This window comes from Elongatibacter sediminis (genome assembly GCF_037892215.1).
Lineage (GTDB): Bacteria > Pseudomonadota > Gammaproteobacteria > Xanthomonadales > SZUA-36 > Elongatibacter > Elongatibacter sediminis.
Map to the genome: position 1 here is coordinate 180,863 of NZ_JAZHOG010000003.1, position 224,935 is coordinate 405,797.

227 protein-coding genes and 2 tRNA genes (2 of these 229 cut by a window edge) are annotated in these 224,935 nt (G+C 63.7%); 106 read left to right on the top strand and 123 right to left on the bottom strand.

The window, feature by feature from the left end; translation table 11 throughout:
- Nucleotides 1-425, top strand: partial view of a methylenetetrahydrofolate reductase [NAD(P)H] gene (metF, locus tag V3330_RS05560; protein ID WP_354694401.1) — the final stretch only. The gene continues 439 nt to the left of window position 1, outside the view; the window shows 425 of its 864 coding nt (coding positions 440-864); its start codon lies beyond the left edge, outside the window; its stop codon occupies nt 423-425.
- Between the two features lie 4 nt (nt 426-429).
- Here the strand turns inward: metF and V3330_RS05565 are convergent, their stop codons facing one another.
- The 3 genes from V3330_RS05565 to V3330_RS05575 are packed head-to-tail and all read right to left on the bottom strand — an operon-like array spanning nt 430 to nt 2,329.
- A complete protein-coding gene (locus V3330_RS05565; RefSeq protein ID WP_354694402.1) occupies nt 430-657 on the bottom strand; it encodes a hypothetical protein in 228 nt (75 codons plus the stop codon).
- Entirely contained in the window at nt 654-1,769 is a 1,116-nt protein-coding gene (locus V3330_RS05570; protein WP_354694403.1) for an isoaspartyl peptidase/L-asparaginase family protein, read from the bottom strand. The genes V3330_RS05565 and V3330_RS05570 overlap by 4 nt, the downstream gene beginning before the upstream one ends.
- A gap of 8 nt (nt 1,770-1,777) precedes the next feature.
- On the bottom strand, nt 1,778-2,329 hold the full coding sequence (locus V3330_RS05575; RefSeq protein WP_354694404.1) for an NUDIX hydrolase: 552 nt from the start codon (nt 2,327-2,329) through the stop codon (nt 1,778-1,780).
- A 203-nt stretch (nt 2,330-2,532) separates the two neighbouring features.
- On the opposite strand from V3330_RS05575, the gene V3330_RS05580 reads away from it, so the two are divergent.
- Nucleotides 2,533-3,963, top strand: coding sequence for a hypothetical protein (locus tag V3330_RS05580; RefSeq protein ID WP_354694405.1), 1,431 nt, complete (start codon nt 2,533-2,535; stop codon nt 3,961-3,963).
- A gap of 35 nt (nt 3,964-3,998) precedes the next feature.
- On the opposite strand, the gene V3330_RS05585 is transcribed toward V3330_RS05580, so the two are convergent.
- The 3 genes from V3330_RS05585 to V3330_RS05595 form a co-directional block, all read right to left on the bottom strand.
- The gene (locus V3330_RS05585) at nt 3,999-4,883 is read right to left on the bottom strand and encodes a 5'-3' exonuclease (protein WP_354694406.1); all 885 of its coding nucleotides are present in this window, start codon (nt 4,881-4,883) and stop codon (nt 3,999-4,001) included.
- 109 nt (nt 4,884-4,992) lie between these two features.
- Nucleotides 4,993-6,540 (bottom strand): choice-of-anchor Q domain-containing protein, encoded by a 1,548-nt coding sequence (locus tag V3330_RS05590; RefSeq protein WP_354694407.1) that lies wholly within the window; start codon nt 6,538-6,540, stop codon nt 4,993-4,995.
- A 447-nt stretch (nt 6,541-6,987) separates the two neighbouring features.
- Nucleotides 6,988-8,067, bottom strand: coding sequence for a hypothetical protein (locus tag V3330_RS05595; RefSeq protein WP_354694408.1), 1,080 nt, complete (start codon nt 8,065-8,067; stop codon nt 6,988-6,990).
- Nucleotides 8,068-8,762: 695 nt separating this feature from the next.
- On the opposite strand from V3330_RS05595, the gene V3330_RS05600 reads away from it, so the two are divergent.
- Complete coding sequence (locus V3330_RS05600; protein ID WP_354694409.1) at nt 8,763-9,032, top strand: hypothetical protein; 270 nt, start codon at nt 8,763-8,765, stop codon at nt 9,030-9,032.
- A 129-nt stretch (nt 9,033-9,161) separates the two neighbouring features.
- Here the strand turns inward: V3330_RS05600 and V3330_RS19610 are convergent, their stop codons facing one another.
- From V3330_RS19610 to V3330_RS05620, 3 genes are all read right to left on the bottom strand, one after another.
- Nucleotides 9,162-9,548: a hypothetical protein gene (locus tag V3330_RS19610; RefSeq protein ID WP_435791442.1), complete on the bottom strand. Its 387-nt coding sequence runs from the start codon at nt 9,546-9,548 to the stop codon at nt 9,162-9,164.
- 28 nt (nt 9,549-9,576) lie between these two features.
- Entirely contained in the window at nt 9,577-10,749 is a 1,173-nt protein-coding gene (locus V3330_RS05615; RefSeq protein WP_354694410.1) for a carboxypeptidase-like regulatory domain-containing protein, read from the bottom strand.
- Between the two features lie 192 nt (nt 10,750-10,941).
- On the bottom strand, nt 10,942-11,508 hold the full coding sequence (locus V3330_RS05620) for an HNH endonuclease (protein WP_435791522.1): 567 nt from the start codon (nt 11,506-11,508) through the stop codon (nt 10,942-10,944).
- 307 nt (nt 11,509-11,815) lie between these two features.
- On the opposite strand from V3330_RS05620, the gene V3330_RS05625 reads away from it, so the two are divergent.
- Nucleotides 11,816-13,177, top strand: coding sequence for a Do family serine endopeptidase (locus tag V3330_RS05625; RefSeq protein ID WP_354694411.1), 1,362 nt, complete (start codon nt 11,816-11,818; stop codon nt 13,175-13,177).
- A gap of 95 nt (nt 13,178-13,272) precedes the next feature.
- Nucleotides 13,273-14,652 carry a leucyl aminopeptidase family protein gene (locus V3330_RS05630; RefSeq protein ID WP_354694412.1) on the top strand — a complete coding sequence of 460 codons (1,380 nt, stop codon included), beginning with the start codon at nt 13,273-13,275 and terminating at the stop codon, nt 14,650-14,652.
- A 36-nt stretch (nt 14,653-14,688) separates the two neighbouring features.
- Here V3330_RS05630 and V3330_RS05635 read toward each other — a convergent pair whose 3' ends face one another.
- The gene (locus V3330_RS05635) at nt 14,689-15,741 is read right to left on the bottom strand and encodes a DUF3667 domain-containing protein (RefSeq protein ID WP_354694413.1); all 1,053 of its coding nucleotides are present in this window, start codon (nt 15,739-15,741) and stop codon (nt 14,689-14,691) included.
- Nucleotides 15,742-15,884: 143 nt separating this feature from the next.
- Here V3330_RS05635 and V3330_RS05640 point away from each other — a divergent pair, with 143 nt between their 5' ends.
- A complete protein-coding gene (locus V3330_RS05640) occupies nt 15,885-17,249 on the top strand; it encodes an MATE family efflux transporter (RefSeq protein ID WP_354694414.1) in 1,365 nt (454 codons plus the stop codon).
- A gap of 38 nt (nt 17,250-17,287) precedes the next feature.
- Here V3330_RS05640 and V3330_RS05645 read toward each other — a convergent pair whose 3' ends face one another.
- Both V3330_RS05645 and V3330_RS05650 read right to left on the bottom strand, forming a co-directional pair.
- Nucleotides 17,288-17,620: a PspC domain-containing protein gene (locus V3330_RS05645; RefSeq protein WP_354694415.1), complete on the bottom strand. Its 333-nt coding sequence runs from the start codon at nt 17,618-17,620 to the stop codon at nt 17,288-17,290.
- Nucleotides 17,621-17,623: 3 nt separating this feature from the next.
- Nucleotides 17,624-18,334 (bottom strand): PspA/IM30 family protein, encoded by a 711-nt coding sequence (locus V3330_RS05650; RefSeq protein WP_354694416.1) that lies wholly within the window; start codon nt 18,332-18,334, stop codon nt 17,624-17,626.
- Between the two features lie 251 nt (nt 18,335-18,585).
- Between V3330_RS05650 and sppA the strand changes: the two genes are divergently transcribed.
- Both sppA and V3330_RS05660 read left to right on the top strand, forming a co-directional pair.
- Nucleotides 18,586-20,451: a signal peptide peptidase SppA gene (gene sppA, locus V3330_RS05655; protein ID WP_354694417.1), complete on the top strand. Its 1,866-nt coding sequence runs from the start codon at nt 18,586-18,588 to the stop codon at nt 20,449-20,451.
- Complete coding sequence (locus V3330_RS05660; protein WP_354694418.1) at nt 20,436-21,224, top strand: SDR family oxidoreductase; 789 nt, start codon at nt 20,436-20,438, stop codon at nt 21,222-21,224. The genes sppA and V3330_RS05660 overlap by 16 nt, the downstream gene beginning before the upstream one ends.
- Nucleotides 21,225-21,245: 21 nt before the next feature.
- On the opposite strand, the gene V3330_RS05665 is transcribed toward V3330_RS05660, so the two are convergent.
- Nucleotides 21,246-21,659 (bottom strand): hypothetical protein, encoded by a 414-nt coding sequence (locus V3330_RS05665; protein ID WP_354694419.1) that lies wholly within the window; start codon nt 21,657-21,659, stop codon nt 21,246-21,248.
- Between the two features lie 257 nt (nt 21,660-21,916).
- On the opposite strand from V3330_RS05665, the gene V3330_RS05670 reads away from it, so the two are divergent.
- Nucleotides 21,917-23,101 (top strand): MFS transporter, encoded by a 1,185-nt coding sequence (locus tag V3330_RS05670; protein ID WP_354694420.1) that lies wholly within the window; start codon nt 21,917-21,919, stop codon nt 23,099-23,101.
- Nucleotides 23,102-23,111: 10 nt separating this feature from the next.
- Here the strand turns inward: V3330_RS05670 and V3330_RS05675 are convergent, their stop codons facing one another.
- Both V3330_RS05675 and V3330_RS05680 read right to left on the bottom strand, forming a co-directional pair.
- Complete coding sequence (locus tag V3330_RS05675) at nt 23,112-23,483, bottom strand: diacylglycerol kinase (protein ID WP_354694421.1); 372 nt, start codon at nt 23,481-23,483, stop codon at nt 23,112-23,114.
- On the bottom strand, nt 23,480-24,004 hold the full coding sequence (locus V3330_RS05680; RefSeq protein ID WP_354694422.1) for a hypothetical protein: 525 nt from the start codon (nt 24,002-24,004) through the stop codon (nt 23,480-23,482). Before V3330_RS05680 ends, V3330_RS05675 begins: the two co-directional genes overlap by 4 nt.
- Before the next feature lie 122 nt (nt 24,005-24,126).
- Here V3330_RS05680 and V3330_RS05685 point away from each other — a divergent pair, with 122 nt between their 5' ends.
- The 3 genes from V3330_RS05685 (at nt 24,127) to V3330_RS05695 (ending at nt 27,696) form a co-directional block, all read left to right on the top strand.
- Entirely contained in the window at nt 24,127-26,190 is a 2,064-nt protein-coding gene (locus V3330_RS05685) for a M3 family metallopeptidase (protein WP_354694423.1), read from the top strand.
- Nucleotides 26,191-26,230: 40 nt separating this feature from the next.
- Complete coding sequence (gene xth / locus V3330_RS05690) at nt 26,231-27,016, top strand: exodeoxyribonuclease III (protein ID WP_354694424.1); 786 nt, start codon at nt 26,231-26,233, stop codon at nt 27,014-27,016.
- A 221-nt stretch (nt 27,017-27,237) separates the two neighbouring features.
- Nucleotides 27,238-27,696 (top strand): hypothetical protein, encoded by a 459-nt coding sequence (locus V3330_RS05695; protein WP_354694425.1) that lies wholly within the window; start codon nt 27,238-27,240, stop codon nt 27,694-27,696.
- A 100-nt stretch (nt 27,697-27,796) separates the two neighbouring features.
- On the opposite strand, the gene grxD is transcribed toward V3330_RS05695, so the two are convergent.
- The 3 genes from grxD to V3330_RS05710 all read right to left on the bottom strand — a co-directional run bounded on the left by grxD (nt 27,797) and on the right by V3330_RS05710 (nt 30,293).
- Nucleotides 27,797-28,720 carry a Grx4 family monothiol glutaredoxin gene (gene grxD, locus V3330_RS05700; protein WP_354694426.1) on the bottom strand — a complete coding sequence of 308 codons (924 nt, stop codon included), beginning with the start codon at nt 28,718-28,720 and terminating at the stop codon, nt 27,797-27,799.
- 80 nt (nt 28,721-28,800) lie between these two features.
- Nucleotides 28,801-29,127, bottom strand: a complete 327-nt coding sequence (locus V3330_RS05705) for an SET domain-containing protein (RefSeq protein WP_354694427.1) — start codon at nt 29,125-29,127, stop codon at nt 28,801-28,803.
- Nucleotides 29,124-30,293, bottom strand: coding sequence for a hypothetical protein (locus V3330_RS05710; RefSeq protein ID WP_354694428.1), 1,170 nt, complete (start codon nt 30,291-30,293; stop codon nt 29,124-29,126). The genes V3330_RS05705 and V3330_RS05710 overlap by 4 nt, the downstream gene beginning before the upstream one ends.
- A gap of 79 nt (nt 30,294-30,372) precedes the next feature.
- Here V3330_RS05710 and V3330_RS05715 point away from each other — a divergent pair, with 79 nt between their 5' ends.
- A complete protein-coding gene (locus V3330_RS05715; protein WP_354694429.1) occupies nt 30,373-30,858 on the top strand; it encodes a GNAT family N-acetyltransferase in 486 nt (161 codons plus the stop codon).
- Between the two features lie 13 nt (nt 30,859-30,871).
- Here the strand turns inward: V3330_RS05715 and V3330_RS05720 are convergent, their stop codons facing one another.
- The 13 genes from V3330_RS05720 to V3330_RS05780 form a co-directional block, all read right to left on the bottom strand.
- Nucleotides 30,872-31,432 (bottom strand): YkvA family protein, encoded by a 561-nt coding sequence (locus V3330_RS05720; RefSeq protein ID WP_354694430.1) that lies wholly within the window; start codon nt 31,430-31,432, stop codon nt 30,872-30,874.
- A 114-nt stretch (nt 31,433-31,546) separates the two neighbouring features.
- On the bottom strand, nt 31,547-32,041 hold the full coding sequence (locus V3330_RS05725) for an LEA type 2 family protein (protein ID WP_354694431.1): 495 nt from the start codon (nt 32,039-32,041) through the stop codon (nt 31,547-31,549).
- The gene (locus V3330_RS05730; protein WP_354694432.1) at nt 32,032-33,006 is read right to left on the bottom strand and encodes an ABC transporter ATP-binding protein; all 975 of its coding nucleotides are present in this window, start codon (nt 33,004-33,006) and stop codon (nt 32,032-32,034) included. The genes V3330_RS05725 and V3330_RS05730 overlap by 10 nt, the downstream gene beginning before the upstream one ends.
- Nucleotides 33,003-34,007 (bottom strand): ABC transporter ATP-binding protein, encoded by a 1,005-nt coding sequence (locus tag V3330_RS05735; RefSeq protein WP_354694433.1) that lies wholly within the window; start codon nt 34,005-34,007, stop codon nt 33,003-33,005. Before V3330_RS05735 ends, V3330_RS05730 begins: the two co-directional genes overlap by 4 nt.
- Entirely contained in the window at nt 34,004-34,900 is an 897-nt protein-coding gene (locus V3330_RS05740) for an ABC transporter permease (protein WP_354694434.1), read from the bottom strand. Before V3330_RS05740 ends, V3330_RS05735 begins: the two co-directional genes overlap by 4 nt.
- Nucleotides 34,897-35,835 (bottom strand): ABC transporter permease, encoded by a 939-nt coding sequence (locus V3330_RS05745; RefSeq protein WP_354694435.1) that lies wholly within the window; start codon nt 35,833-35,835, stop codon nt 34,897-34,899. Before V3330_RS05745 ends, V3330_RS05740 begins: the two co-directional genes overlap by 4 nt.
- Nucleotides 35,835-37,691, bottom strand: a complete 1,857-nt coding sequence (locus tag V3330_RS05750; RefSeq protein ID WP_354694436.1) for an ABC transporter substrate-binding protein — start codon at nt 37,689-37,691, stop codon at nt 35,835-35,837. The genes V3330_RS05745 and V3330_RS05750 overlap by 1 nt, the downstream gene beginning before the upstream one ends.
- Before the next feature lie 75 nt (nt 37,692-37,766).
- Nucleotides 37,767-38,510, bottom strand: a complete 744-nt coding sequence (locus V3330_RS05755) for an MlaA family lipoprotein (RefSeq protein ID WP_354694437.1) — start codon at nt 38,508-38,510, stop codon at nt 37,767-37,769.
- A 20-nt stretch (nt 38,511-38,530) separates the two neighbouring features.
- Complete coding sequence (locus tag V3330_RS05760; protein WP_354694438.1) at nt 38,531-38,848, bottom strand: STAS domain-containing protein; 318 nt, start codon at nt 38,846-38,848, stop codon at nt 38,531-38,533.
- Entirely contained in the window at nt 38,841-39,485 is a 645-nt protein-coding gene (locus V3330_RS05765) for an MlaC/ttg2D family ABC transporter substrate-binding protein (RefSeq protein WP_354694439.1), read from the bottom strand. The genes V3330_RS05760 and V3330_RS05765 overlap by 8 nt, the downstream gene beginning before the upstream one ends.
- Complete coding sequence (gene mlaD, locus V3330_RS05770; protein ID WP_354694440.1) at nt 39,482-39,952, bottom strand: outer membrane lipid asymmetry maintenance protein MlaD; 471 nt, start codon at nt 39,950-39,952, stop codon at nt 39,482-39,484. The genes V3330_RS05765 and mlaD overlap by 4 nt, the downstream gene beginning before the upstream one ends.
- Before the next feature lie 9 nt (nt 39,953-39,961).
- Nucleotides 39,962-40,732, bottom strand: coding sequence for an MlaE family lipid ABC transporter permease subunit (locus V3330_RS05775; protein WP_354694441.1), 771 nt, complete (start codon nt 40,730-40,732; stop codon nt 39,962-39,964).
- Nucleotide 40,733: 1 nt separating this feature from the next.
- A complete protein-coding gene (locus V3330_RS05780; protein WP_354694442.1) occupies nt 40,734-41,564 on the bottom strand; it encodes an ABC transporter ATP-binding protein in 831 nt (276 codons plus the stop codon).
- Between the two features lie 906 nt (nt 41,565-42,470).
- On the opposite strand from V3330_RS05780, the gene V3330_RS05785 reads away from it, so the two are divergent.
- Genes V3330_RS05785 through V3330_RS05800 form a run of 4 tightly spaced genes read left to right on the top strand, consistent with a single transcriptional unit; the run spans nt 42,471 to nt 46,250 of the window.
- The gene (locus V3330_RS05785) at nt 42,471-43,367 is read left to right on the top strand and encodes a peptidyl-prolyl cis-trans isomerase (RefSeq protein WP_354694443.1); all 897 of its coding nucleotides are present in this window, start codon (nt 42,471-42,473) and stop codon (nt 43,365-43,367) included.
- A complete protein-coding gene (locus tag V3330_RS05790) occupies nt 43,364-44,338 on the top strand; it encodes a HupE/UreJ family protein (protein WP_354694444.1) in 975 nt (324 codons plus the stop codon). Before V3330_RS05785 ends, V3330_RS05790 begins: the two co-directional genes overlap by 4 nt.
- Before the next feature lie 9 nt (nt 44,339-44,347).
- Nucleotides 44,348-44,890 carry a peptide deformylase gene (def, locus tag V3330_RS05795; protein WP_354694445.1) on the top strand — a complete coding sequence of 181 codons (543 nt, stop codon included), beginning with the start codon at nt 44,348-44,350 and terminating at the stop codon, nt 44,888-44,890.
- Between the two features lie 40 nt (nt 44,891-44,930).
- Nucleotides 44,931-46,250 (top strand): APC family permease, encoded by a 1,320-nt coding sequence (locus V3330_RS05800; RefSeq protein WP_354694446.1) that lies wholly within the window; start codon nt 44,931-44,933, stop codon nt 46,248-46,250.
- 42 nt (nt 46,251-46,292) lie between these two features.
- On the opposite strand, the gene V3330_RS05805 is transcribed toward V3330_RS05800, so the two are convergent.
- Together V3330_RS05805 and V3330_RS05810 are read right to left on the bottom strand one after the other, a co-directional pair.
- Nucleotides 46,293-47,690, bottom strand: coding sequence for a M12 family metallo-peptidase (locus V3330_RS05805; protein WP_354694447.1), 1,398 nt, complete (start codon nt 47,688-47,690; stop codon nt 46,293-46,295).
- A 98-nt stretch (nt 47,691-47,788) separates the two neighbouring features.
- On the bottom strand, nt 47,789-49,228 hold the full coding sequence (locus V3330_RS05810; protein WP_354694448.1) for a DUF3336 domain-containing protein: 1,440 nt from the start codon (nt 49,226-49,228) through the stop codon (nt 47,789-47,791).
- Nucleotides 49,229-49,258: 30 nt separating this feature from the next.
- Here V3330_RS05810 and V3330_RS05815 point away from each other — a divergent pair, with 30 nt between their 5' ends.
- From V3330_RS05815 to V3330_RS05825, 3 genes are all read left to right on the top strand, one after another.
- The gene (locus V3330_RS05815) at nt 49,259-50,425 is read left to right on the top strand and encodes a GNAT family N-acetyltransferase (protein ID WP_354694449.1); all 1,167 of its coding nucleotides are present in this window, start codon (nt 49,259-49,261) and stop codon (nt 50,423-50,425) included.
- Nucleotides 50,426-50,429: 4 nt separating this feature from the next.
- Nucleotides 50,430-51,224, top strand: coding sequence for a nucleotidyltransferase family protein (locus V3330_RS05820; RefSeq protein WP_354694450.1), 795 nt, complete (start codon nt 50,430-50,432; stop codon nt 51,222-51,224).
- A 105-nt stretch (nt 51,225-51,329) separates the two neighbouring features.
- Nucleotides 51,330-52,121 (top strand): phosphocholine cytidylyltransferase family protein, encoded by a 792-nt coding sequence (locus V3330_RS05825; RefSeq protein ID WP_354694451.1) that lies wholly within the window; start codon nt 51,330-51,332, stop codon nt 52,119-52,121.
- 37 nt (nt 52,122-52,158) lie between these two features.
- Here V3330_RS05825 and V3330_RS05830 read toward each other — a convergent pair whose 3' ends face one another.
- Nucleotides 52,159-52,710 carry an LptA/OstA family protein gene (locus V3330_RS05830; RefSeq protein WP_354694452.1) on the bottom strand — a complete coding sequence of 184 codons (552 nt, stop codon included), beginning with the start codon at nt 52,708-52,710 and terminating at the stop codon, nt 52,159-52,161.
- A gap of 58 nt (nt 52,711-52,768) precedes the next feature.
- Between V3330_RS05830 and lptF the strand changes: the two genes are divergently transcribed.
- Together lptF and lptG are read left to right on the top strand one after the other, a co-directional pair.
- Nucleotides 52,769-53,851 carry an LPS export ABC transporter permease LptF gene (lptF, locus tag V3330_RS05835; protein ID WP_354694453.1) on the top strand — a complete coding sequence of 361 codons (1,083 nt, stop codon included), beginning with the start codon at nt 52,769-52,771 and terminating at the stop codon, nt 53,849-53,851.
- Nucleotides 53,848-54,954: an LPS export ABC transporter permease LptG gene (lptG, locus tag V3330_RS05840; protein WP_354694454.1), complete on the top strand. Its 1,107-nt coding sequence runs from the start codon at nt 53,848-53,850 to the stop codon at nt 54,952-54,954. Before lptF ends, lptG begins: the two co-directional genes overlap by 4 nt.
- Nucleotides 54,955-54,962: 8 nt before the next feature.
- Here lptG and V3330_RS05845 read toward each other — a convergent pair whose 3' ends face one another.
- Entirely contained in the window at nt 54,963-55,835 is an 873-nt protein-coding gene (locus V3330_RS05845) for a metallophosphoesterase family protein (protein WP_354694455.1), read from the bottom strand.
- A 174-nt stretch (nt 55,836-56,009) separates the two neighbouring features.
- Between V3330_RS05845 and V3330_RS05850 the strand changes: the two genes are divergently transcribed.
- Genes V3330_RS05850 through V3330_RS05860 form a run of 3 tightly spaced genes read left to right on the top strand, consistent with a single transcriptional unit; the run spans nt 56,010 to nt 59,536 of the window.
- Nucleotides 56,010-57,317 (top strand): CDP-alcohol phosphatidyltransferase family protein, encoded by a 1,308-nt coding sequence (locus V3330_RS05850; RefSeq protein ID WP_354694456.1) that lies wholly within the window; start codon nt 56,010-56,012, stop codon nt 57,315-57,317.
- A complete protein-coding gene (locus tag V3330_RS05855) occupies nt 57,307-58,245 on the top strand; it encodes a hypothetical protein (RefSeq protein ID WP_354694457.1) in 939 nt (312 codons plus the stop codon). The genes V3330_RS05850 and V3330_RS05855 overlap by 11 nt, the downstream gene beginning before the upstream one ends.
- Before the next feature lie 22 nt (nt 58,246-58,267).
- Nucleotides 58,268-59,536, top strand: a complete 1,269-nt coding sequence (locus tag V3330_RS05860) for a lipopolysaccharide biosynthesis protein (RefSeq protein ID WP_354694458.1) — start codon at nt 58,268-58,270, stop codon at nt 59,534-59,536.
- A 14-nt stretch (nt 59,537-59,550) separates the two neighbouring features.
- Here V3330_RS05860 and spt read toward each other — a convergent pair whose 3' ends face one another.
- The 8 genes from spt to V3330_RS05900 form a co-directional block, all read right to left on the bottom strand.
- Nucleotides 59,551-60,723 carry a serine palmitoyltransferase gene (gene spt, locus V3330_RS05865; RefSeq protein ID WP_354694459.1) on the bottom strand — a complete coding sequence of 391 codons (1,173 nt, stop codon included), beginning with the start codon at nt 60,721-60,723 and terminating at the stop codon, nt 59,551-59,553.
- 8 nt (nt 60,724-60,731) lie between these two features.
- The gene (locus V3330_RS05870; protein WP_354694460.1) at nt 60,732-61,001 is read right to left on the bottom strand and encodes an acyl carrier protein; all 270 of its coding nucleotides are present in this window, start codon (nt 60,999-61,001) and stop codon (nt 60,732-60,734) included.
- Entirely contained in the window at nt 60,998-61,948 is a 951-nt protein-coding gene (locus V3330_RS05875) for an NAD-dependent epimerase/dehydratase family protein (protein ID WP_354694461.1), read from the bottom strand. Before V3330_RS05875 ends, V3330_RS05870 begins: the two co-directional genes overlap by 4 nt.
- 40 nt (nt 61,949-61,988) lie before the next feature.
- Nucleotides 61,989-63,788, bottom strand: a complete 1,800-nt coding sequence (locus V3330_RS05880) for a fatty acyl-AMP ligase (RefSeq protein WP_354694462.1) — start codon at nt 63,786-63,788, stop codon at nt 61,989-61,991.
- Between the two features lie 310 nt (nt 63,789-64,098).
- A complete protein-coding gene (locus tag V3330_RS05885) occupies nt 64,099-64,782 on the bottom strand; it encodes a cupredoxin domain-containing protein (RefSeq protein ID WP_354694463.1) in 684 nt (227 codons plus the stop codon).
- A complete protein-coding gene (locus V3330_RS05890; RefSeq protein WP_354694464.1) occupies nt 64,779-66,470 on the bottom strand; it encodes a multicopper oxidase domain-containing protein in 1,692 nt (563 codons plus the stop codon). Before V3330_RS05890 ends, V3330_RS05885 begins: the two co-directional genes overlap by 4 nt.
- The gene (locus V3330_RS05895; protein ID WP_354694465.1) at nt 66,467-66,952 is read right to left on the bottom strand and encodes a hypothetical protein; all 486 of its coding nucleotides are present in this window, start codon (nt 66,950-66,952) and stop codon (nt 66,467-66,469) included. The genes V3330_RS05890 and V3330_RS05895 overlap by 4 nt, the downstream gene beginning before the upstream one ends.
- Nucleotides 66,953-67,136: 184 nt before the next feature.
- Complete coding sequence (locus V3330_RS05900; RefSeq protein WP_435791461.1) at nt 67,137-67,976, bottom strand: M48 family metallopeptidase; 840 nt, start codon at nt 67,974-67,976, stop codon at nt 67,137-67,139.
- A 260-nt stretch (nt 67,977-68,236) separates the two neighbouring features.
- On the opposite strand from V3330_RS05900, the gene V3330_RS05905 reads away from it, so the two are divergent.
- On the top strand, nt 68,237-69,292 hold the full coding sequence (locus V3330_RS05905; RefSeq protein WP_354694466.1) for a Leu/Phe/Val dehydrogenase: 1,056 nt from the start codon (nt 68,237-68,239) through the stop codon (nt 69,290-69,292).
- Nucleotides 69,293-69,310: 18 nt separating this feature from the next.
- Here V3330_RS05905 and V3330_RS05910 read toward each other — a convergent pair whose 3' ends face one another.
- The gene (locus V3330_RS05910) at nt 69,311-70,231 is read right to left on the bottom strand and encodes a pirin family protein (protein ID WP_354694467.1); all 921 of its coding nucleotides are present in this window, start codon (nt 70,229-70,231) and stop codon (nt 69,311-69,313) included.
- Between the two features lie 146 nt (nt 70,232-70,377).
- Between V3330_RS05910 and V3330_RS05915 the strand changes: the two genes are divergently transcribed.
- Nucleotides 70,378-70,791, top strand: a complete 414-nt coding sequence (locus V3330_RS05915) for an MgtC/SapB family protein (protein ID WP_354694468.1) — start codon at nt 70,378-70,380, stop codon at nt 70,789-70,791.
- A 69-nt stretch (nt 70,792-70,860) separates the two neighbouring features.
- On the opposite strand, the gene V3330_RS05920 is transcribed toward V3330_RS05915, so the two are convergent.
- Entirely contained in the window at nt 70,861-71,412 is a 552-nt protein-coding gene (locus V3330_RS05920; protein WP_354694469.1) for a carboxymuconolactone decarboxylase family protein, read from the bottom strand.
- Between the two features lie 198 nt (nt 71,413-71,610).
- Between V3330_RS05920 and V3330_RS05925 the strand changes: the two genes are divergently transcribed.
- From V3330_RS05925 to V3330_RS05940, 4 genes are all read left to right on the top strand, one after another.
- Nucleotides 71,611-72,189: a TetR/AcrR family transcriptional regulator gene (locus V3330_RS05925; RefSeq protein WP_354694470.1), complete on the top strand. Its 579-nt coding sequence runs from the start codon at nt 71,611-71,613 to the stop codon at nt 72,187-72,189.
- A 22-nt stretch (nt 72,190-72,211) separates the two neighbouring features.
- On the top strand, nt 72,212-74,218 hold the full coding sequence (locus V3330_RS05930; protein WP_354694471.1) for a CRTAC1 family protein: 2,007 nt from the start codon (nt 72,212-72,214) through the stop codon (nt 74,216-74,218).
- Nucleotides 74,219-74,335: 117 nt separating this feature from the next.
- Nucleotides 74,336-74,713, top strand: a complete 378-nt coding sequence (locus V3330_RS05935) for a PA2779 family protein (protein WP_354694472.1) — start codon at nt 74,336-74,338, stop codon at nt 74,711-74,713.
- A gap of 40 nt (nt 74,714-74,753) precedes the next feature.
- Nucleotides 74,754-75,734 carry a PA2778 family cysteine peptidase gene (locus V3330_RS05940; RefSeq protein ID WP_354694473.1) on the top strand — a complete coding sequence of 327 codons (981 nt, stop codon included), beginning with the start codon at nt 74,754-74,756 and terminating at the stop codon, nt 75,732-75,734.
- Between the two features lie 16 nt (nt 75,735-75,750).
- On the opposite strand, the gene V3330_RS05945 is transcribed toward V3330_RS05940, so the two are convergent.
- From V3330_RS05945 to V3330_RS05960, 4 genes are all read right to left on the bottom strand, one after another.
- Entirely contained in the window at nt 75,751-76,167 is a 417-nt protein-coding gene (locus tag V3330_RS05945) for a DUF6491 family protein (RefSeq protein ID WP_354694474.1), read from the bottom strand.
- 100 nt (nt 76,168-76,267) lie between these two features.
- Nucleotides 76,268-77,182: an NAD-dependent epimerase/dehydratase family protein gene (locus V3330_RS05950; protein ID WP_354694475.1), complete on the bottom strand. Its 915-nt coding sequence runs from the start codon at nt 77,180-77,182 to the stop codon at nt 76,268-76,270.
- Between the two features lie 119 nt (nt 77,183-77,301).
- Nucleotides 77,302-78,162 carry a hypothetical protein gene (locus V3330_RS05955; RefSeq protein WP_354694476.1) on the bottom strand — a complete coding sequence of 287 codons (861 nt, stop codon included), beginning with the start codon at nt 78,160-78,162 and terminating at the stop codon, nt 77,302-77,304.
- A 90-nt stretch (nt 78,163-78,252) separates the two neighbouring features.
- A complete protein-coding gene (locus V3330_RS05960) occupies nt 78,253-78,807 on the bottom strand; it encodes a MarR family winged helix-turn-helix transcriptional regulator (protein ID WP_354694477.1) in 555 nt (184 codons plus the stop codon).
- Between the two features lie 101 nt (nt 78,808-78,908).
- On the opposite strand from V3330_RS05960, the gene V3330_RS05965 reads away from it, so the two are divergent.
- On the top strand, nt 78,909-79,403 hold the full coding sequence (locus tag V3330_RS05965) for a cytochrome P460 family protein (protein ID WP_354694478.1): 495 nt from the start codon (nt 78,909-78,911) through the stop codon (nt 79,401-79,403).
- Between the two features lie 67 nt (nt 79,404-79,470).
- On the opposite strand, the gene V3330_RS05970 is transcribed toward V3330_RS05965, so the two are convergent.
- On the bottom strand, nt 79,471-80,151 hold the full coding sequence (locus V3330_RS05970) for a glutathione S-transferase family protein (RefSeq protein WP_354694479.1): 681 nt from the start codon (nt 80,149-80,151) through the stop codon (nt 79,471-79,473).
- A gap of 320 nt (nt 80,152-80,471) precedes the next feature.
- Between V3330_RS05970 and V3330_RS05975 the strand changes: the two genes are divergently transcribed.
- Genes V3330_RS05975 through V3330_RS05985 form a run of 3 tightly spaced genes read left to right on the top strand, consistent with a single transcriptional unit; the run spans nt 80,472 to nt 83,455 of the window.
- Nucleotides 80,472-82,034 (top strand): AbgT family transporter, encoded by a 1,563-nt coding sequence (locus V3330_RS05975; RefSeq protein ID WP_354694480.1) that lies wholly within the window; start codon nt 80,472-80,474, stop codon nt 82,032-82,034.
- 45 nt (nt 82,035-82,079) lie between these two features.
- Nucleotides 82,080-82,544 carry a low molecular weight protein-tyrosine-phosphatase gene (locus V3330_RS05980; protein WP_354694481.1) on the top strand — a complete coding sequence of 155 codons (465 nt, stop codon included), beginning with the start codon at nt 82,080-82,082 and terminating at the stop codon, nt 82,542-82,544.
- 32 nt (nt 82,545-82,576) lie between these two features.
- Entirely contained in the window at nt 82,577-83,455 is an 879-nt protein-coding gene (locus V3330_RS05985) for a fructosamine kinase family protein (RefSeq protein WP_354694482.1), read from the top strand.
- Here the strand turns inward: V3330_RS05985 and V3330_RS05990 are convergent.
- The 5 genes from V3330_RS05990 to V3330_RS06010 form a co-directional block, all read right to left on the bottom strand.
- Entirely contained in the window at nt 83,446-84,735 is a 1,290-nt protein-coding gene (locus V3330_RS05990; RefSeq protein ID WP_354694483.1) for an NRAMP family divalent metal transporter, read from the bottom strand. The two genes, V3330_RS05985 and V3330_RS05990, sit on opposite strands and share 10 nt — an antisense overlap.
- The gene (locus tag V3330_RS05995; RefSeq protein ID WP_354694484.1) at nt 84,728-85,561 is read right to left on the bottom strand and encodes a TauD/TfdA dioxygenase family protein; all 834 of its coding nucleotides are present in this window, start codon (nt 85,559-85,561) and stop codon (nt 84,728-84,730) included. Before V3330_RS05995 ends, V3330_RS05990 begins: the two co-directional genes overlap by 8 nt.
- 10 nt (nt 85,562-85,571) lie before the next feature.
- Complete coding sequence (locus V3330_RS06000) at nt 85,572-86,267, bottom strand: hypothetical protein (protein WP_354694485.1); 696 nt, start codon at nt 86,265-86,267, stop codon at nt 85,572-85,574.
- Nucleotides 86,268-86,327: 60 nt separating this feature from the next.
- A complete protein-coding gene (locus V3330_RS06005; RefSeq protein ID WP_354694486.1) occupies nt 86,328-86,756 on the bottom strand; it encodes an FKBP-type peptidyl-prolyl cis-trans isomerase in 429 nt (142 codons plus the stop codon).
- A 92-nt stretch (nt 86,757-86,848) separates the two neighbouring features.
- On the bottom strand, nt 86,849-87,823 hold the full coding sequence (locus tag V3330_RS06010) for a LysR family transcriptional regulator (protein WP_354694487.1): 975 nt from the start codon (nt 87,821-87,823) through the stop codon (nt 86,849-86,851).
- Between the two features lie 96 nt (nt 87,824-87,919).
- Between V3330_RS06010 and V3330_RS06015 the strand changes: the two genes are divergently transcribed.
- The 3 genes from V3330_RS06015 to V3330_RS06025 are packed head-to-tail and all read left to right on the top strand — an operon-like array spanning nt 87,920 to nt 91,379.
- Nucleotides 87,920-89,359, top strand: coding sequence for a circularly permuted type 2 ATP-grasp protein (locus V3330_RS06015; protein WP_354694630.1), 1,440 nt, complete (start codon nt 87,920-87,922; stop codon nt 89,357-89,359).
- 9 nt (nt 89,360-89,368) lie between these two features.
- Nucleotides 89,369-90,292, top strand: coding sequence for an alpha-E domain-containing protein (locus V3330_RS06020; protein WP_354694488.1), 924 nt, complete (start codon nt 89,369-89,371; stop codon nt 90,290-90,292).
- 43 nt (nt 90,293-90,335) lie between these two features.
- A complete protein-coding gene (locus tag V3330_RS06025; RefSeq protein WP_354694489.1) occupies nt 90,336-91,379 on the top strand; it encodes a zinc-binding metallopeptidase family protein in 1,044 nt (347 codons plus the stop codon).
- Here the strand turns inward: V3330_RS06025 and V3330_RS06030 are convergent.
- The 3 genes from V3330_RS06030 to V3330_RS06040 form a co-directional block, all read right to left on the bottom strand.
- Nucleotides 91,333-92,097, bottom strand: a complete 765-nt coding sequence (locus V3330_RS06030) for a proteasome-type protease (RefSeq protein ID WP_354694490.1) — start codon at nt 92,095-92,097, stop codon at nt 91,333-91,335. The genes V3330_RS06025 and V3330_RS06030 overlap by 47 nt on opposite strands.
- An 87-nt stretch (nt 92,098-92,184) precedes the next feature.
- Nucleotides 92,185-92,943: a molybdate ABC transporter substrate-binding protein gene (modA, locus tag V3330_RS06035; protein ID WP_354694491.1), complete on the bottom strand. Its 759-nt coding sequence runs from the start codon at nt 92,941-92,943 to the stop codon at nt 92,185-92,187.
- 3 nt (nt 92,944-92,946) lie between these two features.
- Nucleotides 92,947-93,423, bottom strand: coding sequence for a DUF4124 domain-containing protein (locus tag V3330_RS06040; protein WP_354694492.1), 477 nt, complete (start codon nt 93,421-93,423; stop codon nt 92,947-92,949).
- A 213-nt stretch (nt 93,424-93,636) separates the two neighbouring features.
- Between V3330_RS06040 and V3330_RS06045 the strand changes: the two genes are divergently transcribed.
- From V3330_RS06045 to V3330_RS06090, 10 genes are all read left to right on the top strand, one after another.
- The gene (locus V3330_RS06045) at nt 93,637-94,104 is read left to right on the top strand and encodes a CHRD domain-containing protein (protein WP_354694493.1); all 468 of its coding nucleotides are present in this window, start codon (nt 93,637-93,639) and stop codon (nt 94,102-94,104) included.
- 142 nt (nt 94,105-94,246) lie between these two features.
- Nucleotides 94,247-95,260 (top strand): amidoligase family protein, encoded by a 1,014-nt coding sequence (locus tag V3330_RS06050; protein ID WP_354694494.1) that lies wholly within the window; start codon nt 94,247-94,249, stop codon nt 95,258-95,260.
- The gene (locus V3330_RS06055; RefSeq protein ID WP_354694495.1) at nt 95,233-95,919 is read left to right on the top strand and encodes a gamma-glutamyl-gamma-aminobutyrate hydrolase family protein; all 687 of its coding nucleotides are present in this window, start codon (nt 95,233-95,235) and stop codon (nt 95,917-95,919) included. Before V3330_RS06050 ends, V3330_RS06055 begins: the two co-directional genes overlap by 28 nt.
- A 60-nt stretch (nt 95,920-95,979) precedes the next feature.
- The gene (locus V3330_RS06060) at nt 95,980-96,984 is read left to right on the top strand and encodes an LLM class flavin-dependent oxidoreductase (RefSeq protein WP_354694496.1); all 1,005 of its coding nucleotides are present in this window, start codon (nt 95,980-95,982) and stop codon (nt 96,982-96,984) included.
- A 36-nt stretch (nt 96,985-97,020) separates the two neighbouring features.
- Entirely contained in the window at nt 97,021-98,400 is a 1,380-nt protein-coding gene (locus tag V3330_RS06065) for a sodium-dependent transporter (RefSeq protein ID WP_354694497.1), read from the top strand.
- Nucleotides 98,401-98,524: 124 nt separating this feature from the next.
- Entirely contained in the window at nt 98,525-98,905 is a 381-nt protein-coding gene (locus V3330_RS06070; RefSeq protein ID WP_354694498.1) for a cyclic nucleotide-binding domain-containing protein, read from the top strand.
- 15 nt (nt 98,906-98,920) lie between these two features.
- Nucleotides 98,921-99,280 carry a Crp/Fnr family transcriptional regulator gene (locus tag V3330_RS06075; protein WP_354694499.1) on the top strand — a complete coding sequence of 120 codons (360 nt, stop codon included), beginning with the start codon at nt 98,921-98,923 and terminating at the stop codon, nt 99,278-99,280.
- A 228-nt stretch (nt 99,281-99,508) separates the two neighbouring features.
- Nucleotides 99,509-100,192, top strand: a complete 684-nt coding sequence (locus V3330_RS06080) for an RNA polymerase sigma factor (protein WP_354694500.1) — start codon at nt 99,509-99,511, stop codon at nt 100,190-100,192.
- 29 nt (nt 100,193-100,221) lie between these two features.
- A complete protein-coding gene (locus V3330_RS06085; RefSeq protein ID WP_354694501.1) occupies nt 100,222-101,592 on the top strand; it encodes a hypothetical protein in 1,371 nt (456 codons plus the stop codon).
- 356 nt (nt 101,593-101,948) lie between these two features.
- Nucleotides 101,949-103,376, top strand: a complete 1,428-nt coding sequence (locus V3330_RS06090) for a serine hydrolase domain-containing protein (protein ID WP_354694502.1) — start codon at nt 101,949-101,951, stop codon at nt 103,374-103,376.
- A 67-nt stretch (nt 103,377-103,443) separates the two neighbouring features.
- On the opposite strand, the gene V3330_RS06095 is transcribed toward V3330_RS06090, so the two are convergent.
- The 3 genes from V3330_RS06095 to V3330_RS06105 all read right to left on the bottom strand — a co-directional run bounded on the left by V3330_RS06095 (nt 103,444) and on the right by V3330_RS06105 (nt 104,543).
- Nucleotides 103,444-103,599, bottom strand: a complete 156-nt coding sequence (locus V3330_RS06095; protein ID WP_354694503.1) for an entericidin A/B family lipoprotein — start codon at nt 103,597-103,599, stop codon at nt 103,444-103,446.
- Nucleotides 103,600-103,626: 27 nt separating this feature from the next.
- Nucleotides 103,627-103,800: a DUF1328 family protein gene (locus tag V3330_RS06100; RefSeq protein ID WP_354694504.1), complete on the bottom strand. Its 174-nt coding sequence runs from the start codon at nt 103,798-103,800 to the stop codon at nt 103,627-103,629.
- 86 nt (nt 103,801-103,886) lie between these two features.
- Complete coding sequence (locus tag V3330_RS06105) at nt 103,887-104,543, bottom strand: BON domain-containing protein (RefSeq protein WP_354694505.1); 657 nt, start codon at nt 104,541-104,543, stop codon at nt 103,887-103,889.
- Between the two features lie 271 nt (nt 104,544-104,814).
- On the opposite strand from V3330_RS06105, the gene V3330_RS06110 reads away from it, so the two are divergent.
- Together V3330_RS06110 and V3330_RS06115 are read left to right on the top strand one after the other, a co-directional pair.
- Nucleotides 104,815-105,510, top strand: coding sequence for a TerB family tellurite resistance protein (locus V3330_RS06110; protein ID WP_354694506.1), 696 nt, complete (start codon nt 104,815-104,817; stop codon nt 105,508-105,510).
- Nucleotides 105,511-105,514: 4 nt separating this feature from the next.
- Nucleotides 105,515-105,943: a hypothetical protein gene (locus V3330_RS06115; protein ID WP_354694507.1), complete on the top strand. Its 429-nt coding sequence runs from the start codon at nt 105,515-105,517 to the stop codon at nt 105,941-105,943.
- A 31-nt stretch (nt 105,944-105,974) separates the two neighbouring features.
- On the opposite strand, the gene V3330_RS06120 is transcribed toward V3330_RS06115, so the two are convergent.
- From V3330_RS06120 to V3330_RS06140, 5 genes are all read right to left on the bottom strand, one after another.
- Nucleotides 105,975-106,757 carry a ZIP family metal transporter gene (locus V3330_RS06120; protein WP_354694508.1) on the bottom strand — a complete coding sequence of 261 codons (783 nt, stop codon included), beginning with the start codon at nt 106,755-106,757 and terminating at the stop codon, nt 105,975-105,977.
- A gap of 28 nt (nt 106,758-106,785) precedes the next feature.
- Entirely contained in the window at nt 106,786-108,189 is a 1,404-nt protein-coding gene (locus V3330_RS06125) for a YfcC family protein (RefSeq protein WP_354694509.1), read from the bottom strand.
- A 131-nt stretch (nt 108,190-108,320) separates the two neighbouring features.
- On the bottom strand, nt 108,321-109,193 hold the full coding sequence (locus tag V3330_RS06130; protein WP_354694510.1) for an MOSC domain-containing protein: 873 nt from the start codon (nt 109,191-109,193) through the stop codon (nt 108,321-108,323).
- Between the two features lie 278 nt (nt 109,194-109,471).
- The gene (locus V3330_RS06135; RefSeq protein WP_354694511.1) at nt 109,472-110,392 is read right to left on the bottom strand and encodes a ribose-phosphate pyrophosphokinase; all 921 of its coding nucleotides are present in this window, start codon (nt 110,390-110,392) and stop codon (nt 109,472-109,474) included.
- On the bottom strand, nt 110,389-111,909 hold the full coding sequence (locus tag V3330_RS06140) for a thymidine phosphorylase family protein (protein ID WP_354694512.1): 1,521 nt from the start codon (nt 111,907-111,909) through the stop codon (nt 110,389-110,391). The genes V3330_RS06135 and V3330_RS06140 overlap by 4 nt, the downstream gene beginning before the upstream one ends.
- 291 nt (nt 111,910-112,200) lie before the next feature.
- Here V3330_RS06140 and V3330_RS06145 point away from each other — a divergent pair, with 291 nt between their 5' ends.
- From V3330_RS06145 to V3330_RS06170, 6 genes are read left to right on the top strand one after another with little or no spacing between them, the layout of a single operon-like run.
- Nucleotides 112,201-113,502, top strand: a complete 1,302-nt coding sequence (locus V3330_RS06145; RefSeq protein WP_354694513.1) for a TolC family protein — start codon at nt 112,201-112,203, stop codon at nt 113,500-113,502.
- A 19-nt stretch (nt 113,503-113,521) separates the two neighbouring features.
- Nucleotides 113,522-114,430, top strand: coding sequence for an HlyD family secretion protein (locus V3330_RS06150; RefSeq protein WP_354694514.1), 909 nt, complete (start codon nt 113,522-113,524; stop codon nt 114,428-114,430).
- Between the two features lie 9 nt (nt 114,431-114,439).
- Nucleotides 114,440-116,389, top strand: a complete 1,950-nt coding sequence (locus V3330_RS06155; protein ID WP_354694515.1) for an ATP-binding cassette domain-containing protein — start codon at nt 114,440-114,442, stop codon at nt 116,387-116,389.
- Entirely contained in the window at nt 116,386-117,540 is a 1,155-nt protein-coding gene (locus V3330_RS06160; RefSeq protein ID WP_354694516.1) for an ABC transporter permease, read from the top strand. Before V3330_RS06155 ends, V3330_RS06160 begins: the two co-directional genes overlap by 4 nt.
- A complete protein-coding gene (locus tag V3330_RS06165) occupies nt 117,537-118,685 on the top strand; it encodes an ABC transporter permease (RefSeq protein ID WP_354694517.1) in 1,149 nt (382 codons plus the stop codon). The genes V3330_RS06160 and V3330_RS06165 overlap by 4 nt, the downstream gene beginning before the upstream one ends.
- A 55-nt stretch (nt 118,686-118,740) precedes the next feature.
- A complete protein-coding gene (locus V3330_RS06170) occupies nt 118,741-118,893 on the top strand; it encodes a cation:dicarboxylate symporter family transporter (RefSeq protein WP_354694518.1) in 153 nt (50 codons plus the stop codon).
- A gap of 313 nt (nt 118,894-119,206) precedes the next feature.
- On the opposite strand, the gene V3330_RS06175 is transcribed toward V3330_RS06170, so the two are convergent.
- Genes V3330_RS06175 through V3330_RS06195 form a run of 5 tightly spaced genes read right to left on the bottom strand, consistent with a single transcriptional unit; the run spans nt 119,207 to nt 125,226 of the window.
- Nucleotides 119,207-120,631: an aldehyde dehydrogenase family protein gene (locus tag V3330_RS06175; RefSeq protein WP_354694519.1), complete on the bottom strand. Its 1,425-nt coding sequence runs from the start codon at nt 120,629-120,631 to the stop codon at nt 119,207-119,209.
- Nucleotides 120,632-120,668: 37 nt separating this feature from the next.
- On the bottom strand, nt 120,669-122,198 hold the full coding sequence (locus V3330_RS06180; RefSeq protein ID WP_354694520.1) for an APC family permease: 1,530 nt from the start codon (nt 122,196-122,198) through the stop codon (nt 120,669-120,671).
- Nucleotides 122,199-123,161, bottom strand: coding sequence for a fumarylacetoacetate hydrolase family protein (locus V3330_RS06185; RefSeq protein ID WP_354694521.1), 963 nt, complete (start codon nt 123,159-123,161; stop codon nt 122,199-122,201).
- A gap of 3 nt (nt 123,162-123,164) precedes the next feature.
- On the bottom strand, nt 123,165-124,283 hold the full coding sequence (locus tag V3330_RS06190; protein WP_354694522.1) for an ABC transporter ATP-binding protein: 1,119 nt from the start codon (nt 124,281-124,283) through the stop codon (nt 123,165-123,167).
- A 22-nt stretch (nt 124,284-124,305) separates the two neighbouring features.
- Nucleotides 124,306-125,226 carry a TauD/TfdA dioxygenase family protein gene (locus V3330_RS06195; RefSeq protein WP_354694523.1) on the bottom strand — a complete coding sequence of 307 codons (921 nt, stop codon included), beginning with the start codon at nt 125,224-125,226 and terminating at the stop codon, nt 124,306-124,308.
- A gap of 172 nt (nt 125,227-125,398) precedes the next feature.
- On the opposite strand from V3330_RS06195, the gene V3330_RS06200 reads away from it, so the two are divergent.
- From V3330_RS06200 to V3330_RS06220, 5 genes are all read left to right on the top strand, one after another.
- Nucleotides 125,399-126,487: an ABC transporter substrate-binding protein gene (locus V3330_RS06200; RefSeq protein ID WP_354694524.1), complete on the top strand. Its 1,089-nt coding sequence runs from the start codon at nt 125,399-125,401 to the stop codon at nt 126,485-126,487.
- Nucleotides 126,484-128,286: an ABC transporter permease subunit gene (locus V3330_RS06205; protein WP_354694525.1), complete on the top strand. Its 1,803-nt coding sequence runs from the start codon at nt 126,484-126,486 to the stop codon at nt 128,284-128,286. The genes V3330_RS06200 and V3330_RS06205 overlap by 4 nt, the downstream gene beginning before the upstream one ends.
- A 301-nt stretch (nt 128,287-128,587) precedes the next feature.
- Nucleotides 128,588-130,822, top strand: coding sequence for a TonB-dependent receptor (locus tag V3330_RS06210; RefSeq protein ID WP_354694526.1), 2,235 nt, complete (start codon nt 128,588-128,590; stop codon nt 130,820-130,822).
- Nucleotides 130,823-130,845: 23 nt separating this feature from the next.
- The gene (locus tag V3330_RS06215; protein ID WP_354694527.1) at nt 130,846-131,256 is read left to right on the top strand and encodes a VOC family protein; all 411 of its coding nucleotides are present in this window, start codon (nt 130,846-130,848) and stop codon (nt 131,254-131,256) included.
- A gap of 186 nt (nt 131,257-131,442) precedes the next feature.
- Nucleotides 131,443-132,003: a TetR/AcrR family transcriptional regulator gene (locus tag V3330_RS06220; protein WP_354694528.1), complete on the top strand. Its 561-nt coding sequence runs from the start codon at nt 131,443-131,445 to the stop codon at nt 132,001-132,003.
- Nucleotides 132,004-132,091: 88 nt separating this feature from the next.
- Here the strand turns inward: V3330_RS06220 and V3330_RS06225 are convergent, their stop codons facing one another.
- The 5 genes from V3330_RS06225 to V3330_RS06245 all read right to left on the bottom strand — a co-directional run bounded on the left by V3330_RS06225 (nt 132,092) and on the right by V3330_RS06245 (nt 139,541).
- Entirely contained in the window at nt 132,092-133,252 is a 1,161-nt protein-coding gene (locus tag V3330_RS06225; protein ID WP_354694529.1) for a hypothetical protein, read from the bottom strand.
- Nucleotides 133,253-133,493: 241 nt separating this feature from the next.
- Complete coding sequence (locus V3330_RS06230; protein ID WP_435791483.1) at nt 133,494-136,643, bottom strand: efflux RND transporter permease subunit; 3,150 nt, start codon at nt 136,641-136,643, stop codon at nt 133,494-133,496.
- Nucleotides 136,644-136,654: 11 nt separating this feature from the next.
- On the bottom strand, nt 136,655-137,677 hold the full coding sequence (locus tag V3330_RS06235) for an efflux RND transporter periplasmic adaptor subunit (RefSeq protein WP_354694530.1): 1,023 nt from the start codon (nt 137,675-137,677) through the stop codon (nt 136,655-136,657).
- Entirely contained in the window at nt 137,674-138,909 is a 1,236-nt protein-coding gene (locus V3330_RS06240; RefSeq protein ID WP_354694531.1) for a TolC family protein, read from the bottom strand. The genes V3330_RS06235 and V3330_RS06240 overlap by 4 nt, the downstream gene beginning before the upstream one ends.
- Nucleotides 138,903-139,541, bottom strand: a complete 639-nt coding sequence (locus V3330_RS06245) for a cation efflux transmembrane domain-containing protein (RefSeq protein ID WP_354694532.1) — start codon at nt 139,539-139,541, stop codon at nt 138,903-138,905. The genes V3330_RS06240 and V3330_RS06245 overlap by 7 nt, the downstream gene beginning before the upstream one ends.
- A gap of 90 nt (nt 139,542-139,631) precedes the next feature.
- On the opposite strand from V3330_RS06245, the gene V3330_RS06250 reads away from it, so the two are divergent.
- Both V3330_RS06250 and can read left to right on the top strand, forming a co-directional pair.
- Nucleotides 139,632-140,054 carry a MerR family transcriptional regulator gene (locus tag V3330_RS06250; protein WP_354694533.1) on the top strand — a complete coding sequence of 141 codons (423 nt, stop codon included), beginning with the start codon at nt 139,632-139,634 and terminating at the stop codon, nt 140,052-140,054.
- Between the two features lie 186 nt (nt 140,055-140,240).
- Nucleotides 140,241-140,885 carry a carbonate dehydratase gene (gene can, locus V3330_RS06255; protein WP_354694534.1) on the top strand — a complete coding sequence of 215 codons (645 nt, stop codon included), beginning with the start codon at nt 140,241-140,243 and terminating at the stop codon, nt 140,883-140,885.
- Between the two features lie 176 nt (nt 140,886-141,061).
- On the opposite strand, the gene V3330_RS06260 is transcribed toward can, so the two are convergent.
- A tRNA-Phe gene (locus V3330_RS06260) sits at nt 141,062-141,137 on the bottom strand.
- 203 nt (nt 141,138-141,340) lie between these two features.
- Here V3330_RS06260 and V3330_RS06265 point away from each other — a divergent pair.
- The 4 genes from V3330_RS06265 to V3330_RS06280 all read left to right on the top strand — a co-directional run bounded on the left by V3330_RS06265 (nt 141,341) and on the right by V3330_RS06280 (nt 143,979).
- Nucleotides 141,341-141,742 (top strand): antitoxin Xre/MbcA/ParS toxin-binding domain-containing protein, encoded by a 402-nt coding sequence (locus V3330_RS06265; RefSeq protein ID WP_354694535.1) that lies wholly within the window; start codon nt 141,341-141,343, stop codon nt 141,740-141,742.
- The gene (locus tag V3330_RS06270; RefSeq protein WP_354694536.1) at nt 141,742-142,479 is read left to right on the top strand and encodes an RES family NAD+ phosphorylase; all 738 of its coding nucleotides are present in this window, start codon (nt 141,742-141,744) and stop codon (nt 142,477-142,479) included. The genes V3330_RS06265 and V3330_RS06270 overlap by 1 nt, the downstream gene beginning before the upstream one ends.
- A 268-nt stretch (nt 142,480-142,747) precedes the next feature.
- On the top strand, nt 142,748-143,341 hold the full coding sequence (locus V3330_RS06275) for a superoxide dismutase (protein ID WP_354694537.1): 594 nt from the start codon (nt 142,748-142,750) through the stop codon (nt 143,339-143,341).
- Nucleotides 143,342-143,583: 242 nt separating this feature from the next.
- Nucleotides 143,584-143,979, top strand: coding sequence for a hypothetical protein (locus V3330_RS06280; RefSeq protein WP_354694538.1), 396 nt, complete (start codon nt 143,584-143,586; stop codon nt 143,977-143,979).
- Nucleotides 143,980-144,054: 75 nt separating this feature from the next.
- On the opposite strand, the gene V3330_RS06285 is transcribed toward V3330_RS06280, so the two are convergent.
- The 5 genes from V3330_RS06285 to ftsY all read right to left on the bottom strand — a co-directional run bounded on the left by V3330_RS06285 (nt 144,055) and on the right by ftsY (nt 148,264).
- Nucleotides 144,055-144,450, bottom strand: coding sequence for a DUF1761 domain-containing protein (locus V3330_RS06285; RefSeq protein ID WP_354694539.1), 396 nt, complete (start codon nt 144,448-144,450; stop codon nt 144,055-144,057).
- Between the two features lie 469 nt (nt 144,451-144,919).
- On the bottom strand, nt 144,920-145,837 hold the full coding sequence (locus V3330_RS06290; protein ID WP_354694540.1) for a helix-turn-helix domain-containing protein: 918 nt from the start codon (nt 145,835-145,837) through the stop codon (nt 144,920-144,922).
- A 10-nt stretch (nt 145,838-145,847) separates the two neighbouring features.
- On the bottom strand, nt 145,848-146,120 hold the full coding sequence (locus V3330_RS06295; protein WP_354694541.1) for an oxidative damage protection protein: 273 nt from the start codon (nt 146,118-146,120) through the stop codon (nt 145,848-145,850).
- Nucleotides 146,121-146,136: 16 nt separating this feature from the next.
- Nucleotides 146,137-147,249, bottom strand: coding sequence for an A/G-specific adenine glycosylase (gene mutY / locus V3330_RS06300; protein WP_354694542.1), 1,113 nt, complete (start codon nt 147,247-147,249; stop codon nt 146,137-146,139).
- Nucleotides 147,250-147,271: 22 nt separating this feature from the next.
- Entirely contained in the window at nt 147,272-148,264 is a 993-nt protein-coding gene (gene ftsY, locus V3330_RS06305) for a signal recognition particle-docking protein FtsY (RefSeq protein ID WP_354694543.1), read from the bottom strand.
- Nucleotides 148,265-148,358: 94 nt separating this feature from the next.
- On the opposite strand from ftsY, the gene rsmD reads away from it, so the two are divergent.
- The 5 genes from rsmD to V3330_RS06330 all read left to right on the top strand — a co-directional run bounded on the left by rsmD (nt 148,359) and on the right by V3330_RS06330 (nt 152,975).
- Nucleotides 148,359-148,955, top strand: coding sequence for a 16S rRNA (guanine(966)-N(2))-methyltransferase RsmD (rsmD, locus tag V3330_RS06310; protein WP_354694544.1), 597 nt, complete (start codon nt 148,359-148,361; stop codon nt 148,953-148,955).
- Nucleotides 148,956-149,180: 225 nt separating this feature from the next.
- On the top strand, nt 149,181-149,672 hold the full coding sequence (gene coaD / locus V3330_RS06315) for a pantetheine-phosphate adenylyltransferase (RefSeq protein ID WP_354694632.1): 492 nt from the start codon (nt 149,181-149,183) through the stop codon (nt 149,670-149,672).
- A 25-nt stretch (nt 149,673-149,697) separates the two neighbouring features.
- On the top strand, nt 149,698-149,955 hold the full coding sequence (locus tag V3330_RS06320; protein WP_354694545.1) for a YfhL family 4Fe-4S dicluster ferredoxin: 258 nt from the start codon (nt 149,698-149,700) through the stop codon (nt 149,953-149,955).
- The gene (gene ggt, locus V3330_RS06325) at nt 149,952-151,655 is read left to right on the top strand and encodes a gamma-glutamyltransferase (RefSeq protein WP_354694546.1); all 1,704 of its coding nucleotides are present in this window, start codon (nt 149,952-149,954) and stop codon (nt 151,653-151,655) included. The genes V3330_RS06320 and ggt overlap by 4 nt, the downstream gene beginning before the upstream one ends.
- 21 nt (nt 151,656-151,676) lie before the next feature.
- Complete coding sequence (locus V3330_RS06330; protein WP_354694547.1) at nt 151,677-152,975, top strand: amidohydrolase; 1,299 nt, start codon at nt 151,677-151,679, stop codon at nt 152,973-152,975.
- Nucleotides 152,976-152,982: 7 nt separating this feature from the next.
- Here the strand turns inward: V3330_RS06330 and V3330_RS06335 are convergent, their stop codons facing one another.
- Together V3330_RS06335 and V3330_RS06340 are read right to left on the bottom strand one after the other, a co-directional pair.
- The gene (locus V3330_RS06335; RefSeq protein ID WP_354694548.1) at nt 152,983-154,281 is read right to left on the bottom strand and encodes an amidohydrolase family protein; all 1,299 of its coding nucleotides are present in this window, start codon (nt 154,279-154,281) and stop codon (nt 152,983-152,985) included.
- The gene (locus tag V3330_RS06340) at nt 154,278-155,609 is read right to left on the bottom strand and encodes an amidohydrolase (protein WP_354694549.1); all 1,332 of its coding nucleotides are present in this window, start codon (nt 155,607-155,609) and stop codon (nt 154,278-154,280) included. Before V3330_RS06340 ends, V3330_RS06335 begins: the two co-directional genes overlap by 4 nt.
- A gap of 76 nt (nt 155,610-155,685) precedes the next feature.
- On the opposite strand from V3330_RS06340, the gene V3330_RS06345 reads away from it, so the two are divergent.
- Complete coding sequence (locus tag V3330_RS06345) at nt 155,686-156,366, top strand: protein kinase domain-containing protein (RefSeq protein WP_354694550.1); 681 nt, start codon at nt 155,686-155,688, stop codon at nt 156,364-156,366.
- Here the strand turns inward: V3330_RS06345 and V3330_RS06350 are convergent.
- Genes V3330_RS06350 through V3330_RS06365 form a run of 4 tightly spaced genes read right to left on the bottom strand, consistent with a single transcriptional unit; the run spans nt 156,326 to nt 160,981 of the window.
- A complete protein-coding gene (locus tag V3330_RS06350) occupies nt 156,326-157,336 on the bottom strand; it encodes an NAD-dependent epimerase/dehydratase family protein (RefSeq protein ID WP_354694551.1) in 1,011 nt (336 codons plus the stop codon). The two genes, V3330_RS06345 and V3330_RS06350, sit on opposite strands and share 41 nt — an antisense overlap.
- Nucleotides 157,337-159,040, bottom strand: coding sequence for a fatty acid CoA ligase family protein (locus V3330_RS06355; protein ID WP_354694552.1), 1,704 nt, complete (start codon nt 159,038-159,040; stop codon nt 157,337-157,339). It lies immediately after the preceding gene.
- The gene (locus V3330_RS06360) at nt 159,021-159,947 is read right to left on the bottom strand and encodes an alpha/beta fold hydrolase (RefSeq protein ID WP_354694553.1); all 927 of its coding nucleotides are present in this window, start codon (nt 159,945-159,947) and stop codon (nt 159,021-159,023) included. The genes V3330_RS06355 and V3330_RS06360 overlap by 20 nt, the downstream gene beginning before the upstream one ends.
- A 17-nt stretch (nt 159,948-159,964) precedes the next feature.
- Nucleotides 159,965-160,981, bottom strand: a complete 1,017-nt coding sequence (locus V3330_RS06365; RefSeq protein ID WP_354694554.1) for a 3-oxoacyl-ACP synthase III — start codon at nt 160,979-160,981, stop codon at nt 159,965-159,967.
- A 137-nt stretch (nt 160,982-161,118) separates the two neighbouring features.
- On the opposite strand from V3330_RS06365, the gene V3330_RS06370 reads away from it, so the two are divergent.
- Nucleotides 161,119-161,898, top strand: a complete 780-nt coding sequence (locus V3330_RS06370) for a 4'-phosphopantetheinyl transferase family protein (protein ID WP_354694555.1) — start codon at nt 161,119-161,121, stop codon at nt 161,896-161,898.
- Nucleotides 161,899-161,948: 50 nt separating this feature from the next.
- A complete protein-coding gene (locus V3330_RS06375) occupies nt 161,949-163,718 on the top strand; it encodes a phospholipase D-like domain-containing protein (protein ID WP_354694556.1) in 1,770 nt (589 codons plus the stop codon).
- A 14-nt stretch (nt 163,719-163,732) separates the two neighbouring features.
- Here the strand turns inward: V3330_RS06375 and V3330_RS06380 are convergent, their stop codons facing one another.
- From V3330_RS06380 to V3330_RS06390, 3 genes are all read right to left on the bottom strand, one after another.
- Nucleotides 163,733-164,362: a hypothetical protein gene (locus tag V3330_RS06380; RefSeq protein ID WP_354694557.1), complete on the bottom strand. Its 630-nt coding sequence runs from the start codon at nt 164,360-164,362 to the stop codon at nt 163,733-163,735.
- Nucleotides 164,363-164,394: 32 nt separating this feature from the next.
- Complete coding sequence (locus V3330_RS06385) at nt 164,395-165,822, bottom strand: hypothetical protein (protein WP_354694558.1); 1,428 nt, start codon at nt 165,820-165,822, stop codon at nt 164,395-164,397.
- A 108-nt stretch (nt 165,823-165,930) separates the two neighbouring features.
- The gene (locus V3330_RS06390; RefSeq protein ID WP_354694559.1) at nt 165,931-166,680 is read right to left on the bottom strand and encodes a hypothetical protein; all 750 of its coding nucleotides are present in this window, start codon (nt 166,678-166,680) and stop codon (nt 165,931-165,933) included.
- A 263-nt stretch (nt 166,681-166,943) separates the two neighbouring features.
- Here V3330_RS06390 and V3330_RS06395 point away from each other — a divergent pair, with 263 nt between their 5' ends.
- A complete protein-coding gene (locus V3330_RS06395; RefSeq protein ID WP_354694560.1) occupies nt 166,944-167,591 on the top strand; it encodes a putative 2OG-Fe(II) oxygenase in 648 nt (215 codons plus the stop codon).
- A gap of 19 nt (nt 167,592-167,610) precedes the next feature.
- Here V3330_RS06395 and V3330_RS06400 read toward each other — a convergent pair whose 3' ends face one another.
- Genes V3330_RS06400 through ubiE form a run of 4 tightly spaced genes read right to left on the bottom strand, consistent with a single transcriptional unit; the run spans nt 167,611 to nt 171,726 of the window.
- On the bottom strand, nt 167,611-168,642 hold the full coding sequence (locus V3330_RS06400) for a hypothetical protein (protein WP_354694561.1): 1,032 nt from the start codon (nt 168,640-168,642) through the stop codon (nt 167,611-167,613).
- A complete protein-coding gene (ubiB, locus tag V3330_RS06405) occupies nt 168,632-170,302 on the bottom strand; it encodes a ubiquinone biosynthesis regulatory protein kinase UbiB (protein WP_354694562.1) in 1,671 nt (556 codons plus the stop codon). The genes V3330_RS06400 and ubiB overlap by 11 nt, the downstream gene beginning before the upstream one ends.
- Complete coding sequence (locus tag V3330_RS06410; protein WP_354694563.1) at nt 170,299-170,952, bottom strand: ubiquinone biosynthesis accessory factor UbiJ; 654 nt, start codon at nt 170,950-170,952, stop codon at nt 170,299-170,301. Before V3330_RS06410 ends, ubiB begins: the two co-directional genes overlap by 4 nt.
- A 9-nt stretch (nt 170,953-170,961) precedes the next feature.
- Nucleotides 170,962-171,726 (bottom strand): bifunctional demethylmenaquinone methyltransferase/2-methoxy-6-polyprenyl-1,4-benzoquinol methylase UbiE, encoded by a 765-nt coding sequence (gene ubiE, locus V3330_RS06415; protein ID WP_354694564.1) that lies wholly within the window; start codon nt 171,724-171,726, stop codon nt 170,962-170,964.
- Nucleotides 171,727-171,870: 144 nt separating this feature from the next.
- Here ubiE and V3330_RS06420 point away from each other — a divergent pair, with 144 nt between their 5' ends.
- Both V3330_RS06420 and V3330_RS06425 read left to right on the top strand, forming a co-directional pair.
- Entirely contained in the window at nt 171,871-173,703 is a 1,833-nt protein-coding gene (locus V3330_RS06420) for a cation:proton antiporter (RefSeq protein WP_354694565.1), read from the top strand.
- Complete coding sequence (locus V3330_RS06425) at nt 173,704-174,426, top strand: AsmA family protein (protein ID WP_354694566.1); 723 nt, start codon at nt 173,704-173,706, stop codon at nt 174,424-174,426.
- A 12-nt stretch (nt 174,427-174,438) separates the two neighbouring features.
- Here the strand turns inward: V3330_RS06425 and V3330_RS06430 are convergent, their stop codons facing one another.
- Complete coding sequence (locus tag V3330_RS06430) at nt 174,439-175,917, bottom strand: pyridoxal phosphate-dependent decarboxylase family protein (RefSeq protein WP_354694567.1); 1,479 nt, start codon at nt 175,915-175,917, stop codon at nt 174,439-174,441.
- 212 nt (nt 175,918-176,129) lie between these two features.
- On the opposite strand from V3330_RS06430, the gene V3330_RS06435 reads away from it, so the two are divergent.
- The 4 genes from V3330_RS06435 (at nt 176,130) to V3330_RS06450 (ending at nt 180,683) form a co-directional block, all read left to right on the top strand.
- Nucleotides 176,130-176,597 (top strand): (2Fe-2S)-binding protein, encoded by a 468-nt coding sequence (locus tag V3330_RS06435; protein WP_354694568.1) that lies wholly within the window; start codon nt 176,130-176,132, stop codon nt 176,595-176,597.
- Nucleotide 176,598: 1 nt separating this feature from the next.
- The gene (locus V3330_RS06440; RefSeq protein WP_354694569.1) at nt 176,599-178,866 is read left to right on the top strand and encodes a xanthine dehydrogenase family protein molybdopterin-binding subunit; all 2,268 of its coding nucleotides are present in this window, start codon (nt 176,599-176,601) and stop codon (nt 178,864-178,866) included.
- A 128-nt stretch (nt 178,867-178,994) separates the two neighbouring features.
- Nucleotides 178,995-180,071, top strand: a complete 1,077-nt coding sequence (locus V3330_RS06445; RefSeq protein WP_354694570.1) for an XdhC family protein — start codon at nt 178,995-178,997, stop codon at nt 180,069-180,071.
- A gap of 36 nt (nt 180,072-180,107) precedes the next feature.
- Complete coding sequence (locus V3330_RS06450) at nt 180,108-180,683, top strand: nucleotidyltransferase family protein (RefSeq protein WP_354694571.1); 576 nt, start codon at nt 180,108-180,110, stop codon at nt 180,681-180,683.
- On the opposite strand, the gene hslU is transcribed toward V3330_RS06450, so the two are convergent.
- Entirely contained in the window at nt 180,671-182,011 is a 1,341-nt protein-coding gene (hslU, locus tag V3330_RS06455; RefSeq protein ID WP_354694572.1) for an ATP-dependent protease ATPase subunit HslU, read from the bottom strand. The two genes, V3330_RS06450 and hslU, sit on opposite strands and share 13 nt — an antisense overlap.
- A 1-nt stretch (nt 182,012) precedes the next feature.
- On the bottom strand, nt 182,013-182,570 hold the full coding sequence (gene hslV / locus V3330_RS06460; protein ID WP_354694573.1) for an ATP-dependent protease subunit HslV: 558 nt from the start codon (nt 182,568-182,570) through the stop codon (nt 182,013-182,015).
- Nucleotides 182,571-182,823: 253 nt separating this feature from the next.
- Between hslV and V3330_RS06465 the strand changes: the two genes are divergently transcribed.
- Together V3330_RS06465 and V3330_RS06470 are read left to right on the top strand one after the other, a co-directional pair.
- Complete coding sequence (locus V3330_RS06465; RefSeq protein WP_354694574.1) at nt 182,824-183,381, top strand: hypothetical protein; 558 nt, start codon at nt 182,824-182,826, stop codon at nt 183,379-183,381.
- A gap of 46 nt (nt 183,382-183,427) precedes the next feature.
- On the top strand, nt 183,428-184,939 hold the full coding sequence (locus V3330_RS06470; protein ID WP_354694575.1) for an FAD-dependent oxidoreductase: 1,512 nt from the start codon (nt 183,428-183,430) through the stop codon (nt 184,937-184,939).
- 4 nt (nt 184,940-184,943) lie between these two features.
- Here the strand turns inward: V3330_RS06470 and xerC are convergent, their stop codons facing one another.
- Nucleotides 184,944-185,831: a tyrosine recombinase XerC gene (gene xerC, locus V3330_RS06475; RefSeq protein ID WP_354694576.1), complete on the bottom strand. Its 888-nt coding sequence runs from the start codon at nt 185,829-185,831 to the stop codon at nt 184,944-184,946.
- 172 nt (nt 185,832-186,003) lie between these two features.
- Here xerC and V3330_RS06480 point away from each other — a divergent pair, with 172 nt between their 5' ends.
- Nucleotides 186,004-188,400 carry a M14 family zinc carboxypeptidase gene (locus V3330_RS06480; protein ID WP_354694577.1) on the top strand — a complete coding sequence of 799 codons (2,397 nt, stop codon included), beginning with the start codon at nt 186,004-186,006 and terminating at the stop codon, nt 188,398-188,400.
- Nucleotides 188,401-188,501: 101 nt separating this feature from the next.
- On the opposite strand, the gene V3330_RS06485 is transcribed toward V3330_RS06480, so the two are convergent.
- From V3330_RS06485 to lptM, 3 genes are read right to left on the bottom strand one after another with little or no spacing between them, the layout of a single operon-like run.
- Nucleotides 188,502-189,203: a DUF484 family protein gene (locus V3330_RS06485; protein ID WP_354694578.1), complete on the bottom strand. Its 702-nt coding sequence runs from the start codon at nt 189,201-189,203 to the stop codon at nt 188,502-188,504.
- The gene (dapF, locus tag V3330_RS06490) at nt 189,200-190,042 is read right to left on the bottom strand and encodes a diaminopimelate epimerase (RefSeq protein ID WP_354694579.1); all 843 of its coding nucleotides are present in this window, start codon (nt 190,040-190,042) and stop codon (nt 189,200-189,202) included. Before dapF ends, V3330_RS06485 begins: the two co-directional genes overlap by 4 nt.
- On the bottom strand, nt 190,035-190,313 hold the full coding sequence (lptM, locus tag V3330_RS06495; protein WP_354694580.1) for an LPS translocon maturation chaperone LptM: 279 nt from the start codon (nt 190,311-190,313) through the stop codon (nt 190,035-190,037). The genes dapF and lptM overlap by 8 nt, the downstream gene beginning before the upstream one ends.
- A gap of 64 nt (nt 190,314-190,377) precedes the next feature.
- Between lptM and V3330_RS06500 the strand changes: the two genes are divergently transcribed.
- The 7 genes from V3330_RS06500 (at nt 190,378) to V3330_RS06530 (ending at nt 197,610) form a co-directional block, all read left to right on the top strand.
- Nucleotides 190,378-191,109, top strand: a complete 732-nt coding sequence (locus V3330_RS06500) for an alpha/beta hydrolase (RefSeq protein ID WP_354694581.1) — start codon at nt 190,378-190,380, stop codon at nt 191,107-191,109.
- Nucleotides 191,106-192,164, top strand: a complete 1,059-nt coding sequence (locus V3330_RS06505; protein ID WP_354694582.1) for a sensor histidine kinase — start codon at nt 191,106-191,108, stop codon at nt 192,162-192,164. The genes V3330_RS06500 and V3330_RS06505 overlap by 4 nt, the downstream gene beginning before the upstream one ends.
- Nucleotides 192,142-192,852 carry a LytR/AlgR family response regulator transcription factor gene (locus V3330_RS06510; protein ID WP_354694583.1) on the top strand — a complete coding sequence of 237 codons (711 nt, stop codon included), beginning with the start codon at nt 192,142-192,144 and terminating at the stop codon, nt 192,850-192,852. Before V3330_RS06505 ends, V3330_RS06510 begins: the two co-directional genes overlap by 23 nt.
- Nucleotides 192,849-193,790 carry a hydroxymethylbilane synthase gene (gene hemC / locus V3330_RS06515; protein ID WP_354694584.1) on the top strand — a complete coding sequence of 314 codons (942 nt, stop codon included), beginning with the start codon at nt 192,849-192,851 and terminating at the stop codon, nt 193,788-193,790. Before V3330_RS06510 ends, hemC begins: the two co-directional genes overlap by 4 nt.
- Nucleotides 193,791-194,105: 315 nt before the next feature.
- On the top strand, nt 194,106-194,861 hold the full coding sequence (locus V3330_RS06520) for a uroporphyrinogen-III synthase (RefSeq protein WP_354694585.1): 756 nt from the start codon (nt 194,106-194,108) through the stop codon (nt 194,859-194,861).
- 149 nt (nt 194,862-195,010) lie between these two features.
- The gene (locus V3330_RS06525; RefSeq protein WP_354694586.1) at nt 195,011-196,369 is read left to right on the top strand and encodes a uroporphyrinogen-III C-methyltransferase; all 1,359 of its coding nucleotides are present in this window, start codon (nt 195,011-195,013) and stop codon (nt 196,367-196,369) included.
- Nucleotides 196,366-197,610: a heme biosynthesis HemY N-terminal domain-containing protein gene (locus V3330_RS06530; RefSeq protein WP_354694587.1), complete on the top strand. Its 1,245-nt coding sequence runs from the start codon at nt 196,366-196,368 to the stop codon at nt 197,608-197,610. Before V3330_RS06525 ends, V3330_RS06530 begins: the two co-directional genes overlap by 4 nt.
- Here the strand turns inward: V3330_RS06530 and V3330_RS06535 are convergent.
- Complete coding sequence (locus V3330_RS06535) at nt 197,602-197,940, bottom strand: tRNA-binding protein (RefSeq protein ID WP_354694588.1); 339 nt, start codon at nt 197,938-197,940, stop codon at nt 197,602-197,604. The genes V3330_RS06530 and V3330_RS06535 overlap by 9 nt on opposite strands.
- 262 nt (nt 197,941-198,202) lie before the next feature.
- On the opposite strand from V3330_RS06535, the gene V3330_RS06540 reads away from it, so the two are divergent.
- The 4 genes from V3330_RS06540 to V3330_RS06555 are packed head-to-tail and all read left to right on the top strand — an operon-like array spanning nt 198,203 to nt 202,477.
- Complete coding sequence (locus V3330_RS06540; protein WP_354694589.1) at nt 198,203-198,805, top strand: TetR/AcrR family transcriptional regulator; 603 nt, start codon at nt 198,203-198,205, stop codon at nt 198,803-198,805.
- A gap of 45 nt (nt 198,806-198,850) precedes the next feature.
- Nucleotides 198,851-200,209, top strand: coding sequence for a phytoene desaturase family protein (locus tag V3330_RS06545; RefSeq protein ID WP_354694590.1), 1,359 nt, complete (start codon nt 198,851-198,853; stop codon nt 200,207-200,209).
- 56 nt (nt 200,210-200,265) lie between these two features.
- Nucleotides 200,266-200,694: a nuclear transport factor 2 family protein gene (locus tag V3330_RS06550; protein ID WP_354694591.1), complete on the top strand. Its 429-nt coding sequence runs from the start codon at nt 200,266-200,268 to the stop codon at nt 200,692-200,694.
- A 19-nt stretch (nt 200,695-200,713) separates the two neighbouring features.
- Nucleotides 200,714-202,477 (top strand): class I adenylate-forming enzyme family protein, encoded by a 1,764-nt coding sequence (locus V3330_RS06555; RefSeq protein ID WP_354694592.1) that lies wholly within the window; start codon nt 200,714-200,716, stop codon nt 202,475-202,477.
- On the opposite strand, the gene V3330_RS06560 is transcribed toward V3330_RS06555, so the two are convergent.
- From V3330_RS06560 to V3330_RS06615, 12 genes are all read right to left on the bottom strand, one after another.
- The gene (locus tag V3330_RS06560; RefSeq protein ID WP_354694593.1) at nt 202,469-202,945 is read right to left on the bottom strand and encodes a YpsA SLOG family protein; all 477 of its coding nucleotides are present in this window, start codon (nt 202,943-202,945) and stop codon (nt 202,469-202,471) included. The two genes, V3330_RS06555 and V3330_RS06560, sit on opposite strands and share 9 nt — an antisense overlap.
- Entirely contained in the window at nt 202,942-203,463 is a 522-nt protein-coding gene (locus V3330_RS06565; protein WP_354694594.1) for a DUF6714 family protein, read from the bottom strand. Before V3330_RS06565 ends, V3330_RS06560 begins: the two co-directional genes overlap by 4 nt.
- A 66-nt stretch (nt 203,464-203,529) precedes the next feature.
- The gene (locus tag V3330_RS06570) at nt 203,530-203,766 is read right to left on the bottom strand and encodes a hypothetical protein (protein WP_354694595.1); all 237 of its coding nucleotides are present in this window, start codon (nt 203,764-203,766) and stop codon (nt 203,530-203,532) included.
- 32 nt (nt 203,767-203,798) lie between these two features.
- On the bottom strand, nt 203,799-203,960 hold the full coding sequence (locus V3330_RS06575; protein WP_354694596.1) for a hypothetical protein: 162 nt from the start codon (nt 203,958-203,960) through the stop codon (nt 203,799-203,801).
- A 98-nt stretch (nt 203,961-204,058) separates the two neighbouring features.
- Nucleotides 204,059-204,196 carry a hypothetical protein gene (locus V3330_RS06580; protein ID WP_354694597.1) on the bottom strand — a complete coding sequence of 46 codons (138 nt, stop codon included), beginning with the start codon at nt 204,194-204,196 and terminating at the stop codon, nt 204,059-204,061.
- 112 nt (nt 204,197-204,308) lie between these two features.
- Nucleotides 204,309-204,827 (bottom strand): energy transducer TonB, encoded by a 519-nt coding sequence (locus tag V3330_RS06585; protein WP_354694598.1) that lies wholly within the window; start codon nt 204,825-204,827, stop codon nt 204,309-204,311.
- Between the two features lie 32 nt (nt 204,828-204,859).
- Nucleotides 204,860-205,087, bottom strand: coding sequence for a VOC family protein (locus tag V3330_RS06590; protein WP_354694599.1), 228 nt, complete (start codon nt 205,085-205,087; stop codon nt 204,860-204,862).
- Nucleotides 205,088-205,097: 10 nt separating this feature from the next.
- Complete coding sequence (locus V3330_RS06595; protein ID WP_354694600.1) at nt 205,098-205,595, bottom strand: DUF3291 domain-containing protein; 498 nt, start codon at nt 205,593-205,595, stop codon at nt 205,098-205,100.
- Nucleotides 205,596-205,717: 122 nt separating this feature from the next.
- Nucleotides 205,718-206,065 carry a hypothetical protein gene (locus tag V3330_RS06600; protein ID WP_354694601.1) on the bottom strand — a complete coding sequence of 116 codons (348 nt, stop codon included), beginning with the start codon at nt 206,063-206,065 and terminating at the stop codon, nt 205,718-205,720.
- 114 nt (nt 206,066-206,179) lie between these two features.
- Nucleotides 206,180-206,626 (bottom strand): hypothetical protein, encoded by a 447-nt coding sequence (locus V3330_RS06605; protein ID WP_354694602.1) that lies wholly within the window; start codon nt 206,624-206,626, stop codon nt 206,180-206,182.
- Nucleotides 206,627-206,937: 311 nt separating this feature from the next.
- Complete coding sequence (locus V3330_RS06610) at nt 206,938-207,309, bottom strand: addiction module antidote protein (RefSeq protein ID WP_354694603.1); 372 nt, start codon at nt 207,307-207,309, stop codon at nt 206,938-206,940.
- Nucleotides 207,306-207,536, bottom strand: a complete 231-nt coding sequence (locus V3330_RS06615; RefSeq protein WP_354694633.1) for a type II toxin-antitoxin system RelE/ParE family toxin — start codon at nt 207,534-207,536, stop codon at nt 207,306-207,308. The genes V3330_RS06610 and V3330_RS06615 overlap by 4 nt, the downstream gene beginning before the upstream one ends.
- 126 nt (nt 207,537-207,662) lie before the next feature.
- Between V3330_RS06615 and V3330_RS06620 the strand changes: the two genes are divergently transcribed.
- Nucleotides 207,663-207,884, top strand: coding sequence for a hypothetical protein (locus V3330_RS06620; protein WP_354694604.1), 222 nt, complete (start codon nt 207,663-207,665; stop codon nt 207,882-207,884).
- A gap of 55 nt (nt 207,885-207,939) precedes the next feature.
- On the opposite strand, the gene V3330_RS06625 is transcribed toward V3330_RS06620, so the two are convergent.
- The 3 genes from V3330_RS06625 to V3330_RS06635 all read right to left on the bottom strand — a co-directional run bounded on the left by V3330_RS06625 (nt 207,940) and on the right by V3330_RS06635 (nt 211,550).
- Complete coding sequence (locus V3330_RS06625) at nt 207,940-209,073, bottom strand: oxidoreductase (protein ID WP_354694605.1); 1,134 nt, start codon at nt 209,071-209,073, stop codon at nt 207,940-207,942.
- Nucleotides 209,074-209,366: 293 nt separating this feature from the next.
- Complete coding sequence (locus V3330_RS06630; RefSeq protein WP_354694606.1) at nt 209,367-210,320, bottom strand: LysR substrate-binding domain-containing protein; 954 nt, start codon at nt 210,318-210,320, stop codon at nt 209,367-209,369.
- A 183-nt stretch (nt 210,321-210,503) separates the two neighbouring features.
- A complete protein-coding gene (locus tag V3330_RS06635) occupies nt 210,504-211,550 on the bottom strand; it encodes a CDP-6-deoxy-delta-3,4-glucoseen reductase (protein WP_354694607.1) in 1,047 nt (348 codons plus the stop codon).
- Nucleotides 211,551-211,776: 226 nt separating this feature from the next.
- On the opposite strand from V3330_RS06635, the gene V3330_RS06640 reads away from it, so the two are divergent.
- Genes V3330_RS06640 through V3330_RS06655 form a run of 4 tightly spaced genes read left to right on the top strand, consistent with a single transcriptional unit; the run spans nt 211,777 to nt 216,064 of the window.
- A complete protein-coding gene (locus V3330_RS06640) occupies nt 211,777-212,175 on the top strand; it encodes a hotdog fold thioesterase (protein ID WP_354694608.1) in 399 nt (132 codons plus the stop codon).
- 6 nt (nt 212,176-212,181) lie between these two features.
- A complete protein-coding gene (locus V3330_RS06645) occupies nt 212,182-212,943 on the top strand; it encodes a lysophospholipid acyltransferase family protein (protein WP_354694609.1) in 762 nt (253 codons plus the stop codon).
- Complete coding sequence (locus V3330_RS06650) at nt 212,940-213,965, top strand: YheT family hydrolase (RefSeq protein ID WP_354694610.1); 1,026 nt, start codon at nt 212,940-212,942, stop codon at nt 213,963-213,965. Before V3330_RS06645 ends, V3330_RS06650 begins: the two co-directional genes overlap by 4 nt.
- On the top strand, nt 213,962-216,064 hold the full coding sequence (locus tag V3330_RS06655) for a tetratricopeptide repeat-containing sulfotransferase family protein (protein ID WP_354694611.1): 2,103 nt from the start codon (nt 213,962-213,964) through the stop codon (nt 216,062-216,064). Before V3330_RS06650 ends, V3330_RS06655 begins: the two co-directional genes overlap by 4 nt.
- Nucleotides 216,065-216,083: 19 nt before the next feature.
- On the opposite strand, the gene V3330_RS06660 is transcribed toward V3330_RS06655, so the two are convergent.
- From V3330_RS06660 to V3330_RS06680, 5 genes are all read right to left on the bottom strand, one after another.
- Nucleotides 216,084-216,851: an SEL1-like repeat protein gene (locus tag V3330_RS06660; RefSeq protein WP_354694612.1), complete on the bottom strand. Its 768-nt coding sequence runs from the start codon at nt 216,849-216,851 to the stop codon at nt 216,084-216,086.
- Nucleotides 216,852-216,916: 65 nt separating this feature from the next.
- A tRNA-Gly gene (locus V3330_RS06665) sits at nt 216,917-216,990 on the bottom strand.
- 93 nt (nt 216,991-217,083) lie between these two features.
- A complete protein-coding gene (locus tag V3330_RS06670; protein ID WP_354694613.1) occupies nt 217,084-218,001 on the bottom strand; it encodes a histone deacetylase family protein in 918 nt (305 codons plus the stop codon).
- Between the two features lie 474 nt (nt 218,002-218,475).
- Nucleotides 218,476-219,207 carry a hypothetical protein gene (locus tag V3330_RS06675; protein ID WP_354694614.1) on the bottom strand — a complete coding sequence of 244 codons (732 nt, stop codon included), beginning with the start codon at nt 219,205-219,207 and terminating at the stop codon, nt 218,476-218,478.
- A 68-nt stretch (nt 219,208-219,275) separates the two neighbouring features.
- Nucleotides 219,276-219,764 (bottom strand): Lrp/AsnC ligand binding domain-containing protein, encoded by a 489-nt coding sequence (locus V3330_RS06680; RefSeq protein ID WP_354694615.1) that lies wholly within the window; start codon nt 219,762-219,764, stop codon nt 219,276-219,278.
- A 139-nt stretch (nt 219,765-219,903) separates the two neighbouring features.
- Here V3330_RS06680 and ald point away from each other — a divergent pair, with 139 nt between their 5' ends.
- The 5 genes from ald to V3330_RS06705 all read left to right on the top strand — a co-directional run.
- Nucleotides 219,904-221,025: an alanine dehydrogenase gene (gene ald / locus V3330_RS06685; protein WP_354694616.1), complete on the top strand. Its 1,122-nt coding sequence runs from the start codon at nt 219,904-219,906 to the stop codon at nt 221,023-221,025.
- Between the two features lie 108 nt (nt 221,026-221,133).
- Nucleotides 221,134-221,694, top strand: a complete 561-nt coding sequence (locus tag V3330_RS06690; RefSeq protein WP_354694617.1) for a cupin domain-containing protein — start codon at nt 221,134-221,136, stop codon at nt 221,692-221,694.
- An 87-nt stretch (nt 221,695-221,781) separates the two neighbouring features.
- Nucleotides 221,782-222,672, top strand: a complete 891-nt coding sequence (speB, locus tag V3330_RS06695) for an agmatinase (protein WP_354694618.1) — start codon at nt 221,782-221,784, stop codon at nt 222,670-222,672.
- A gap of 45 nt (nt 222,673-222,717) precedes the next feature.
- On the top strand, nt 222,718-224,067 hold the full coding sequence (locus V3330_RS06700) for a glutamine synthetase family protein (protein WP_354694619.1): 1,350 nt from the start codon (nt 222,718-222,720) through the stop codon (nt 224,065-224,067).
- A gap of 300 nt (nt 224,068-224,367) precedes the next feature.
- A protein-coding gene (locus V3330_RS06705) for a TorF family putative porin (protein WP_354694620.1) crosses the window boundary here: on the top strand, nt 224,368-224,935 show its 5' portion. The gene runs 167 nt beyond the window's last position; only the first 568 of its 735 coding nucleotides appear in the window; it begins with the start codon at nt 224,368-224,370; its stop codon lies off the right edge, out of view.

Genomic DNA, 224,935 nt, shown 5'->3' on the forward strand with positions numbered 1-224,935 from the left:
CGCAGGAAGAAATGAAATTCTTTCGGGCCAAGGTGGACGCGGGCGCGGACGGCGCCATCACGCAGTATTTCTACAATGCCGACAGCTATTTCCGCCTGCTCGACGACTGCGCCCGGGCGGGCATCGACATTCCGGTGACGCCCGGCATCATGCCGATCACCAATTACCGTCAGTTATCCCGGTTTTCGGACATGTGCGGCGCAGAGATTCCGCGATGGATCCGGCGCCGGCTGGAAGGATTCGGCGATGACGGCGCATCCATTCGGGCCTTCGGGCTGGATGTGGTGAGCGGCCTGTGCGAACGCCTGCTGGCCGGCGGCGCGCCCGGATTGCACATCTACACCCTGAACCGGGCCAATGCCAGCCTGCTGTTGTGGCAGCGACTGGCCGGAGAGGCAGCCGGCAAGCCGGCGCCCGTCCGCTGAATTCTCAGGGACGCTCGTCGCGCGCCCGTTGCGCCCGGCGCACCGCCCAGACCACCATGGGGGCCATCAGGCCGGCGCCCAGAATAATCAACAGGGGCCAGAGGCCGGCCAGCGCCGGCAGCCCGAGGTCGATGCCGAGCGCCGCGAGCATGCCGAGTACGACCAGAACGGTTCCGACACCGTCCAGCGCCAGTATCCAGGGCGGAATGGGGAAGGGAGATTTGCCGCTCACGGGGTTTCCTCCCGGTAAATGCCGATGAATGTGCGGCCCGTGGTATCGATGCTGGCCCGATACATGCCCGCGGTGTTGAACACCAGCGCGATGTTGCCGTCCGGATCGATGGCGATGACACCGCCGTCACCTCCCATGTCCACCAATTGACCGTTGATGACGGAATCGGCTGCCTGTTCCAGGCCAACGCCCTGGTAACGGACCCGCGCGCAAATGTCCGCCGCCACGGTGGCGCGAATGAAATACTCCCCGTGCCCGGTGGCGCTCACCGCGCAGGAGCGGTTGTCGGCATAAGTGCCGGCGCCGATGATGGGTGAGTCGCCGACCCGGCCCCAGCGCTTGTTGGTGGTGCCGCCGGTCGAGGTTGCGGCGGCCAGATTGCCTGCTGCATCCAGCGCCACCGCACCGACCGTCGACAGCCAGCGGTCGGGAGATTCGGATACGGCATGCGCCTCCGGATCATCGCTGGCCCGGGCATCCTGCAATTGCTGCCAGCGGTAGTCGGTATGGAAATAGGCTTCGTCCTCGAAAGCGATGCCCTGCTGGCGCGCGAAGGCCTCGGCGCCATCCCCCGTCAGCATCACGTGCGGGGAGTCGGTCAGGACCCGATGTGCCAGGGTGATGGGATTGCGCACCAGGCGAACCCCGGCAACGGCTCCGGCCGAAAGGTCGGCTCCGTTCATGATCGATGCGTCCATTTCGTGCCTGCCCTGGGCGTTGAAGACGGCGCCGCGGCCCGCATTGAAGTCCGGTGAATCCTCGAGCAAGGTGACGGCCGTGAGCACGGCGTCGATGCCGCTGCCACCGGATTTCAGCACTTCATGACCGGCCAGGGCGGCTGCCCGCAGGGTGGCCCGGATTCTTTCTTCGGTTTCGGGATCGAGCCGGTCCCGGCTGATGGTGCCGGCGCCCGCGTGCAGCGCGATGGCCACCGGCCCGGATTGTGCGGCCGGATCGGGGCCGGCCGCCGTTGCGGTTGAGTACGCAGACATCGACAGCACTCCTGCGGTGACGGCGAAGGCCAGGCGTGTGAAGGCACCGGCCCTGGAAACGCGGCCGGCCGCGCGGGCCAACGCGTGGGTTGGCGCGCGCAAGGGTCTGAGACGAATCATGGGCATCCTCACCTGGAATCGCTTGAATTGTCCGTTGCCGGGGTGCCGTGGCGCAACCAGTACAGCGCGGTATAGATTTTCGGGTCCAGCGGCGTTCCTTCGGCCAGCCGCCCGGCCAGCCAGGCATCGACCCGCGCCATCGGCACCCGGTGCACAGTGATGGCCTCGCTGGCATCGCCGCCGCCATCGCCGACCCGCCGCAGGCCGGTGGCGCGCACGAAGGTGATCATCTCGTCGGTCATGCCGGCGGAGCTGGGGCAGGTGAGTATGGCGGATACGTCGCTGGCTTCGTAGCCGGTTTCCTCGACCAGTTCGCGGCGGGCGGCCGTCAGCAGTTCCTCGTGCGGATCATCGAGATCGCCGACCAGGCCCGCCGGCAATTCAATCACGGTCCGGCCGACCGGAACGCGGAACTGCTCGACCAGCAGAATTTCATCGTCGCCGGTGACCGCGACGAGCACGGCGACGGCCGAGGCATTGGTGCGGGTGGCGAATTCCCAGCCGCCGGAATCGCGTAACCCCAGGTAGCGGCCGGCGTAGAGCATCCGGGATTCAGTCATGGGCAGGCTCTCTGGTAAAATGCGGCGATTGATGGGGCGATTGTACTGGCGACGCGCGTGGCGCGCAGGTTGGCGCTCCGTTCCGGCCGCGGATGGAACCAACCACCCGTTCGTCGTTCAAAGACACCCGTTGCCTGTCGGTGACGGCGCGCGGGAGAGCGCACCGCTTCCGACACGGCCCTTTCCCAAATTCAGGAATCACGATGTCACAAAGAATTTTACTTACCGCCTGGGTCGGTCTGCTGTTGAACCTGGCAGCCATCACCGGTTTCGCCCGGGAAGATTCATCCGCGGCCGCAGCCGGCCAGGCGGCTGGCGCGCAGAACGCGGCCGCCGAGGCTCCGCCCAGGAAACCGCGCCACCGGGGCGGGCTGCCGGATGACATCGAGGGATTACAGCAGACCGCCATCGAGGCCTATGAGGCGGGTGAACACCTGCGCTTCGTGCAGGCCACGATCAAGCTGCGCAATCTGCGCCCCTACGAGCCGCAATACCTGATCGGCATGGTGGTGGGAACCGCGCTGCTGGGCCGCCAGACCAGCGCCTACAGCTACATGCACAAGATGCAGGAGCAGGGGCTGAGTTTCGATTTCAATTCCACCGACGACACGGAAAGCATCCGCGGCACCGAGGTCTACGACTACATCAACGACCTGCTGGTCCGCGCCGGTGATCCGTTGGGTGAGGCCGAAGTCGCGTTTCGACTTCCCGAAGCGGACAGCTACCCGGAAGCCATCGTCTGGGATCCGACCCGCGAGCGCTTTCTGACCGGGGCCGTCGACACGGGCGAAATCCTGGCCGTCTCGAAGTCCGGCGAGGTGGAGAGCCTGCTGAAGCCGGATGCGGATACGCCGTGGTGGTCGGTGCACGGCCTTTCCGTGGATGCCGAGCGCAACCGGCTGTGGGTGTCGACTACGGCGGTGCCGGCCTTCCGCGACGTGCCCAGGAACATGCTGGGCGCGTCCGCGCTCCTGGAATTCACCCTGGACGAGCTGGAACTGGTGGGCCGTTTCCCGGTGCCGGGCGACAGTCTGCCGCATCTGCTCGGCAGCTCCGTGGTGCATCCTTCGGGTGACGTGTTCGTCATCGACCGCGCGCTGCCGATGCTTTATCGCAAGGCCGCCGGCGGTGCGGCGCTGGAGGCTTACCTCGGCAACAAGGAACTGGTGGGTTTCCGCGACATCGCGCTATCCGCGGATGGCAAACGCCTGTACCTGGCCGATGCCGCGCTGGGCGTCATGGTGGTGCTGCCCGACGACCAGAAATCGACGATGCTGGCTGCCCCGGAATCCCTCAACCTGGGTGGCATCTCCGGCCTGGCGGTGTCCGGCAACGCCCTGATGATGATCCAGAACGGCATCCGGCCCCAGCGCGTCATGCGTCTGGAACTCGATCCGTCCGGATTGTCGGTGGTCGAGGTCAAACCCGTGGCCAATGCGCTGGAGACCTTCAACTTCCCGTCGTTTGCCGCAGCGCACGGGGATTCACTGTGGTATTTCGCCAGCAGCAACGTGCCGGGCGCCAATGAAGGGCTGGTTGAACCGCTGGTCCTGAAGTCACCGCTGGAGCCCGACGAGATGCTGCCGACGGCCGCGGAGACCAAGTTCCAGGAGGATACCTTCGGCAAGGACTGAGGCCGTACAGGCGGTTTGCCCTGCCGGGTCCGGATTCAGGCCCGCAGGCAGCGCTGGCGCAGCATGCCGCCGAACTCGAGCTCGTCGAACAGGCGATTCAAGGCTGCGTCGTCGGTGGTCCGGCGCGCGATTTCGGGTGATTCCAGGGCCGAGGGCACGTCTGTTCGAATCACCGTGAGTTGACGCGCGAGTTCGGCGGCGGCGCGATGTTCGACCAGTTTGCGGTGCAGCGATTTCGCGCCGCGGATGCCGAGGTAGGGCACCTCGTCGACGCTGGCGTAGAGCCGGTCGAGATCGCCGAAATGCGCCAGCAGGGCAGCGGCCGATTTGGGCCCGATGCCCGGAACGCCGGGAATGTTGTCCACCGCGTCGCCCGTCAGTGCCAGGTAGTCGGCGATCTGCTCGGGTGACACCCCGAATCGTTCCAGCACCTGCGCGGCGCCGAGTTTGCGGTTGCGGGAAAAATCCCACCAGTGATCGTTTTCACGCACCAGTTGCGTCAGGTCCTTGTCGCTGGTCACCAGGCACACCGGGTGGCCGCGATCACGCCAGTGCACGGCCAGGGTGCCGATCAGGTCATCGGCTTCGAAACGGGGGTCGGCGTAACAGGCCAGTCCCATCGCCTCGGCCACCGCTCGCGCCCACTTGAACTGGCGTTTCAGTTCCTCCGGTGCCGGATCCCGGTTGGCCTTGTACTCCGGGTAGATCTCGTTGCGGTAACTGGTGGTCAGTGATTCGTCGAAGGCCACGCCCACGTGTGAGGCCGAGGTCTGTTCCAGCAGGCTGCACAGGAAGCCGGTAAAGCCGTAGACGGCATTGGTCGGCTCGCCCCTGGCGTTGTTGAAAGCATCGGGCATGGAAAACCAGGCGCGGAAGATATAGACACTGGCGTCGACCAGGTAGACGGGGGATGCGCTCATGGTTCGATTATAAGCGTTCTCCCGTTCCGGTCACCGATGTTCCGGGCAGAAAAGCCGTGATGGCGCAAGTGGTCGTCGACATTCGAGATCAGTTTGCCATACTGGCCACTCAGTCCAAACATCCAAGGCCCTCGATGTAGGCCAGCCGGTCGAGCGTAAAAGCTCCTGAACCAAACTCGGAAAGCAGTGAATCGTAAATGAAACGTCCATTGAGACACGACTCCAGTTCAATTCGAATCGATCCCCAGTCGACCATTTCACTGGTATTCACGTCGGCGCCCGCACCGGGCGTAAGAATACCCTCCGTTTGATAGTATCCGTCCGCCAAAATGGTATTTCCACTCCTGCTACCAATCCCTAGCACCCAACCTTGATTTCCTGACTGATCAAAGGTGTTCCAAAAAATTAAGTACTCATTAGGCCTTGTGTTTTCGATTGTAACGTAGTGGCCATCTCGGCCCCGGGAATAAAACAAGCCGTTCTCACCTCCAGAAAACAGCGGTGTGTTCCCCGATGTTTCGAATGCTCCTATATCGCATTGGCTAATGCCGTCACCAGTGCCATCTTTGGGGCGTAATCCACCCATCGCATCTCGATTAGGGCAGGTGTAGGTATCACCCGTGATTCTATCGAGCGCCGGGCTGTTGGGTGGAAGAACGACGAATGGTCCACCCTGGGGAGCGTTTTCGAACCGGGCGGCATTGGAATAAAAGCCAGTAATATCTGTATTGGATTTCGCCGGGCAAGGCTCTGTCGTGGAGATGAGATTGAATCCGGTGCTAACAACGTTTTCTGAGAACGTACAGCCGAGGTCCAATATCATCGTGCCACCCATCGCAATTTCTCGAAACACTCCGGGGCGCTCAACGGTTCGTTCGATTGCGAGCAATTTTGAAGTTGTGCCAGAAGGTGATGTCTCGCGAATGAATGTGGACGACCTAATGTTGAGCGTCGCGAACGGGCCGTTGTGGATGTACGCTGCAACAGATTGTGCCGGCAGTTCCGGGGCATCAATCCTGCCGTCGATAATAAAGACATTTTCTAGCGTGGCTTCACCAAGGTTATTCATGAATACAACTGCATACTGTGATTCCGTTACAACGGAAATGGCAGAGGCGCGCACCTTGCTTAATTGAATATTGCCATAGTTCAGGACAACCGCACCCGAAGACTTTCCGGATGAATGGGTATCAACGGATGAAATCCTCACGCTCTCCAGAGATAGTGAAGCTCCATCGGACACGATTATGAGCCCCTGTTCCGAAGTACCTGGTTGGTCAGATTCGAAATCCCGAATCACCACGTTGGAAAGCTCTAATGAGCCGCCTTCGCCAATTTCAAGTAATGGACCAAGAGCTGTTGAGCCGTCACCGCTAAATACTGCCCCTTTCCCATCCAAAATGATGGTGCCGGTTATTTTCGGAGGTGAGTTCTCAGGTAATTGATATGAGTATGCGCCATCACCAACCAGCCGAATAAACGTGCGCTCCCCGGATTGATTCGCACGTTCAATGGCCGAATTCAATCCAGAAACATCACCGTCTTCGATGTCGATGATTTCGTCGGCTTGTAGCGGTGATATCCCTGTCGTCAAACAGGCGGCCCAAGACAGAATTATCAAAAACTTAATGCGATTTAAGTTGGGTGTATTGAGCATCTTCTTGGCACTCTTGGGGAAATAAAACTAGTTTATGCTGAGGAATAGTCGTATGAGGACCAATTAAGTCGGCCCTGGAAAATTGAACCCACTGAACAAACTCCGAATCACAGTGGGTTTATCCACAAAGAGCCGAAAAGTTTACGAGTCGCTTGATTCTGAATCGGCGTCATCCGCCACATAGTAGGCCTTAACGTCCAGCACTTCCTCAAAGACCTTTTTGCCCTCTTTGTATTGGGGGATAGGGCTTTTCACCTTCGTAACATGACTCGAATTTCTCGCATTGCAGATCGGATCTTCCAAGCAATCTCTGATCAGTCCTTGTCGAATAGACTCAATTTGTTCAGTTGAACTGACTGGACTACTTTGGTCTTGGGCTAGTGCTGGTAAGCAAAAAGTGACCAACAGCGAGGATACTAGTAAATGAGAGTGTTTCACGTCCGCTCCTTAGTACATTGACATCTTATGAACAGATGTCCAAATATAGCCACCCGCTCCGTTCATTTCGTTCCCCCAATGCACGCCAGAAATGGGCACGGACCCGGAGGACGGCATAGATTGCTGGAATAATCCACGTGCGCTCGCGCATTGGAATAGCTTCTTGAGATCAACGTTGAATTGGTAGTCAACGCCAGTCGAAGACATGTTTGGAACCGTAAATCCACAATGCCAAGCGGAAGGCCCCGCATTCAGGTCTTCAGAGTCTAAGAATGCCCAATCTACTCCCGGATAGAAAAAAGACTGCGTGACTGTCCAGTTCCATAAGAAATTTTCCCCAGCGTCGGTCGCTGAAGACGCATCCGTGTTGTCACCTAGGTGTTTAAGAGCGAGAAAGACACCACGCTTCTTGCCTCCCCACTCGCTAAGCGCATAGAGATAAAACCAGAGTCCACCGTCACTCCAATAATCACCCCCGGATGGTTCGGCATACGCCCAAATTTTCGCCCAAAACTTCACTTTGTGCGGAGTTCCGTAAATGGAACCAACATTTGATGAGTTTCCGCGTCCCGCTTGTGCGCCCATTGACACAAAGGGGAGGCCCATAATTCCGTTTGCATCGTGACTATGTGTTGCACCTAAGTGACGGACAATCAAATGCGCCCGAGGAAAATTCTCTCCAATATCCGTGTCCGTGACGACATCGTATGACTCAGGATAGTAAGTCCAATTTGCATCCGTGCTGTAGTAAAGAGGATGAGTACGCCCCGGAATGCCGGGATTTGATGTACCTTCTGTGTAAAAAGCTGGTTCATTGTTAATGTGCAACGCCCAGTAATTGGACGATCCAGATGCGCCTTGAGGGAACGTTAGGTAAGTAGGTGAACTCCCATACGCTGGCCCCGATTCGCACGGTGTTGGCGGCCCGAATAAACAGTTGCCGTAGGTGACTGGATAGAAAGTACCGTAGAGTGAAGCAATTTCGGGACGCGAATATCCATTCGTGAACCCTTGATCCCAAAAATTCGCGGATGCAATGCCTGCTGGGTTGAGCGCCAGCAGAGTTAGAACAAGCATGATGCTTTTCATTTCGCACTCCCTAAAGTGCTTGCTTTGGATATCTGTATGTTTAGTGTCTCCTATCCGTGAGTTCTTTTATCTGATCGGTGTCAATGGGCGCCAATATTGCGCCATTCGAGGATCGCCGATTAAGCAACATTCTGTCTGTAGTGCGCCGTGCAAAGGTGCGCTCTTTCAGTGGGTGAGATTCCCACTCGGCAACTGTCGTTCCAGCCGGTAGCAATCGGAACAGTGGTGGAGGCAACGAAGCGACTGAAGCTTCCGATGTAAAAGGGTCCTTTAGGGATTCAGCGAGCACGCAGGCCGTAACGTGCAGTGAACGCTGAGCAGGCCTCGAAAAATGTAATGTAGGTGCCGACCCGGCTACAGAACGGGGAAGGCCGCCGCCATTGAGGAAGAGATCGATTGGCACTCGATGGACCCACCGGCGTATTAGCGACGGCATGCCTGCAAATGGGAGAGTAGCGCAACACGGGAAGTCCCACGGGATACTTGGTGTCGCGAGGCGGGCAACGGGGTGTCGGGAGGCACAGACCGGTCCGGTGGGATGGCGGATAGGGTCGTAGTACCGCTGAGGTCGGGTAACGCCGATTGAGGAAAGGGCCCTTAGTCTGGGAGTAGCGCTGGCAAGAGCACGCGATTGGAGATTGACATTGAGTCTGGTAACTCCTGCAAAAGTTGAGAAGCTCCGCAAAGCGCTGCATGTGAAAGCGAAGGAAGAAGCCGGGTTCCGCTTCTACCAGCTGTATGACAAGGTGTATCGGGCCGAAGTGCTGTGGCACGCCTACCGTCTGTGCCGGGCCAACGGCGGGGCGGCGGGTGTGGATGGCGTGACGTTCGAGCAGCTCGATGCGGTGGGTGTTGGCGGCTGGCTCGGTGAACTGGCGGATGACCTGCGAAAGAAGGTCTATCGTGAGTTGGCGCTGGTCCGCTTGTCGACGCGTACACGTAAACTTCCGTGGGCGAAGGCATGATCCCAGAGAGAGCCGGATGCGGGAAATCCGCATGTCCGGTTCGGCGAGCGGCGACTGGAAACGGGGTGGGTAATCGGGTTCGGCCGACCTGCTACCGCGCCAGTCGTCGACTCTACAATTCGGCCTCCCTCAGAACGCAGCTAGTTCTCGAAGGTCTGGTAGCGGCGTTCCGCCGTTTGCCAGTCCTCCTAGATTTCCATCAGTATCGCACTGACTAGCCGCAAACAGGCCGCCTCGTTCGGGAACAGCCTCGCAACCCGTGTCCGGCGCCGGATCCCGGTTGGCCTTGTACTCCGGGTAAATCTCGTTGCGGTAACTGGTGGTCAGTGATTCGTCGAAGGCCACGCCCACGTGTGAGGCCGAGGTCTGTTCCAGCAGGCTGCACAGGAAGCCGGTAAAGCCGTAGACGGCATTGGTCGGCTCGCCCCTGGCGTTGTTGAAAGCATCGGGCATGGAAAACCAGGCGCGGAAGATATAGACACTGGCGTCGACCAGGTAGACGGGGGATGCGCTCATGAAATGGTTACCAGATGGGGTTTTCCGTTCAGGGTGGATCCTCGAAGCCATCTTCATGCAGAGCGGGTGGGACCGGCGATAGCTGGAACAACAACCCGCTTACATCCGCATGGTTTACGGTGACGGGATCGCCGGTTGTCATCACGTCACAGGCGTAGCAGAGGATATCGTCCCAGATTTCCGACCGGTAACCGGGGATACTGGCCGGTATCGTCTTGATGTAATAGGTCGAATTCGGAATTCGGGGATAAATCCACTCTCCGGTTCCCGTGGTCGTCGCCACACCCAGCGGCTGCCCGTCTTCGTCGTACACCTGCAATTGTACACCCGGCATCGGTTGGGAGTTCTGGTCACGTACCGTGCCTGAAAGACTGTAGGCTCGGGGCAAGTCGTAATTGAGCGTATTGTCTCCCTCCGCGATGGCAACAGCCACGCCGTCACCCGCCTTGTCACAGGCTCCGGCGTCACAGAGAATCTCCGGGTACAGTTCGTCGAGATAATCGCTGGCGGCGCCGTGTGCATCAAAAAAAACTTTGTAGCTTCCCGGCGGCAGGTCGTAAATCTCCCAATTCCCGCCGATATCGCTGGTCGCTTCGTAACCGGTGGGTGCGCCGCTGGCTGGATTCAGTAGCTGGATTGTTACCGGGGATACCGCCGTGCTGCTGTCGCTTCGGTCGACAACCTTGCCGGAGAGTGTTGTGACGACATTTGCCTGACAGGTCATCTGCGGGATATTGCAATACGGCATCGCGGGGTCGATGCAGTCGGCATCGGATGAGCAGCCCGCCGGAGCGGCTTCGCACTGGTTGGTCTGGGTGTTGCAGGTCGGCAGGGAGGGGTCGGTGCAATCGGCATCGGTCAGACAGCCGGGAGGGGGAGCTTCACACATCATGGTGATGGTGTTGCAGATGGGTTCACTCGGGTTGATGCAATCGGCATCCGATGAGCAACCCGCCGGTGCGGCTTCGCATTGATTGGTCTGGGTGTTGCAGACCGGCAGTGAGGGGTCGGTGCAGTCGGCATCGGTGAGGCAGAGACTGGCGCCGCATTGGTTGGTCTGGGTGTTGCAGATCGGCAGTGAGGGGTCGGTGCAGTCGGCATCGGTGAGGCAGAGACTGGCGCCCGCCCAGGCATTCGGTGCGGCTAATAATGCTGCCAACCAGGAAAAGACAATCAGCATGAATTTTTGATTTCTTTGCATGTGTTGGACCATTGAGATGTGTTTTTGCTGAATCGGGAATGTGCGGGGCAATGCTGTGCGGCGCGGAGTTTCGCCGTTTGATCAAGGGGGGTGATTATTCTGGATCTAACCAGGACGCGGTGGGATATTGGCGCTTAGTGTACCCAAGATGCTGAAACGCAGATAGGTATGCATGATGCTTGGGTGAGGCGTTCAGGCCAGCAGTTTCTGTCCGCCTTCCACTCGTTGGCGCAGCACGCTGTTACGAGGGAAGTGGGCGAGAAGGAAGTCCATCTGGTCGGCGAGAATGCGGCGGCCCTGCAGGTAGACGTATTCGGCGTGGGTGGGCACGAAGGGGATGGCCAGCAGTTGCATTCCGGCCTGCTCGGGGGTGCGGCCGGCCTTGTGATTATTGCAGCGCTTGCAGGCGGTGACGACGTTTTTCCAGGTGTCGCGGCCGCCCTGGCTGATGGGCTTGACGTGGTCGCGCGAGAGCATGAAATTGGGGAATTGTTCGCCGCAGTACAGGCACAGCGACTGGTCGCGGCGGAACAGCGCCTTGTTGCTCAGCGGCGGTGAATACTTCGGGGAAAAAAGCTGCTCGTGCGGGTGATGGCCGACGGTGGCGACGATGGCGTTGACTTCCACCATGCTCTGCACTCCGCTCAGCGCGTTGACGCCGCCGTGTATGCGGTACAGGGTGCGGCCGAGGGAATAGCTGACCTGGCCCAGCGTGATCAGCCGGACGGCGTGCTGGTAGCCGATCCACTCGAGCGGCATGCCCGATACGTCGGTCCTCAATACCTGTTGTTGCAGGTCCACGATGCGCTCATTCTGCAACCGGCGCTCGTTTGAAGCAAGACCGGTACATTTTGGCACCCGTACGCCACGGGTCATCTGAACGCGAGGTGGTGTTTTCGTAATCGGGATATCATCAACGGCTTCGATTCGGCTCAACAGGGGGGTCGTGCCCTTATTGCACGGTTTTCGGCCGTTTTTCGCGCGGGCTCCGGCAGGTTTCTGCAGGATGCGAACCCTGAGCCGGCTTGCGGGTCAAAGACCCCGTTCGGATGACAGGAAATTCACGATGCGTCGATTCGTTGCCCCGAAAATTCTATTGCTTTTGCTGTGCCTGACCGGATTCGTTCCGGGGGCTGCGGCAGCTCTGCCTCCCGTCGTGGACGGCGAGCCACTGCCGTCCCTGGCTCCGGTGCTGGACCGCGTTACACCCTCGGTCGTCAATATCTATACCCAGACCCGGGTGCGCATCCGCAGTCCGTTGCTGGATGATCCGTTTTTCCGCCGGTTCTTCAACGTGCCGGACCGGCCGCGGGAACGCGTGTCCCAAAGCCTGGGGTCGGGCGTGATCGTCGACGCCGAGCAGGGCTATGTGTTGACCAACAATCACGTGATCGCCGGGGCCGACGATATATCGGTCACCCTGTCGGACGGGCGCAGCTTCCGCGGCGAGGTGATCGGGCTTGACCCGGACACCGATCTCGCCATGATCCGGATTCCCGCCGAAGACTTGGAGGCGCTGCCGCTGGCCGACTCCAACGCCCTTCGGGTCGGCGACTTCGTGGTGGCGGTGGGCAACCCCTTCGGACTGGGGCAGACCGTCACCTCGGGCATCGTCAGCGCACTGGGACGGGCCGGCTTCCGTGGCCTGGAGTATCAGAATTTCATCCAGACGGACGCGTCCATCAACCCCGGCAATTCCGGCGGTGCACTGATCAATTTGCGCGGCGAACTGGTCGGTATCAACAGCGCGATTTTTACGCCGTCCGGCGGTAACGTCGGCATCGGTTTCGCGATTCCGAGTGACATGGCGCAGTACGTGATGGAACAACTGGCCGAATTCGGCGAGGTGCGCCGCGGCACCCTGGGCATTTATGTGCAGGACCTGACGGCCGAACTGGCCGGCGCGCTCGATCTCGAGGACCGCCAGGGCGCGCTGGTGGCCGAGGTGGTTCGCGACTCATCGGCGGACCGGGCCGGCATACGTGCCGGCGACGTCATTGTCGGCATCGCCGGTTACCCCGTGCGCAACATGCGCGAATTTCACAACGTTGAAGGGCAGTTGCCGGTTGGCGAGGAACGCAGCCTGGAATACGTGCGCGACGGTGCATCACATTCCGTGACACTGGGTGTCGCCGAGCTGCGGGAAATCGACGGCGGCATGCTCGATGAGCGCCTGGCCGGCGCGCGCTTCGAGGAGTTGCCGGCCAAGATGCGCGGCGACCGGGTCAAAGGCGTGCTGGTGGCCGGGCTCGACCGCCGCAGTCGCGTGGCGCGGGCCGGTCTGCGGCCGGGTGACATCATCACCGCGGCCAATCGCCAGAGCGTACAGAGCCTGGCCGAATTGCAGGAAAGCCTGGACGCCGGCCGCGGGCCCATCCTGTTGCAGATTCGTCGGGACGGAAACGATTACGTGGCGCGAATCGATTAACCCGAATACGGCGTCACCCGTCTCGCCGCGACCATGGGTGACGCTTCATTCATGGTGTAATCTGCGTAGTTTTAACGTATTCAGCGGGAGGAAGCGTGACACACGGGTTTGCAACGGAATCGGAGCGGGACACGAAGCCCGTACCCCTGGTACCCCTGACCGCGGACGGCCTGGCCGCCTGGCGTGAACAGGCTTCGCCGCGTGACCGGCGCTGGCAGGAGTCCGCCGGGTTTGCGGCGAAGGCGGGCGAAGTGCTGGTGTTGCCGGGTGAGGACGGCGGGCTCGAGCGCTGCCTGTTCGGCATGCAGCCGGAGGGCTGCCTGTATCAGCTGGCATCGGTGCAGGATCGCCTGCCGCCGGTTACCTATGTGCTGGAATGCGACTGGAGCGAAGAGCAGCAGGCGCAGGCCTGCCTGGGCTGGGGTTTGGGCGCCTATCGTTATGAGCGTTACCGCAGGGATGAGTCACCCCGGCCGAACCTTTACCTGGATCCGTCGCTGCGCGAACGGGTCACCCGTCTGTGCGCGGCACAATCCCTGGTGCGCGATCTGGTCAACACGCCGACCGAACACCTGGGTCCGGAGCAACTGGCCGATGCCGCGGTCAGCGAGGCGGACCGTTTCGATGCACACAGCCGGGTCATTGTGGGCGACGAGCTGCTCAGCGAGGACTTTCCCGCCGTTCATGCCGTCGGCCGCGCGGCCAGCCGGGCGCCGCGGCTGATCGAACTGGACTGGGGGGATGAAGACGCGCCCCTGCTGGCTCTGGTGGGCAAGGGCGTGTGTTTCGACACCGGCGGACTGGACCTGAAAAACGCATCGGGCATGGCCCTGATGAAAAAAGACATGGGCGGTGCCGCGCACGCGCTTGCCCTGGCTCAACTGGTGATGGCGCATGCACTGCCGGTGCGGCTGAAACTGCTGATTCCCGCTGTGGAGAATTCGGTTTCGGGCAACGCCTACCGCCCCGGCGACGTGATTGCCACCCGCAAGGGCTTGAGCGTGGAGATCGGCAACACCGATGCCGAAGGCCGGGTCGTACTGTCAGACGCGCTGGCGCTGGCGTGTGAAAGCCGCCCGGATCTGGTAATCGATTTCGCCACGCTTACCGGCGCGGCGCGTGTCGCCCTGGGCACCGATCTGCCGGCGTTGTTCAGCAACCGCGACGAGGTTTCCAGCGGGATTCAGCAGGCCGGAACGGACTGCGAGGATCCGCTCTGGACCCTGCCGCTTTACGCACCCTACAACGAACTGATCAAGAGTCCGATCGCCGACATCACCAACAACGCCAAAACCGGTTTCGGTGGCGCGATCACCGCGGCTTTGTTCCTGCAGCGGTTTGTCGAGCCCGGCATTCCGTGGGTGCACATCGACACTTATGCGTGGAACTCCGGCAATCGGGCGGGACGCCCCGAGGGTGGCGAAGCGCTGGGGCTGAGGGCGGTTTTCCATTACCTTCGGCAGCGGTATTCGTAGAACCGGCAGGGCGGGCGCGTGTGGCCCGCCGATCCTTCATAGCAGGACGAAACTCAGCAGGGCGACTCCGCTTGCCACGGAAAGCAGCAGGACGAGGTAGGACAAACCGATGGCCGAGAATTTCAGCCCGGTCAGGATCCAGCCCTGACGGTAGACCGTTTTCAGCGAAATCAGCAGGTAAAGCGGTATCCACGCCAGCATGATCATCGTGAATATCGAGGCCGTCCGGCTGACCCGTCCGCCGTCCGACGGGTCGAGCCATTCGGCCAGTGAATCCGCGATCAGGGTCAGCGTGAACACAACGAACAAAAACGCGTGGTTGTGCAGTGCATGGATCAGGTGCTCGACGTAGTAGCGCCGTGCGAACAGGTACCAGAACTTGAACAGCAGCGCGACCAGAGGCAGCATCACGAAAACCGCGATGGGCAGTACATCGAACATCTGTTCGACGATGAGGTTGGGGTTGGCTTCGATCTGCCGCTCCTTCTGCGGTGATTCCTCGATTTCATCGTTGATCCAGTCGTTGATGAAGTCCGGCATGCCGGGCACGATGAACGGATTGGTTTCACGGTCCCACGGTTCGCCGTCGACGGTGAAAGGTTCGTCGTCTTCTCCGTTTTCTCCGTAATCCCCGATCTGTAGCTGGATGTCGGGTGCTTCATCTCCGTCCTGCATCGTGACGTCGATGGCGTTGCCGGCCAGGGTTGCGGCCAGGATGAAAAAGACCATGCTGGAGAAGATGTACAGGCGCAGCGGCGGCGTGTAACGGAAGCGGCGTCCGTCCAGGTAATCCCGGGTCAGGCGCCCGGGGTGGAACAGCAGTGGGCGCAGGGTGCGCATGAAGCGCGAGTCGAGGTCGATGAAGTCTTCCAGCAGTTCGCGCAGCAGCACCGGGAAAAAGCGCAGCAGATGGCGGTCCGGCTGCCCGCAGTAGTGACAGAACGGACCCTGCAATGGGGTGCCGCAGTTCAGGCAGGCTGGCGAGCCCTTCAGGCGGCGGGCGGGAAGGGTCAATCCCCGGTCGGTGGTGACCGGGTAGCCGGAGGAGCCTTCCGGATCCTCCTGCGTTACGGGGTCGGTGCGAGTCACGTCATCAGTCCGGCTTTGCGCATCCAGTCGATGGTGTTCTGCATGGGTGGATGAAGGGGCGTGAGTGCGTGGTAAAGCTCGTGCCAACGTCCTCTGCGGTACAATGCCCGGTCTTCCCGGATCTCCGCCTGAATTCGGCCCCTGTGACCAGTATAACCAAAGCCCACAATCACCTCGCGGAGATTCGCCGGACCGTGCAGCTGGCCGCGCCTGTGGTCATCGGCCAGGTGGCGGTATTCAGCATGAATTTCGTCGATACCGTGATGGCTGGCCGGCTGCCGGATCGGGACGTCTCTCTGGCGGCGCTGGGCATCGGTGGGGCGGTGTGGTCGGCGCTGCTGATGTTCACCATCGGTCTGCTGCTGTCCGTTCAACCCAACGTGGCGCAACTGGACGGTGCGAAGCGCTGGGACGAGGCGACGGGGGTTGTACGGCAGGGGGGTTGGTTGGCGCTGATGGTGGCGGTGCCGTTCTGGCTGATCTGTTATTACAGCGCGGAAATACTGACGGCGCTGCGCATCGACCCGGTCATCGTGCCGGTCGCGGCCGATTACCTGCGCGCGATGTCCTGGGGTGTGCCGGCAATCTGTGGCGTGTTTCTGCTGCGTTTCTTCAGCGAGGGCTCGGGACACACCCGCCCGACGATGCTGTACGGCGTGGCGGGCGTGATGATGAATATTCCACTCAACTGGGTGCTGATGTTCGGCAAGTTCGGCGCGCCCGCCCTGGGTACCACGGGTTGCGGCTATGCCACCGCCATCGTGCTCTGGGCGCAGTTGCTGATGCTGCTGGTGTATGTGCAGAAACACCGGCATTTTCGTCGTTACGACCTGTTCAGCCGCTTCGAACTGCCGCATTGGGGGCGCATCCTCGATCTGGTGAAGCTGGGGACGCCCATCGCGATATCCGTGTTTCTCGAGGGCAGCCTGTTCGCCGGTGCCGCCCTGCTGATCGGCCGCCTCGGGCCGCTGCCGGCCGCGGGACACATGATCGCGATCAATTTCGCGGCGCTGGCCTTCATGATCCCGCTGGGGCTGTCCAGCGCGGTCACGGTGCGGGTGGGGAACGCGATCGGACGGGGCGATCCGGTGTTCGCCCGTTACGTGGGCCTGATCGGTATCGCCGTTGTGCTCGGTACTCAAACGTTCAGCATGTCGCTGATGGTGCTGTTTCCCCAGGCGATCGTGGCGCTGTACACGCAGGATGCGGCGGTGACCGCGATCGCCATCGAACTGCTGGTCTTCGCAGCCGTCTTCCAGATGCCCGATGGCATTCAGATCTGCGCCGCGGGTGCGCTGCGCGGCATCAAGGACACGCGGGTGCCCATGTTCTACAACCTCGTGGCTTACTGGATGGTGGGCATGAGCCTGGGTTATTACCTGACCTTCCACCGTGAATGGGGGCCGTCGGGCATGTGGATGGGCATGATCGCCGGTTTGTCGCTCGGCTCAGTGCTGCTGCTGACCCGGTTCCTGGTTCGCACGAGGCGCCTGATCCGGGACGGTTGAGCCCACTCGTTGCGCCGGGGCACCGGCGGCAACAGCACTCAGAGACGATCCAGCCGCCGATGCAGTTCCTCGATGCGGCGTGCGTGCTCCGCCAGTTCCGGCGAGTGGGGCCGCCAATCCGGTTTCGTGGAAGACGTTTTCCGCTTGTCCGCCGGTTCGCCATTTACCCGGCGGTGGCGGCGCAACAGCGAAAAGATACCGGCGGCGGCCAGGTACACGACGGCCGCGGCCAGCGGTTTCACCGCGAGCAGAACCAGCAACGCCGCGCGGATACCCCAGACGTTCCAGCGCAGCCGGGCGGCCAGGCGGCTGCAGACGCCCGCGAGAACCGGGCGCGGAATCGGCCGCCGAATGTCGGTGCCCGCAGTCACGGCCTAGGATGCGTCCGGCACGGATTCCCGGGAGGTGGCGGTGTTGCCGTCCGGTCCCGCCACCCGTTTCCTGAGCCGTGCCAGTTCTTCCTCGATGGCCGGGTCCGCAGCGGGCGGCTCGGACCAGACCGTCGGGGCCGGTCCGCCGGTTTCGTAGGACTGCACCCGCGCTTCGAGGTTTTCCACCTGGGCCTGCAAGCGGTCGAAGCGGCCGAACGCACGTTTCAGGCGCTGTTCCGGTCGTGACAGCGGGCGGCCGGTGGTGGACGGCCGGCCCCGGGATTGCGGAGCCTGCGCGAGTGTCTTCAGGCGCTGCTTCGCGTCCGCGAGTTTCTGTTTCAATGTGGCCGAGTCCTGCTCCAGGCTGGCAATGCGCTCATTCACATCCACTCGTGCGCGGGCCAGGCCGTCCTGTTGCGATGTGACCTCCGAGCGAGCCAACAGTGCTTCGCGCGCGAGGTCGTCACGATCTTCGGCGACGGCCTTCTCGGCGCGCCGCTCCCAGTCGGCCGCAAGCTGCTCCAGATTCCGGGACTCGCGTTCCAGGTGGCGTTGCTCGGCCAGCAATTCCGCGCCGGCGGCACGGGCTTCCTCGCCCGCGTCTTCCATCTCACGGATAAGCGCACGCAGCAGCTTTTCGGGGTCCTCGGCTTTTTCGAGCAATGAGTTGACGTTGGCGGCGATGACGTAACGCATTCGGGAGAAGGTTCCCATGGGCATGACTCCTTGCAGATGTTCAGTGGATGGATGGGTAAATGCAGAAGTCGTGCCACTTGTGAAAAGTACGGAATAACAGTGGCTTGCCGGTTACGGTTTGGGTGTGTGCGGTATCGGGTTGGTGTAACTGACCTCCGATTGGCGAGGTCACACGCCCCGGGAGGCGGGAAGACGTCGCAGGTCGGTGAATGACCCGGCAGCGTCCGGGATTGCGGGATAGAATAGGTATTTTAGCCTTGGAAGATTTCATGTCCGACCGACCGCGCTCCGCGCTGGGGCGATTTTTCAACGGGATCTGGCGATTCATCGACGGGACCCGCAAGCTGGTGCTGAACCTGGTTTTCTTCGGCATCCTGTTCCTGGTGATCGCGGCCTTGCTGGATTCCGGCGAAGCGCTGGTGGTGCAGCCGCGCACGGCGCTCCTGATCGATCCACAGGGTTTTGTCGTCGAAGAGTACAGCGGGTCACCCCTGGACCAGGCGCTGCAGCAGGCGACCGAGGACGGCCGGCGCGAAACCCGTCTGCGCGACATGGTCGACGCCATCCGCCGGGCGGCCGATGATGATCGCATTGAACGGCTGGTCATCGACCCGTCCCGTACCTGGGGTATCGGCATGGCCTCGCTGCTGGAACTGGAAGCGGCCATTACCGATTTTCGCGCCTCCGGCAAGCCGGTCGTCGCGCTTGCGGAGAATCTGTCCCAGCAGCAGTACTACCTCGCAGCCCTGGCCGACGAGGTGTGGCTGCATCCGGACGGCATGATCTGGATCGACGGATTCGCCGCCTACCGCAACTTTTATCGCGAGGGGCTCGACAAGCTCGAAGTGGAGGTCAATCTGTTTCGGGTAGGCGAATACAAGTCGGCGATGGAGCCGTTCATTCGCAACGACATGTCGGAGGATGACCGCGAAGCGACGCTGTTCTGGCTGGGGAGCCTGTGGCAGCAGTATCTCGAGGCCGTTTCGCGTCAGCGCGGATTGCCACTGGTGGACCTGTCCAACGCGATTCGCAACTTCCCCGACCGCCTCGAAGCCGTGGGCGGCGATTTCGCGGAGCTCGCGCTGCAAATGGGCCTGGCCGATCGGCTGATGAGTCGCCAGGAAGCACACCAGGAACTCGCCCGGCTGGGACAGCCCGCGGATGGCGGCACGGATTACCGGAAAATCGGATTCGACGCCTACCTCAAGGCTTCCTTGCTGAGTGTGCGGCCGTCGTCGGGCAGTGAAGTCGCCGTGGTCGTGGCCGAAGGCGATATCGTCCGGGGCCGCCAGCCACCGGGCATGATTGGCGCGGAAACCATGGTCGAGCGCCTGCGCCGGGTCGCGGACGACAGTGATGTCCGGGCGGTGGTGTTGCGTATCGACAGCCCCGGCGGCGAGACGTTCGCTTCGGAGATGGTGCGGCGGGAAATCCAGTCCCTGCGGGAAACCAACCGCACGGTGGTGGTCTCGATGGGTGACGTCGCTGCTTCCGGAGCCTACTGGATCGCCATGGGCGCGGACGAGGTCTGGGCCAGCCCCGCGACGATTACCGGCTCCATCGGAGTATTCGGTTTTCTGCCTACGTTTTCGCGTCCGCTGGCCAACCTCGGTATCCACACCGACGGGGTGGGGACCACGCCGCTGGCCGGCAAATTGCGACTCGACCTGCCGCTCGACGAGGATCTCAGGCGCATCTTCCAGACATCCACCGAACAGACCTACCAGCAGTTCATCGAACTCGTTTCCGAAGCCCGCGGCCTCAGCCAGGAGGACGTGGAGGAAGTGGCTCGCGGCCGGGTCTGGAGCGGTTTGCAGGCCAAGGAACGCGGCCTGGTCGACCAGACCGGCACCCTGGCCGACGCCATTGACGCGGCGGCGCGGATTGCCGGGCTGGGAAGCGATTACCGGGTTCGCTACGAGGAACCTGCCCTGTCGTCATTCGAACGCTTCATGCTCGACATGACCGGGCAGACGCTGGCTCGCACCGGGCTGGTTTCGCTGCTGGGACGTTCGCTGCTTCCGGCCTGGGCCGGCCAGGCCCACTGGGACAGCCTGCTGCGGGATCTGCGTCTGATCGCCGGCGCGGATGGCGGATTCTCGCTCGCCGCCCACTGCCTGTGCCGGATACCGTGAGCCCGGACCAGGCCTCGGCCTGGCGGCTCGATGGCCGGCGTGCCGTCATCACCGGCGGCAGCAGCGGAATCGGACTGTCTCTGGCTCACGAACTGGCCGGGCTCGGTGCCGACCTGGTGCTGGTCGCCCGCGATCCGGAGCGCCTGGAGCAGGCCCGGTTGTCCGTTTCCGGGCAGTTTCCCGAGCGGCAAATCGACGTCCGGCCCGCTGACCTGGCACGGGCGGAAGACCGCGAGCGCCTGGCCGAGGCGATTGACGGTCCGGTACACGTACTGGTCAACAACGCCGGTATCAACATCCGCAAACCGGTGTCGGAACTGAGCCTGGAGGAATACGAACGGGTTCAGGCCGTCAATCTGACAGCGTGTTTCGACCTGTGCCGGCGCTTGCTGCCCCGGCTGCGGGAATCGGCGCCGGCCTGCGTGGTGAACAATGCCTCGGTGGCCGGCCTGACCCATTTGCGCACCGGCGCTCCCTACGGCGTGAGCAAGGCCGGCCTGATCCAGCTGACCCGGAATCTCGCGGTGGAATGGGCCGCGGACGACATCCGGGTCAATGCGGTGGCGCCGTGGTACATCGCGACCCCACTGGCCAACCAGGTTCTCAGTGATCCGGCGTACCGCGAGAGCGTGTTGGCGCGGACACCGATGAAACGGGTGGGGCGGGTGGAAGAGTGCGCGCGGGCGATGGCGTTTCTGTGTCTGCCGGCGGCGTCCTACATAACCGGCCACTGTCTGTCGGTGGACGGCGGTTTCAGCGTCTACGGATTCTGAGATGCGGAATCCGCCAGGGTGTCAGCGTCCCTGGGTGGGGTCGGGCAGGCCGCTGTGCAACTGCCAGCGTTCGCGATCCGGATTGTACCGCCACTCCTGCCGGTCCATGATGGTCCGTTCCACGGCCTGGTTGGTATTGAACAGGCGAATCTCGACGACCTGTTCAGCGGCCCGGCCCTCGTCGAATACGCGGGCGGAGCGAATCGTGTACTGGGTGACCCGAAACAGCCGTAGCCGGTCCATGTCGAGCCGCGTGATCGGATGCTCGGCGAGATACTCGGGCGACAGGAAATCCACGGCGGCATCCCATTGGCTCCAGCGCACGATGGTTTCGTACTGCTTGAAGGCTTCCGAGCGGCTCTTTTCCACCGGATTGGGCACGCAGGCGGTGATCAGCACCGCCAGCAACAGCATGACCTGCGGGGCTCGCTTCATCGGGTCTCTCCTTGACGTTCGTCACGTGTACCGGCGTCCGGCCCGGGGTCGCAGCGCGGATCGCCAGCAGAAAACGTTACTGGCTACAGGCGGGCGCGTCCAGTGCCGAGTTCCCGGTGTAGCCGTGACGGCGGGCTGACCGATGGCGCGCCGGCTACCCCGCATGGCGGCGGCACTGGTGCCGCGCGAGCTGACCAGTTGGGCGCTGACGGCCGTTGCGCTGGGCGCCCTGGAGGGGGGGGCTGCTCGGCATTATCGTGAAAAACCAGTTCGCCGGGGTCGCGCCGCCGGTGGCGGTCAACATCGCGGTGGCGGTGGTGGCCGGTGCGCCTGCCTTCTCCAACCTGTCCAGCTTCCTGTTCGCCGCCTGGGCCGCCGGGCGGGACAAGCTGACCTTTCTGAGCCGGTTGATGGCGGCGATGGGCCTGTTCCTGGCCCTGCTCGCGCTGCCGCCCGCAAGCGCCGGGGGCCTGGTGGCGTTCTGTGCGCTGACCGTTTTGGCGCGCACCGCCTGGTCGGGGATATTGACGGTGCGAGCGGCCGTGTGGCGGGCCAATTACCGGCGCGACTGGCGGGCGCAGGTGACCGGGCGCATCGTGCAATTGGCTTCCCTTCTGGTGGCAGGCTACGCGGCGCTGATCGGTTTTCTGATGGATGGCTCGCCGATGGCCTACCGGCCCGCGTTCGTGGTGGGCGCGCTGTGCGCGCTGGCGGCTGCGCGAGTCTATCGTAATGCCCGCGTTCGCCGGCACCGCCAGTTGCTGGCGGCTGAACTCGCCGAACAGACCCTGGAGGGCCGCCGCCTGGACCCGTCCGTATTCAAGCGTGTTCTGCGGGGCGACGATGACTTCCGCCACTACATGCTGAGCATGATGGTGTTCGGCAGCGGCAACCTGATGGTCATTCCCATGGTCGTGGTGATGCTCAACGAGCAGATGGAATTGAGCCGGCTCTACCAGGTCATGGTCACCTCGTCCGTGCCGCTGCTGGTCTTGTGCTTTTCCATCCGCATCTGGGCGCGCCTGCTGGATCAACGGCATATTTTCAGTTACCGCGCGGTCCACAGCTGGTTTTTCGTGGCCTCATTCGCCGTATTCGCGCTTGCTCTCGGTCTGCGCAGCCCGGCACTGCTGTGGCCGGCTTCGATTCTGCTCGGCGCGGCCTACGCCGGTGCCCACCTGGGTTGGAATCTGGGGCACAACGACTTCAGTTCCGACGCCCAGGCTTCGCACTACATGGCCATCCACGTCACTTTCACCGGCCTGCGCGGGCTGATCATGCCGCTGGCCGGAGTGGGTTTCTACCAGTTCCTGGCAGCACGCTGGCCACAGCAGGCCCCGCTGGCGCTCCTGCTGCCGGTGAGCCTTTCCCTGGCGGGGTCGTTGTCCTTCGTTTTCCTGCACTTTGCGCGGGCGAAGCGGCTGCGCGAAGCCGGATCCTGAGCGCCGCGGCTCAGGCGAAGAAATTGCGCCACACGATGGTGAGCCAGGCCATTGCGATGAGCAGCAGGCACAGAAAGACCGCGGCGGAGCCGATGTCCTTGGCGCGCCCCGACAACTCGTTGTGCTCCGTTCCGATGCGGTCGACGACGGTTTCCACGGCGCTGTTCAGCAATTCGACAATCAGCAGCAGCAAGAGGGGTGCGGTCAGCAGCAACCATTGCTCCGGTGTCCGGGCCACGAAGAAAGCCACGGGAACGAGGATGACCGACAGGGCCACGTCCTGCCGGAATGCCGCTTCGGTTTTCCAGCAGGCCCTGAGTCCGCGCAACGAATAACGCGTGGCGGCGATGAGTCGCGCCACGCCGGTCTTTCCTGGTTTCATTCCCCGCTCGCCACCCGTGTGTAGAGTCCGTCGAACAGCACACTCCAGGTCTGGCCGTCGCGGCTGGCTTCCCAGAGTTGCCGCACCGTACCGTCCGGGTTGGGTGTCCAGGTGATGCGGTGGGTGGACCGTCCCGAACCGTCGGGCGAAGGGCGTTCGCCGCTCATCACCATCGCCCCTCCGTTCAGGCCGCCGTCGATCTGCAGCAGGGTGCCGCCTGCGTCCACCCAGGTCTGGTGCCAGCGTTCGTTGGCCTGGTCGTAGATGTTGAAGCTGCTGCCGCTGATGCCGCCCGCGCCGGCGCCCTGCCAGTTCTCTTCCAGTGCGCAGCCGCCGTGTATTTTGCGGATACGGTTCGTTCCGGCTGGCTGACCATTGGACGTGACGTTCCACTCGCCGATCCAGAAGTCGAACTGACGATAGGCCGGGTCGCTGCACGGAGGCGGTGGTGGCGGTGCGTCTTCATCCTGGGCATGGGTCAGCGTGGGAATGCACAGCAGCAAAACAATCAGAAATCTCATGGGTTTTCTCCGATTCCGGTGCCGGTGTTTCCGGCGTTCGGCGCATGACCGGACCGCGCGGCGGCACCATGCTACCATCGGCTGCGGCTTGATTCCCTTGCCGCTGACCACACATTCGACAGATGGACACCAAGACAAGACCTGCTGATCCGCAGGCCGGCCTTTACTGCCCCGTTTCCGGGCTGCCCGATTTTCCCGCCATCCGTCCCGGGGAAATGCCCGAACGCATCGCCGGCCTGCTGCAGCGCCATCGCGAGGGCGTGGAACGCCGCCTCGGTGCCGGTGACGCGGCGAGCTGGTCCTTTTTCGCCGAGGAACTGGAGTGGACCGACGCCATCGACCGTGCCTGGGCGCCACTGTCGCACCTGAGTGCGGTGGCCGACAGCCCGGAGGTGCGTGAAGCCTATAACGAATGCCGCGAGATGCTGACCGGGCACTCCACCTGGCGGCAACAGCACCGCGGCATTCACGCGGCCTGCCTGGCCTTGCATCAGTCGGATGAATTTCAATCACTGACCGCGGAGCAGCAGCGGATCGTGGAAATCGAACTGCGGGATTTTCATCTCGCCGGTGTCGACCTGGATGAGGATTCCCGCCGGGAATACGGCGACATCGTGAGCCGTCTGAGCAGCCTGGGTACGCGGTTTCAGGAAAACCTGATGGATGCGACGCGGGCCTGGACCCGCCATTATTCAGACGCGAAGGGGTTGGCCGGGCTACCGGATGCTGAATTGCGCCTGCTCGCCGCGAATGCATCGGCGCACGAACAGGAGGGTTGGCTGGTCGATCTGTCCTTCCCGTCCTACCTGGCCGTGATGACGCATGCCGAGGATCGGGATTTGCGACGCGACGTGTACGAGGCCTATGTCACACGCGCGTCCGAACTCGGGCCCCATGCGGGACAGTGGGACAACACGCCGGTCATTGCCGAAACGCTCGCGCTGCGCCATCGGCTGGCGCGCCTGCTGGGATACGACACGTACGCGGACTATGCTCTGGCTACCCGCATGGCGCCGTCGCCGGAACGGGTGCTCGAATTCCTCGGCGACCTGGCCGCGCAGGCGCTGCCGGCTGCCCGCGAACAGTTCGATGCGCTGAGTGCGTTTGCGCGGGACCAGGGCGGGCCGGAGGCACTCGAGCCGTGGGATTTGAGCTTCTGGTCGGAGCGCTATCGCCAGGCGGAATTGCAGCTCTCGGACGAAATGCTCAAGCCGTATTTTCCGTTGCAGCCGATGCTGGACGCGCTGTTCCACACCGCGGGACGGGTATTCGGAATCAGCCTGGAGAAAGACGACAGCGTGCCTGTGTGGCATTCGGATGCCGACTTCTATTGGGCCCACGACCGCCACGGCAAACGCTTCGCCGGACTGTACGTGGACTTCTACGCCCGCAAGGAAAAACGCGGCGGCGCCTGGATGGACGTGTGCCGCTCCCGCCGGGTCATCGGCTCGCATGAGCAGTTACCCGTGGCCTTTTTGAACTGCAACTTTCCGCAGCCTTCCGGTGGGCACCCCAGTCTGCTCACCCACAACGACCTGCAGACCCTGTTCCACGAGTTCGGCCATTGCCTTCATCACATGCTGACACGAGTGGATTGGCCGCAGATCAACGGCATCGCCAATGTCGAGTGGGATGCGGTGGAGCTGCCCAGCCAGTTGATGGAGAACTGGTGCTGGGAGGAAGATCTGCTCGACGGGTTCTCGCGGCACTACGAGAGTGGCGAACCGCTGCCGCCGGATCTGAAACAACGCCTGTTGCGCTCGCATCATTTTCAAAAGGCGATGATGCTGATGCGCCAGCTCGAATTCGCGCTGGGTGATTTCCGGATGCATCTGGAATACGACCCTGAGAATCCGCGCGATCCGCTGGATTTATGGGCGGAAGTGCGGGCACGTTGCACGCCTGTTCCGGTGCCGGAATGGAACCGGTTCCTCAACGGATTCAGCCATGTTTTCGGGGGCGGTTACTCAGCCGGCTACTACAGCTACCTGTGGGCCGAACTGCTCGCCGCCGATGCCTGGGACCGGTTCGCCGAAGAAGGCACATTCAGTGAAACCGTCGGCGAGGCCCTGTGCCGCGAAATACTGTCGGTCGGTGGTTCGCGGCCCGCGATGGAGTCCTTCGCGGGCTTTCGTGGTCGCGAACCCGTGCCTGAGCCCCTGTTGCGCAGCTACGGTCTGGCCTGAGCGTTTACACTGAGTACCAGCGGATACGGGGACCCCGGACGTGTTTAAAGCAGCTACCTGGAATGTGAATTCACTGAACGTGCGCCTGCCTCATGTACTGGCCTGGGTCGATGTGGCCAGGCCGGACGTGCTGGCGCTGCAGGAAACCAAACTGCCGGATGAGCGTTTTCCGGCCGACGCACTGAAGGAAGCGGGTTACCACTCGGTGTTTTCCGGGCAGCCCACCTACAACGGGGTCGCCGTATTGTCGCGCGAAGCCGCTACTGATCCCGTCACCGACGTCCCGGGCCTGGAAGATCCGCAACGCCGTATCCTGGCGGTGACCATTCCCACCGCGTTGGGTCCGGTGCGGCTGGTGAATCTGTATGTGGTCAACGGAAGTGAGGTCGGCTCGGAGAAGTTCGACTACAAAATGAACTGGCTGGAACGGGTCACCGATTGGCTCGCCGCGGAGCGCGAACGCCACGATAATCTGCTGGTGGTCGGGGATTTCAATATCGCGCCGGACGACCGGGACGTACACGATCCGGAACAGTGGCAAGGGAAAATCCTGTGCAGTTCGCAGGAACGCGCGGCACTGCAGCGTATTCTCGATCTGGGATTGGCCGATACCTTCCGTTTGTTTGAACAGGAACCGGGGATCTTCAGTTGGTGGGACTACCGGATGAATGCCTTCCGCCGCAAGATGGGCCTGCGCATCGACCTTCTGCTGGCCTCTGCGCCACTGGCGCAGGCCTGTTCCTCGAGTTACGTCGACATCGAACCACGCCGGCAGGAACGGCCGTCCGATCACGCGCCCGTTATCGCGGAGTTCGACGCGAACTGAGCGCGCCGGCCGCGCTGTTCCAACGGCGCCGTGAAAATGGTTTATGCTATGAAGAAGCCGTGCGGTGCCGTTTGCGGGTATGCGTCATCCCGAATTCATCCGGGAGGGACGCACTGCGTGACTGGCATGGCTCAGGCCAAGGCCCTGTACCGCCGGACCGGAATACCCGCGCGCGTATCGACGGGTCAGTTCATAATCAACTGAAGCAGGGAGAATCCTTTATGAAATTCAGACTTTTGACTTTGTTCGCGATGCTTGCGCTTGTCGTGGTCCTGTCGGCTTGTGGCGGCGGCGACGACGCCGGTGACGCGGCCGAGTCCATGGGTCAGGCGGCGGAAGAAGCCGCGGACGCCACGGCGGATGCGATGGACGATGCGGGTGATGCGATGTCCGATGCCTACGATGATGCCGCCGATGCGGTGTCCGACGCCTATGACGATGCGGCGGATACGGTATCCGATGCGTATGACGATGCTGCCGATGCGGTTTCGGATGCCTATGAAGATGCCGCGGACAGCATGCCTGGTGATATGGACGGCGGTATGGACAGCGCCGAGGACATGATGGATGACGCCAGTGACGCCATGGGTGACGCGATGGAAGAAGCGGGAGATGCCGCTGAAGACGCCGCCGAGGAAGCAGAAGACGCCGTTGAAGACGTTACCGAAGACGGACCCTGATCGGCACGATCGTCAAGGTATGAAATAAAAAGCGGGCCCCTGGCGGGCCCGCTTTTTCGTGGGGATTGCGGAAGTGCAGCGCGAGGCGCCCCCGCCTGGTTCAGTAGCGTGGCACCTCGGAATCGACCTCGTTCGACCAGGCTTCGATGCCGCCGGTGACGCTGTGCACCGCGGTGAAGCCCTGCTTGCGGAAGTACTCCGCGGCGCCCATGCTCGAATTGCCGTGGTGACACAGAAACGCCAGTTCGGTGTTTTTGGGCAGCGCGGCCAGTTCGTCCATCAATTCCTGGTCCAGTACTTCGGCGCCCTCGATGAAAGCCTTGCTTCTTTCGTCCTCGCTGCGAATGTCGATCAGCCGGATGTCCTTGCGCTCCAGGCGTTCGGCCAACTCCGTCACGGGCAGTTGGTGAACCGGGGGCGGTGCTGACGGCAGGTTGACGGACAATCCTTCGCCGGTCATGGTCTTGACCCAGTCGATTTCCGCGCCCGCCGCGCGCTGCGCGGTGGCCAGGTCCATCAATATCCGGATGCCGTTGGATTCGGCGGCGATTTCGCTGCCCTGTGCGGGCGCGAGGTTGAATTGGGCATCCCAGTTGGCGTCGACCTGGAAATGCAGTCCCATCCCTTCATGGCCTTCGGTGGCTTCACGGATTTTCTCCGCGGCCTCGTCGGTGATGTGGATGTCCGGAGGGGTGCGGTCCGGGGCTTCCAGGCCGAGCTGTTGGTGCAGTTCGCCGGAATTGAGCATCGACATGACGATATCGCAACCCCCGACCAGTTCGCCATTGACGTACAGTTGCGGAATGGTCGGCCAGTCGCCATAAACCTTGATGCCCTCGCGGATCGATTCGTCTTCGAGCACGTTGACCGACGCGTAGCCGGGGATCACGCTGTCCAGCGCCGCGACCGTGCGCGCGGAGAATCCGCACATCGGCTGCTGCGGCGTGCCTTTCATGAAAAGCACCACCTGGTTGCCGTTGACCAGTTCGTCAATGCGCTGGCGGACTTCGTCGTTGAGGTTCATTGGGTTGTTTCCTTTGCTGAATTTGCCGCATGCGCCCGGATGGGGCGTATGGGATCAATATGCGGATGAGCCGCGATTAATCAAGCTTCGTCGTCCCAGCCGTAATCGATGGTGATTTCCTCACCGCTGTCGATATCGCGCAGCGCGTAGCACTCGCGGCCGTCCATTTCGGCGTTGGGAGTCGCGGAATGATTCATGTAGCGAAGGCAGTTTCTGCCGTCGTAGCCGACCCAGTGATCGGGTTCTTCCTCCACCCACAGCACGTGCATGCCGTCCTCATCGACGGCCGGACCGTCGTAGGTGCCAATCAGCACGCCTTCGGTCAGCGGTTCGGCCGCGAACAAGCCGCTGCCATGGATGGCGGAGGGGCCGACCTGCAGGTGGTCAGAGGAATCCGGGCGTTTCATGTCGTGGTGCTTCGGGCGGTGGGTTCATCGCGGTCGGGTATCAGCATTCGGCTGGCGGCATCGTACAGGATGCTGCCCGGATAGGCGACGGCGCCCTCGAGTCCCTCGGCCCGAATGTCTTCGTGGATGTGATTCAACCCGGAAGCCTGCAGTGGATAATGGTTGCACTGGCGGCCGTCCCGGACCACGGTGACGCACACGGTGCCAAGGTCGGAGAAACTGTGCTCGGTGACCGTTGCGCTGTGCGGCGGCGGGGGGCGGGAGCTGTCTTCCGTCAGATAAGTGCCCGCTACAGGAGCCGGGTTCGGTCCGGGCAGGACAAAGCGTACCGGAATGGCATGCGCCGACAGGGTGGTGAGGTACTGACGCAGTTGCCGCGTCCATTCGGCATAGCCGCCGGCCAGCTTGCCGCGCGCGCTCTCGACCTGGCTGCCCGGGCCGGTCTTCGCCCAGTGGTCGAAGGTCTGGTACTCGGTCGTCACGACACCGTCGCGCCAGGTGTAGGCCTGCCCGCCGTCGGTGCGTACCTCGAGGGGCTCTTCGCGTCCGGCCAGTGCTGCGTCGATCAATTCCCACAAGGGCAGAAAACCGAAGTGCTCCAGTTGCAGCCGGAACATCGCATTCAGATCGGTCAGGGTCATGAAGCGGGCATGCCGTGTCGCGATGTCGAAGGCGCCCTCCAGCCAACGGGCCGTGTGCGGCGAAAGCTGTCCTTTTTCCAGGAAGCGGTGTTCCATCTCCTCGCCCAGCCGTGCGATTTCGTCCTTCCGGCCACTGACGATGATGGGCAGCAGCTGCAGAATACCTGGCGGAATCTCCGGATCGGGATGCAGTGCGGCCGGCTCGATGCGCCCGTCACGAGCCGGGGCGCCGAGGCGGGCACGCGGATCGCCGGCGCCCCGGTCATGCAGAATCCGCTCCAGAGCCTGAAACGCGGGATAGCCGGGCCGCAGGATCTGCGTTTGATCCAGCAGGGCGCCGGAGACGGCGAGTCCGGCCGATTCGGCGGCTGGCAGAATGGTGGTCAAGTCGGTGGCCAGATGTGCCAGCAACTGATCCACGTCGCCCGCCGCGAGCAGGGAAGGTGCCTTCGCTCCGGCGCCGTGGTACCGCGTGGCGTCGGTTTCGATGGCGACCAGAATGCGATAGCAGGCGAGGTCGGGCATGGCTGAACGAAATGTTCGGATGTGAAGCCATTGTAAGGGATAATGGCGGTCATTAAAGCCTGTTTCGGAGACCAGATATATGGCTGAGGGTACCGCGCCCATCGAATGGTGCTGGCTGGCTCTGTCGGACATGGAGCCGGGCCTGTTATACCGCTTGCTGGCCTTCAGGGAATCCGTGTTCGTGGTCGAGCAGCGGTGTGCGTACCAGGAACTCGATGGCCGTGATGAGCGTGCCTGGCACCTGGTGGGTTTGCGCACCGGTCATGTCGTGGCTTGTCTGCGCGTGCTGGTGCCGCAGCGCGAAGAAGGCCGTTTCCGGATTGGCCGGGTCGCCGTCGACTCGGGCTGGCGCGGCAAGGGCCTGGCCCGGCAGATGGTCCTGATGGCGCTGGACCGGATCCGCGAACACGGCGGAACCCGCCCGGTGGTACTGGATGCCCAGACCTACCTGGTGGCGTTTTACGGATCCCTGGGTTTCGAGGTGACCGGCGAGGAATTTCTCGAGGATGGCATTCCCCATCGCCCGATGGCGCTGGACTGGGAGCGGGCGCCGACGGCACCCTGAGCCTTGATTCAACTCAGAACAGTGAGAACGGCGAATTGCCGCCGTTGCCCCCACGCCGGCCCCGTCTCCGGCGGCGGCGCATGCGGGAATGCAGTTGCTTGCGCCGTTCTTCGAGCCAGTCGGAGCGTTCCAGTTCGTCCGCACTTTCGCCGAGACGGTTGGTTTCCGCCGCCCGGAAAACGCAGAAATCCCGAAACGCCTGAATTTCGTGTTCCAGTTCCCGGGTCACGATGTCGATCATGATTGCGTCGTCGAGGAAACCCAGTCCGGGTATGTCGTCGGGAATGAGATCTTCCGGCTCGGAGAAATAGGACAGGGCCTGCAGCACGCGTTCGCGGTCGTCCTGTTCGAGGCCCCAGCCGCTGTCCACCACCATTCCGATCAGGGTTTCGAGCCGGTGCATGCGCTCGCGGATGAAGTCGGACGCGTCGGAAGTCCAGACCTGCTTGAGCAGAGTTCGGGCGTTTTCGACGATCTGCGCTTCGGTGAGCGACCCGGCGTTCTCACGGGCCCGCTGCATGACTTCCCGAAAATGCTCGAGATCGGATTCGCTGAGTTCGAAAGTGATGTTCATGGCGGCCCGCTGATTCCTTGAGGACCGCACTAGCCTAGTGCCGGTCCCCTGCGTACGTCAATCGCATTCGCGCGCCACACAGGCGGTTCGCCGCGGCGTCCGGCACTGATTGTTTCAACGTTCCGAGCTGCGCGAACTGGTGGCGCGGAACTGGCCGGGTTTGCCGGGTACGCGGAACAGGTAGCCCTGGTGCCGGAAGGACAGGTTGCCGTCTTCGACCGTTTGCACCCGCCCTTCGAGCGAGAATGACAGGCTGTCGACTCCGCCGGACTGCAGGGAGTCGAGCAGGGTCCGGGACGACTCGTCGGCCGTCTGGCTGAGCGTGACATCTTCGGTGGTGTTGGGGTCGATCGACAGGCCCGGGCTGCCGGTGTGTTGCAGCAGAACGGTATTCTTCGATTGCATCGTCAGTACAAGCCGATCGATATTCATCGGCACGTCGTTGATATTGCGAATATTGACTGCGGCCTCGATGGAGTCACCGGAAGCGGTCATTGAAGAGATGGATACGAACGGCGACTGACCCTTGACCAGGCTGGAGCCGCATGCGGTGCAGGCGAAAGCGAAGATTGCGATAAGGCTGCCGCGGAGCAAAGTTCTCAATTCCATAAATGACACCTGACCAAGTGGGTTTGCGCACCGCAGTCATCCTGCGCGGCTACCGTGAACCCGGGATTCAGCCGCGAACACCGGTCCATGGCGCGCGGGCACCGTGTATGAAACACGCAGCCGGGTGGAGGCGTCAAGGGCGAAGGGGGTTCACCCTTGAGCCCGGAGCCCGGTGCGCCGTTGCCTCGGGCGGCCGCGAGCAGTGCCTGGGTGTAGGGGTGGGCTGGCTCCGCAAATACCCGATCCGCGGGTCCGGATTCGACCAGCCGGCCCAGATACATCACGCTCACATCGTCCGCCAGTTGGCGGATCACGGCCAGATCATGGGAAATCAGCAGAAAAGCCGTGCCGAAAGTCTTCCGGGCGTGGCGGATGCGTTCGATGACACGGGCCTGGGCCGAGACGTCCAGCGACGATACCGGCTCGTCGGCGATGATGAGATCCGGGTCCGGCAGCAAGGCGCGGGCCAGCGCGATGCGCTGCTTCTGGCCGCCCGACAGCTCGTTCGGGTAGCGATCGAGGAGTTCGCTGCCGAGTCCGACGGCCTCCAGGACTCGAGCGATACGGCCCGGCCACTCGTCACGGCCGGCCATGCGGTACAGGGCCAGTGGTTCTTCCAGCGTCTGGCGGATCGTGCGCCGTGGGCTGAGCGAGTTGGCCGGGTCCTGGAATACGTGCTGGATTCCCCGTTGCGTGCCGCGCCGCCGGCGCGATGCGAGTGTCGTCAGCTCCTGGCCGCGGTAGAACAGGCTGCCGGCCGCTACGGGAAGCAGGCCGAGCATGGCTCGCGCCAGCGAGGACTTGCCGCAGCCGGATTCGCCGACGACACCGAGGATGCTCCCCTCCCGAAGCCGCAGCGAGACTCCGTTCACCGCGTTGAGCTTTTGTCCGCCTGGCGCGGCGTGTTCCACGCGCAGGTCGCGCACTTCGAACAGGGGTGTGGCCGTGGGCGTGTTGGTGTTCATGAAGGATTGCCCGGCTCGCCCGGCCGCTGTGGGCGATGACATGCCACCTCGCGAAGGTGGGCTCCGTTGGAAGTGGTCAGTTCGGGTTCCTGCTTCCGGCAAATGGTATCGGCCCGCGGGCATCGGTTGTTGAAGCCACAGCCCGGCGGCAGGTGGCCGGGAGCCGGCACCTGCCCGGGCAGCGGTTTTACGACCGGCGGATCTCCCCCGGTGAGTTGTGGAACCGCGGCCATCAGCCCTGCCGTATAGGGATGCGCGGGCGACTCGAACAGGCTGGCGGCCGGGCCCTGCTCCACGATGCGCCCGCCATACATGACCAGGATCCGGTCACAGACACGTGCCGCCAGGGACAGGTCATGGGTGACCAGCAGGATGGCGGTACCGCGGTCACGTGCCCGGGTGCGAAGCAGGTGCAGTATTTCGGCCTGGGTCGTCACATCCAGTGCCGTCGTGGGTTCGTCAGCCACGACCACGGCGGGATCGCACGACAGGGCCATCGCGATCAGTACCCGCTGACGCATGCCGCCGGAAAGCTGGTGCGGAAATCGTCGCATCATCCCTGCCGGGTCCGGCAGGCCGACTTCTCCCAGCAGTTCACGTGCCTTCGCCGCCGCCTCGCCGCGCGAGTGAATGCCGTGGCGGCGCAGGACGCTGACCAGTTGCGTCCCTGTGCGAATGACCGGATCGAGCGCGGTCAGTGGGTCCTGGGAAACCAGTGCGATGTCGCGGCCCCGGGCGTTGCGCCAACCGCGTTCGTCCAGCGATGAATACTCGCGCCCGGCGATCTTCAGGGTACGGATTTCGAGCCGCCCGCCAGGCTCGGGCGGAATCCCCAGCAGTGCCGCCGCGGTCAGTGTTTTTCCGCACCCGGATTCCCCGACCAGGGCGACGATTTCCCCGGCGGCGAGTTCGAAGCCCACCCTGTCGACCACCGCAAGGTCCGCGCCGGCGGCCGGCAGGCGAACCGACAGGTCGCGTACCGTCAGGATGCGGGCGGTCATGCCGGCGTGGCCCGGGGGTCGAGCGCGTCCTGCAGGGCATCGGCCACGAGATTGAAGCCGAGCAGAATGCCGAACAGCGGCAGCGAGGCGGCCAGCAGATTGTTGAAGCGGCCGGCCAGGACCTCCTGGGTGCTTTCCGCCAGCATCAGGCCCCAGCTCACGCCGTCGTGCACACCCAGGCCGAGGAAGCTGAGGATGACCTCCGCCTTGATGGCCGCGACGATGACGATGGCGCCCTGTGCCAGCAGCACATGAACCGTGTTGGGCAGTACGTGTCGCAGCACCGTCCTGGGCGCGGACAGACCCAGCGCCAGCGCGGACTGCACGAATTCACGGCTCTTCAGCCGCATGACCTCGGCGCGGACCAGTCGGCAGGTGGTGGTCCAGAAGGTGGCGACCATGGCGAAGTGCATGGCCCAGGGATTGCCGCGCATCGCGAAGGCGACTGCGGCCACGAACAGGTAAAACGGTATCGAATCCAGTACGCCGGCCACGAACAGAACGGCATCGTCGGCCGCCGATCCGGACCGCCAGCCCGCCAACGCGCCCAGCAGGGCACCGAGCAGCGTCGACGTCGCCGCGACGAGGAGGCCGATTTCGAACGCGACCCGCACGCTGTAGAGCGATCGCTGGAAAATATCCTGGCCGAGCACGTTGGTGCCGAACCAGTATTCGGCGCTGACGGGTTGCCAGCGCCCGCCGCTGGCCGCCGACCAGTCCTGGCCGGCCATCCCGGACCAGACCGCCAGCGAGATACCGAAGTATCCGAGTACCAGCAGCAGGCCGAACAATCCCCAACGATCGTCGCGCAGACGGCGCCAAACGCGCGAGGACGGCGGGCGGGCTGGCAGGGGCGCCGCAAAAGTGTCGGTTGTGTCCGCGCCGGTGTTCATTGCACTCGTGGATCGGCCAGCCGGTACAGGCCGTCGGTGACCGCCTGCACCACGACGAATGCGACGGCTGTGAGTCCCACGACGGCCTGCAGGACCGGCTGGTCACCGTTGGTGATGGCATCGAACGTGACCCGGCCCAGTCCGGGTACGCCGAAATAGGTCTCCAGCAGCAGACTGCCGGACACCACGATCAGGGGCAGTGAGAACAGGGTGCGCGTGATCAACGGGGCCAGGCTGTTGCGCAGGACATGCCGGACCATGATTTCGGCCGGGGAGGCGCCGAAGGCCCGCGCCGTGCGGATGTGCTCGCGGCCGGATTCCTCGACGAAAACGGCGCGGAAGAATCGCGTGTTGTAACCCAGGGTGGCGAGGAGCAGCGACAGGGTCGGCACGGTCACGTACTGGACGTAGCTGGCGGGCCCCGTGACATTCCAGCCGCGGGCGGGAAACAGATTGAGTCCGTACGGAGTGCACAGCAGTACCTGCAGCGCGATGACGATAATCAGAAAGCTGAGACTCATGCCGGCCACCGACACACCGGATATCAGCCGGTCGAGCCAGCCGCCCCGGTGCCAGGCCGCCACCAGGCCGAGAGCGATGGCGATCAGGTTGCCCAGCACGAAACCCGGCAGCACGAGCGCCAGGGTCACCGGCAGCGTGCGGCCGAGAATGCCGCGGACCGGTTCACCGCTGGAATGCGAGGCGCCCAGATCGAGTGTGAACAAACCACCCACGTAGTCGGCATAGCGGACCACGAACGGCTGGTCGTAGCCGAGTTGCCGGCGTACCTCGCGAATCTGCTGCTCACTGGCGTTTTTGCCCACCAGGGTGAAGGTCTGATCCGGGCCGAAGTACACCATCAGCAGGAAACTGATCAGGGTGACTCCGAGCACGAGCGCCAGTCCCTGGAACAGCTTGCGCAGGGCTCGCCGCACTACGGGTTGGTCTCCTTCGCCTCCGGAGTGGCCGGAGGCGCCGCGAATCGAACGAAATATCCGCCCACGAACGAGCGGTCCGGCAACATTCGCCATTCACGGTCCCAGAGCAGCACCAGGGTTCGTGAGATGCCACTGATGGTGGCGCAGTCGCCGATGACCAGGCGGTTCATTTTCTGGTAGAGCGTGGTTCGCAGGGGTGAAGGCGGCATCGACGCGCCGGTCTGGTAGAGCCGGTCGAACTCCCCGTTTTCATAGTTGGCCACGTTGGAGCCCGGGGCGGCGTTTGGGCCGTAGAAGAGCTGCATCGTGTTCTGGGCATCGGGATAATCCATGGTCCAGGACGAATTGATCAGCATGACCTCGCGGTTGCTGTAGGCACGCGCGTAATCGCCGTAGCTGGCGAAAGTGAGCGGCCGGATACGTTCAGCCGGATAGCCAATGTCCGCCATGAAGCTGCGGAACTGCTCGAACATCTGGCGCTCGGTGACCGAACTCGTGAACCCGTATTCGAGCTCGGGCAGGTTGCCGGCATGCCAGCCGTTTCTTTTCAGCAGGCTGATGGCGCCCAGCACGTCCCGGGTGGTGGGATCGTCGGCACCTGGCGGCTGGTACTCCGGTGTGACCGGAGGAATGATGCCGGGAAACACCCGGCCGAGTCCGCTGAAAAACACCTCGTTACGGCGTTCCCAGTCGAATGCCTTGACGATGGCGCAGCGCAGTGCCCGGTTGCGAACGTTCTGGTCCGGATCCGGGTGGTAGCCGATGCGCGGGTCGTTCATGTTGAAATCGGTATGTACGAATCCGGATTCCAGGTTCGCCAGCAAGTGATAGCGTTCGGCGTACTCCGCGCGCAACGTGGGTGGATTGCGACTGGCCAGGATCTGGTCGAACTGGGTGACCGGCGCTTTGACGAAATGCGATTCCCCGGCATTGAAGGTGCTCCAGCGCGCGGCATCCTCGGTGATGAAAGCCACTTCGACCCGGTCCGCGAACGGCGGCACCTCTCCCTCCAGGGATTCGAGACCGAAGCCGCCCTGGGTGGAGGAATCGTACCCTTCTGCTTCCAGGCTGAACGGCTCGGTGCGAAAACCGGTATTGCGGATGAGGGTGGCGCCGGTGCTGTCGAAGCGCGCCAGCCGGTAAGGACCCGAGCCCACCGGATGGATGCCCAGGGCGGCTTCGTGATATTCCACGGCTTCGGCCGGCACTACGGCGGAAAACCCCTGTGCCAGGGTGTGCGTGAGCTGGGGGTAGGGGGCGATGAGCTGGATCTGCAAGGTGCGATCGTCCAGCGCGCGCAGGCCTGCGACTTCCCGGTCGTAGTCCGCGCCCTGCTCGCTCCATTCATCCAGGCCGACAATCCGGCCGCGCCATAGCCAACTGCCCTGGGAACGGGTCGCCGGATCGAAGTGCCGCTTGATCGAGTACACGACGTCGGCGGCCCGAACGACGCGTCCCTTGCCGTTCGGAAATGCCGGATCGTCGATGAAGCGCACGCCCGGCTTGATGCGAATGGTATGGATCAGTCCATCCGCAGAGACCTCCGGCAGACTTTCGGCGAGATTGGGAACGAGTTCGTAGGGGCGTGCGAGATAACGGTAGCGGTACAGGGTGTCGAACAGGTTCACGACCAGGAAATTGGCATAAATCGATGATGCGTGCGCCGGGTCGAGGCTGGTCGGCGCCCCGTCCATGGAATGGCGGTAAACCGTGGGTTGCGGCCCGGTATCCAGGTCGGGTGATTGCGGTTCACAGGCGGACAACAGGAATGAGCATGCCAGCGCCGCGATCCATGCGGCGGCGCAGCAGGGCGGGGCGCCGGCGGCACGGCGCGCTGTGGAATGCGCAATCACACCCGCCAGCTTAGCCCGTGCCTGTCATGCCAACAAGGCCGCGCCAGCCCACCGGAAGGCGACCTGGATTGAGGTCTATTCCTCCAGCAGCGCGTCGTAGTCCGGCGCCGGGGGTTCGCCGTCGTAAATCTTGTACTCGCGATTCTGCAGGTAAACGTCCCGCATGAGCACGTAAGGATCGGAAGCCTCCTCGAGGTCCTTGTCGAACGGCAGCAGCGACGCGCGCAGGGAAATGAGATCGACGATGAGCGGACGGTATTCGTCTTCTTCGCGGATCAGGTAGGTCACCGGGTCGTAGATGCTGTCCACCGGCCGCCCGCCCAGATCGCGTACCGTGAACGGGCCGAGCAGGGGCACCACGAGGTAGCGGCTGTCTTTCCAGCCCCAGACCGCCAGGGTCTGTCCGAAATCCTCCTGGAAATCGGGCATGCCCGCCTGGGTGGCGACGTCGAAAAATCCGAAAAGGCCCAGGGTCGAGTTCATCAGGAAACGCCCTGTCCGGGTCATCGAATCCTCGAACTTGCCCTGCAGCACCAGGTTCAGGAAATCGACCGGATAGGCCAGGTTACGGAAGAAGTTGCGCACCCCGCGCTGGGGCCCGTCCGGCATGATGGCGTCGTAGCCCCGGGCCACGGGACGCAACAAGGCGCGGTCGAGCGCATCGTTGAACTGGTAGACGTTGCGATTGAACGGCTCCCAGGGGTCATTCTGCGGATCGGTCAGGGCGGTCTGCTGCGTGGCGCAGCCCGCCAGCAGCAGGATGGCGCCCACGACAGGCAGGAGGGTGCGCACCAGGGGCAGGACTTTAGTGTTCTTCATCGCGATTTTCGAAATTCGGTTCAGGCCGGATCACGGCCGTTCAGGCGCAGCAGATCCTGCGCATCACACAGGCGTGCGAGACTCACCAGATCGTCCGGCGCATTACGCACTTCGAGGGACTCGCAACCGGTGGCGGCTTCCCATTGCAGCAGCAGCGCCAACCCCGAACTGTCGACCCGTCCCACGCCCGCGAGGTCCAGCGAGCGTAGCTTGCCGGAGGCGCGTGCGAGTACTTCGGACGATTGCCGGTAAAGCCCGGCAACGGTGTCCAGGGTCAGGTCGCCGCTCACCACGGCCCGGTCTTCGGCGTCCAGGGTGAAGCCGGTTGCATCAACCATCGTCTTTCTCGTTCAAATCCAGATTGCCGGCGCGGATATCGGCAGTCACCTTGTCGATGCCTTCTGCCTGTACCCGCGGGACGATCTGGTTGCGGAAGGTAATGACGTAGGAGATGCCCTCGACCGTGACGTCAAACGCTTTCCAGCCGGAGTCCGTTTTGCGGAACGCGTAGTCGACCGGCGCGTAACCGCCGTTCTCCAGTTTCACCCGGGTGCGAACGCGGGTCAGCTTTTCGGAATGTTTGCCCTTGAGCGGCAGTACTTCGAGCTGCTCGTCGCTGCGAAAGGCCAACAGGCCGTCGGCGTAGCGGTTGATGAGCACCGAACTCATCGCATCGGAAAACGCGTCGAGCTGTTCGTCCTCGATGCCGCGGCCGGCTCGCCCGAGTATCAGTCGTGCCGAATAGTGCAGGTCGATCAGCGGCAGCAGGTCTTCACGGACCATGGTGCGCAACAGGCTGGTGTCGTTCTCATAGGCCTGGCGATTGGTGTCCAGTTTTTCCAGGATTCGGCCCGCGGTATCGCGAACGATTTCAGCCGGTCCGTCGGTGGCTGCCTGCGTGGTGCCCGCCAGGGTGGCCGCAACCAGCAGGACACTGCTCAGCGTCAGGGTCAATGCGCGATTGAGTCTTTTCATTCGGATGATTCCTTGCCCGTGTTGAACAGGTACTTGCCGATGATCTGTTCGAGCACCATGGCGGACTGAGTGACAAAGAGTTCGTCGCCTTCGGCCAGGTAATCGGGCGCGCCGCCCGGCTCCAGACCCACGTAGCGGTCGCCCAGTACGCCCGACGTGAGAACCGACGCGCCGGTGTCCGACGGTATTTCGTCAAAGCGCGAGGCGATGTCCATATGAACCACGGCCTCGAAGGTGATGGGGTCCAGTTCAACGTCCCTGACCAGGCCGACAGTCACCCCGCCGATCTTCACCGGCGCGCGATCGCGCAAGTCGCCGATGTTGCTGAAACGTGCGGTGATGGTGTAGGTCTCATCGCCAATCTCCTGGCCGTAATCCGTGGCGCGCAAGGCCAGCCAGACGAGCGCCGCGACGCCCAGGAACAGGAAGATTCCGGATGCGATTTCGACCTTGTAATTGGCTCGCATGGTGATACCTCAGGTAAAAAACGACGTCATGATGAAATCGAAAATCAGGACCAGAACCGAACTCAGAACCACGGTGTTGGTCGTGGCGGTGCCGACTCCGGCGCCGGTCGGCTTGGCGGTATAACCGAAATACACGGCAATCAGGCTGACGATGCCGCCGAATACCAGGCTTTTCCAGACCCCGCCCGTGAAATCCTGCACGAAATAGACGCCGGTCTGCAGCTTGGACCAGAAAATTCCCCCGTCCAGGCCCATGATGCCGATGGAGAACACGACGCTGCCCAGTATGGCAAGGGCATTGAACATCGCGGTCAGCAGCGGCACGGAAATCATGCCGGCCAGGAAGCGCGGCAGGGCGACCCGTTGAATGGGATCAATGGCCATCAGTTCCATCGCGTCGATCTGGCTGGTGGCTCGCATCAGACCGATTTCCGCGGTGACCGACGTGCCGGCTCTGCCGGCGAACAACAGGGCCGTCAGGACCGGTCCCAGTTCACGAAACAAGGACTTGCCGACGAGCAGGCTGACCTGATCGGACGCCCCGAACTGCTCCAGGGCGTTGATGGCCTGCAGTGACAGCACCATGCCGACGAAGAACCCGCAGATCATGATGATGACCAGCGAGCGCGCGCCGATCAGGTAGACCTGTTGCAGTACCGCCCGAAACTGCTGCGCGGTCGGCCGGAAACCCGCCAGCATGCGTAACAGGAAAAGCACGCAGCGGCCGGACATGGCCAGCGGGCCGGCGAAGGGTATCGGGGATGTGCGCGCGTCGGTCATGTCAGCCCAGGAGACTCCATGCTGTGTCTGTTCCCTGGTAATGGAACGGGATGGGGCCCTCGACTTTGCCGTTGATGAACTGGTCCACGCCGGGGTCGTTGCTGGCCGACAGATCCTCGGGTGAGCCGTGACCCGCGATACGTTTGGCCGCGATGATGTACACGTAGTCCGCGAGTTTGCGCATCTCGTTGATGTTGTGGGAGACAATCAGGCTGGTCATGCCCAGAGCTTCGTTGGTTTCGCTCATCAGCGTCCGAACCTGCGAAACCGCGATCGGGTCGAGTCCCGTCAGCGGTTCGTCGTACAGCATGAGGGCCGGGTCGAGCACGACGGCCCGGGCAAGCGCCACGCGGCGGGCCATGCCGCCGGAAAGCTCGTGGGGCATCAGTTCCTCGGTTCCGCCCAGGCCCACCGATTTCAGCTTGATCATCACCAGCCGGCGGATCAGGGCTTCCGGCAAATCGGTGTGTTCCCGAATGGGCGTGGCGATGTTCTCGAATACGGTCAGGTCGGTAAAAAGCGCACCATTCTGCAACAGCACTCCGATATTGCGACGAAAGCGGTACAGTTCCTTGTCCGACATGTCGGAGATGCGTTGTCCGTTGACTTCGATCCAGCCTTCATCCGGGCGCAATTGGCCGGAGATCAGCTGCAGCACGGTGGTCTTGCCGGCGCCACTCGGTCCCATGAAGGCCACGATTCGACCGCGGGGGATATCCAGGTCGATACCGTCCAGGATGGTTTTGCGTCCGCGGCGGAATACCAGCCCCCGCACCCGGATGACGGGTGTCGTGGAATCCCCTGCGCTGACCTGCTGGCTGACTTTGGGCATCTTGATTGGACTCTGACCGGGCCCCGAGGTTTCGTTACAGTTGCGCATCCCCGGACGCGCGTCCGCGCATTGTATTACGAAACGGATGGGGAGCGGGTGAACTCCGGCTGAAGAGGGCTCGCAGTAGACCCCGCTGGGACCCAAAGGCTTTCACGCGATGCCGAGTTCCGGTCCGGGCGGGGCTGTGCGGCTGAGGTCCGAATGATTTTCAAGGAGCAAAAAAAAGAGAGGAGGCTTGCGCCTCCTCTCTCGTGTAGAAGTATTGGAACTCCGCTAATGTTGGACTGCAGATCCTCCAAGGCCTTCCCAATTTCAATCCGGCTCCGCTTCACTCTGCCTGTCGGTTCCGGCTCCGAGCCTTCTACGCCCGTCTTTCTTTATCGACGACTCCACCCGAAAGCTTCCTCGTCTATCTCCAGGGATCGCGTCTCCCTTTCGAGTCACCCCAGTGGTACGACCGTTTTCGGCAGAGCCCGGTCGGGGTAACATGCCCAGTACCACCTGGACTTTATCCGCTTTCTGTTGCCCAGTCGCTTTCCGGCGGGTCGGCCTTCCGGCTGTCGGGCTTCTTCGAACGGGAGATACAGACTATGCCTGTGTATGAGGACTGTCAACGGGTAAAAAGTGCAACTTATAATTCATTTCTGATTAGTGTTCTTACAATAAAATTACAAGTCTCTGAATAAAATCAATTCGTGAAATTTCGCTCTGATCCCGGTTTGCGGCGAAGCGAAACAAGTGCTCAAAAATAGTACAGGTATTGCTCAAAAATGAAACAGGCCAGCGGGTCGGAAAGCCCGGCCGGCTTGAGCCGCGGATCGGAAAACTGGGTAGACTCCGGTGCGGATTCCGCACAATGCCGCGTGCCGACGGATGCCGGGCAGGAACAGGCAAGGAGGATGGTGAATGCGATTCAAGCGGTGGCTGAGCGAGCCCCTGGTTCATTTTCTGCTGCTGGGTGGCCTGATCTTCATGGCCTGGGAGTATCTCGGCGACGAGCCTGCCGGCGGAGAAATCGTGGTCAGCCGGGGGCAGCAGGAAAATCTCGTCCAGACCTTCGAGCGCACCTGGAAGAGACCGCCGACCGGGGAGGAATTTCAGGGACTGCTGGATGACTACGTGCGCCAGGAGATCGCCTACCGCGAGGGAACAGCGATGGGACTGGACGAGGACGACATTGTCATTCGCCGGCGGCTGCGGCAGAAACTGGAACTGCTGGCCGCGGATGTCGCCGGTCTGGACGCGCCGACCGAGGAGCAACTGCAGACTTATCTGGAAACGCATCCGGACGATTTCAGGCTCGCTCCGCGGCTGAGTTTTCGCCACGTCTTTTTCAGCCGTGATCAACGGGGCGACGCCACCGAACAGGATGCGCTCACCCTGCTGCAGCGAATCGGCACCGACGGACCGCAGGGCGACTTCGAGAACCAGGGTGATCCCCTGCCTCTTCCGTTCCGGCTCGAAGACGTACGCGAGGGCGAGATCGAGCGCCTGTTCGGCAAGGTGTTCGCGGCGGGCCTGCAGGGAATTCCGGTAGGGCAATGGTCGGGACCGGTCCGGTCGGGCTATGGCATGCATCTCGTGTTCATCGAGGACCGCTCGCAGGGCCGGGTGCCGGCGCTGGATGACATCCGCGAAGCGGTACAGCGCGAATGGTTGTCGGCACGCCGCCGCGATGCAGTCAGCGGGCTCTACGATCGCCTGGCGGCGCAGTACACGATCCGGGTGGAGCCCGTGGACGGTCCGGCCGCGACGGCGCCTTCGGAGGGCGGGGCTGAATCCAGCGACGCGGGCCGTCCGTGAAACGCGGTCTGTGCCTGTTGCTGCTGTTGCTCATGGCAGCCCAGCTCGCGGCTCACGAGGTGCGGCCGGCTTTTCTGCGCATTCAGCAGATCGATACCGGGAGTTACACCCTGATGTGGCGGGTTCCCGCCCAGGGGGAGCGACGGCTGGACATCCAGGTGGACCTGCCGGAACACTGCACGCGGTCCGGCAATCCGGTGGCCTGGGTCGAAGGCGGAATCTTCGTTGAGCGCTGGGCGGCGGACTGCCCCGGTGGCCTGGCCGGGCACCGGGTTGAAATCGCAGGACTGGCGTCCACCGTCATCGACGCACTGGCTCGCTTCGAGCGCGCCGACGGAACCACGCAGATCGCCCGGCTTACGCCGGCCCGGCCGGGATTCGAGGTCACCGATGCCGCATCCGCGGGACAGGTGATCCGCACCTATACGGTGCTCGGCGTGGAGCACATACTGCTCGGCGTCGATCACCTGCTGTTCGTGCTGGCCTTGCTGATGCTGGTGCCCAATACCCGCACTCTGATCTGGACGGTGACCGCGTTCACCGGGGCGCACAGCATTACGCTGGCCGCGGCCACCCTGGGTTGGGTCAAAGCGCCGCAGCAGCCGGTCGAGGCCATCATCGCGCTGAGCATCCTGTTCGTGGCGATGGAAATCGTGCATTGGCGCCAGGGCCGGCCCGGCATTACGCGCCGCTGGCCATGGCTGGTGGCTTTCGTGTTCGGGCTGCTGCATGGTTTCGGGTTCGCCGGCGCCTTGAGCGAAATCGGTCTGCCGGACCACGCGATCCCGCTCGCCCTGCTGTTTTTCAACCTCGGCGTGGAGCTGGGTCAACTGATTTTCATCGCGGGCGTCCTGGTGCTGTGGGCGGGCCTGAAGCGGATACCCTGGCCACACTGGGCCTGGCGGGTCCCGGTCTACGCGATTGGGTCGCTGGCCGCGTTCTGGACCATTGAACGCCTGGCCGGCTTCTGAGGAGGATTCATGGCGACACGGGAAATCCTGCGCATGGGACACCCGGTATTACGCCGGGTCGCGCGTCCGCTCGAAGCGGCTGAACTGGAGCAGGACTGGCTGCGCGAACTGGTCGATGACATGGTCGATACCCTGCACCAGTCCGGCGGCATCGGACTGGCCGCGCCCCAGGTGGGCGTGTCTGTCCGCCTCGCCATCATCGAGATTTCCGGCGGGCCGACGCGCTACGGCGAAATTCCGCCCATGCCGCTCACCGTGTTCGTGAATCCCGAACTCACGGTGTTGAACGACCGGCTCGCCGGTTACTGGGAGGGCTGCCTGTCCGTCCCGGGTCTGCGCGGGTATGTCGAGCGTCCTCAGCAGGTTCGTGTCGCGGCCCGCAATCTGCAGGGCGAAACGTTCGAGCACACCCTGGACGGGTTCCTGGCCACGGTGTTCCAGCATGAGTTCGATCATCTCGATGGCCGCCTGTACGTCGATCGCCTCAAGGACAGCCGTCTGCTGGTCTTCGAAGATCTGTTGGCCGATGGCGGGCCCGGGTTGGAAGAATGATGACGAGCGCGGCACACGCATCCGTGAGACACTGCCGGCCATGACGGCTCCCCGGCAACCCGCATCCGAACACGCCATCGATGCCGGGCTGAAGAGGGAAATCAGCCGGCTGGGGTTCGCGGCGATGTCTTTGAACGGCGTGATTGGCGCCGGCATTTTCGCCCTGCCTGCGGTCGCTGCGCAGGCGGGGCTGCTGTTCAGCCCCTGGCTGTTCCTCATCTGCGGCGCGCTGATCATGACGGTGGTGTTGTCCTTCTCGCGCGCCGCCAGCTTCTTTTCGCATACCGGCGGTCCGCTGGCTTACGTGGGACACGCCTTCGGCCCGTTCGCGGGTTTCCAGATCGGCTGGTTGTTCACGTTTTCGCGGATCACCGCGATGGCGGCCAATGCCAACCTGCTGGTCACCTATGCGGCCTGGTTCTGGGAACCGCTCGGCGACGGCCTGGCTCGCCGGGCCGCGGTGTCGGTTTTCATTGTATTCCTGATGGTCGTCAACATGATCGGGGTCCGGCGCGGTGTGTTGGCGATGTTCGTGTTCACCCTGCTCAAGCTGATCCCGCTCAGCCTGCTGGTACTGCTGGGCCTGTCGCAGATCAATCCGGAAGTCTTTGTTCATCCAGGCGGTCCGGAGATGGACGGCATCGGCGGCACCCTGCTGGTGTTGATGTATGCCTTTGTCGGTTTCGAAAGCGCCGTCGTCCCCGCTGGCGAGGCGCGCGATCCGCGGCGCGACATTCCGCGCGCGCTGGCGCTGAGCGTGATGGGGATCACCTTGCTGTACGTGGTGATCCAGATTGTCACCGTTTCCATACTGCCCGACGCGGCCAGCAGCGAACGGCCGCTGATCGACGTCATGGATCTGCTGATGGGAACGACGGGTGCGGCCCTGATGGCGGCCGGCGCGGTGTTCTCGATCACCGGAAACCTGTCGTCGATGATGCTCTCCGGCCCGCGGATGGTCTTCGCCATGAGCCGGATGGGTTCACTGCCGGCGTGGTTTGGACGCGTGCATTCGCGGTGGGCGACACCCACCAACGCCATCGTGTTCATCGGCGCGACCGGCCTGGCGCTGGCGCTCAGCGGGAGTTTCATCTGGCTGGCGGCGATGAGTACCGTGGTGCGACTGATCGTCTATGCGACCTGCATTCTCGCCCTGCCACGGCTGGAAGCGCGCGCCGATGCCGATGAAGCGCCGTTCCACCTGCCCGGCGGATACCTGATACCGCTCGCCGGCCTCGCCACCAGTTGCTGGCTGGTCTGGCACGCCTCGCTGCGGTCCTGGGTGGTCACGGGCATCTTCTTCGCGCTGGGCGCCGTGTTCTACGTCATGGGCCGGCGGCGCAGGGGGGAAACCAACTAGGCCCGTCATCCGGCCGCCGTGGTGGCGGCCAGTTCCGTCGCGTCAGGGCGTCTCGAATCCGCTGGAATGCACCATCTCCTCGACAGCCGGTTGCCAGGGCGCGATGCAGCTCGGCGAATTGGCGGCGAGCCGGCTTTCGAGCAGGGACTGCACGGTGGGGTGAAATTCCTGCTTGTTGGTGCCGCAACCGGCGCCGGAAGAGCCGCTCACGTGGCAGTAGCTCATCACCGTACCCTTGCCGCCGGCGGGGCAGGAGGGCGGGCCGGTGTAACAGTCGCTCTCCCCGTTGTAGCACTGGTCCACTTCGGGCGAGTAGCAATGCGTGTGCGGTGATCCCAGGTTGTGACCGATTTCGTGGCCGACGTACAGTGCCGTGTTGCCGGGGGTGCGCGACGAGCCGATGGCGTTGAAGCTGTAGCTGCCGACGGTGCGCTGGCCCCACTGCTGTCCTTTGTTGCAGTAGACGTCGATCCAGGCGATGCCGGAAAAACTGCCGGCGCTGATGCCACGACCGCTGAGCATGGCGGCGAAATTTCGTTCCGTGGCGGCCATGTTCACGCGCCAGTACTCGCCGAACTCATCGAGCTGATCGGAACGATTACTCGGCACGGAGTACGGGTCGCTGCCGGTGCGCAGAATGACGTCACCAATCAGCAGGCGGGTCTCGATATCCCGCTCATAGAACACGTTCATCGCCAGGAAGAGGTCGGTAATCCAGTCGGTGGCGGTCGCCGGGTCGTTGCCCTTGCCGGCCATCCACTCGGTATCGGTGTCCACGGCCACCACCGCCTCGAAGCTCAGGGTGGCGCCCTGGGGCGCTTCGCTTCGGCTCGCCGTGGGCGGGTTGAATACGGATTCCTGCACCTCGGGTGTCTGATGGTCCAGCAAGGTGCCGCACTCGTTGGCCCCTTCGGGTTCGGAATCCACCGGGTTCACCTCGATTCCAATGCCGGCGAAGCCGCTGAGTTGCACGCGCGACGAGCCGCGCACGGCGTACCCGGAAATTTCACCGCTCGACGGGTCGATGGCGATGCCAACGCCTTCTTGGGCGGTGCCGGCCAGAAAATAACGCCGGTTGCGCGGATCGATGGTGACGCTCCCCGATGCGGACACCAGGTGTACCACCGCGCCGGGCGCGAAGGGTTCGTAGCGCCGAAGGGGAACCGGTTTTCCGTCACTGGCGAGGTGTGATTCCAGGCCGGTCAGACGCACCACCGTGCCGGGGGCCGCACGCAGCAGGCGAAGGCTTTCCTGGGTTGATAGCGGAATGATGCCGGCTGCAATGCCGCGGTCTTCCCGCTCCGGGGCCAGGGTCAATGGCCCGGCGGGCGGAGTCCGCAACAGTTCGTCCGAATCGGACGGATGCTCGGAAGCGTATACGCCGGCGTATGTGAAAACCGCCAGCAATACGCCGAAGTTGAACCTGGAAATCCCTTTCATTTCAATAACTCCCGGGCCCCAATCCCTGGACCCCTTGCAATCAACTCCGATTGTAACCCAAAAGCGACTGTGGCTGAAATCAGACTATGGAGCAGCCCTCAGCGTTTGACGTACTGATAGCGCTCGGCGAGCCGCTCCAGGCAGGCGTTCAGGCTGCGGCTGATCTGGGTTGTATTGCGGATGCGTTCGATGCAGGGCCAGGACGCCCGCCGACCCGCCTCGATCAGCTCGCGGGCTTCTTCCTCGTTGACGTTGCGCAGTACGCGGCTGACCCGGATATCACCACGGTCGAGGGAAATGGTGATGTCTCCGCTGTAGGTCTGGCGCACGATGGCGTGGGCCTTCTTGATAACCGACCCCAGTCCGGGAACATCGAAGTGCCGGTGAACGAGGTCGAGAATGTGCTCGACCTGCAACATGGGCCCGCGCACCATCACATCCTGCAGGAACGGCACCAGGCCGGTGCGGTCGCTATCGCCATTCATGAAGGGCGCCACGTGTGGATTGGCCTGACTGACGATGTAGTGGTTGACGTTGTGCAGCCGGTTGACCTTTTCCTTGGGTATGTCCTCGTGGACCGAGCCGTCGATCCACCGGCTCTGCGGCATGTAGGCCGTCGACTTGCCGGCATAATTGCGCGCGCGCAACTGCACCGGCGGCAGCAGGCCGGGTATCGCACTGGAGGCCAGTGCGGCCTGGCGTATCAGGGCGTTGGGTGAGGTCAGGTAGTTGAGCAGCCGCGGGAACTGGTGCGATTCCGCGGGAGAAACCGAGATATTCAGAATGCGCCCGGTTTTCTCGTAGGCTTCCAGGAATGTCATGTCGGCGATGTTGCGGTTGATGGCCCGCCGCACCTGCTTCTGATCGAGTATGCCTTCGCCCTTGATGACTTCGCTCCAGCGAAATGTCCTGACCCACTGGTACTTGAGCGCATCCGGCTCCATGGCCTCTGCCAGTTCCTCGTCGGTATGGGTGGCCAGAAAGCCCGCGACGACCGAGCCGGCGCTGGAACCGGTGATCACGGGGGGCAGCAGGCCCTGCTGGTGCAGTTCCTCGATCACGCCGAGGTGGAACAGGCCGTAGGAGGCACCCCCGCTGAGCAGCAGGGCGGACCGGCCGAAACTGCGTGCGGTGCGGTTGAAAAAGCGCCGCTTGCGCGTGGGTGGCAGCGTCTTGACGTCGCTGTCGCAGAGCAGGTCCAACGCGGCGCAGACTTCGTCGAGATAGGCGTTGATGAGGTTCTTGGTTCCGACCCGGGCCCGTTGGTACAGCGCCGGATTGGCCATGTTTCCCAGATTGCCGTGCAGCTCCTCGCGCAGGCGGAAAACGAGCTGGTCGTGATCGCCCTGGCGCCGCAGGCGGCGCAGCAACCTGACCCGTGACCGAATCAGCCGGTAATCGTAATCGGTCGACTCTTCCTCACGGCGCCAGTCGCCGTGCCTGTCCAGCCGGTCCAGGGCTTCGGCCGCTTCGCGCCACTCGTCGTAATCGGTGGCCTGTTCGAGCGCCTGCCGCTGCTGTCGGGATTCGCTGTTCATGTCGGCAATGACATTCGGTAGTCCATTGTCATGTTGTACCATTTCCAGGTGAAGAAGAGTGACGAAAATCAATTGCGAATAGAAGCCGTATCGAACCGATCCTCGCGGGAATCCTTCATCCGCGTGCCGTGGACGGTTCATGCCGGCGATCCGTGCTGGGTTCCGCCGCTGCTCATGGAGCGCCGTGAAGCGCTGTCGCCGAAAAATCCTTTCTTCGAGCACGCTGACTGGCAGGGCTGGACGGCCTGGCGCGGAAACCGGGCCATCGGGCGAATTTCGGCCCAGATCGATCACCTCTACCTGGAGACCCACGATCCGCACACCGGGTTTTTCGGCCTTCTCGAGGCCGTGGACGATGCGGAAGTCTTCGCTGCTCTGTTCGGCGCCGCCGAAACCTGGCTGCGTGAACGCGGCATGCGGCGGTCGCTGGGCCCGTTCAACCTGGGCATCAACCAGGAAGCCGGGCTGCTGGTGGAGGGCTTCGACACACGGCCGCGCATCATGATGCCTTACGGCCGGCCGTACTACGGGCCCGCGGTGGAGGCACTGGGCTACCGGAAAGAACAGGATCTGCTGGCCTACGATGTCGATGACGCCGGGTTCAGCATGCCCGAGGCGATGCGCCGAATGCTGAAGCGGCAATCGGCCGTAATACGGGAGCGACCTTTCGAGCGCCGGCACCGTACCCGGGACCTGGGCATCATGCGGGACATATTCAACGACGCCTGGGCCGGCAACTGGGGGTTCGTCCCCTTCACCGAAGCGGAGTTCCAGGCGGTGGGAAAGGAACTGCTGATGATCCTTCCCGATACCTTCATTCGAATCGCGGAAGTCGACGGCGAGCCGGCGGCGTTTCTCGTTATGCTCCCGGATGTCAACGAGGCCATTGCGGATCTCGACGGCCGCCTGCTTCCGTTCGGCTGGCTGAAACTGTTATGGCGGCTGAAGGTCCGATTTCCGTCCACGGTCCGGATCGCGTTGATGGGTGTGCGGCAGAAATACCAGTTCACGCGGCTGGGCCCGGCACTCGCCATCCTGACCATGGACGCGGCGGTCGGACCGGCGCGCCGGCGCGGTGTCCAGCAGGCTGAAATGTCGTGGATACTGGAAAGCAACCAGGGCATGCGCAACATCATCGAGCGGATTGGCGGGCGGGTGACCCGCCGCTACCGCATGTACGGGCGGGACCTGGAGTGAATTCATGAGCTACGCGGCCGTGGTGCTGGCCGGAGAGCGGCCCGGCGGCAGTGACTTCGCCCGCGCGCTCGGTCTGCCCGCGGGCGTGCTGGCGACGGTCGCCGGCAAGCCGGCATTGCAGCGAGTCATCGAGGCCCTGGCTGAGGTGGATGAAATCACCGGCGGGGTGGTTTGCGGTCCGGGCGCGGAGGTCTGGTCGGCGCGGCCCGATCTCGCCCGGCGGGCTTCGGATGCGGGATTCGAGTGGATGCCGCCGGAAGCCGGGCCCAGCGCCAGCGCGCTCGCCGGCGTTCGCCGGGTCGATTCCTGGCCGGTCCTGGTCACCGCGGGCGATCATGCGCTGCTGACGCCTTCCATCGTCGAGGACTTTTGCCGGCAGGCCCTGCGCCGCGCTACCGTGGCCGGCGCCGACGTGGTGGCCGGGCTGGCGCCGTTCGCGGCGGTGCGCGAGGCCTTTCCGGATACCCGCCGCACGGTTCACAATTATCGCGACGGCGCCTGGTGCGGCACCAACCTGTTCGCGGTGCTCACCCCGCAGGGGCTGGGTGCCCTGCGGTTCTGGCAGTCCGTCGAAGCCTGGCGCAAACGGCCGTGGAAAATTGCCGCTGCGCTCGGTACCGGCTTTCTGCTGCGTTACCTGCTGCGAAGGCTCACCCTGGATGAGGCGCTCCAGCGCCTCTCCACTGTCTGCGGCTGTCGCGTCGCACACGTGGTGGTAAGCCAGCCGAGGGCGGCGGTGGATGTCGATTCCCTGGCCGACCTGGAGCTCGCCGAGGAGGTCCTGCGCGGTTCCGCGTGACTGCACCGCCCCGGGTTTACGCTTCCTTAACCCCGTTCCGGTAGAATGCGGCGCGTTGATGCCGCGATCGAACGTCGCGACGCAGTGTGAATAAAGGGTCGTTCCATGAAAGCCATCATTCTGTGTGCGGGTCAGGGCCGCCGCCTGCTGCCGCTGACCGAAAGCATTCCTAAATGCTGCCTGCAACTGGGTGACCGGACCATGTTGCAGGTTCAGGTCGATGCCCTGTGCCGCGCCGGAATCGACGAGATCGTCGTGGTGACCGGTTTCGGCCATCACGTGGTCGACGACATTATCGGCCGAATCGACAGCCCGGTACCTCTGCGCACACTCTACAATCCGTTCTACGCCCTGTCGGACAATCTGGGCACCTGCTGGGTCGCCCGTGCCGAGATGACCGGGTCCTTTCTGCTGCTCAACGGCGATACCCTGTTCGAACCGGCGGTCATGCGCCGCCTGATCGACGGAGCGGGTTCTTTTCCCGTGACTCTGGCCGCCGACCGAAAAGCGGCTTACGACGACGACGACATGAAAATTCACGCCGACGGCGACCGGTTGCTGCAGGTGGGCAAGAAACTGCCATCCGCCATCGTCAATGGCGAGTCCATCGGCATGATGGTGTTCACCGGGGCCGGAGGGAAGGCCTTCGTGCGACGGGTTGAGCAGTTGATGGGTGGGCCGGACGGACTGGCCCGCTGGTACCTGTCAGCGATCGATGATCTGGCGCGCGACGGGCTGGTCGGAATCGCGTCGATTCACGGGCTGGGCTGGTGCGAGGTCGATGACATGGATGACCTGGCGCACGCCGAGCACGCAGTTCGAATCTGGTCCGGCCGGGCCGACGAATCTGCTGGTGATCTGGCCGGGACCGAGCCTCCGCCGCCGGCGGAAAACTGACCCGGCCGGTACGGCCGTCCGCCGCGTTCCGCTGCGCTCAGTCGTCGGGATCGCGGATGTCAATTCGAACCCCGGTCCCGCCGATGGCGTGCAGGCGATCGGTCGCCGGATCGTATTCGATGTGGGTGCTGTGCAGCACACTGTCGCCCTGGGTCACCCGCGCCTGTCCGTCCAGTGCCACCCGATTCTGTTCGAAGTCGTACACGATGTGATCGGCCGCTGCCGATACCGCGGTCGCCTCCGGTACATCGGCTCCCGTCTGCCGCAGGCGGGCCGGGTTGCCTTTCATTACCACCGTTCGGGGGGCTTCCAGCGTGCCGGTCACGGTTGCGCGATCAGCCTGCAACAGCCACTCTCCAACCTGCATTTCAAATTGCCCGCGGAAGTGGATCGTCTCCGGAACCGTGTCCTCCCAGGCGGAATCGGCCCGCAGCAGCACCATGTCGCCACTGCCGATGGAGGAAAATTCCTGGGCCGGGGACAGCGGGGAAGCCAGGGCCAGTACGAGGGCGAAGACCCCCGTTCGGGCCGGGAGTCCGCGATCGGTGAAGCAGGTCGTCCGGTTGTGCCGGGGTGCGTAATTGCGCATGCTTTCAGGCCGGTGGGCGCCCCGAATTGGCGTTGGCGTGGTACCGGATCATACCAGCATGATTGTTGATCGTTACATGATGCGCGAGGTTGGCCTGCCGTTCGCGGCCGTGGCCGGCGTGCTCGTGGTCATCTTCGCGAGCTACAGTCTCACGCGGCACCTGGTCGATGCGAATGCCGGCCTGTTGCTGCCCGGCGAAGTGTTTCGACTCACGGCCCTGCGTGCGCTGATCTCGCTCGAAGTGCTGCTGCCGCTCAGCTTCTTCCTCGCCGTGATGATTGGCATGGGCCGCCTTTACAGTGATTCGGAGATTTACGCGATGCGTGGTGGCGGCATCAGCGAACGGCGGCTGATGCGTCCGGTGATGATGCTCGCCCTGCTGCTGGCGGTCGTGACCGCCGGCCTGTCCCTGGCGGGGCGGCCGTGGGCTTATTCGACGGCCTATCAGTTGCGCGCCGAGGCCAGCGCGGCGGCGGAGATCGACCGCATCCGTGAAGCCCGGTTCTACCGGTTCGGGGAAACCGGCCGCACGGTGTTCATCGAGCACATGAACGCCGGCGGCAATACGGTGAACGGAATCTTCGTGCGCCACCGTGACGGCGACGATATCGAAGTGATCACCGCGGTGAACGGCCAACTGGAACAATTTGCCCGGCCCGACCATCATCGGCTGGTGCTGTTCGACGCCCAGGTGTTCAAGCGGGTGGCCGGGGCTCCGGACCTGGTGGCCCGGTTCGGTTCGTTTTCACTGTGGTTGCCCGTGGGGGAGCCGGAACCGGTGGGGCATCACGCCAAGGCCAGCCCGAGCATGTCGCTGGAGTCATCGTCCGACCCCACGGATCGGGCCGAATGGCAGTGGCGTCTGTCGACGCCCGTGTCCGCGCTGCTGCTCGCCCTGCTGGCGATTCCCCTCAGCCGCGGGCGGCCGCGGCAGGGCCGGTTCGGCCGCATCATCGTCGCCCTGGGGTTATACGCGGTCTACTTCAACCTGCTCGATGTCAGCCGTACCTGGGTTGAACAGGGCAGCGTGCGCACGATCTGGTGGGCGCCCGGCGTGTTGTTCGTGGTGACGCTCGGTCTCTACCTGCCCTGGGCGCGCTGGTTCGGGCGAATGCGAAACCGCCGCGGGGCCACCGCATGATCACGCTGTTCGACCGCTATCTCATGCGCCGCTTCCTGGTCGGCACGCTGCCGGTTCTGTTGCTGCTCCTGATACTGTTCAGTTTCCTGGCGCTGGCCGATGAACTGGAAGATGTCGGGCAGGGCAGTTTCACCTTGTTCGATGCGTTCCGGGTGGTCCTGTACACGGCTCCCCGCCGTATCGTCGACCTGATGCCGGTGACACTGCTTCTGGGCGGATTGATCGGGCTCGGCGCGATGGCCAACCACCAGGAACTGATCGCGGCACGGGCCGCCGGCATGTCCCGTCACCGGATCGGCCGCCCGGTGCTGATCCTCGCGATGGGTGTGGGCCTGGTGGTCGTGACCGCGCAAGCTTTCCTGATTCCGCTGGCCGAGCGCGAAGCCGGGGATATCCGCGCCCGCAAGCTGGCCGACGCCTCCCTTTCCGCCGAGCGGCGCACGGGGTTCTGGACGCGCAGCGAAAATCGAATCGTACGGGTCAACGAGGTTCGGTATGGTCAGTTGCTCACCGATCTCGAGGTGTACGTGCTGGATGACGAAGGGCGGCTGCTCGAACTGGTACGGGCCGAACGGGCCACGGTACGCGATCCCGATGACTGGCGGCTGGACAGCGTGACGGTTACCCGCATGGGTGACTGGGCAGCCGAGGAAGAACACCGGGAGAGCCTGGACTGGCCGGGTCTGCTCAGCCGCGAACAGGCGGGGATCCTGGTGCGCCCGCTGGAGACCCTGGCCCCGCACGAACTGGTGCGGTTGATCGGAATCCAGCGCGCCAACGGCCTCAACGACCAGGCGCATCGAGTGACACTGTGGCAGCAACTGAGCATTCCCGTGGCGCTGATCGGCATGGCGCTCCTGTCGCTGCCGTTGCTGCTGGGTTCGGTGCGGATGGTTTCGGCGGGAAGCCGGGTGGTGATCGGCGGTTTCGTCGGCATCGCATTTTACCTGGTGCAGCAGTTGACAGGCCATCTGGCAGGCCTGTTTTCGTTGAATCCGCCGTTGCTGATCATGACGCCGGCGGTCGTACTGCTCATCGTGGCCGTGTACACGCAGTTTCTGGAGCGGCCGCGGCCGCGCAGGCGCAGACGCCGGGCCCGCTGAGCCGGCTGTCAGGTCATGGACACCCATTGGTGGGAGTCGGTGCGCGTGAATCCGTCTGCGGCCGGGTCGAGCGACTTCAACTGCATCGACAGCCGCAGTTCGCCGTCGGCGGGCTCGAAGTCGATGACCCGGTACGAGGCATCGTGAATGCTGGAGGCCGAGGCGGTGACGAAGACCGGCGTATTCCCGCATTGCTGCTGGAGGTTGCGGTGCAGGTGACCGCAGACAGTGAAGGCAGGCCGGAACGTCTTTATCCGGCGGGACACGGCCTTGTTGTCGCGCAGTGCCTTGCGCCATCTGGTGATGCCGGGAACGGGCGGGTGGTGGACAGCAAGAGCCGTTGGCAGATTCGATTCGGCAGCCTGCTGCCAGGCCGCGTCCAGGCGCCGGCGCTGGGCGCCACCCAAAGCGCCGCGAGCGGAGAATATCGGGGTCACGCAGGCCGAGGAGGCTCCGATCAACCGGAGCCCGCCGATGTCGCGCACCAGGGGATAGCCGGAACGCGCCCGATTGTGTTCGGCTGGCAACCATGGCGCCCAGTGGCGGCGCAGTGCAGGCCAGGAGTCGCGGGCATACACATCGTGGTTGCCGGGCACCAGGAACACGTCCTCAGGCGCTGCGAGTGCTGCCAGCCAGGCGGCTGCCTCACGGATTTCCGAATCCAGTCCGATCTGTACCAGGTCTCCGGTGATCAACAGCAGGTCGGGCCGTTCGGCGCGAACCGCTTCGGCCAGCCGGTCGAGTACATCGCGGCGGTGGATGTGCCGCCGCCGGCGCCGCCAGGACAGAAAGCTGGTCCAGCGCTTGCCGACCAGTTTGCGCGCCCCGATACCGTCGAGGGAGCTCAAGTGAAGGTCGGTGAGATGAATAAGTCGGGTCACAGCCTGCCGATCGCGCCGTTATCCGGACTGTCGCCCGGGGTGGATTGGTATAATTTCGGGCGGCGCCTTGCAGTCGGGATCGCCCGGAGCCGGTATCGGCACCCCGCGCCACCGGCCGCCTGACCGCCCTGCGGGGCCGTCGGGGTCCCGCCCTCGAAGCGAGCGAACTATAGCATGACGAAAAGCGGGACGAATGAGGCCGAACGCGGTGATGGCGATGGAAACCCGGTTCCTGTCGCCGTGCCGGGCACCCGGCCGGGAGCGGACCGGGCCCGGACCTGTGTGCTGGTGCTCGATGAGTCGCCGGTAAGCCTGTGGGGGTTGGGGGCGGCGGAACGCCTGAAGCGCCAATTGCGCGCCCTGGACCCCTCTTTGCTCTGGATCGATTCCGTGGAGTCGCTGCCTGCGCAGGCCCGCGTCCTGCTGCTGAACGGCGGTTACCTGTTCGATGCTCGGGCGCTGGCTGGTCTGCTGGCCCGCGACGGGGTCGTGCTCATCGATCCACGTGACGGCCGCAGTGTCGCCGCCTGCGTGGGGCCGGGTGAGGTGGTCCGGGCCGCGGCCGCGGTCGGCGGCGAGTCGCAGGAGCCCCCCGCTGGCCTGCAACGTCTCGCGCCCGATGACCTCGACGTGTTCGACGAAGCGCTGCGCAGCGCGCGTGCACCCCTGTTGGAGCCGGTGTCGCCGGAGCGTGCCCGGGAACTGGAAAACCTGCTGTACGGCAATGCCTACCGGGGCATCACCGACCTCGTCACCAAGTTTGTCTGGCCGCGGCCGGCGCGGGCCGTGGTGCACCTGTGCGCTCGCTGGCGTGCGACGCCCAACCATGTCACGACCTGGGGGTTCGTGCTGGTGCTGGCAGCCTGTTGGCTGTTCTGGAACGGTCACTATTTCGCAGGGCTGGCAGCCGGTTGGCTGATGACGTTTCTCGATACGGTCGATGGCAAGTTGGCGCGGGTCACCGTGCAGTCCAGCCAGTTCGGCCATCTGTTCGATCACGCCATCGACCTGATTCACCCGCCGTTCTGGTACGTGTTCTGGGGCCTTTCGTTGGCGCCGCCCGTGGCGATTGCAGTTTGGGGGGTGAACCTGGAATTCGCCGCCCTGTGCTGGATTCTGGTCGCAGCCTACGTCGGCGGGCGTATTGTCGAGGGCCTGTTTCCGCTGCTCGGGGATTGCAGCGTGTTCACCTGGCGGCCGTTCGACGCGTGGTTCCGGCTGGTGACGGCGCGGCGCAATCCCTGCCTGATCCTGCTGACCGGTTCCGCGCTTGCCGGCCACCCTGAATGGGGGTTCAAGGCGGTCGTTGTGTGGTCGGTTCTGACCACGGGCGTATTGATCATTCGTCTGCTGCAGGGTCTGGCCGCCCGATTGTCCGGTGGCCCGCTGACTTCGTGGCTCAGCGAGGACGGCGCGGCTTCGGGCCCGCACGCGACCACTTTCCGGGTGTTCGCCGGAACCCGGAGCGCCTATGGCGGATGACGCGCTCGCAGGCCTGGTCCGGTCCCGCATGGAGCGGATTCTCGCGGTACCGGACGAACGGCGGGACGCGCTGCTGGCGCGCCTGCTGGAACGGCATGGCGCGGGTATCGCCGCGGTGCTGGTGTACGGCAGCTACCTGCGCGGCAAGCGCGATACCCTGCTCGATTTTTACGTTCTGATGGACGGTTACGGCACCCTGCGGCCAGTCTGGCAGGCCGGTCTCGCCTGGCTGTTGTCGCCCAACGTCTACCAGGTCGCGGCGGGCAGCCCGCCGGACGAGGCGCGGGCCAAGTACGCGCTGTTGACCCTGGGCCGGTTCGAACGCGCGATGCGGCGGGACTTTCATCCCTATTTCTGGGCGCGTTTCGCCCAGCCCTGCGGTCTGGTGTACTGCCGCGACGACGCAACCCGTGAACGTGTGACGCGGGCCCTGGCTACCGCCGGGCGGCACTTCGTCCGCCGCGTGGTCCCGCGGCTGCCGGCTGTTTTCACGCCCCGCGAACTGGCGCTGACCGGCCTTGGCCTGACTTATGGGTGCGAACTGCGCAGCGAGGGGCCCGGGCGCGCCGCGGGACTGTATCAGCATGACGAGGCGTGGTACGGGAGTTTGACCGCGGCCCTGTCCGGCACCGGCCTCGGCTACGGCGCGGCGGACCGGGAAAATCACTATCGCAATCACAGCGGAGAAGGTCGCCGCCGGCTCTCGTGGGTGGGCTGGCAGGTCTGCCGGATCCTCGGCAAGTTCAAGTCGGCCTTACGGCTGTTGAAGGCGGCTCTGACATTCGACGGCGGTTTAGACTACATCCTGTGGAAGATCGCGCGGCATTCGGGTCATTACATCGAACCCACCGAACGCCAGCGCCGTCACCCCCTGCTGTTCGGCTGGCCCCTGCTGTGGCGCCTGTACCGGCGCGGCGCCTTCCGTTGAATCTCCGCCGGCGGGTCATACGGTGAGTGGACGCATCCTGAAAAACCTGGGCCGCGTGTTGCGCGGCCGCGGTCTGGCCGGTGTGTTTTCGGTCATCGCCACCGGACTGATGGCCAACGCGCTGCCGGTGGAACAGTTCGGCCTGGTGGTGCTGCTGCACACCTACATCATGGTCATCAAGGGTTTCCTGAACTTTCGGACCTACGAGGCCATCGTGCGTTACGGCATTCCGCTGCAGGAGCGCGGCGACGAGGCCGGATTGATGAGCCTGCTGCGTGCGACCTTCACCGTGGACGTCGCGGCCAGTCTGCTGGCGACGGCGGTCGCGGTGGCCGCCGTACCGCTGGCGGCCGGAATGCTGCAGTGGGATGCGCCATTGTCCTCGTGGGCGCTGATCTATTCCCTGGCCCTGCTCACCACCCCGGGCAATACCGGCGGTGGCGTACTGCGCCTGTATGACCGTTTCGATGCCCTGGGGACGCAGTACGCGGTGGGCCCGGCCGTGCGCGTGGTGCTGGTCGCCTGGGGCTGGTTCACCGGCGCCGGCATGGGCTGGTTCGTGCTGGCCTGGGGTGTGGCGTTCTGTGCTGGCAACGGGTACATGATCGTGCGCGGCTTCGTCGAATTGCGGCGCCGGGCCCGGACTTCGCCGTGGCGGGGTTGCGGCTGGCGTGACGTCGCGGGGCGCGACGGCGAATTCTGGCGGTTCATCGGTGTCGTGTACTGGCAAACGAACATCGACCTGCTGCCCAAGCATTTGTCCACCTTGCTGGCTGGCAGCCTGCTGGGGCCGGCGGCCGCCGGACTTTTCCGCCTGGCGCGCGAGATCTCCACGGTGCTGGCACAGCCGGCGGTGCTGTTGCGCGAGGTCCTGTTTCCGGACCTGACCCGGGCCTGGCACAACGACCGCGCCGCGTTCCATCGGCTGCCATGGCGTGCCGCGGCCATCGCCACCTTCGCGGGGCTGGCTCTGCTGGTGTTGGCCGCCCTGATCGGCCGGCCCGTGCTGGGCATGGTGGGCGCGGATTACGTGCCCGCTTATCCCCTCCTGCTGTTGCTGCTGCTGGCGGGTTGCTTCGAGTTGACCAGCGCTCCGCTGCGGGCGGCGGTATACGCGATGGGACGGGCGTCGGCCCTGTTGCGCATCCACGTGGTCGGCATTGCCGGCTACCTGGGACTGTTCGTCGTGTTCACCGCGTGGCTGGGCCTGATCGGGCCCGGGCTGGCCGCGGTGGGGGGGTCGGTGCTGACCCTGGCGCTCACCGTCCCGTTGTTGCGCCGGGGAGGGTGAGCGCGGAGCGGGTATCAGGCCGCGCCGCGGAACGCTTCGAGGACGGCGTCGATCTGTTGCGGGGTATGTGCGGCGCTGACGCTGCAGCGCAGGTAGCTGTGACTGTCGGGCGATGCCGGCGGAACCATCAGGTTCACGTATACACCGGCTTCGAGCAGCCGGTTCCAGAAGCGCAGGGCATCATCCCGCGCCCCGATGCGCACGGCGACCACCGGGCTCGGTTCCGGGCCGAGCTGGTGGCCCAGCGACTGCAGGCCGTCATACAGCCGGTGCGCGTTGCGCCACAGGTTCTCGCGCAGTTGCGGCTGTGCCTGCAACTGGCGCAGGGCCTCGCGCACCGTGGCAATGGTGGCGGGGCTGCCGGAGGCGGTGAAAATAAAGGGGCGAGCGACGTAGCGGAACAGATCGAGCTCCGGATGCGGGCTGACGCAGAACCCACCCATCGCGCCGAGGCTCTTGCTGAAGGTGCCCACCGTGAAATCGACCTGGTCCAGCACGCCGCGCGCTTCGGCAACCCCCCGGCCGCGATCGCCGTAAACGCCGAGCGAATGCGCTTCGTCGACCATCAGCAGGGCACCGTATTGTTCCTTCAGGCTGACGAATTCAGCCAGTGGTGCCGTGTCGCCGAGTACGCTGTACAGGCCCTCGGTGACGATCAGGGCATTGGCCGAGCGCTCGCCCAGCCGTCGCAGGCGTTTCTCCAGGCTGTCGGGGTCGTTGTGTTTGAAGCGGAAAATCTCGGCGCCGCTCATCCGGCAGCCGTCGTACAGGCTGGCGTGCGCGTCGGCATCCAGCAGTACCGCGTCCGCGGGTTCGAGCAATGCGGCCAGTACGGCGAGATTGGCGGCGTAGCCGGTGGAGAACACCAGTCCGTAGGGCAGGTCGTAGAAAGCCGCCAATTCACGTTCGAGCGCGGTGTGGTCGGCGAAGCTGCCATTGGCCATGCGCGATCCCGTGGTGCCGGTGCCCTGGGCCTCCAGGGCGCGTTTGCCGGCATCGATGCAGGCGGGATCGAAGGTCAGGCCGAGGTAATTGTTGGTGCCGGCCAGAATGGTTCGGCGCCCGGCGACCCGGCCCTCGGTGGCCGACAGGATTTCCTCGATGACGACGCCGGTGGGATCGTTGTGGTCGCCGCCGAGTCCGGCCCGGATGGCCGCGACGGCCTGAAACTTGTCGAGCAGGGGCATGGGCGGAGTCAGGCGGTCTGCTGCACGGCGACCGTTGCGAGATCGCGGACGGTATGGACGTCCGACAAGCGGTTCATGTCGATCGCGATGTCGAGATCGTCCTCCAGTTCCATCAGGAATTCCATCACCTGGAAGGAATCCAGGGTCAGGTCGGAGGTCAGGCCGGTATCGCCGGATATCGTGACCCGGCTGGACGGATCCGCTGTCCAACGCGGTTCCAGGTAGCGGGTAAGCAACGCGATGATTCGTGGTTCGATGTCGTCGGGTGCAGTGTTCAAGTAGTACTCCGAAAGTCGTCCAGGGTCTGACGCAGCCCCTGCGCCAGCTCGATTCGGGGTTGCCAGCCGGTGTCGGCGCTCAGGGCTGTATTGTCACACAACCAGTCGGCCTGGGTCAGTTCCTCGACCTTGCCGGGAGTCAGCATCGGCGGGTACCCCAGCAGTCGGGACAGTCCCAGGTTCAGGTTGGCGATCGCGCGCAGCAGACCGGTGGGCACGCGCAGCAGGCGGGGGTTGTCGCGGCCCGCGGCGGCGGCGATGGCATGCCAGTCGTAGCCGCCCTCGCGGCCGTCGTCCAGGGTATACAGGCGGCCCGCGGATGCGGGCCACGCGTGGAGCCACGCCAGCACCGCACGCGCCAGGTCCGCCGCATGGATCAGGGAAACCCGCTGGCTGGCGGGACCGGCGTGCGCGATCCAGCCGCTGCGCGCCATGCGCAGGATGGGGCGCATTTCGCGGTCACCGGGGCCGTAAACGGCCGGCGGCCGCAGGATGGTCCAGCCGCCCGGCGCGTAACGGCGCAGCGCCTGTTCGCCCAGCAGCTTGCTTTGGGCATAGTCGGATAACTCGGGTTGTCCGGCCGCCAGCGATGAGATCAGCAGGGTCGGCGGGGGCGGGCCCACGCCGGCCAGTGCCTGCATGAGTTGCCGCACGCCGGCCTCGTTCGCGGGCAGGAAATCATCGAGTACGCGGCCGCGAACGCTGCCGGCGCAGTAAATCACCGCCGTGCAGTCTGCAACCGCCCGTTCCAGCGCCGGCCCGTCCGACAGGGCGGCCTCTACGGCCTGACAGCGTGGGTCGACGTGCTCTGCATTGGCCGAGCCCGGCCGTACCAGGGCGCGCACGGTGCAGCCGGCGCCGAGCAGGGTGGCCTGAATGTGCCGGCCGATGAAACCGGTGGCCCCGGTGAGAAAAACGGTGTGGTGGCTGGCAGGTTCAGCCGGCATGGCGTGAATGATATCCGGACACCGGTGTGCCGGTGTGCCTTCAGGCGGTTCTGCGCACGCTCGATGCGGAAGTGGGCCGGGAGTCCGTGGCCTTGCCCTTGCGCTCGAAATAGCCCTGCCGGGAAAGGCTGCGTGACAGTTTGCCCGACGAGGTTCGCGGCAGCGTGCCGGGCTTGACCAGGTCGACGACGACGTTGATTCCGAAGTGCTCGTGCATCAGCGACCAGATCGAGTGAACCAGGCGTTCGCGACTGTCCGGGTCGCGATCTCGCGTTTCCACCACGATGACGGCCTGGTCCTCGTCCGATTCGCGGCTGATCGCGAAGGCCGCGACGCCGCCGAGCCGCACTGCTTCCTGGCGTTCGACCAGGGTTTCCATGTCATGCGGCCAGATGTTGCGGCCCTTGATGATGATAACGTCCTTGCTGCGGGCCGTGATGACCAGCCGGTCGTCGAACCGGTAGCCGATATCGCCCGTATCCAGCCAACCATCTTCGGCCAGCACCTGGGACGTCGCTTCGGGATCGTCGAAATAGCCACCCATGACGCTGGGGCCGCGCAGGAATATCCGGCCACACTGTCGCTCTCCGAGTGTGTTTCCGGCATCATCGCGAATGTCGAGTTCGAAGCCCGGCACGGCGATGCCGCAGTCGACGTAAGCGGCCGCGTTCGGTGAATCCGGCGCCACCGGAGCCGCGATACCTTCCCGGGCCATGCGTTCGCTGTCGACACGATCCACCTGCAGGCCTTGTCCGAGAGGGGCGAAACTCACCGCCAGTACCGACTCAGCCATGCCGTAGCAGGCCGTGAAGGCACGGGCATCGAATCCGCAGGGCGCGAGCGCTTCGGCGAATGCCTGCAGCGGAGCCGGCTTGATCTGTTCCGCACCGACGCAGGCGGCGCGCCAGGAACGCAGGTCATAGCGCTCGTAGTCCGATGGCCGTAGCCGGCGGGCGCACAGGGCGTAACCGAAGGTCGGGCTGGACGAGATGGTGCCGCGATTGTCCGAAATCAGTTTGAGCCAAAGCCGGGGCCGCATGGCGAAGGTGCGCGAGGCGATATAGTCGGCCGAAAGCTGCGCGATCAGTGGCACCAGAATGAAGCCGATCATCCCCATGTCGTGGTAGAACGGCAGCCATGATACAAAGCGGTCCTCGCGATCGAGTCGCAGACCGTTGAGTGCTATCTGGCGCAGGTTTTCCAGCACAGTGCGTTGATCGATTTCGACGCCGCGCGGAAAGCGGGTGCTGCCCGATGTGTACTGCAGATAGGCCAGGTCTGTGCCGGTGGCGGGAATCAGTTCGTCGCTGGACTGGGGGAGCCCGTCGAATTGCTCCGGTGTTCCACTCATTACGAGATCGAGTGGCTCGACGACCTCGGCCAGCAGGTCGGCATGGGACTCCGGTGCTACCGCGATGCGCGCGCCGCAACTGTCCAGCATTCGCCGGACCTGTGACACATAGGCCTGGTGAGCGCCGAGGTTGACGCCGGCCGGCACCGCCACGGGAACGAGGCCGGCGAACTGGCAGGCGAAGAAGAAGCGGTGAAACAGGGGGTCGGTTTCGGCAACGATACCCACCCGGGTGCCGCGGGGGCAGCCCAGACCGGCAAGCCGGCGCGCCAGGGTGCGTGCCTCGTCGTAGAGATCGCGATAGCTCAGGATGTGTTCGAGCTGGCCGTTGTGGCCGTAGAAATTGAAACCGGTGTCTCCGGTCGCCGCATATTCGAGCGCGTCGGCGAGTCCTGAGAAGCCGTCGCAGCGTAGTTCCAGCTTGCGATTGACCGGAGTTGCGCGGAGTTCGGTCGATTCGATCCCCGATGATGATTTTTCGCTCGTCATCCCGTGGTGGCCTTCGTTTGTTGCGTCCTCTAGGGGTACGTCACCCGATTCAGGCTACACGCCGAAGCTTGGCGGTGCGTGGCAAGTATGGACGAGGTTCCGACGCCAGCGCGGTCCGTGCACAACCCGTCCGACGCACCGTTGAGGCGGTTTTTTGTCACTCGTCTTCAGCCGGGTCTGCAGTGTTGCCGAAATCCCTCGTACAGCGCGTATTCTCTTTTATATTCGTTTGATTTGCTGTTTTCTGCGCGCCCATTATAAGTATTTAAAACGATTTGGGGTAAAAGAAACGTTAATTACCTGATGTCTTTCACTTTTCCGCTGAACCGGCCGGCCGGCGAAGGAGCGCGAATCCGAGCACCAGGCCGGCGGCCAGTGCCGCCGCCAGCCAGGCCCAGGTTGCGCCCGGCAGATAGCTGGAACGGTAGAAATCGTCGCTGATGCCGGCCACGCCCCAGAGGTCGCCGCTGCCCGCCCCCACCACCAGTTGTCCGCGCATGCCTTTCTCCATGTGCTGGGCGATGTCGCAGTGGATCAGGTAGGTCCGGTCTTCACCCGGGACGATGAATGTTCCCGTGCGCTGGTGTCCGCCGGCTACCTCGATGTGGAACATCCCGCCCGGATACAGGTAGCGGGGCAGCCCGTGCACCATCCACTGATGGCGCACTTCGTCGTCGTTGACGAAGGTAACCGAGACCCGGCTGCACGGTGGTACCCGCACCTCGTGCTGACTCATGCCGAAAATGTGGCCGGGACGTCCCGCGGCGTGTTCGCGCCCCGCGTGGATGGTGAAGTTCGCCTCTTCGCCGACCGCGGCGCAATCGCGCGGCAGCCGGTCCGTGTTCGCGTTCATCACCGTACCCGAGGCGTCGCCCGACATGGCGTGGTGCTGGTGTCCCGCCATCGGATCCGGATCAGCCTGGTTTTCGTCGCGCGCGTCCGCGAAGCCGCAGAGCAACAACCCCGCCAACAGGGATGCGGCCACATGCCTCATCGCGGTGACCGCCTGCTCACGACAGCGCCCCACAGCAGGGCGAGCAGTATCCCGCCGGCGAGCGCCAACCCGACCAGCCGCCACAGCAGCCACCGGTCGGTGCCGGTGTCGTCGAGCAGTCCCGGCAGATAGTTGTGCCACACCGGCACTTCGCGCCGGTAATAAGCCGCGGTGAAGTAGTTGTCCCAGGACACGCCCTGGTTCTTCGGCCAGCCGTCGGATTGGAGGTATTTGCCGTAAGCGATGGCGCTGATATTGCCCCCGGGACCGATGCCGTCATTGGTCACTCCCCGGTTGCCGTGGTCGTGAAACAGCCAGATGCCGGGTCCGTACGCATTGAGGCCGTCGTTGACCAGCCGCAGATCCAGGTCCAGGCGCTGGGCCGTGGCCAGCCAGGCCACGTCCTGTGGTGTACGCAAGCCTTCGGGGAGCGGCACGCCGTCGCGGTGCGTGACGGTGAATTTGTGCCCGTGGGTGTGCAGCGCGATGCCGTTCACGCCGCCGTTGACGACCCTCAGCTTGAGCCGGTCGCCCTCGTTACCGGTGACCAGGGATTCCCGGAAGGTGTAGGGGAACGAACGCCCGTTGACGGTGAAGTAATCCTGGGTGGCGTCGGTGACATCGTAATCGCGATGCATCGACCGGGTGATCAGGCGCGGGTCGTTGTGTGCGCGGATGCGCTCACCCAGTTGCCGGTCGAGGTCGAGGTAATGCAGATCGAATTCCGCCGCGTAGGCAGCCCGGGACTCCGCCGACCGGACCCGGACCTGTCCGGCCCCCGGGTTGAGGGTCTGCACCCAGTTGTCCGGCCGGTTGTCCTCGATGACGAACAGGCCCTGCAGGCCCATCTGAACGTGCACGTGGGGTTGCACGTGGCAATGGTAGAACATCGTGCCGGCTTCGCGCGGCTGCAGCTCGTAGGTTCGCGCCGCGCCCGGAACCACCGGCACTTCGCTGGTCAGCGGCACGCCGTCATTGCCTTCGCCGGTGACGTCGACAAAACCGTGGTCGGCGCCATGCAGGTGGATGGTGTGCGGCATGTAGTGGCTGTTTTCGAGCGTGATCCGCACGCGGTCCCCCTGTTCCACGCGGATGGCGGGCGAGGGCAGGCGCAGCTCCGGGCGGGCCTGTTGCGATTCGATGTTCTCCACCGCCATGCCGTGGAGTTTGGGGGCGAAGACCCACAGCCCCGGCTCGATGCCCGGCGCGATGGCGTAGCGGGTCACCGGCCCCGGCACGATGGCCGAGCCGCCGTTCAATTCCGCGACTTCCAGGCGAATGTGGATCTCGTCCGGGTCGCCGTCGCCGTCGAGGTCCGCGCCCACCTCCACCGCATCGGCGGTTAGCCCGCTCTTCATCAGTGTTTCCGCGGACACGTTGTTCGTGCCGCGCACGGAGGCCGCGAGCAACCAGGGATTGTCGGCGACGCAGCTGTCAACCCGTTCGATCGTGACACCTTCGATTTCATGCGCTTCGCGCCAGCCTTCGGGGTCGGGCGGACAGTAAACTTCGGGCTCCGCGCCGGCACCGGGAGCCCGCGGCGGCACGGACGGGGGCAGGGGCCGGTCATCGCTCGCTCCGAAGAGGCGGGTGAGTTGCAGGCGCAGCGTTTCCGGATACCAGTGAGGCGGATAGCTCACCGCCGCCAGCACGATCGCGAAAGCCCACAAGGCGGTGCGACGTTTCATGCCGTACTCGCTCGCTTGCGCTTGCCTCGCCACCATACGGCCAATCCCAGCGCGACGAGCAGCAATGCCGCCAAGGTCAGCCAGGGCCGGCCGGTACCGACCGCGAAAGGAAAGACTGCCCGGTAGGTGTTGTCATTGGTCGGGTGGCCGGCCGTCACGATCCCGATGTATTCGCCTTTCTCGCTGAAGTCGTACTCCGCCTGGAACGATGCATCCGGTCGAATGACGGGTGGATGGTAGTAAAGCGTGAGCGGTTCCAGGTCGCCGAGTGCCGCCACGTCCTCCCACTGCGCGAAACGTCCCTGGCCGGTGGTGTTGCGGATGATCCGGAAATCGACCGGCACCAGTTTGAGGCTGGGGTGCAGGTAGTCGAGCACGAAGACGGTCGGGCCCGTGTCCGGCAGGTCCTCGCAAAACTCCTCGTTGCCCGACGTTGCGGGTTGGTAGGCAGTGAAGCGGGCGCTGTAGAAATCGATGTGCATGGTGCATCCCGCGTTTGTCATCACCACGCCGCCGCCGGCGTGCACACCCGGCGGGAACGAACACAGCACGAGCAATACGACAGCGATCAGGCCACCGGAAGCCGTGCGCCGGGGTCGGGATACGGCGGCAGGGAGCGGCGCGGGCGGATATTCCTGCTCTGGCGCCTGAAATCGCACTCCGGCCTCAGCGAACCGCGGATTCGGTGATGACCGGATAAATCGGACGATCGCCGGGCTGAACGTAATATCGGGCCATCTCCGGACCGAGGGCGGCAAGTTTCTGCTGGCGGTTTTGCGGGTTCGGATGCGTGCTCAGAAACTGTGGCACGCCGGAGCCCGACTCCCGGTTCATCTTCTGCCACAGGGATACCGCGGCGTCCGGATCGTATCCCGCCCGGGCGGCCAGTTCGATGCCAATCCGGTCTGCTTCCGTTTCGGCCGCCCGGCTGTTGGGCAGGGTGACGGCGAGGGCCGCTGCGGCGGCAGCACCGGTCATGGCGATGCCCTTGTTGTCCGAAGCCACGCCCACCGCCGCCACGCCGAGGCCACTGGCCATGGCGACCGACATCTTCTCGGCCGTGTGATTGGCGAGCGCATGTGCGATTTCGTGGCCCATGACCTGGGCCAGTTCGTCATCGGTGGGCTGGAGCTTTTCGATCAGGCCGGTGTAGATCGCCATACGACCACCGGCCATGCACCAGGCATTGACGGTGTCGGGGTCATCGATGACGGCCACGCTCCACTTCCAGTCCGCGGCGTCGGGCCGCATCACGAGGGCCTGGCTGACCAGGCGACCGGTGATGCGCCGCACTCGCTCCACCACCGCCGGGTCGTCCGACAGCTTGCCTTCCTGTTTCAGTTTTCCGACTTCCTGAACGTAGGCCTGGGCGGATGACTGAATGGCCGTCTGCTCCGAAACCAGCATCAGTTGGCGGCGGCCGGTTGGGCTGGTTGCACAGGCGGCCAGCAGGCACGTCATCAGAATGATCGAGACGGTCAGTGGCAAAAACCGTGCGGGCTTCATGGTCGGATCCTGGAAGTTTGCGTTGAGGATGGTATCGGGTTGAGTAATCGCTGTCGGTATCAATATGTGATCGGGTCGGGTTCGCCCGTTCGCCCCGGTTGCGGTCTTCGGAGATCGGGCACCGGGGTTCGGGGGTTTTCGGCAATGCCGGCCTTGCCCCGGAATTGTATCGGAATTCTCTGAAAATACCTGTTTCGGGCTGGGTACGCCATTTGTGAGCCGTTATAATCGCGGCCCCAACACCCGAGCAGGCGACCTGCATGAGCGTATTCGACCATCCCGAATTCGATGACCACGAGTCCATCACCTGGTTCAGTGATTCGGACACCGGGCTCAGGGCCATTGTGGCCATCCACTCCACCGTGCTCGGGCCGGCTGGTGGCGGTGTCCGCCGCTGGGCTTATGCCAGTGACGCCGAAGCGCTCACCGATGCACTGCGCCTGTCGCGCGGCATGACCTACAAGAGCGCGGTCGCCGGGGTCCGCTTCGGCGGTGGCAAGGGAGTGATTCTGGCATCCGAAGACGCACCGAAATCGCCCGAGCTCATGGCTGCGTTCGGCCGGGCGGTGGAAGCACTGGGCGGGCGTTATGTCACGGCCGAGGACGTGGGCATGACGGTCGAGGACATGCGGTTGGTGCGGGAACAGACCGCGTACGTTTCCGGCCTGCCACCGGTCGAGCAATCCGCCGGCGGCGACCCGGGTCCGTGGACGGCCATGGGTGTGTTCCTGGGGCTGAAGGCCGCAGTGGCCTTCGCGCGCGGTTCAGACGACCTGAAGGGTCTGCGCGTGGCGGTGCAGGGGGTCGGCAGCGTTGGCATGCAATTGTGCCGCTATCTCAACGAGGCCGGCGCCGAACTGCAGGTGGCCGACGTCAATGCGCGCAATCTCGACCGGGCCCGCAGCGAACTGCCGGTCACCGTGGTGTCGCCGGACGACATCCTCTACACCGATGCCGATGTGCTGGCGCCGTGCGCGCTGGGCAACATCCTGGATGCCGATTCGATTCCGCGTATTCGCGCCGGTGTGATCGCGGGCGCGGCCAATAATCAGCTTTCCACGGAAGACGACGGCCGATTGCTGACGGAGCGTGGGATTCTCTACGCACCGGATTACGTGATCAATGCCGGCGGCATCATCAGTTGCGGTCTGGAATATCACGGTGGCGCCAGCGAAGCCGACCTGCGTGAGGCCATTCACCGGATTCCCGAACGCCTGACGAAAATCTTCGAGGAGTCGCGATCCGGCGGCCGGCCCACCAGTGAGGTGGCTGATGCGTGGGCGCGGCGGATCGTCGCTGAAGGCGCGGGCGCCTGAGCTTCGCGCCGGCCGGACTCAGTCCGGCAGCGGAATGAACTCGTCGTCACCCGGGACCTTGTCGAAACGTCCGTCCCGCCAGTCGGATTTGGCCTTTTCGATGCGTTCGCGTGACCCGGAGACGTAGTTCCACCAGATATGGCGCTCGCCCACCGGTGAGCCGCCGATGACCATGACATGAGCGTCCGCATCGGCCTTCAGGCTCAGGCCCGTTCCGGCACGGGCCACGCCCAGCGTGCCGGAGTCCAGGGTGTCTGAATCCTGGCCACCGGGTGCCGTGGTCACCGCGCCTGCCACCACGTAAACCGCCAATTCCCCGGCCGGTTCGAGATCCAGTTCGGCGCCGGCCGGAATTCTGCATTCGAGGTAGAGTGTGGGTGAATGCTGATGGACCGGGGAGCGCTGTCCCCAGGCCTCACCCATGATCAGCCGTACCGTGGCCGCGCCAACGCTGAACTCCGGCAGATCTTTCGCTGCGTAGTGGATGAAGCCGGGATCGCATTCCTCCAGACCGTCCGGCAGCGCCATCCACGACTGGATGCCATGCAGGCGCGAGGTCGTCGCGACGTCGTCACCGGCGCGCTCGGAATGAACGATGCCGCTCCCCGCGGTCATCAGGTTAACGGCGCCGGCGCGAATGGGCTGCACGAAACCCAGGCTGTCGCGGTGCATGATCTCACCCTCGAAGAGGTAGGTGACCGTGGCCAGCCCGATGTGCGGGTGCGGCCGCACCTGGATGCCTTCCCCGGGCGGGAATTCCGCCGGTCCCATGTGATCGAAGAAAATGAACGGTCCCACCATGCGGCGCCGGGGCGCCGGCAGTACACGACGCACGCTGAACCCGCCCAGGTCATGGTCGCGCGGCCGGATGGTCAGCTCGACCGGTCCGGGATGGGTGGCTTCGGTGCATTCGGGATCACGGTCGGGATAACGGCTCATTGGTGGGTCTCACTGCGGGAAGGTCCGTTTATTCTGCCGTGCCGGTTGCAGGGATGAAAGCCGCGGCCACCAGTAACCGGCGCCGTTTCGGCAAGCCGGGAGTGCCTGCTAGAATGCCGGTACCGCCCGCCCATCAGGAGCCGCCCATGCCGGGATTGAACCTGGAGACGGTATTCGTCCACCTCAGCCAGATCGGGATCGCCTACCTGCTGGCCCTGCCGGTTGCCTGGGATCGTGAACAGGAAGCCCGCAGTGCCGGCCTGCGAACGTTTCCGCTGGTGTCGGTGGCCGCCTGCGGCTACATGCTGGTGGGTATCCAGGTGCTGGACACGACCGACGCGGAGTCGCGGGTGCTTTATGGCATCGTAACCGGCATGGGTTTCATCGGCGGTGGCGCCATCCTCAAGAGCAACGGCACCGTGGCGGGAACGGCGACGGCGGCCAGCCTGTGGATGACCGGCGCCATCGGCATCGCCGTGGCGTATCACCGGTACGAGATCGCCCTGGTGCTCGCCATTCTGAATTTCATCACCCTGCGTTACGTCAAACGCCTCAAGTAACGGGCGGGCGCGAACGGCGCTCTCGAAGCCCGGGCGCCGCGTGGACGCCCGGGGTTCGTGTGCCTTTCCTCAGGCGGCCCGGCTCTGCGGGTCGGTCCGCACTACCGGAAAGTCGATGTCGGTGTCGACGATGTGGTTGAAGTAGTTGGTGAACAGATTCATGCCGACGTGGGCGATGATCTCCACCAGTTCGGCATCACTGACCTCCCGGTTGCGCAGAGCCTGCAGGTCGGCGGCTTCGACGTGACCGCGGTTCTTCACCACCTTGCGCACGAAGTCGAGGATCACGGCGGTCCGCGGGTCGCTGGCTTCGCCACGCAGATTGCGGGTGGCTTCGTCCGACGCGACGCCCGCGCCGCGCGCCAGGGCCGAGTGCGCCGAGGCGCAGTAGTCGCAACCGTTCTCGCCGGCGACCGTCAGAGCGATCTGCTCCGCCAAAGCGGCGCCGAGCACGCCCTGGCCCAGCCCTTCGCCGTAGCCGAGATAGGCATGAAGCAGAGCAGGGGAATGCGCCATCGTGGCGTAGATGTTAGGCACCATGCCGATTTTCGACTTGATCGCACCGAGAATCTCGGCGGCGGGTGAGCCGGCGCTCGCGTTGACGGGGTTGATTGTGGGCATTTCAGTATCTCCTTTTGTTGATAGAGTAAACAGATCTGTTTACTTTCGGGCGTAAAAGTAAACAGATCGGTATCGTTTGTCAACCCATAATTTCTTGTGGATATTTATAAAAGATTCGAAATTATTGATAAATGCCGATAATTAAAGCAAAATACCATCAAATTTCGCGTCAAATAAAGTAACTAATCGGTTTCTACTATGTCGAAAAAACGCTTGCAACTGATCGAGACGGCCGTCGAACTCTTCAATGAGCACGGTTTCCACGGCGTGGGCATCGATCGGATTGCGGAGGCGGCCGGGGTGTCGAAGAAGACGATGTACCACCACTTCCGGTCCAAGGAGGAGCTGATCCTGGCCGCGCTGCGGCACCATGACGGTCTGTTCCGGAACCAGTTCATGAAGGGGGTGGAAGCCGCCGCCGACACGCCGCGCGAGCGGCTCCTGGCGATTTTCGACGTGGCCGAAGCCTGGTTCGCGAGCAATCGCTTCTTCGGCTGCCTGTTCATCAACGCGGTGGGTGAGTACGCGGAACCCGACACGCCGATTCGCGGGGTATGCCGGCAGTTCAAGCAACTGATGCGCGGCTACATCGAGGACCTGGCGCGTGAGGCCGGCGCACCCGATGCCCCGGCACTCGCCGACGCGCTGGCGCTGCTGTTGGAAGGCGCCATCGTCACCGCCCAGGTGTCCGGCAATCCGTCGGCGGCGGAGTCCGCCCGTCAGGCCGCTGCCGTTCTGATCGACCACGCCCTGTCCGGCTCTGTCATCGAAGCCTGATTGCAGTATCCTTCGCTGCGTGATGACGCGGACGGCACGGCAGATTCGACTTCGACGCTTTCTCTTGCTCCCGATCGGCACCTTGCTGCTGGCGTGGGTGCCGGCGGCGGTGGCGCAGTGGGCATTCGAGGAAGTCAGCCTGGCGCGCGGGCTCGGCGGTTATGCAATGGCAGTCGGCCCGGTGGGCGGCGCGGCGGCGGCGGACTACGACAATGACGGCGACATCGACCTGTTCGTGCCCACGGCCGAGGGCAAGTCCGATCTGCTTTTTCGCAATGACGGCTCCGGCCAGTTCAGCGACGTGTCGAACGCGTCCGGATTCACCCTGACCCACAATCACCGCGCCGCGCTGTGGTTCGATTTCGATGGCGACCACCTGCTGGATCTGGTGGTGGGTGGAGATTGTCGCACGGACCCATTGTCCGACGGGGTCTGTGAACAAACTGAAAATCTCCGCCTGTATCGCCAACGGCATGACCACACGTTCGAGGACGTTACCGACGGCAGCGGCCTGGAAGCGAGCTGGGGTGGCCGGGCCAACGCGCACCGCAGCGGCCTGGCGGCCGGGGACATCGACAACGACGGCTGGCTGGACCTGTACGTGAACGACTGGAACGGGCGCGCCTGGCTGTACCGGAATGACCGGGACGGTAGCTTCACCGACGTCACGGTGGCGGCCGGACTCACCGACCAGACATTCGAACACCACCAGGCCATTTTCTACGACTTCAACGGTGACGGCTGGCAGGACATCTATGTCGCGGTCGACTTCTTTACGCCCAATTTTCTGTGGATCAACCAGGGCGACGGCACGTTCGTTGACCGCTCACAGGAAGCCGGTACCGGCAATGCGATGACGGACATGGGCATCGCGCTGGGCGACTACGACAACGATGGCGACATGGATCTCTACGTCACCAACATCACCCGCAACGGGGATCACAACGTCTTCCTGCGCAACGATTCCACGGGCAATGCACTGGCGTTCACTGAAATCGCCGAGGCTGTCGGGGTGGACGAAGGGTATTGGGGTTGGGGCACGACCTTTCTGGACGCCGACAACGATGGCTGGCTGGATCTGGCGGCCACCAACGGCCAGACCGTCGGTCAGTGGAGCGACGACCCCTCCCTGTTTTACCGCAATCTCGCCAACGACCCGGTGAGCTTCGAGGACGTTTCCGAGGCGGTCGGGTTCGACGATACGTTCATCGGCGCATCTCTGATTGCGTTCGACCACGACCGCGATGGCGACCTGGATCTGCTGCAGACGGCCCAGGGCGTGGGCGATCTGCAATTGCTGGACAATCAGCCGGACACGGCCGCGTCGCAGCGTCACTACCTGGTGGTACGCCCTCGGATGCCGGGCAACAATCACTTCGCCATCGGTGCGCAAGTGCATGTCACGGCCGGCCCGCTGCAGTTGATGCGGGCGATCCGCGCCGGAACCAGCACGCTGGGCCAGGAGCCGGCCGAGGCTTTCTTCGGGCTCGGGCCGTACGACCACGCTGACGAGGTTCGGGTGGTCTGGCCCGATGGCCGCCAGACCGTGATGGGCGAAGTGGCGGCCGGACAGGTGGTGACGGTGGAATCCGAATCTCCGTTCACCATCAATGCGGGGCTCAACGATGCCTGGTTCAATCCCGACACGTCCGGCCAGGGCTTTTTCGTGACCGTTCTGCCGGCCCTGGGCAAGGTGTTTCTGGCCTGGTTCACCTACGACACCGAACGTCCGGACGCTGCGGTCCAGGCCAGCCTGGGTGGCCCCGGCCAACGCTGGCTGACGGCCTTCGGCGACTACGCGGGCCACCAGGCGGTACTGGACATCGAGGTGACCCGTGGCGGTGTCTTCGACGCCGGGTCACCATCCCCGACCCAGCAGCCCGACGGTGAAATCGTGCTGGAATTCAGCAGTTGCAGCGCGGGTACGGTGAGCTACGATATTCCGTCCATTGGCCGCAAGGGTGTGGTGCCGATACAGCGGCTCGCATCGGATAACGTCGCGCGCTGCGAGGCGGCTGTGGTTCAATGACCGGGTCCGGACGTTCGCGTCATCCCGGTGTCAACGGAGTGGTCGGATGAATGGCCTGGAGAATCGCTGGCCCGCAGGACGGATCCGGGCCCGGAACACATCGCAAAGGAGAGTCTCATGAAGTTTCGAAGGATCGTTTCACACCTCGTCGCCATCAGCCTGTTGCTGGCACAGGTTTTGAGTCCGGTACACGCCGCCATGGTGGGCACCACCGATTATCTGGGTGTGCAGGATCGGGCTTCACTGGTCGCCACCGTCGATGCGGTCCTGGCGCGAGCCGATGTTCGCGATGAACTGGTCGCGATGGGAGTGGACCCGGCTGCTGCGCTGGAACGCGTGGATGCCCTGTCGGATGCGGAACTTCAGCAACTGGCCGGACAGCTTGAATCACTGCCGGCCGGTGGCGACGGTTTCCTGGCCCTGGTCGGTGCGGTTTTCGTGGTGCTGATCATTCTGGAGCTGACAGGCGTTATCAATATATTCAACAAGGCCTGACCCGATCAGCGGTTGCGGTGGGCGCCGGCTCGGCCGATTCATGCGGCTCGGCGCGGCCTTGCTGGTGCTGGGGATCGTGCTGGGCGGCTGCGTCTCGACGCGGCCGCCCCTGCGGTCTGCGCCGGTGGAACTCACGGACGTTCCGTTTTTCGCTCAAACCGCTTACCAGTGCGGTCCCGCCGCGCTGGCGACCGTGCTCAATGACAGCGGCCTCGACATTCTGCCGGCCGATATCACCTCGGACGTCTTCATCCCGGACCGCAAGGGCAGCCTGCAGATCGAGCTGGTCGCGGCGGCCCGGCGGCACGGCCGCCTGCCCTACCTGATCGAAGGTGATGTCGAGGCCCTGCTGACCGAACTGGAGGCCGGGCGGCCGGTACTGGTGCTGCAGAATCTCGCCTTCAGGCGATGGCCGAAGTGGCATTACGCCGTCGTGGTCGGTTACCTGCCCGGGCGCGACCGGTTCGTGCTGCGTTCGGGCCGCAAGGAGCGCCGCCAGACACCGACCGGTCTGTTCGCCCACCGGTGGTCATTGGCCGATAGCTGGGGTTTCGTGGTGCTCGATGAGGGTGAACTGCCGGCCTCGGCTTCGGCGGACGGGTGGGTACGCACACTGGCGGCCAGTGAAGGCCGGATCGACCCGGAATTCGCGCGGGCGGGTTACGAGGCCGGGTTGGCACGCTGGCCGGACAACCCCCTGTTGCTGTTCGCCGCCGCGAATTTCCATTACGGGTCCGGTGACCAGGCGGGCGCGCTGAAACTTTACCGGCATGTGCTGGAACTCGAACCGGCGCACCCGGCAGCGCGTAACAACCTGGCCAATCTGCTGCTCGAGCGCGGCTGCGTCACGCAGGCGCGGCTGGAAATCGACCGGGCGCTCGCTGATCTGCCCGCCGATGATCCGTTGCGGCCGGCGCTTGAAGACACCCGGAACGAGGCCCGTGCGGCGGACGAAGGGTCCGCCGAATGTCGCCAGGTCGAACCGGGTTCGGACGGGAAGCCCGAAGACGCCTGGCAGTAGCCCGACCGGCGCGGGATCAGGAAGCGGTCTCGGGCAGCTTGTTCAGTTCGTGCATGCTGTCGATCATGCAATGCTCGACATATCCACTCGGCCGATCGCGCACCATGACCTTGTCCATGCGGGTCACGCTGCCGGTTGTCGAAGAGATCGCGATGTTCTCCGCCGAGCGCAGGTTGTGGCAGGGGTTGCGCAAGGTGATCAGGTAGGAATCCGACGGACCGGTGTGGATGATGAGGTGCTTCTCGTCGATGCTGTTCCAGCCATTCAGCCGGTAATTGCGAATGCGTTCGACGGATTCACCGACCGTGTAGTGCCGCTGTTCCAGTTTCTGCTTCAGAGTCAGTTTTTCCGGCGGTGTGCTTGCGCACGCGGCCAGTGCCAGTACCGATGCCAGGATCAGCAGATATCTGCTCACAATCGAAATAATGTTCATGCCGTATTGTTGCCTCGGGGCCGGCCTGGCGGACGGAAGCCGCCGGGCCGCCCCTGTTGAACGGGTATGGTCTTTCGACCGCCCCTGACGGCAAAAGGTTTCAGATGATGTTCGCCAGTTGCGCCAGTTCGGCGCCGAAATCGGTACGGCAGCGGAAGCCCAGTTCCCGTTCGATCCGGCCGGCGTCGTAGACCCGGTCAATGGAGGGAAACATGGTCCACCCCAGTTTCTCGTAGATGGGCCTGTATTCCGGGAAGTAGCGTTCAACCACCGCCGGGGCATCCCGCATGAGCGCGTCACAGTCCTCGCGCCGGAACGGCGTCGGCGCGCAGACGATGTAGGTGCCGTGCCCGACCTCTTCGGCGCGGTTCAGCGCGGCCACGTGCGCGGCGCTCGCATCGTCGACGGTCAGTCGCCGGTACAGCAGTTCATTGGTCTTGGCGTTCCGGTCCGACTGGTCCATCAGGTGCAAGCGGTCGTCTTCTTCGGGAAAGAACCGCGCGGTGCGCAGCACGATCAGCGGCAGGCCGAATTGTTCGTGGTGCATGCGGCACAGGTGCTCCGCCGCCAACTTGGTCACGCCGTAGATATTGCGCGGCTGCAGCGGTTGCAGATCCTCGTCGATCCACAAGGCATGATCGAAAGATCCGGCCCGCAATTCGGCCGAAATCATCAGCGACGTGGTCGAGGTGTGCACGAAGCGGCGCACCGGGCTACCGGCCTCGGTCGCCGCCGAGAGCAGGTTGAGCGTGCCCTGTACGTTGACGGCGACGAAGTCGTCGACCGGGTGGGTCGCCATGTTGGGCTGGTGCAGCGCGCCGCCGTGAATGATGGCGTCGATGCCGTGATCGAATACGAGCTGGCGGATCAGTTTGCCGTCGGCGACCGAACCCGTCACCTCGGTGTCGGGGGAGGGCACCGGGTCCACGCCGACCACCTGGTGCCCGAGTGAGCGCAGCAGTGGCGCCAGGGAACGGCCCAGCCAGCCCGAGGAACCCGTCAGAAGAACGTTCATGGGGTCGAGAGTATTCAGCAGTCCGGTAAGGCTGACAACCCCCGTGAATCCTGAAGCCACCGGGCCGCTGTCCCGCGGCCCGGATGGGCTTCAGGCCCCACACCGATCACATGCCCCGATCAGTCTTCGTCTTCCTCGCATTCCTCGCCGGCTTCGTCGACGATGCAGAATTCCCCTTCGGAGAAAGTCTGGTTGCCGCTGGCTTCGATTGCGCCGACTTCGAACTTGAATTCCTCGACGTCGTTCACGTCGATATACGTTTCAATGAATTCGGCGGGCACCGTCACTTCCGTCTGGCCGGGGGGAAGCTGCACGCTGAACACCCGTTCGGGCTCGATGCCGTCGCCGTCCGCCGGTTCAACCACCACTTCCCAGCCGACAACGACCACTTCGGCGGGATCGGCGATGATTTCGGCTTCAATCAGGTCGGGGTCGTGGCATTTTTCCCCGAGGTCTTCGCCCGGTCCCCAGGCGATGACGACCGGGTCGCCGTCCACGAAAGCGGCGCCGTCCGTGTCGTCGATGTCGGGCGCGGCCGGCAGGTCGTAGGTGAGCTCGGCGTCGCCGGCGAAGTGTTCACCTTCGTTGGTCTTGCCGAACAGGGTGTAGTCACCGGCCGGAAATCGTGAAATGAATTCGGCCAGGGATACGACGGGCTCGTCGTCCTCGGAGTCTTCGGGGTCACAGACCGGTTCGGCGCTCTCGAAGAAGTTCTCGGTCAGACCTTGCAGGCGCAGATTGGCGAATGCCTTTTCATCGAGGAGCTTCATGCCGTCCGGGTCGTTCATGCGGACTTCCTTCCAGGCGCCGGCGTCGAACTTTGCGTGAAAACCGGCATCTCCGTCGGTCGCGTTGATTTCGATCAAGACCTGGGTCTCGTCGAACTCCGCGGTGGCGGATTGCGGAACGGCCAGGGCGGCGGCGATGGCGAGGCCGAGGATCGGACAGGCGAGTCTGGCAGGTGTCTGGGAGTCGATCATCGGGTTTCCTCCTGTCGGTTGGGGCGGCGATCGAGCCGCGGTCGCGAGCCCGGGTTGCCGGTACCCGTTAGACGGGGGGAAACGGAGAAATCAATCGGTGGTTCCGGTCCACTCCCGGCACAGCTTGAAGGTCTGTTCCTCCGCCAGTGGTTCGCCGGTCAGGCCGCAGCGGGCGCCGTGGGCTTCACGCAGGAAGTGATCGCAGGTGTGGCACACGCCGAATGCCTGCTGTCCGTTGAGTCGTTGCAGGCCGGTGAGCAGGGCGCGCAGATTCTGTTCCAGCGGGTCGGATTCCACGGGCAGGTCTCGCAGAGTTTCGTCCACGCGGCGCGTCCAGCTGTCGGCCAGCAGGTTTCGCGCCGCGGGCGTCAGCCGCAGGTGCACGCGACGCCGGTCGTGGGCATCCGGATCCCGGGCGACCAGTCCCTTGCGCTCCAGCACGGTGAGGGTCTGCGATACCGTGCCGCGGGTCACGCCGAAATATTCGGCGATGGCGATGGGCAGGTCGCTGTACTGGTTGGCACGGTCCAGATAGCTCAGCACCTGCAGGTGCATGGGCAGCAGGCCGTGCCGGGCGGCTTCGCTCCGAACGGACTGGTGGATCAGCGCCGACAGGCGCTCAAGCAGCAGGGTGGAGGCATTCATGTTCCTAATGTATCGCCTCTAAGCAAATCTTGACAAGGTATTTGTATCGACTCCATACTATAAATGCTTCGACTCGAAGCAAAATCAGGAGGAGATGTGAGATGAAACGGGTTCTGACAGCAATGGTGGTGGCGGGCACGATGGCGGGTACGTGGATGGTTGCGCTGGCCGAGGATGCGGCCGTGGCTTATCCGGACGGTTATCGGGACTGGCACCACGTCAAGAGTATGGTGATCGAGGAAGGCCACGCCCTGTACGGTGCCTTCGGCGGTATTCATCACCTTTACGCCAACGAAGCCGCGGTCCAGGGCTACCGGACGGGCCAGTTTCCGGACGGCGCCGTCATCGTGTTCGATCTGCTGGCGGCCGAGGATGCCGGCAACGCGTTGACCGAAGGGGCGCGCAAGGTGGTGGGCGTCATGGAACGCGATGCCGGGCGCTTCGGCGATACCGGCGGCTGGGGCTTCGAGGGCTTCGGCGGCGGCGACCCGGAGAACCGGGTGGTCGGAGCGGATGCCGCGACGGCCTGTTTCGGCTGTCATGCGCCGCAGGAGTCCACCCAGTACGTGTTCAGTACCATGCGCGATGGTGAATGAACGCAAACGGTAGTGATGTGCCAGCCAGGAAACCTGTTCAGCGCCGGCCGGATATCCGGCCGGCGGTTCAGTCGCCGCCCCCCATCAACTGGTAGGGTCCGCCCTTGTCCAGCGCGGCCTTGTAGGCCGGTCGCGCATGCATGCGCTCCAGGCAGACCGACAGGTTGGGGTAGCCGGCATCGAGATTCGTTCGGACCGCGGCGGCTTCCAGCGCAAAGCTCATCTGGATATCGGCCGCGGTGAAATCATCGCCACAGAACCAGTGTGATTTCGCCAGGGTGGCTTCCAGGAAGTCCATGTTGCGCTGCACGTTCTGGTCCAGGTAGCCCTCCCGCACCTTGCCGGTGATTCCACGCGCGATGGGCCGGACGAAGAACGGCATCTTCGCCGTGTCGATGCGGTTGAGTATCAGCGAAACGATCATCAGCGGCATGAAACTGCCTTCGGCGTAATGCAGCCAGTAGGTGTAGGCCCGGCGCTCGGGTGTCCCTTCGTCCGGCAACAGTCGCCCGTCGTCGTACCTGCCGACCAGGTATTCGATGATGGCACCCGACTCTGCCACCGTGATGCCCCTGTCAGTGACCACGGGGGACTTACCCAGCGGATGAACTTCCGCCAGTTCGGGTGGCGCCAGGCTGGTTTCCGGATTCCGTTTGTAGTGCTCGATGCGGTACTCGACGCCGAGCTCCTCGAGCAGCCACAGGATGCGCTGCGAGCGTGAATTTTCCAGGTGATGAACGGTGATCATGGGTTCGTCCAGTCAGGGATTGTGGTCGCGAATTGCGCCGCGAGGGCGCACCCGCGGCCGGGTGGAAACAATCGTGGACAGCGTGAACGGAGCGGGCCGCGGCCAGGAAAACGAGCGGAATCGATCCATGGTCGTAACGTGGGTCTGTCCACCGCCCCGGTTTCCTGTGTCTGGGTGATGCCTGAAAGTATAGTCCGGATTCCGTGACACACTTGTCCGGGGGTATCGTCGGCCATGGCGCCCACCCGTTTTGCCCGGCTCATTGGTGATTCGAACCGCATTGGTAATAGACTGTGCGCGATTTCCAAGGAGTGTCCCAGATGAGCGCAGACCCCAACGAACGAGCAGACGCGGCCGCCGTGCCGGCCGGATGGGCCCAGCGGGCCCTGGCAACCATCGAACGGGTAGGCAACCGCCTGCCGGATCCCGCCATCCTGTTCATCGCGCTCCTGGTGGCGGTCTGGGTGCTGTCGTTCGCCCTGTCGTTCATCGAATACGGCGTGATCGATCCGCGCACCGGCGAACCGCTGCGGGTGGTGAACCAGTTGTCCGGAACTTCGCTGGCGGCGTTTTTCTCGTCCATGGTCACGACCTTTGCCCACTTTCACCCGATTGGCGTCGTGCTGGTCGCCATGCTCGGCATCGGTGTGGCCGAGCACACCGGTTTCATCAACGCGGCCCTGCGGGCCATGCTCGGGGTCACGGCTCGCTGGCTGCTGACACCGATGGTGATCTTCGTCGGCATCATCAGCCATACCGCGGCCGATGCCGGTTACGTGCTGGTGATTCCGCTGGGCGGGGTGATCTTCTATGCCGCCGGCCGCCACCCGCTGGCCGGAATCGCGGCGGCCTTTGCCGGGGTCTCCGGCGGTTTCTCCGCCAACCTGATTCCGTCCGCGATCGATCCGATGCTGGCCGGCATCTCGCAGTCCGGGGCGCAGATCCTCGATGCCGGTGTGGCGCTCAATCCGCTGAACAATTTCTTCTTCACGGCTTCGTCATCCTTGCTCATCGTGCTGCTGGGCTGGGTGATCACCGACCGTTTCGTCGAACCGCGGCTGGCCTCGCAGGCCATCGACGGCGATCGCGAGGATTTGCCGACCATGGGCGACTCCGGGGAGCGCGAGCGCCGCGGGCTGCGGCTGGCGCTGTGGTCGATGCTGATCGCCATCGTGGCCCTGGCGGCCACTGCATGGCCGGAAAGTTCCGCGTGGCGGGGGCCGGGTGGTTCGCTGACCGAGCCGGGCGCGCCGCTGATGGGTGCCATCGTGGCCCTGATCTTCGCCCTGTTTCTGCTGCCCGGCGTGGTCTACGGCGTGGCCGCGGGAACGGTCAAGAGCTCGGCCGATGTCATCAGGGGAATGACCCGGGCCATGGAGTCCATGGCCTACTACCTGGTGATCATGTTCTGGATCGCGTTGTTCATCTACGCGTTTGCCCAATCCAACCTGGGCGTGTTGCTGGCCCTGCAGGGCGCGGCCGCGCTGCAGGCCCTGGGGTTGCCGGGTCCGCTGACGATCTCCGGTATCGTGCTGTTGACCTGGCTGATCAATTTCTTCGTCGGGTCGGCTTCGGCGAAATGGGCCCTTTTGGCACCGATTTTCGTGCCGATGCTGATGCAGCTCGGCATTTCGCCCGACCTCACCCAGGCCGCCTACCGCGTCGGGGATTCGACCAGTAACATCATCACGCCGCTGATGCCGTATTTTCCGCTGGTCGTGGTGTACTGCCAGCGCTATGTGAGCAGCACGGGCATCGGCACCGTGACCGCGATGATGCTGCCGTATTCGGTGACCTTCGTGGTGGTCTGGACCCTTTACCTGCTGGCGTACTGGGCTTTGGGCCTGCCGCTGGGACTGCAGGCCACGTATCAGTACGGTTGAGGTATTCTGACCGGCCGCGAATCTGACAGGAGAATCCGCGAAGTCATGTCTGAAAAGAACTCCGTACTGTTTGTCTGCCTGGGCAACATCTGCCGTTCACCGGCCGCTGAGGGCGTGTTCCGTCATGTCGTTGCAGAGGCCGGGCGCGAGGGCGATTTCGAAATCGACTCGGCCGGCACCGGTTCCTGGCACGTTGGAAACCCGGCGGACAAACGCATGCGCGCCGCGGCGCAGCGTCGTGGTTATGCCCTGGACAGCATCGCCCGGCAACTGGTGAGCGATGATTTCGAACGCTTCGATCTGATTCTGGCCATGGACGACGACAACCTGCGCAATGTCACCGCACTGGGCAACGGCAACGGTCGCGCGCGAGTCGTGCTGATGCGCGAGTTCTGCGAACAGCACGGTCCCGGCGAGGTGCCCGACCCCTATTTCGGGGGTGACGAGGGCTTCGAGGAAGTGCTGGATATCCTCGAGGACGCCTGCCGCGGCCTGCTCCGGCACCTGTGAGGGTCTCCCGGCCCGCCGGGTAGGCAAGCGCGGTGGCCCGTTCCGAAATCCTGAACCTGCTGCTGACGCTGGATCGCGGCGAGCCGGTCGTGGTCGATGCCGTGGGCGGTGGTTGCATTGCGTCCGCCGCCATCGCCCGCTTCGCTGACGGCACCGAGGTGTTCGTCAAGACGGTCTCGGGCGGAACCGGAATGTTCGAGGCGGAAGCCGCGGGGTTGCGTGAGCTGGACGCGGCGGGCGCCATTCGCGTCCCCCGGGTTCTGGCGGTGGATTCCGCGGGCCTTGTCCTGGAGTGTATCCGTGAAGGGCGCAGACCTCCGGGTTTCTTTGAGTCCTTCGGACGTGCGCTGGCGGCCCTGCACCTGCACCGTGCGCCGGTTTGCGGGTTTCACCAGGACAACTACATTGGTGCCACACCGCAGCCGAATGCGCCGCTGGTACAAGGTGAAGGCGATGCCGGTGATGGCCGTGACTGGCCATCGTTCTACCTGGAACGACGTCTGCGCTTCCAGTGCGATTTGGCAGCCGGGCGCGGCGCCGATGAACTGATGGGTCTGCTGGACCAGGCCGAACCGCGCATCCGTGACCTGCTGGAATCGGCGATCGAGCCGCCCGTCCTGCTGCATGGGGATTTATGGGGCGGGAATTTCCTGGTGGACGAGGCCGGCGAACCGGTGCTGATCGATCCGGCCGTGTACTACGGTCATCGCGAGGCGGAACTGGCGATGACCCGGCTGTTCGGAGGATTCGACCCGCAATTTTACGCGGGCTACGCGGAAGCATCGCCACTGATTGCCGGGCACGAAGAGCGACTGCCGCTTTACCAGCTCTACCACGTGATCAACCACTTCAACCTGTTCGGGGGCGGATATGGGGATCAGGCCCGGCGAATTCTTCAGTCTTACAGGTAGCCGCCCAGCAGCAGCACGAAGTAGGTGACGGTGAAGCTTACGAAGGCGGCGATTCCGACCATGCTGAACCACCACATGCCGCGGCCCGGCCGGAGGTCGGCCGGAACGGCGGGTCCGAACACGGACCGGTGGTTCAGGATGGCGATGACCGGCGCCACCAGGAAGGCGACGGTGGTGCCGAAATCCAGAAAAGTACGGAACGAATCGGCCAGGAAATAGATCGCCGCGATCGAGCCGGCCGCGAGCAGGACCACGTACAGGCGGTAGGCGGCCGTACCGTCCAGTTGGACTTCCGTGATGCGGCCCACCGGTTCCCCGCGCAACACGCGGGTAATGGCGACGAGCACGCGTGGAAGGGCGTCGAGCCCGGTCAGCGCGGTGGTCAGCATCACGGAAATCACCGAGGCGCCGATCAGAGGCACCGCCCAGTCTCCCAGGGCGTCCCGGTACAGACCGATCAACTGTTCGGCGAACGGAACGGCCTCCGCGGCCGGTGCGATGCCGGCGCGGTTCATCATCGCCGCGCCCATGATCAGGAAGCAGACCGCGAAGATGGCCGAGCCCCAGTAACCGATATTGAAGTCCATCAGCACGTCGCGCAACCGCGGCCAAACGCCGGCGTCCTTGGCCTTGGCCAGGGTCCATACGGACTGCCACACCGAGCTGTCGGTGGACACGGGCATGAATCCGCCGATGGCGGCCACGAACAGCAGCAGCTTGAGGTCGATCCGCTCGGCCGGTATCGTGAGTTGCGATAGTTCCAGCTTGGGAATCGAGAACAGCGCGGCCAGCAGGGTCGACACGGCCAGCACCGAAACCAGCACCTTGTTGACCCGGTCGAGCCAGTGAAAACGGCCGACCAGCAGGAAGACTACGCCGCCGCCGAGGATGATGGCACCCAGCAGGCGGGTGTCGAGTTCGATTCCGAAAACGTTCTTGACCAGTGCCGCGGACAGCATGCCAACCGCGCCCATGGCGAAGAACATGTAGCACAGCAGCGCGCCCAGCAGCAGCCACACCGCGAACACGCCCTGTCGCCTGTAGCCCTCGATCAGCGATTCCCCGGACGCGACGGTGTAGTACGCGCCGAAGCGGAACAAGGGATACTTCAGGACATGGATCAGCAGGATGACCACCCCGATGGCCAGACCGTATACCGCGCCGGCCCGGGTGGACTGCACGAGATGGGAAAGACCGATGGCGGTGCCGGCGAACAGCAAACCGGGACCGAATGCGGTGCGGAAACTGGCCGCCAGGCCGGTGCCTCCGCGATCAGCCATGGGCAGATCTTGTATTTTGCGCCGGCTGTGGCCAGCCGCGCACCGAAACCCGGTGCATGATGCGCTGCGTGGCTTCACCTTCGGCGCGTTGCAATACCTCCGCGCTGTGCAGCAACTGGGCATTGTCCCAGATGACGAGGTCGTGGGGCCGGTAGCGGTGCAGGTAAACGAAGCGCGGTTGAGTGGCGTATTCGGCGAATTCGTCGAGCAGGGGGCGGGCTTCCTCGTCGGACATGCCGGCGATACCGATACCGGTGTCGGCCGCCGCGTACAGTGCCTTGCGCCCCGTCACCGGGTGGCGGCGCACCAGCGGGTATTCGAAGGTGGGCATGGAGCCGTCGCGCCGGCCTTCGTAGCAATGCACCACGGTGATGGATTCGGCCAACTCGCGCCGGTCGGGCGATAAAGTCTCGTAGGCGGCGACCTGGTTTGCGAACATCGTGCCGCCGCCCGCAGCCGGAACCGCGACCGCATTCAACATGGTGAAGCTGGCCGGCTCCTCGCTGTGTACGAGGTCGGTATGCCAGTGGGCGCCACCGTTCAACTGGCGTTCATCCCGGTCATCCGCGTTGGACAGTGACATCACGCCGGGCAGGCCGTCGAGGCGCAGGTTCTCCTCGTTATGATGGATGAGCGTCCCCAGGCATTCCCCGAATCGCGCCAGCGCGTCCGGCGACAATTGCAGGTCACGGATGCAGACCACCGCATGCTCGTAAAGCCACGGTACAAGCACGCCGGCCAGTTCAGGGCCGGAATCCGCATCCAGCCGAACTCCGTTGATCTCGATTCCGACCAGGTCGGAAAGCGGGGCGGTTGACGGATTCAAGGCCGGTATCTCAATCTCGTGAATCGCGGCTGTGCACCCGCCTGCGCTGCATGGCGTGGTGGCGGCTGTGACCGTAAGGCGGGAATGTCCTGCCTTCGGCCCGCAGTTCGGGCAGGACGTCCGAGGCGAGTGCGGCGTTCAGGGCGTCCAGGTCGTCGAACACGACTTCATTGCCGAAAAAGGCGCCGGAATCGTTCACGCCTTCGGGAAGTTCAATGCCGACAGGCAGGTAGCACAGTACATTCCTGATGGCCGGAAAACGAGCCAGCAGGATCGGGTGGTTGGCGGTGTAGAAGGCGATGAAGGCGGCCTCGTCCGGTGCCGGGCGGAAGTAGCGCACGACGAACGACAGGGCGGCGGTCCGTGGCGGCGGCTCGATGTGGTCGGGCAATGGAAAGTGTGCGGTGTGGAAGACATCCACGGTGGCCGGGCCGTGTTCGCCGATGCCGAGCGCGTCCCGAAATTCCGTTGTGGCGAGCAGTCCGGCCGCATCTTCCGGTTCGTCGAGGTTCAGTTCGACGATCAGCGCTGGCCGGTCTCCCTCGTCGAATTCAGGCACGGCTCCCGGCGCCGGAGTGTACGTTTCGACGAAACGCAGTCCGTTGGCGGAGCGAAGGCCGTCGAGAGCGGCCGAGGTGAAAGCGCTTTCCAGCGCCCCGGCCGCGGATTCCGGGCCGGGGTAATTCAGAAATACGGATACGGTCATGCTGCCGGTTTGCTCCTCGGTCCGGATTCCGCTCCGGGCCGGGGCCCGGGAGGACCGGGTTCAGGCGATCGCCACCAGTTCGATGTCGAAGTTCAGATCCTGTCCCGCCAGCGGGTGGTTGGCGTCGACCGTGACGGATTCGTCACCCACCGAGATGACGGTCAGCCGGAATACCTGCCCATCCTGGCCGCGAGCCTGCAGGCCCATGCCTTCTTCCGGGTCGAGATCGTCGGGGAGGGCGGTCTTGGGTACTTCATGGACCATTTCATCGTTACGCGGTCCGTAACCATCCTCGGGCGGGATGGTGACCGATTTGCTGTCGCCCACTTCCATGCCGGTTACGGCCTTGTCGAAGCCGGCGATCACCTGGCCGGACCCGAGCTCGAACTCCAGCGGCTCGCGGTCCTTGGAACTGTCGAATTCGGTGCCGTCGGTCAGCGTTCCCGTGTAGTGGATTTTGACGGTGTCACCCGATTTGGCCTGGCTCATTTCATTCTCCGTTTGGAATCGGCACCCACCCTAGCAGAAGGCGCGCCGCCGAGCGAGCCGGGGCGGAGCCTGGCGCTTTTCGGGGGTCTGAATCAGGTCGAATCCCAGTACGGCGGGTCGGCGATACGCTCGGCCATGAAATCGATGAACGCACGAACCTTGGGTGGAATGTAGCGGCGGACGGGGTAGACGGCATTGATCGAGACTTCGAGGGTGCGGAAACCGGTTAGCACCGGAACCAGGGTGCCGGCGCGCAGTTCATCGCCGACGACGAAGGTGGGCGTGCGGCTGATGCCGGCGCCGGCCAGCAGGGCCGCGCGCAGCGCGAGGCTGTTGTTGGAGCGCAGGCGTCCGGTGAGGTGTACGCGGTGCTCCTCGCCGTCGGGTGCGGTAAACAGCCAGTCCAGCGCCGAGTCCTGGTAGCGGAAGCTGATGACGCGGTGCTGGCGCAGGTCGTCCGGATGGCGGGGTACGCCGTGCCGTTCCAGGTAGGCCGGCGATGCGCACACCACGTGACGGCACGGTCCGAGACGGCGGGCCACCAGCGCGGAATCCGGCAATTCGCCGATGCGGATGGCGACGTCGTAGCCTTCTTCGACCAGGTCGATCTTGCGGTCTTCCAGGTCCAAATCGATGTCGACATCGGGAAATTGCCGGAGAAACTCCGGCAGCGCGGGCGCCACGTGGAGAATGCCGAACGACATGGGTGCGTTAACCCGCAGCGTGCCGCGTGGTGCGGCCTGGAGTTGCGCGACCTCGTCGTGCGCTTCGGCGATGCGGGTCAGGCCGGCGCGGCACCGGTCGTAATAGCGCTGCCCGGCCTCGGTCAGGCTCAGGCGCCGCGTGGTGCGGTGCAGCAGGCGCACGCCCAGGCGCGCCTCGAGCCGTGAGACGTACTTGCTGACCACGGGGCGCGACAGGGCCAGCCGCTCAGCCGCGGCTGTGAAACTGCCGCTGTCGACCACTTCGACGAATACGGCGATGTCGTTGAGTGGTTCCAGTTCAACGCCCCCGTGGGAAAAGGCAACCAATATGCGGCAAGTGCGCCATTCGATCAATGGAGCCACCGGCCGGTCCGGCTGCACTTTGCGTGAACCTTGATAGTATGGAAGACAGTGCCATGTAATCAGGATGCCGCAGCAAGGGAGATTTTGAGAAAAACCATCCAAATCGACTGGGCCGCTTACGATCCCGGAACCGGGTTCGATGAAATGATTGCGTCCGACGGGTCTGCGCGGAAGGCCGCGGCCGAACTGGTCCGGACCCTCGGGGCCATGAGTTCGCGTGAACTCCGCGCGCGGCAACGGGCTGCCGAGAGCGCCATCGTCGAAATGGGCATATCCTTCACGGTGTATTCCGAAGGGCAGAACATCGACCGTGCCTGGCCTTTCGACATCGTGCCGCGCGCCCTGCCGCGGGACGAGTGGGTGCGGACCGAGGCCGGCCTGGCACAACGGCTGCGAGCGCTCAACCTGTTCATCGACGACATGTATCACGACCAGCGGATGATCGCCGAAGGGCGGTTCCCCCGAGACCTGCTGGAAACCTCGAAGAATTTTCTGCGGCCCTGCATGGGAGCCAATCCCGCACACGGCGTCTGGGCCAATATCTGCGGTTCCGATCTCGTGCGTGACAAGGACGGAACGATCTACGTGCTGGAGGACAATCTGCGGGTGCCATCCGGGGTTTCCTACATGCTGGAGAACCGCTCCATCACCAAGTACGTTTTTCCCGAGCTGTTCGACCGGCAGAACATTCTTCCCGTGGATGACTACCCGGCGGAGTTGTTCAATATGCTGGTTTCGCTGTCTCCGCGGCCCGGTGATGATCCGGAAGTCGTCGTGCTGACCCCCGGTATCTACAATTCCGCCTATTTCGAGCACAGCTACCTGGCCCGGCGCATGGGCGCGGAGCTGGTGGAGGGTGGCGACCTGCTGGTGGGGGATGACGATTGCGTCTACATGCGCGCGGTCGAAGGATTGACCCGGGTCGACGTGATCTACTCGCGAATCAATGCAACCTTCCTGGATCCGGAAGTGTTCGAAAAGGAGTCCCTGCTCGGCGTGCCGGGTCTGATCCGCGCGTGGCGGGCCGGCAATGTCGCCATCGCCAACGCTCCGGGTACCGGGGTGGCCGACGACAAGGTCGTCTATCTCTACGTGCCCGACATGATCCGGTTCTACCTGGGTGAAGAGCCGATTCTGCAGAACGTGCCGACGTATCAGTGTTCCGACCCCGACAGCCTGGCCTACGTCATCGACCATCTGCAGGAACTGGTGGTCAAGCCTGCCAACGAGTCCGGTGGCTACGGCATGCTGGTGGGGCCGCAGTCGACCCGCCGGGAGCGTATCGAGTTTCGTGAGCTCGTCCTGCAACAGCCGCGCAACTACGTGGCACAGCCGGTGATTACCCTGTCCACGGTGCCGACCGTCATCAATCGCAAACTGGAAGCGAGGCACGTCGACCTCAGGCCGTTCATCCTGCAGGGCGCGGATTCCTACGTGACTCCGGGCGGGCTGACGCGGGTCGCGCTGCGCCGTAATTCACTGGTGGTGAACTCATCGCAGGGCGGCGGCAGCAAAGACACCTGGGTGGTGGGGTAGGAGACGGGGATGCTATCGCGGGTGGCCGAACGGGTTTACTGGATGAGCCGCTATCTGGAGCGGGTGGAAAACACCGCGCGCCTGGTCGCCGTGTATGGCGAGTTGTTGCTGGATCTGCCGGATGAGGCGCAGCTGGACTGGTCGGTGCCGCTGCGCATACTCGGCATGGAGGACAGTTACCAGTCTCTGGGCGACGGCGGCGATGCGCTCGAGTTTCTGTTGAGCAGCGACCGCAACCCGGCCGCGCTGAAAGCTTCCCTGGCGCATGCGCGTGAAAATACCCGCACCACCCGTGATGTGGTTCCCAGCGAAGCGTGGCGCGCCATCAATGAACTCTATCTGCATGCCGCCGAACACCTTTCCGATCGCGCACAGCGTCCGGGGTCCCGCATTCCGGGCGACATCGTGCGGCGTTGCCACGAGATCACCGGTATCCTCGAGGGCACCATGAGTCACGGGCCGGCCCACCGGTTCGTCTGTCTCGGGCGTTCACTGGAACGTGCCGACATGACGTCGCGCATGATCGACGTGGCCGCGGCCATCCTGATGACCGGGCGCGAGGAATTGCGCCACCACGACAACACGGTGTGGCGGGCGGTGCTGCGTGCGCTGAGTGCTTACCAGATGTATCGCCAGTACGTGCGTCGCCGGGTCGAGGGCGCCGACGTCGTGGATTTTCTGCTGCACGACCGGGAATTTCCCCGGTCGGTCACTTTCTGCGTCGATGTTCTCGACGAGGCGGTGGCGGCCCTGCCGCGCGGCGAGGCCGCAGGCACCCGGGTGAAACCGGTGCGCGACCGGCTCAAGGGCATCGATCGGGACGCCATCGATCACGAAGTGGTCCATCGCTTCGTCGACGACCTGCAAGTGGATCTGGCGGCGCTGCACGGGACCATTTTCGAAACCTGGCTCAACCCGATGCGCGTGGTATGAGCCGCGTGCATTTCGGGAAGCCTGCCGGGGAGCCTGGCGGATTATGAAAATATTCTATTGCCAGTGTGGCAGCCGGGTGTTTTTCGAGAATACCGCCTGCCTGACCTGCGGGCGTGAACTTGGGTTCGATTCGGACGCGCTGACCATGCGTTCGCTGGCGCCTCCTGCCGGTCCGGCGGCGAATCCGGCCATGCTCATCGATGTCGAGGGGCAGGCCCGGTGGCGCTGCGGCAATCACGTCGAGCATGGCAATTGCAATTGGCTGGTGTCGGACGGGACCGCCGAGCGGCTGTGCCGTTCGTGTCGCTTGAATGACATGATTCCCGCCTTGTCCGGTCCGGGAAACCTGCAGCTGTGGACGCGGGTCGAGGAGGCCAAGCGCCGCTTGCTGTATTCCCTGTTCTCCCTCGGCCTGCCGCTGGTGCGCCGCGGGGGCAGCGGTCTGCGCTTCCGCATCATGGAAGACCGGCGCCGCAATCCGGGAGTGTACGAGTCCTTCGTTGCGACGGCGCACCTGGAAGGTACCATCACGATCAATATCGCCGAAGCCGATGATGCGACCCGTCATGCCGTTCGTGAACAGATGCAGGAGCGTTACCGGACCGTGCTGGGTCACCTGCGGCACGAGAGCGGGCATTTTTACTTCAGCTTGCTGACCGCGGATCCGGATTTGCTCGAGGCCTGCCGAAAGCGGTTTGGCGACGAGCGCCAGGATTACCAGGCCTCACTCGAGGCGCACTACCATTCCGGCCCCCCCGCAGACTGGCACGAGCACTACGTGAGCGCGTACGCGGCGGCGCATCCGGCCGAGGATTTCGCCGAGACATTCGCCCATTTTCTGCATATCCACGATGCGCTGGAAAGTGCCCGCATGACCGGTTTGACGCCGCAGGCCGACGTCGATGCGTCGGCCGACGATGCCGGCTGGATCGCGGATTGGGCGGCGCTGGCCGTGACTTTGAATGAAATCGGCCGCAGCCTGGGTTCGGACGACGCCTATCCCTTCGTTTTGACCGATCCCGTTAAGGAGAAACTGGTGTTCATGAATCGCCTCGTGGCCCGACAAGTTTCACGGCAGGCCGGCTGAGAGGCAGGCTGGGGAGATTGGTGAAGGCCTGTTTCAGCCCTTCCTGCCACGCGGTCCTGAGCTCGCGCAGGTAGGCATTGTCTTCCTGCAGCACCAGGCGCTTGCCGAAGCGCAGCGAATCGGCCGTGTACAGCAGCAGTTCGATCGGCGGCCCCACCGTGGCGTTGCTGCGCATCGTGGAATCCATCGACACCAGCGCCGCTCGCGCGCCGACGTCCAGTGACAGGCCTTCGCTGACCACCCGGTCCAGAATGGGTTTGCCGTATTTCAGTTCGCCAGTCTGCAAATAGGGCGTCTGAACCGACGCGGCGATGTAGTTGCCTTCCGGGTATACCAGGTAGATCTGGTGCGGGCGGCCCGCGATCTGACCGCCGACGATGAAGCTGGCTTCCGGATTGAATTTTTCGCGTTGGCGTGAAGCGTGTTTACGCTGTTCGGCGCGGCTCAGTTCGCCGACGTATTCGGCGGCCTCGGCCATGTCCGCGACCGTGTTCATGCAGCGGCCGGTGCCGGCCTCGTTATCGCGCCGGATCTGGCGGACCACTGCCTGGGTGGTGGCCAGGTTGCCGGCCGTCAACAGGCACACAGCGCGTTCGCCGGGTATTTCGAAGGTGTGCATCTTGCTGAATGTGCTCACCTGATCGACTCCCGCATTGGTGCGTGAATCGGAAGCGAAAACCAGTCCCTGGTCGACCCGGATACTCAGGCAATACGTCACGTGCTGGCCCCTTTGGAGGGAAACGGAAAAACGTCGCTCATGATGCCCCATCGACGCGCCGAATGACAGGGGAAGCTGACCGTCGAATCACTCGACGCCGTAGCCATGGTCCCGAATCGATTGCACTGCGGCCGGTGAGGCCAGAAAACCCAGAAAGTCCGTGGCTGCGGGGTTGTCGGCACCGCGTCGCAACAGGATGGCATCCTGCCGGATGGGCTGATACAGGCTGGCTGGCACTTCCCAGTGGCTGCCACCGCCGCGGGCCCGGTCTGTCAGCACCGCGGAGTAAGCGACGAAACCCACTTCGGCCGCCCCGGTGGCCACGAAAGATTGCGTCTGTCCGACGTTTTCCCCCATAACGAGGCGGGTCTGGACCGATTCCCAGAGCCCCAGGGAGCGCAGGGTTTCGCGTGCTGCGGCGCCGTAGGGCGCAAGCTCCGGGTTGGCGATGGCGATGTGCTGGATCGTGGGGTCGGTCAGCACCGCACCCCCGTCACCGGTGATGCGTTCGGGGTCGGCGCTCCACAGCGCCAGCCGGCCGAGGGCGTAGGTGAATCGCGTTCCCGCGACTCCCTGCCCCTCCGTCTCCAGCCGGGCCGGCGTCGCCGCGTCGGCCGAAAGCAGTACCTCATAAGGCGCACCGTGGGAGATCTGGGCATGGAGTTTGCCGGTGGAGCCGGTGATCAGCACCAGCCGGTGCCCGGTTTCGCGCTCGAACATCGGTTGGAGCGCTTCCGCCGCGCCGATGAAGTTCGCGGCCACGGCCACCAGGACTTCCGCCGCGCGCAGATTGCCGGCATGAACGGACAGAAGCGCCACGAGGGCGGCTACGAAGGGGCGAATCACGATTCAGTCTCCGGGCGGGCGGAATGGCAGCGAGGGCGTCGGCTCGGGTTCGGGTTCATTCGGTGGTTGCGGGCCTGGTGAAGGCGGCCGGCCGGCATGCGGCGAAACCCAGGGCCAGACACCGTAGCCCACCGGCTGGGCATGGGTCACCACGGCTGGCGGCGCCGGAGCACGCTGGCGGGCGCGCCGGTCGGCCCGGTCGTCCGCCATTTCCGTGCGCAGTTCCCGGATGGCCGCGGCGAGTTCCTCGACCGGGTAAATGTCGCCGCCAACACCCTGGGTGGGTCCCTCATCGACGTCGACAATCTGCACGGTGTCACCGGGCCCGCCGGATTCGGGCCGCCACTGGCTGAAGTGGACGGTGCCGCTTTCATCCACCCAGCGATACACGTCGACCGCCGGCACGGCCTCAGCGCAAGCGGCTGTCAGCAGCAAGGTCATGGCGCTTCTGGCGATTTTCTCAAAGCTGATGTCTGGCACCCGGCAAGGTCCTTCGTCGACCACAGGTCACATTATTATAGGAAAGCCCGCCAGGGAAAAATCTTGCGCCGCCGGACCGGCCCGGCGTGTGGCGGCCGGCGAAACCCGACCGGCCCGCCTATACTGGAGAAAGTCGTAACAACGATCAGCGCGGACTGGGGAGTCATCCCGTTAATCGGACGCCTGTGCGTCCATCAGGTAGGAGAAGCGCTGATGAAACATTGGATAATCGCGGTCGGGCTGGCGATTCTGGCGGCTCCGGCGTGGTCCGCCAACGCCGTGAATTTCCGGGTCGAGTTGTCCGGCGACAGCGAAGTGCCGCCGGTCGTCACGGATACCACCGGCACTGCCATCCTGCACGTGAACCGCCTGCTCACCGAAATTTCCATCAAGCTCGACATCCGGAACGGCTCTGACGTGCTCGGCGTCGCTGGCGCGCACCTGCACTGTGCGCCAGCGGGGTCCAACGGCGGCGTTGTCGCGTTTCTGGCCGGGCCGTTCACGCCCGGATACGACGGCGATTTTCAGATTCGGGCCACCCTCAACGACGACAGCATCATCGACGATGCCTGCGGCGCGGACATCGCCGGGCTGGTCGGATCCATGCTGGATGGCAATGTGTATATCAACGTACACAGCAGCGGAGTTCCCAGCGGCGTCGTTCGCGGTCAGGTGGAATGACCGACTGTGCCGGCCGTTGACTTCGGCGGCCGTGCGCGGTTCACCGGGCGTCGCGGTGTGCTGACGCCGCGGCGTCCGGCAATCGACGCTTTCTTCACTTTCCGGCACGTACAATATCGATTCCATACGGAGGAGGTATTGCATGACCCGGAAGCAGGACCGTTCACGCTATCCGTTACCGCCGGCCCGGACCACGGTGGACGGCGCATCGCGCCGCATCGGGGTGGAAATCGAGCTGATCGGCCCCGGCGTACCCGAAGTCGCCCGGGTGGTGTCTGAACACACGGGCGGTGAAGCGCAGTCGGTCAGCCGTTACGAATACGAGGTCGGGGGCGATGAGGCCGGCACCTGGCGGGTGGAAATCGACCAGGAGCTGCTGAAAAAGATGGGCCGGGAACGGGAGTCCCGCGATGAGCCATTGCCCCTGCTGGACGAGGCGGCCGAAGAACTGCTGCGCTTCGGCTCAGAGCTGCTGGTGCCGGTGGAAATCGTGAGCCCGCCTTTGCCGATGGAGCGACTGCCGGAGTTCGACCGGTTGACCGGGGCCTTGCGCGAGGCGGGCGCCAAGGGCACCGGCGCGAATCCAGCCTATGCGTTCGGTCTGCAGTTCAACCCCGAACTTCCGGCACTCGACGCCGATACCGTCACCCGCTACCTGAAGGCTTTCCTGTGCCTGTACGACTGGCTGAAGTCGCGTTCCCAGGTTGATGCGACCCGCAAACTGACGGGCTTTGCAAAGCCATTCCCGGCCGATTACGTACGCCGGGTGGTGAATCCCGGGTACCGGCCGGACCTGGCGGCGCTGATGGACGACTACCTGCGGGACAACCCCACCCGCAACCGGGCCCTGGACATGCTGCCGCTGTTCGCCCACCTGGATGAGGACCGCGTGCGCGCCGCCGTCGAGGACAGCCGGATCAAAGCGCGGCCGACCCTGCACTATCGCCTGCCCAACAGCGAACTGGGTCGTGCGGACTGGGGTGTTTTCGTGGCGTGGGGAGACTGGCTGGAGGTCGAACGACTGGCCTGCGACCGGAAGCGGCTGGATGACATCTGCGGGGCCTATCACGAACTGTTGAAACAGCCCCTGGGCGGGATGCTGGCGGACTGGGCCGGAGAGTGTGAGCAGTGGCTGAAAAACTCCGCCGGCCAGTGATCGGAATCACCGGGCCGCGCAGCGGTTCCATCGGCCCGCGCGCCTGCATTCAGGTGGGTGTCTGGCTGGCCGGCGGGCGTGCGGTGCAGCTGCGTCCGGGCGATGCATTCGCGGATCACCGCCTGGATGGGCTGGTCATCAGCGGCGGGCACGACGTGGAACCCGTTCTGTACAAGGCCGAGGCCGAAGTGCAGGGCAATTACGACCCGGAACGGGACCGGTTCGAAGGCGCCATGATCGACCGCGGCCTGGAGCGCGGGATTCCCATATTGGGCATTTGCCGTGGCGCCCAGTTACTCAACGTGCACCTGGGCGGCAGCCTGTTTCAGGACCTGCGCAAGCGCCGACGTTCCACCTCGCACCGCCGCACGCTTCTGCCGCTCAAAACCCTGTGCCTGCGCCGGGATACCCTGCTGCACCGGATTACCGCCCGGGACACCATGAAGATCAACAGCCTGCACAACCAGGCCATCGACCGCCTGGGCGCCGGATTGCGAGTCAGCGGAACCGATCTGGACGACATCGTGCAGGCGGTCGAAGATGCCGGGCATCCCTTCCGGGTCGGCGTACAGTGGCATCCCGAATTCCTGCTGTACCTGGGCGCGCACCGCCGGGTCTTCCGTGCGTTGGTAAGGGCCGCCGGCGGATCTGGTGTCTGACCGCCGGCTGCGGCATGCTGTACGACCCTGAAAATTGGCTACGGGAATCGGCGGGTCTCCATGAAATTCGGCATTCGACTCATTGACTATCTGGGCAGCGTGCGGCGGCGGGTGGAGTTGACCGTGCTGGCGGAGCAGGCGGGATTCGATTTCGCCTGGTATCCGCACGACACCTTCATGCACAACACCTGGGTGCTGACCAGCGCGGCGGCGGTCGCGACCTCGCGCATCCGGCTCGGCAGTGTCGGCACCAATCCGTTCACCACCAACCCCGCGGAAATCGCGACTTACATCGCATCCCTGGACGAACTGTCCGGCGGCCGCGCCGTGCTGGGACTGGGCCTGCACACGCACGAGATGGTGGAATGGACCGGCGTTGACGCCAGCGAGTCCGTCGCCGCAACGCGCGAGGCGACCGAAATCATCCGCGCCCTGCTGCGGGGGGAAGTGGTCGACTACCAGGGTGAAATCTTCCAATGGACCGACCAGTGTTACCTGCGCCTCGAGCCGGTACGCAGGGAAGTGCCGATCTACGTGTGCGCCTTCGGGCCCGATTACCTGGCCCTGAGCGGCGCGATCGGCGACGGCAGCCTGCCGATGATCACACCGCCCGAGTCGGCGGCCTACATGGTTCCGGCCATCACGGGGGGCGCAGTGGCGGCCGGACGTGATCCGGCGGAAGTGGATATTTCCGGCTGCGCCTGGCTGTCGCTGGCGGCGGATCCGTCCGCGCCCACCGACGTGTTGCGCCGCATGGTGTCGTACTTCGGCTGGGGCCTGGAAGCGCCGGCGCTCGCCACCATCGGCCTCACGCCGGCGGACTTCGCGCCGATCAAGACGCATATCGATGCCGGTGATTACGCCGGAGCGGAGGCGCTGGTCACCGACGACATGTGCCGCCTGGCGCTGGCCGGAACGCCACGGCAGGTGATCGGGCAGATCGAGCGATTGGCGGAACTGGGTGTGACGCACGTCAACCTCGGTGGCCCGCTGGGTCCCGACCCGGCCGAGGCCATCCGCCTGATGGGCGAGCAGGTCATTCCCTATTTCAGGAGTTCGACATGAGCGGCGCATGCGCGCACCGGGGCCGGAGTTGTGGCCGTGACTGATTCACCGGAGGGGGCCTCGGCGCGCGAGCACTGGTCGTCGCGCCTGGTTTTTCTGCTGGCGATCACGGGGGCGTCCGTGGGGCTGGGCAATCTGTGGCGTTTTCCGTACATTGCCGGCGAGAACGGGGGCGGTGCCTTCGTGCTGGTTTACCTCGGCTTCATCCTCGTTATCGGCGTGCCCCTGATCATGGCTGAACTGGCGCTCGCCCGGCGCGGTGCCAGCAATCCCGTGGCCACCCTGTCGGCGGTGTGCCGTGAACGCGGGTGCAGCCGCATCTGGATGGGCATCGGCTGGTTCAGTGTCCTCGCGCCGCCACTGGCCACCACGTTTTATTCCGTCATCGCGGGCTGGTCGCTTTACTACCTGGTCAAGTCGCTGGGCCTGGGGCTGTCGGGGCTGGACGCGGAATCGGCCACCGGCATGTTCGAAGGCATGCTCGCCGATCCGCTGACCCTGGTCGGACTGCACACGGTTTATCTCGCGGCCGTCGTCGCCGTGGTTGGACGAGGCATCCGCCGCGGCATCGAGGGGGTCACCAAGATCATGATGCCGCTGCTGTTCGTGCTTTTGCTGGTCCTGGCCACCTACGCCGCGGTCGCCGGTGACGGCGCGGCTGGCTGGCGCTTCCTGTTCGCACCGGATTTTTCAGCGCTCGACGGGAACGTGGTGCTGATGGCGCTGGGCCAGGCCCTGTTTTCGGTATCGGTGGGAACGGGTGCGATCCTTACCTACGGTTCCTACATGACCGGGGATGTATCCATTCCGGGCGCGGCCTGGACCCTGGGCCTGGTCGATACCCTGACCGCGCTGTTGGCCGGCCTGGCCATTTTCCCCATTGTGTTCGCCGCCGGCCTGCAACCCTCGGAAGGGCCCGGCTTGATGTTCGTCACGCTGCCGATCGCCCTGGGCAACATGCCTGGCGGTGCCATATTGGGCATTCTGTTCTTCCTGCTGCTGTTCATGGCTGCATTCACGTCGTCGCTGGCCATGCTGGAACCGTTCGTCTCCTGGGTGACCGAAAACCGCGGCATTCCGCGATTTCGCGCGACGGTGCTGACTGGACTCGGCATATGGGCCGTGGGTTTGACAACGGTGTTTTCATTCAATCTGCTCAAGGACTTCAAACCCCTGGGCGGAGTGCCAATGCTGGCGGATCGGACCGTGTTCGGGATCATCGAATTCTCGGTGTCCAACTTGATGCTGCCGGTCAATGCGCTGATGATCGCCCTGCTGGCGGGATGGGCGCTGGGAAGCCGCTACATGGTCGAGCGCATCGGCCTGCAAGGTGCCGCCGGAAGGCGTGCCTGGTCCCTGGCGGCCCGGTATCTGGCGCCAGCGGCGCTCGCGGCCGTTTTCGTCTTCAATCTGTGACTGTTCGGCGTGGTATCGACGTCCGCGGCCAGTCGGCATGGACCCACGTTGCCGCAGGCCCTAGACTACGAAGTCGGAGCGCGGATCGAATCCGCCACCGTTATGGCTACCAGGTCTGATCACCATGAATTTTCTTCGACTATTCGCCAACTGGGACGATGTGCACGAATTCGAACCGGATTCGGTCATTTTCAGCGATACCGACACGGCCGATGCGGTGTACGTGGTCCTGGATGGAACGGTTGAGCTCCGGTTGCGGGGCGAGCCGTTGTGTGAAGAAGGTAAAGGCAGCATTCTCGGCGAACTGGCGCTTTCCGGTTCGCCCCATCGCAGCGCGGTGGCCACGGCCCGCACTCCAGTGCGCCTGGCCCGGCTGGAGCGGGACCGGTTCGAGTCAATGATCGGCCGGCATCCGGAATTCGCCCTGCACGTCATGTCGGCACTGGCCAATCGTCTGCGCTCCGTCGACTCGTTCATCAGTACGCACATCGGCAAGACCGACTGAGGCTGGAGCCAGGACATGGACCTGTTGGAAACCTTCAAGGATTCAGATGACCTGGCGGATTTTCCGGCCGGAACCGTGCTGATGGAAGAAGGCGCCGAAGGCAACGAGATGTATGTCGTCGTCGAAGGGCAAGTCCGCGTCACTCTGAAGAATCATGAACTCGCCGTCGCGGGGCCGGGTGAAATCGTTGGCGAAATGGCGCTGATCAATTCGGATATCCGCAGCGCCACCGTGGTGACCCTGACGGATTGCCGCCTCGCGGTGATCGATCAGATCAGTTTCGAAGCGCTGTTACGTCACGTACCGGATTTTTCAAGCCACGTAATGGGTGTTCTGGCCGGCCGGTTGAAGAATGCTTTCGATCTGATCGACTGAGCCGCCTGCGCCCGCCTGCGGCTTTCGTGCGGGATTTCTCCTCCCGCCGCAAGTACGCCCGCCATCTGTTGCAGGGCCGCTGGAGGGGCGCGACCCGGCCCCCGGGGCATTGATTGACCCCGATCTCCGCCTGATTCATCCCGGATGGAAGAAATCGGGAACCGATTTCCGACTGGTTGCCTCTAGGTAGTATAAGCCGGAAGATTCGCAGGTGGAGAAAGCATATCCATGACATCGAAAACCGCTCTCAAACCTCACCTGGAGCCATTCAGCGCCTTGAGTGATTTCGAGGTGGCCCAGCGCGTCCTGAACGGAGACATGCCGTTGTTCGAGCTGTTGATGCGTCGCTACAACCGGCGCCTGTTCCTGGTTGCGCGCAGCATTCTGAAAGATGACGCATTGGCCGAGGATGTGGTTCAGGAATCTTATCTGATTGCGTTTGAGCACCTTGCGCAGTTCAAGGGTCCGGACGGTTTCGGCGCCTGGCTGGTACGGATCGGGTCGCGGCAGGCCATGCGCATGCTGCGCCGCCGGTCGCGGTTGGGCCTGGTCAGTAACGAACCCGGGCTCGCGGATGAAGCGCCGGCGCCGGCCCGGATGGAGCCGGAACAGATCCAGATCGACCGTGAAGCCTCACATCTGCTGGAACGGGAGTTGGATCGCCTGCCGCGTGATTTTCGCATCATCTTCGTTCTGCGCGAGCTCGAAGAGCTGAGCACGGCCGAAACGGCGGAATCGCTGGAGATCACCCCCGGAACGGTCAAGTCGCGGCTGCACCGCGCTCGCTCCCTGCTCCAATTGCGCCTGAGTCGGCCACTCGCTGCGATGAAGGCGGATGCGTTTCCCTTTGCCGGAACTCGTTGCGACCGCATCGTCGCCACCGTGTTCGAGAGGCTGTCTGCCAAGTCCTGAGTTTTCGAAGTTTTCTGGAGGTTAAACCCATGCGTTCGAGTACGTACTTTCGCCGCGTTCTGGTCGCGGTTGCGATTTTTTCTGCGGCGGTGTTTGCTGTCGCTTCGGCTCTGGCGGCCAGCGGCCCGAAGAAAAATTCGGCGCCAGAGGCCGTGTTCGGTCTGCGTGGCACCAGTGCCATTGGCGGATTGTTTCCCATTCTGGGCCAGATCGAGCGCGGCCAGGAAACCTTTCGCTTCGATACATTCGGTGATGAATCATTCTGGACCGATACCTTGCGTCTCAATGAAGCCGTGGCCGGTGAGGCCAACGGCGGGGTCGGCCCTGGCGTCAGCCCGGCGACCGCATTGGCGGTCGGTCTGAAGGTCGACAGTGAGGCCCTGCCTCAACCGCTCAAGGTGGCATTGGGCAAAGGGGAAGTCGATCTCGAGGATCCGGCGACGACCCTGGCCCTGCTGCAACTGAACGCCGTGGTCGGGCTGCAGGGCTCGGTCACCTCGGATGGTCGTCTTGAATCGCTGGGTGTTACCTGCGCGCTCTGCCACAGCACAGTGGATGATTCGTTCGCTCCGGGCATTGGCAAGCGGCTCGATGGTTGGGCCAACGCGGACCTCGATCCGGGTCTGATTCTTTCCCTGGCGCCGGACCTGTCCGCGCTCACCGACCTGCTGGGCGTCGATGATGCAACCGCCAGGACCGTGCTGCAAAGCTGGGGTCCCGGCAAGTTCGACGCCTCTTTGTTGCTCGACGGCAAGGCATTTCGTCCGGACGGTGGTTCGGCCGCGGTGCTGATCCCACCTGCTTTCGGCCTGGCCGGTGTGAATATGCACACCTGGACGGGTTGGGGCTCGGTCACGCATTGGAACGCATTCGTCGCGACCCTGGAGATGGGTGGGAAGGGCACGCTTTACGACCCGCGGCTCGACGATGCGGAGAGATTCCCCATCGCCGCAGCCAGCGGCGCCGGCGATACCCGGCCCGACGTGGATCTGGTCACGCCGAAGCTGGCCGATCTGCAACTGTACCAACTGTCGATACCGGCCCCGCGGCCCCCGGTGGGTTCGTTCGACCGCCGGGCCGCGGATCGCGGTGAACTGGTGTTCAACAACGAGGCCGATTGCGCACGCTGTCATGTGCCTCCGTTGTTCACCGAGCCCGGCTGGAACATGCATACGCCAGAGGAAATGGGTATCGATGCCTTTCAGGCCGAGCGCGGGCCGGAAGACCGCTACCGCACCGCGCCGTTGAAAGGATTGTGGACCCGTGGCAAACGTGGTTACTACCACGATGGCCGGTTCGCGACGCTGGACGATGTCGTGGCGCACTACGACCAGCAGTTCGTCCTCGACCTGACATCACAGCAGAAATCGGATTTGATCGAGTACCTGAAGTCGCTTTAATCGGAGCACTCCTCCACCCCATGTCCGGCGCCGCAATGGCGCCGGTTTTTTTTGTTCGGCCTGCAGCGGTATCCCCATCCAGGGCCGGGTCAGCAACATGAACGGCAACACCAACAGCATGATGTCCATTGCCACCGCGCGGAATCTGGCGAAGGCCGTATCGGCGTGCTTTTGAGTTCGACCTGAAAGCCGTGCTGGGCTCGCCTCCCGCGCGGATTGCGGCTTGGATGTCGTGCGCACGGTGTCGTGGCTGCCGTGAGACTGTCCTGCCCCGGGTTTCGTATACTGCGCTCTGCCATTCGCCACCCATCCGGGAATCAATCATGCACGTACGCGCTCGAACCGAAACAGTTTGGATGTCTGCTCTGTTGTTTGCGGCCCTGATGTTGCCGCCGCCGGCCGGCGCGGCCAGCGAGGACTTCGATTACTTCGAGGCCAACCGGACACTGATTCGAAACGGCGTGCAGGCGGTGCTGATGTGCAATGGGCTGTTCACGTCCGGGCGCTCGCTGGAGCAGGTGTTCGATCAGGAACTGGCGTACATGGAGCGCGTCGGCGGAACGGTGGGTACCGCGGCCGGCGGTGACTACACGATCGATTCCGAACGGCGCATGGTCGGTGTGGGGAGCGACGAGGCTCGCATCCGTGCCGTATTCCGGACCGGGGTCGGCTGCGTGGTCATGGCGCCGCATCAGACACCGGACGATATCGGGGGTCTTCCGGAATTGAAGATGTCGCCACCGGCAGGTGACCCGGCTGCGATCGACTGGCCGGATGGCGACCGGACCGGTCCGCCCGTACTCGATGGCATCGACGCCGCAGCCCTGAATGCGGCCTCGGATTGGGCTTTCAAACGGGAATCGGCCGAACAGGTGACCGTCAGTCTGATCGTGCTGCGCGGTGAGGACATCGTCCACGAGCGATACGCCGAAGGCTTTGATCGCAGCACCCGTACCCGCACCTGGTCCACGGCGAAAAGCATCGCGGTCACCTTGATTGGCATGCTGGTGGATCAGGGCCGGCTGCGGCTGGATGACTCACTCGACATCGACTGGCTGCCCGCCGTCGACCATCCGGCTTCCGATCCGAGACAGGCCATTACCCTGCGGCACGTGCTGAACATGTCCAGCGGCCTGTACCCGGTTGACAGCTTCGATTTGGAGTACGCGACGGGTTCCGGGCTGGCCTACTGGGCTGGTGCCAGTTCGGCGGCCGGTGCGCGCCGCCGCGGTCTCATCCGTGAGCCCGGCACATTCTGGGACTATGAGAACTACGACACCCTGGTGGCTGTTTACGCGATGAAACAGGCTCTGGGCGACGAGAAGACCTATCGTGAATTCCCGCGGCGCGCGCTGCTCGACCGAATCGGCATGCGCAACACACTGGTCAGCACCGACCGTTTCGGAGATTTCATTTTCAGCAGTCAGGTGTACACCAATGCGCGTGACCTGGCACGCTTCGGCCTGCTGTATCTGAAAAATGGCGTGTGGAACGGCGAGCGACTGATTTCCGAGGAATGGATCGAGTTCGTGCGCACACCGGCGCCGGCCACGCTGGATTCGGGGACCGAATACGGGGGCCAGTTCTGGCTCGTGCCGGATGGCAGGAGCGATGTGCCGGCCGATGCCTACACGACGGCCGGTAACCGTGGTCAGTTCGCCATCATCGTGCCATCCCGCGACGCCGTCATCGTTCGCCGCGGGCTGGATTACGGCAAACAGGGTTTCAATCCCTGGGATCTGACACGGGAGGTGCTCAAGGCCTTTCCGCCGCCCGCGGACTGAGCACGGCCGGAAAAAACCCCGGGGCGCCAAGGGCACCCCGGGGCGCAGGGCGGGAGTCGAAGCCGGTTCAATCTTCTATTTCTTCTTCGGCTTCGTCGGCCGCATCTTCAATGGCGTCGCCCGCCGCTTCAATGTCCTGTCCGACACCGCGAGTGGTGTTACAGGCTGTGACGTTGAGCATCATTGATAGCAGCAGGGCGATTAACGCAATGATTCTATTCATGACCAATGCTCCATGGGTTACGCGCCGTCAGACCGGAGGCCTGCCGCGCAAGGCGTGGGCCAGTGCGCTGATGACCAGCAGCACCAGGAACACGAAGAAAAGGATCTTGGCGATGCCCGCCGCAGCACCGGCGATACCGGTGAAACCAAAAAGTGCGGCCAGCAAGGCCAGTACGAAGAATGCAATTGCCCAACTCAACATGATCAGATCTCCTTGAGGTGAATAGACTCGGTAGCGGAGGGGTACGCCCCGCCGCAGCGGGGCGAGTCCCGTTCGTGCGTTACAGATCAGCTTTGCTGTGTCTCGGACACTTCAAGCCGATTGTTCACGTCGCGTGTGTCGCTGACATTGTCTGCAATCTGCGCGGCCAGTTCGGCCTCCTCTTCGGAGTCCACCGTGCCCGACAGCGTGACAACGCCGTTCGAGGAGTCGACATTGATGTCCAGACCGCTGGTGTGCTCGTTAATCAGCAGCCGGGACTTCACGGTGGCGGTCAGGGTGGCATTGGCCACGGCCTGTCGCCATTCCGATTTCTCCTGGTAGGAGTCGGAATCCGCTGCCGCTTCGGCCGCCTTGCGGTCTACCGAAAGCTCGTTCTCGACTTCCTGGATGCCCGCAACCGATTTGGCCACTTCGCCGGCCAGTTCCCGGTCGATTTCGGATTCAACCGCACCCTTCAGGTAGGCGGTACCGTGACGGACTTCGGTATCGATGTCGAAGGAGTTCAGGTGCTCATTGAATAGCAATGCCGATTCGAGCTTGCCGTCGAGCCAGGCATCCTCAGCTACCTGTGACATCTGCCGGGACTCCGATTTCATCTCCGACTTGCCGTCACCTGCCTTGTCGCCACCGGCAAATGCCGGGCTGATCACCAGCATCATGGCTGCCGCGGCGGCAATTGGTTTGCGCGAAGAAAGAATGGGAGTTCGTATCCGTTTATTCATGGTTCCTCCTGTTTTTGGGGACGCCAGAAGTGACGCAACAATCATGCCGAAACCCGCCAACCGCTTCGCAAGGCGCTTTGAGCGGCTATGGGGTCTGGCGTGGTGCGGCAATACGGAAAAACTGGGAGGCGAGTTTGTAGTATTTACACCGGGCAGCACCCGGAGCGCTCAGGGATGACGGCAGGCGATTGACTTGACCTGTGACTCATAGTGGAGTTTATTAGTAGTATCAAGGGGTGCGCGACAAGCCGATTCGCGCCCAGGAGTCTTCGTGTCCATTGGAAGTTCAACGCTTGGGGGAACCTCGAAAGCCCACCGCGCGCAGTTGGCGCGCAACGTTCAGTTGTTGTTGTTGTGGGTCGCCGAGAGTGACGGCGACGTCGAAGTTCCCGAACTCGATTTCGTCGCGGAGCAGTTTCCCGGGCCGGATGGCGAGAACGCGGACGACCTGTTGGCGATCATTCGCAGCGGTGAGCTCAGGCCACTGGAGTCGGCAATCCGGTTCCTGGCGGAGGAAAGCCGTGAACTGCGGGTCGCTTTCCTGGATCTGGCCATCACGATGGCGATGTCCGACCACAGGGTCGCCGTGACGGAGAACTACATTCTGCGATTTTTCGCGGATGCACTACACTTGGGGGAGGATATACTGGAACGCCGGTTCAAGATTATCAGCGGAGTCGACCTCTGCGAGCCGGGCGATCCGGCCGATCCGGAGTGGTGGGAGGAAAACCCCGAACTCGGGTCGCAAACGGAGTCCAACGGCTCCGACGGAATGAGTCTCAACGAAGCGCGGGCAATGCTCGGCGTGGAACGGGACGCTTCGATGTCCGAAATAGAAAGTGCCTACCGCAAGCTCTCGGGTATGCTGTTGGCCAAACGTGTTGAAGCCAGCGGCCCGGATGCCGTGACGACCGCCAGGAAGCGATCGCGAAAACTCAGGGAAGCCTATGATTTACTGAAGGGGTAACCCTATGAAAGACTTATACACCGCATTGAGTGTCGAACCGGATGCCGAGTCCGACCGGATTGCCGCCGCCGCCGCAAGCCAGCCGGAAATGCAGGATTTCACTGCGATTCTGCTGGATCCGGACAAGCGTGCCGGTTATGACCGGGTGCGCACGACGCTGAACGAGATTGCGGAGCTCCGGTTCCGGTTGGGTCTGCCCAACAACAATGAATGGTTCCGCAAAAATTTCCCCAACCACTCGCGCTGGCTGCAATTGCAGGCACATGACCGGCGCGTGGCGGAGCAGAACGCGCAGCGCGAGGCGGAAGCCGAAGCCGCGCGGCAGGCTGTTCACTCGGCCCGTGCCGGATGGCGGATGGCGCCGGAACTGCTCGCGATTTCGAGTCTTCTGCTGATTGCCGGTCTGGTGGCCGGCTATCTGTACCTGTACTGATCCGCGCCGCAGGGTGTCATGGTGCTTCGGGTCAGCCCAGCGCCGCGTCCAGAAACATCATCAGGGCAAAACCGCCGAGCAGTGAGAAAGTCGCCAGGTTTTCGGAGCCGCGTGCATGGGTTTCGGGAATGATTTCGTCACTGATGATGAATAGCATGGCGCCGGCCGCGAATCCCAGTGTGCCCGCCATCAGTGGCGCCGCCAGGCTGACCGCTGCGGCTCCAAAAATCCCGCCCAGCGGCTCGGCGAGCCCGGTGAGCAGTGACAATGCAAAGGCGGTCAGCCGGCCGTAACCCACCGACATCAGGGCCACGGCAACCGCCAGCCCTTCTGGAATGTTCTGCAGGCCGATACCCGTCGCCAACGGCATTCCGTTGGCGATGTCGCCATCCGCGAAGCCGACGCCTACGGCCATGCCTTCGGGAAAGTTATGCAGGGTAATCGCGATCACGAACAGCCAAATGCGTGAGAACGCCGCGGCCTCGGGTCCCTCCCGGCCGCTGACGAAGTGTTCGTGGGGCACGTGACGGTGGATCACGAATAGCGCGCCCGAGCCAAACAGCAGGCCGGCGATGACAACCGCCACGCCAGCGGGTTCGGAGTCCGTTTGCGCGGTGCCGAATTCGATGCCCGGCAGTATCAGCGAAAAAAACGTCGCAGCCAGCATAACGCCGGCGGCAAAACTGAGCATGCCGTCCTCCAGCCTGGCGGACAGCCGGCGGATAAAGAAGACTCCCAGCGCGCCGACTCCGGTAAACAGACCCGCACCCAGACTGGCGATGAAGCCGAGCCGGATGATCTCGGCGGAAGTCATTCGGGTGTGATCCCGCCGCGACTGACGATCATTCGAAACCCAGCCCGGCCGGAAAATGCAGGCTGAGCACCAGGAATAACGCCGCCAGCGCGAATATCTTCAGGAGCAAGGGCGTGATGAAACGCACCCAGGCGCCGTAGGGAATGCGGCCGAGGGCCAATGCGCCCATGACCAGCGCGCTGGTCGGAATGACCATGTTGGTGAAGCCATCCCCGAACTGGTAGGCAAGCACCGCAGATTGCTGCGGCACGTCGGTCAGAGTGGCTAAGGGAGACATGATGGGCATGGTCACGAATGCCTGCCCGCTGCCGGACGGGATGAAGAAATTACACACGGTTTGCACCACGAGCATGCCGATGACCGAAGCCTCCGCGCCGAGCAGGGTCAGCGGCCCGGCAATGGCATTGATGACGGTGTCGATGATCTGACCGTCCGACAGCACGACCTCGATGGAGCGGGCGACGCCGATCAGCAGTGCGGCGCCGGTCATTTCAGCACAGCCCTCGATGAAGGTCCGGCTGGCTTCGACGGCTCCGATGCGGGCGATCAGCACGGTGATCAGGCCAACGCCCAGAAACACCGCGTTCAATTCATTGATGTACCAGCCGTAACGGCTGACACCCCATACGAACAGGGTAATGGCGCCGACGAACACCGCGATGATGGCAATGCGCCGCGGGTCGAAAGCGAGGTCTTTCGGTAACTCGAACCCCTCGCTGTAATCGATATGCGCCACCAGACTGGCCTCGGGATCATCCTGTACGCGCCGGGCGTAACGGTGAATGTGGTGGAAGGCCACGGCCAGGAATGCCGCCATCATGACGGCGCGCACGGCCCAGCCGGAGGTCAGCGGCACGCCGGCGATGTTCTGCGCGATGATCACACCGAAGGGATTGATGCCGGCTGTCGCCCAGCCGATGCCGTAAGGCACCCAGACCAGGGCCATGGCGACGATGGCATCCATCCGCATGGCCAGGCACATGGTGACGATGATCGGCACCAGCGGCACGTACTCCTCACCCATCCCGATGGTGTAGGCGCCCAGGCTGAACAGCACCAGGCAGCCGGCGATCAGGATCCACGGGCTGCCTCCCAGATGCGTGACGGCTTTGTGCAGGGCGGCGTCGATGGCGCCGCTGCGGCGCAGCAGTGCGATCACGCCACCGGCGATGAACACCAGGAAAATGATGTCGTGCGCGGCGCTGAGGCCCTTGGGGATCGCCTGCAGGAAATACCACGGCGCGATGGTCACCTGTTTGGATTCCGCAGCCGGGGCGTAGGTGTCGGCTACGACCATCTCCCGGTTCGGGTTGTCCGGATACGGCTGACGTTCGAAACTGCCCTGCGGCACCAGGTACACCAGCACCTGGGCCAGAACGACGATGGAAAAGATCAGGACCAGCGAGTCGATGGACCAGCGGCGCTTGGGCATGGGCTAGCTCCGGTTTTTCTGTTCGCGCCAGTTTACAGCGTCGTTGACCCGGATGCGGGCGGCGTGGATGCGGGTTTCCGCTTCACACGCATCGCCCGGCTGAGGTCCGGGCAGGCCCGGCGCTCGCGGGTTCAGCCGGCCGTGCAGGCCGCGGAAGCGGTCTCGCGAAAGCAGACTTCCAGAGCATCACCAACCGTGATAGTGGTGCCGTCGGCGGCTTCCAACACGGCATTCTCGCCGAAGGCCGGAGCGCGGGGCTTGCCGCGCACAGGATTGATCTCCGCCAGGGTCTTGAATGGCTGCATGTCGGCGTCGCGCTCGGCGGTGCCCTGATCAATGGTCGGAATCACACAGCGTTCGCACGGAAAGCGGAAGGAGAAGCGAAATGACGGATGGGACAGGGCGGCCACCTCGTGCTCGACGAAGGCGCCAATGCCGCTGATGACGATGTTGGGTCGGAACCGGTCCATTGGCACGGGCTGGAGTGCTCGTTCGCAGAGTTCACGATTGAGTGCGTCCAAGGATGCTTGGTTGGTCACCAGAAACGGGGCTGAATCGGCGAATACGGTCGTTGTCTGGCTGCCCAGCAGGTTGGATTTCGCAAGTCTGCGGGCGTAATCCGGCGCCATGCTGACGAGGTGCAGCCTGCTCCTGCTTTGCAGTGCATCGGTCAGCCAGTCCGACACCGTGGAGCCGCAACTGAACACCGTGCACTCGTCCTGCCATACCCGGGTCTGCAGCGGTTGGCCTTCCGGCCGGTCGGGGACGTGGATTGAATCCTGACCGTCCATGCCGAGCGTGAGACGATTGCCGTTGAGCGTGGGTGTGATCAGCGCCAGGCGATGCATTTCCCGCTGTGTGACGAAGCGTCCGTCCTCCCGTATCACCATCCAGCGGCGGTCGAGTTCCAGGCCGCGTGAATCCAATTCCGCCCGCCCCAGCGAAATTCCTTTCATCGACTTGACGGGATAAATGTTCAGCGCCGTGATCGTGGCCTGGGGCATGAGGATTTCGTCTGCTCGATCGCCGCGGGAATGCGGCATGTTAGGCACGAGCCCCATCCCCGCGCAAGCCCACAATCCATGGGGTCAGAGTAAAGGGACAGAGTAAATGTTACGAACAATAACGTGGGTCAGCGCAAAAGCGTAACGTGGAGAGACCAGGGTGCAGTGCAGTTTCAAAGACGCGGCGTTATGGCCAGGGGGGAGCTCGGGGTTCTTCCAGGGGCGGTTGAAACTCCCCTTTGGCGGTAGCGTGGAAGTACCGTGGCTTGCCGCCGCCTTTACTCTGGCCCTTTACTCTGTCCCTTTACTCTGACCCCATAATTGAGGGTTTGTATGGCTTCGAGGATGGGTTCGGTGACGTCTATTTGATTCGAAGGGTGGGAGACCGTGTTGCAGGTTGCGATGGTTGCGGCCGGGGCCAGCGCCTGTTCGGCGCCTTCGGCGAAAATGGCGTGTACACCGACACAGACCGGCGGTGCGGTACCCAACTGGTTCAGGTGGTGGATTGTCGCGGCCATTGTCTGGCCGGTGGAGATGATGTCGTCGACGAGCACAGGGGTTGCGTCCGAATAACGCTCGATATCCGGAATCGAGATTTCCACGGTACGGTCGCCCCGCCGCTGTTTCGAAAGCACCACGAATGGAGCACCCGCGCGTCCGGCCACATCATCGACCCACTGGCGGCTTTCGCTGTCGGGTCCGATGAGCACCGGCGAGGCCACGTGATCGCGAATCCAGTGGGCGACGCCGGGTGCCGCGTGCGCCACCCGGGCGGGGATGGAATAAATCTGCCCCATTTCGTGAAACCGGTGCAGGTGGGGGTCTACCGTAACCAGCCAGTCGAAGGTGCGCGACAGCAGGGCGGCATAGTAACGGGAGGTAATGCCTTCACCCGCGTGAAAGCGCTTGTCCTGACGCATGTACGCCAGGTACGGCGCAACCAGACCGATGTTGGCGGCACCGAGGTCCCTCAGAGTATCGGCTGCAAACAGGAGGGGTAACGTCTTGGGGTCCGGCCGGTCCAGGGAGCAGGCGAGGATGGTGGGTCTTTGCGCGCACTCGACGTTGAAACGAATATAGGTTTCGCCATCCGGGAAGCGGCGTACATCGACGTCACCGATTTCTCCGTCCAGTCCGGCCGCCACGGAATGGAACAGGTCTTCTTCGATACCCAGATTGAATAGCAGTGGCCGATTCATGGTTGTGTAATCTCGATGGGGTTTCGATGTGACTTCATGTAGTGGAGTGAATAATCGAGTTCTCCGGGGCTTTCGGCATGCACGACCATCAGCAGGTCGCCCGCATTGACTCGATTCCCCAGGCGTACATTCATTTCCAGGCCGGCGGCCTTGTCGTTGGGTGCGCCGGCGAGTTTCGCCACGCGCGCCAGAACTCTGTTGTCAATGCCCGACACCGTGCCTTCGTGCTCGGCGAACACATCGTAGCGATAGTTTGCACGTGGTGGCTCGCTGAGGCCGCCCTGCGCCTCGCAAATGGCCTGGAACCGGCTCCAGGCCGAACCGTCGTCGAGTGTGCGCTCCGCAGCTTCGAAGCCGAGCCCCGGATCAGCCACACCGGCGGTTTCGAGCAGCAGTCCGGCCAATTCCAACGATCGTTGCCGCAAGTCGGCGGGTGCACCTGCCTGATTCTGCAGGACGGCGAGTACATCGCGGGCTTCGAGTGCGGGTCCAATGCCGCGACCGACGGGTTGCGAGCCGTCGGACACGGCGATGCATATTTCCAGCCCCAGTTGATGTCCGACCGCTTTCAATTGTGCCGCCAGGGCATCGGCCGCTGCCGGGTCCCGGACCTTGGCTGTGGGGCCGACTGGAATATCGATGACCACGTGAGTCGATCCGGCCGCGATTTTCTTCGACAGTACCGAAGCGATGAGTTGGCCTTCACTGTCAATGTTGAGCGCACGTTCCACGCGAATCAGAATGTCGTCGGCCGGACTCAGGCTGACGGATCCGCCCCAGGCGATACAGCCACCCTCCCTCTCGACCACACGGCGCATCGTGGCCAGGTCCAGGTCCACTGGCGCCAGGGTCTCCATCGTGTCAGCCGTGCCCGATGGCGAAGTAATCGCACGTGAGGAGGTTTTCGGCATGGTCAGACCCCGGGCGACCGCGATGGCCACAACAACGGGTGTGGTGCGATTCCCCGGCAGGCCGCCAATACAGTGCTTGTCGACGATCGGCGTGCCTGGCCAGTGCAGCCGTTCGCCGGCATCGACCATGGCCTCGGTGAGCAGCGAAATTTCATCGCCACTCAAGCGGCCGTTCGCGCACGCAGTGATGAATGCCGACAGATGCACGTCCATGTACCGGCCGTCGACGATGTCCCGCATGATGGCCTGGAATGCCTGCGCCGACAGGGGATTTCCGTAGATCTTGGACCGCAGATACGACAATGACTTCACTGGGCGGGGGTAGGAAAGGACCAGTTCGTCGCCTTCGTGACTGTCGAGCAGGTGCCGTGCCGCATCCGACAGGCCGGCATGGCCGGGTTGCAACAGATCCTCGCCGACAATGACCAGGGTGGCGATGATGGAACGGTGTTTCGATGCGACGTTGACCCGTGACAAGGCCTCGAAGCCCTCGGATCGAGCCACCGCGGAATCGCGGCGCAGGAAAATCACGGGTTCCTGGCGCGTGTCGATGTCGAAATGACGCGCCACGAGAACGGTGGACTGAGAATGTTCGTTAGTTGGCATGGGCAATCCTACTCCACGGACATCTTCGGTTCGTCGAGTCCGGATTCAAGGGATATGGCATGCCTGGTGCGACGATGGCGGCAAATCCTGATCTGCGTCAACTGAGTGTACATGGCGGCTGTACCCGCCATCGCCTTCGTCACAGAATCCGATTGAGGAGGATTCATGCATGAATTGGTCCTCGTCGATGTGAGCCCCACCTGGCCGGCAGGATCGTGCCCACGCGTCTAACACTAGAGCCGTGCCCCGAACCGTATGAACCCTGAATTTTCAACAACTGCACTGGCTTCCATGCATCGCCTGATCGTGCCCGCCCTGGCCGTTCTGTTGACATGTGTGGCTCCATGCCGCGCGGAAACCCTTGAGGATGCCTGGACCATGGCTTTGGATACCGACCCCGGACTGCAGGCGGTACGCCTGCAGACGGGTGCGGCCGAATCGAATCTGGCGGCTGCCCGGAGCAACCGGCTGCCGGTCGTGGAAGTTGAAGGAGCCTTCACCCAGCTGGACCAGTCACCGGGTATCGACTCCGACTTCATCTCCCTGCCTTTCGCTTTCTCGACTCCGGACATTTTCAGCAGTGACAACTTCGTCACGGCCGCCGCCCGCATCAGCGTGCCACTTTACACCAGCGGCGCAATTAGCCATGGCGTGGACGCGGCGGCCGATCAGGTCGATGCGCGCATGGCAGGCGAGTCCGCATTCATCCAGGATCTCAAGCTGGCGGTCGCCGAATCGTTTGTCGCGGTATTGCGTGCGCAGAGTGCGGGATCAGTGGCCGCAGCGTACGTGACCAGCCTCGAAGCCCATCTGGTGGATGTGGAAAACCTGTACCGCAAGGATCTGGTGCCCCGGAACGATGTGTTGGCCGTCACCGTGTCACTGGCGGATGCCCGTCAGGCTGCCTTGCGCGCGAACAATGCGCTGGACATCGCCCGCGCCGCCTACAATCGCCGTTTGTCGCGCAACCTGGACAGCGCTGTTTCACTGGAGGAGGTCATGCCGATGGTGGCGGAGCCGGCCCGGTCGGATGACCTGGAGGCGCTGACCGCAACCGCGATGGCCTCACGAACGGAACCCGAAATTCTTTCGCGCGGTGCGCAGGCGCTGCAGAAGCAGGCCCAGGTGGTGCGGGCGCGGTTACGGCCCCAGATCGCGGCGACAGCGGGCTATGCTTACCAGGAAAGCGATCTGCTGCGGGACGAGACATTCGCATTTGCCGGCGTCGGACTTCGCTGGTCCCCGTTTGACGGGGGTCGGACACGCAACCAGTCCACGGCGCTTGCGCAAACGGCCGACGCGTTGATTGAACAGCGGGACGAAGCCGTGGCGTTGATTCGGCTGCAGGTGCGCAGCGCCTGGCTGGATATGGCTGAAAGCCGCGAACGCCTGACCGTGACCCAAACTGCAACTGAGCAGGCGCAGGAGAACCTGCGCATCGCACGCAGCCGTTACCAGAACGGACTCGGTACCAACACTGAAGTTCTGGATGCACAGGCCCTGCAGGTGCTCAGTGACTCCAACCACAATAATGCGCGCTACGATGCCGCTCTGGCCCGGCTGCGCCTGGCGCGGGCGGTCGGCGTGCTCTAGGGAAACGGAAGGAATGATGATGAGGCGTGTCGTCGTATTGCTGATTCTGGCGGTGGGTATCGTGGGCGCGTGGTGGGCGTACGACCGGTTCGTCGGAGTCGACGCCCTGCCCGAGGGCCTGATCCAGGCCAACGGCCGCCTGGAAGGTGATCCGGTGCTGGTCTCGAGCAAGTACCCGGGCCGGATCGCAGCGATCGAGGTGGAAGAAGGTGACGCCGTGCGCGCGGGCGACTCGCTGGTGCTGTTGGAGAGTGACGAGGTCGAGGCCCGGGTGCGCCAGGCCGAAGCCGCTACCAAGGCGGCTGAACATGAGGTGGCGGCATTCCGCAGTCAGTGCGAACAGGCCGGACGTGACGCCGATCGCTTCCGGGAGCTCTACGCCGAAGGCACGGCGACCAAGCGTGAAGCGGAGCAGGCGGAACTCGCCGAGCAGGTTTCGATGCAGAAGCAAACCGCGGCGGAAGCGAACAGGCAGAGGGCGGAGGCGGCATACGACGAAGTTTGCGCCGCGCTGGAGGACCTGACGCTGACCGCTCCGAGCGACGGGGTGGTAACCAACCGGCTGTATGAGCCGGGCGCCGTCATCGCAGCCGGTGCTCCGGTGCTTACCCTGGTGGACCTGGACGCGCTGTATCTTCAGGTCTACGTGCCGGAACGGCAAATCGGCAAGCTGCGCCGGGGCCTGGCCGCCCGAATTCACACCGATGCATTTCCGGACCGGCCGTTCAACGCGACGGTGAGCCATATCGCATCACGCGCGGAGTTCACGCCCAAGGAAGTTCAAACGCCGGATGAGCGGGTCAAGCTGGTGTACGCGGTGAAGCTCAAACTGCAGGACAACCCCGACCATGTTCTGACTCCCGGTGTGCCGGCCGACGCGGTCATCCGGTGGGACGATTCCGTCCCGTGGTCCGCGCCGGTCTGGTAGCAGCATTCCGTGGCCAAGCCCAACGAGCCGGTCATCGTCCGCAACCTGAGCAAGGCCTACGGGCGCGTACCGGCACTCAGGGACATCGATCTGACGGTCCGGGCGGGTGAAATTTTCGGGCTGATCGGCCCGGATGGCGCGGGCAAGAGCAGCGTCATGAAAGCCGTGGCTGGCGTGCTCACCTTCGACCGGGGACACATCGAGGTATTCGGAGAGCCGCTCGACTCGGAAGCCGCTGCAGAGCGAATCAAGCAGCGCATCGGCTTCATGCCCCAGGGCCTGGGCCTGAATCTCTACGCCGATCTTTCGGTCGAGGAGAACATCGATTTCTTTGCGCGGCTCCGGTTGGTGCCCGAGGCGGACCTCGCCGAACGCAAAAGTCGGCTACTGGCCATGACCCGGCTGGAACGATTCCGTGACCGGCCGATGAAGAAGCTTTCTGGCGGCATGAAGCAGAAGTTGGGGCTCGTGTGCACACTCATCCACGCACCGGACCTGGTGATACTCGACGAGCCGACCACCGGGGTCGATCCGGTTTCGCGCCGGGATTTCTGGGCCATTCTTGCCGAATTGCTGCGCGAGCAGGGCATCACCGCGCTGGTATCGACCGCATACATGGATGAAGCCGTTCGCTTTCAACGGGCGTCGCTGATGTTCGACGGCCGGGTGTTGATGGAGGCCGAGCCTGGCGAACTGGCCGAAATGGCGCAGGGCATGATCGTTGTCATCGAGACGCCACCGGACTGCCAGGCCGAGGCACTCAGACGTCTGCGCGCGAAGTTTCCGCAAGTCGAAGCCGTCGGTCCCGCGGTGCGTGTCTGGGTGGATCAGCGCGATGGCGGGGATCCCGAGAGTCAGGTGCGCCGGACGCTCGCCGGTCTGGAAAATGCGCAACTGCGCGTGGTCGAGCCGGAACTGGAGGACGTGTTCGTGGCCAGGCTGCGCGAGGCGGGCCGGTCCGCAGGTCGGCTGCCGCCGCTTACCGGGGACGTGAACCGGGGAGCCGAGGTGGCCATCGAGGCACAGTCCCTGACCAAGGCCTTCGGTGATTTTCGCGCGGTTGATGAAATCAGTTTCACGGTGCCCCGGGGCGAGATATTCGGCCTGCTCGGTGCCAATGGAGCGGGTAAGACCACGGCGATCAAGATGCTCACAGGCATCCTCAAACCAACCGCGGGCGAGGGACGGGTAGCCGGTGCCGACATGCATCGGGCCAGCCGGCTGATCAAGGAGCGAGTTGGCTACATGTCACAGGCGTTTTCGCTCTACCTGGACCTTACCGTGGCCGAGAACATATTGCTGTTCGCCGGTATTTACGGTTTGAGCCCGTCAGCCCGGCGCGAACGCATGGCCTGGATCATCGATGTCGCGGGCCTGGAGGGGCACGAGGATGATCGTGTGGGCGGTCTGCCCATGGGTGTGCGGCAACGGCTGGCGCTTGGGTGTGCGCTGGTGCATCGGCCGCAGATTCTGTTTCTGGATGAACCGACCTCCGGCGTGGATCCGCTGGGGCGACGGCGCTTCTGGGAGATCCTGTTCCATTTGGCGCGGGAGCAGCAGGTGACGGTACTGGTCACGACCCACTACATGAGCGAAGCCGAGCACTGCGATCATCTTGCGCTCATGTACGCGGGACGGATTGTCGCGGATGATTCACCGCAGAACCTGAAACGGGAAGTGAGCCGGGAGGCCGGCGAGTTGCTCGAATTGCGAAGCGGTGATCCGCTCGCGGCGCTGGGAATCCTCGCGGAGGGTGGCTTCGATGGTGCCGCTCTGTACGGCAGGCGCATCCACCTGCTGGCGAAGGATGGCGCGCAAGCGCAAGAGCGGATCCGGAAGCTGCTGGAGCGGGGTGGCGTTACCGTAACGAGCATCCGGCCGGTGCCACTGACCATGGAAGACGTATTTGTCTACCGCGTGCTGGAACTCGAGCGCGCCGCGGCGCAGAAAGCGGCATGAACGGGCGTCGTGTAGCCGCCGTCGTTTCCAAGGAATGGCGGGAAATCGTACGCGACCGCCTGTTCCTGGCGCTGGCCTTCGTTGTGCCGTCCATGCTGATGTTGCTGTTTGGCTATGGATTGTCGCTGGACGTCGAGAACATCCCCTTCGCCATCGTCGATTACGATAACAGCGCCACGAGCCGGGACTATGCCTATCGTTTCATCGACTCGCGGTACTTCGATTTCCAGGGTTACACCCGTGACGAGTCGGCGCTCGCCCGGAAACTGTCGACCAATGAATTGCGCGCGTACATCGTCATCCCGGAGCATTTCGAACGCCGTTTGCTGAACGGTTCGCCGGTGGCGGTTCAAACCATGCTGGACGGAACGTTTCCATCCCGTGCGGAGACCACCAAGGGCTACGTCATCGCGATCAATTCAGCGTACTCGATGGAGTTGCTTGCCCGCTTCGCGGCGGCGCGGCGGGGTATCAGCGAACAGCAGGCAGCCGCGGCGCTGACCCCGGTACGGCTCGATGTGCGTTACCTGTTCAACCAGAGCCTGTCGAGCATCTGGTCGATCGCACCCAAGCTGATCATGGTCATCCTGATGGTGTCACCACCCTTTCTGACGGCACTGGGCGTGGTGCGCGAGAAAGAACGTGGCTCCATCTACAACATCTACGCCTCCACCGTCACGCGGACTGAATTCCTCGTTGGCAAGATCCTGCCGTATGTCGGGATTTCCCTGGTGAACGCGGGGATTCTCTGGGCGCTTGCCACCTGGCATTTTGGCGCGCCCTTCAAGGGTGACTTCGTATTTTTTCTGCTGGCTTCCTTGATCTACGTGGTCTGCACCACCGGAATAGGACTCATCGTTTCGGTCGTCGTAAAAACGCAGGTCGCGGCCATGGTGGTGACCGCGATCGTCACAGTGGTGCCGGCTGCACTGTATTCCGGTGTTCTGATTCCGATTCCCTCTCTGTCCGGACAGGCGCAGGTCATCGCTCATCTTCTGCCGGCGATGTACTACGCCAACATTGTGACGGGAACCTTTCTCAAGGGCGCGGGGTTGGAAACGCTGTGGCGCGACGTCGCGGTGCTGTCGGCCTACGGTGCGCTGCTGTTGGCAGTGGGTTTTTTGATGTTCAGTAAAAGGCCGCGTTCGTGAACGGTCTGCGGCGCTGGATGACTCGCCTGCGTGTGATGACGCAGAAGGAACTGTTACAACTCCTCCGGGACACTGTGCTGATCTTCTTCACCGTGTACGCATTCACGGTCGATGTGTTTCTGGCGGGGTCCGGCGTGAGCCTGTCGCTGAATCGCGCGGCCCTGGTTGTATACGATGGCGACCACAGCCAGGCGTCACGGGAGTTCGCCAGCCGTTTTCATGAACCCTATTTCAACCGCGTCGGTACGCTCGACAAGCCAGCGGACACGATCGATTACCTGGAGCGCGGTGAGGCGATGGTCGCGCTGGACATTCCCGAAGGATTCGAGGCATCGCTGTATCGAGGGCAGCCGACGAGCGTGCAGATGCAGATCGACACCACCAACACCGTCCTGGGCTTGTTGGCCAGCAGTTACGGTCAGCAGATCGCGGGGCAATTCAGCCTCGATGTGGCAAAAACACAGCAGGGCCTGGCACCCGATGGCGATGTGGCCGGCCCGTTTGTTTTGGACGAGCATCGGGTCTGGTTTAATCCCAACCAGAAGGACTCCTGGTTCATGTCGGTATCGGAGTTGCTGACCGTCATCACCCTGTTTGCGATGATGCTGCCGGCCGCGGCGATGGTGCGTGAAAAGGAACGGGGCACTATCGAGCAGTTACTGGTGTCGCCCCTGAGTGCGTTTCAGGTCATGTTTCCCAAGATTCTGGCGATGACCCTGGTCATTCTCATTCTCACCGCACTGAGTCTCGGGCTTGTCCTGAAAGGCATCTTCAACGTCCCGTTCAAGGGCAGCCTGGTCACGTTTTTCGCCGTGACGACACTCTATGTGTTTACCACCTCCGGTCTTGGCCTTCTGGTCGCGACCGTCGCGCGCAACATGGCCCAGGCCGGCATGCTCATCATTCTCATCATCGCGCCAATGCTGTTTCTTTCGGGGGCCTGGACGCCACCCGAGGCCATGCCGGACTTCATGCGGCACCTGATGGCGATTTCTCCATTGCATTACTTCATCGACGCCAGCTACGGCATTCTGCTGAAAGGTTCCGGCCTTTTGACTATTGCTCCTCAGCTTGCCGGCATGGCCGTGCTGGGAACTCTCATCTTCATGTTCGGGCTTTGGGGCTTCGGGCGTCAATTCGGCTAGGAGGTGTGCTCGTGAGCGTCGGTTGGCTGGATTTCGGCATGGCGGGTGATCGCCCATGACGAGGCTCTTGCGTCCGCTCAGCCTCAACCACCTGGTGGACCGGATACTGGACATGACACGTACCTCGATCAACGTGACCGGAGACCTGACCGCGTGCGTCGTACTGTCGCGGTGGTTGCACCTGACCGACGCCGACGTGCCGGATTGAAACCGCCTGCCCGCAGGCGTGTAACGGGATTGCCCCGCAAGCTTCACAAGGCCGTAAAACAAGCCCCGCACAATGCACCTCGCTGGTAAAGCTGCGGGCAAGTTCGCCCGGTCGATGAGGAGGAATGCAGCATGTTGGGCAAATTCGTGTTCAGGACCATGCAGGCCACAGCCTATGGTCTGATCGTAGCCGGTTTCACGGTTAACCTGCTGAGCCTGGGTGGCGTCCAGATCGGCTGAAAATATCCAGGGTCGGGGCCCGTGAACGGGCCCCGATTTCACGTGTTGATGCCATCAGAACCCCAAGTTCCGGGTCAGATGGACAGCCCCATGCAGGCTTTGATTTCGAGGTATTCACTGAGACCGGCGTCACCCAGTTCCCGGCCATAACCGGACATTTTGTATCCGCCGAAAGGTGCGGTGATGTCGAAGGGCGCCTGATTGATTCGGACCTGACCGGCCTGCAGGCGCTTGGCGATCCGCCCGGCCCGGGCATCATCCGCCGTGGAAATGTAGGCGGCCAGCCCATAGGGCGAGTCATTGGCGATCTGAATGGCCTCTTCGTCGTTCTCATAGGGGATGATGCACAACACCGGGCCGAAAATTTCCTGGCGGGCAATTTCCATCGAGTTCGCTACGTCGGCGAAGACAGTTGGTTTTGCGTAGTAGCCTGTCGTCAATGTATCGGGCCGGCCGGGCCCTCCGGTGAGCAGACGCGCGCCTTCGCGCAGGCCGGTCTCGATCAGATCATTGACCCGGCGAAATTGTGCCTCGTTCACCAGTGGGCCGAGGTCAGTATCCGAATCGCAAGGATCACCGACCTGGAGTGATTCGGCGGCCGCCACTGCCAGTTCCAGTGCCTTGTCGTACTGGCTGCGGTGCACCAGCATGCGTGAAGGAGCGTCGCAGGCCTGGCCGCTGTTGCTGAAGCACTTGTTGACGCCCGCCGGGACGACTGCCTCGAGATCGGCATCATCACAAATGATATTGGCGGACTTGCCGCCCAGTTCCAGAGTGACCCGTTTCAGGCTCTCTGCGGCCCGCGTCGCCACGCTGATTCCGGCGCGGGTGGACCCCGTCAGGGAAACTTTTCGCACCGAAGGATGAGCCGCGAGTGCATCGCCAGCCACGCTCCCTTCGCCATGAATCATGTTGAAAACACCCGCCGGCAGGCCGGCCTGGTGAACGATTTCGGCGAAGATCGTCGCGGACAACGGCGTTTCTTCGCTGGGTTTCCACACAACCGTGCAACCGGCAGCGAGAGCCGGCGCCAACTTCAGCATGGACTGGGTCAGGGGAAAATTCCACGGCGTAATCAGCGCGCATACCCCGACTGGCTCAAGCAGATTGACCGAGGTCTGGTTGCGGGTCACGAAAGAGAATTCCTGGGCAATTTCCACGAAATTGTCGATGACCATGGCGGGTGGCTCGACCTGGTATCCGCGACATATGTTGGCCGGCATGCCCATCTCGTCGGTGATGGTGCGCGCCAGTTCGTCCGCGTGTTCGGCCAGTCCTTTCGACATGGCGCCAAGCGCCGCGCAGCGCTCGGACAGCGGTGTGGCAGCCCATGTTTCAGCAGCCGATTTCGCCGCTGAAACGGCTTTGTCCACGTCCGCGGCGCCGGCTGCGAACACAGTTCCCGCTTCCGACTCCGTGGCGGGATTGATGACCTGCAGCTTCTGCTCGCTTTCCGGGCTGACCCACTGGCCATTGATATAGAACTTGTCAGACTTCATTGATCGAACTCCTTGTGTTGAACCGGTTGTGCTGGCGTCAGTCCGCCGTGACAGCCGGCTTTGGTTGTGTCGCGACCGCGCCCGTTGCGATTTCGTTGCGGATTAGCCGGGCACGGTCTGTTTCCAGAATGGCGTTGCGGCGTTGTTGGGCCGCGAGCCACAATAAAAGGCCTAATACGAACCAGATGGAGAGTGCGAACCATTCCGCAGGAATCTGGCCGGACGTGCGGGAAGTCCAGGTTACGATGAGCGAGAACACGACCGTGCAGCCTGCATAGCACAACCCGAACAGGGGAACCCACGGGTAGCCGGGTACCCGGTAGGCGGCAGTTGCCGAAGGCAGTTTCCGGCGCACCCTGAACAATGAGGCACAGGTCAGAACGAACAGAACCGAGACCACGATTACGCCTGAATTCACGATGGCGCCGATCATCGGGATGCCGCCCGAGGCGCCGAGAAGGCCGAACGCACCGACGAACAGAACGGCACGGTGGGGACACCCATTACGCTCATGAACGCGGCTGAAAGTCGCCGAAACGAGGTGGGCGCGGCTCAGGGCGTACAGAACGCGCGAGGCCGCGAAATGTGCGGCATTCCAGGTCGAAACGATGCCGAGCAGTCCGGCACCCAGAACAAGCTTGACCGCCCAGTCGGAGTTCAAAACCCGGCCGATGGCGAACGCCGTTGCAAAATCGGCACTCGCCAGTGTTTCGCGGGATTCCGACATGCCAACCGCGAAAATGATCAGAACGTAAAAAATGCTGCTGCCGACAAGCATCGCGGTGACGAGGCGGGACAGCGTCCGTGGTCGCGGGCTGCTCTTGAGTTCGCTCAGCGCCTGTGGGAGTGCGTTGATGCCGGAATACCAGACCGGAGTTGTGATGAAAATCGCGAGCATGCCGTACAAGGGCCAGTTGTCGACCGACGAATCGAACAGTGGATCCAGATTGGCCGGTTGGCCCAGACTCAGCCCGCAGACAATGATGATCAGCGTGGTCAGTACCAGAATCCAGGTGACGAAGTCCTGGGCTCGCGCCATCACCCGGCTGCCGCGATAATTGACGGCGGTGATGAAGGTGGCGCCCGCCAGCATGATGGCCGCCATGCCCCATGTCACTTCGAATCCGAGGACCTGGTAGAGCGGCGGGCCTGAAATGGGTGGGATCAGTACGGTGACCAGCCATGCGGCTGCCACGGTTTCGAAAGCCGTGAGACTGACGAAAAGAAAGAGCAGAACCCAGCCGGCAATGAACGCGACCCCCTTGCCGAAAGCATGATAGGCATATACGAACTCTCCGCCGGGATACGGGAAAGCCGTCGCGAGTTCGACGTAACACAAGCCAACGGGCACCAACAGAAGGCCACCCATCAGAAATGCCAGCGCGGCGCCGGCGCTGCCGGCGGTTGAAATCCACTGGCCGGTCAGCACGATCCAGCCAAAGCCCACCAGAAAACCGAATGAATAGGTGAAGAGTTGGCTAAGGCGGATGTCCCGGCGCAACGCGGGTTGCGGTCCGGTCACCTGCCGGTCTGCGGATTCTTGTTGTTCTGCTTCGTGCAAGGCCATTTACCGGATTTCCCGGGCGATTGGGGTGGTCAGTGTGCCGATTTCGGGGCAACTGACTTCCACGATGTCACCGGTAGCGAGAAAAGTGCCGGTCGTACTGCCGACACCGGCGGGTGTTCCAGTGGAGATGATGTCGCCAGGTTCCAGGGTGACGAGCCGTGAGATGAATGAAATGACAGCCGCGACGGGAAAGATTTGATCAGCCGTGCTGCCGTCCTGGCGCAACTCGCCGTTCAGCGTGAGCTGCAGTCTCAGGTTCTGGGGGTCGGGCACCGATTCCGAAGTGGCGAGGCAGGGTCCGCAAGGGGCGGAGCCGTCGTGCCACTTGCCGTGCATCCAGTCAAAGAACTTGTCCCAGTCGCGCTCACGGCGGCCGGGGTTGGGCCGGAATCGCCGATCGCTCAGGTCGTTCAGAAGGGTGTAGCCGGCGACGCAGTCGAGGGCCTCGGTCTCCGCAATGTTTCGTGTTTTGCGTCCGATCACCACGGCCAGTTCTGCTTCCCAGTCCATGGCGTCGGGTGAACTCGCCGGGATCGCGAATGACGCGCCCGGCCCCAGCAGCGTGGTTGACGGCTTCATGAAGAAATAGGGGAAGGTATCGTGGCGTTCTTCGGCGCGGCTACCGTCTTCCTTCACGTGCTCGGCATAGTTGCCGGCCAGCAGCAGCAATTTCGGAGGGCGCTCGATTGGCGTCAGCAGCCGGGCGCGGCCCAATGGTGACCCGATGGCATCCAGGCGTGAAGTCGGCTGATCGGAACAGGTCCGGTAAAGTCGATGCAGAGCGTTCCGCGCGGGGGCGCTCTGCCCGAGCAAGGCGATGAGGTCGTCGGGTCGTGCTGGCAATGAGACCGGATGAGCCGCGTTCCCCAGGGAGTCCGCCGCGGTGCTAACGGGCACGGCGTGGGTTTCGGTGAGGAACGCGGCGACCGGCAGGTCATCGTGCAGCATCCGGCAAAGGCGCATGATTCAGTTCTCGTCGCTGGTGTGGTCAAGGGAGAAGGCGATGGCGTGCTTCGCGTCGAAACCGATTTCAGTCTCGGCGTTCACGGCCTGTGGATGATTCGGGATGTCGGCCTCCGGAAGCGCGATGCGCAGATGATTGCCGGTTTGCAGTTCAACATGACAGAACCGGGTGTCGCCAGCGTAGACCATTTTAGTCAACCGGCCCTTGTACCTGTTGTCCGTGCCTTCAGTGGATGCGCCGAGCCGGATGCGATGCGGGCGAACCATGATCTGACATTCCTGGCCGGGCTTGAGCGTTTCAGAAGCCTGCGCATGAACGGTGAAGTCCGGGTGCAGTTCGACCAGTACGCGATCGTCGATCCGTTCTCGCACCCGACCCTGTAGCAGGTTGCAGTCACCGATAAAGCGTGCGACAAAAGCATTTTCCGGGTGCTCATACATATCCACAGGGGTTCCTGTCTGCTCCAGTTTCCCGTTGTTGAGCACGGCGATCCGGTCTGACAGAGCCAGTGCCTCGGATTGGTCGTGAGTCACGCACAGGATCGTTGTCCCGGTTTTTTCATGCAGCCGCAGCAGTTCCGACTGCAGTTCGGTGCGTAGTTCCGGATCCAGTGCACTGAATGGTTCATCCAGCAGCAGTAACCCGGGTTCGAAAACCAGTGCGCGCGCCAGAGCGACTCTTTGCTGCTGACCACCGCTGAGTTCGTGTGGCATGCGTCCAGCGTGGCGTGACAGTCCCACCCGGTTCAGCATGGCCTGGACCCGATCTTCGATCTCCGTCGAAGACACGCCTCGAAGCTCGAGAGGAAAAGCAATGTTCCCAGCTACGCTCATGTGGGGGAACAGGCTGTAGTTCTGGAATACGACGCCGATATCACGTTGATGCGGAGGCGCTTTCGAAACGGCTGCTCCATCGAGGCGAATCTCGCCCGCGCTCGGTTCCGCAAAGCCCGCGATCAGCATCAGGGTGGTCGTCTTTCCGGAGCCGCTTGGACCCAACAGGGTGAAGAACTCGCCGGATTCGATGGTCAGATCGAGACGGTCCAGGGCCACGGTTTTCCCGTAAGCGCAAGTCAGGTGCTCCAATTGCACGGTGGTGCCGGATGGTGGAGTTCGGGGCATGGGCGCGGGTTCGGAAGCAGGTTCAGCGCGGGGCGCTTCCCTTTACGGTAACCCGTCGAAGTTGCCGCGCCTGGTTCGCCGCGATGGCGCCACGGCTGTGTGCGGTGCAACGGTTGTCCCACATCAACACATCGCCCTTGCGCCACTCGTGTTCCCAGACGTAGCGGTCGGACACCATGTGATTCCACAATCGATCGAGCAGTTCGTCGCTTTCGTCCTCGGCCAGTCCCAGGATATAACCGTATCCTTTTCGGCCCAGGTAGAGGGTTTCACGCCCTGTTTCAGGGTGGGTGCAGACAATGGGGTGGCGTGCTCCCGGGCCTTCCGACTTACGTTCCAGGTTTTCGTAGCCCGCGCGCACGTTCCCGTCGGCCATGTAGGCCGAGTCATGTATGGACCGGCGGCCGCGCACCTGGTTGCGGGTGTCTTCGTCAAGCTCTTCCCAGGCTCGATAGAGATTGCAGAAGCGCGTTCCTCCGCCGGAAGCCGGGATTTCTTCGCCGTACAGAATGGTTGCCGATGCCGGTTCCTCCCACATTGACATGTCCGTGTGCCAGGCGACCTCGGAGTTTCCCAGAAGACCGACGGGCTCGCCCTCGACGACAACGTTCGAGACGATTTCGATCTCCATCGGCACACCGGGAGGTCGTTCACGGTCGAGGTACTGAACCCGGTGCAGTTCGCCGAACTGCTGGCCAAATCGGACCAGCTGTTCATCGGTCAGCGTTTGATGGCGAAAATACAAAACAATGTGTTCGAGCCACGCCTGCCGAATTCTGGTGATCTGTCCGGCTGTCAGGCCGGTGGACAGGTCGACACCATGAACTTCTGCGCCCAGGGGCCCGCCAGTGGGTTTAATCTGAATAATGCTTTCGGTTTCTTCGGGCATTTGGGGTAAGCGCGTTCTGGTGGATTGATGGTTGTCAGGAGCGGCTCGTTTCATTCATTCCCCATCTTATATGACCTGATCTGCCAGACATTCGGGGTAATGGCGACGAAAGAGCAAATCTACCCGCTAAATCCACAAGATACAAGCCGAATAATAATTCAGTTATAGTGCGCTAGAAAGGTTTGTGGATTCACTTTCGCGATCTTGCTGTCAGGGTGTGTATCTTATGAGAAACGGGCGTATCTGGATTGCGGCGGGACTATTGTTCGCCGCTGGAGTATGGCTTTTCGCGCCTTCGCGGCAGCACGAAGACACGAACTACCTGGTGGTGGTTTCCTGGGGCGGTTCCTTTCAGGAGGCTCAGAGGGAAGTGCTTTTTCGGCCATTCACGGCTGCCACCGGAATCCAAATCATTGAAGAAACCGGGCCCACCGCTGCCCGGGTTCAAGCCATGGCGCAAAGTGGCCGGGCCGAATGGGATGTGGCCCTGATGACGCCGGCGGATGTGTTGCGCCTGGGACGCGCCGGCTATCTCGCGAAAGTCGACCAGTCGCACCCCGAACTGGCGCCCCTGCTGCCGGACCTGGATCCGCGCGCTATTCTCGATCACGGTGTCGGGGATTTCTTTTCGTCCAAGGTCATGGCTTATGGGACCGACGATTACTCCGCGGAGCATCACCCACGTACTTGGGCGGAGTTCTGGGATGTCGAACGATTTCCCGGGCTGCGGGTCATCGACGCGGGTGACTGGACCATGCCGCCCATTGAGTATGCGTTGCTGGCGGATGGAGTGGAGCCGGACGATCTCTACCCGCTCGACTTCGAGCGGGCGTACGCAAGCATCGGGCGCCTGGCTCCTCATGTGCTGAAGTTTTCGGACAGCCCCGTCATGGCGGCTCAGGCTCTGGTCGACGGAGAGGCATCGCTGGCTGCCGTTACCCTGGGTCGCATCGCTCAGCTCAAAGCTCAGGGGGCGCCAGTGGGCTTCGAATGGAACCAGGGGCTCATGGAGGTGAACTACTGGGTCATCATGGAAAACACGGATCATATTGAAGCCGCCACCCGGTTCATCGCATTTGCCGCGCGCCCCGAAATTCAAGCCGCCATGTCGCGTTTGCAACCGCTCGGTCCAAGTAATCGGCGAGCCTTTGAGTTCCTCGCTCCGGAGCGGGCCCGGCAGTTGCCGACTTATCCGGAAAATCTCGAGCGCCAGATATTCGTGGATGCGGGTTACTGGGCGCGCGAGGATGCCAGTGGAAAATCCAATGCGGAGCGCAACGCCGAATTGTGGCGTGAGTTCGTGCTGGGGCAGTGAGGGGTCGAAGAATCCAACGGGTGCGCTATTGCGATGAGGTGGGCGGGGCGGTGCCTGTGTTTCTGCTGGTCCTGCCGGCCTTTCTGTTTCTCGCTGCTTTCTATCTCTTTCCTCTGATCCAGATCGTCGCCTTGAGTTTTCAGGGCGGGGGTGGGCTGTTCGAGAACTATGGGTCCCTGCTGTCAGATCCATTGCGGCTGACGGTTCTGCTCAACACCTTGAAACTGTCCGCGGGCGTGGCCTTGCTCTGTCTGGTCCTGGGGTATCCCGTCGCCTACCTCATGGTGAACGCCCGCCCGGAGCGAAGAAGTGCGCTGATGCTCATCGTGTTGGCCAGCGTCTGGGTGAGCATCCTCGTGCGAACGTATGCGTGGATGGTGTTGCTGGCACGCCGCGGGCCGGTGAACGCCCTGCTTCAGTTTCTGGGATTGACGGATGAGCCGCTGACCCTTCTTTATACGGACTTCAGCGTGTATGTCGGTATGGTTCATGTGCTGTTGCCGTTCATGATTCTGCCGCTGTACAGCGTCATGCAGAGGATTGACCTGGGGCTGGTGCGTTCCGCACGCAGTCTCGGGTGCGGTGGTTTTCTCGGCTTCTGGTTTGTCTTTCTTCCGCTCAGTCTTCCCGGGGTAGTGGCGGGCGTGCTGCTCGTGTTTCTCGTTTCCCTGGGGTTCTTCATCACTCCTGCGCTGCTCGGTGGCGCGGGCGACGTCACTTTCGTGATGTTGATCGAGCAGGAGCTCGCGCAGTTTCTGAATTGGGGTGTTGCGTCGGCGATGTCCATCGTGCTCCTGGTGGCGACGCTTGTCCTCGTCGCCCTGTATCGTTTCCTGATGCGAAGCGACGCCCGGTTGGCCGGCGCGGACAATCGGATTCTGGGCCTGCTGAGTGTGTTGATGCGTTCTGCCCTCCGGTCGAGGGCGGTGCGGCGGACGCTCGGTGTGGCGGGTTATGGAGCAGAGGGGAGCGTGGCATGGTTGCGGCGAATCGTGGCTCTTGTGGTGAGGGCGGTTCCCTGGCTGGTTGTGGGATTCCTGGTGTTGCCGCTGCTTGTTATCGTCCCTCTGTCTTTGAGTTCGTCACCGTTTCTGGAGTTTCCGCCGCCGGGCATCACGTTGCGCTGGTACGTGCAGGTATTTTCCCGAATGGACTGGTTGGGGCCGATCGCTGTCAGCGTTCGGCTGGCCCTGGTGGTGGGTGTCGGCGCCACACTGCTGGGCCTGCTGGCTTCGGTCGCTCTGGTTCGGGGGAGTTTCCCGGGCAAGGGTTTGCTGGCCGGGTTCATCGTCTCGCCGATGATTGTTCCCGTTATGGTGCTGGCCGTGGCGATGCAGTACTTCATGGCCCGTCTGGGTCTCGCGGGGACCCTGTCCGGGCTCGCTCTGTCGCACGTCGTGCTGGCGTTACCATTCGTGGTTGTCGTGCTGACCGGTGCGTTGCAGACGGTGGACACCGGCCTGGAGCGCGCTGCGCAGGCATTGGGTGCGACACCTTTCGTTGCCTTTGTTCGGGTAACTCTGCCCCTGATTCGCCCGGCCCTGCTGACGTCGGGGCTGTTTGCCTTCCTGGTTTCATTCGATGAACTCGTGATTGCGTTGTTTCTCGCCGGGCCCGCAACGAAAACGCTTCCCAAGCGGATGTGGGAGGCCGTGCGGGAAGAGATAGATCCCGCAACGGCCGCCGTCGCGGTGCTTGTTACAGGCGTCTGCGTGCTCGGTTTGTTGCTGGCGGAGCGGGCGCGCTCACGGCTGGTCCGCCGAAGCAACCTTCATAATCTGAATAAAGTTTTCGAATAAATATTCTGTTGAATTTCTGGCCCAAAAGCGAAAAACTCATTGTTTCTTTTTTAAGCGAGATAAAACAAATAGTTAGAAAGTCTATTCCTTAAATCAGAAAAAACGTGTTGACTACGGTGTTGACATAAACTAAATTTTAATTCGGTTTTTGATGGCCAGGTAGCCAGGTGCGTCGTAGCGTCACGGACGGTGGGTCGCGTTGCCGGTCGGGCTGCCCGGGTTCCTTGGCGGCGCGTCAGGCAACCGTATTGGGGTGGCAGCCAGGCCGCACACACCGATAATTCACAGGCGGAGTCACAACATGAACAAGTTCGAGAACCGGACCCGTGCGCCGAACCGGCGCATTCTGGCATTGACGCTGGTGGCGCTCGGGGCTGCGGCCGGCGGCGTTAATGCCCAGCAGGAAAACCTGCTGGAAGAAGTTGTCGTCACGGCGCAGAAGCGGGCCCAGAACATTCAGGACGTTCCCATTGCCATCACGGCGCTCACCGGCAAGGAAATCGAGCGGTTTGGTTTTGAGAGCGCGGTGCAGGTGGCCGAGCAGGTACCGAACTTCAGCGTTGATGGCGCCTTTGGCCCAAGCGGCCCGCCGCAACTGAGTATCCGCGGTGTGTCCATTCTTGATTTCAGTGACGCGAATGAATCATCCGTGGCGATGTATTTCGATGAAATCTACAAGGGCACGACTTCAGGGCAGACGTCCCAGTTGTTTGACGTCGAGCGGGTCGAGGTCCTGCGGGGTCCGCAGGGGACACTGTACGGACGCAATACGCCGGGCGGGTTGGTGCATTTCATTTCCAACCGTCCAACAGAAGAATTCGAGGCCGGGGTGAGTTTCCAGTACGGGTCGTTCAATCAGACCATCGTGGAAGGGATGGTCAGTGGGCCCTTGTCTGACAATTTTCGCGGAAGGGTGGCCTTCAAGTACAACCGCGATGATGGTTACCAGACGAATGAGGCTCTGGGCAGCGACTTCGCCGAGACCGATGTGTTCGCCATTCGGGGGTCGTTCGAATGGGATGCGTCAGACGACTTGATGGTATCGGCAAAAGTGTATTACAGCGATGCGAGCGGCAGCCACCCGGGATATGGTTTCTACGGTACCCTGGACCCCGTTTCCGGAGAGCGCTGCTCACTGGATCGTATCCTGAGTTCCGAATGCGTGAACAGTTCCGGTTTCCGTGACCCGGACCCTGATCCGGAGCACGTGTTTTCCGAGTTCGACAGCCTGCCCGAGAGCGTTGAAATCGCCGGAGCGGCGCTGAAGTTCGACTGGGACCTGGGCGACTTCACTTTCGTCTCGATTACCGGTTATGAGACGGTGGACAAGAATCTTCGGGAAGATTGCGATGCATCCTCGGATTCCGCGCCGCGCTGTTACGGCGACTGGACCGGAGAGACCAAGCACCAGTTCACCCAGGAATTCCGCTTCAGTGGGCAATACGGCTCTGCCGATTGGATCGTCGGTGCCTACTATTACGACGATGAGAAGTTCGTCACCGTCGTCATCCCGCCTTTCGGAGGGTTCGGAAGCTTCGCCACCACGGAAGCGACATCCTGGGCTGTGTTCGCGCAGGCGGATACGGCAATCAGTGAGCGTGTAACGCTCGTCACCGGATTGCGTTACACCGAGGACGATCTGGATCTCAGCGGCCTGACCGGCGTAACTGCGGGTGAAGGTGGAACAACCCAGGGTGACCCGTTCCTCGGACCGATCTCCGATAGCATCAGTACGGGCAAGGCGACCGGAAAAATCGGTCTGGAATGGCAGCAAAACGATAGTACGATGTATTACGGTTCGATCTCGACCGGCTTCAAAAGTGGCTTCTTCAACACCACCCTGCTGGGCGCGCCTGATGAGCGCGGACCTGTTGGCGAGGAGTCGATCACGTCCTATGAAGTGGGAGTAAAGACCACGTTCTGGGATGACCGTGCCCGGCTAAACGTCGCCGCGTTCTACTACGACTATGAGGATTTCCAGGCCAGTGCCGTGTCACTGATTGGCGGAGTTCCGGTGTCGCGATTCATCAACGCCGGTGACGTCACCATGAGTGGCGCGGAGTTTGAGTTTGAAATTCACCCCTCCCCGAATTGGGATTTCCGGCTCGGCGTTGGTCTGCTCGACACCGAGTTCGATGCACCGCCGGATGTACAAATAGGCGGAACGCCTATCGATGGCAAAGAGGCGCCGGTATCACCCTCTGTCTCGTTCAATGGCCTGGCACGCTATATTCACGACATGGACGATATGGGCACCGTTTCGGCCCAGGTGGACTTCTCCTGGAAGGACGACCTTTTCTTCGGGCCGGATAACGATCCTTTCGAGAGCCAGGATTCTTTCGGACTCGTCAATCTGCGAGGCAGCTGGCTGTCGCGGGATGGTCGCTATGAAGTGTCCGTGTTTGTGGAAAACGTTTTCGATGAGGAATACAACATTTTCGGGTTCATATCGACCTCCTCCGCCTTTACGGGTGCGTACAAGGTCTGGGGTACACCGCGCCGGGCCGGCATCCGCTTCGGTCTGAACTTCCAATAAAACAAACGAAGGAAAGAATTGGTATGGATCTCAACATATCCGAGCATATCGTCATGCTGTATTACCGCGATCTCGAGGATGCTCGGCGATTTTACGGTGAGACCCTTGGGCTGAAGGCCGTGATGGAAAATGACTGGGTGACGTTATTCCAGGTCACCCCCCATTCCCTGATCGGTACGGTCAAGGAAGGTGGTGCGGGAGGTTTCCACAAGGTGCAGGACGAAAACGCCGTCATGGTCAGTATCGCCACGTCTGAAATCGACCAATGGAACGAGCGTGTTCGAGAGGCCGGGGATATCGAGTACGTCAAAGAGTTGTATCGCTCCGGCACCCTGCCGATGAGCGCATTCCTCGTCCGTGATCCCGGTGGATACACGGTCGAGTTTTTTCAATGGGATGAAGGCGGCTGGGGGCAATCAGAGCACGCAGCCTGAGTTCGAGGGAGGGGCCTGGGGCCGGGGGGCAACCCCCGGCCCGTCAGGTACAATGGGTCCATTCGGCTGCCGTGTCCGCCGCGGTGCCCCTCGCTATGCAAAGCCGTTAACATGCCAAGAAAGAAAACAGGGCTGTCCAAGGTAGTAACCCGCAAACGCCCCACGCAGGAACGATCGCGGGATACCGTGGACAAACTGCTGAACGTCACCGAACAGCTGCTCGAGGATCCGGGCCTCGATCGGCTGACAACCGTACTCATCGCCAAGAAAGCAGGCTTGTCGGTCGGAACTCTGTACGAGTATTTTCCCAACAAGCAGTCGGTGCTGTTCGCTCTGGCCAGCCGGTGGATCGACAAAATGGAAAATCTGATGGCTGATAACGATGTCAGCCAGCGGGAGTACTCATCGTGGGCAGAGTGGTACGAGAGTTACGCCCGATCGATGCTCGAACTGTATCAGCAGGACAAGGGCCTTGTGCGCTACTACGATATGCTGGTTTCGGTTCTCGAACTCAGGGAACTCGACCTCAAGCTCGACGCCATGGTCGAGCAGTATCTGACCCGGAGTTTGCGGCATTTCTTTCCGGATCTTCTGCCCGAAGACGTGGAGATCATGAACCGGATGATCATTACCAACATGCACAACGTGCTTCGTTGGGCGGTGAACATGCCCGAGCCTCAGCGATCGAGAATGCTGGGAAACCTGCATTTTCTGATTCAGTCACTGATTCTGAAAAACGCCTGCTGACAAAAAAAACGCCGGCCGGGTTTCCCCGGCCGGCGGTTCATCAGCCTCGATCATCGGGCGAGTCCTTCGCCGTCAGTTTCGTTTCGCCTTACTGCACCGGTGTCATCCGGGCGGTGAAGGCGGTCACGTAGATTTCCGAACGGCCCTCGAAGCCCGAATCGGTTCCGCAGAACAGCCACAGGCGGCCATCGGCATCGGTGCGTGCGGTGAAATCAGTGTCCGCGGTCGTTGCCGTCTTGAGCTGCCATTCGCCCTCGCCGGAACAGTCCGTCTGGCGGTTGGCCATGTTGCCGGCAACCACGGCATTGGCACCACCGCTGGCCTGATTGCCCTTGTCGATGTTCAGCTCCAGGTTGCCGCTGACATCCAGGCTCATGGGCTCCTCGTCCGCAGCGCCGAGCTTGACGTATACCGATTCGCCGGGCGATCCGCCGATGCCCGCGCAACCCTGTTGCACGTTGGTGGCGTATTCCACGTCCATTTCGACGTGGTATTCGGTATCGGCCTGCAAGCCGCCCACCGATGTCTTCAGGAACATCGCGAGATCATCCGACACGTTGGTGCCGGCCATGAACCAGCCGTCGAGGTGCGCCAGTGGCGCCGGAAGGCTGGTCCATTCGGCTTCCGCTTCGATCAGCGCGCCGACCGTGTAATCGGCGAAAAGGGCCGTCCACTGGCCCGGTCCCGCGTCCATGCTGAAATGCACGGTGGATTCGAAGTCTTCGTCCCGGCCGCAAGCGTGGCCGTCAATGGCGGTCAGGCGAACCAGGGCCATCGAACCCGCCGAAAATCCGGCCATGACCGGTGTCCAGCTCATCTGGCCGTTCTCGCAGTCCTGGAAGGTCAGGGTCATTTCGCCCCAGACTTCGGTCTGGACCATGGCCGGGTCGAACGCTGGCGGAAATGCGCCACCGCTGAACATTTCCAGCGTGACATGAATACTGTCACCGTCGATGTCGCCGGTGCCGAACAGCCACAGCAGGTTTCCGTCGGCATCGTAGACATACCAGGCCACGACGGCGCGGTGCTCGTCGATCACTTCGATCTGCACGCCGTGTCCGCTTTGATCAGGGCCGTACCAGTTGCCGCTCACGGCTCCGCGCACGCTGAATTCCTGGGCGTGGGCTGTTGTGAATGAGCACGTGAGCAACAGGGCGAGCAGTATGAGCAACGCCTTAGCGCGGTGATGCAGGGCATGCTTGTCCGGCTTGACCGGGTTGCGCATATTTCGGTTCGGGTCTTTCAACATTCTTCCTCCCATCCGCCGCAATCGCGACGATTATTGTTGGATGCGGAAGAATGGGAGCAATGTCCGTGCCAGTTCGTAAGCCCCTGTCCGGGCGGCAATTTCCCGTGTGCCGGTCGAAAATTGATGGGAAAAATTACCTGCGATTGCAGAATTTGCACCCGGCCGGTCGCCGGCACCATGCGGATCTGAGGGTTTTCGGCGCGGGTTTCCCGGCGCAGTGGACGATACCGGTTGCGTTCTGTCAGTTTGCGTTCCGGGCATCGCCGCAAAATCTTCGGTACAGCACCGGCAGCACGAACAAAGTCAGCAAGGTGGACGACAGGATGCCGCCAACGACGACCGTGGCCAGCGGCCTCTGAACTTCCGAACCGATCCCGACATTGAGCGCCATCGGCAAAAATCCGAGACTGGCGACGAGCGCGGTCATCAGTACCGGCCTCAAGCGGCCGACGGCACCGTCCATGACCGCCGTTTGCAGTGCGTTACCCCGGCGTTGAAGTTCCTGCATGAACGACAGCATGACCACGCCGTTCAGCACCGCAACGCCCGACAGCGCGATAAAGCCGACTCCGGCGGAAATCGACAGGGGCATGCCGCGCAGCGCGAGGGCGGCGACACCGCCGGTCAGTGCCAGCGGCACGCCGGAAAACACGATCAGCGATGCACGAGCCGACCCGAAGGCCGTGAACAGCAGGCCAAAGATGATCAACAGGGTCAACGGAACGATGACCGCGAGTCGTTTGCCGGCCGACAGGAGCTGCTCGAAGGTGCCGCCGTAATCCACCCAGTACCCGGGTGGCATGTCGATGCGGTTGCGCACCGCATCCTGGACTTCGCTGACGAAAGAGCCCAGGTCGCGTCCGCGAACGTTGGCCGTGACGAATACCCGGCGCTTGCCGTTCTCGCGGCTGATCTGATTCGGGCCGGTGTCCAGGACCACGGTGGCCACTTCACCCAGCGGCAGGGTTTCCGGTGGCAGAGTGACCGGGTCGAGGGCGTCGGCGTCGCCGGTGACCCGGTCCTGACGCGGCGGCAGGGCGATCGGCAGCCGGTGCAGGGCCTCGATGTCGGTGCGCAGGTCGCCCGGCCAGCGCACCACCAGGTCGAAACGCCGGTCGCCCTCGAACACGGTGCCGGCGAGGCCGCCGCCGATGGCGATGCGCAAGGCGTCCTGCACGTCGCCTACATCCAGCCCGTAACGGGCCAGCCGGGCACGGTCCGGCCGCACTTCCAGCATCGGCAGACCGTCCACCTGTTCGGTGCGGACATCGGCGGCTCCGGGCACCGCGCTGATCAGCGTTTCGAGGCGCCCGGCGAGGCGGGCCAGTACGGCGAGATCGTCGCCGTAGATCTTGACGGCCAGGTCGGTGCGCACGCCGGAGATGAGTTCGTTGAAGCGCATTTCGATCGGTTGGGTGAATTCGTAATTGTTGCCCGGTACGGCGCGGGCCAGGGCTTCGAGTTCCTCGAGCAGTTCGGATTTCGGCTTGCGCGGGTCCGGCCACTCCGTGCGGGGTTTGAGGATCAGGAAAGTGTCGGCGATATTCGGCGGCATCGGGTCGTTGGCGGTCTCGGGCGTGCCGATTTTGCTGAACACGTGCGAGATTTCCGGCACCTCCCTGATTGCCGCCTCGACCTGAAGTTGCATGTCGACCGACTGGCTGAGACTGGTGCCCGGAATGCGCAGGGCCTGCATCGTCACGTCGCCCTCGTCGAGCTGGGGCACGAACTCGGCACCCAGGCGCGTGGCCTGGACGGATGCGATCAGGACCAGTACTGCCGCGGCGGCTATGACCGGGCCCGGATACCGCAACGCGATGGCGAGGCCGCGCCGGTAGCCGTTCAGGGCACGCGACATGATGGGGTTGCGTGCGGCCTCCGTCGGCCGTTTCACGAACAGGGCGACAGCGGCAGGCACAGCTGTCAGCGACAGAACCAGGGCCGCGAGCAAGGCCATCATCACGGTGATGGCCATCGGATGAAACATCCGGCCTTCCACACCTTCGAGGGCGAGAATCGGCAGATAGACGATGAGGATGATAGTGACGCCGAACACGCTGGGCCGCAGCACCTCGCGGGTGGCCTCGAACACGGTGCGCAGGCGGTCACCGAGATCGAGGGTGCCGCTGCGGCTGGCCAGTGCCAGTCGAGCCAGGCAATTTTCCACGATGATCACCGCGCCATCGACGATCAGGCCAAAATCCAGTGCGCCCAGGCTCATCAGGTTGGCCGACACGCCGGCCTGCACCATGCCGGTGATCGTGATCAGCATGGACAACGGAATCACCGACGCGGTGATCAGGGCTCCGCGCCAGTTGCCGAGCAGCACAAACAGCACGACGATGACCAGCAGGGCCCCCTCGAGCAGATTGGTGCGGACGGTGGCGATGGTTTTGTCGACCAGGGTCGTGCGGTCATACATCGCGTCGAGCGCCACGCCGGGTGGAAGCGAGGCGCGGATATCCTCCAGGCGCTGTCCCGCTGCGGCAGCCACTTCGCGGCTGTTCTCGCCGATCAGCATGAAGACGATGCCGAGCACCACTTCGGAGCCGTCACGGGTGGCCGCACCGGAGCGCAGCGCAGAGCCCGTGGTCACCTCGGCGACTTCGTTGATGCGGATGGGCACGCCATTGCGTTGGGCGACCACGATATCGCCGATTTCCTCGATGGTGCTCACCTGCCCGGGCGAGCGCACCAGCCACTGGGCGCCGTTGTTTTCGATGTAGCCGGCCCCGGTGTTGTCGTTGTTGCGGGCCAGCGCACGCATCAGGTCGCGCAGGGTCAGGTCATGGGCCAGCAGGCGCTGGGGGTCGGGTTGTACGTGGTACTGCTTGAGGTAGCCGCCGAGCGTGTCGACCTCCACCACGCCCGGCGTGGTGCGCAACTGGGGGCGCACGATCCAGTCCTGCACCGTGCGCAGGAACATCGGGCTGACGTTGGCGCCGGGCAGGGCGGAGACCGTGTACATGAAAATCTCGCCCAGGCCGGTGGCGATGGGACCCAGCTCCGGCTGCAGGCCTTCGGGCAGGCGCGAGCGCACACCGGCCAGCCGTTCCGCCACTCTCTGTCGGGCGAAATAGATATCGGTGTCATCTTCGAACACCACGGTGATCTGCGACAGGCCGTAACGTGACATCGAGCGCGTGTATTCCATGCGCGGCAGGCCGGCCAGCGCGGTCTCCAGCGGAAAGGTAATACGCTGTTCGGTCTCCAGTGGCGTGTAGCCCGGCGCGTCGGTATTGATCTGAACCTGTACGTTGGTGATGTCGGGGACGGCGTCGATGTTCAGGTGCGAGAAGTTGTACACGCCCAGAGCGGCGGCTCCGGTGGCCAGGGCGAGCATCAGCCAGCGGTGACGGATCGAAAAGCGCAGAATGGATTCGAGCAACATGGGAAATTGGCTCAGTGCACGTGCGCGGCGCTGGCTTTCTCCAGGTCCGCCTTGATTACGTAACTGCCTTCGACGACGTATTCCTCGCCGGCCTCGAGACCCGAGACAACCTCAACCCGCCCGGGGTCTTCGCGGCCTGGTTCCAGGTTGCGCGCCTCGAAGGACTCACCCTCGCGAACGAAAACCACGGGCCGGTCCTCCATGGTCTGTATCGCGCGGCGGTCGATGGCCAGCGGTACATCGAAACGGTCGACCACCACGTCTGCGGTGACGAACTGACCCGGCCGCAATCGCTCCTCCGGGTTGGCCGCGATGACCCGGGCGCGAATGCTCTGGCTGCCGTGCGCGACCAGCGGTGAAAGCCAGTCGATCTCACCCTCCAGCCGGTAGCCGTCGATGGTTTCGATGTTGACGACCTGGCCTTCTTCGACCCGTGCGAGGTCGCGCCCGAACACATCGAGCTGAATCCAGACCTCGGTGGTATCGACGATCCGAAACAGCGGTGCATCGCCGACCACCTGGCCGACCTGCACGTCGCGAGACACCACCAGGCCACCGATCGGTGCCCGCACCTCGAATCGTTGCAGGCTGTCGTTGCTTTCGACCACGGCCAGGGTGTCGCCGGCCGCGACGCGGTCGCCGATGCGCGCCGCCACCGTATGCACCAGCCCGGTGTAGCGCGGCCGGACTTCGGCCAGTCGGTTCGGGTCGGCCTGCACCGTGCCGGTCAGCGCGACGGTGCGGGTCAGCGTTGCCGGGCCGGCGGTTTCGACCCGGATTCCGGCACGCCGGGCGGATTCCGCCCGGATACGCGTCACTCGCGCGCCGTGTTCATCTTCGTGTCCATCACCATGTCCCTTATCATGCGGGTCTTCATCCGCGTGGCTGCTTTCGGCATGGGAATCCCCGCTCGATGATTCGTGATGTTCGTCCGTTGCGCCACGTGGTTCGGTGGCCATCAGCCCCACCGCGACAATGATGCCCGCGAGCAATACGGGCACGGTCAGCCACCAGCCTCTCAACCATGGGTTCACGGTTGTTCTCCCTGTACGGTATAGGTCAGTTGTTCGAGTTCGGTCATCAGCCGATGAAACGCGGCGGCCGTGGCGATGGCCTGGGCGCGCGCTTCACTGAGCCGCCGCTGTGCGTCGGCCACGGTGAGAAAGGAATGGCGCCCGGCTTCGAAACCCAGGCGGTAGGCTTCCACCGCCGCCCGTGCCTCGGGTATGACGGACTCCTGGTAGATCTGCAGTTCGTTGCGGCGGGCTTCGAGTTCCGCCAGCAGGCGCATGGCCACGCCATTCACTTCGCGCAGTCGCGCTGTCTGCGCCAGGTGCGACGCCGTCGTGCGCTGCTCGGCGGCGCGCACCGCAGGTTCGGCCCGCGATGCGGTTCCGAGCGGCAGGCTGAATTCGAGCACGAAGCCGGCATCGTCGGTTTCACCAAAGTAACGCAGCCCGGCCGAGGCCGAGATGTCCGGGGTTTGGGTGGCGCGGGCGAGGGCGGACTCCGCGCTGGCCACGGCCGTTGCCGCGACCTGGCGCAACACATCGGGATTGCGTTGCAGTGACTGGCGCACGGCGGTCGCGTCCGGCACTGTCGGCAGGGCGAACAGGTCGCCTTCCAGCGTGTCGATTTCCGGACCTTCTCCACCCCAGAGCGCGGCCAATCCGGCCCATGCGGCCGCTCGAGCGCCTTCCTGATGCGCCAGGCTTGCCCGCGCCCGGCCCAGTTCGGCCCGAGCGCTGTATTCCTCCGCGGCCGGGGAGCGGGCGGCTGCGACTCGGTGTTCCACCTGGCGCAGCAGGTGGGTGGCCAGTTCAAGCTGTTCTCCGGCCAGCGCCAGTCGGTCATGGGCCGCGATTGCGGCGGTGAACCGGCGAACGGTTTCCGCAGCCAGTTCAAGCCGTCGCAGGCGCATTTCCAGCGCCGCGTAATCCACCCGCGCCTGACCCGCCGCCTGGCGCAGGTCGCGCTTGCCGCCGCGCTCGATCAGCCGCGAGAGGCGCAGTGTCAACTCGCCGTCATCGAGACCGGACCCGCCACCGGGTGCGGGCGCCGATTCGTATTCCACGCCGGCCGACCAGTGCGTCGGCAGTGCCCGGTGGTCGCGGTCGGCGGCCAGGGCGTCGGTCTCGGCTTGCCGGCTCTGCAGGTCGGGATGGGAGGTCAGGGCGCGCTCGAGCGCATCTTCCAGAGTCAGTGTGGCGGCCAGGGCGGACCAGGGTGCCGTCAGTGCAAAGCAGACAATGAGGAATCTCAACATGAGCCGGCTTGCTCCGAAGGGGGCGCCCGGAAATCCCGCCAGGCTTCGGACAGGACCTGCCGTGCGGATAACAGGAAGAGCAGCGCGATGGCCACACCCACGACGATGTCGGGCCAGCGTGTTTGTGTGAGCATGACCAGCGCGGCGGCCACAATGACGCCGAGGTTGGCGACGAGATCATTGCGCGAGCACAACCATGTCGAACGCATGTTCAGGTCATCCGCTCGGTGACGGTACAGCAGACCGAAACACACTGAGTTCGCCACCAGCGCGGCGCTGGCGACGAGGCCCATCCATCCCGCCCAAGGGAGGGTACCCGACAGGCTCGCGTGAACCGCCTTGACGAGTACGAGCAGTCCCAGTGCCATCATTGCGATGCCCTTGAGCAGCGCGATGCCCGCCCGGGTGCGGACGGAGCCGTGGAGTGCGACCAGGGTGACGGCGTAGATGGACGCATCGCCCAGCATGTCGAGCGAATCTCCCAGCAACGCCGTCGAGTGCGCCAGCCAGCCGCTGACGAATTCAGCCACGAACATCACCGCGTTGATCAGCAGTACCGCCCAGAGAACGCGGCGGTGTCGCTCGCGCAAGGCGTTGAGTTCGGTTGGCGCGTGATGGCAGCAATGATCCATGAATTCATGGTTCGCCCGCAGCGGGTATTGCCGTTATGATCAACCCTATAGTGGCTATAGGGTCAAACGCGGCACGGCCGCACGAACATCATGAAAACCTCACGACACACCATTGGACAACTGGCGCGCGCCACCGGCACCAAGGCCGTTACTATCCGCTACTACGAAAAGGAGGGGCTGCTGCCGGCCCCGGCGCGCACGCCCGGTGGTTACCGGTTGTTCAGCGACGCCGACCGCGACCGGCTGTTGTTCATCCGCCGCAGCCGGCGGCTGGGTTTTTCGCTGGAGGACATCCGCAGCCTGCTGACCCTGGCCGATCGCAGCGATGCGTCGTGCGAAGAAGTGGATGCCAAGGTCGCCGAGCAACTCGAAGCGGTGCGTGGTCGAATTCGCCGCCTGCGTGCGCTGGAATCCGAACTGGAGCAACTCGGCGCGTCGTGCCAGGGTGGTGGCGTCATCGGTTGCTGCCGGATCATCGAATCGCTGTCGGGGCCGGGCAGGGCGACGTTGTGAAGGATCGCGTTGCGGTGAGTGTGAACAGGGCTTGAACGGTTACCCCGCCGCTCAGGCCGTCACCATCCTGCGGTGGGATGAGAGCGATTCTTCCCCGGAAATAAGTCCATCCGGGTTTGCCCGGGATACTGCGAATTGAGAGAATGAACCGATGGCTGGCAATGGGTGCGAGGAGTTTCGAAGGCGATGAGAATTCTGCCTGAGTTGATTGAGAACAACCGCCGCTGGGCGCAGGATATGGTCGAGCGGGACGCCGGCTATTTTGCGCGGCTCGCTGACCATCAAAAGCCCCAATTTCTCTGGATCGGTTGTTCCGACAGCCGGGTCCCCGCCAATCAGATTGTCGGTCTCGAACCCGGCGAAGTCTTCGTGCATCGCAACATCGCCAACGTGGTCGTGCACAGCGACTTCAATTGCCTGAGTGTCCTCGAGTTCGCTGTCGACGTACTGAAAGTGAAGCACGTGATCGTTTGCGGGCATTACGGCTGCGGCGGGGTCAAGGCAGCGGGAGAAAACAACCACCTCGGATTGATCGACAACTGGCTGAGGCATATCCGCGATGTGAGGCAAAAGCACGACGCGATCCTGTCCGCAATCGCCGATGAGAGTGCCCGCGCGGACCGGTTGTGTGAACTCAACGTGATCGAGCAGGTACGCAACGTGTGTCACACAACGGTCGTGCAAGAGGCCTGGGAGCGGGGCCAGGAATTGTCGGTGCACGGATGGATCTACGCCGTCCAGGACGGTCTGATCCGGGACCTCGGTGTTACAACGACCAATCCAGCCGAAATCGACGAAGCCTATCGGGTCGTAACCAGCAAAGACTCGTAGCCTGGCGAGGACATGTGCTGGCCAGGGGCGGAATCGAACCCGGATCGGCGGTTTGCCGCTGATCTATGGGATGGACGAAACCCGATCCGAAGTGCTGAAGCAGAGGCCGCTCGCACGGCTAGCGAGTGGTGATCCCCCCGTGGTCATCGTTTTGGTGGGGTGGAAGCCCACCAAAATGGTGGCCAGGGGCGGAATCGAACCACCGACACGCGGATTTTCAATCCGCTGCTCTACCAACTGAGCTACCTGGCCACGCGGGGTGAGGCCGGGTATTAAACCCGCTGGGGCGCGCCAAGTCAACAAATCCCAGGGTTGGCCGGCTGCGCCCCGAGGGCGGGTCTTCCGCTTTGGTTTTCGGGTGCGGTTTCGGATGGATTGCGCCGTGGGAGACCTGTTTGGGCCTTAGGGATTTCATATGATAGTATTACAGTAAATAAATAGTATATGAGTGGATAATGCGAGGTCAGGCGGTTTCAGCGGAAACGTCCGATATACGAATCGCCCCCGCCTTGCGGGCGGTGTTCAATATCCTGCAGGCCTGGGCGATTCCGGTTAAGGACTGGGGGCGCCTGCTCGGCGTGTCGCAGCCGACGGTGCATCGGTGGAAAGCCGATCCCGATGCGGCGGAGCGCTCTCATTCGGCTGATCTGCTGGAGCGGCTTTCATACATTCTGGGGATCTACAAGGCATTGCAGATTCTGCTGCCCGATGCGCGGGCCGCGGACAGCTGGATTCGCCGCCCCAATGCGGCGCCACTGTTTGGCGGCGCGACTCCGCTGCAGCGGATTCTGGGCGGGCATGTCGCGGACCTTTACGAGGTCCGGCGCTGGCTCGACGGTCAGCGCGGCACGGCCTGATGACCAGGGCTGCCGCCCGGCGGTTCTACGAGCCCCCATTGGCGAGCATCGACTGGAAGCGCTCGGTGCGTGTGGTGCCGAGCCGATTCCCTCCGGTCGGCGTGTTCGATCGGGTCGCGGATCCGGCCGATCTGGATGACGTTTTCGCGGTCGAGGCGCTGACCAACGACCGTCTGCGAGACGAAGCCGGCGATATCCGGCTGGTTCCGCTCGGCGAGCGAGTCAGCGGCCCCGGCACCACGCCCATCATGGCGGCGTTTACACACCCGAACCGCGAAGGCAGCCGTTTTTCGGACGGCAGTTTCGGTGTTTATTACGCCGCCAATGACCTGGATACCGCGCTGGCGGAAAGCCGCTACCACCGGGAGCGCTTTCTGGCTTACTCGTCCGAGGCGCCCATGCGTATTGGCATGCGCGCCTACTACGCTCGCATTCGCGCGGAACTGCACGATCTGCGCGGGCTGGGTGCGGTGCACGGCTGGAAGTCGCGGGCGGAAGACGTGTTCGACCCGGATCCGGAGCGCTATGGCGCCGGCCAGTCCCTGGCCCGTGAACTGCGTTCACGCGGTAGTGGGGGGCTGGTTTATCCCAGTGTGCGGCGGCCCGGTGGCAGCTGCGTTGGAATTTTTCGTCCGAAACTGGTTGCACCCGTCACCCAGGGACCCCACTTTGATTTCGTCTGGGATGGTCACACCGTCACCGATGTGCTGAAAGTGCAGCGCTATTCCGGCTTGTAATGCAAGTGTAACCTTTGCGTTACCGCAATAATTACGTTAGCATAGATCAAATGAATTTCTGCACACGCGAGCCCCGGCCCGCACGGGCCATGCTCCGGGCCGCCCAATCCGATCCGGCGCTGCCGGCCATCGTTGTCGACGAGGCATTCACGAGGTCCTGACATCGGCTCGCGTATAACGCTTTAAAGTCCACGAACCTGATTGATATCCGCACCGAATTACCCTTTCAACCCTGCATCTGAATACTGCATCAGCAAGGAGAGCCATCATGAGCTTTGAACTACCCGGATTACCCTACAAGCTGGACGCGCTCGAGCCGCACGTTTCCGCGCGTACTTTCGAATTTCACTGGGGCAAGCATCACCGCGCCTACGTGGACAAACTGAATGCGGCCGTCGAAGGCACGGACTACGCCGGCGCCTCCCTGGAAGACGTGATCAGGCGTTCGGCCCAGGCCGGTGACTCGGGTGTGTTCAATAACGCGGCCCAGGCCTGGAACCATGACTTCCTGTGGAAAAGCATGGCACCGGACGGCGGCGGCGAACCGTCGGGCGCGCTGCTCGAGCGGATCAATGGCAGCTTCGGTGATGTCGATACCTTCCGCAAGCGCTTCAAGGAAGCCGCGGTCGGGCAGTTCGGCAGTGGCTGGGCCTGGCTGGTACAGGAAAAAGACGGCTCACTGGCGATTGTCACCACGGCCAATGCGGAGACGCCGCTGACCGGCGAAGCACAGCCGCTGCTGACCCTGGACGTGTGGGAGCATGCCTACTACCTGGATTACCAGAACGATCGCGGCGGTTATGTCGATACCTTCCTCGACCACCTGGTCAACTGGGAATTCGCGGGCGGCAACCTCAAGTAAGCCCGCTGTCCGCCCGGTGATGATCCTTCGTCCCGGGCGGACTGGAACGATCCGGTTCACCCGTGCCCGGCACGGCTGATGTCTTTTCCGGATCACGCCCGCGGGGGCACGCGCCCCCGCGGGAATCATTCTTCGCCTCCTTCGCACCCTGCCGTTTATGGGGCGGGAGGCTTGAAGTCATTTAATTGCGCGATCGCAATTGTTGCAGCTATCATGAATATTCACGTCCGGAGGGAGCACAGTTGAAGCACCCCGCAGGCGACGAAGACGGTTCGGATGACGGCCGTGCCCGCACGGGTGCCGCCCGGCCGCGGCTCGAGCAACTCGACCGTGCGCTGCGCTTCGCGCGGGCCCGACTGAACCCCGACATCAGCGCCCAGCGGCTGCTGATCCTGATCAACGTCTACTTCAATGAGGGCATGAGCCAGCGCGAATTGCTGGAACAGCTCGATTCCACATCGATCACGGCCCTGTCCCGCAACCTGGCGGACCTGTCGGCCTTCACCACGCGCAAGACCACGGGGCCGGGGCTGCTGGAACTGCGCACCGATCCGATGAACCTGCGTATCAAGCGGGTGCATCTGACCCCCAGGGGCCGCAAGCTGATCCGCGACTGGGTGGCGGCGATCGAACAGTAACCGCCCCCGCGGACGCAGGAGCGGTTAGCGGGTGAGGCGAGCCTCGAGCACGCGTTCGCCACACCGGCACAGGTTTCACATCAGGCCGAGTACCAGCCCGTAAAGGGTGAACTGGATGGCGTGGTACCCGCCGTTGATCAGCCACAACCGCACCGGCTTGAGTTCGAACAGGTAGTTCACGCCGAAGGAGCCGGCCACCCAGAAAATGCCTGCCGCCGCGCCTGCGCCTACGCCGAAGGCCACGGACGGGTCGGGCCCCAGGAACATCGAAAAGACGATCGCGCCCAGGAAGCACAGCAAGAACGCGCCGCCGAAGATTTTACCCTTGCTGGCTGCATTGAGCTGTTCGTCCGACAGGCCGGTGTCTTGCTGCCAGGCTTTGGCGAACAGGGCGGGGGAGTACCACAGGCCGCCGAGAACGAAGGCGGAGACGGCGGCGACTAGGGATGCGATCCAGTCTACGGGGGGCATGGTTTTTGTCCTCCTTTCGTGTGGGTTCGCTGTTTACTTTAGTTCCAGGGGCGGGGCGCGTCTTGTAGAAATGTTGCAGGATGGATTCCGGGTTCGCCTGGCGGCGCCCCGGAATGACGGCGTGGTGGAGCGGATCGGCGCCCCGGAATGACGGCGTGGTGGAGCGGATCGGCGCCCCGGAATGACGGCGTGGTGGAGCGGATCGGTGGCCTGGAATGACGGCGTGGTGGAGCGGATCGGTGGCGCGGAATGACGGGGTGGTGGAGTGGATCGGTGGCCCGGAATGACGGCGTGGTGGAGCGGATCGGTGGCCCGGAATGACGGCGTGGTGGAGTGGATCGGTGGCCCGGAATGACGAGGTGATGAAGTGGGTCGGTGCGTGAAATGACGGCGTGGTGAGGAAGCTGGCAGGTCTCAGTAATGGATTGCTGCGGGAGATCGGAGTTGGGAGTTGAGGGTTACCGGCCGATCAGGTCGGTGGGTTCTCGATGGTCGCGCCACCACCGGGGGCGGCGCGTTTGAGGTATTCCCCCGGCGTCGTGCCACAGAAATCACGGAAGTCGTGATTCAGGTGGGCCTGGTCGTGATAGCCGAATTCAGCGGCCAGCATGGCCCAGTCTTCGGGTTGCCGGTTGCCGAGCCGGGCCATCAGTGACGAGATGCGAACCACCCGGGAATAGGTCTTGGGCGTGAGGCCGACCTGTTCGTTGAACCTGCGGCTGAGCGTGGCGCGGCTGGTACCCAGCTCGCGGCACAGGGACTCGATGCGCTGCATGCCGATGCTGTGGTGCAGCCGCTCCACGGCATGGATGACGCCCGGATCGGGCCTGGCGCGCGAGTCCAGCCGGCGGCGAAAGTGGTCTTCCAGCAGATCGAATCGGGCGAAAGGATTGGGTAACTCGTGCAGCCGTGCGGTGAGTTCGTGGATGGAGTCGCCCCAGATGTCGTCCAGCAGCGGAACCCGGCAGCTAACGTCCTTCATCGGCTGACGCAGCAGCCGCCAGGCGCCCCAGGGCCGCAGTCGGACCGCCACGAAATGGGAGCCCTCGTGGGTCTCGATCAGCATGTGGCGGCGCTGCAGGCCGGACAGCCAGCCGCCGGTGTGGTTGGAGCCGAGCGGTTTGCCGTCCAGTTCCAGAACGCTGTGCCGCCCCTGGAGGTTGAACATCAATTCGATGTTGGTGCGCGGAAGGATTTTCTCCTTCAGCGGCGGGATGTCGCCCCAGCCTTCCCAGTAGCATTCGATGGCGTCGGCCAGGTCGGGCGCGGGCCGGGCTTCGATCTGGTTCCAAAGCCCCTGTGGCGTTTCAAACGACAGGTCGCGGCAGGCGCGCGAAAAGGTCTGGCCGGGCGTCCGAAACCGGAACAGTCTGCCCGCCAGATGCATGAGCGCGTACTCAATCCTCGGGCGGTACGTAGCCGGCCGGTTTCTCGGCGCCGCCGCCGAAGAAGTACTTTTCCATTTCCCGCTCCAGGTAGGCGCGGTGGTCCGGGTTCAGGGGCGAGAGGCGGTTTTCGTTGATCAGCATGGTCTGCAGTTCCAGCCATTGCTGCCAGCCTTTTTGTGAAATGTTCTCGAAAATACGCTTGCCGAGCTCGCCCGGCCAGGGCTGAAAGGCCAGGCCGTCCAGTTCCTCGTCGAGCAGTTGGCAGTGCACTGTGCGCGTCATGCATTCACTCCGTGGGTCATTCGGTTCCGGCGGTCCTGGTGTCCGCCCGTTGCAGGGCGATTTCCCGCAGCAGGTCCGCCACCGGGCGCGGCAGCCCCGGTTGATCGGGCCCGCCGGTGGCGAAACCGGCCAGCGGGAACCAGTCCTGTTGCGCCGAACATTTTACCTGTCCCGGCTGGCCGGTGTGGGCAAGGACGGGATGAAGGGACAATTTGCGATGGCTGAGGCGATGCTCCCGGGGCGCGAGCAGGTTGTCCTCGTCGATCCGGATGCCCAGCGTGTCGGTGAATCCTTCGCTCGTATCCGCCTCCGGCAGCGACCACAACCCACCCCAGATGCCGGCCGGCGGCCGGCGCTCGAGCAGCACGTGCCCGGCCCGGTCCAGCAGCACCAGCAGGTAAATCGTACGTTCTCTCACCCGCGTCGCGGGCTTCGGAGCGGGCAGGCGGTTGACGGCATTCGCGGCGAGGGCCCGGCAGTCGCCGTTGACCGGGCAGTCGCCACAGGCCGGGCGGGAGCGTGTGCACACGATGGCGCCCAGGTCCATCACGGCCTGGGTGTAATCCGCGCCGCGACGGTTGGGCAGGCGTTTTTCAGCTTCGGCCCAGAGAGTTTTCTGGGCGGCGGTGGATCCGGTCCATTCCTCGACACAGGCGTGACGCGCCAGCACGCGGCGCACGTTGCCGTCGAGTACGGCGGCCGGTACATCCTGCGATTGCGAGACGATGGCGTTGGCGGTGCTGGCGCCGATGCCGGGCAATTCCTGCAATTGCTCCGGAGTCGTTGGAAGCTCACCACCGAATTGAGCCATGCAGTTCACTGCCGCCTTGTGCAGGTTGCGGGCGCGTGCGTAATAGCCCAGGCCCGACCAGTGGGACAGCACATCGTCCAGCGCAGCGCCGGCCAGATCGGGCAGGGCGGGGAAGCGCTCCATCCAGCGTTCGAAGTAAGGGATAACTGTCGCCACCTGGGTCTGCTGCAGCATGATCTCGGAAACCCAGACCCGGTAGGGCGTGCGCGGGTGCTGCCAGGGCAGGTCGTGGCGGCCGTGACGTTCCCACCAGGCCAGCAGCCGCGACGCGAATGGCTCGCGGCATCCGGCGGTGTGGCGTGCCTGGCGGGAACTCATGGAAGCGCCGGCGATGAAATCATCAGTCGATCGGCAGAATGGCGTTGACGAAAGCGCCCGCGTCGAACGGGCGCAGATCCTTGGCGGCTTCACCGACGCCGATGAATCGAATCGGCAGTTTCAGGTCCGAGGCGATGGCGAACAGCACGCCGCCCCGGGCGGTGCCGTCGAGCTTGGTCACGGTGACGCCGGTCAGCCCGATGGCCTCATTGAACTGCCGGGCCTGGTTCAGAGCGTTCTGGCCGGTGTTGGCGTCGACCACCAGCATCACCTCGTGGGGTGCCGCTTCGTCCTGCCTGCGGATCACCCGGTGAATCTTCTTCAATTCTTCCATCAGGTTCGACTGCGTGTGCAGGCGGCCGGCGGTGTCGGCAATCAGCACATCGATACCGCGTGCACGGGCGGCCGAAATGGCATCGAAGATCACCGCCGCCGAGTCGGCACCCGTGCCCTGGGCGATCACCGGCACCTCGTTGCGCTCGCCCCAGGATTTCAACTGCTCCACCGCCGCTGCACGAAAGGTGTCGCCAGCGGCCAGCATGACCTGGAGTCCGTCTTCCTTGTAACGCTGGGCCAGCTTGCCGATGGTGGTTGTCTTGCCGGCCCCGTTCACCCCCACCATCAGGATGACGAACGGCTTCTTCGACTCGTCGACCACCAGAAACTCCTCGCAGGGCTCGATGAGTTCGAACAGTTCGGCCTGCACGGCGGGCAGCAGTCCGGCGGGGTCCGTGATGACGCCGTTGGCAACCGCCGTGCGCAGGTTCTCGACAATGTCGATGGCGGTCTGCGCGCCGATGTCGGAAGTGATCAGGGTGTCCTCGATCTCCTCCAGCAGGGCCTGGTCGATTTCGGTGCGCCCGGAGAACAGGCCACGCAGGCGGTTGCCGAGTTGACGGCGGGTGTCCTCCAGCCGCTGGTCCAGCGCTTCTTCGCCGGCCTTTTCCGCCGGACGAAGCTGAACGCCTTCCACGGCGCCGGGAGTTTTCCTGTTTTTGCGGAAGATACGGAACATGAGAGCGAGATCGTCTGAAGCCGGGACGGTATGCTAGCAGGTGGGGTCGATGCGCGGGCATCAAAAGTCACCGGAGCGAAGCGGAAATGGGGCAGTGAGCCGGAAACAGTCGAAGGCGCGGGGCCGGAGCGGCAAGTCCGGCATGGTGCGGATCATCGGTGGAAGCTGGCGCGGCCGCAGACTGCCGGTCGCCGACGTTCCCGGGCTGCGGCCGTCGGGAGACCGCAGCCGCGAGACCCTGTTCAACTGGCTGCAGGCGGAACTGCCCGGCGCGCGAGTGGCCGACCTGTTTGCCGGTACCGGCGTGCTGGGCTTCGAGGCGGTCTCACGGGGCGCCGCGGGCGCCGTGTTGATTGAGCAGGACCGGGACGCTGTCCGCGTTCTGAGTGGAAGTGTTGCGGCGCTCGATGCGCAGTCGCGGGTCGAGGTCAGCGAGGGAGACGCCCTGGCCTGGCTAAAGAACCGGGCAGCCGGGTCGCTCGACATCGTGTTCGCGGATCCGCCCTTCGGCGCCGGATTGGCGAGACCCGTGCTGGAAGCCCTGCGGACTTGCCCGGCCTTGCGAACGGGTGGCCTCGTCTACCTGGAGACCGCCCGTGATGCGGGCCTGCAGGGCTTGCCCCGGGGCTGGGAGGTGGTGCGGGAGAAGGTGCTGGGTGAGGTGCGAATGCAGTTGCTGCAAAAAATCTGAAATTTTCTGTAAGTCTTTTCGGGTCGCCCGGGTCACATCATCGCAGGTTGCGAAACCTGTCAGAAGACTCCTCAGTCCCTGCTGACGGGCGGCCTTCGGGTCGCCCGTTTTTTTTATTCCGCGCGGCATCCTTCCCGGACTCCGGCCGTGCGCATGCGGACGGTAAAAACACCGGGGCACATCAGCTAGAATGTGGGTTTTACCCGCACCGGGCTTCATTTCATGATTTCGCACAAATCCGCGGTTTATCCGGGCACTTTCGACCCCATCACCAAGGGGCACACCGATCTTGTAACGCGCGCCGCACGGGTTTTCGAGCGCGTGGTGGTCGCCATCGCCGAGAGTCCTCACAAGGCTCCCATGTTCGCGCTTGACGAGCGCATCGCGCTGGCGCGCGAGGAACTCAGTGATGTCGGAAACGTGGAGGTGGTCGGATTCAGCAACCTGCTGGTGGAATTCGTGCAGCAATGCGGAGCCGGGGTCATCGTGCGCGGGCTGCGGGCGGTGTCGGATTTCGAGTACGAATTTCAGTTGGCCAGCATGAACCGGCATCTCGCGCCCGAGGTCGAAACCCTGTTCATGACGCCGGACGAACGCTATGGCTTCATCTCCTCGTCGCTGGTCAAGGAAATCGCACGCCTGAACGGCGATGTGTCCGAGTTCGTCGGTGCCCGGGTCAGGCAGGCCCTCGGTCAGCGCTTCGGCGAAATGAGCTGAGACCGGCGCGGCCGGGAGAAATCACGTGGCACTGAAGATTACCGAGGAATGCATCAACTGTGATGTCTGCGAGCCCGAGTGCCCGAACGAGGCGATTTCGCAGGGCGTGGAATACTACGTTATCGATCCCGCCAAGTGCACCGAGTGCGTCGGTCATTTCGACACGCCGCAGTGTGTTGAGGTGTGTCCCGTCGAATGCATTCCCAAAGACGATAACCACCCCGAAACCCAGGACGAATTATGGAAGAAATACGAGCGTCTGATTGCCGGAGCCACGGTTTGAGCGAACCTGAATACAGGCCCGTCGCTCGCGCGCGCAAATGGGTTCGCCTGCTCACCGGATTGCTGGTGCTGGTCGCTACCCTCGCCCACGGCCAACCGGGGCCGGGCAAGGCGGCGATTGCCAGCGCACATTATCTGGCCACCGAAGCCGGTCATGAAATCCTGGAACAGGGCGGTAACGCGTTTGATGCCGCGATCGCGGTGAGCGCGGCGCTGGCCGTGGTCGAACCCACCAGTTCGGGCATCGGCGGGGGTGCCTTCTGGTTGCTGCACCGCGCCAGCGACGGCCACCAGGTGATGGTGGATGCGCGGGAACAGGCACCGGCGGCCGCGCACCGCGACATGTACCTGGCTGAAGAAGGCAACGTGAATCGTGACCTTGCGGTCAACGGGCCGCTGGCGGGCGCCATCCCGGGGGAGATCGCCGGCCTGGAGCACCTGGCTGAGAATTACGGGCGCCTGCCCCTTTCCGCCAGCCTGCAGCCGGCCATCCGGCTGGCGCGGGAAGGCTTTCCGATCGACGAGAAGTTCCACCGCATGCTGATGTGGCGGGCGGTCACGATGAAACGCTGGCCGGCCGCGTCCGAGGTGTTTCTTCCGGGCGGCTCGATCCCACCTGTCGGGCATGTCATTCGGCAGCCGGATCTGGCCTGGGTGCTGGAACAGGTCGCCGAGAAAGGCGCGGAGGGCTTTTACAGCGGCGAGGTGGCGGAGCGCATTGTCAAAGGGGTGCGCGATGCCGGCGGTATCTGGACCCTGGAAGACCTGCAGGCCTACCGGGTGAAGGAACGCGAGCCGATCCGCACCGATTACGGAGACTACGAACTGGTCACCGCGCCGCCGCCGTCGTCCGGTGGCATCGCCATCGCCGAAATGCTGAACATTCTCGAGGCGTGGCCGATCAATGACCTGCCCAGGGTGACCCGCACCCACCTGATCGCCGAGGCGATGCGCCGTGCCTACCGTGACCGGGCCATTTACCTGGGTGATCCCGATTTCACCGAGGTACCGGTGGACATGCTGACCAGCCAGCATTACGCCGACGGGCTGCGTGCTTCCATCCGGCCGGACCGGGCGACGCCGAGCAGCATGTTGCCCGGCAACGTGCAGCTCACCGAGGGCACCGACACCACCCATTTCTCGTTGATCGATTCCGAGGGCAACATGGTCGCGGCCACCCTGACCGTGAATCTGCCGTTCGGCTCGGCGTTCATGGCGCCGGGCACCGGTTTTCTGGTCAACAACGAAATGGACGATTTCTCGGCCAAGCCGGGCGTACCCAATGCGTTCGGCCTGATCGGTTTCGCGGCCAATGAGATTCAGCCCTATAAACGGCCGCTGTCGAGCATGAGTCCGACGTTCATTCTCGGCGAGGACCGCCGCGCCGTGCTCGGCACCCCGGGCGGTAGCCGCATCATCACGATGGTCTTGCTGGGCATTCTCGACTTCATGCGCGGCAACGAACCCGAATCCTGGGTGTCGCTGCCGCGTTTTCACCACCAGTACGAGCCCGACCAGATTTCGGCCGAAGAGGCCACGTTCACTGCCGAGGAAATCGAGGCCCTCAAAGCGTTGGGTCACGATGTGCAGGTGCGCGACACCTGGGGCAACATGCACGGAGTGATGTGGGATCTGCAGAACGGCGAGTTGAGTGCGGGTTCCGACCCGCGCGGGCCGTCGGGCCGCGCCATCGTCAAATAGGCGTTCGATAGGAGAGACGACATGAGGAATACCTTTGCCTTGCAGGCCTTCACCCTGTTGCTCGCCGCCACGGTCGTGCCGGCCCAGGCCATCGAGCCGGACGAGCTGGACCGGCTGGCCGCCGACGCGCAGGACCAGGTGGTCCAATGGCGGCGCTGGTTCCACGAACATCCCGAGCTGAGCAACCGCGAGGTCAACACCGCCGAGCGTGTCGCGGAGATTCTGCGTGGCATGGGGCTGGAGCCGAAGACAGGGATCGCGCATACGGGGATCACGGCCGTGATCGAGGGCGGCAAACCGGGACCGATGGTGGCGATTCGCACGGACATGGACGGCTTGCCCGTGACCGAGGAAACCGGCTTGCCTTTCGCTTCGAAGCAACGCGCTGAGTACAACGGCCAGGAGGTCGGTGTCATGCATGCCTGCGGGCACGATGCGCACATGGCGATGTTGCTGGGTGCGGCGCAGGTGCTGCTCGCGGTGCGTGACGAGCTGCCCGGTTCGGTGATGCTGATTTTCCAGCCGGCCGAGGAAGGCGCGCCTGCGGGTGAGGAAGGCGGCGCCGAACTGATGCTCAAGGAGGGCATCTGGGACGAGCGCAAGCCCGAGGCCGTGTTCGGCATTCACGTCGGCATCAACCAGCCGGGCGGCGAATTGTCGGTCAAACCCGGTCCGCTGATGGCGGCTTCCGACCGTTACGAAATTCGCGTGCTGGGCAAACAGACCCACGGCGCGCGCCCCTGGAACGGAGTCGACCCGATCGTCGTCGCTTCGCAGATCGTACTCGGGCTGCAGACCATCGCCAGCCGCCAGGTCGACGTCACCCAGGCGCCGTCGATCATCAGCGTCGGCCGCATCACCGGGGGCATCCGCAACAATGTGATTCCCGATTCGGTTGAACTGGAAGGCACGATCCGGACCTTCGATCAGGCCATGCGCGAGGACATTCACGCAGCCATGGAACGCACCGCCCGTGGTATCGCGGAAAGCGCCGGCGCGGAGATCGAATTCGAGATCGACTACGGCTACCCACCGGTGGTCAACGATGCCGACCTGGTGGCGCGGATGATGCCGACCCTGGAGCGCGTCGCCCCGGTGAATTCACTGAATCCACAAACCGTGGCCGAAGACTTCTCCTTCTTCGCCAACGAGACGCCTGGCGTGTTCATTTTTCTCGGCAACTCACCGCCCGGCGTCGATCCCGCCACGCAGCCGTCCAATCACTCGCCGCTGTTCACGACCCACGAGCCGAACATGGAGGTGGGCGTGCGCGCCTTCGCGCACCTGGTGGTGGATTATCTGGAGGGGCAGGGCGACTGACCCGGGGTCAGGGCCGGATATAGGCCCGCGGACGGTCGGAATCGGCCGGCAGGTAGCGGTCGCGCAGCAGGGTCTGGCGGGACACCATCGGGATGCGCCGGCCATTCAGGATCACGGTTTCGGCCAGGGTGGTCACTTCCAGCGGATCGCCGGTCCACAGCACCAGATTGGCGGGCGCGCCGGGCGTGACGGTACCGTGACCGTCGGGCAAGCCGAAAATCGCGGCGGGAGCCGATGTCAGGCCGGCCACGCCGACCTCGTGCGGCAATCCGTTGGCCACGGCCACGCCGGCGGCCTGACGCAGCTTGCGGGCATTGTGTGGTGCCTCTTCGCCTCCGGTGAAACTCACGGTGACCCCGGCTTCATGCAGAATGGCCGCGTTGTCCAGCCGGGCGCCGATCTGATCGAAATCGCCGGGCAGGTTGCGCAGCGGATCCACCAGTACCGGCACACCCGCCTCGGCCAGTGTGTCGGCGACCTTCCAGGCCTCGGCTCCGCCGCTGATCACCGCGCGCCAGCCGTTGCGCTCGGCCAAACGGATGATCTGCAGGATATCGCTCGCGCGGTCCGACGAGAAAACGACGTGCCCGGATTCTGCGAAGCGGGCGATGGCCTGCCGCCCCAGCGGAGTGAGCAATGCCCCGGGCTGCGAGGCTCCGGTGTCCCGGGATTCCGCCACGGCCTGCTCCAGCAACATGTACTGGGCCGCGCGCGACTGGCCGGTCAGCGCGCTGGTCGATGCGCCGATGCCGATGAACAGCACGGGTTCGGACAGGAAGGAATCGTACGCGCCGTCCAACGATACGGCACGGCCCTGGCCGCCGATGAACCCGCCGCCGCGCCCGGCACCGAGCAGGGTCCATCCGTAGCCTTCGATGCGGGTGACCGGGATGGCCGTAGAGTCGGGATTGTAGGCTGGCGTTACGTCGAATTCGGGTCGTGGGGCCAGCCGGTCGAGCGGTGGTGGCGCGGGTGGCTGCAGGGTCTGGTCAACGGTGGTGGCCTCGCCGGAGAGCTCGGTCAGTCCCAGGGCGGTGATGCCGGCAAAGAGCGCGGGTGTGACCGGGCGCCGGTTGGCTTCGATCACGGTCGCGTTGTCTGGTGCTTCCAGGCCGTGGCCGACCGCGGAAACGCGGCCGTCCAGAACGACGATGTCGGCTTCCTGCACCACGGGCGGCGTGCTCATCGTATACACGGTGGCATCGTGGATGAACAGGGTTTGCGCCCGCACCGCCGAGGCGGCCGGCAACAGCCACAGCACGCCGACGGCGCTGGCCAGAAGGGTGCGGACGGGCCATCGCCTCATGGCCGGTCTCCCAGCGACTGGCCCAGTTCGAAATCCGAGAGCGGCTGCCGTTCGAGATCCGCGCGATCGAAAATCAGCGCGCCGTCGATGAATACCTGGTCGGCTTTCGCGTAAACACTGAACGGATTGCCGTTCCAGATAACCACATCGGCCATCTTGCCGGGCTCCAGGGTGCCGGTCCGGTCGAGGATGCCCAGCGACCGGGCGGCATTGGCGGTCAGCCAGCGAATGGCCTGTTCCGGTGGGATGTTCATGCCGGCCGCGCGGCCGCGCGCCATGGCCTTGGCGGCTTCCTGATTGAGCCGCTGAATGCCCTCGCTGGAATCGGAATGGACGATGGCGCAACTGCCTTCGGGGCGGTCGACCAGTGCGATGTTCTCGGGAATGCCGTCGTAGGCTTCGGCCTTGAACCCCCACCAGTCCGCCCACAACGCGCCGCACACGCCGGCGGCGGCGAGTTCGTCGGCGATCTTGTAGGCTTCCACGCCGTGGTGGAAGGCGCTGATGGAGTATCCGAACTCGGCGGCCACGTCCAGCATGGTCATCATTTCGTCGGCGCGATAGCAATGGTTGTGCACCAGGATTTCCCCGCGCAGCACGCCGGCCAGGGTCTCCAGACGCAGGTCACGCGCCGGCGCGTCCAGGCCGGTCTCACCGTCGGCGACACGCTGTTCGTAACGGGCCCAGTCGTCGAGGTATTTCTGTGCCTCGATCCACCGGGCACGAAAGCCCGCCACATTGCCCATCCGGGTCGAAGGTTCCTGGTTGCGCTGGCCATAGACTCGCTTGGGGTTTTCGCCGCAGGCCATTTTCAGTCCGTGCGGCGCGCCCGGAAACTTCATGGCCTGGTAGCTGACCGCGGGCACGTTCTTCAGCGTAACGCCCCGACCGCCGATCAGATTGGCCGAGCCCGGAAGAACCTGCAGGGTTGTCACCCCGCCGGCCCGGGCCCGGTTGAATCCCGGGTCCTGGGGCCAGATACCGTGCTCGGCCCAGACGTGCGCCGTTGTCGGGGATGTCGCCTCGTTGCCGTCCGAATGCGCCGCGATGCCCGGGCTGGCGTATACACCCAGGTGGGAATGCACGTCGATCAGCCCCGGCGTGACCCAGCGGCCTTCGGCATCGAGGCGGTTGGCGTCACCCGGCGCGCGGATGGCGCGGCTGGAAACCGCCTGGATTCGGCCGTCGGCCAGCAGCACGCTGGCCTGGTCCAGTCGATCCCCGGTTCCGGTCAGGACGGTCGCATTGGTGATGAGCAGGGATTGCGACGGCAACGGTTGGTAGGTCGAAGGATACGGCGCCTCCGCGCGCAGCAGCGTACTGCACACGAGTGCGGTTAGAAGGACAATGAAACGCACGCAGGCCATAGGAGCGGAAGTCTAGCAGAACGGCTATCATCGCAACATGAAAGCGCTTCAGGGGATGGACCTGCCAGGGGTGGACGAACTGCGCAGCTGGATCGGGCACAGCCTGTGTCACGGCGAGCATGTTCTGGCGCGCAGCAACCAGGGCACCATTCTGCTGTACCAGCAGGGACCCAGGCCGCTGATCGTCAAGACCGCGATGGGGCGCGGCGTGGTATTGCGCGCCCGGCGCCAGACCCTGTTGCGGGAGTATGCCGCGTACCGGCGCCTGGAGGGCGTCGTCGGTGTTCCTGCCTGCTACGGCATGATCGACCGGCGCTACCTGCTGCTCGAATACGTTGCCGGTACGTCCTACCGCGAGGCGACCCTGGATGATCGCGAGGCGTGGTTCGAAAAGCTGCTTGAAATCCTCCATGCCATTCATGCGCGCGGAGTCGCCCATGGTGATCTCAAGTCAAAAGGCAATCTGCTGGTTACGGCGTCGGGGGAGCCGTGCGTGGTGGACTTCGGCACGGCGTTCGTCCACCGCACCGGTTTTCATCCGGTGAACAACTGGTTCTTCCGGACGGCGCGGCGCATGGACCGTAACGCCTGGGTCAAGCACAAGTACCGGGGCTTTTACCGTGATGCGTCGGAAGAGGACAGCGCACTGCTGGATTACAGCTGGATCGAACGCGTGGTCAGACGTCTGAGCGGACGGCCGATGGACCGGCTGCGGTGAACTCCGCCAACCGGCGCAGGCCTTCCTCGATGCTGATGCTCGGCCGCCAGGCCAGGTCCCGCCGCGCCGCCGAGATATCAAACCAGTGAGCCGTGGACAGTTGCTCCGCTGAAAAGCGGGTCAGCGGAGGCTCGCTCTCAATCCGGAAGGCGCGCCACAGTGATTCACAGGTTGCTCCGGCCGCGCGGGCCACCCAGGCCGGAACGGGCCGAATGCGCACGTCGATGCCGATCGCGGCCAGCAGCCTGGCGATGATATCGCGCTGAGGCAGCGGCTCGCCGTTACTGATGAAGTAGGCGCGGCCGGCGCAGGTGCGTTCGTCGGCGAGATTCAACAGCGCATTGACGTGAGCCTGGGCTGCGTTGTCCACGTAAACCGTATCGATTTTCTTGTCGGCACCGGGCAGTGCCAGCCGGCCACGGCGCACGCGTGCCGCCAGGCGCGGCAGGATGTGCGGATCGTCCGGACCCCAGATCAGGTGCGGGCGCAGGGCGGTGGTCGCCAGCGAATCACTGTCGGCCGCGAGTACGGCTTGTTCCGCCAGTGCCTTGGTGGCCGGGTAGGGCGCCGTGTAATGGTCGGGCAGCGGCAGGAATTCGTTCGCGCCTTCGATATCGTCGCCGGCATGAACGATGCTGGGTGAACTGGTGTGTACCAGGATGGGAATGCGTTGCTGCAGGCAGGTGTCGATTACCGCCTGGGTACCCTCCACGTTCACCCGCCGGTAGTCTTCGAAATCTCCCCACACCCCGGCTTTTCCGGCAGTGTGGATAATGGCGTCGCAACCGGTGGCGGCCGCGCCGAGTGCATCGGGATCGGTGATATCACCCCTTCTCACTTCGACGCCGGCCGCAGCGAGTCCGTCCGCCTCGCTGCGCTGGAACGCGACTGTTCGAAAGTCACGCTGCAGCAACTGGCGGCAGATGGCAGAGCCCAGAAAGCCACCGCCGCCGGTTACCAGCACTCTCATTCAGGTCTGCATTTGGCCGGCTGCCCAACGGGCGAGTTCCTCGCGGCCGATCTTCGCGTTGTGTCGGATGTCGACGGGAAAACCCGGGTGGAACAGTACCGTGCGCACGCTGCGCGTGAGTGGGTGGGCCTGCGCCAGTTGCAGCAGATCGTAATGCACGCGCTCGCGATCGACCGGTTCGAGCTTGCCTGTTACTTCCACGCACAGCACCGGAATCTGTCTTCCCCGTGGACCCACGCCGACCACCGCGGTGCGCGCGGCGTCGGGATGCTGATTGAACACGCCCTCGCATTGTTCGGCGAACAGGGTTTCCTTGCCGGTTTCGATCCGCTGAGCGACCCGGCCGCAGTACCACAGGCGGCCCTGACCATCGAGAATGCCGACATCACCCATGCGGTGCCAGAAGCCGCCGCTACCGTCGGGAATTCTGCCGAGTGCCGTATCGGTGTCGCGCGCCCAGTACGTATCGGTACAGCTCGGTCCGCGCACGATGATTTCGCCCGGCATGCCCGGTGGCATGGGAGTCGCATCGTCGATGTCGTCGATTGCGTCGTCGGTGATCCGGATCACACGGACCTCGTTGCCGGTCACGGGCTGGCCCACCAGAAATCCTTCGCCGGATTCGGTCAGATCCTGGACTCGGGCATCGAGTTCCTGGTTGGTGACGTTGCTCACCGGCAGGCATTCGGTCGCACCGTAAGGCGTGTGTATCAGGGTGTCGTTGGCCAGCGAGCCTTCCAGCCGGCGGATCACCCGCAGCGGCACGGCGGCGCCGGCGGAAATCACGCGGCGTATGCTCCACATGCGGTGACCGGTCTGCTCGGTGTGCCGGCTCAGGGTATCGAGCAGTGCCGGCGAACCGAACACGGTGGTGACCTCGTGTTTTTCGATCAGTTCGACAAGCGCCGCGGGATCGGCCTCGGCGGGCCGGGTGGGGTCCATGTCCGGTATGACCGTGGTCATGCCCAGGGCCGGGTCGAACAACGCGAACGGCGGAAAAGTCTGCAGGCTCACTTCGCCTTCTTCGATGGCGAACGTGTCGCGCAGCATTTCCACCTGGGCCACGAAATGCCGGTGCCGGTAGACCACGCCCTTGGGTGCTCCGGTGCTGCCCGAAGTGAACAGGATGGCCGCGAGGTCATCGGCCTGGGTGGGGTGTTGCACGGGCTCGACGACGGTATCGGTGCGGGCCAGTTTCTTCAGCGGAGTGCCACCCGTACCGGGTGCCCAGCCATCGGTGACCAGAATCTCCAGGCTGTTCCTGGCCCAACCCAGGAAACGCCGCGCGAACTGCGCCCGGGTCACACCGATGAAGGCTTCGGGCGCGGCTTCGCCAAGACACTGTTTCAGGGATTTCCGGTCGATTCCGGGATCGATCAGAACCGGCACGGCGCCGGCCTTGAACAGGGCGAAGAAAACCGCGACGAAATTCAGCCCGGGTCGCAGCATCAGCGCGGTTCGGGTGCCGGCTGTAATGCCGAGCGCTTCGAGACCGCCGGCGTAGGCGTTGGCCAGATCGTTCAGTTCGCGATAGGTGCACGACCGGTAACCGGAAACCCGCCCCAGCGTATTTCGATGGGGGTAATGCATCGCGATGGCGGCGGGCTGCTGGCTGGCCTGCCAGGCCAGGGCGCCCGCGACGTTGCATACGGAACCCGTATTCCAGGGCCGGGTTGCCGCCGCGTCATTCACCGTTGTGTCCATGGTTCGAATCATCCTTGACGTCGATAAAGTCGCATAGCGTGCGAACCAATCCCTCACCCCCGTCTTCGAGCACATAGTGACCGCAGTCATCCAGCGACTCCAGCCTGGCGTGCGGGTAGATTTCGCGCCAGCGCCGCAGAAAACTGCGGTCGAAGACGAAATCCCTGCCGCCCCAGGCAATGAGGCAGGGTCGATCCGCGAACTGACCCAGATGCTCCGCCGTCTCGGTCAAAATGTCAAAACCCGGGTCGGATTCAGCCAGCGGGATGTCCTGCACGAAACGCAGGGTGGCGATGCGATTGGCCGGGGTGTCGTAGGGTCCGACGTAGGCCGACCGGACTCGCGGGTCGACGGGTTTTTTGAAGGCCACCCGGGCCGCGGAACCCGCGAAGGCATTCATGCGCAGCACCAGCCAGGCTCCGAGGCGCGTGTTGCGCACCAGTGACAGGGCCCACGGCATGGGTTTGTCTTCCGGCAGGGGAAAAGCCGCCGTGTTGAGGATGACCAGCCGGGCGATTCGGTGGGGATTTCGAACGGCCCATGCGAATCCGATCATGCCGCCCCAGTCGTGCACGACCAGGGTCAGGGGCCGGTCCGGGGCCACGTGGCGGATCAGTGTATCCAGGTCGTCGATGCGGCTGGCGAGCCTGTAATCGTAGGCGGAGGCCGGGGGCTTGTCGGACAGCCCGCAACCGAGGTGATCCGGGACAATGCAGCGGTGGGTGCCGCGCAAGCCGAGCACCAGCTTGCGGTAATAGAACGACCAGGTCGGGTTGCCGTGCAGCATCAGCACGGGCGGTGCATCCGCGGGCCCCTCGTCCAGGTAGTGCATGCGGCCCGCCGGGCGCTGCAGCCAGTGGCTGTCGAACGGATACAGATCCGGCGGTGGTGACCAGGGCTGACTCACCGGCGCCCTCCCGCGGCTTACCAGACGATCTCGGCCATCGAGCAATTCAGGCCGGAGCCGATGCCGAGCAGCGCCACCCGGTCGCCCTTGTTGAGGCGCCCGCTCTCGAATGCGCGGGCGAGCACGATGGGAACCGAAGCCGGACCCACGTTACCCATTTCCGGATAGATCGCATGCACCTTTTCGGGGTCGAGTCCCAGCAGCTTGACCAGCGATTCGGTGTGTACCTTGCTGACCTGGTGGATTACGAACTGGTCGAGTTCGGAGGCGACCCAGCCGAGGGCGCTGCATGCGGCGCGGAACGTTCCGGTCGCCAGTTTCAGGCCCTCGCCGAGCAGCACCTTGGTGTCGGTGACCATGCGGTCCATCTGACCGCGGCACAGCGAATTGAACTGGGTGGCGCTGCGCGTGATGCTGCCGCGATAGCGATGGCCGTCCGGAGCGACGGTTTCGCGCGCCATCAGCATGGCCGCCGAGCCCGAGCCCAGGGTCAGCGAGGCGAACTCGGCGCGAAACTGTTCTTCGCTCATCGACGGGTCGAGCATGCGCTCGATGGTCGCTTCGGTGATCGGCCCGCTGGATTCACCGTCCACGATGAGGGCGTAGTCGACCTCGTCCCGCTCCAGCATGCGCGCGGCGATGTCCATGCCGTTCATGAACGCCAGGCAGGCGTTTCCGACGTCGAAATTCAGGCAGTCATCGCCAAGGCCCAGGTTGCCGTGCACGATGCAGGCGGTGGAGGGTTCCAGGTAGTCCCGGCAAACCGAGGTATTGATCAGCACACCGACCCGGTCGCGGTCTATGCCTGCCTGGCGCAGCACTTTCTCCGCCGCCTGGGTGGCCGCGTCGGACGGCTGGGTGCCATCTGGCCAGAATCGGCGGGCGGTAATGCCGGAAATCTCTTCCAGCAGGTCGCCACGAATTCCGAGGCGTTCCAGGGTCGGTGCCAGGCGCAGCGATATTTCGGCCGAGGTGACGCGAATGGGGGGTTCGACCGCTGCAATGGCCTGTATCACGACGTTCTTGAAGTTCATGGGGGATCATCGGAAGGGATCAGACCTTTTATTATAGCTGCTTGGGTGTGCATTCAGCAGTGCGGCGTTCAAACGCGACGATTGCTGGGCTACACTTGCCGAAACGGCGAATCGATCAACACAACAGGGGTATCGCGTTGGCGCAGGGAACGGACAGCCAGCAGACCACAGTCTCGCCCGGTCCGAAAGACTTCAAGCCGCAGCACATGCCGCTGTCGCGGCTTGGCGCCCCGGCGGAAGGCGAGGTTCATGCCTGGTTTCTCGACCTGGGCCTGCTCGGTGCACCGTTGCGCCAGGCGCTGGCCGGCGAATCTCCCGACTCGGGGGCTGCGCTGACAGCCGGCCAGCGGCGTTTTGCACGACGGTTTTATCTGCGCTTGCTGCTGGGTGCCTACCTGGGCTTGTCCGGCAAGGATGTCAGCCTGGTCCGAAGCGTCAAAGGCAAGCCGGTGCTGGACGCCGCGGTGCATCAGACCGGTTTGCAGTTCAGCATGGCCAAAAGCGGTGACAAGGTTCTGGTCGGCGTGTGCTCGTTCAATCCCATCGGAGTGGATCTGGAGCCCGCGGATCGGCGCGCCCACAACGCCATGCGGGTGGCGCGCCGTTATTTTCATCCGGACGAGGCCGATGATCTGACGGCCATGCCGGCGGCCGGTCGCGATGCCGCCTTCGTGCGTGCCTGGGCCTGCAAGGAAGCGGTCGTGAAAGCTTCCGGTCAGGGCATCGCCAACCAGTTATGCCGATTCCGTATCGAAATGAGTCCGGACCGGCCGGCCGCCATTCACGCCATGGAGGGGGACGATGCGGAAGGCTGGGCACTGACCCTGCTGCGTCCCGAGGCCGGGTTTGTCGGTGCGGTGGCCGTACAGCACCCGCGCCTGGAGTTGCATTGCCACCGACTTCTGCCGGCTGCATGATTCCGCTCCGTTTCGTACATTGGCGCGACTGTCGCCGCCCCGGAGCGGTCGTGCTCCTGCTTTGCGCCCTGCTTTCCGGTTGCCAGCTCAGCCCCGCGCGGGTCGAGCGGGTGGACCAGGCTGTCGAGCAGGCCCGTGAGCAGGCCCTCAGTTGTCCGGCGACGGAGCGCGACCGGTGCAGTGCGAATTCGCCAGTCATGGAGATGGCGGCACGGGCGGCCGGTGATGGTCGCAACCGGGTGTTGCTGCTGGAAACCGGCGGGGAAGCTCTGGAACTTCGGGTTCATCTCATCCGCGCGGCGCGGGACACGATCGACCTGCAAAACTTCATTCTGCGAGCCGATCAAACCGGGACGCTAGTGCTCAATGAACTGCTCGATGCAGCGCGCCGGGGCGTGCGAGTACGCCTGTTGCTGGACCAGATGTTCACGGTGGCGGACCTGGATTACCTGGTGAAGCTCACCATGGCCCACGTCAACTTCGAGATTCGCTTCTACAATCCGTCCTTCCACAAGGCGCGTACCGAAAAACACGACTGGATCAGCGGGGTTGCCTGCTGTTTCCGGCGGTTCAACCAGCGCATGCACAACAAGTTGATGGTCGTCGATGAATTGGCCGGCATCGTCGGTGGCCGGAACATCGCGGATCGCTATTTCGATTTCGACACCAACTACAACTTCAAGGATCGTGATGCGGCCGTGTACGGCCCTGCGGCGCGTGACATGCGTGTCTCGTTCGATCGCTTCTGGAAGAGCCCCGATACGGTTCCGGTGCAGTATCTGCGGGACGTTGCCGAAGAACTGCTCAATGGCGCCGATCCGTCGCTCGAAACCTACCATCCGCCGCTGCGCCTGCTGCCATTGCTGGAGCGGGTCGCGAATACCTCCCATGTTCGTGCGCGATTCGTCGATCCCGTGTACCGGGTGGAGAGGGTCGAATTTTTCTCCGACTGGCCGCGCAAACAGGCGGCTCCGGAGAACGCACCGGAAAAGGACATCACCCGGGAGTTGCATGACGTGCTGGCGGCGGCGCATGAGTCGATCGTGATCCAGTCTCCCTACCTCGTGCTGTCACCACAGGCTCGTGATGTGTTCCGTGAATTACGCGAACGGAATCCCGAAATCGAACTGGTTTTTTCCACCAATTCCCTGGCTTCGACCGATGCCGACACGGTGTACGGAAATACTCACCGGCACAAAAAACGGTACATCGACAGCCTTGGATTCCAGATGTACGAATTCAAGCCGTTTCCGGCCGATGCGCCGGAGTTCTTTCCGCGACTGCCGGCACTGATGGAGGAAAAAAGGGCCGGGTTGAAAAGTGATTCCGTGGTGTCGGGCGACGGTTCGACCATCGATATGCCGGCTCCTCGCGCCGGCCTGCATTCAAAGTCTTTCGTCGTTGACGGCAAAGTGGCGATGATCGGGTCGCACAACTTCGATCCCCGCTCGGAGGACTTCAACACCGAAAACGGACTGATCGTGTGGGACGAGGCATTCGCGGGCCGGCTGGAAGCGGTGATCCGGCGCGACATCGAACCCGGGAACAGCTGGGTGGTGGCCATGAAACCGGATGACGGGGACCCGGTAGCGGATGATCTGCCGTTCATCGACGAGGATACGGCGGCGGATTACTGGTCGCGCGGCCCGACTTCCGCTTACGAACTGATTCCCGGCCACGAGCCGCTGCCGCCAAACCATCCGGATTTCTACCTGCACTACTACCCGGTGGGCAGTTTTCCCGACGTGGTGCGAACCCGCCGCCAGTACCTGGTCCTGTTACTGGGCTCGATTTTCTTTTTTCTCGAGCCCATCCTGTAAGCCTCGTCCCGGGTTCAAAGTCCCAGCGGCAGGCCCGGCAACAACGGTGGCAGGCTTACCGCCTCGCCAAGGGGCAGGCTCAGTCCGTCTCCGTTGAGGTCGTCGATCAGGGCCAGCCGGCGGGTCGCGGACACCTCCGAAGAAATGAGGGTGTCCAGCGCGACCGAACCGCTGCCGAGATGCCCCGATGTCGACGTATCCTCGTCGATGGGATGCTCCAGGGCGTGGCTCCAGCTGACCACCACGTGCAGGCGCTTGAAATCGGATATCGTGGCGCCCTGAGGCGCCGTGGTCGTGAATTGAGCGGTGCTCCGGTCCCAGTAATAGTCGGTGACGGTCTGCGAGACGGTGAGTTCGACGCTGCCCACGGTCCGTGCCGAACTGCTGTCGACAATGTCCGCGTAGCTGTGCTGCAGGCCGTTCGGATCGCTGCCGGTCCGAGTGAATCGCCGTTGTACCTCGATCTGCTCCTCGGCGAGGCTGGCGGCCAGCGTGCGGATCTGCGCGTCGGTTCCGACCCGGCTCAGGTTGATTTCCAGCTGCGCGAGGGCCAACAGACCTCCGGAGAACATGGCGACTGCCACCAGTACGTCGATGAGACTGAAACCGAGTTGCCGCGCCGAAATTGATTGCCGTTCGTGCATGTTCTATCCCCTCTGATGTTGCGGTTGGCGGTTCAATACCAGGGTTGATCGGTCCAGCTTCCCGTCAGGCTGCCCAAACCGCCCACGGCCGAAACGTCGGCCATGATGTCTTCGTTGTAGATCACCTGGAACGTTCCGCTGTGCTCGCCGAAAACCCCGTCCATCACGACCGAGCCGAACACGGTCGCATCCCCGGTCGTGCTCAGTTCGGCGTCGCCGTTCTCGACATCGGTAACGAACAACATGCCGTAGAGTTCGGAACCCGAGTGCATGAGTGTTTCGCCCGAGGCACTGATCAGCATGACGGGATGCTCGGGAGATCCGATGGTCGTGTTGGCGGCGATTTCACAACTCGCCCCGGTCACCCAATAGGCGCCGGCAGACTCGGAATCCAGGGTCGAACAGTCGTTGATCACCCGTATCGAGTCGCGGAGTTTATCGGCCTCTGAGCGGGCCATGCCGAAGTAAAACTGGAACAGATCGCAGGGAAACAGATCGTCGAGCACAATGTCCGCCCCGACCTGGTCGAGCAGCAGCGTGGTCAGGGTCAATGCAGAACCCAGCGGGCACTCGCACAGCGCCAGGCCACAGCCCAGGTCCAGGGGAATGCCCAGTCCTCCATACCAGTCCTCCGCGTCGCAGGTGATGAGCGGAGCGTTGCGGGGATCAATGTCATCGTGGCCGGTGCAGCCAGGATTGGCGCTGCCCCAGATGGACGCCGGAATGCCGGCGCCACCACCGTTGATGTTGGCGACGATCTCGGTCAGCCCGCCGGTGGGCAGATCCGATTTGGTCACCAGCGGGAAGCCGGGTAACTGAGCGAATGCCGATACGCTGAAACTGGCGATCTGCTCGCTGATGCTCGACTGTGCCGCACAGGTGCCCGCGGCACAGTCGGCGCCGCCGGTGGCCAGCAGCGTGACCATGAGCTTGGAACCGTCGAGCAGTGCCGGATTGGTGTGGCAGCCCTCGATGATGGAACCCAGGGCCGGGTCGAGGCCCAGGTCCAGGTGGAGCAGGCACATCAAGGCCTCCACTTTTACTTCGGTGCCGGTGCCGGCAAGTATGCCCGGTGCCCCGATGGGCAGTTCGGTCGAGCCGTTCCAGTAGTAAAAGTAACTGTGATCGCGCCGGTCCGGCACAGGGTCACCCCAGCACGGATGGGTGGGGTCCGAAGCGTAATCAACATCACCGCAACGAACCCAGCGCTCCGAGCCTGCCACGAGCCAGCCATCGATTCCGGCGCCCAGCATGTCCTCGAGGTCGGCATTGATCAGCGTCCGGTTGGCGTTGAACCATTCGCGGGCCAGCCCGATGCCCGCCTCCGCGGCGAAAAATGCCTGCTTCTGGCGCAAGCTGTCGGCGGAAATCCTCTGGTCGGTGACCCCGGCGCGGGTGGAGTAGGCGAGCAGAATCAGCAGCAGCACCAGGGCGAAAACGCAAGTGAGGGTGGTGATCATTCCTCGCTGGGTACCAACGCCCCCCGGCATCCGTGCCGGGCCTTCAGATTCACTGGGTGCAATCCCTTGCATGGCGTATTCCCTGGCGCGGCTTCCGGCCGCACGAATTCAAAGCAGTATGTCGTTGCGAACGTCGATTGTCGTTTCCAGCGTTTGCTGGAATTCGGGCGCATTGCGCAGGCGGCCCTGCAGAACCAGCCGCACCCGCCGGAGGCGTTGGTTGGTCGTGTTGCCGAGCAAATCGGTGGCGACCACTTCCTGAACGGACTGATCGTCGTCGACCCGAAAATTGACGATGTCGACCAGTTGCGAGCTGGTCAGGCCAATCCAAGCGCTGTCGTCCGCGGCGCAGTCGGGCACAGTGCTTCCCGTCCAGGCTTCCATGCGGCGGGCGCCGTTCACTGTCCGGCTGCGGTAGGCGCCGTATTCATCTGCGGAGATGGTGCCGTCCCGGTTGCGGTCCACTTCGAAGATGAAACAGTCATTGGATTCGGCGATCTGGATGCCAGCCGGAAGATCGAATGATCCGAGCAATGGCAGATCGGCATCCACGGGCAGATTGATGCTCGCGTCCGGCAGGCACACCGTGTTGGCGAGACACCACATCGCGGCCGCCGTATAGCCCGCCCGGCGCACGTCGCGAGACATGATCTGCATCGTCCGGCGCATTTCATTCGACAGGCGGGTATCTTCGAGGATGCGTGCGTTGTTTCCCAGACCGTCACTGATCAACACGATGGCGGTGGATGAAACGACGATGCTGAGTAGCGAGGCAACAAGCATTTCGACCAGCGTTGCGCCGGTCTGCCGGGCATGGGTAGTGCTCACATTTCCCGAAGGCCGAACCTTCGGTTCCATGTGCTGCGAATCCGTGGCACACATGGTCTCCCCCTTTGTGTCGTCCTTGACTTGCTCGAAGGCGCTCGCGCAAAGTTCCCTGTTCGCGACGCTGTCGAGCCACTTCCGTGTCTACGAGCCGATCACCGACTCTGCCTTTATAGTGTTACAAACATGCAGTTTCTCTCACCATTTTTCCAAAATTTTGCCGATCCCGGCCGCAGTGCGGTTTTTCGGCCACTCCTGGGTTAAGCTGGGCGGCAAAACAGCCCGGTCTTTCAAACATGCGTCAGCCGCATTCCGAAGTTACAGAAACACTGTTCCCCGTTGTCGTGCACCATCGCGAGTACGGTTCGAGCGATCTGAACCAGGGCTTGTTCGACCTGGTCAAAAACCTGCAGGCCGACCGGTCCGTGGCCAATCGTGTTTCGGTGGATTCGATCACGACCGTCGGTGGCTACCAACCGGATGTGGTCCTGCACGAGCATTGCCGTGACGATGCGGTCTGGACGCGATTTTTGACGGAGATCGCGGAACCTTCGGTCGGCGCCTACATGGCCGCGCACCAGCAAGTCAGCGGCTGGCCCGTAACGGGAACCCGCTGGCGCATCACGGCCAGTTGGGCAGTGCTTTATCCGGCCTCCGCCTACCAGGCCCCGCACCTGCATCGCGACATCTCGTGCGTGCTCACCTATTACGCCCGGGTGCCGGTCCGGCCCCGTCCGGAAGGCGCGATTACCTTCATCAACCCGCACGTGGAATCCACGTTTCCGGCGAAGAAGAACTGGCCTTACGACAAGCACTATTTTCCGATGGATGGCACCTGCCTGGTGTTTCCGGGCTGGCTGCAGCACTTCGCGCATCCGCATTTCGCCGCGGACGAGGAGCGCCTGATGTTTTCGCTCGATATCGTTTTCGAGCCGCCCGGCTGAAACCGGGCCGGGATTGTCGTCAGGGTCGCAGGTACGGGCTGCAGACCGAAAGGCCGGCGGTCTGATCAATCATGGATTCCGCCCAGCGCAGGCCGGCCTGAATGTCGGAAGCGCGTTCCAGCCGGCCGCGATGCAGCGTACGGCGCCGATTGAAGGCCGAATAGGGTTCGTCGGGTTTCTTGGAGTATCCGGTGGACACTGCCGGCCATGCTTCGAGCAGATCAGGCAAATCATCGTCGAGCCCGAACCAGGCGGCCAGAGATTTCAGGTGCTGTTCGGGCGATTCCAGGAATGTCTCGAAATGCAGCAGGCGGACACGTCCCCCCGTTGCCGCGCCGGCGGTGGCCAGGTGGCGCATGCCGGTAAGCCAGGCCAGGGCCGCCAGCCGGGCTTCGTCCAGGGAGCCCGGGTCGAGCACGGGCGCTCCTGGCAGTGATTGCCAGTCGGCCAGCCGTGCTTCGATGTGTCCACGCAGATCCCGCGCCGGCTGGTGCTTGCCGAGCATCCCGGCCAGGTAAGTGTCCAGGTCGACATACATCAACAGGGCGCGTGAGGCGGGACGGTGGTTCAGGACGGGTTCGATCAGGCCGTTGCAGATGCTGGTCGCCTTGATCACGGGAATTTGCCGCGGGTGAAAGGCGCGGCCGTGGGCACGCAGCACCAGCTTCAGCAAGGATTCCCGCCGGGCGGCGTCGAGCAGCGGCAGGCGCCTCAGGGTCAGCGGTTCGCGCAACGGAAGCGTGTGCGCGCTGGCATCGAAGGCACGCGATAGCAAGGTGGAGCCGCAGTGGCCGATGTGAAATATGAACGCGGGGTCGGCCGCGGTGGCCGGGCCCTCCGACAGCGCTTCGTCCAGTTCGGCCAGGCTTGTCATCCGGCGTTCCGGTGCGGCCGGCAGGATGCGTTGATCGAGAAAACCGGCCTGCCGGTAGTCCGGCTCGTCCAGCCTGATCAGCGCCGCCTTTTCGGCGTCGGCGTCGATGTCGAACAGGTGCCAGTGGGCGGTGCCGGCCAGTTCCGGCAACGGCGGTGCAGGCCCTTCAGGGGGCATCGCGATTGGCGCGCAGTATCAGCCAGCCGCCGGCCACCAGCGCGATGATGGCGAGGGCGGACTCCCCGAACCATTGCCACGGGCCGGCGTCCAGGCCCAGCAGCAGTGCGCCGGTGATCACCAGGGCCGAGCCGGACAGCGCGCCGACCGTGCGGCGGCGGGAGCGCTCGATGCCGGCATTGAGGCGGGTGAGCTCGGCCGAATCGATCCGGTTCGACAGGCGGCCGGTGGTTGCCTGTTGCAGGTAGTCGTGCAGCAATCCCGGCATGTCGGGCGCCTTGCTCAGCCAGCCGGGCAGGCGCTCACGGAGTTCCCTGGCGGTCTGATCCAATCCGTGTTTTTCGCGCATGATGGTTTCGAGTTCGGGTTTGGCGACGGCCAGCACGTCGAGTTCCGGGTACAGTTGCCGGCCGAGGCCTTCGATGTTCAACAGGGTTTTCTGCAGCATGATGAGCTGCGGCTGGATATTCAGCTTGAAGCGGTAAGCCACCTGAAACAGCTTCAGCATCAACTGCCCGAAGGAGACTTCGTTGAGCGGCCGCGTGAAATTGGGCTCGCCCACGGCTCGCACCGCGGCCTCCAGTTCATCGATTCTCGTGTCGGGCGGCACCCAGCCGGCATCCACGTGCAACTGGGCGACTCGCAGATAGTCGCGGTTGAACAGCGCGATGAAATTCTCCGAGATGTAGTAGAGGTCCCTGGGCGTGAGGCTGGCGACAATGCCGAAATCGAGTGCGATGAAGGTCGCGTCTTCCGGGTCGGTGGCGTCGATCAGAATATTGCCGGGGTGCATGTCGGCGTGAAACAGGTTGTCGCGGAATACCTGGGTGTAAAAAACCCGAATTCCCCGTTTGGCCAGCTTTTCCATGTTCACGCCGCGTTCCCGCAGCGCGGCGATGTCGCTCACCGGAATCCCGCGGACCCGCTCCATCACCAGCACCGGCTCCCGGGTGTACTGCCAGTGGATACGCGGGATGTACAGGTCACTTGAACCCTCGAAATTGCTGCGAAGAACAGACGCGTTGGCGGCTTCACGCACCATATCCAGTTCGTCGTAGATGAAGGTTTCGAATTCGCGGACGAACTGCGGGGGGCGCACCCGTGGCCCGCTCTCCCAGTACTTTTCGGCCAGCCGGGCGATGGTGTACAGCAGATCGAGATCCTGTTTGAGCTGACGCCGAATGCCGGGGCGCACGACCTTGACCACCACTTCCTGTCCGTCCGGCAGGGTGGCGGCATGGACCTGGGCGATCGACGCCGAGGCCATGGGTTCGGTGTCGAATTCGGCAAACAGTTCGGTGACCGGGCGCTCCAGTGCCCGCTCGACGATGGCGCGGGCCTCCTCGCCCGGGAACGGGGGTACCCGGTCCTGCAACAGGGCCAGCTCATCGGCGATGTCCGGCGGAACCAGGTCGCGCCGGGTGGAGACAATCTGGCCGAACTTGACGTAAATCGGTCCCATGTCCTGCAGCGCGCGCCGCAGCCGCTCACCGCGTGGCATGTCCTCCACCCCGGGAATGCGCCCGATGGGCAGGATGCCGGTGAGAAAACGCATGGGGCGGTACAGGTGGGTGGCCTGCAGAAATTCATCCAGCCGGTAACGCGCCAGGATGGCGCTGATCTTCAACAGGCGGCCGAACTGCCGCAGGCCCTGGATCACGCCTCGTCCTCCGTTTCACCATCCCGTTGTTCACGCAGTATGCGCAATCGCGCCTCGAGCCGGTCGGTGGCATCACGCAGTGTGTCGACAGCCGCGCTGAATTCGCGGATTTCGGGGGGCTGGGCCAGAGGGCCTTCGCTCTGCCTTAGGTAGTCGCCGGTCCACTCTTCCAGGGTCGCGGCGGTCTGGCGCAATTGCCGCAGGGCGCCACGGGCGCCGGAGGCGAGTTGATGGCCGGCCACATCCCCGAAAACGGCGGCGATCTGCCCGTCCCAGTCGGGGTCCAGGCGGGAGAACAGCCGTTCCAGGTCACGCGCCAGGGTGGCGTCGCCGGCGATACTCACCCGCGCACCAGGGCGGCCCCAGCCGCCGTCGTCATCCGGCAGGGCCATGGCGAACAGAGCCGGCGGACTGCCGCTGATCACCGTGTCGGGTTCACCGTCGGCATCCAGTGAAACCGCGACGCGGTATTCGGTGAAGGAAAACCACAGTTCGATGCCGAGTCCGTCCAGTTCGAGCTTGACCAGGCGCCCGGCGAGACGTCGCAGGCGCATGCCGCTGTCCTCGTCCGTGGCCAGCAGGCGGTTGACCGCGGTTTCCAGCAAGCCGGCCAGCAGGCCGGGAAGCGGGGTTCGGTACGGAGCCGCCACCTTGCCGCCTCAGGCCCGCAAGCCGCTGTGAATGGCGACAATGCCGCCGGTGAGATCGCGAAACCGGACCTGTTCGAGGCCGGCGTCCTGCATCATGTCGGCCAGTTCTTCCTGCGGTGGGTGACGCCGGATACTCTCCGCCAGGTAGCGGTAGCTGTCCGCATCATCGGCGACCAGCCTTCCGAGCAGCGGCAGCACGGAAAATGAGTAGCGGTCGTAGGCTTTCTGCAGTGTTTCGATGCGCACCCGGGAAAATTCAAGGATCAGTGCGCGCCCGCCGGGCTTGAGAACGCGCTTCATTTCCGCCAGCGCGGCCGCCTGGTCGGTTACGTTGCGCAGTCCGAACGCGATGGTGACGGCATTGAAGCTGCGGTCGGGGAACGGCAGTTGCTCCGCGTTGACCAGAGCGAAATCGATATTGGAGATCATGCCTTCGTCTTCGCAGCGGGCCCGGCCGATGCGCAGCATGTCCTCGTTGATGTCGGTGAGCAGCACGCGGCCACGGGCGCCGACCCGACGGCTGGCGGCGCGCGCAATGTCGCCGGTGCCGCCGGCCAGATCCAGCAGCTGGTCGCCGAGGCGGATACCGCTGTTGGCGATGAAATCCCGTTTCCACAGGCGGTGTATGCCGAGCGACATCAGGTCGTTCATGACGTCGTAGCGGGCCGCCACCGACGAGAACACGCCACCCACCAGGGCGGTCTTCTCTTCCGCAGGCACTTCGCGGTAGCCGAAATGGGTGGTGTCGGGCCGTTCGGTGCTGGATTCGGTCATGGCTGCTTCGGTTTCTGGATCACGGCAGCCTCCATTGTACCGTTCCCGCGGCCGCTTACCCACCGGCCGGAGCGCTCACCGGTGAGGGCCGGCCGGGTGTTAGAATCGAAGACGAATGGCCTGACCGAGCGGGGAGAGCGGCCCATGGAACACGGTGTCGACCTGGCACTGCAGATATCACTGGTGCTGGCCCTCGGTGCGTTCTGCCAATGGCTCGCCTGGCGCCTGCGGATCGCCGCGATTCTGCCGCTGCTGCTGGCCGGTCTGCTGCTGGGGCCCGCGCTGGGCGTTCTGAACCCGGACGAATTTCTCGGCGACCTGCTGTTCCCGGTGATTTCCCTGGGAGTTGCCATCATTCTGTTCGAGGGCAGCCTGACCCTGCGGATATCCGACATTCACAGCGTGACACGGATCATTCGCAACCTGACCAGTGTGGGCGTGCTCGTAACCTGCGGTGTCATGGCCGCGGCTGCATATTACCTGGCGGGGCTGGATCTCTACCTGTCGCTGTTGTTCGGCGCCTTGGTTTCGGTGACCGGGCCGACGGTCATCATGCCGATGCTGCGCAGCATACAGCCCACGGCGCGCATCGCGAACATCCTGCGCTGGGAAGGCATCCTGGTAGATCCGATCGGGGCGGTTCTGGCCGTACTGGTGTTCGAACTGATCCTGAGCGGGCAGGATGCGGAGTCCCTGCTGGAGTTCGGCAAGGTGATCATGCTGGGCTCGGTGTGGGGGCTTGCGGGCGGTGTGGTGCTCGGTCATCTGCTCAAGCGTCATCTGTTCCCCGACTACCTGGAAAATTATGCGGCTCTGGCCTGGTTGCTGCTGGTGTTCACGGCGTCCAATGCGCTGGGGCATGAGTCCGGCCTGATCGCCGTGACCGTCATGGGCATCGTATTGGCCAACACCAAAGACCTCGACGTGGAGGAATTGCTGTCGTTCAAGGAACACCTCACGATCGTGTTGATTTCCATGCTGTTCATCCTCCTGGCGGCACGATTGAACGTGGAACACCTGGCGTCGGTCGGGGTGCCCGCACTGCTGATTCTGGCGGTCGCGTTGTTCGTGGCGCGGCCCCTGTCGGTGCTGGTTTCGAGTATTGGCAGCAGCCTCAAATTCCGGGAAGGACTGTTGCTGTCGTGGATCGCGCCGCGCGGCATCGTGGCGGCGGCGATTTCTTCGCTGTTCGCACTGCGCCTGGAGGGAAAGGCCGAGAATGCCGACCTGATCGTGCCGCTGACCTTCGCCGTCATCATCGGTACCGTGCTGGTGCAAAGCCTCACGGCCGGCTGGCTGGCGCGGCGTCTGGGGCTTTCGAGCCGCGGCGAACAGGGCGTGCTGATTACCGGTGCGAACAAGGTGTCGCTGGCAATCGGCGAAGCCCTGCATGAGGCGGGTATCAAGGTGCTGGTGGCGGATACGACCCGCGAGGGCCTGCAGCAGGCCCGCATGAAAGGCCTGGAAACCTACTACGGCAGCCCGTTGTCGGAACACGCCGACCGCTACATGGATCTGACCGGCTACACGGAGTTGCTGGCACTGTCACGCAATACCGAAGCCAATGCCATGGTGTGCGCGCGACTGCGGCACGATTTCGGTCACAAACACGTCTTCAGCATCGTGCCCTACGCCGGCGAGGAGGACAATCTGCGCAAGGAACTGGCGCAGGGCCTGCGGGCAAACCTGCTGTTCACGCGCGATGCAACATGGAAAAAACTGGCCAGCCTGCTGGGGCAGGGTGCGCGAATCAAGGCCACGAGTCTGACCGAGGAATTCGACTATGAAGCGTTCAATGCGACCCAGAAAGCGCCGTCGATCAACCTGTTCGGTTTGAACGAACGTGGGCGGCTGAAAGTATTCTCGAATTTCGAGGAACTGAACCCGGAGCCGGGTTGGACCGTCATATCATTGACCACTGAAAGCCCGGAAGAAAAGGCCCTGCGCCAGAACGGCAGGGATCCGGAGGAGGATTGAATGAAAAAGGTATTCCTGACGCTGGGACTGATCGTGCTGATCGGAGCCGGTGCTGCCTGGTATTTCGTGACTTACCGGTTGGACGGGCTGATCGAAACGGAGATTGAAAAGGCGGCGACGGTCGCGATGGGCAGCCGGGTCGAGGTCGGCGGCGTGAGCACGGACATCCGCGGCGGCACCTTGCGGGTCAGCCAGATATCCGTGGCCAATCCGCCGGGTTTTGAAAATCCGCACGCGGTCCGGTTCAATGGAATCGAAGCATCGGTGGATTACGAAAACCTGGAGATCAAGCGGGTCGTCATCGACAATCCCGATTTCTTCATCGAGGAACGTGGCGGCAAGACGAATTTCGGGCAGATGCTCGAAACCATCGAGCAGAACGCGCCGCCCGTGGACCCCGACGCGGCCGATGAGCCGGAAATCGTGATCCGGCATTTCCGCATCGACAAAACGCGCGCCGCGCTGGAGTCCCACAGTTTCGACCGTTTCACGGACGTTGAAGTGGATGCGATCGAAATGCACAACCTGCGCGGCACCCCCACTGAACTTGCCGAACAGATCGCCCGTGAAGTGGTTGGTGAATTGAGCTCGGAAGCCGCGGGCGCGCTGCTCGAGGCCGAAGCCCGTAAACGGCTGGGTGACGTGCAGGAAAAAGTCAGCGGCAAGCTGCGCGGCCTGCTCGGCGGCGACGACGAGTCCGAAGAGGATGACGACGGCGAATAGCCTGCCGTCCGGTCAGGTCGAACCGTGTGGCGGGTCTGAGCTGAGCTCCCGCCCGATACGGAGCAGTTCGCGGACGAACAGGTCGAAGTCTTCGTCGCGGCTGCGGTGATTGGCGATCGCGACGCGCAGACAGTAGCGTCCATTGAGGGTCGAATAGGACGGTACGGCGATACCCTGTTCATGCAATTCGGTCAGAATGTCCTGGTTCAGGCGGTCGAGTGCCTCCTCGGCCATGCCTCCCGGATTGAAGCGGAAGCAGACGATGTCCAGCCCGGTCGGGGCCATGTGTTCCAGTGCCGGGTCGGCTTCGATGAGCCGATCGAGATAGTGAGCCTGTTCGACATTGCGGGCGATCATGCGGCCATACCGGTCCAGCCCGTGTTCCCGAATCGACATCCAGACTTTCAGGGCACGAAACTGCCGCGACAGTTGCAGTCCGTAATCGCTGGGCCAGTATTTGCCCGAAGCCAGTCCGCGGCCCTCGGCTTCGTGCGCCAGGTATTCCGGGGTGAGGCTGAACGATTCGCGGTGGGCGGTTTCGCTGCGCACCAGTGCGCAACCGGCCTCGAAAGGAATGTGCATCCACTTGTGCAGATCCAGAGCGATGGAATCGGCCCGTTCCATGCCCCGGAGCAGGGGGCGTACGTTGTCGGCCAGGGCGGCGACCGCGCCGATGGCCCCGTCGATGTGAAACCACAAGCCTTCCGACTCGCATAAATCCGCCAGTGCTTCGAGGTCGTCGATCGCGCCGGTGTTGATCGTGCCGGCGGAGCCGATCACGCAGAACGGCACGGCGCCCGCCTTGCGGTCGGCATCGATACTGTGGCGCAGGGCGTCGAGGTCGATCTTGAAATCGTCGTTCACCGGAATACCACGCAGGCCGTCGCTGCCCAGCCCCAGAGTCTCGACGGCTTTCTTGTTGCAACTGTGGACTTCCGTGGAAGCGTACGCGACCAGCGGGCCCGGCGCCGCCCGCACCCCTTCGTGACGTACGTCGTAGCCCGCGGCCGTGTTGCGCGCCACCGTGAGTCCGATCAGGTTGGCGGCCGATGCGCCGCTGGTCAGCAGTCCGCTCGAGCCCGGCGGAAATCCGACGATTTCGCGCATCCAGTCGATCACCTGGGCCTCGACCAGTGGCGCCGAGTGATTGCCGCCGCCCACATTGGAGTTCATCACCGAGGCGAGAAAATCTCCCAGGGCTCCGGTCAGGGTCCCGTTCCCCATGTACCAGGCCCAGAATCGAGGATGAATATTGCCCATGCGGTAAGGCAGGATGTCGTCGAGGTACTGCCGGTAGATGGCCTCGAGGGATTCGGGCTGGCGAGGAGCCGGCCCGCGCAGACGCTCGCGCACTTCGCCGGGCACGGGTTGCCATACCGGACCCTCACCAGCGGATTTCAGCAGGTCGACAGCGTCATCCACCATCTGGTGCGCCAGTTCACGCATGTCATCCCAGTCACGCGGGTCCAGGGTTTCCATGGGTTTGTCCATCGGGTTTCGGCTCCGGATTGTTCGTCAGGCAAAAGGGTATTGAAGCACGAACACACCGTTAGGCCCATGCACAGATCGACCTGTCTTCGGCCCGGATGTGAAGCCGGTGCCCGGTTTATCGCGCCAGAGTTTCTGCTGGACCCGGTGCTTGCCGGCTCGTGGATACGTCTTCGTATACTTTCTCCGGTCAGTGACATCAGGAGGTTTTTGCAATGGTTTCCTTCCAGGTAAACGGTAATCCGGTCACGTTCGACGGCGAGGGCGACACCCCGCTGCTTTGGGTGTTGCGCGATCATCTGCATCTGCGCGGTTCGAAGTTCGGCTGCGGAATCGGCCAGTGCGGCGCCTGTTCGGTGCACATCGACGGCCGCGTGCGGCGTTCCTGCGTTACCCCGGTATCCGCCGTATCGGATAAGACCGTCACCACCATCGAAGGGCTGGCGCCCGATGATGAAAGACTGCATCCGGTGCAACAGGCCTGGATCGAGGAGGATGTCCCGCAATGCGGATACTGCCAGGCGGGCCAGATCATGGCCGCAGCCGACCTGTTGTCGCGCCAGCCGGATCCCAGCGACGACGACATCGATGCCGGCATGACCAACATCTGCCGTTGTGGCACCTACGTCCGCATCCGCAAAGCCGTGCGGCGCGCCGCTGAACTGGTCAGGGAGGGGGTTTGACATGGCCGCGAGTGAACGGAATGAATGCCTGACCGAAGTGGATCTGGGGCGCCGACGGTTTTTGATCAGTGGGGCGACGGCCGCCGGCGGACTGCTGGTGGGCTCGCCGGCCCTCCATGCGATGGCAAGCGCAGCCGGTGGGGGCGCGGCGAAAATCGGTCATTACATCGAGCTTCTGCCGGATGGTGATGTGATCATCGGCGTGGCACAGCCCGAAATCGGCCAGGGTGTGCGAACCTCGCTACCCATGCTGGTGGCGGAGGAACTGGACGTGGAGTGGAGCCGGGTGCGCATCGAGCAGATGCCGCTGGGGATCGTGGTGACGCCGGACGGCGCAAGTTGGAAATACGGCGGGCAGGGCGTTGGCGGCAGCACCAGCATCACGGACGCCTGGCCCTACCTGCGCGAAGTGGGAGCGACGGCACGGCGCCTGCTGATCCAGGCCGCCGCCAATCGCTGGCAGATAGAGCCCGCGCAGTGCCGGACCGAGCCGGGATTCGTGGTCTGTGAATCGCTGGGGCAGCGATTCGGCTACGCGGAACTGGCGGCGGAGGCCGCCGAACTGCCCGTGCCAGAATCACCGCCGACGTTCAAGAATCCCGCCGAGTACCGCATCGTCGGCACGCCGCAATCCGTGATTGATGCGCGCGACATCGTCACCGGCAAAGCCCGCTACGGCATTGATACCCACGTGGAGGGCATGCGTTACGCCTCCATCGAGCGCTCGCCCTGGCTGGATGGAACCGTGGCGTCCCTGGATGACAGTGCCGCCCGGGCCGTTCCGGGTGTGGTCGACGTGGTTGTCGTCGAGGGTCCGGAGCCCGGTGCGCCGTTTCACATCCTGGCCACCGGTGTCGCCGTCGTCGCGACCTCGACCTGGGCGGCCTTCAAGGGTCGTGAAGCGCTGGAAATCGAGTGGGAACGCGGACCCCATACCGCCGAGAGCACCGAGGGTTTCTGGGCGCAGTGCCGGAACCTGCTGGACAAGCCGGGACAGGTGGTGCGGAATGACGGAGATCTGGACGCCGCACTCGGGGCGGCGGCTACCGTGGTGGAAGCCCGTTATGAACTTCCGTACGTCAATCACGCGCCGTTGGAGCCGCAGAATTGTTTCGCGCATGTCAGCGGCGACCGGGTGCGTATCATCGCTCCCACCCAGATGCCCAGCGGTGCCAATCGGGCCGCGCACGGCGTCACGGGATTTCCGCGCGAGAACATCTCGGTCGACATGACGCGGGTCGGTGGCGGTTTTGGGCGCAGGCTAACCAATGACTACGTGGCTGAAGCGACCGTCATTTCGCAGAAAACGGGTTTGCCGATCCAATTGGTCTGGACCCGCGAGGATGACGTGCAGCACGACTTCTATCGTCCCTCGGGCCTGCACGAAATGAAGGCCGGGGTGGACGCGAACGGCCGGATTACCGCCTGGACCCAGCGACTGGCCAGCGCCAGCAAGTACTACCGGCGCTCCGGCGTGGAGCCGGACAAGCTGTTCGAGGCCGAGCTTTACGTGGACGACTTTCCGGCCGGGATCGTGGAAAACCTGCGGCTGGAGTGGTTCGATGTGCAGTCCGGGGTGCCCCGCGGTTCGTGGCGTGCACCGGCGCATACCGCCAACGCATTCGTGCTGCAGTCGTTCATCGACGAGGTCGCGCATGCCACGGGGCAGGATCCCCTGCAGTTGCGGCTGGATCTGTATGGCGCCAACCGCGAACTGCCCTACGGCCAGCATGGCGGCCCGACGTTCAATCCGTGGCGGTTGTCACGCCTGCTGCGGCACATCGCGGATGAAATCGGTTACGGCGACACGCGTCCGGCAGGCCGTGGTGTGGGCCTGGCTTCCCATTTCACCTTCGGCGGTTATGCGGCCCATGCCGTGGAGGTCACCGTGGGTGACCGGGGGGATCTCCGAATCGACCGCATCGTCGCGGCGGTGGATTGCGGACTGGTGGTAAACCCGCGGGGCGTCGAGGCGCAGTTGCAGGGCGGTACCTGCGACGGTCTCAGTACGGCACTGAACCAGCAAATCACCGTGCGGAACGGGCAGATCGTGCAGAGCAATTTCGACGACTATCCGTTGCTGCGCCTGGCGGATGTTCCCAGGACGGTCGAGACCCACATTCTTCCCTATGGCGACACGCCCACGGGCATGGGTGAGATCGGCATTCCGACCCTGGCGCCGGCCCTGGCCAACGCCATATTCGCCGCCAGCGGTGTGCGCATCCGCAAACTGCCCCTGCTCGATCAGCTCAAACGCGCGATGAGCTGAATTCGTCTGCCTGGCGGCTCACGAAACGGCGCTGCCCCAAACGGGGCGGCGCCTCTCGTCATGGTGCCGGTCGGCGCGGTACAATTGGCCGCTGACCGTATTTGCCCTCTTCTGGAGCTGTATCCCCCATGCATCTCGGCACCACTGCCCTGTTGGAATTCTACAACCGTCACCGCGACGACGAGTCACTGGTCCTGGTGACGATCACCGGTATCGTCGGCTCGACTTACCGCAAGCCCGGAGCGATGATGCTGATCGCTCCCGATCATGAATACGAAGGCATGATTTCCGGCGGCTGCCTGGAAGGTGACCTGCTGCATCATGCCGACGAGGTTTTCGCTTCGGGCGAACCAAAATCCGTCACGTACGACATGCACGCCGGTGAAGACCTGGTCTGGGGGCTGGGCATTGGCTGCGACGGTGTCATACACCTTCTGCTGCAGCGCCTCGATCCCCCCGGGGATTGCGCCATGCTGGACTGGATCCGTTCCAGCCTGGAGGCGGGTGATTCGGTGTTGATCGGATTGGTGTGCCGTCCCGGCGAGACCGGCTTTTCGTTGGGGGATATCGGTTTGATCGATGCCGCGGGCCGGCAATTCGGGCATGAATCACTGGCGGAACTGTGCCGTTCCCATGCCGCCGAAACCTGGCCCGGCTGGCGCTACCGGGAAGCGGAGCACGACGGCGCCGGCGCGATGCTGATCAACGTGCCGCCGCAGCCTCGTGTGCTGCTGTGCGGCGCCGGGCCGGATGCCGTTCCCGTCGCCCGCCAGTTCGACGCTCTCGGCTGGCACTGCACGGTGGTGGACCACCGGCCGGCCTATGCGCGTCCGGACCGGTTCCCCGCTGGTTGCGAGGTGGTGCAGACGCGGCCGCCACAACTGCAAGAGCACGTCGAGCTCGAAGGTCTGGACGCGGCGGTCATCATGTCGCACAACCTGGATAACGATGCCGACTACCTGCGCCAACTCGCGCCGGTCTCGGCCTCCGGCGGCCTCGCCTACCTCGGTGTGCTGGGTCCGACCACCCGGCGGGACCGGTTGCGCGACATGGCGGAATGCCAGGAGCTGCCGGTGCGCGGCCCGGTGGGGCTGGATATCGGTGCCGAACTGCCCGAGGGCATCGCGCTGTCCATCGCCGCTGAAATTCATGCGGTGCTGAACCTGCGTGACGGGCTCGCGCTGACCGGCAAAGGCCGCAAGTGATCCGGGCCGCTGCCGGCCGTGCCCGATTTTCCCCCATTGTTTGATTCCCTGGGAACCTTGCTGGTCGCCGCCGGCGGTTCGTCCCGGCTGGGTCAGCCCAAACAACTGGTCGAATACGACGGTGAGCCGCTGGTGCGCCGCCAGGCGCGGATGCTGCTCGCACTCGATCCGGTCTGCGTCACGGTGGTCACCGGCGCGGGAGCGCCGGAAGTCGATGCCGCGCTGGAAGGCCTGAACGTGGATATCGTGCCTAACCCGGACTGGTCCCTGGGCATGGGCGGGTCGATCGCGCGTGGTGCCGCGGCCATGCCGGAGCGGGTGCGGGGAATGTTGCTGTTGCTGGTCGACCAATACCGGATCGGGCGCGATGACCTGCAGGCCATCGCGGCGGCCTGGTCTGACGATCCGGCTGCGGTGGCCCTGGCGGGCTGGGATGATCAGCGTGGACCGCCGACGCTGTTTCCCCGCGCCTTGTTCGGGGCACTGGCGCGACTGGGCGGCGACAGCGGCGCACGCCCGGTCCTGCGCAAATTCCGTGGCCGGCAGATCGTGGTGCCGACGCCAAACGCGGCCTTCGACCTCGATACGCCGGAAGACCTTCAGAGAATGTAGCGCGAAAGATCCTCGTTACCGGCCAGCGCTTCGAGATGCTCGTCAACGTAAGCGGCGTCGATCCGGAAATTTTCGCCCGAGCGATCCGGCGCTTCATACGAGATCACGTCGAGCAGCCGTTCCAGCACGGTGTGCAGCCTGCGTGCGCCGATATTCTCGGTCGACTCGTTCACCTGCCAGGATATCTGCGCGATGCGCTCGACCCCGTCCCCGGTGAATTCCAGATTCACGCCTTCGGTTTCCATCAGAGCGCGGTATTGTTCGGTCAGCGACGCGTCCGGCTCGGTCAGGATGCGGGTGAAGTCTTCGACTTCCAGGGCGCGCAATTCGACGCGTATGGGCAGGCGGCCCTGCAGTTCGGGAATCAGGTCCGAGGGTTTGGACAAATGAAATGCACCGGAGGCGATGAACAGCATGTGGTCGGTTTTAACCGATCCGTGGCGGGTGGATACCGTGCAGCCTTCGACCAGGGGCAGCAGGTCGCGCTGAACCCCTTCGCGGGAAACGTCGGCGCCGGCGTGCTCGGACCGTTTGGCGACCTTGTCGAGTTCGTCGATGAATACGATCCCGTTCTGCTCCGCGTTGTCCACGCCCTGTTGCTTGATTTCCTCTTCGTTAACCATCCGGGCCGCTTCGTCCTCGACCAGGATGGGCAGGGCGTCGCGGATCTTCATCTTGCGTTTCTGCTGCTTCTGGCCGCCGAGGTTGGCGAACATGCCTTGCAACTGACTGGCCATTTCCTCCATACCGGGCGGGGTCATGATTTCCACGCCGACCTGGGCGCTGACATCGAATTCGATTTCGCGGTCGTCCAGTTCACCGTGGACCAGCTGGTAGCGCAGTTTCTGCCGGGTCTTGTCCAGTGAAGGGTCTTCCTGTTCGGGTTCGTTGGCAAAACCCACGCGGCTTTTCGGCTGCGGCAGCAACACGTCCAGCACGCGGTCGTAGGCGGCATCCTGCGCGCGCGACCGCACCCTGGCCATGGCCTGCTCGCGGGTCATCTTGACCGATGTGTCGACCAGGTCGCGGATAATGGATTCCACGTCCTTGCCGACATAGCCGACCTCGGTGAATTTGGTGGCCTCGACCTTGATGAACGGGGCATTGGCCAGGTGCGCCAGGCGGCGTGCGATTTCGGTTTTGCCCACGCCGGTCGGCCCGATCATCAGGATGTTCTTGGGCGTGATTTCGGCGCGCAGGTTTTCGTCCACCTGCATGCGGCGCCAGCGATTGCGCAGCGCGATCGCGACGGCGCGTTTTGCGTCCGACTGGCCGATGATGTGCCGGTCCAGTTCCTGGACGATCTCACGGGGGGTCATCTGCGACATGTCAGGCCGATTCTCCGGGGTTCGCCTCGAGCTTCTCGATGGTCAGGTTGGTGTTCGAGTAGATGCAGATGCCGGCCGCGATTTCCAGTGCGCTGCGGGTGATGGCCTCGGCGTCCATTTCGGTGTGTTCGAGCAGGGCCGTCGCGGCCGACTGGGCGAACGGACCGCCCGATCCGATGGCGATGAGACCGTGCTCGGGTTCGATCACATCGCCGTTGCCGGAAATGAGCAGGGAATTGTCCTTGTCGGCGATGGCGAGCAGGGCTTCGAGGCGGCGCAGCATGCGATCGGTGCGCCAGTCCTTGGCCATCTCCACCGCGGCGCGAACCAGTTGTCCGGAATGTTTCTCCAGCTTGCCCTCGAAGCGCTCGAACAGGGTGAAGGCGTCGGCAGTCGCGCCGGCGAATCCGGCGATGACCTGATTTTTGTACAGGCGCCGGACCTTGCGGGCATTGGCTTTCATGACCGTGTTGCCCAGGGTGACCTGGCCGTCGCCGCCCATGACGACGAGGTTGCCGCGCCGCACGGAGCAAATGGTGGTGCCGCGATACTGTTCCATGGGTTTTCCTGGCTGCGTTGGGGCCGAGTGACGACCGCTCTCGTGGTTCGGCAAACGTGGGGACGTGGCTGCGGGTTTGCAAGCCGGGGGCGGCGTTCGGCCGCGGTTGCCGCTAGAATGGCCCGGAATTCGCTGCCGCACCGTGAAACCATGAATCCAGGCTGTCTGCAGGCCGTGCCTTTACTGTCTTCGGCCATGGCCGAACCCCGTCCTGCGCGGTGCGCCGGGGCCGTTGGGCCCGGGTGCTGAATTCGTGTTGCCGGAGATGTTCAACGCGGTTCTGCATTCCGGTCTGTCCGTCGGGCTGGCCAGCTTCGCGCTGGTTTACGGGTTGCTGCGCACGGGGCATCTGCGCAGTCCGGAGGACCTGGGGCGCTTCCATCACGAGGTGGATGAATTCAGCCAGAAGCGCAAACAGGGGAAAAAGGCGGCCCGCAAAAACGGGTCCGGCAAGTCCGGTACCGGCAAGATTTCTCCGGCGCACGAAAAGTGGCTCGAGTTCGGTGGGGGATTCTACGGTGTCGTGGCCCTGATCACTTTCGTTCGCATCGAGGTTTCCGAGGTGACTGACTGGTTGTTCCGGTCCGGCTCGCCGTTCGACGTTCTGGCGCGGCTCGATATCGGGCTGCTGGTCAACGTGATCATCCAGTCCATCATGAATTTCGTCGCCGCGATCACCTGGCCGGTTTACTGGCTGGGCGAACTGCGCGGCCAGTCCGCGTTGTTGTGGCTGATCACGGCTTATGCCGGTTACTGGCTGGGGATCCGCCTTGCCGCCCTGGCGATCCGCCGCCGCCCGCCCGCGGCGTGAATCGGCTGCGCTAGAATGGCGGCCACTGCGGCACCTCAACAGGACAATGACAACACAAATCAAAAGCGTGGTGGTACTGGGCGGTGGTTCGGCGGGCTTCCTGTCCGCGCTCGCTTTTCGCGCAACCCTGCCCGGTGTGCAGGTGACCGTACTGCATTCCTCGGGCATTCCAGCCATCGGTGTGGGCGAGTCGACCACCCGGGCGCTGCCCGCCTTTCTCCATGGGCCGCTCGGGCTCGAGCGGAAGGCGTTTTACGACGCGGTCCGGCCGATCTGGAAAGTCGGTCAGCGGCTGGACTGGGGATCGCCCGACCGGGCGCATTTCAATTATCCGTTTGATTCCTTTCTGACCAACAAGCGTCCCGAACTGCCCCAGCCCAACCTGTATTACTGCCTGCACGACATGCAGGATTCGGGTCTCAGTTACAGCCTGATGGACCAGCATCGCGCACCGGTTTTCGTCGACCCCGCGGGGCGCGTCACGCTGGTTGAGCGATTCGGCTATCACATCGAGAATCAGCGCTTTCTGAACTTTCTCGAGCAGACAGCGGCCGACCGGGGGGTGGAGATCATCGACGGCCGCGTGCGTGAAGTGGTCCAGGCCGAAAACGGTGACGTCGAGACCCTGCGCCTGGAAGGCGGTGGCGAGATGGGCGCCGACGTGTTCGTCGACTGCTCGGGTTTCCGTTCGGTTCTGCTCAAGGAGGCCATGGGCGAAAAATACGTGTCCTACGCCGATGCCCTGTTCGCCGATTCGGCCGTGGTCGGTTCCTGGCGGCGCGACACGCCGATCATTCCCTATACCAAGGCGAACACGATGGAACACGGCTGGTGCTGGAACATCGAGTTCACCGAACACATCACGCGCGGCTACGTGTTCTCCTCGGCTTTCTGTTCCGACGACGTAGCCGTGCGCGAATTGCGCGAGAAAAACCCGAAACTCGGTGACGATCTGCGCACGATCCGGTTCCCGTCGGGACGCTACGAGAATTTCTGGGTGCGCAACGTCATCGGCATCGGCAACGCCTCGGGGTTCGTCGAGCCGCTGGAAGCCACTGCCCTGCAACTCATCGTCGAGCAGCTGCGTTTCGTGACCAAGGCCCTGATCGACAGCGGCGGCGATCCGTCTCCGGCCATGCGCGAGTTCGAGAATCACCGGTATCGCGCACGCTGGGACGACGTGCGGGATTTCCTGGCCCTGCATTACAAGTTCAACCGGCAGAGCGACTCGGCGTTCTGGCGGCATGCCCGAGCGGAAACCTCGCTGGGCGGTGCCCGGGACTTCGTGGATTACTACCGCGAAGCCGGCCCGACCATCCTGTCGCTGGGCATGGTCGGCGACCGCAGCATTTTCGGCTTCGACGGCTACATGAACATGTTGCTGGGCATGAAAGTGCCGACCGAACGGCCGCCGCGGCTCACGGACGAAGAACAGGCCGGATGGCGCAAGCACCAGGCCGATGTGCGCGCTCGCGCCGGCCAGGCACTCACCGCGGAGCAGGCGCTGGAGCGATTCCGGCAGCCGGATTTCGACTGGAACCGCCTGCGTATCGTCTGAAGGCTTATTTTTTCCGCGCCCTGGGGTGTGCCTTGTCGTAAACCCGGGCCAGGTGCTGAAAGTCCAGATGGGTGTAGATCTGCGTGGTCGAGATGTCGCTGTGGCCGAGCAACTCCTGCACCGCCCTCAGGTCGCCGGATGATTCCAGCAAGTGGCTGGCGAAACTGTGCCTCAACAGGTGCGGATGGACGTTCTGTGGCAGCCCCTGCCTTTGCGCCCAGTGACGAATCCGCGACTGGATGCTGCGCGGCGCGATCGGCCTGCCGCGGTTGGAGACGAAGACCGCCGGCTCACTGAAGCCGCACAGGCTCGCGCGTTCCTGGCGCCATGCCGTCAAGGCCTGCGCCGCCATGCGGCCGAGGGGCACGACGCGGGTCTTGTTGCCCTTGCCGGTCACGGTGACCATGCCCGACGCGAAATCGATCCGGTCCCAGGTCAATCCGGCCAGTTCGGCGAGGCGCAGCCCGGATGAGTAGAACAACTCCATCATGGCCTTGTCGCGCTTTTCCAGTGGAGTTTGCGCTTCGAAATCCAGCAGGCGGGTGATCATGTCGGCGTCCAGGGTCGCCGGCAGTTTGCGCGGGGCTTTGGGTGCGCGGATGCCGGCGGCCGGATTGGCGCGTGCGTGGCCTTCGCGAATCAGCCAGCGATAGAAGCTGCGGATGGCCGCCAGCAGGCGCTGCAACGACCGGGGTCCCAGTCCGCGACGGTGCAGGCGGGCGACGAAGGCGCGCACCTCGTGCTCGCCAACCCGCGCGGGGTCGTCGATGCCATGTTCTGCCAGTTCGGCCTGCAGGCGCCCCAGGTCGCGGGCGTAGGCGTCAATGGTTCGGCTCGACAGGCCGCGTTCGTCCCGCAGGTGATCGAGAAACCGGCGTCGCAGTGATTCCATGCCCCGAGCATACACCGCCCGGACCCGGGCCGGGCGGGAACGGCCCGGGGCAGGGAACCCGAGGGTGCGCTTTCACGCCGGCAAGTATCCGGGTAGGCTTCGGTGACCCGACCCGCCTGCGAACGCCAAACAACAACGCGGACATCGAACAACAACTCTGGGAGAACCCGCCATGCTTCATCTCGTCGCCACCGCGCTTCTCGCCCTGACACCGGTCACGCAACCACCGGCCGATGCCCTGCTCGACGATGCCGCTTTGGCGCGCGAGTTGGCGGTGATCGAGCAGAGTCCGCGTGCGCGTGTCGAGATCATCGGCACCAGTCACGAAGGACGGCCGATACCCCTGGTCATCATCGCCGAGCCGGACGTGCTTGAGCACCTGGAGGTTCACCGGGCGGCCGCGAAGGAACGGGCCGGGCCGCGGATCGACCGTGCCGGCATCGGGCCGGCCCGGCTGGTGGAGCGGAACCTCGCGGAACTGCTGGACAATGCACGTCTGCCGGTCCTTTTCGCGGGCGCTTCGTGGGGCAACGAGGCCTCGACGGTGGAAGGTCTGGTGGCGGCCGCGCGCACGCTGGCCCTCGATGAAGGTCCGGCTGTCAAACGCGCACTGGCGGGCACCATCGCCCTGATCGTACCGTTGATGAATCCCGACGGCCGCGCGGCGGCGATGCGTGAATGGCGGCGCACGCCGCTTTCCAACGGCAACTCCGGAATCGGAAATGCCCGGGGCTTCCTGATCAACCGGGACTTCGTGCACGCGACGCAGCCGGAATCGCGCGCGGTGGTGGAAACCCTGCTGCGCTACCGTCCCGTGGTCGCCGTGGATCACCACGAGGACGTCTACAGCCTGGGGGTGCGGTTGGACGAAGTGGCCTTCGTCGAGCCCTTCATCGCCGGTTTCGACGTCGAAGAGCATCCGGCGTCACGCGATGCGATCGCGGTGGCGGGAACGGCAATCGCCGCGCGCTGGCGGGAACTGGGGTTCAAAACCCTGTTCGATTCGACAGGAGACAACCGTTTCGCCCCGCTGCCGGCGCGCGGTGAAGGCCTCAATCCGGTGGTGGGCTCGGCCGGGCGCCTCAACCTGATGGCCAGTCTTCACGGCGTCGCTTCGTTCATCACGGAAAGCGCCCGCACCCCGGGGGCGCAGTCCTGGGAGGACCGGGTCGCGCAGAAAACCAGTGCGGTGCTGGCGACCCTGGAGGCGGTGGCGGGAGACCGGCAACGGTTCGCGCGTGCGGTGTACGAGCGCCGCCGCGACCGGTTGGTGGAAATCGGTGACCGCTTCGTCGCCGTGCCCCTGGACGGACAGCCGCGCGACCGCATCGAGCGGCTGCTCGAACTGCTGGATCTGCACGCGATCGAGGCGTACCGGGTGGACACCCCGCGGCCGGCCCTGGTGGTGCCGTTGGCCCAGGATGAGGGTGAAATGGCCCGGCATCTGCTGGCGCCCGTGCGGTCGGTGCTCAATGCCGTTCCGCCGGCCCTGGGCTTGCAGGCTGTGGTTTCCGATGCCATGAGCGACGGGGAACGGGCGGCATACCGCGAGGCCAGGTTGTCGGCGGCACTGCTGCCCCCGATGGCCCCGCCGGCGCAGGGTGGTGTTTTCTCGGTGGCCCCGTCCGTGGCCGGTACCCGGGTGATCAATGCCGCGATCCACAGTGGCGCGGCAACTTCGGCCCGGGCCGTCGCCGGGCGGTATCTTCTGGAGGGTGACCGCGGCGCACTGGCCTGGCTGGCGCGGGTGAACGGCGCCGACCTGATGGGTGTTTCGGAGCTGGCCGGACCCGGTGTGCCGGTGCGTGCCGGGACGGTGGCGCTCTACGCCGGCCAGGGTGTGCCACGGGCGGATTGGGGTGAGTTGGCATGGGTGCTGGAGCAGGGCGGATTTCGCTATCGGCTGGTCGATGGACCGGCGCTTCGATCGGGAGCAGGGCTGCGCGGCGTGACAGCATTGCTGGTGCCGTCCGGGTCGGCCGCGGAAATCGTCGCGGGCTGGAGCGGAGATGACCGGGTACGCAGTACGCCGTGGGAACGGGCGCAGGATCCGGCCGGCCTCGGCGACGCCGGCCTGGCCGCGATTCGTGAATTCGTTTCCGCCGGCGGCCTGTATGTCGGTCTCGGCAACGGTGGCGCGGCCCTGGCGGGCGCAGATTACCTGGCGATCAGCGACGCCGCCGCCGTGCCCGCGGCGGTCGGAATGGGGCAGGTGAGCCTGCAGCCGGTCGCGCCGGCATCGCCGCTGTGGACGGGTGTCGATGTCCAGGCGCCGCTGGTGGCTTTTTTCGCCGCACCGCCGGGTGGCCCCGAAGAAGGCTTTGCGTTCGACGTGGGCGCGGGTAGCGCCGAGGCCGTGGCCCGCTACGCGGGCGCCCGCGAGTGGCCTGCGGAACAGTCGTTCACCGACACCCGCGTTCTATCCGCGGCAAGCGGTCATGCCGCCATCGTTCATGCGCGACACGGCGCGGGGCAGGTCATGTTGTTTGGAATCGCACCGGCGTTTCGTGGCCAGTGGCCGGCCACCACACAGTGGCTTTACAACACCCTGCTGGTGCCACCGCGGTAACAGGAAAATACATCGGTTGTCGTGATGCAGCCGGGCGTGGTTGCAGGTTCGCGCCTGGCGCACTCAGCCAATGCGGTTGTGTGCTTCGCCCGGGCGGGCGTTCAGGCAGAGCGGCGTTGCGCCTGGGGTTGAACGTTGGCGAGGCTGCTGGCGATGACGTCGGCCAGCAAATCGAGAAACAGGGTGCCCATGCCGGGATAGAATCGCGCCGGGTCGCTGCTGCCGATGGCCATCATGCCCAGGCTTCCGTTGTCTCCCAGCGGTACCAGGGCGGTGGACTGCACCCACTGGGCGCGGTTGTCGAACAGGAACCCCAGTTTGTTTTCGCTGAGCCGTCCACACACGGTGTGGTTTTTTTCCAGGTGGACCTGGAATTGCTGCAGCGCTTCGTCCTCGGGATCCACCCAGCGCACGTCGCCGCCGGCGAGGGCGGCCGTTTCGCGATCGAACAGGCAGATGCGCAGGATGTCGGCCTTGAAGTCTTCCAGCAGGCTGCGCCCGAGGTGTTCGAAAAATGCGGTGGGATCGTGGATGGCCATCAACTCCAGGGTGAGTTGGTGCAACCGCGACATCAACTGTTCGTTCTCGGAGGCCACGTGGACCAACCGGTTCAGTTGACGGTTGAGTTCCTCGTTCTTCTGGCGCAGTTGTTCGACCTGCCGTTCGATCAGTGAAGCGGCGGCGCCGGACTGGTGCTGGAGTTGCAGAACTTCGAGTACGTCGGGATAGTCATCGAGGAATCCGGGGTTGCGCCGCAGGAAGCGGGCGACAACGTCCTTGAGAGATACCTGATCGTCACTCATGTTTCATCGTTCCAACGAAGACTTCCGCTAAAGACATGAACGGCCGGCCCTTTCATCTTCACCCGGTCCCTTTCGCGCCACTTTATCACAAGATGTCCGCCGGGTAGAAAAACGTTGACCGTGTCATCGACGAGGTTTTTTCTGCGCAGCATCGCAACCGCGGCACAGGCGCCGGAGCCGCAGGCCGGGGTTTCTCCGGCGCCGCGTTCGAACACGCGCAGGCGGATGTTCTGCCGGTCGATGATCTGGGTGAAACCCACGTTGCAGCCCTCGGGAAAAACGGGATTGCGGCCCAGCCAGGCGCCGGTGGTTTCCAGCGGGGCCTGTTCGATGTCTTCGACCTGAATCAGCGCGTGGGGATTACCCATCGAGGCCGCATCGAAGGCGAGTTCGCCCCAGGGTGAGTCGATGCGATAGCGGGTGCCGGTTGCCTCGAGCGCCAGCGGAATGCGTTCGGGTTCGAACACCGGTTCACCCATGTCGATCTCGAATTCGCCGTCGGCGCACCGCACCGTTTCGACCGGCCCGGCGGGGCTTTCCAGGATGAACGGGTCGCCGGGCGTCTCTCCCCGCATGGCGAGGTAGAGTGCGATGCAGCGTGCGCCGTTACCGCATTGCCCGGCGGCGCTGCCGTCGGCATTGCGGATCTCGTACCGTGCCAGGGAGTTCGCGGCTTGCGGCCGGCGCACGATCAGTAGCTGGTCACAACCGACCCCCCGCCGACGGTCGGCCAGGTGGCGCGCGGTGCCGGCATCGATGTCGCGTTCCACGGCACGCAGGTCGAGCACGACGAAATCGTTGCCCGCGCCATGCATCTTGTCGAAACGCAGTTCAGCCATCATCGTCTTCGGTGGCAAAGTCGTCGGTGAAGACTTCGTCCGCGTGCGATTCGCCTGCCTGCGGCATGGATTCGTCGCTGCCCGATTCGGACTCGCTTTCCAACGGGGGCGGCGTGCGTTCCGGCCGGGAAACCGGCCGTGCCGGTGTGCCGTCCCCGGGCAGGTACAGGGGGCCGCGCTGGCCACAGGCCGTGAGGGCCGGAATGCTGATCAGGGCGAGAAGTACGGTCAGCGTTACGGCACGGGCCGCGGGTCGGAATGGTCCGCTCATGGGCGATGGCTCCTGCTACGATTTACGGCGCGGATCGGAATACGAGGCTGATACACTATACGTCATGACTGAGGACGATTCAGCCGGGCTCTCGCGGCCCGGAACCGCAGGCCTGCCGGCGCTGGAGACCGTCGAGGTCGAGACCGGACCGGACCCCGTGGCCAGCATCATCTGGCTGCACGGGCTGGGTGCCGACGGACATGATTTCGAGCCGGCGGTTCCGCATCTGGCGTGGCGCGGCGCGCCACCCCTGCGTTTCGTGTTCCCGCACTCGCCCGAACGGGCGGTGACGGTGAATGCCGGCATGCGCATGCGGGCATGGTACGACATCGTCTCGCTCGGGGGCGCGGCGCGCGACCAGGATGAGGCGGGCATCGAAGCCAGCATTGGCCAGGTTGCCGATCTGGTGGTCCGGGAGGGCGAGCGCGGCATCCCGTCCGAGCGGGTGATCGTGGCCGGCTTTTCCCAGGGCGGCGCCATCGCGATCCAGTTGGCCCTGCGTTATCCACAGCGACTGGCTGGCCTGGTCGCGCTTTCCACCTATCTGCTGCAGGGCGACCGTCTCGGTGCCCGGGTGCATGCGGCAAATCGTGACCTGCCGGTGTTCATGGGGCACGGTCAGGCCGATCCGGTGGTGCCGTTCGCAATGGGCGAGCAGGCGGCCGCCGCGCTGCGATCCCTTGGCTACGCCGTCGAGTGGCGCGCCTATCCGATCCCACACTCGGTGAGCGCTGATGAACTGGCGCACGTCGCTGACTGGATGCGACGGCGGCTGGACGGGGACGCGGCAAGGTGAGCCTTACGCGAGGGCTGGATTCGCGCCGTGATGCCGCCGGCGTTTATCCCCCCTCGTTCTGTGGTTGGCGCCTGCTGCTGGCGGTAATGGGCATCACCGAACTGGCCGTACTGCTGGTCGGTTTCGGCAAACCCGGCATTCCCGGGCTGGCCTGGTTAGGGCTGGCTTCATTGTATGCCCAGTGGCTTTCCCTGTTCTGTGCGTCCGGGCTTTGCGTGACCAGCGGATGGATCGCCCGCCTGTCTCCGCGCGGGGCCTGGATCGGAATCTGGCTGCTTACGGTATTGCTGGCGGTGGCCTTCAGCCACGCGGCCTGGAGGGCGGCGGTGATCCTGGACCTGGACCTGTCGCTGAAGGATCCGGGAGAATTCATTCTGGAGACCGGTTGTGCCGTCGGGCTGATGGCACTGGCCTTTTTTCGCTATCTGCTGATGCGGGCGCGCTGGCGGGCCGAACTGCTGGCCCAGTCGGAGGCGCGCGTTCAGGCACTGCAGGCCCGAATCCAGCCACACTTTCTGTTCAACAGCCTGAACACCATTGCCAGCCTGATTCCGGTTGACCCGGAAAATGCTGAAACTGCGATTGAAGACCTCGCCGATATTTTTCGCGGCAGCATGCGCCGCGCCGATGAGCCGATACCGCTGGAGCAGGAACTTCAACTCGCCCGGCAATACCTGGACATGGAACGGCGTCGGCTTGGTGAGCGGCTCGATGTGGACTGGCGGGTCGAGGAATTGCCGGGTGACGCGTCGGTGTTGCCGCTGATTCTGCAGCCGTTGCTGGAAAACGCCGTGGGTCACGGCATTCAGCCGCGTCCCCAGGGCGGCCGCCTGACCGTCTACGGCCGGGCGGAAGGCGACCAGGTGGTGGTGACCATAGCCAATCCGGTGGCGCCACCCGAATCGCACCGCGGTGGGCACGGCATCGCCCTCGACAACATCAGCGAACGCCTTAAACTGGCATTTGGTTCGCGCGCGAGTCTGGTAACGTACAATAATGACGAACAGTTCTATGTCGTGTTGAGCCTTCCGTATGTCAAGCATACTGATCGTTGATGACGAAGCGCCCGCGCGGGACCGGTTGCGGCGCATGCTCGAGAAATTGCCGGCGTATGTGATCGTCGGCGAGGCTGCTACTGGCAACCAGGCGATGGACGCGATCATCGACCTGCAGCCGGACATCGTGCTGCTGGATATATCCATGCCGGGAATGGACGGGATGAGTCTGGCCCGTGCTCTGCAGCGTGGCGGCGTGCAGCCCGCCATTATTTTCTGCACCGCGTTTCAGAACCAGGCGTTGGATGCTTTCGAGGCCGAGGCCGTTGACTACCTGGTCAAGCCGGTGCGTGCCGAGCGGCTGTCCCAGGCGCTGGAGCGGGCACGCCGCTATATCGGCGACCGGGCCAACAGCGAGGTCGAGTACCTGCGCTCCACCGTGGGCGGCAAGGTTCTTCTGACTCCGATTCACCGCGTGATCTGCCTGATGGCCGAAGACAAATACACCACGGTGTTGCACGAGAAAGGGAAAACCGTGATCGACGATTCACTGACGGTTCTGGAACAGCGTTTTCCCGATGCCTTCTTTCGCATCCATCGCAATGCCCTGGTGTCTCGCCGGCATGTGCGCGGGCTGGAACGCAGTCCGGAAGGGCATGCCGTCGTCGTGCTCAGCGGCACGGACGAGCGGCCCGAAGTCAGCCGCCGCAATGTTTCCGCTCTGCGCAAGTTGCTGGTCGAGCTTTGACTGACTCCGCCCGCCTGGTCATCGCCACCCGCCGCAGCGAACTCGCGCTGTGGCAGGCCAATCACGTGGCCGCGCTGCTGCGTGAGTTGCACGACGGTCTGGAAGTCGAATTGCTGCCGCTCGTGACCCAGGGTGACCGCGTGCTTGACCGCCCCCTGGCCCAAATTGGTGGTAAAGGCCTGTTCCTGAAAGAACTCGAGACGGCTCTGCTGGATGGCCGGGCGGACCTGGCGGTTCATTCCATGAAGGATGTGCCGGTGGTGGAAACCGAAGGACTGCCGGTCGATACCGTGTTGCAACGCGCGAATCCGTTCGATGGCCTGCTGGGCCGGACCGCGGACCGTCTGGCCGGTCTGGCTTCCGGGGCGCGGGTCGGTACCAGCAGTTTGCGCCGCCAGTGTCAGTTGCGCGCCCTGCGGCCAGACCTGGAAATCGCCGATCTGCGGGGCAATATCAACACCCGCATCGGCCGGCTGGACGCTGGCGATTACGACGCCATCGTGCTGGCCTGTGCCGGCCTGGAACGTCTGGGTCTGCAGCAGCGCGTCACCGAAGTGCTGGCCGCCCCCGATTGGCTGCCAGCGCCGACCCAGGGGACGATCGGGGTGCAGCGTCGGGCTGACGATGGTTCGGCCGCCCGTCTGCTCGCGCCCTTGCAACACCCTGAAACCGCAGCGGTGACCCGGGTCGAACGGACCATCGCCCGGCGGCTGGAGGGCAGTTGTCAGGTCCCGCTGGCCGTATTCGCCCGCTTCGAGGGTGACCACCTCGCCGTCGATGCGCTGGTAGGGAGTCCCGATGGCCGCCGGGTCCTGCGTTGCACCGCTTCCGGCGCGCCGTCCGATGCGGACCGGGTGGCCAGTGAAGTGGCCGGAGATCTGCTCGATCAGGGGGCGAGGGAAATCATCTCCGCACTTTCCGAGTCCGCTGCGCATTGACCCCTCCAAATGATTACGATATAGTTCGTACTAAGCAGTTCGTGATACACCGGGGTGTTCGTGCGGGCTTCCTCGACCGGTGTGGCGGGCTGTGTGGTCCGGACCGAAGCCCAGGCGCATGCGTTTGCGGTGTGCATACCTACTGCCAACGCCAACACGCAAGCCCCTCATGCACATTCGGCACATGCCAGCCTGGTCCGGGCATTCTGCGTTGCCTCGTCAGCATCGGTGCGGGCCTGCCCGAACGGATCCGGGGCACCGAAGCGTCCACCCGGACATGGTAGACTGTCGCCCCCGAGTTCCGGGTTCTGATGCATGGCGTTTTCCCATATCCTGATCACCCGTCCGGCGGAAGACGGCGCGGAACTGGCGTCCATGCTGGCTTCCCACCCGGCGCAGGTCCTGGTCCTGCCGGCTCACGCGTTTCGCGGGCGTGAGCCCGATGCCGAGCCCGTTCGACGCCTGGCGGACTGCACTGCTTCCGGCACACGGCCATGGGTGATTTTCACCAGCCCCAGAGCGGTCGAACACGGGCTTGTGCGCCTGCAACACTCCCCACTGTCACAGTGCCGGGTCGCGGCCATCGGCCCGACGACGGCCAGTCGCCTGGAAGAGGCCGGTATCGTGGTGGCTGCCCGGCCCGGCCAGGGTCATACCAGTGAAGATCTGCTGGAACTGATTCCCGACGCACCCGGGCAGGTAACGTCCGAAGCGTTCATCGTCACCGCTCCCGGTGGGCGCAAAGTCTTGGCCGAAGGCATGCGGCAGCGGGGGTATCGGCCGAACCTGCTGCTGGTGTACCAGCGCCAGCCCGCGGACCTTGACCCGGACGTGGTCGCAGCGCTGGGACGGGCCGAATCGATTTTGTCGGTGTTCACCAGCGCCGATACCCTGCGCGGATTGTCACAGCGCCTGCCGGAGCCCGTCTGGAAACGCATTTGCGCGGGCGAATGGATTGTCGTTTCGGATCGGCTGGCCCGGGTTGCGCATTCGTGTCAACCGCAACGGGTTCACCTGGCGGCCGGTCCGACCAACGACGATCTGGTCAAAACGATAAACGCACTCAGTTGACCCAGACACGTGCGCGGCCGTGTCGAATTAGGCAAGGTATTTCCAGGACAGTACACTAACCTTATCCTTGGCCAGTATCTCAATTGCGAGCGTCACGACATGTACCGATGCCCCAAACCGTATCGGTTGTTGCCTGAAAGGCTGCAGCCATGAATGTCGAGAATCCACTGGAGCCGACCCGGCCGGACTCGCCGGACGCCACCGAGCCCGATACCGCGAAGGAATCCGCTGCGAGCGGGTCTTCGGACGGGGCCCGGCGTAAGTCCCCAGGGCGAGGGCTGGCCGTTTTGGCCTTGCTGCTGGCGCTTGGCGCCGCGGCCGCCAGCGGCTGGTTGTGGTGGACCGATTTCCAGGCCGCCGGAGAGGGCGCCCGGCGCCAGGCGGATGAGGCCGATCGCATCGGGGAGCTCGAGGCCCGTCTCGACCAGCGTTTGCAGCGCTTGCAAAGCGATCTGGCGGCGGCGTCCGACTCGGATGGCTCCGCGCAGCTCGCGGCACTCGATGGCCGGCTTCGCCGCCTCGAGGAAGACGCTTCCGAGGCCCGGGCGTTTCGCGCCGAGCGTACGGCATGGGCGCGCACATTGCAGGCGTCGCTGGAGGGCACCAACGCCCGCCTGTCGGGACTGGAATCCCGGCTGGATGCCGTCGCAGCCCGCGGGCTCGATGCCCAGGCGGAGGCCGACCTGGCTGAACTCGATTATCTGTTGCGCCTGGCGCAGGAGCGCCTGGAACTGTTTCGCGATGTGCGAACCGCCGACCGCGCGCTGGCGCTTGCCGACGCGCACGTCGCGGCTTTCGACAATCCCCTGTTCAGCGGTTTGCGCCGGGAAATCGCGGCGGCGCGTCGCGAAATCGCGGTGATCGATCTGCCGGACCCCGCCGTGCTGGATCGCGAACTCGACGGTGTGCAGGATCGGCTGGCCCGTCTGCCGTTCCGGGGTGAGGCGGGCGTGTCCGGCGATTCGTCCGCCGCGAACGAGGACGGCTGGTGGGCGCGGCTGAAGTCGGCACTGTCCGGTCTCGTCACCGTTCGCCGGACCTCGGATGAATCCGAATTGCTGCCGGCATTGGCCGATCAGACCCTGATCCGTCAGCGCGCCTGGCTGGAGATCGAGCGGGTGCGGCTGGCTGCCATGCGGCATGACGCGGCGGTTTTTGAGTCCGCGCTGGAACGCGCTCGCGCCACCATCCAACGCTGGTTCGAGCCCGATGACCGGCACACACGAGCCGTTCTCCAGGCACTGGAGTCGGCCGCGCAACTGGATGTCGATCCGCCGTTGCCGGACATCGGCGCGCCCTGGGCGGCCCTGCGGGCCATGCGCGGCGCCGGAGTCGCGGCGCCGGCCGTCAATCAGGCTCAGCCTCCGGGGGCGGGACCGGGCGAAGCCGGGGCCGGGAACGGCGCGGTTGAAGACCCTGCAGACTCCGGAACTTCGGTGGATTCCGGTCATGCCGGAGATCCCGGTGATGCCGGGGATTCCGCAGGGCGCGGAGCCGGTCGCCGATGAAGAACGCGTTTCTGCTGCTGGTCGCCATCGGTCTGGCTCTGCTGGGGGCCGCCCTGGCCCCGGTGTTCCTGAACGACCCCGGCATGGTTCACATCCGCGTGTGGGGCTGGACCGTGGAGATGAGCGTGCTGGTGCTGGTGCTTGCGGTGCTGGTGACCTGGATGGTGTTCTGGCTGGCCGCCCGCCTGTGGCGGATGCCGGCCGAGAGCGCGCGGCGCCTGCGTGAGCAGCGTGGGCTGAAGCAGCTCGAAAAAGGCCTGCTGGCGTTGACGGAAGGTGATTGGGTGGCCGCCGAACGGGCACTGCAGAAATCCGCCAGCCAGGAAGGCCGCACCACGGCGCGTTACCTGGCGGCGGCGCAGGCGGCCGATGGCCAGGATGCCGAAGAGCGGGCCGAGTACTACCTGGAGCAGGCCGATTCCGGAGGACGGAAAACCCGGTTCCTGGTGGAGCTGACCCGCGCGCGGCTGATGGTCGAGAACGGGCGATATGACGAGGCGGTGACCGTGCTGGAAGCCCTGCAGGCAAGGCGCAAGCGCCATAGCCAGGTGCTCGAACTGCTGGCCCGCTGTTACCGCGAGCTCGGCCGTTGGCAGGATCTGGTCAAGCTGCTGCCGTTGATGGAAAAATCCGGACTGCTCGACGAAGAACGCGCCACCGCGATGCGCGAACGGGCCGCGTCCGCCAGCCTGGAGCAGGCTGGCGACCTCGAAACCCTGCAATCGGCGTGGCAGGCGCTGCCGCGGGCCATGCGCAAACAACCGGTACCGGTTCGGGCCTACGCCGTGCGTGCTTCCCGGCTGGGCAGTCCCGACCTGACCGAAAGCGTGCTGCGCACCGCGTTGGGTCAGCAATGGGATCCGGCACTGGTGCTGGCCTACGGTGACCCGGCCGCCACCGACACTAACAAGCGCATGAAGCAGTGCGAAAAGTGGCTCAAGGACCATCCCGACGATTCCGCGCTGCACCTGGCCCTGGGTCGGCTGTGCGCGCGCGACGAGCTGTGGGGCAAAGCGCGTCACCACATGATTCGCAGCCTGGAACTGGAGCCCACCATCGGCGGATACGATTCGCTGGGGCAATTGCTGGAGCGAAAGGGCGAGCTGGAGGTCGCAATGACCTGTTTCCGCAACGCGCTGCGCGTGAGTCAGGGTGAATCGCCCCTGCCTTTACCGGCGGAGACCGCAAGGCTGAACGCGCCGCAACCCGAAGGGTCGACTGCCAGCGCCGGTTCAGAGTAATCGGGTACCCGGCGGCACGGGCCGGTCGGGCACGCACAGCACGACGTCGCCACGGTCATCGTGGAAGCCGGTCACCAGGCAGTGTGAGCGGATCGGACCGATCTGTTTGGGCGGAAAGTTCACCACGGCCACGACCTGGCGCCCGACGAGTTCCCGCGGGCGGTAGTGCGCGGTGATCTGCGCGCTGGACTTGCGGATTCCCAGTTCTTCTCCGAAGTCGATGTGCAGAATATAGGCCGGCTTGCGGGCCTGCTCGAACGTCTCCGCGGAAACCACCGTTCCAACCCGCAGTTCCACTTCGAGAAAGTCGTCGAATGTAATTTCGTTCATGGTCTGGCCATTCGGACCGCCTTAAGTGGTGGCGGTCAACCGTTGGGACGAAGCCGTGCATTCTAATGCAGCGAAAGCCGGGCCGCCTGCGGGAACGCACGGTACCGTCCCGGATACGGATGGTTCGCCCGGGCGCCGTGCCAGCCGGTGAAATCCAACCGCTTCGCGCAGACCATCGAGACGCCTGTTGACCCGCGACCCTGGCTCGAATATATTGAATTGAATTCAGTCAAGTAAATATTTCGGGCAAATCACCGGACCTATGGCCGAACAAACCCAGCGAGTCGAACGCAGCCGAGCGGCCCTGATTGCCGCCGCGGCCGATGCGCTGGTGGCCGGCGACGGCGATTTCGAACTGCAGGATGTCGCGCGCCGCGCCGGGGTGTCGGTGGGGCTGCCGTACCACCACTTCGGCAGCAAGGCCGGGCTGATCGCCGCGGTCGTGGGCCAGTTCTACGAGCAGGTTCACGCCACCGTGGTGCTGAGCGACGTCGCGACCCGCGACTGGGCCGAACGGGAGCAGTTGCGGCTGTCGCGCCTGATCCGCTTTCTCTACCGCAATGATTTGGCCACGGTGGTCATTTCCCGGCTGGCGCGCGATCCCGAGGTAACCGCCCGCGAGGCTGAGTACTGGACCCGGCTGGTGGAATTGGCGGCCAGCAATATCGTCAAGGGCCAGGCCCGCGGTCAGCTGCCGCCGGAACTGAACCCGATGCTGGTCAGCGCGATGATCTGCGGGGGGCTGCGCAGCGCCATTGGTCAGGCACTGACCGCGCGACCCCGCCCGAAGCAGGACGAACTGACCCGGCAGCTTTGGAACTTCATCATCGGCGGGCTGCAGGCCGATGCCTCGCGCCTGACTTGAATGCCAACCCGTTTCACGACCCATCCATCACAGGAGCCTTGACTCATGTCTGAATCCCCCCGCGTCGTCATCGTTGGAGCCGGTGTCGGCGGTATGTGCGCCGGTGCCTTGCTGGCGCACCACGGCTACCGCGTCACCGTATGCGACCGCATCGATACCGTCGGGGGCCGCACGCGTACCCAGATCATCGATGGCTACCGCCTGCCGCGCGGTGCCGTTTCGTTCCAGTTGGCCGGCATCCTGCCGGAAGTCTGCAAGGAAGTGGGCGCCGAATTCGACCTGCGCCCGGTCAGCGAAATGTGGTTCTGGATCAAGGGCGACGGAGACTTCGTGCCACTGCCCGCGAAAAGTGGCATCGGCAAAATGATCGAAATGTTCCTCAAGGTTCACGGCGGCGAAGGCAAAAAAGCCATGGCCCGGGTCGGTCTGGAGCTGTCCATCGCCAAGATCGGCAAGGCGTTCAAGGATCCCGGCCAGGCCGTGGGCGGCGACGACGGGCCCACGTTCCGCGAATGGCTGGAGCGATATACCGACAACGAAGATCTGATCGCCTTGTTCCACGCCATCACCTCCGCGGTGTCGGCGGTGAACGATTTCGAATATCCGGCCCGCCACTGGTTCGCGCATTTCGCCGCCAGCAAGGCGCGCATGGACAAGTATGCGCTGGTCCCGGGCGGGTTCGTCGCGGTCAGCGAGGCGCTGCGCGACGTGATCCTGCGGCACGGCGGCGAGGTTCGCCTGGAAACGCCGGTGCGGGAGATCGAATTCACCGACGGTCGCGCCAGTGGTGTGGTCATTGAACGAGACGGGGGGCGAGAGACGTTGCCGGCGGACATTGTCATCAGCAACGCGGGTCCGTCGCTGACCGTCGAGTTGGCCGGAGAGGGCACACTGGGTGCGGAATACGTCAACGGCTTGCGGCAGCGCATCCGTCCGACCCCGATCGTGGCCACCTACGTGGTCTCCGACGAGCCTCTGATCGAGGCCAAGGCCGCCTTCCTGGCGGCGGGGCTCCAGCGCATCGTCACCGGCGTTCCGTTGACCAATATCTGCCCCGAATGGGCGCCCGACGGCAAGCACCTGATGTCATTCTACGGCACACCGAAAAGCTGCCTGAAGCCGCTGGACCACGAGGATGAACGGCGCGCCAATATCGAGGACGTCCATACCCTGTTCCCGGACTTCGAGGCCAGGGGCGGTCGCATTCTCGATGTGCAGATACGTGACCTCAACGATGCCGATGTCGTGGCCCGGTCGTGGCCCGGCTACAACATCCCGGTGGAGACACCGGTGAACAACCTGTTCAACGTGGGAGACGCCTGCGGGCCTGCCGGCTTCGTGGCCACGCCGGCCGCCGCAATGAGCGCGCGGCTGGTGGTCGATCAGATTCTGTCGGGTAAGTAAAGATCAACTCTGGCACGGGAAGCTCGATTTTAAATCATACGCATCAGGAGTACACCATGGGAAAAGCCTACGACGCGGTACAGCGCTACATCGACTCAATGAAGGCCAAGGACCTCGAAGCCACCCTGGACTGCTTCACCGACGACTGCATCTACTACCTGCACGTGGGCACGCGGCCATTCATCGGCAAGGACTACATGCGCAAGGGCATCACCATCCTGTGGCCGCACCAGGTGGCGAGCCGCTGGCGAATCGTCAACTACGTGGAAGACGACAACAAGATCATCTTCGAGGGCATTGACGAGTACGATCAGCCCGATGGCACGACCGTCAAAATGCCGTACATGGGCATCTATCAGATCAAGGATGGCCGTATCTGGCGCGGGCGGGACTACTTCGATATGAAGGGCTATCTGGACATGACGAAGGGCGATTCCAACCAGTACCTGTTGGACGTGGCGGACACGATGCACGAGCAGCCCTGACGCGGAGGCGCCCCTGACGATGATCCTGCACGATGCCGAGACCATCGCCCGCTATGCCGATGCCGGATGGTGGGGGCAGACCACGGTCGATGACCTGTTCCGCGCCTGCGTGGAGACCGGGGGCGGTCGCGACCCGGATGAACCGGCCTTGCTCGATGCGCCCAACCGGGGCGACTTCGCCTTCGGGACTCCGCACAGCCTGAGCTTTCGCGAAACCGATGAAGCGGTGGATCGCCTGGCGGCCTCGCTGGTCGCGAGCGGGGTTGGCAAGGACGACATCGTTGTCGTGCAGTTGCCGAACATCGTCGAGATCGTAATCGCCTTTCTGGCCTTGGCGCGCATCGGTGCCATCGTTTCCCCGGTGATGCTGGCTTACGGCGAATCGGACTTGCGGCGCATTGTGCGGCATCTGCGGCCGGCCGCGGTCATGACCCTGGCCCAGTTCAAGGACGGTGCCCCGGCCGATATCTTCCGGCGCCTTCTCGCGGAAGGCGATACACCCATATTCGAGCTTTTCGCACTCGGTGATCCGCCGGATGGTGGGCTGGATCTGCTCAGCACGGAAGTCGGTGCGGGCGAACTCCGAGCGCTGGCGGCTCATCTCGACACCACCGACATCGATGCCAACGAGATCGTCACCATGCACTGGACCTCCGGCACCACCGGCGTGCCCAAGTGTGTGCCGCGCAGCCACAACAACTGGCACGGGACCGGTGGCGCCTGCGTGGATGCCGGTGGTCTGAAGCCGGGCGATCGCATCCTGGCGCCGATGCAGATGGTCCATACCGCCGGCTACAGCGGCATGGTCATGCCGTGGCTGGAACTGCAGGGCGTGCTCGCGCTGCACCAGCCTTTCGACATGCCGGTATTTTTGGGGCAGATCCAGGACTTGCGCATCAACCACACGGTTACGGCGCCGGCGATGATGAATGCGCTGCTGCGCGAGAACATCCTGGATGATTTCGACGTGTCCGCGATTCGCAGCATCCTGTGCGGCTCGGCCCCTCTGGATGCCTGGATGATCGCCGATTTCAAACGCCGCTACGGTATCGAGGTGGTCAATGCCTTCGGCTCTTCGGAAGGCATGACCATGCTGTCGAGCCCCGACATCACCGACGATCCGCAACGGCGTGCCCGCTACTATCCGCGCTTCCAGGGGACGCGCCGGGTTTCCGACGGGCGGCCCTGGAATGTGCGCATCGCGGAGTCCTGCGAGATGCGGCTGATCGACCCGGACAGCGGCGAGCACATCGGCAAACCCAACACGCCGGGCGAAATCGCGTTTCGCAGCACCGCGCTGTTCCCGGGTTACTGGACCCGGGACGGTGATGTGGACCGTTCGGATTTCGATGACGACGGGTATTTTCGAACCGGCGAAATTTTCGAGATCGCCGGAGACGGCGAGGAAGCGGATTTCTTCCACTACATCGACCGGCTCAAGGACGTCATCAACCGCGGCGGGGTGAAAATCCCGGTGGGCGAGCTCGAAGCGGCGATTCAGGCGCTGCCGGAAGTGCGCGAGGCTTCGGCCATCGGCTTTCCCGACGAGCGCCTGGGCGAGCGGATCTGCGCGGTCATCGTGCCGGCACCCGGTGCCCGCCTGGACCTCGACGGCCTGAACGCCGCGCTGGCCGAGTCCGGTATCGCACGCTACATGCAGCCCGAGCGGCTCGAAATCGTGGAGGCGCTCCCACGGAACGTTACCGGCAAGGTCCTGAAGCGGGAGCTGGCGCAGTCCCTCGCTGCGGACAGCGAGCCGGCGGCGATGCCGGAGTCAGACTGAAGATTCGAGTTCGTCCAGCAGGACTCTGACTGCGGTTTGCGCCCAGGTACAGCCCTCGCCCCAATGGCTGGCCCGCGGGCCAGCGACATTCAGCACCGCGATGCGGTGTTCACGAACGAACGCCGCCGCCTCCCGGGCCGCCGCTTCCGGCGTGAGGCGGTTCGCATCCGAAACGAGACAGGGCCGCCCGTGGCGAGTGCACAGCCGGGCCGTCAGACCGGTGCCGCCATGCAATGGCCCGGGGGCCAGGATCCAGGTCGCATCGCTGTCGACCACATTGCGCTCGGTGCGCGCCGCGTAGCCTCCGCCCATCTCCGCCAGCGGATAACGCGCCGGGATGTCGCCGTCTTCGGCTTTCCGCCCGGCGGGACACCAGCCACCACACCCGGCCCCCGCCGCCAACGCCGCATCCAGCGCTCCGCGGTCCACGCCCGTCTGGCCGCCCGAAACGATTCTCCGCAGGGTCACTCGTCTACTTCCGTTTCGGCCGCGCGCGGGAGCCAGTAGTGTTCGAGCGCCTGCTCGATCGTGGGGTTGTAGCCATCCTGGTCCAGTTTCCACCACAGGTAGTCGACGATGACCGCCACCTGCCCGGGGGAGAATCGCGCGAACTCACTACGTGCGTGGTCACCCAGGGTGCCACCGCCGTAGAACTTCGCCAACCTGCGGGCTCCGCCCTGGGGCGTGACGAACAGACAGAGCCGAAATGACGGGTCGGCAGTGTCGAGGTGGCCCCCGAGGTCCGCGATCAGGTAGGCGGGGAGATAGAACTGCAGCGCCTCGGCGGAGAAGAACGACAGGGCGGAGCCCCAGTCGTCCGGGGCCGGGTCAAGGAACTCGGGCTCGAGGGTGGTCCAGTCCGTGCGGCCGGCGAACGCGGCGCGTAGCGCGTCCGGTTCGTCGCCGAACGAATCGGTCAACCGGTCATCGCCCGGATAGGGCACATTGGCGAATGCCGCGCGAATGCGGTCGATGAGATCGGTCATGAACACGGTCCGGACTGTCGGTACGGGGCAGTGTACGCCGGACGAGCGCTACAGGCAGGGCTTCCGTCAGCATTCGATGGGCGACTTCTCGCGCAGGCAGGCCAGCTGCTCCTCGATGAGCGGATGGCCGGCCAGACGATCCTCGCTGATGAACACCGTCGCCTCGAACTCACCGTCCGCTGTCCAGGTCTGAAGTGGCGCGTTGAGGGCGAGTGGCTTGTCCACGCCGTCGGTGATGGCGAGGTTGAGGTACTCGAGCGGTGCCCCGTCGACCGCTTGCGCGGCACCGATAGGCAACGTCATGAGCATCGAGCCATCGTCCCGGGGCAGTGCGGTCACCATTTCAGTCGCAGCGCATCATCGTCGCGGCGGATGTCCGTTTTGACGTACGCCCGCTGTCCCGAAGTATCCGGTGGGGAAATGGCCTGGACAGGCATGGAGGCAAAAATAGTCCAGCGCAGCACTGCGACGATCTGTCGTTGCGAGAGACCGTTCATTCTGCGGACCCTTCCGATTCACACGCCTTGGTGCGTTGCACCTGAAGACTGGAAAGCAATCCGATGACTCGTCGCTGGTTGTCCGTGACCCGCACCATTCAATGAAGCGCCTGTCCCAAGACCAGCAGCGGCACGCCCCAGATCAGTGTGATGACCATGGCGCCCGGGTTGAGCTTCAGGCCGCGCCCGTCCGATAACAGTGACAAAGCCAGGCCTGGCAGTCCCAACACCAGCATCAGCAGGCCCGCACCTTGAAACTAGGTTCCAATGAACGCCAGAAACTGAAAATCCTTCTCGTTTCCTTGCGCATCCGTTCCCGAGAACGGTGACTTCGCGGTGCGCGACCGGTCAATCAGGAGCATCGGGCAGTCTCTCTGTGGGTTTCGAGGTTACCTTGTCGTTCATCGCCTCGGCGGCTGCGCTTTCGCAGACTGCCAAGAGCTCCTGGCGGCGTTTCTCCGAAGGTTTGCGTGACGGTCCGATCTGATACGTAAAGGTGTTGAACGTGTAAACCGCCGGGGGCGACTGCGTTTCGCTGTCGGCAGGCTCATAGCGAAACTGTCGTGCAGCCTTGACTGCCGACCGGTTGAAGATGGTCGACGGAAACGATATCAGGGGATGGTGCGAACTGGTGCTTCCGTCGGATTCGATGACGAACGCGACCGAGACGCAGCCTTCCGTACGCTTTGCGAGCGCCCGCGCAGGATACTCGGGCGCCGCCTTCCTGGCGGGCAACCACCAGTCCGACAACTCAGTGCCATAGGCGACTACCAAAGTCGAATCGTCGTCGGCGAAGCTGCCGGGACTGGCGCACAGCATGAGAGTGATCAGAATCGAAGCAGGTTTGAATCCGTTGCGCCTTCGCATATCCCTTTAGTGCCGGAAGGCCGGGAAATCTCTCACCGTGCGGTGGGCTGGCTTGCGGGCTCCCACAACTCGACCTTGTTGCCCTCGGGATCGAGGAACGAGCCGAAGCGTCCGTAGTCGTAGCATTCGATGTCGCCGACGAGGCGGCCGCCTTTTGCCTCGACCCGCATGCCCAGGGCGTCGGCGTAGCAGCGGGAGAGTGCTTCCCGGTAGGCGCACTGGAAGAAGACGCCGCCTATGCCGATGACCCGCGCCGTCACCGTTCAGGCCTCAGGTGGCGGGGCAGGGATCCGCGAAACCGTCCGCCGACTCGCCGGGCCTGCCGGACGGTGGCGGAAAGGCCTGCTTGAAAGTGAAGGCAGCCGGTGTCGGCCCGTGGGCCCTCAACTGCTCCAGCCGTTCCCGGGCCTCGGCGGTATCGGGCCGGTGGCCGGCTTCCACCCACCACAGCACGGCGTAGGCTTCGTCCATGCGTTCGAACCATTCTCGGCGCCGGGCCAGCACCTCGGTGTGCGCGGTGCGGTAGACGTAGTCGTGCAACGACTGCACGTCCTCCCAGACGGAAAGGTTGACGATGTATTCCTCACCAAAGTCGCGGATGCCGGTGGCATCACCCTCCTCGGTTTGCAGGCGCCAGACGAAACCGGGAGACGCCTCGGCCAGCGTATTGATGCGATCGAGATTGGCGACGAAATCCGCCAACTGCGGTGAATCCAGCGGTGCGGCGAGGCGGGCGATGTTCAGCTGGGCGAGTTCGTATCGGGGCATGGTGTTTCACTCCTCGTTTCCAGAACTGACCCGGCGGACTCACGGGTTCCTGAGTGCGGCCGGCCTGTGCAGGAACTCGATCCGGTTTCTGCAGGGTGTGCAGGTTCCTCGGCGAATAACGATCAGCCGCCAGGGCGGCGCAGGCTCATCCAGGCGTGGGTATCACCGGCCTGCATGCCGAAGCGCTGGCCGGGCTCGACCCGGAGACGCGGTTCGACCGTCTTCGTTCCGTCGCTGAAGGTGGCCTGGACACTCACGGTGCCGGCGGGGTCTTCTTCCAGCAGCAGGGCGAGCGCGTAGGCACCCTCCGACTCGATGCGGGTGGTGTGCCCGGGCCGGACGGTGAACACCGGTTCGTCGATCACGGTGCCGTTTCGGACAACCTCGACAGCCACGGCATACCCGTCACCGGCCGCCCACGCGGACGGGATGCCCGCGAGAATCATCAATGCCACCACAACTCGCTTCATAATCGTCGCTCCTGTGTCGGACGGATGGACCGTGCGCCCCGGTTCGACCGCGGCTCACCCCATTAGTGCCGCCATCCTCCGGAATCTCTCAGCGTTCCAGGTGCCATTGGTGTCTCAGTCCCATCCGCAACCTGCAACGACCAGCACGAACCGGCATTCGACATGGGTTCCGTTTTTTGTAATCCAGCCGAACTCCGGCGTCAGAAAATCCCAGGCGCGCTGGATTTCGCCGCGCCAGCCAGGTTCGTAGCTGAACGTGACCAGTCCCGGTTCGTAGTCGAACGGAAGGTGTGGCAGTCGCCGATCGAGCAGCTCGTACATGTTCTGGCGTTCGGGAAACTGGAAGTCCGGGTCCAGCCGGGAGGCGGCAGCGCGAGCCAGGGTGAGATCGGCGGTGGAATGGGGGTTCTCGGGAAGAAATTGTCTTGCGATCAAGGATCGGGCGGTAATGGGCGGGTCAGCGGCGTCGGGTGCCTGTGTGGCTGACTCGTTCGACCGCGAGTCGACGCTTGCCGGTGAGTTGGCGGCGCGATCGGCCTCTCCGGTATCGGAGACGGCCATCCGATCCGTTGATGGTACGTCGGGTTCGTGTGCCGTAGGGGGAGTCTCAGCAGTGGGTGGTCTGTCCGGACCAGCCGAAATGACCAGGCGGATCGAGTCCCTCGGCAGCGGGGGTGCGTGCGCAGGATTCATCGGTTGGCGAGAAGGAATTACGAGCAGCACAACATGCAGTACCGACGCCAGTATCACTGCGACGAGTATCGGGGGTGGCCGGAGGCGGGCGGCCTGAAGCAGCCTGGGTCGGGTCATCCCGAAATAGTAACAATCAGGAGTTAATTCCTGGTTAAGTCATGCTGCCAGGCCGGCCAGGGTCAGTCGGTTGAGTTTACGACAGGGCTAGAGTCGGATTGTTGGCTCGTGGATTCCGCGCCACTTGTGGTCAGCCGGTTGGCGTACGAGGGGCGTATGGACCACTTGAGTCCCAGAGCCTGGATCACCTTGAGTACCGTTCCCAGTTGCGGGTTGCCCTCGATGGACAAGGCCTTGTACAGGCTCTCGCGTCCAAGGCCGGTTTCTCGCGCGATATCGCTCATTCCCCTGGCGCGCGCGATGTCGCCGAGTGCTTTGGCGACCAATGACGGATCACCCTCGCATTCGGCAAGGCAGGCTTCCAGGTACGCTGCCATCTCCTCTTCGTTCCTGAGATGTCGTGCGACATCGTAATCGCGGGTTTGCGTGGTCAATCTCGACCGCCTCCTGACCCAGGCTTCAATTCGCGCGCCATTGAGTATGCGCGCAGAATATCGGCTCGCTGGCTCGACTTGTCACCACCACATAGCAAAATCACGGTCACTTCACGACGCCGAATGAAGTACACCCTGTAACCTGGTCCAAAGTCGACCTTCATTTCCATCACCCCATGCTTGAGCGTCCTGTGCTGGCCGGGGTTGCCCAATGCCAGACGCTCGATTCGGGCGGGTCGTGCAGCAAGTCGTGCGCTCCGAGGTGTCCGACGTCAGTCGCGAGGCAATTACCGTATCCGCCTAATCGCTTTCGAGTCTCTTCGTAAAGAAAGCAATGCCGATAGCCGACACGAATGGAAGGTCGCATCCTGCAAAGCGTTGCCGAGTCGGTCGAAAGAAACATCCGACGGCCTTGCCTACGGGCGCAGCGCTCAGTCCACGATGGCGTCGTAGCCGGCTTCGGTGTACTGGATCAGTCAGAAGCCGTTGCCGAAGGGGTCGGACAGTTCGGCGATGCCCCGGTCGAGGTCGGGTACGTCGATGTTGACCGTGAGCTCAATCATGAGCGGTGGTGAGCCGGTGGCTTATTCGGCGAGATGATTCGTTGCTTGAACGTCATACGTCTCGACTTCAGGCGGCCATGGCATGAGAGTCGCCGTCGCGGCTGGCCTCCCATCGGAACTGCGATTCGACATCGACGCCGTTTCCGAACATTCCCGGATCGAAATCCAGCAGACGCTGACCCATGGCGATTTTTTTCGGCCAGTCGGGATTGACCAGTGCACCGGTGCCGATCGCGACGAGGTCGCCATGGCCTTCGTCGAGAATACGGCGGGCTTCCGAGGGATTGTGAAGTCCGCCATTGGCGATGAGTGGCAGGCCGGTAACGTCACGGGCGAGTTTCGTCAGGCTGTCGCCCTCGCGGGTCAGGCACCCGTGATCGAAGCCCTGACCTTCGCTGGCGAAGTGGATGTAGTCGGCGCCCGCTTCGTGCACCGCGGAAAAAATCACTTCGCCATCCGCGAGGCCACCGCCCCACAGATAGTCGAAATCATTCACTTTGCCCTGGGAGAGGCGTACCCCGGTGACGAAGTCCGAACCGACGGCACGCGTGACCGCGGTGATGACCTCGGCTGTCAGGCGAATGCGGTTTCGGACCGGGCCGCCGTACTGATCTTCGCGCAGGTTCGTATAGTCGGTCAGAAACTGGTCGAGCAGATAGCCATTCGCCGCGTGGATCTCCACACCGTCGAACCCCGCACGCTCGGCGCGCTGCGCCGCCTGGACGAAGCCGTCGATCGCCGCATCGATTTCAGCGAGGTTCATGGCCTGTGGTTTGGGAAACAGTCCCTGTTTGCGGCTGTATCCGGCGAGCATCGTGCGCAGAGGCTGAATGGCGGAGGCGGCACGCGTGCCGGACAGGTGCTGGGACAGAGCGCCGCCATGCATGAGCTGCATGAACACCGTGCCGCCTTCGGCGTGGATCGCTTCGGCGATCCGTCGCCACGCCTGCTCCTGGGTTTCGGTGGTCATGCCGGGCTGGTTGGGGTAGGCCTGGGCGAATTCGCGGTCCGTGTACGTCCCCTCGGTGATGACGAGGCCGAAGCCACCGGCTGCGAAACGCCGGTAGTACTCGGTCATCGCTCCGGTGGGAACGCCGTCTCCGTGGGTACTGACGCGACTCATTGGCGCGACGGCGGCGCGGTTCGCCAGCCTGAGTTTTCCTGCTGAAATGGTGTTCAGTGCCGGGTGTTGGTCTGTCACGAGATATCTCCTGGTTCAAGTTGTCCATTCGTGAGTTGTCGATTCGTGCCGGTACAGCCGACGTTCAGGTCGTTGTTGTCGGATCGTGGTGCACTCGCCGCTGGGCAAGTACTTTAGGCGTTGCTTCCGGTCACGACAAAAGGGGATTGTTCAGCACGAAGCTGAATAAAACTCATCCAGGCTGGAACGACTGGATACAAAGCCTGACGCCGGTCGGGCCAGGCGGTCCGGGTGAAGAATCGCGTCAGCCGGCAGGTCGCGGAGACGCTGCAAAGGCGCGAGTGCAGGGCCGGTTATTCAACTTCGTAGAAGAAATCAGGAGGGTTTTCGGCACGAAACGCCTCCGCCTCCGCAAGGAGCCATTTTCGAAACAGGGTGATGGATTTCCGCTGTCTGGCGGCAGGGGGGTACACGAGCGCGCTCAGGAAGCCCGGAATACGGAAATCGAACGCAATGCCGAGCCGCTTTTTCCGTATGTGGTCGGCGGTCATCAAGGTGCTGCAGAGCGTGACACCCTGCCCCTGGATCGCTCCCTGGATGGCGAGGGTTTCTTCGCTGAACCGGATGCCGCGACTGGGAGAACATACTGCTGGCACCTCCGTCTGCTGGCTGATTCTGTCAAACCACTTCACCCAGGTCGGGTTGTCTGCGTTACGCCGTTTCCATTCGAAATGCAGCAACCGGTTCCGGCACAGTTGCGCCAGATCCGCAGTGGGCGCTCCGTCCTCGAGCAGTTCCGGAGCGCAGACCGGAAAATAGCTGTCGCGGAACAGGGGAAAACAGATCATGTCCTCAGGCAGTTCGCTGGTGTAGCGGATCGCACAATCGACTTCACCTTTTTCCAGGCTGACGACCGCTTCCCCGGCATGGACGTTGACGGCGATTTCCGGGTGGCGTTCCTGGAACCGGTTGAGTCGGGGCAGCATCCAGTGAGTGGCGAACGCATTGGTCATGCTCACCGTCAAGCGCTCACGATCGGGATTCGGCTTGATGGCCTGTACGGCGACGTCCAGGTCGTCGAGCGCCGAGCGCACCGCCGGGAACAGGGAAGCGCCTGCGTCGGTCAAGGTGATGGGTCGGGGCCGGCGGACGAACAGGGCGATGTCGAGCCGGTCTTCCAGTTGTCGAATCTGGTGGGAGATGGCCGTGGGCGTAACGGCCAGTTCGTCAGCCGCTTTCTGAAAGCTCATGTGCCGTGCTGCGGCCTCGAAAGCGCGCAGGCCGTTAAGTGGAAGCGCTTTCCTCATCTGACAATCCAGCCCGTTCGGTTTCCGGCGTAGGATAGCACCCGGGTCGGTACTCCAGAACCGTCGGCGGTTCATCCGAATTACCGTGTGCAGGACTGGTGAGTCCCGTCGTTGGGCCGCGTGTCGGAAGAGGGTGCCGCCGCGATGGTGGTGCAACAGGTCGCTACGCTGGCCTGGGACCGCTCAATGCGGCCGCGCCAGCACCCGTACGGGGACATCGACGCCGAATTCGAAGGAGTCGTAGAACAGGCGGTCCGGCGTGAGGCCGGCTTCGAGCAGGGCGGGGCGGGCGGTGTCGATCATTGCGGGTGGGCCGGCAATGTAGACATCACAGTCGGGCAGGTTGGTCTGGTATTTGACGACCGCTTCGTGGACCAGGCCGCAGTACGCGGTGAAGTCGGTGCCGTCCTGTTCCGACAACGCGCGCTGGTAGTGAAAATTTTCGTGCTCGGCTTCCCACGTGCCGGGTAAGTCGTTCATGTAGAGGTCGGCGTAGTAGCGCGCTCCCCAGTAAAGGTGGATGTCCCGTTTGTCGCCATTCTCGAACAGGTGTTCGACCATCGACTTGAGCGGAGCGAAACCGGTGCCGCCGCCGATCAGGACGAGGGGGCGTTCGGGCCGGTCGTTGCGCACGAAGAAATTGCCCTGCGGGCCTTCCAGGCGGATGATGTCGCGAACCTGCAGGGTGTCGAACACGTGGCCGGTGAAATCGCCGCCGTCGACGTGACGGATGTGCAGTTCGATGGCGTCCTCGTGAGATGGAGTGCTGGCGATGGAGAAGGCCCGGCGCTTGCCGCCCTTGAGCAGCACGTCCACGTACTGGCCGGCCAGGAACTGCAGCCGCTGCGCGGCCGGCAGCTTGAGCCACAACTGCATGACGTTGTCGGTGAGAAGATTCTTTTCCATCACCCGGGCCGGCATCAGCCGCACCTCGATATCCCGCACGGCTTCGATCTCGCGTACCTTGATTTCCAGGTCTTCGAGGGGTTCCGCCTGGCACATCAAAGCGTAGCGTTCGGCATGGTCGCGCCGCTCCAGCGCCAACGGTGGGTGGAACGGATAATGGACTTCGCCTTTGAGCACCTTGCCCTTGCAACTGCCGCAGGTGCCGTTCTTGCACGAGTACGGCAACATCACGCCTTGTCGCAGCGCGGCGGTGAGCACGCTCTCACCTTCTTTCACGGTGAAAGTCCGGCCGTTGGTGGCCATGGTGACCTGGAATTTCTTCACTTCCTTCTCCTTTTCGCGGTGGCTATTGTGGCCCATCGCCGGGTGGAATCCAAAAGGGCCGAAATTCCCGCAAAACCCACGCTCGGGAAATCGATGTCGCGGGGCGGCGTATCGGTTCAGCGGTACCGGTGCGTGTGCTAGTCTGCGCGTTTGACCGGGCAAAGGATCGAGTGCAGTGCATCGATATATTTCTCAGGGGCCATACGACTTCAAGCGACTCCGCGCGGTGACCCGCGGAAGCGCGAGTGAGTTCCTGGACCTGCGAGTCGAGGTGATCGGGCCTGATTTCCTGATTGCCACCATGCCGGTCAACGAACGCACCCGGCAGCCACTCGGCCTGCTGCACGGCGGCATGTCCATCGTGATGGCCGAAGAGCTGGGCAGCACGGCGTCCATGATGCTCGTCGCCCATCAGTCAGACACCCGTGTCGTTGGCGTCGATGTCGGTGGTTCGCACCTCAGGTCGGTTCGCGACGGCCGGGTGACCGGTGTCTGCCGCGCGCTCAGAATCGGGCGCAGCATGCATTTCTGGACCATCGACATCTCCGATGAGGACGGACGATTGTGCTGCAGCGCCCGGTTGACCGTCCGCGTCATTCGCGGGGACGGCACGAGCGGGGGTTGAGCGGCCGTGTCCGGTTGGCGATTGTTCTACCGCGTGCCGTGGTTGCTGGCTCATCTGCTGATCGGGTTGCCGCTGACTTTGCTGACCTTCCTGCCGCCATTCAATCGGCCTCCGGCCAGTGGCCGCAGTGTCAACGAAGTCGTGCAGGCGTGGTGGGCCGCCATGGTGTGCCGGATTTTCGGGTTGCGGCGCAAGGTGAGCGGCAGCTTTGAGCCGGGCCCGCACCTGGTGGCCGCGAATCACATCTCCTGGCTGGACATCCAGTTGCTGCACAGCCTGTCCACCATGGGTTTCGTCGCCAAGGCTGAAATCGAGCGCTGGCCGCTGGCCGGCTGGCTGGCCCGGATCGGCGAGACCGTGTTTCACCAGCGTGGCAACCATGATTCTTCGCGCGGCGTGGTCGTCACCATGGCCGAACGCCTGAAGAACGGACGCAAGGTGGCGATATTCGCCGAGGGTGGCATCCTGCCCGGCCCGGGCATCAAGCGTTTTCATGCCCGCCTGTTCGCGGCGGCGCTGGAGTCCAATGCCTGGGTGCAGCCGGTGATGGTGCGCTACGTGCGCGCCGGCGCTGCCGACGAGGAAGTGACTTTTTTGCCGGGCGAAGGGTTCCTGGGCAATTTTTTTCGTCTGCTGGCGCGGTCGCCGTGTACGGCCGAAGTCTGGATACTGCCGCGATTCCGGCCCGGGGATCTGCCGCGGCGCGAAATCGCCCTGCGTGCCCAGAAAGCAGTGGAGCAGGCCTGGGCGAGCGCGCCACTGCCATGACCGACAGACTCGAAACCTTCCTGCCGCCTCCCGGCCTGCGCAGCCGGCATGCGCAGTCGTTGCTCAGCAGCAGTCCCATCCGCCGGCGCCTGGTGCGGCGGCGTTCGGAGAGCCTGCGAGCGGTCGAGGAGGCGTGGGAACTGAACGGCGGCGACGACATCCGGCTGGAGGGGTTTCATTCCGCACAGCGCGACGGGCGTGAGCGTGGGTTGGTGGTGTTGCTGCACGGTTGGGAAGGCAGTGTCAATTCAAACTACATCCTGTCCAACGGCGCTCGGCTGTTCGATGCGGGGTTCAATGTCTTCCGGCTCAATTTTCGGGACCACGGTGAGACCCATCATCTCAATTCCGGAATCTTTCATTCCTGCCGCCTTGACGAGGTGGTGTTGGCGCTGCGCGACCTGCAGGCACGCATCGGCGAACGTCCGTGGTGCCTGGCCGGCTATTCGCTGGGCGGCAATTTCGCTTTGCGGGTGGCCTTGCAGGCCGGGCGGGCGGGCCTGCGGCTGCAGCAGGTGTTCAGCGTCTGCCCGGTGATCGACCCGGCCCGGGCCATGCTCGCCATGGAGCAGGGCATTCGCTTCTACGAGCGCTATTTCGAGCACAAATGGTCGCGTTCCTTGCGCATCAAACAGGCCTGTTTTCCGGATCTGTACGGCGATGAGGACTGGCACCGGATTCGCGGCTTGCGTGCGCGCACCCATTATCTCGCCACGCGTTATGCCGGATTCGCCGACGAGATCGCCTATTTCGATGGCTATTCGATTGCCGGTGACCGGCTGGCGCCATTGAAAGTGCCCGCGACCATACTTACATCTGCAGATGACCCGGTGGTGCCGGTCGATGATTTCGCGCGCCTGCCCGAAATTCCCTGGCTCGAAGTACTCGTGACGAAGTACGGTGGTCATTGCGGATTTCTGAAGAACTGGAAACTGGAAAGCCTGGCCGAGGATCTGCTGCTGGAGCGCATGCTGCGCGCCACCGGTGAAGCCGAAGCGGCCGGCCGGAGCCTGGCCTCATGATCGAAGAAGCACTCGAACATCTGCAAAGCGGCAACTACGCCGCCGCCGAGACCCTGTATCGCAGGATGCTGGAGGACGAGCCGGACAACCCCGAAGTCCTGTTCATGTTGTCGCTGACCCGCCAGGGCCAGAACGATCTCGAAGAGCCTGTCGAATTGCTCAATCGGGCGATTGGGGTGCAGCCCGGTAACCCGACCCTGCATTACTCGCTGGGCATGGTGCAGTTGCGCCGGCGCGAGCTGGGTGCGGCCGAGCAGGCATTTCACGCCGCCGCCGGCATCGACCCCAATTTCGTGGCCGCCCAGAATGGCATTGCCACCGTGGAAATGGCTCGCGGCCGTTACGCCGCCGCCGAGCATGCCCTGCGCAAGGCCCTGCGCACCGAGCCCGAAAACCTGCAGACCCTGACCAATATGGGCCTGGCGCTGCTGGAGCAGGATCGGCCGGATGATGCCATCAATTATCTGCAGCAGGTGCTGGGCGAGCAGCCGGAAAACGCCTCGGCCCAGCTGCATCTCGGCCGTGCCTTCATCGCCGCCGGCAACCCCGGCTTCGCCATCCAGTGTTTTGAAAATGCGCTGGAGCAGGAGCCGGGCAATCTCCGTGCCCTGACCCTGCTGGCCGGCTCACGGCTGGACAGCGGACAGTATCCCGAGGCGGCGGTGGACTTTCGCCGTGTGCTGGATGCCGGCGGAGAGTCGGCGGAAACGGTTTCGGGGCTGGCCCGGGCGCTCAAGGCGCAGAATCGTCTCAAGGAATCTGAAGGGGCGTTCCTGCGTGCGATGCGGCTTTCGAATGAGGCTGAAGACGTGCTGCTGAACCTGGCGCGCGTGCAACTGGACATGGGCAAGGCGCGTGACGTGATTCAACGACTGAGTCCGCGCCTGGAACAGGCGGCGGACAGCGAACGCATGGCCCGGCTGCTGGCTGAAGCGCGACTCGAAGCCGGCGATCCGGCCGGAGCCCGGGAATTGCTGCGGCCACTGCTCAGCGGGGGTGCACCGGATTCGCGGATTCGTTTGTTGCTGGCGCGTGCCCTGCTGGAGGCGGGAGAACGGGAGGCGGCCGACGATCAGATAGACCGCCTGCTGGAAGCGGATTCACCGTTGGTCGACGCGGTTCTGCTGCGTGCGGGGCAGGAGCTGGGAGACGGCCGCGTGGCCGAGGCTGTGGAGCGACTGCGCGGCGCGCAGCGCCGGCACGATCTGGACCACCGGCAGCGGCAAAAGGTCGTCGGTCTTCTGGGTCGCGCCCTGCACGAAAACGGTCAGCATCAGGCGGCCTGGGAACAATACCTGGGCCTGGATCCGCGAACCGCCGAAGTGGTGACCGTCCGTGAGGAAAAACCCTTGCTGCTCGAGGTCAACGAACCGGCGGAAACCGCCATGGACCGGGAGGTGGCCTGGTCCTGGCCGCCGCAGCCGCTGGATGACGGCCGGCCGGAGCCGGTCTTCGTATTTGCCTGGCCAGGCTGTGGCCGTCGCGATCTGCTTCGTGCCCTGGCCGGGCATCCCGGCATCGGGGTGATCGACGACGCTCCCGCCTCGCAGACCGAACGCCGCCTGCTGGCCAGCCACCCACAGGGACAGTCACCCCTGGATGCCATGACCTCGGCACAAATCCAGTTGGCCCGCCGCAAGTACTGGAAGGCGCTTACCCGGCTGGACCCGCGGGCCGGCGACCTGGTGACCGTCGATGCGATGTGGTTGACCGTGGAGGGCTTTCCCACCATCTACCGTTTGTTTCCCCAGGCGCACATGCTGTTGTTGCGGCAGGATCCGCGCGACATGGCGCTGAGTTGGCTGCAGAACGGCTATCGGGATCAGGAGGGCATGGCCCGGCTGTACCGCCGTCAAATGGGCTTGCTGGAGCGCTGCCAGGCCGGTGTGCCGTTGAAGTATGTTGATGTGGACGCCGCTGAACTGCAGCGCAATCCGGGCGCCGTGCTGCGTGAAACCCTGGCGGCGCTGTCGCTGCCGTGGGACGACGGGGTTGAGCGGTCCTATCTGTCCCAATCGCGCCAGGAGCTGCCCGAGCCGGGCAGCTGGAAGCACTACGAACCCTGGTTACAGTCCGTGTTCGAGGCGCTGGAAGACTGATCGGGCCCGGGTCTGTGGATCAGCCGCCTTCGTTTTCCGCGCCGGTCGGCTGATCGTCCTCGATGACCTCGAATTCGCCCAGTTCGACATTGCCGCCTTCCTCGCCGATGTACTGGTCGAGGGCGCGGATGCGGGCACGCAGTTCCTGGTAATAGGCCATGTCCTGCACGGCGCCGCCGGCGCCATTGCCTTGCGCGCTTGCAACCGATCCGGAGGGTGCGGCACTGCCGCCGTCACCCCGCGATCCCCCACCGTGGCCAGGGGTCGTCGCCCAGAATTTCGGCATCTGCATGGCATAGACTTCCTCGCAACGCGTGCCGAGACGGGATCCGGTACAGGAGCGCAATTCGTGCCGCGCACCTCGTGAGGCATCAGCGGCGAGGGAGGTGTTGCCCCACTTGCGCATGTAATAGTCGACCCGGCGTTCGGCCTTGCGGCGCTTTTTTTCCGGAACCAGGCTGCCGACCGCGTCGCGGTAATCCTTGAGTTCCTTCTGACCGTTCTGGGCGGCGAGGTAAGCCCAGGCGAACGCTTCGACCAGGTCTTCCTCCTCGCCCTGGCCTTCCAGGTACATGTAGGACACCCGGTATTGCGAGAAGCTGTCACCTTTCTTGGCCAGCTTTTTGTAACGTTTCATGGCGTCGTCATACTCGCCATTCTCGTACAGGGTGTCGGCGTGCTGCTGTTCGGCGTGATAGCGCGAAGTGGTGTCGGCCACAAGGCCGGTTGAAATACCGATCAGCAGAGTGACTGCAATGAGCAGGGTCAGGGTCTTGGCGGCTGTCATGACGGGTTCCCTTGCCGGTTTGGCCTGGTGGTGATGGCTGCCCGTGAACGGCCTGGGGTTTGAGCTGGAGCGGGTGAAGGGAATCGAACCCTCATTAAGAGCTTGGGAAGCTCCCGTTCTACCATTGAACTACACCCGCGTGCCCGATGCCTTCAGGCTTCACGTTGGCGCCCGAAAGCGCAGATGGTAACAGAATTGTTGTAATGCGCACCAACCGCCGCCCCGAGCCGGGTCAGTTCGTGAGTGCGGCGACGTGGGCGGCCGCGGAGGCGGCCAGTGCGTCCAGGTGGTAACCGCCTTCCAGGATCGAGATCAGGCCGCCCGCGCACTGCTGTTCGGCATACTCGCGCACCGCGGTTGTGATCCAGGTGAAGTCGTCTTCGACCAGTTCGATCTGGCCCAGCGGATCGAGGGCATGCGCGTCGAAACCGGCCGAAAAAATAATAAATTCTGGTCGGAACGCGTGCAGGGCCGGCAGTCCCGATTGAGTCCATGCGCGGCGGAATTCCCGGCTGCCGCTGCCGGGTGAGAGTGGCAGGTTGAGGATATTTCCCTGGCCGACCTCGTCGGCTGAGCCGGTGCCCGGATAAAGGGGAACCTGGTGGCTGGAGACGTACAGCACGTCGGGCGAGGACTCGAAGATCGCCTGGGTGCCGTTGCCGTGGTGTACATCGAAATCCAGGATTGCGATGCGTTCGAGACCGCACGCGGCCTGGGCGTGCCGTGCCGCGATGGCCGCGTTGTTGAGCAGGCAGAAACCCATGGCCCGGTCCGCCTCGGCATGGTGGCCGGGAGGGCGCACCGCGCAGAACGCGTTTTGCGCCCTGCCACCGAGCACCTGTTCGACCGCGAAGCAGGCGGCCCCGGCGCCGCGCAGGGCGGCGTCGATGGAACCCGGAGAAAGCAGGGTGTCGGGATCCAGCGCGACCCGATCGTCCGCGGGCCCGGCTGCGACGATGGCCCGCCAGTAGTCGCCCGGATGCGCGCGTTCGATCGCCTCCGTGGTCGCCAGCGGGGCGGGCAGCCGTTCGGTATGTGGCAATTCCTCGAGCGCCCCGAGTACCGCTTTGAGGCGGGCGGGTGACTCCGGGTGTTGCGGGCCCGGATCGTGCGCCAGGCAAGCGTCGTGGTGAATGATGAGCGTGGTCAATTCAATGGGATTGAGCGGATGTGGGTCCAGCCTAACACGTTATCCGGGGCGGTCCACGCTGTCGGGTTGCTGGGAGTTTCAACGGCTAAAACCGTCACTATTGACAGTGGTGCCAAATTGGCTCAACCGCCAGAATATGCTCCAAGGTGACGAACGCAGCGGCGCTCGGACCGGCAGCCAAGGAAGGTTGCGGTCTCAAACAAAAGCAGCGGCGTTCACGGGCCGACAGGAGTTAGCCCGGCACAACCGACCCGCACACGGCAGGACGCCAGGCGGGATCATGGTGTGAGGATAGGCGGTGCCACGGATTGGCGCTGTAGGGCGACACCTACAATTCGAAGACAAGTTCCCCCGTAAGAAAATTACGCCCGGCATGCAAATGCCGGGCGTTGTTTTATGCGCCCCAATTGTGTCTTGAATGGATTGACATGGCGACTCACACCTGCGCCGTGAAGCTTGAGACCGGGGTCGGCTCTACTCGAAACCGTCCTTGAACACGAGTTCCGGTTCACCCAGCGAAAATCTGAAATCATCGGCAAAAATGAGTTTGATGTCGCCGCCGCCGATTTCCAGTTTGCCTTCCAGTTCGCGGAATTCGAAACGATCGAAGCCCGCGGGGTCGATCACGCCGAAAAACTGGGATTGCGTGCCGATGGTGGAATGGGAAACACAGTTTTCGCTTTCCGGCGGGTCGCAGGTTTCACCGAAATCGATTGGGTTGGTGGGGTAGTCACCCAGATACAGACCGAGTTTGGCATAGGGCGTATTCGTTTCCACCCAGCCACCGATCGCGTAGAGAATTCCGTTTTCGGCAACCCCGCGGAAACCGTCGCCGCATTCGCCCGGCGTGTAACAATCGGCGCCGGGGTCCGGGTTTTCGTAACTGCCGTGGGGATTGGAATACACGCCGTATTGCCCGCTCAGCGCCGCACCCACACCGGTTGTGATTTCGCTGCTGAGGTTGTTGGCGGACCAAACCAGCCCGTTGCTGCTTACGCTCGGCGCGGTGTGCGCGCCGTCCACGATGGAGCTTCGAACGCCGTCCCAGGCGGCGCTTTCGAATCCCTCGTGGGTTACCGGCAAACCGAGTGCCGAAAGCGCGGCGAGGAACTCAGCCTCAACGACGTAGGCAGTCGGCTCGGCGCCGGCATTGGCGGCGAGCGCGAATCCGGTGGCAATCACCAGGAATCGCAGAGTTCGACTCAAAGCGGTTTTCATGTGGCACCCATGGTATTTCATCTCTTGCGAAAATGCGGGCGGATTGCGCTCGGGTTTCAGGACATGGGCAGCACGGTGCTCTCCTTGACCTCTTCGATCACCACGTAGCTGCGCGAGTCGCTGACCCCGGGCAGCGCCAATATCTTCTCGCTGAGCAGTGAGCGGTATTCGTGCATGTCGCGCACCCGGGCCTTGATCAGGTAGTCGTAATTACCCGAAACCAGATGGCACTCCAGCAGACCGCTGAGCCGCGCCGCCTGCTGGCCGAACTCCTTGAAGGCATCCGGTGAGTTGCGTTGCAGGCTGATTTCAACGAATACCAGCAGGCTGGCGCCCACCAGATCGGGATTCAACAGGGCCGTGTAGCCGCGAATGTAGCCGTCGCGCTCCAGTCTGCGGACGCGTTCCAGGCAGGGGGTCGGCGTGAGGTTGACCCGGCGGGCCAGCGCAATGTTCGACATCCGGCCGTCGGCCTGCAACAGCTCCAGAATCTGGCGGTCGATGCGGTCCAGGGCGCGCGGCGGGTTCGGGCGTTCGGCGTTCATCTGTGGGCTTCCAGGCTGTGTACGATTCTCGCTTTCGAGGACGTCAAACAGAATATTACGCTACTTAAAAGGAATTTACAGGATAAAATACCAAGTATTCTCCGCTAGAATTAGAAGATCAATCTGTCGGAGCTTTTCCATGAAGATCGGTGTCCCCAAGGAAATCAAGAATCATGAGTACCGGGTCGGCTTGGTGCCCTCGTCGGTGCGGGAACTGGCCGCGCACGGACACGATCTCGCGGTCGAGGCCGGGGCCGGTGCCGGTATCGGCATGACGGACGATGATTACCGCGCCGCCGGCGCGGTAATCCTGCCGGATGCCGAGGCGGTGTTCGAATGGGCGGAAATGATCGTCAAGGTGAAAGAGCCGCAGGCGGTGGAGCGCGCCATGCTGAGGCCGCACCACACCTTGTTTACCTATCTGCATCTGGCTCCCGATGCTCCACAGACCGAAGACCTGGTCGCCAGCGGCGCCACCTGTATTGCCTACGAAACGGTGACCGATACCGGCGGCGGATTGCCCCTGTTGGCGCCCATGTCGGAAGTTGCCGGACGGCTGTCCATCCAGGCGGGCGCCTGGTGCCTGGAGAAAGCGCACGGCGGTTCGGGCATGCTGCTGGGCGGCGTGCCCGGCGTGGCCCCGGCCAAGGTGGTGGTCATCGGCGGCGGAACCGTGGGTTTCAACGCCACCCAGATGGCCATCGGCATGGGTTCCCGTGTGGTCGTGCTGGACCGGAGCGCACGGGTTCTGCGCCACCTCGACGCCATATTCGAGTCACGCATCGAGACCATCTATTCCACCGCGGATGCCATTGAAAACCACATTCGCAATGCCGACCTGGTGGTCGGTGGTGTGCTGGTGCCCGGCGCGGCCGCGCCCAAGCTGGTGACCCGTGAGCACTTGAAGCTGATGCGGCCGGGTTCGGTGCTGGTGGATGTGGCCATCGACCAGGGAGGTTGCTTCGAAACCTCCAGGGCCACCACGCATGCCGAACCCACCTTCATCATCGACGACATCGTTCATTACTGTGTGGCCAACATGCCCGGTGCCGTGCCGCGGACCTCGACGTTCGCTCTCAATAACGCCACCCTGCCGTTCGCGCTGCAACTGGCGGATAAAGGGCCCAGGCAGGCCATGTTGGAAAATCCCCATCTGCTGGCGGGCCTCAACGTCTATGGCGGCAAAGTCACCCACGCGGATGTGGCGCGCGACCTGGGCTACGACTTCGTCGCGCCGGGGCAGGCGCTCGCGGCTGACTGAGCCTGCGGTTCGGCCGCAAGATCGGATCGCCGCGGCGCAGGCTTGCCGGCGGGCGCCGGATTTCGCTACCCTCCGCACAGGTGTTTAACTTATTGAACAGGTGTGCCGGTGGCTGAAGCGGTCAGCGAGGATGTGGGCGGGAAACTCAAGGCGGCACGCACCGCGTTCGGCCTGAGTCAGCGTGAGCTGGCGAAGCGCGCCGGTGTCACCAACGGAATGATTTCCCTGATCGAACAGGGCCGGGTCAGTCCGTCGGTGGGATCTCTGCAGAAGATCCTGGCGGCGTTTCCGATGACCCTGGCTGAATTCTTCACCCGGGATCTGAGCGGCCCTGACGACGTGGTTTTTCGCGCGGCGGACCTGCCGAACATGGGCGCCGGGCCGGTCGAGTATCGCCTGGTCGCCGCAGCACGTCGAAATCGCAGCATGTCCATCCTCAGCGAAGTGTATGCCCCGGGAGCCGATACCGGCGAAGATCTGCTGGCGCATTCCGGTGAAGAGGGCGGCGTGGTCGTTGAAGGCGAACTGGAATTGACCGTGGCCGGCAAGACCTGGCTGTTGTCGGCCGGGGACGCTTATTATTTTGACAGCCGTCTGCCCCACCGTTTTCGCAATGCCGGCAAAGAGCCGGCCCATCTGGTCAGCGCCAATACGCCGCCGAGCATCTGATTGCGGGCAAAGACCCGCCGCCGGCCGAATCGATTGATCGGAGAAAAGCGCCCCGGAGCCCGCGGTTGAACCGCAACAGGAGTGTCCATGTCCGTCGCCATCTACCGCAATCCGTTTACCTTCCTGGAAGTCCCCTGGTATCGGGACTGCCCCGAAGCCGACGTGGTCATCACGGGAATTCCGTTCGACATGGCGACGTCCGGCCGGGCCGGCACGCGCTCGGGGCCGGGCGCCATTCGGCAGGCCTCGGCCAATCTGGTCTGGGACCAGCCGCGCTACCCATGGGATTTCGAACTGTCCGACCGTCTGCGCATCGCCGACGCCGGCGATGTGGATTTCCCCTATGGCGAGCCCCAGGCCGCCACGGATGCCATCCAGGCACACACCCGGTCTCTGCTCGAGGCCGGCCGGACCGTGCTCGGATTTGGTGGCGATCACTACGTGACCCTGCCACTTCTGCGCGAGCACGCCCGGACCCACGGCCCACTGGCGCTGCTGCATTTCGACGCCCATACCGATACCGACAGCGAGGGTACCGCCTTCGATCACGGCGCGATGTTCCACCACGCTGTCGAAGAAGGCCTGCTGCTGCCGGAACAATCGGTGCAGGTCGGCATCCGCACCACGTTCAGTCGTGCCGCGCACCCGTTCGAGGTGCTGGATGCGGCCTGGGTGAATGAGCATTCCGCCGATGAAGTGAGCCGGAGAGTCCGTGAGATCCTGGGGGATCGGCCGGTGTACCTGACCTTCGATATCGACTGTCTGGACCCGGCTTACGCGCCCGGCACGGGAACACCGGTGGCCGGCGGGCTCAGTTCGGACCTGGCATTGCGGATTATTCGCGGCCTCGTCGGCGTGGACATTCGCGGCATGGACGTGGTCGAGGTTTCGCCGGCCTACGACCATGCGGAATTGACCAGCCTGGCCGCCGCCACCCTGGCATTGGAGATGCTTTACACCCGCGCGGCGGGGGTATGATAGGCCATCGCCTGCGAGTCATGCGGTTACACAACAGGAACAACAATGGACTTCGAGCAACTCAAGGATTGGCTGCAAAGCAACCGGATCACTGAAATCGAATGCCTGGTGCCGGACATCGCCGGCATCGCGCGCGGCAAAATCACACCGGCCAAAAAATATCTGCGGGAGGAGAGCATCCGGTTGCCGGAGAGCCTGTTCGGCCAAACTGTGACCGGAGACTGGCCCGAGGACGATGTCTACGAAAAAATCGTCGATCCGGCCGAGCGCGACATGCACGTCGCGCCGGACCCGGGCACGGTGCGTTTCGTGCCGTGGGCGCATGAGCCGACGGCCCAGATCATCCACGATTGCTACTACCAGGACATGACCCCCGTGCCATACGCACCACGCCAGCTTCTCAAGCGGGTGTTGCAGGCCTACGAGGAAGAGGGTTGGCGGCCGGTGGTGGCGCCCGAGTTGGAGTTCTTCCTCACCGAAGTCAACAAGGATCCCGACAACCCGCTGGAACCGCCCACCGGCCGTAGCGGACGCAAGGAAACGGCGCGCAAGTCCTTTGGTATCGATGCGGTCAACGAGTTCGATCCGCTGTTCGAGCAGATGTACGATTTCTGCGAGGCTCAGGAACTGGAGATAGACACGCTGATCCATGAGGAAGGCGCAGCGCAGATGGAGATCAACTTCCAGCATGGCGACGCGCTGGACCTCTGCGACCAGGTGTTCCTGTTCAAGCGTACCGTGCGTGAGACCGCGATCCTGCACAAGTGTTATGCCACTTTCATGGCCAAGCCGATGGAGGAAGAGCCGGGCAGTGCCATGCACGTGCACCAGAGCGTGATTTCGTTGAAGTCACAGCAGAACATCTTCACCAACGAGGATGGCTCGCCCTCCGACCGGTTTCGCTGGTTCATTGGCGGGCAACAGAAATACTTGAATGCGGCAATTCCGTTTTTCGCGCCAAACGTCAATTCCTATCGACGCCTGGCGCCGGGCTATTCCGCTCCCATCAATTCGCATTGGGCCGAAGACAACCGCACGGTTGGGCTGCGGGTGCCCGGTTCGGACGGCGCCAACCGCCGCATCGAGCATCGCGTCAGCGGTGCCGATGTAAACCCGTACATCGCGGTCGCCGCGATGCTGGCAACGGGACTGCTCGGGATTCGCGAGCAGGTTGAGCCTTCGGCCGCGATCGAGGGCAGCGCCCACCATCTGCCGCATGCGCTGCCACGTACCATCGAGGAAGGATTCCGTTACCTCGATGCCTGCGAATCACTGGTCGAACTGATGCACCCGCGATTCGTGGAGTTGTACAAGGCCGTGAAAATGGCCGAGCACGCGGAATTTCAGCAGGTGATCAGTTCCTGGGAGCGCGAGTTCCTGCTGCTCAACGTATAGGCACCGCGACCGTGATCGCCGGGCGCCGCCCGTCCCGGGCGGTCCGGTTTCCCCGCGGGTGAATTCGCCCTGATTCGTACCCCCTGGCCCGCTTCGGCCTGTTCCGCGTACTGCCCATGGATGGTGCACGGCTGTGCGTGCGTGCACCACGAAGGTAGCGTCTTGTCGCCTGCTCGGGCAGATAAAGGCTTCTCAAGTATCTGAATTATCGAGGCTTCCAAGGTATGGCACGTCCCTTGCAGAACCAGCATGGGGATGTTCTGTCAACCACAAGCCGGCACGCCGGCGAGGAGCGATGCAATGGGTACTTGCAGCAAGTCACAGGTGTTGGGATGGAGTGCGGCGCTGGCGGCGCTGTTGGTCAGCAATGCGGCGGAGGCTGAATTGAGCGGAACACTGGCTCTGACCTCGGACTACGATTACCGGGGATTTTCCCAGACCGCTGATGATTCGGCGGTGCAGGGCAGTCTGGACTATGCGCACGAGAGCGGCTTATACGCATCGCTGTGGGGATCGTCGCTGGACTGGGGTTCGGACAGCGATGCCTGGCTGGAACTCGACTGGGTGATCGGCTACGCACAGGAGCTCGGCTCCACCGGGGTCACCTGGGACGTCGGCTTGCTGTTTTACCAGTACCCTGACCTGAGTTCAGCCAATTTTCTCGAGTTTTACGGCGGGCTGAGCTGGAGCCTGTTCAGTGTCAAACTTTCGTATTCGGACGATTTCGCCGGTGTCGATGAGAGCGGGTGGTACGCGGACGCCAGTGTCGGTTACGAGTTCGATAATGGTGTTTCGCTGTTCGTCTATGGAGGTTACAGCTTCGGTAACGCCTTCGATGAGGATGACGGCGGACCCGCGTTCGGCTCGC

Bases quoted from the DNA above. Each gene is read 5' to 3' on its own strand.
- V3330_RS06245 (WP_354694532.1), bottom strand. From the start codon at position 139,541: ATGGATCATTGCTGCCATCACGCGCCAACCGAACTCAACGCCTTGCGC.
- V3330_RS05825 (WP_354694451.1), top strand. From the start codon at position 51,330: ATGAAAGCCATCATTCTGTGTGCGGGTCAGGGCCGCCGCCTGCTGCCG.
- V3330_RS05975 (WP_354694480.1), top strand. From the start codon at position 80,472: ATGAGCGCAGACCCCAACGAACGAGCAGACGCGGCCGCCGTGCCGGCC.
- spt (WP_354694459.1), bottom strand. From the start codon at position 60,723: ATGCCCCTGCTCGACAAGTTTCAGGCCGTCGCGGCCATCCGGGCCGGA.
- V3330_RS06550 (WP_354694591.1), top strand. From the start codon at position 200,266: ATGGGAAAAGCCTACGACGCGGTACAGCGCTACATCGACTCAATGAAG.
- sppA (WP_354694417.1), top strand. From the start codon at position 18,586: ATGTCCGACCGACCGCGCTCCGCGCTGGGGCGATTTTTCAACGGGATC.
- V3330_RS06425 (WP_354694566.1), top strand. From the start codon at position 173,704: ATGAAAAAGGTATTCCTGACGCTGGGACTGATCGTGCTGATCGGAGCC.
- V3330_RS06075 (WP_354694499.1), top strand. From the start codon at position 98,921: ATGGACCTGTTGGAAACCTTCAAGGATTCAGATGACCTGGCGGATTTT.
- speB (WP_354694618.1), top strand. From the start codon at position 221,782: ATGTCCGTCGCCATCTACCGCAATCCGTTTACCTTCCTGGAAGTCCCC.
- V3330_RS05940 (WP_354694473.1), top strand. From the start codon at position 74,754: ATGCGGCTCGGCGCGGCCTTGCTGGTGCTGGGGATCGTGCTGGGCGGC.
- V3330_RS06335 (WP_354694548.1), bottom strand. From the start codon at position 154,281: ATGAGGCGATGGCCCGTCCGCACCCTTCTGGCCAGCGCCGTCGGCGTG.
- V3330_RS06150 (WP_354694514.1), top strand. From the start codon at position 113,522: ATGAGGCGTGTCGTCGTATTGCTGATTCTGGCGGTGGGTATCGTGGGC.
- V3330_RS06345 (WP_354694550.1), top strand. From the start codon at position 155,686: ATGAAAGCGCTTCAGGGGATGGACCTGCCAGGGGTGGACGAACTGCGC.
- V3330_RS05720 (WP_354694430.1), bottom strand. From the start codon at position 31,432: ATGAACATCACTTTCGAACTCAGCGAATCCGATCTCGAGCATTTTCGG.
- V3330_RS05725 (WP_354694431.1), bottom strand. From the start codon at position 32,041: ATGGAATTGAGAACTTTGCTCCGCGGCAGCCTTATCGCAATCTTCGCT.
- V3330_RS05950 (WP_354694475.1), bottom strand. From the start codon at position 77,182: ATGAACGTTCTTCTGACGGGTTCCTCGGGCTGGCTGGGCCGTTCCCTG.
- V3330_RS06580 (WP_354694597.1), bottom strand. From the start codon at position 204,196: ATGCTGGTGTTGGGACTGCCAGGCCTGGCTTTGTCACTGTTATCGGAC.
- ftsY (WP_354694543.1), bottom strand. From the start codon at position 148,264: ATGTTCCGTATCTTCCGCAAAAACAGGAAAACTCCCGGCGCCGTGGAA.
- V3330_RS06115 (WP_354694507.1), top strand. From the start codon at position 105,515: ATGAAAGACTTATACACCGCATTGAGTGTCGAACCGGATGCCGAGTCC.
- V3330_RS05735 (WP_354694433.1), bottom strand. From the start codon at position 34,007: ATGACCGCCCGCATCCTGACGGTACGCGACCTGTCGGTTCGCCTGCCG.
- V3330_RS06520 (WP_354694585.1), top strand. From the start codon at position 194,106: ATGGCGTTTTCCCATATCCTGATCACCCGTCCGGCGGAAGACGGCGCG.
- xerC (WP_354694576.1), bottom strand. From the start codon at position 185,831: ATGGAATCACTGCGACGCCGGTTTCTCGATCACCTGCGGGACGAACGC.
- V3330_RS06215 (WP_354694527.1), top strand. From the start codon at position 130,846: ATGGATCTCAACATATCCGAGCATATCGTCATGCTGTATTACCGCGAT.
- V3330_RS05885 (WP_354694463.1), bottom strand. From the start codon at position 64,782: ATGAGGCATGTGGCCGCATCCCTGTTGGCGGGGTTGTTGCTCTGCGGC.
- V3330_RS05650 (WP_354694416.1), bottom strand. From the start codon at position 18,334: ATGGGAACCTTCTCCCGAATGCGTTACGTCATCGCCGCCAACGTCAAC.
- V3330_RS06430 (WP_354694567.1), bottom strand. From the start codon at position 175,917: ATGGACAAACCCATGGAAACCCTGGACCCGCGTGACTGGGATGACATG.
- V3330_RS05785 (WP_354694443.1), top strand. From the start codon at position 42,471: ATGCGATTCAAGCGGTGGCTGAGCGAGCCCCTGGTTCATTTTCTGCTG.
- V3330_RS05620 (WP_435791522.1), bottom strand. From the start codon at position 11,508: ATGCCGCTCGAGTGGATCGGCTACCAGCACGCCGTCCGGCTGATCACG.
- V3330_RS06060 (WP_354694496.1), top strand. From the start codon at position 95,980: ATGAAATTCGGCATTCGACTCATTGACTATCTGGGCAGCGTGCGGCGG.
- V3330_RS05740 (WP_354694434.1), bottom strand. From the start codon at position 34,900: ATGAACACCGGCGCGGACACAACCGACACTTTTGCGGCGCCCCTGCCA.
- V3330_RS06210 (WP_354694526.1), top strand. From the start codon at position 128,588: ATGAACAAGTTCGAGAACCGGACCCGTGCGCCGAACCGGCGCATTCTG.
- V3330_RS05930 (WP_354694471.1), top strand. From the start codon at position 72,212: ATGACGCGGACGGCACGGCAGATTCGACTTCGACGCTTTCTCTTGCTC.
- V3330_RS06170 (WP_354694518.1), top strand. From the start codon at position 118,741: ATGACGAGGCTCTTGCGTCCGCTCAGCCTCAACCACCTGGTGGACCGG.
- V3330_RS06365 (WP_354694554.1), bottom strand. From the start codon at position 160,981: ATGAACTTCAAGAACGTCGTGATACAGGCCATTGCAGCGGTCGAACCC.
- V3330_RS06240 (WP_354694531.1), bottom strand. From the start codon at position 138,909: ATGTTGAGATTCCTCATTGTCTGCTTTGCACTGACGGCACCCTGGTCC.
- V3330_RS05935 (WP_354694472.1), top strand. From the start codon at position 74,336: ATGAAGTTTCGAAGGATCGTTTCACACCTCGTCGCCATCAGCCTGTTG.
- V3330_RS06265 (WP_354694535.1), top strand. From the start codon at position 141,341: ATGCGAGGTCAGGCGGTTTCAGCGGAAACGTCCGATATACGAATCGCC.
- V3330_RS05675 (WP_354694421.1), bottom strand. From the start codon at position 23,483: ATGAAACCAGGAAAGACCGGCGTGGCGCGACTCATCGCCGCCACGCGT.
- V3330_RS05590 (WP_354694407.1), bottom strand. From the start codon at position 6,540: ATGCTCAATACACCCAACTTAAATCGCATTAAGTTTTTGATAATTCTG.
- mutY (WP_354694542.1), bottom strand. From the start codon at position 147,249: ATGAGTTCCCGCCAGGCACGCCACACCGCCGGATGCCGCGAGCCATTC.
- V3330_RS06195 (WP_354694523.1), bottom strand. From the start codon at position 125,226: ATGAAACGAGCCGCTCCTGACAACCATCAATCCACCAGAACGCGCTTA.
- V3330_RS06020 (WP_354694488.1), top strand. From the start codon at position 89,369: ATGCTATCGCGGGTGGCCGAACGGGTTTACTGGATGAGCCGCTATCTG.
- V3330_RS06225 (WP_354694529.1), bottom strand. From the start codon at position 133,252: ATGTTGAAAGACCCGAACCGAAATATGCGCAACCCGGTCAAGCCGGAC.
- V3330_RS05915 (WP_354694468.1), top strand. From the start codon at position 70,378: ATGCCGGGATTGAACCTGGAGACGGTATTCGTCCACCTCAGCCAGATC.
- V3330_RS06630 (WP_354694606.1), bottom strand. From the start codon at position 210,320: ATGAGGAAAGCGCTTCCACTTAACGGCCTGCGCGCTTTCGAGGCCGCA.
- V3330_RS05765 (WP_354694439.1), bottom strand. From the start codon at position 39,485: ATGAAAAGACTCAATCGCGCATTGACCCTGACGCTGAGCAGTGTCCTG.
- V3330_RS06275 (WP_354694537.1), top strand. From the start codon at position 142,748: ATGAGCTTTGAACTACCCGGATTACCCTACAAGCTGGACGCGCTCGAG.
- V3330_RS06130 (WP_354694510.1), bottom strand. From the start codon at position 109,193: ATGCCCCAGGCCACGATCACGGCGCTGAACATTTATCCCGTCAAGTCG.
- V3330_RS06140 (WP_354694512.1), bottom strand. From the start codon at position 111,909: ATGCCAACTAACGAACATTCTCAGTCCACCGTTCTCGTGGCGCGTCAT.
- V3330_RS05920 (WP_354694469.1), bottom strand. From the start codon at position 71,412: ATGCCCACAATCAACCCCGTCAACGCGAGCGCCGGCTCACCCGCCGCC.
- V3330_RS05830 (WP_354694452.1), bottom strand. From the start codon at position 52,710: ATGCGCAATTACGCACCCCGGCACAACCGGACGACCTGCTTCACCGAT.
- V3330_RS06545 (WP_354694590.1), top strand. From the start codon at position 198,851: ATGTCTGAATCCCCCCGCGTCGTCATCGTTGGAGCCGGTGTCGGCGGT.
- V3330_RS06025 (WP_354694489.1), top strand. From the start codon at position 90,336: ATGAAAATATTCTATTGCCAGTGTGGCAGCCGGGTGTTTTTCGAGAAT.
- V3330_RS06120 (WP_354694508.1), bottom strand. From the start codon at position 106,757: ATGACTTCCGCCGAGATCATCCGGCTCGGCTTCATCGCCAGTCTGGGT.
- V3330_RS06095 (WP_354694503.1), bottom strand. From the start codon at position 103,599: ATGAATAGAATCATTGCGTTAATCGCCCTGCTGCTATCAATGATGCTC.
- V3330_RS06230 (WP_435791483.1), bottom strand. From the start codon at position 136,643: ATGTTGCTCGAATCCATTCTGCGCTTTTCGATCCGTCACCGCTGGCTG.
- V3330_RS05900 (WP_435791461.1), bottom strand. From the start codon at position 67,976: ATGAAGCCCGCACGGTTTTTGCCACTGACCGTCTCGATCATTCTGATG.
- V3330_RS06440 (WP_354694569.1), top strand. From the start codon at position 176,599: ATGGCCGCGAGTGAACGGAATGAATGCCTGACCGAAGTGGATCTGGGG.
- V3330_RS05980 (WP_354694481.1), top strand. From the start codon at position 82,080: ATGTCTGAAAAGAACTCCGTACTGTTTGTCTGCCTGGGCAACATCTGC.
- V3330_RS06185 (WP_354694521.1), bottom strand. From the start codon at position 123,161: ATGCGCCTTTGCCGGATGCTGCACGATGACCTGCCGGTCGCCGCGTTC.
- V3330_RS06105 (WP_354694505.1), bottom strand. From the start codon at position 104,543: ATGAATAAACGGATACGAACTCCCATTCTTTCTTCGCGCAAACCAATT.
- V3330_RS06595 (WP_354694600.1), bottom strand. From the start codon at position 205,595: ATGCCCCGATACGAACTCGCCCAGCTGAACATCGCCCGCCTCGCCGCA.
- V3330_RS05965 (WP_354694478.1), top strand. From the start codon at position 78,909: ATGAAACGGGTTCTGACAGCAATGGTGGTGGCGGGCACGATGGCGGGT.
- V3330_RS05955 (WP_354694476.1), bottom strand. From the start codon at position 78,162: ATGATCGACTCCCAGACACCTGCCAGACTCGCCTGTCCGATCCTCGGC.
- V3330_RS06530 (WP_354694587.1), top strand. From the start codon at position 196,366: ATGAAGAACGCGTTTCTGCTGCTGGTCGCCATCGGTCTGGCTCTGCTG.
- hslU (WP_354694572.1), bottom strand. From the start codon at position 182,011: ATGTCGCAGATGACCCCCCGTGAGATCGTCCAGGAACTGGACCGGCAC.
- V3330_RS05880 (WP_354694462.1), bottom strand. From the start codon at position 63,788: ATGACGAGCGAAAAATCATCATCGGGGATCGAATCGACCGAACTCCGC.
- V3330_RS06700 (WP_354694619.1), top strand. From the start codon at position 222,718: ATGGACTTCGAGCAACTCAAGGATTGGCTGCAAAGCAACCGGATCACT.
- V3330_RS06570 (WP_354694595.1), bottom strand. From the start codon at position 203,766: ATGACGTTGCCTATCGGTGCCGCGCAAGCGGTCGACGGGGCACCGCTC.
- V3330_RS06575 (WP_354694596.1), bottom strand. From the start codon at position 203,960: ATGAACGGTCTCTCGCAACGACAGATCGTCGCAGTGCTGCGCTGGACT.
- V3330_RS06350 (WP_354694551.1), bottom strand. From the start codon at position 157,336: ATGAGAGTGCTGGTAACCGGCGGCGGTGGCTTTCTGGGCTCTGCCATC.
- V3330_RS06435 (WP_354694568.1), top strand. From the start codon at position 176,130: ATGGTTTCCTTCCAGGTAAACGGTAATCCGGTCACGTTCGACGGCGAG.
- V3330_RS06005 (WP_354694486.1), bottom strand. From the start codon at position 86,756: ATGAGCCAGGCCAAATCGGGTGACACCGTCAAAATCCACTACACGGGA.
- V3330_RS05960 (WP_354694477.1), bottom strand. From the start codon at position 78,807: ATGAATGCCTCCACCCTGCTGCTTGAGCGCCTGTCGGCGCTGATCCAC.
- V3330_RS05665 (WP_354694419.1), bottom strand. From the start codon at position 21,659: ATGAAGCGAGCCCCGCAGGTCATGCTGTTGCTGGCGGTGCTGATCACC.
- hslV (WP_354694573.1), bottom strand. From the start codon at position 182,570: ATGGAACAGTATCGCGGCACCACCATTTGCTCCGTGCGGCGCGGCAAC.
- V3330_RS06000 (WP_354694485.1), bottom strand. From the start codon at position 86,267: ATGACCGTATCCGTATTTCTGAATTACCCCGGCCCGGAATCCGCGGCC.
- V3330_RS06145 (WP_354694513.1), top strand. From the start codon at position 112,201: ATGCATCGCCTGATCGTGCCCGCCCTGGCCGTTCTGTTGACATGTGTG.
- V3330_RS06525 (WP_354694586.1), top strand. From the start codon at position 195,011: ATGAATGTCGAGAATCCACTGGAGCCGACCCGGCCGGACTCGCCGGAC.
- V3330_RS05910 (WP_354694467.1), bottom strand. From the start codon at position 70,231: ATGAGCCGTTATCCCGACCGTGATCCCGAATGCACCGAAGCCACCCAT.
- V3330_RS06540 (WP_354694589.1), top strand. From the start codon at position 198,203: ATGGCCGAACAAACCCAGCGAGTCGAACGCAGCCGAGCGGCCCTGATT.
- V3330_RS05890 (WP_354694464.1), bottom strand. From the start codon at position 66,470: ATGAAACGTCGCACCGCCTTGTGGGCTTTCGCGATCGTGCTGGCGGCG.
- V3330_RS06285 (WP_354694539.1), bottom strand. From the start codon at position 144,450: ATGCCCCCCGTAGACTGGATCGCATCCCTAGTCGCCGCCGTCTCCGCC.
- V3330_RS05925 (WP_354694470.1), top strand. From the start codon at position 71,611: ATGTCGAAAAAACGCTTGCAACTGATCGAGACGGCCGTCGAACTCTTC.
- V3330_RS06135 (WP_354694511.1), bottom strand. From the start codon at position 110,392: ATGAATCGGCCACTGCTATTCAATCTGGGTATCGAAGAAGACCTGTTC.
- V3330_RS06100 (WP_354694504.1), bottom strand. From the start codon at position 103,800: ATGTTGAGTTGGGCAATTGCATTCTTCGTACTGGCCTTGCTGGCCGCA.
- V3330_RS05760 (WP_354694438.1), bottom strand. From the start codon at position 38,848: ATGGTTGATGCAACCGGCTTCACCCTGGACGCCGAAGACCGGGCCGTG.
- V3330_RS06270 (WP_354694536.1), top strand. From the start codon at position 141,742: ATGACCAGGGCTGCCGCCCGGCGGTTCTACGAGCCCCCATTGGCGAGC.
- V3330_RS05595 (WP_354694408.1), bottom strand. From the start codon at position 8,067: ATGAAAAGCATCATGCTTGTTCTAACTCTGCTGGCGCTCAACCCAGCA.
- V3330_RS06680 (WP_354694615.1), bottom strand. From the start codon at position 219,764: ATGAACGCCGAACGCCCGAACCCGCCGCGCGCCCTGGACCGCATCGAC.
- V3330_RS06400 (WP_354694561.1), bottom strand. From the start codon at position 168,642: ATGCCCCCTGAAGGGCCTGCACCGCCGTTGCCGGAACTGGCCGGCACC.
- V3330_RS05685 (WP_354694423.1), top strand. From the start codon at position 24,127: ATGGACACCAAGACAAGACCTGCTGATCCGCAGGCCGGCCTTTACTGC.
- V3330_RS06190 (WP_354694522.1), bottom strand. From the start codon at position 124,283: ATGCCCCGAACTCCACCATCCGGCACCACCGTGCAATTGGAGCACCTG.
- V3330_RS06250 (WP_354694533.1), top strand. From the start codon at position 139,632: ATGAAAACCTCACGACACACCATTGGACAACTGGCGCGCGCCACCGGC.
- V3330_RS05815 (WP_354694449.1), top strand. From the start codon at position 49,259: ATGTTGTACCATTTCCAGGTGAAGAAGAGTGACGAAAATCAATTGCGA.
- lptG (WP_354694454.1), top strand. From the start codon at position 53,848: ATGATCACGCTGTTCGACCGCTATCTCATGCGCCGCTTCCTGGTCGGC.
- V3330_RS05710 (WP_354694428.1), bottom strand. From the start codon at position 30,293: ATGCCCGACCTCGCCTGCTATCGCATTCTGGTCGCCATCGAAACCGAC.
- def (WP_354694445.1), top strand. From the start codon at position 44,348: ATGGCGACACGGGAAATCCTGCGCATGGGACACCCGGTATTACGCCGG.
- V3330_RS06480 (WP_354694577.1), top strand. From the start codon at position 186,004: ATGCTTCATCTCGTCGCCACCGCGCTTCTCGCCCTGACACCGGTCACG.
- V3330_RS06510 (WP_354694583.1), top strand. From the start codon at position 192,142: ATGTCAAGCATACTGATCGTTGATGACGAAGCGCCCGCGCGGGACCGG.
- V3330_RS06660 (WP_354694612.1), bottom strand. From the start codon at position 216,851: ATGACAGCCGCCAAGACCCTGACCCTGCTCATTGCAGTCACTCTGCTG.
- V3330_RS05875 (WP_354694461.1), bottom strand. From the start codon at position 61,948: ATGCCGGCTGAACCTGCCAGCCACCACACCGTTTTTCTCACCGGGGCC.
- V3330_RS06200 (WP_354694524.1), top strand. From the start codon at position 125,399: ATGAGAAACGGGCGTATCTGGATTGCGGCGGGACTATTGTTCGCCGCT.
- V3330_RS05820 (WP_354694450.1), top strand. From the start codon at position 50,430: ATGAGCTACGCGGCCGTGGTGCTGGCCGGAGAGCGGCCCGGCGGCAGT.
- V3330_RS06500 (WP_354694581.1), top strand. From the start codon at position 190,378: ATGACTGAGGACGATTCAGCCGGGCTCTCGCGGCCCGGAACCGCAGGC.
- V3330_RS06355 (WP_354694552.1), bottom strand. From the start codon at position 159,040: ATGGACACAACGGTGAATGACGCGGCGGCAACCCGGCCCTGGAATACG.
- V3330_RS05970 (WP_354694479.1), bottom strand. From the start codon at position 80,151: ATGATCACCGTTCATCACCTGGAAAATTCACGCTCGCAGCGCATCCTG.
- V3330_RS05895 (WP_354694465.1), bottom strand. From the start codon at position 66,952: ATGCACATCGATTTCTACAGCGCCCGCTTCACTGCCTACCAACCCGCA.
- V3330_RS05570 (WP_354694403.1), bottom strand. From the start codon at position 1,769: ATGATTCGTCTCAGACCCTTGCGCGCGCCAACCCACGCGTTGGCCCGC.
- V3330_RS05580 (WP_354694405.1), top strand. From the start codon at position 2,533: ATGTCACAAAGAATTTTACTTACCGCCTGGGTCGGTCTGCTGTTGAAC.
- V3330_RS06535 (WP_354694588.1), bottom strand. From the start codon at position 197,940: ATGAACGAAATTACATTCGACGACTTTCTCGAAGTGGAACTGCGGGTT.
- can (WP_354694534.1), top strand. From the start codon at position 140,241: ATGAGAATTCTGCCTGAGTTGATTGAGAACAACCGCCGCTGGGCGCAG.
- V3330_RS06420 (WP_354694565.1), top strand. From the start codon at position 171,871: ATGGAACACGGTGTCGACCTGGCACTGCAGATATCACTGGTGCTGGCC.
- V3330_RS06090 (WP_354694502.1), top strand. From the start codon at position 101,949: ATGTCTGCTCTGTTGTTTGCGGCCCTGATGTTGCCGCCGCCGGCCGGC.
- lptF (WP_354694453.1), top strand. From the start codon at position 52,769: ATGATTGTTGATCGTTACATGATGCGCGAGGTTGGCCTGCCGTTCGCG.
- V3330_RS05585 (WP_354694406.1), bottom strand. From the start codon at position 4,883: ATGAGCGCATCCCCCGTCTACCTGGTCGACGCCAGTGTCTATATCTTC.
- V3330_RS05625 (WP_354694411.1), top strand. From the start codon at position 11,816: ATGCGTCGATTCGTTGCCCCGAAAATTCTATTGCTTTTGCTGTGCCTG.
- V3330_RS05705 (WP_354694427.1), bottom strand. From the start codon at position 29,127: ATGAAACGCCCGGATTCCTCTGACCACCTGCAGGTCGGCCCCTCCGCC.
- V3330_RS06445 (WP_354694570.1), top strand. From the start codon at position 178,995: ATGCATCTCGGCACCACTGCCCTGTTGGAATTCTACAACCGTCACCGC.
- ubiE (WP_354694564.1), bottom strand. From the start codon at position 171,726: ATGACCGAATCCAGCACCGAACGGCCCGACACCACCCATTTCGGCTAC.
- V3330_RS06585 (WP_354694598.1), bottom strand. From the start codon at position 204,827: ATGCGAAGGCGCAACGGATTCAAACCTGCTTCGATTCTGATCACTCTC.
- V3330_RS05730 (WP_354694432.1), bottom strand. From the start codon at position 33,006: ATGAACACCAACACGCCCACGGCCACACCCCTGTTCGAAGTGCGCGAC.
- V3330_RS05990 (WP_354694483.1), bottom strand. From the start codon at position 84,735: ATGGCTGATCGCGGAGGCACCGGCCTGGCGGCCAGTTTCCGCACCGCA.
- V3330_RS06395 (WP_354694560.1), top strand. From the start codon at position 166,944: ATGCGTCAGCCGCATTCCGAAGTTACAGAAACACTGTTCCCCGTTGTC.
- V3330_RS06085 (WP_354694501.1), top strand. From the start codon at position 100,222: ATGCGTTCGAGTACGTACTTTCGCCGCGTTCTGGTCGCGGTTGCGATT.
- V3330_RS05755 (WP_354694437.1), bottom strand. From the start codon at position 38,510: ATGAAGAACACTAAAGTCCTGCCCCTGGTGCGCACCCTCCTGCCTGTC.
- V3330_RS05775 (WP_354694441.1), bottom strand. From the start codon at position 40,732: ATGACCGACGCGCGCACATCCCCGATACCCTTCGCCGGCCCGCTGGCC.
- V3330_RS05945 (WP_354694474.1), bottom strand. From the start codon at position 76,167: ATGAACATTATTTCGATTGTGAGCAGATATCTGCTGATCCTGGCATCG.
- V3330_RS05805 (WP_354694447.1), bottom strand. From the start codon at position 47,690: ATGAAAGGGATTTCCAGGTTCAACTTCGGCGTATTGCTGGCGGTTTTC.
- V3330_RS06050 (WP_354694494.1), top strand. From the start codon at position 94,247: ATGACCCGGAAGCAGGACCGTTCACGCTATCCGTTACCGCCGGCCCGG.
- V3330_RS05780 (WP_354694442.1), bottom strand. From the start codon at position 41,564: ATGCCCAAAGTCAGCCAGCAGGTCAGCGCAGGGGATTCCACGACACCC.
- dapF (WP_354694579.1), bottom strand. From the start codon at position 190,042: ATGGCTGAACTGCGTTTCGACAAGATGCATGGCGCGGGCAACGATTTC.
- V3330_RS06380 (WP_354694557.1), bottom strand. From the start codon at position 164,362: ATGCACGAACGGCAATCAATTTCGGCGCGGCAACTCGGTTTCAGTCTC.
- V3330_RS06175 (WP_354694519.1), bottom strand. From the start codon at position 120,631: ATGAAGTCTGACAAGTTCTATATCAATGGCCAGTGGGTCAGCCCGGAA.
- V3330_RS05800 (WP_354694446.1), top strand. From the start codon at position 44,931: ATGACGGCTCCCCGGCAACCCGCATCCGAACACGCCATCGATGCCGGG.
- V3330_RS05855 (WP_354694457.1), top strand. From the start codon at position 57,307: ATGGCGGATGACGCGCTCGCAGGCCTGGTCCGGTCCCGCATGGAGCGG.
- V3330_RS06295 (WP_354694541.1), bottom strand. From the start codon at position 146,120: ATGACGCGCACAGTGCACTGCCAACTGCTCGACGAGGAACTGGACGGC.
- ald (WP_354694616.1), top strand. From the start codon at position 219,904: ATGAAGATCGGTGTCCCCAAGGAAATCAAGAATCATGAGTACCGGGTC.
- V3330_RS06080 (WP_354694500.1), top strand. From the start codon at position 99,509: ATGACATCGAAAACCGCTCTCAAACCTCACCTGGAGCCATTCAGCGCC.
- V3330_RS06655 (WP_354694611.1), top strand. From the start codon at position 213,962: ATGATCGAAGAAGCACTCGAACATCTGCAAAGCGGCAACTACGCCGCC.
- V3330_RS05715 (WP_354694429.1), top strand. From the start codon at position 30,373: ATGGCTGAGGGTACCGCGCCCATCGAATGGTGCTGGCTGGCTCTGTCG.
- V3330_RS06485 (WP_354694578.1), bottom strand. From the start codon at position 189,203: ATGAGTGACGATCAGGTATCTCTCAAGGACGTTGTCGCCCGCTTCCTG.
- V3330_RS06125 (WP_354694509.1), bottom strand. From the start codon at position 108,189: ATGCCCAAGCGCCGCTGGTCCATCGACTCGCTGGTCCTGATCTTTTCC.
- V3330_RS05615 (WP_354694410.1), bottom strand. From the start codon at position 10,749: ATGCAAAGAAATCAAAAATTCATGCTGATTGTCTTTTCCTGGTTGGCA.
- lptM (WP_354694580.1), bottom strand. From the start codon at position 190,313: ATGAGCGGACCATTCCGACCCGCGGCCCGTGCCGTAACGCTGACCGTA.
- V3330_RS06330 (WP_354694547.1), top strand. From the start codon at position 151,677: ATGAGGAATACCTTTGCCTTGCAGGCCTTCACCCTGTTGCTCGCCGCC.
- V3330_RS06470 (WP_354694575.1), top strand. From the start codon at position 183,428: ATGACAACACAAATCAAAAGCGTGGTGGTACTGGGCGGTGGTTCGGCG.
- V3330_RS06620 (WP_354694604.1), top strand. From the start codon at position 207,663: ATGGAAGGTCGCATCCTGCAAAGCGTTGCCGAGTCGGTCGAAAGAAAC.
- V3330_RS19610 (WP_435791442.1), bottom strand. From the start codon at position 9,548: ATGAGCGCATCCCCCGTCTACCTGGTCGACGCCAGTGTCTATATCTTC.
- V3330_RS06555 (WP_354694592.1), top strand. From the start codon at position 200,714: ATGATCCTGCACGATGCCGAGACCATCGCCCGCTATGCCGATGCCGGA.
- V3330_RS06180 (WP_354694520.1), bottom strand. From the start codon at position 122,198: ATGGCCTTGCACGAAGCAGAACAACAAGAATCCGCAGACCGGCAGGTG.
- V3330_RS06070 (WP_354694498.1), top strand. From the start codon at position 98,525: ATGAATTTTCTTCGACTATTCGCCAACTGGGACGATGTGCACGAATTC.
- V3330_RS06605 (WP_354694602.1), bottom strand. From the start codon at position 206,626: ATGGCCGTCTCCGATACCGGAGAGGCCGATCGCGCCGCCAACTCACCG.
- V3330_RS05850 (WP_354694456.1), top strand. From the start codon at position 56,010: ATGACGAAAAGCGGGACGAATGAGGCCGAACGCGGTGATGGCGATGGA.
- grxD (WP_354694426.1), bottom strand. From the start codon at position 28,720: ATGAACCTCAACGACGAAGTCCGCCAGCGCATTGACGAACTGGTCAAC.
- V3330_RS06290 (WP_354694540.1), bottom strand. From the start codon at position 145,837: ATGCATCTGGCGGGCAGACTGTTCCGGTTTCGGACGCCCGGCCAGACC.
- V3330_RS06160 (WP_354694516.1), top strand. From the start codon at position 116,386: ATGAACGGGCGTCGTGTAGCCGCCGTCGTTTCCAAGGAATGGCGGGAA.
- V3330_RS05810 (WP_354694448.1), bottom strand. From the start codon at position 49,228: ATGAACAGCGAATCCCGACAGCAGCGGCAGGCGCTCGAACAGGCCACC.
- V3330_RS06565 (WP_354694594.1), bottom strand. From the start codon at position 203,463: ATGACCGATCTCATCGACCGCATTCGCGCGGCATTCGCCAATGTGCCC.
- V3330_RS06045 (WP_354694493.1), top strand. From the start codon at position 93,637: ATGAAACATTGGATAATCGCGGTCGGGCTGGCGATTCTGGCGGCTCCG.
- V3330_RS06650 (WP_354694610.1), top strand. From the start codon at position 212,940: ATGACCGACAGACTCGAAACCTTCCTGCCGCCTCCCGGCCTGCGCAGC.
- V3330_RS06390 (WP_354694559.1), bottom strand. From the start codon at position 166,680: ATGGAACCGAAGGTTCGGCCTTCGGGAAATGTGAGCACTACCCATGCC.
- mlaD (WP_354694440.1), bottom strand. From the start codon at position 39,952: ATGCGAGCCAATTACAAGGTCGAAATCGCATCCGGAATCTTCCTGTTC.
- V3330_RS05905 (WP_354694466.1), top strand. From the start codon at position 68,237: ATGAGCGTATTCGACCATCCCGAATTCGATGACCACGAGTCCATCACC.
- V3330_RS05695 (WP_354694425.1), top strand. From the start codon at position 27,238: ATGAAATTCAGACTTTTGACTTTGTTCGCGATGCTTGCGCTTGTCGTG.
- V3330_RS05680 (WP_354694422.1), bottom strand. From the start codon at position 24,004: ATGAGATTTCTGATTGTTTTGCTGCTGTGCATTCCCACGCTGACCCAT.
- V3330_RS06385 (WP_354694558.1), bottom strand. From the start codon at position 165,822: ATGATCACCACCCTCACTTGCGTTTTCGCCCTGGTGCTGCTGCTGATT.
- V3330_RS06600 (WP_354694601.1), bottom strand. From the start codon at position 206,065: ATGAAGCGAGTTGTGGTGGCATTGATGATTCTCGCGGGCATCCCGTCC.
- V3330_RS05575 (WP_354694404.1), bottom strand. From the start codon at position 2,329: ATGACTGAATCCCGGATGCTCTACGCCGGCCGCTACCTGGGGTTACGC.